This is a genomic window from Streptomyces endocoffeicus (genome assembly GCF_016741935.1).
GTDB lineage: Bacteria > Actinomycetota > Actinomycetes > Streptomycetales > Streptomycetaceae > Streptomyces > Streptomyces endocoffeicus.
This window is the reverse complement of sequence record NZ_JAERRG010000020.1, coordinates 1-215,613: the sequence shown is the minus strand read 5'-3', so window position 1 is coordinate 215,613 and position 215,613 is coordinate 1. Positions and strand designations below refer to the sequence as shown.

Below are 215,613 nucleotides of genomic sequence, written 5' to 3'. Positions count from 1 at the left end.
ACACGCTATCAGACTATTTCCGGCTCTCCGTACCCGTGCCTCTCGCAAGGCATGCGAAAGCGGATCCGAGATTTGGATCAAGTTACTGATGGCGCCGCCCTGAACCTGGATGTACACGCAGATGTCCGCGGTGCTTCATCCGGTGGGCAGGGATACGACAGTACAGCGCCCCGCGCGGCCGTGGCAAATCGATTCCTGGCCCGGGCACCCCCTCCTGCCTGCGCCACGTGTGCGGAATCCGTAGTTCCTATGACTTACTCTTCTGGGCAGTGCGCTGTCCGGGACAGGTGGTGACGGCGCGTGATGAATCTTCACCTCCCGGGAGGCTCCCATGACCAGCGTGACCTCACCGGTCGCCGGCCGCGTGATCGGACTCGAAGCGGTGCCCGATCCGGTGTTCTCCGGCGCCATGGTCGGTCCGGGCACGGCGATCGACCCAGTCCTCGAGCCCTTCGTGGCCGTGGCCCCGGTCGACGGCATCCTCGTCTCTCTGCACCCTCACGCGTTCGTCGTCGTGGACGGGGAGGGGCACGGTGTGCTCACCCACCTCGGCATCGACACCGTGCAGCTGAACGGTGAGGGCTTCGAGGTCCTCATCAACAAGGGGGACACCGTCAAGCGCGGTGACGCGATCGTGCGCTGGGACCCGGCCACCGCCGTGGCCGCGGGCAAGTCGCCGATCTGCCCGATCGTGGCGCTCGAGGCCACGGCCGATGCCCTGTCCGACGTCAAGGAAGACGTCGATGTGAAGACGGGCGACACACTCTTCAACTGGTGAGCCGGGCGTGCGCCCGGCGGCCGATGGGGACCGGGCCGGGCGGCGCACCGCGGGTACGACATCCACCATGGCGGGGTTCCGCCGTATCGACCGGGGACGGGTGACATGGAGACAACGCTGCGAGGCGTCGGCGTGAGCCACGGGGTGGCCATCGGCGAGGTGCGCCATATGGGGACGGCGGTCCTGGAGCCGCCGGCCAAGCAGATTCCGGCCGACGAGGCTCCGCGTGAGCAGGGTCGGGCGCGCCAGGCGGTGGAGGCCGTGGCGGCCGACCTGGTCGCGCGCGGCAATCTGGCCGGGGGCGAGGCTCAGGCCGTGCTCGAGGCGCAGGCCATGATGGCGCAGGACCCGGAGCTGATCGCCGATGTCGAGCGGCGGATCGCCGTGGGCAGCACCGCCGAGCGCGCGGTGTACGACGCCTTCGCCGCCTATCGGGCGCTGCTGGCGGGGGCCGGTGACTATCTGGCGGGCCGGGTGGCCGACCTCGACGATGTGCGGAATCGGATCGTGGCGCGGCTGCTGGGTGTGCCGATGCCGGGTGTGCCGGACAGCGATGAGCCGTATGTGCTGATCGCGCGAGATCTCGCCCCCGCCGACACCGCGCTGCTCGACCCGACGCTGGTGCTGGGGTTCGTGACCGAGGAGGGCGGGCCGACCAGCCACAGCGCGATCCTCGCCCGTGCCCTGGGGGTGCCGGCCGTGGTCGCACTGCCCGGTGCCGGGGATCTGGTCGAGGGAACCCTGATCGCCGTCGACGGCAGCACCGGTGAGATCTTCGTGTCCCCGAGCGAGGAGAAGCGGGCCGAGCTGACGCGGGCCGCCGAGGAGCGCCGGGCCGCGCTGGCCGCCTCCTCCGGTCCGGGCGCGACGTCGGACGGGCACAAGGTGCCGCTGCTGGCGAACGTCGGCGGACCGGCCGATGTGCCGGCCGCGGTCGAGGCGGGCGCCGAGGGTGTGGGGCTGTTCCGCACCGAGTTCCTCTTCCTCGACGACAGCAGTCAGGCGCCGTCGGAGGAGAAGCAGGTCGCGGCGTACCGGCAGGTGCTGGAGGCGTTCCCCGAGGGCCGGGTCGTGGTGCGGGTCCTGGACGCGGGCGCGGACAAGCCGCTGGCCTTCCTCACCCCGGCCGATGAGCCCAACCCGGCGCTGGGTGTACGCGGTCTGCGTACTCTGCTGGACCACCCCGAGGTGCTGCGGACGCAGCTCACGGCGCTGGCCAAGGCGTCGGAGGGGCTGCCGGTCTATCTCGAGGTGATGGCCCCGATGGTGGCCGACCGGCTGGATGCCAAGGCGTTCGCCGACGCGTGCCGCGAGGCGGGGCTGCGGGCCAAGTTCGGCGCGATGGTGGAGATTCCGTCCGCCGCGCTGCGGGCGCGCTCGATCCTCCAGGAGGTCGAGTTCCTCTCGCTGGGCACCAACGACCTGGCGCAGTACACCTTCGCGGCCGACCGTCAGGTCGGTGCGGTCTCGCGGCTGCAGGACCCGTGGCAGCCCGCGCTGCTCGACCTGGTGGCGGCGTCGGCGGAGGCCGCGCAGGCCGAGGGCAAGAGCTGTGGTGTCTGCGGTGAGGCCGCCTCCGATCCGCTGCTCGCGTGTGTGCTGGCCGGTCTGGGTGTCACCAGCCTTTCCATGGGTGCGGCCTCCATTCCGTATGTCCGCGCGACGCTGGCCAAGCACACACTGGCCCAGTGCGAGCGGGCCGCCTCCGCGGCGCGCGCGGCGGACACCGCGGAGGATGCCCGCCGGGCGGCGCAGGCGGTGCTGTCCGGCGAATGAGCCGGTGAGCTGTGAGATGTGAGATGTGAGATGTCGATGAAGGCGTCCCGCCGGGTGGCGGGACGCCTTCGGTCATTCCGGGCGGCTGAGCGGGATACCCGCCCGGTATTCGACGCCGTGCTCCGGCGGGATGGGTTCACCGGTCTCGGCGTCGGTGCAGTACGCGGTGAACACCTCCGCCTCGCTCAGCGGGCGCAGCCAGCCGTCCTGCAGCGCCCAGCCGCGGACCGTCTCCATGGAGTCCGCCACGATGGTGCGCAGCACCAGGCCGCCAGGGCTGCGCAGGGCGAACCCGCAGGCCAGGACGGTGCGGAAGACCAGCCCCGAGGGCTCGGCCAGCTTGGGCGGGCCCGCTTCCCTGGCGTCGGCGTGGAGCACGGCGACCAGTGAAGTGCCGTCCGCCGGGACGCTGCAGACCAGATGGTGGACGCCCGGCCCGACCGCCTCGACGACGGCGCGCAGCGCGGCCCCCGCGCGGTCGAAGGCGGCGCGGGCGGTGGTGTCTTCTCGGCACTCCCCTCGGTGGCCGGCGCGGGAGAGCAGCGCCGTGGCGTACTCCCAGGTGGCCTGCTCCTCGGCCACGCCGATGAGCCGTGGCACCAGGCGGGCGATCGGCTGGCCCTGATAGGTGACGGTGCCGCCCGCGACGGCCAGCTCCGCCGTATAGCGCGTGCGGCTCGTGGCGGTGTCCGGGTCGAGCCGGGTGTCCGCGCAGAACTCCTCGTAGGCGACGGGGTCGAAGAGGGCGACGGTGGTGTGGACGCCCTTGGCGGCGAGCGCCTTCAGCAGCCCCTCCATCTCCCGTAGATACGCTCCGTGGTCGTCGAAGGTGAACGACGCATAGTGCCGCATGGCGGCGAAGTCCCGCTCGTCGGCGAGCAGGGCCACGGTGCTGGGCACCTCTCTGCGGAGGGCGCGCCGGGTGGTCCGCCTCCTCGTACCCCGCCGCGTCGTCGGCTTCTGTGTCGTCGGCTTCTGTGTCGTCGGCTTCCTGTGCCCGCCCGGGCGGTTCCGGTGGCTCCTGCGTCCGGTGTGCGCCATGACTCCCCCTCAGCGCGGATGTTCAGTGCTCACTCACCGTAACCGGGGCCACTGACAACGCTCCGTCACCGCGGTCCCGTACCAGGTGGCGCTGGGCGCCGCACATCGCGGCGAGCCCGGAGCCGAGGCCGAGCCAGCCGAGGGGGCCCGCCGCGATCGCCGCCGTCACCGCGAGGGGTCCCGCGCTGCGCTGGACGGCCTGGGCCAGGCCGTGCACGCCGAGGTAGGCGCCCTGTGCGGTGGGCGGGGCGAGGACCACGGACAGCTCCCAGGAGATCGTGGCGTGCAGCATCTCCGCCACGGTGAAGGCGGTGGCGGCCAGCACCAGCGTGGCGGCCGCGAACCAGGGCGCGCCGGCGGTCGAGGCGGCCAGCGCGGCCCCGCCGACGAGAAAGGCACCGGCCAGTGGCCACAGCGAGGTGCGGGCGGTGTGCGGGGTGACGCCGAAGCGGGCGAACGGGACCTGGAAGAGCACCACGAGCAGATTGTTGAGGACGAGCAGCAGGGGGACGAGTTGGTGCGGTGTGCTGGTGGCCGTCACGGCCCACAGCGGCAGGCCGACCTTGAAGACCGAGTCGTCGAGGAAGAGGACGGCCTCGGTTGCGGTGTAGGCGAGATAGCGGCGGTCGCGCCAGGGGTTGGAGGCGGTGGTCTTCTGGGGTGCGGGTGCGGGTTCCGCGGGGGCGGACGCGGGTTCCTCGGCGGCGGATGCGCATTCCGCGGCGGCGAGTGCGGATCCCGTGGGAGCGGGTGCGCATTCCGTGGGAGCGGGTGCGGATCCCGCGGGGGCTGAGTCGCCGGATTCCACGGATGCGGATGTGGCCGCGATACGAGAGGCCGAGGGCGGTTCGGCACAGCCGAGGGTGAACAGCGCGGAGGCGACGAAGGAGAGCGCGTCGCCGGTCAGCAGCCAGCGGTAGACGGTGACCGTGCCGCCGGTGAGTGCCGCGGCCGCCGCGAGACCGCCAACCGCCCAGCCGACGTTCATCGCGGTGCGGCTGATGGCCTGGTAGCGGACGCGCTCGGGGCCCGCGACCCGGGTCGCGTACAGCTTGGTCAGGACAGCGGCCGCGCGGTCACCGAGGCTGCCCACCGAGGCGATGGCGAGCAGAAGCCGGAGGTCGGTGGTGGTGAGGAGGGCCAATGAGGCGGCGGCGCGCACCAGTTGGACGGTGATCAGGAGCGGGCGCAGCCGGACGCGGTCCGCGAGGAGGCCGCCGAGGGGCGGGCCCGCGATGCCGATCGCTCCGGATACGGCGAGCAGCACGCCGATTTCGGCGGTGCTGAGACCGGCGGCGAAGGTGAAGTAGAGCGTCGCGGTCGCGCCCCACAGACCGGAGCCGATCCGGTCGACGAAGGTGACGATCAGCATGCGTCGGCCGTCCCGGCCGCCGGGGATGCGGTCGCTGAGCGCGGTGCGGCGCGTTGGCTTGCCCACCCTGGCCCCCTTGACATTCGCTTTTGTATTGATACAGAGTTGCTTCTGTGGCGACACAATATGAGATCACCGGTGCGTCGGCCAAGGGGATTGCCGCGTCCGTCGAACAGGGCGTGGTGGAGGGGGCGTTGGCGCCCGGTACCGCGCTGCCTCCGGTACGCCGGCTGGCGGAGCGACTGAGCGTGAGCCCCGGCACCGTCGCGACCGCCTACAGGGAGCTGCGGCGGCGCGGGATCGTCGTGACCCAGGGGCGAGGTGGCACGGTGGTCGCTCCGACGCCCGCCGTCGCCTCGCGCCGCCCGCCGCCGGTCCCGGACGGGGTGCGCGATCTCGCGGGCGGCCACCCCGATCCGGCCTTCCTGCCCGCCCGGCTGCCGACCGCCCGGCTCTCCCCCGGAGTGCGGTCGCACCGCGCCCAGCCCCGGCTGGCCGGCCTGGAGGAGCTGACCCGCGCCTGGTTCGAGCGCGACGGCGTGCCCGCCGAGCACCTGACCTTCGCCCATGGCGCGCTGGACTGCGTGGCCCGGCTGCTGTCCGTCGAGCTCAGGCCGGGTGACGCGGTGGCGATGGAGGACCCCGGCTACCACCATCTACTGGACCTCGTTCCGGCGCTGGGGCTGCGGAGCGTGCCGGTGGCCGTGGACGACGAGGGGATCCGGCCGGACGCGCTGCGGGCCGCGCTGCGGGCGGGGGCGCGTGCGCTGATCTGCAGCCCGCGTGGGCAGAACCCTTACGGCGGCTGGTTTTCGGCGGAGCGCCGGGATGCGCTGCTGGGGGTTTTGGGTGAGGCGCCGGGTGAGGTGCTGGTGATCGAGGATGATCATGCGGCGGATGTCGCGGGGGTGCCGTTGTACAGCCTCACTGGGGGTGGTACGGGTGGCGTAGGGGGTGCGGGCGGCGCGGGCGGTGCAGGGGGCACGGGTGGCGCAGGGGGTGCGGGCGGCGCGGGCGGTGCAGGGGGCGCGGGTGGCGCTGCGGGCGGTCCGGCGCGGTGGGCGCACGTGCGTACCGTCTCCAAGCACCTGGGGACCGACCTGCGGTGGGGCGCGCTCGCCTGCGACCGTACGACGCTGGCGCGCCATGACGGCCGGATGCTGCTCACCTCGGGCTGGGTCAGCCATGTGCTGCAGGAGACGGTCGCCCGGCTGATGACCGACCCGGAGACCCAGGGCCTGGTGGCCGCGGCGCGGTCCGCCTACGCCCGGCGGCGTGAGGCCCTACTGGCCGCGCTGTCGGCCCGCGGCATCGCCGCGCACGGGGCGAGCGGGATGAACGTGTGGGTGCCGGTGCGGGACGAGGCGGCGGTGGTCAACGGGTTGCGGACGCGGGGGTGGTGGGTGGCGGCCGGTGCGAGGTTTCGGCTGGCTGCCGGGGCGGGGGTGCGGATTACGACGGCGGGGTTGGGGGAGGCGGATGCGGGGGTGTTGGCGGGGGATTTGGCGGGGGTGTTGGGGGAGGCGCAGGTGACGTATGGGGGGTAGGCGGGTCTTTCCCCCACCCCGCCCCTTCCCGAACCGGGGCGCGGCCCCGGCCCCCGCCGGGGCTCCGCCCCAGACCCCGTTTCGGGGGCTCCGCCCCCGCGCCCCCGCCGGGGGCTCCGCCCCTGGACCCCGCTCCTCAAACGCCGGAGGGGCTGGGGGTGGGGCTCCGCCCCGTACTCCTCAAGAACCAGAGGTTGGAGGTTGGCTCCCGCTCCTGGCACCCGATCCACAAGCCCCGGAGAGGCTGGAGGTGCGGCTCCACCGAGCTCCTTCAAACACCGGAGGGAGGCGGAGGGCGCAGCTCAGGCCCCATCCTCCGCAAACCCCGGAGAGGCTGGAGGTGCGGCTCCACCGAGCTCCTTCAAACACCGGAGGGAGGCGGAGGGCGCAGCTCAGGCCCCATGCTCCGCAAACCCCGGAGGGGCTGAAAGCTTAGGCCCCCGCCCCGCCCCTCTCCCGGGCCAAGCGCTCGTAGTACCGCAGCAGTTCCACATCGTCCACCGAGCCCGGGTTGACCGCCTTGTCCAGGGGCGTGCCCTGGAGGAGGCGCTTGACCGGGACTTCGATGCGTTTGCCGGTGAGGGTGTGGGGGACGCCGGGGACCTCGATGACTTCGTCGGGGACGTGGCGGGGGGAGAGCTGGGTGCGGATGGTGGTCTTGATGCGGGTGAGGAGTTCTTCGTTCAGGGTGGCGCCGGGGGCCAGGTGGACGAAGAGGGGCATCCAGTAGCCGCCGTCGGGTTGTTCGACGCCGATGACGAGGGATTCGCGGATCTCGGGGAGGCGTTCGACCGCCTCGTAGATGTCGGCGGAGCCCATTCGGACGCCCTGGCGGTTGAGGGTGGAGTCGGAGCGGCCGTGGATGATCACGGTGCCGCGGGTGGTCAGGGTGATCCAGTCGCCGTGGCGCCAGGCGCCGGGGAACATCTCGAAGTAGCTGTCGCGGTAGCGGATGCCGTCGGGGTCGTTCCAGAAGCGGACGGGCATCGACGGCATGGGGCTGGCCACGATCAGTTCGCCGACCTCGTCGACCACCGGTTCGCCCTGTGGGTCCCACGCCTGGAGGTCGGTGCCCAGGCCGGGGGCCTGGAGCTCGCCGATGTAGACGGGGAGGGTGGGCACGGCGCCCGCGAAGCAGCTGCACACGTCGGTGCCGCCGCTGACGGAGGCGATCCACATGTCCTCGGCCACCTCGTCGTGGATCCACCGGAAGCCGTCGGGCGGCAGCGGGGATCCGGTGGTGGCGACGCATTTCACGGCGGAGAGGTCGAAGTCACGGCCGGGGTGGACGTCGGCCTTGTGGCAGGCCATGACGTACGCGGCGGAGGTGCCGTAGAGCGTGGTGCCGGTGCGTTCGGCGACGCGCCACTGGGCGGCGGTGTCCGGGTAGCCGGGGCTGCCGTCGTAGAGGACGACGGTGGCGCCGACCAGCAGCCCGGACGCCAGGAAGTTCCACATCATCCAGCCGGTGGAGGTGTACCAGAAGAAGCGGTCGTCGGGGCCGAGGTCGCAGTGGAGGCCGAGCTGCTTGAGGTGTTCGAGCAGGATGCCGCCCTGGGACTGGACGATCGCCTTGGGCAGGCCGGTGGTGCCGGAGGAGTAGAGCACCCACAGGGGGTGGTCGAAGGGGAGCTGTTCGAAGACCGGTTCCACCGGTTCGCGGACGATGTCGTCCCACAGCAGCGTGGACTCGGGGGCGGGGGTGCCCAGCAGCGGGATGTGGACGACGGCGCGCAGGCTGGGCAGCTCGGCGCGCAGCTCGGTCACGGTGGCGGTGCGGTCGTGGGTCTTTCCGCCGTAGCGGTAGCCGTCGACGGTGAAGAGCACCACCGGTTCGACCTGCTGGAAGCGGTCCAGGACGCTGCGGGCGCCGAAATCGGGGGCGCAGGAGGTCCATACGGCGCCGACCGCGGCGGCGGCCAGGAGGGCCACGGTGGCCTGGGGGATGTTGGGGACGTAGCCGCTGACCCGGTCGCCCGGGCGGACGCCGAGGCGGCGCAGCTCGGCGGCGACCGCGCCGACCTGGCCGCGCAGCTCGGCCCAGCTGACCGGGCGGGGGTCGTGGACCTCGTCGACGTGGAGCAGCGCGGGGTCGTCGGCGCGGGCGGGGTCCTCGGCGGCGCGCAGGGCGTGCTCGGCGTAGTTGAGAGTGGCGCCGGGGAACCAGCGGGCGCCGGGCATGGTGGCGTCCGCGAGCACCCGCTCGTACGGGGTGGCGAAGCGCACCTCGAACCATTCGGCGACCGCCCGCCAGAAGGTCTCCAGCTCCGCCACCGACCAGCGGTGCAGCGCGGCGTAGCTCGCGGTCGGATCGTCCGGGACGGGCGCGGGGGCGCCGTGCCGCTCGGCCGCCCAGGCGTGGAAGGCGGTCAGCCGGGACCGGGTGATCCGGTCCGCGCCGGGCTGCCACAGGGGGTGCGGCCGGTGGTCGGAGTGGGCTGCGGTGGTCATGGGTGTCGGCTCCCGGGCTGTCCGCGTCGGATGTGTCCGTGAGTGGCACATCCGCCTCGTATGCGTCCGGTCAGGACGATGCCATGTGATCGACTCCCGCACCAGGGGCGCCACTCCACATCACAGGGCGGGATCATGTGCGGGGACCACAGGTGAACGGCAGTTGAACCATGTCTCTGCCGGGCGTCGGCAATGGCAGGCTGATCAGTATGGATGCGCGTGACCTGGTGCGGTCGGAGAAGCTGGTGCGGTCGGTGAGGGTGCTCTGCACCGCGCAGGGACTGCGGTCACTGCGCTCGGCGTGGCGGCGTCGGCGTTCCGACGCGGCCGGGCTGCCCCGCCGGGGCACCGAGCTGGCCCGGGTGCCGGGCGCGGTGCAGGGGGCCGAGCCGGAGCCGGGGGGCGGGGTGGTGCGGTTCGCGCGGTCCTCGCTGCGGGTGCGGGTGACCACGGGCGGCGCGGTGTTCTGCGGCTGGGACGGGGCCGAGCCGGAGCCGTCGTACGCGCTGGACGGGCCCTGCCCGGAGGCGGACGAGCGGGCGGCGCTGGAGCCGGACACCGATGGCGGCTGGCGGGTGGTGTCCGAACGGGTCACGGTGATGGTGGGGCGGACCGGCACGGTGGAGGTGCGTACCCCGGGCGGAGTGGTGCTGCGGCGGGATCTGCCGCCGCGGTGGTGGGAGCCGGCCGGGGCGCGGGGGTCGGCGGGGCCGGGAGCGGGGTCAGGGCTCGGGTCTGGGTCCGCGGAGTCGGGGCCGGGGACGGGATCCACCGCGCCGGGGCCGGGGACGGGATCCACCGGGCCACGGCTCGCGGAGCCGGGAGCGGGGTCCTCGGAGCCGGGGGCGGGGGCGGCGCCCGAACTCGCGGAGCCCGGACCCGCGGAGCCAGGGCTCGGGCCAGGGCTCGGGCCGGGGCTGGGCGGGGAGGGCGCACGCTGGCTCCAGCTGTCCGAAGTGGCCGCGGACGCGCGCTTCTTCGGGCTCGGCGGACGGGCCTCGGGGCCCCGGCTGCGGGACGGGGTGTACCGGCTGTGGAACACCGATCCGGGCGGCAGCTTCGAGCCGGGGGACGATCCGCTGTATCTGACCATGCCGGTGCAGCTCGTGGTGGCCGACGCGGGCACCCATCTGGTGTTCCACGACAACTCCTGGGACGGCACGGTCACCCTGCGGGAGGGCGAGGAGGGCGCGGGCTCCGGCCATGACCGGCCCGGCGGTTGCCGGACGCGGTTGGAGGGCGGCCCGCTGCGCTACTGGGTGATCGTGGGCACCACCCCGGCGCGGGTGCTGAACGGCTGGACGGCGCTGACCGGCGCCCCGGCGGTGCCGCCGCGGTGGGCGCTCGGCCATCACCACGCACGCTGGGGGTTCCACGACGCGGCGGAGGTCCGGCGGGTGGTGGCGGGCTACCGGGAGCGGGATCTGCCGCTGTCCGCGCTCCATCTGGACATCGACCACCTCGCCGGCCACCGGGTGTTCACGGTGGACGGCACGCGCTTCCCCGATCTGCCGGGGCTCGCCGCCGAGCTGCTCGAGGACGGGGTGCGGCTGGTGTCGATCGTCGACCCCGCGGTGAAGGCGGAGCCGGGCAACACGGTGTACGAGAGCGGGGCGGCGGACGACGTCTTCGTACGCGACGCCCGGGGGCGTGAGGTCCGCGGAGTGGTGTGGGCGGGCGAGTCGGCGTTCCCCGACTTCACCGATCCGCGGGTGCGCAAGTGGTGGGGCGGGCTGTACGCGGAGCGGCTGGCGCAGGGCTTCTCCGGAGTGTGGCACGACATGAACGAGCCGGTGTCGTTCGCCGCCTTCGGGGAGACCACGCTGCCGCGCTCGGCCCGCCACGCCCTGGAGGGCCGGGGCGGCGACCACCGCGAGGCGCACAACGTCTACGGGCTGGCGATGGCGCGGGCGGGCTACGAGGGGCTGTGCGAGCTGCGCCCCGACGAGCGGCCGTTCCTCTTCTCGCGCTCGGGGTGGGCGGGGCTGCAGCGGTACGGGGGCAGCTGGTCCGGCGATGTGGCCACGGGCTGGGCGGGGCTGCGGGCCTCGCTGTCGCTGGTGATCGGGCTTGGCCTGTCCGGGGTGCCATATTCGGGGCCCGACATCGGTGGCTTCACCGGCTCTCCCTCGCCGGAGCTGTATCTGCGCTGGTTCCAGCTGGGCGCCTATCTGCCGCTGTTCCGCACCCACTCGGCGATCTCGGCGGGGCGGCGGGAGCCGTGGGAGTTCGGCTCGCGGGTGCTGGAGCACGCGGCGGCGGCGCTGCGCGAACGGCAGCGGCTGCTGCCGTACTTCACCACGCTGGCGCAGCTGGCCGCGCGCACCGGCGCCCCGTATGTGCGGCCGGTGTGGTGGCGGACGCCCAAGGACCGGGCGCTGCGCGACTGCGAGGACGCCTTTCTGCTGGGGGACGCGCTGCTGGTGGCGCCGGTGCTGGAGGAGGGCGCCCGCCGCCGCCCGGTCCGGCTGCCGCGCGGCCGCTGGTACGACACGGTGACCGGCCGGGCGTACCACGGCCCCGGCCAGGTGGTGCTGGACGCTCCCCTGTCGGGCATCCCGGTGCTGGCAAGGGCCGGTTCGGTGGTACCGGTGGCGGCGCCGGGCGGCGGGGTGGAGCTGGAGGTGTGGACCCCGTCCCAGGGCCGCAAGGGCGCGGGCGCGGGCACGCTGGCCGTGGACAAGGGCGACGGCTGGGAGAAGCCGGAACTGCTGCGCTTCGCCACCCGGCTGCGGGACGGCGAGGTGACGATCGAGCTCGAGGGCGGCGGCGAGGTGGGCTACCCGATACGAGTACGGGGCGAGGCCCCACCCTCCGAGGACCGCCGCGGCCCCCGAACGAGCTGACTGCTGACCGCGGCGCGGTCTGCCCAGCGCGCCGCCCCGGGCGGCAACCGGGCAGGCCGCCGCACCAAGCGCTCCGCTGGAAGTGTCGCGATGCGTCGTCGGCCGACCGCGGCGCCGTCGTGGCTGGTCGCGCCCGCGCGGCGGAGCCGCACATCGGCACGGCCCCGCGCCCCTTCGGGGCGCTGCCCGAACCGTAGCGGACTTCCTCCGACCTGCTGAGTGAGCTCCCCCGGGCCCACCGGACTCACCGGACTGAGGCCGCGGCCCAGCGGAAGCGGACGAGGGCCGAACCGTGCCCCGGCGAAAGCCGGCGGCCCCGGACCACCGCGCGATGGTCGGAGCGGGAGCCCTGACGGCTCGTCCCACGAACGCGGACCCCCGCGGACGCGGGCTTGTTTTCGCCTCTCAGGGTGGGATAAGTGATGGGCATGCCAAGACTCGCCGTCGCGCTGCGTGCGCTCGTTCTGCCCGTTGCCGCTCTGCTGGCCGTCGCGCCGTACACCCCGGCGCGGGCGAAGGCGGAGCCCAAGGCTCCGAAGGAGTTCGTGGCTCTCCGGGACGTCGATCCGACGATTCGGCAGGAGATCCGCTACTTCACACCGCACAACTTCACCGGCGATCCGGTGGACGGCTATCGGCGGCCGATGTGCGTCCTGACCCGCCCGGCCGCCGAGGCGCTGCATCGGGCCCAGCGTCAACTGCTGCGGCGCGGCTACACCTTGAAGGTGTACGACTGCTATCGGCCGCAGCGCGCGGTGAACGACTTCGTGGAGTGGGCCAAGGACCTGGGCGATCAGCGGATGAAGGACGAGTTCTATCCGGAGGTCGACAAGACGCGGCTGTTCGAGGACGGCTATATCGCCGAGAAGTCGGGGCACAGCCGGGGCAGCACGGTGGATCTGACGATCGCGCGGCTGCCCGCGCTGCCCACGCGTCCGTATATGCCGGGCGAGAAGCTGGTGCCGTGTTACGCGGCCAAGAAGGACCGCTTCCCGGACAACTCCGTGGACATGGGCACCGGTTACGACTGCTTCGACACCCGCTCGCACACCCTCGATCCGCGGATCAAGGGGGTGCAGCGGGCCAACCGGCTGCTGCTCAAGGGGACGTTGGAGAAGCTCGGGTTCGTCAATCTGGCCGAGGAGTGGTGGCACTACACCTTCAAGCCGGAGCTGTTCCCGGACACCTACTTCGACTTTCCCGTCTCGCGCCGCTCGCTGACCGGCTGAGCGGGCCTCACAGCCGTCCCCCCGCCGTGTCCGAGGACAGCCGCTGGGCGATGTACACGGGCACCACGGACACCACGATGAGCAGCGCGGCGACGACGTTGACGACGGGGGCCTGGTGGGGGCGGGCCAGGTTCTCGTAGATCCAGATGGGCAGGGTGCGGGTGCCGGGCCCGGCGGTGAAGGTCGTGACGACGATCTCGTCGAAGGAGAGCGCGAAGGCCAGCAGCCCGCCCGCGAAGAGCGCCGAGCGCATGGCCGGAAAGGTGACGTACCGGAAGGTCTGCCAGGACCGCGCCCCGAGGTCGGCGGACGCCTCGGCCAGGGAGGGCGCGATACGGCGGAGCCGGGCGCCGATGTTGTTGAAGACGATGACGACGCAGAACGTGGCGTGCCCGACGACCACCGTGAACAGGCCGAAGCCGATGCCGATCGGGTCGAGGACGGTACGGAAGGCGGCGTTGAGGGCGATGCCGCTGACGATGCCGGGCAGCGCGATCGGCAGGACGAGCAGGAAGGACACGGTCCGCCGCCCGAAGAAGCGGTGGCGGTGGACGGCGTACGCGGCGAGCGTGCCAAGCACCAGGGCGATCGCGGTGGCGGCGAGTCCGGCCTTGAGCGAGGTGAGCAGGGCCTCGCGGGCGCCGTCGCTGTGCAGGGCGGCCCGCCACCAGCGGCCGGTGAGGCCGCTGGGCGGCCAGCCGAAGGAGCGGTCGGCGTTGAAGGAGTTGAGCAGCACCAGCAGCAGGGGGACGTAGACGATCGCGAGGCCGGCCGCGGTGACGCAGCCGAGGACCACTCGGGCGGTGCGCGAGAGACGCATGGGCCCACCTCCTGGGCGACTGGTGCGGCTGAGGCGGCTAGAGGGGCTGGAGGGGCTAGAGCGAGTCGAGGGCGCCCGCACGGCGTACGGCGGCCAGGTAGCAGACGATGAGGACCACGGGTACGGCGGAGAGCGCGGCGGCCATCGGCAGGTCCAGGGTGACCTGTGAGGCGATGACATTGCCCAGCAGCTGGGTCTTGCCGCCGACGATCTGCACGGTGAGGTAGTCGCCCAGGCTGAGCGAGAAGGTGAAGACGGATCCGGCGAGCACGGCGGGACGTACGGCGGGCAGGACGACCGAGCGCAGGGTCCGCCACGCGCCGGCGCCGAGGTCGGCCGAGGCTTCCAGCATCCGCTCGGGGAGCCGTTCGAGGGCCGCGTACACCGGCAGGATCATGTACGGCAGCCAGAGGTAGGCGAGCACGATGACGACGGCGGTGGTGCCGTAGCCGGGCCCGTGGAGCCCGAACGGGGCGAGGGCGGCGCCCACGACGCCGTCCTCGCCGAGCATGACCCGCCAGGCGTACGCCTTGACCAGATAGCCGGCCCACAGCGGGGTGAGCACGGCGACCAGCAGCGGACGCCGCCAGCGCCGCCCCGCGACCCGCGCCATGCAGAACGCCATGGGCAGGGCGACGAGCGCGTCGATGACGGTGACGGCGACCGCGATGGACAGGGTGCGCAGGGCGATGGTGCGGTAGACGGGGGTGGTCAGCAGCTCGTGGAAGTTGTCGGTGTTCCAGGTGTGGACGACGTCGGAGGTGAAGGAGTCGGTGGCCCAGAAGGCCGACAGCAGCAGGATGGCGAGCGAGCCCAGATAGGCCAGGGTCAGCCAGAGCAGGGGCGGGGCGAGGAGCGCGGTGAGGCGCAGCCGCGAGCCTGGGGTGGGCGCGGCGGGCATCTCAGCCCTTGACCTCCGTCCAGGCCCGGGTCCACTGGGCGTAGTCGGTGCAGGTGGCGTCCTTACGGCCGTCGAGGCACTCCTTGATGGGCGTGGTCCAGAAGTGGACACGCTGGAAGTACTTCTCGTCGTCCGCGTGGAAGATCGCGCAGTGGTTCGGGTCGGAGGTCTCGGCGCACGCCTTACGGTTGGACGGAGCCTCGCCGAAGTACTCCGCGACCTGGGCGTTGACCTTGGGCGAAACGATCCAGTCGAGCCACTTGTAGGCGCAGTTGGGGTGCTCGGCCTTGGCCGACACCATCCAGGTGTCGGACCAGCCGGTGGCGCCCTCCTTGGGGAGCACCGCCTTGACCGGGGCCTTCTCGGCCTCGGTGAGGTTGGCGATGACCTGCCAGGTGGTGCCGATGACGCTGTCGCCGCCCTTGAAGGCGGTGATCTCCTTCTGGTAGTCGCTCCAGTACTCCCCCACCGCCTTGTGCTGCTTCTTCAGCAGGGATACGGCCGCGTCGAGCTGCTTCTGGTCGAGCGCGTAGGGGTTCTTGATGCCGAGCGAGGGCTTGGCGCGCATCAGATAGAGCGCGGCGTCGGCGATGTAGATGGCCGAGTCGTAGGCGGTGACGTGCCCGGAGTACCGCGCGGAGTCGTCGAAGACGGCGCGCCAGGAGTCGGGCGCGGGCTTCACCTTGTCGGTGCGGTACATCAGGAGGTTGGCGCCCCGGCCGTGCGGAATGCCGTACATCCGGCCGTCCTTGGAGTTGAACGGCTGGTTTTTGAGGGCCGGGAAGATGTCCTTGTAGTTGGGGACCAGCTTGGTGTTGACGGGGGCCGCGTCGCCGGAGGCGATGAGGCGCAGGGTGGCGTCGCCGGAGGCGGAGACCGTGTCGTACTGCCCGGTCTTCATCAGCGAGACCATCTCGTCGGAGGTGCCGGCCGTCTTGGTGTTCACCTGGCAGCCGGTCTTCTTCTCGAACGGGTGAACCCAGTCCACCTTCGGGTCGTTGGAGCCGTCCTCGGCGTAGCCGGCCCAGGCGATGACGTTGACCTTGCCCTCGCCCTTGCCGAGTTTGTCGGGTGCGTGGCCGCCCTTGTCGTCGTCGCCGCCCGAGCCGCACCCGGCGGCGGTCAGCAGCAGCGCGCAGACGGCGGCCGCGGACCTCCACGCAGACGTCTTCCGTTTCCGCATCCGGTCCTCCTCGTCCCACTAGGCACTTGAGGCCCGGCCAGTATCGGGCCGGCGGTAGGCCCTGGCCAGGGTGCCTTCGGCAATGACAAGGTCAACTCGGCACCGGGAAGGCGTCCTTCTCGTCCCAGGACAGCCCGATCTCGCCGTCCCGGCGGGCGGATTGAGGGAGTCCGGTGAGGTTCTGGCGGAGCACGGTGAGCCGGTCGCCGTGCGGAAGCGCGATGGTGAAGCGGGTGTGCGCCCCGGCGTGCACGATGTCGGTGACGCGCCCCGTGACGGTCCGTCGGCCGTCGGAGGATGCCGCGGCTTCGGCGGGCGGCTCCGCGGGGTCCGTGAGCAGGATCCGCTCGGGCCGGATGGAGTACGTGCCGGGGCGGCCCACGACACGCACCGCGGCCTCGCCGCGCAGCAGGTTGGTGGTGCCGACGAAGCCGGCGACGAAGGCGGTGGCGGGGCGTTCGTACACCTCGACCGGCGGGCCGGTCTGCTCGATGCGGCCGTCGCGGACCACGGCGATGCGGTCGCTCATGGTCAGCGCCTCGTCCTGGTCGTGGGTGACCAGGAGGAAGGTGATCCCGGTGGTGCGCTGCAACTCCTTGAGCTCGGTCTGCATCTCCTGCCGCAGCGCCAGGTCGAGCGCGCCGAGCGGTTCGTCGAGCAGCAGCACGGCGGGCCGGTCGACGAGGGCGCGGGCGAGGGCGACGCGCTGGCGCTGGCCGCCGGAGAGCTCGGCGGGGCGTCGGGTGGCGAAGCCGTCCAGTCGTACGGTGGTCAGCGCCTCGCGGGCGCGGGCGAGCCGCTCGGCCTTGCGGACGCCGCGCACGGTCAGGGCGTAGGCCGCGTTCTGCTCGACGCTCATATGCGGGAAGAGCGCGTAGTCCTGGAAGACGGTGTGCGCGTCGCGGCGGTTGGGGGGCGTCGCGGTGACGTCCTCCCCGGCGAGTTCGATACGCCCCGCGGTGGGCTGTTCGAACCCCGCGATCAGCCGCAGCAGGGTGGTCTTCCCCGAGCCGGAGGGGCCGAGCAGCGAGAAGAACTCGCCCTCGCGGACGGTGAGATCGACGGCGTCCACCGCGCGCACCGTCCCGAAGTCCTTGGTGACGGCCTCGAGCCGGACGGCCGTGCGCGTCGTCGTGGCCCCGGTCCGCGTCCTGGTCTCCGTCTCCGCCACCGACCGCTCCCCTCGCCCTTCGGCTGATCAGGCCCGTGATCGCGGCCTGTGATCGCGGTCACTGTACCGGGGTTACGCGCGCCGCGGTCCCCGTGCCACACTTCTGACACATCGTCAGTTACGAGGTATCGGGAGGGGCCGTGTCCCCCACGCGAGAGCCCGTGGTCGACGGGTGGTTCACCGCCGAGGGCGGGGAGTTCCGGCTGCTGGGGACGTGCTGCCGGGACTGCGGGGCGGTGTACTTCCCCCGTGAGGACGCCTTCTGCCGTGCCCCGGGCTGTGCGGGCACCGAGCTGGCGGAGGTTCCGCTGTCCCGCCGCGGGCGGGTGTGGTCCTACACCGACGGCCGCTACCGGCCACCCGCCCCCTACCCATCCGACCCCGAGCGCACATGGCGGCCGTACACACTGATCGCCGTGGAGCTGGCCGCCGAGCGGATGGTGGTGCTGGGCCAGGGCGCCCCCGGGGTGACCCTCGCCGAACTGGCCGTCGGCATGGAGGTCGAGGTGGTGCCGGGGGTGCTGGCCGAGGAGGACGGGCGCACCCTCACCACCTGGCACTGGCGGCCCGTCCCCGAGGAGGGGCCGGTGCCCGACGAGCGGCCCGTTCCCGGGGAGCGGCCCGTTCCCGGGGAGGCGTCATGACCGGTGAGGTGGCGGTGCTCGGCGCCGGGATGCACCCCTGGGGGAAGTGGGGCCGCGGCTTCGTGGAGTACGGCACGAAGGCTGCGAGGGCCGCGCTCGCGGACGCCGGGCTCGAGTGGTCCGCGATCCAGTCCGTGGTCGGCGCCAACACCGTGCGCTGCGGCTATCCGGGGCAGGTCGCGGGCGCGACCTTCGCCAAGGCGCTGGGCTGGCAGGGCGCCCGTGTCACCAGCGTGTACGCGGCCTGCGCGTCCGGCGCGCGGGCCATCGACACCGCCCGCGCCCAGATCCTGTCCGGGATGGCGGACACCGTTCTGGTGGTGGGCTCCGACGCGGCACCCAAGGGGTTCTTCGCCCCCGCGGGCGGCGAGCGGCCGGACGATCCGGACTGGCTGCGCTTCCGGGTGCTGGGCGCCACCAACCCCGCCTACTTCGCGCTCTGGGCACGCCGCCGGATGACGCTCTACGGCGACACGGCCGAGGACTTCGCGCGGGTGAAGGTGAAGAACGCGGCCGCGGGCGCCACCAATCCGTACGCCCGCTACCGCTCCCCCGTCACCGCCGAGGAGGTCGCCGCGTCGCCGGTCGTCGCCGATCCGCTGCGGCTGCTGGACATCTGCGCGACCTCCGACGGGGCGGCGGCGCTGGTGCTCGGCAGCGTGGAGACGGCGCGGCGGCTCGGGATGGCGCGCCCGGTCCGCATCCGCGCCGTCTCGTCGGTCTCCCCCACCCATCCGCGCACCGCGCTGGACCTGCCGGACATCGCCACCGACTCCGCCCCGCCGGGCTCCCCCGCGCCCGATCCGTTCCGGCCCTCCATCGCGCGGGCGGCGTACGAGGAGGCGGGTCTCGGGCCGGAGGATCTGTCGCTGGCCGAGGTGTACGACCTGTCCACCGCCCTGGAGCTGGAGTGGTACGAGGACCTGGGGCTGTGCGCGCCCGGGGAGGGCGCGAAGCTGCTCCGCGAGGGGGCGACGGCTCCGGGCGGGCGGATTCCGGTCAATCCGAGCGGGGGGCTGGCGTCCTTCGGGGAGGCGGTTCCGGCACAGGCCATCGCCCAGGTGTGCGAGCTGACCTGGCAGCTGCGCGGGCAGGCGGGCGAGCGGCAGGTGCCCGGGGCTCGCGCCGGAATCACCGTCAACCAGGGGCTGTTCGGGCACGGCTCGTCGGTCGTCGCGGTCCGCTGAGCGGCGCCCGGGCGGCAACTCTCCGGTGGCTGCCGGGTGGCCGTTGAGTGACCGCCCGGTGCCCAAGTGGTGCCCGGGTGCGCGGCGATACCAGGGCAACGCCCTTACGGTTGTCACGAACACCGTTGCCGTCCATCACCTTGACGCCCCCTGACCACCGGTGAACACTGCTGCGGTGTCAGTCGGCGTCGCCGCGCGCAGGCTCTCTCCACGGTCACCCCCATGGGCGATTCCGATGCACCCGCACGCTCGAAAAGACCCAGCACGGAGGACCGGGGCCGTCCGCCCCGGGCGAGGTCCTAGGAGCCGCCATGAGCAATGGGGACATCTTCACCGGTGAGGTCATCGGCACCGCGATACTGATTCTCTTCGGGGCGGGCGTATGCGCCGCCGTCACTCTGAACTACTCCAAGGCCAAGTCGGCCGGATGGATCGTGATCGCCTTCGGCTGGGGCTTCGGCGTCATGGCCGGCGCGTACACCGCGGCCCCGCTGTCCGGCGCCCATCTCAATCCCGCGGTGACCGTGGGCGTCGCCGTGGACACCGGCGACTGGGACAAGGTGCCGCTCTACATCCTCGGGCAGCTGGTGGGCGCCGTGATCGGCGCGGTGCTGACCTGGGGGCTGTACTACGCGCAGTTCGCCGCCAACGCCGATGAGAAGACCGCCCTGCCCACGCTCGGGGTCTTCTCCACCGTCCCGGAGATCCGTAACCCGGTGGCCAACCTCGTGACCGAGATCATCGCGACCGCCGCGCTGGTGCTGCCGCTGCTCGCGTTCGGCCAGGTCGACGGAATCGGGATCGGACCGGTCACCGAGGGGGGCGGCACCGTGGTCCTCGGCTCGGGCATCTCCGTCCTGCTCGTCGCCTTCCTGGTGGTCGGCATCGGCCTCTCCCTGGGCGGGCCCACCGGCTACGCCATCAACCCGGCGCGCGACCTCGGGCCGCGCCTCGCCCACGCCCTGCTGCCCATCCCCAACAAGGGCACCTCGGACTGGGGTTACGCCTGGATACCGGTGGTGGGCCCGCTGATCGGGGCCGTGCTGGCGGGTCTCGTCTTCAACGCAGCCTTCTGACCGAAGGAGACGCCATGCCGCATCCGACGGACACCTACGTCGCCGCGATCGACCAGGGCACCACCTCCAGCCGCTGCATCATCTTCGACCGGAACGGCGCGATCGTCGCCGTCGACCAGCGCGAGCACCGCCAGATCTTCCCCAAGCCCGGCTGGGTGGAGCACGACGCCACCGAGATCTGGTCCAAGGTGCAGGCCGTGGTGGCCGGTGCGCTGGCCAAGGCGGGGCTGCGGGCCGACGAGCTGACCGCGCTGGGCATCACCAACCAGCGCGAGACGACGGTCCTGTGGGACCGCCGCACCGGCAAACCGGTGCACAACGCGATCGTCTGGCAGGACACCCGTACCTCCGGCCTGTGCGAGGAACTCGGCGGCGAGGTGGGGCAGGACCGCTTCCGGGACACCACCGGACTGCCACTGGCCAGCTACTTCTCCGGGCCCAAAGCCGCCTGGCTGCTGGACCACGTACCTGGGCTGCGCCGCCGCGCCGAGATGGGCGAGATCGCCTTCGGCACCATCGACTCCTGGCTGATCTGGAACCTCACCGGCGGCACCGACGGCGGAGTGCATGTCACCGATGTGACCAACGCCGGACGCACCCTGCTGATGGATCTGCGGACCCTCCAGTGGGACACCTCGATCCTCTCCACGATGCGCCTCCCCGAGGCGATGCTGCCGGAGATCCGCTCCTCCGCCGAGGTGTACGGCACGGCGGTCGGTCAGCTGGCCGGTGTGCCGGTGGCCTCCGCGCTCGGCGATCAGCAGGCCGCCGTCTTCGGCCAGACCTGCTACGGCGTCGGCGAGGCCAAGAACACCTATGGCACCGGCAGCTTCCTGCTGCTGAACACCGGTGACCGCCCGGTGCCGTCCAAGAGCGGGCTGCTGACCACGATGGGCTACCGGCTCGGCGGGGAGCGGCCCGTCTACTGCCTGGAGGGATCGATCGCGATCACCGGCGCGCTGGTGCAGTGGTTCCGCGACCAGCTGGGCATCATCCGCTCCGCCGACGAGATCGAACCGCTCGCCGCGAGCGTGGACGACAACGGCGGGGCGTACATCGTCCCGGCCTTCTCGGGGCTGTTCGCCCCGTACTGGCGCTCGGACGCCCGCGGTGTGATCACCGGCCTCACCCGCTATGTCACCAAGGCACATCTGGCCCGTGCCGTCCTGGAGGCGACCAGCTGGCAGACGCGCGAGGTGGTCGACGCGATGTACCAGGACTCCGGGGTGCGGATCAGCACGCTCAAGGTCGACGGCGGAATGACCGCCAACGACCTGCTGATGCAGCATCAGGCCGATGTGCTGGGCGTCCCGGTGATCCGTCCGGTGGTCGCCGAGACCACCTGCCTGGGCGCGGCGTACGCGGCCGGGCTCGCCACCGGCGCCTGGCAGGACCTGGACGAGCTGCGGGCCCACTGGAAGCGGGATGCCGAGTGGACCCCGCGGATGTCCGAGGAGGAGCGGACGCGCGAGTACGGCAACTGGCGCATGGCGGTGGAGCGCAGCTTCGGCTGGCACAAGGAGGGGCAAGGGGCCGAGGGCTCCTGAGCCGCGCCCGGCACCGGCGAACGGCGGCCCGTACCGCCGGCGCGAACGGCGGCCCGTACCCCGGACGGCGGGGTGCGGGCCGTGCCGTTCAGCCCCGCGCGGAAGCCAGCATCGCGTGCTCCACCACCGAGATCAGCACATGCTTGGCCGACTCGCGCTCCCGGGCGTCGCACAGGACGACCGGGGTGCCCGGGTCGAGGTCCAGGGCGTCCCGCACCGAGTCCTCCGGGTAGCGGTCGGCCCCCTCGAAGCAGTTGACCGCCACGGTGAAGGCGATGTCCCGCCGCTCGAAGTAGTCGATGGCGGCGAAGCAGTCCTCGAGACGGCGGGTGTCGGCCAGCACCACCGCGCCCAGCGCGCCGGTGGCCAGCTCGTCCCACAGGAACCAGAAGCGGTCCTGGCCCGGTGTGCCGAAGAGGTACAGCACCAGGTCCTCGCGGAGCGTGATGCGCCCGAAGTCCATGGCGACGGTGGTGGTCGTCTTGGACTCCACCCCCGCGATGTCGTCGACCGGCCGGCCCGCCTCGGTGAGGATCTCCTCGGTGCGCAGCGGTCTGATCTCGCTGACCGCGCCCACCAGTGTCGTCTTGCCCACCCCGAAGCCGCCGGCCACCAGTATCTTCAGCGTGACCGGTTCGACGATATGAGGGCGGCCCAGGTCAGAGTGCCCGTAGCCCATTGATCACCTCGCGCAGAATCCTCTCGTCCGGCAGTTCAGCCGGAGGTACGGGCCGGGACACTCGGACGAGTGCGGCGTGGAGCAGATCGCCGATGAGCACACGGATCACGCCGATCGGAAGGTCGAGCTCGGCCGCCAGTTCGGCGACGGACTGCGGGCTGTCCCGGCTCAGTTCGACGATGTCGATGTGCTCCGGGGACAGTGTCTGGTCGGCGACGGTCCGGTGGGTCGCGCTGTCGGCGACCACGACAGCGATCAGATCCAGCTTGTCCTCGGCGGCGCTGCGGGTGCGTCCCCGCGTCATCGCATAGGGCCTGACCACCGGTCCCGCCGCGTCGTCGAACCACCGGGCGGCGCGCTCCGGGTCTCCGCTCATTTCCCCCGGCCTCCGTCACCCGGTGGAGCGCGGGGCCGAGCCCAGATGCACGCCCACCCGCTTGACCAGCAGCGTCATCTCGTACGCTATCTGGCCCACATCGGAGTCGGCGTCCGCCAGGACGGCGAGACAGCTGCCGTCGCCGGCCGCGGTGACGAACAGGAAGGCGTCGTCGAGCTCGACGATGGTCTGCCGGACCCGGCCGACGTCGAAGTGGCGGCCGACGCCCTTGGCGAGGCTGTGGAAGCCGGAGGCCACGGCGGCCAGGTGTTCACCGTCCTCCCGGGACAGATCGCGTGAGCCACCGGTGAGGAGTCCGTCCCCGGAGAGCACCAGTGCCTTGCGGATGCTGCCCACTCTTCCGACCAGTTCGTCCAGCAGCCAGTTCAGCTCGCCCGACGCGTTGGGCGTTCCGTTGGGCGCTGCGGCGTTCGATGCGGTCATCGACCGTCCCCCTCATGTGTCGTTCCCTGGCTTGCGTCCGCGCCTCCGGATCCGGTGGCCGACTGCCGCCGACCGCGCTGCCAACCCCGTTGGAGCGAGGCCATGGTGGCCCTCGCCTGCTCGGCTTCGCGCTCGGGATCGGTCTCGGCAGTGGCTCCGTCGTCGGTCGGGGGTGCGGGATCGTTCTTCAGCTGCGGGGCCAGGCTGGCCTGCCGTACCCGCTTGGGGAGGCCGGAGGCCGCCCGCTGGGTGGGCACCGGGCTCTGCTCCGGGCCCCGGCGCTCCGGCCCCGTGCGCCGCGGGCCCTGGTCACGGCCCTGGCGCTGGGCCTGGTCCTGGCCCTGGCCCTGGCCTTGGTCCTGAGCCTGGGCCTGGCCCTGGCGTTCGGAGCGCTCGGCCCAGGACGGCTGCCCCGGGCCCTGCGGACGGCCGTGCCGTCCGCTGGACGTGCCCTCGACCGGCCGGCCGTGGTCGGCGACCAGAACCGGCGGGACACGGCGGGGCAGCGGCGCGGGGCCGCCGCCCGGTTCGGGGTCCGGGCCCGGACCGTCCGGAGCCTGCTGGTGCTGCTCCACGGTGGACGGAACGGGTCCGGTGCGCGCGGACTGGCGCGTCTTGAGGCCGCGGGCGCGGAAGATGCCGCCCACTTCGTCGTCCTCGTCGGGGTCGTCGTGGTGGGCCTCGTGCGTCAGCGACGCGGTCAGGGAGGCGAGCTGCGAGGCCTGCTCGGCCTCGTCGGCGGGCCCGAGCCGGACGTCGCCCACGCCGCGCCGCGCGGTATCGGCGTAACGGCCGCCGGCGTCGCGGCCGCCGGTGGCGCGATCGTCGGCGACGCGATCGTCGGCGACGCGATCGTCGGCGACGCGACCGCCGGTGTCCCCCCGGGCGCCGTCGTCGGTGAGCAGGTTGGAGGGGATGAGCACGATGGCCGTGGTACCGCCGTACGGGGAGGGCTGGAGCGAGACCCGCACCCCCTGCCGCTGGGCGAGCCGGCTGACCACGAACAGCCCGAGCCGGTCGGTGTCGGACAGCTCGAACTCGGGGGTCTCGGCGAGCCGGAGGTTGGCCTCCAGCAGCGCGTCGGGCGTCATGCCGAGACCGCGGTCGTGGATCTCCAGGGTGAAGCCCTTGGCGACCCGCTCGCCGTGCACCTGGACGGCGGTGTGCGGCGGCGAGAAGACGGTGGCGTTCTCCAGGAGTTCGGCGACGAGGTGGGTGAGGTCGCCGACGGCCGGGCCGACGACCGCGATCCGCGGCAGCCGGCGGATCTCGATCCGCTCGTAGTCCTCCACCTCGGCGACGGCGGCGCGCACGACGTCCATCAGCTGGATCGGCTTGCGCCACTGCCGGGAGGGCGCCGCGCCGGAGAGGATGACCAGACCCTCGGCGTGCCGCCGCATACGGGTGGTCATATGGTCCAGGCGGAACAGGTCGGACAGCTCGTCGGTGTCCTCGGTGCGCCGCTCCATGGTGTCCAGGAGGGTGAGCTGACGGTGCAGCAGCACCTGGCTGCGGCGGGCGAGGTTGACGAAGACCTCGGAGACGCCCTGGCGGAGTTCGGCCTGTTTGACGGCGGCCTCGACGGCGGCCCGCTGGAGGGTGTTGAGGGCCTGGCCGACCTGGCCCATCTCATCGGGGCCGTAGTCCAGCCGGGGCGCCTCGGTCTCCACGTCGATCTGCTCGCCCGCGCCGAGGCGGCGCATCACGCTCGGCAGCCGGACGCTGGCGACCTCCTGGGCGTCCCTGCGCAGCCGGGACAGATCGCGGACCAGGCTGCGGCCGATCCGGAACGAGACGAAGATGGAGACGATGAGGGCGACCAGGCCGAGGATGCCGGCGATGCCCGCCTTGAGCATCACGCTGCTGGCCACCGGGTCGATGCGCTTCTGGAGCCGGTCGGTGGCCTCCTCGCCCAGCCGGTCGTAGTCGTTGAGGACGGGCTGGGCCGCGGCCTCCCAGTGCTCCTGGTCCAGCGACTTGATGGCCGTGGCCGGGTCCATCGAGGAGAGGATCTTGCCCTCGGCCACGCGCAGCGCGGCGGGGGCGGCGTTGGTGCGCCGGTAGTCGGCGAAGACCTTCTGCTCGGAGTCGGGGAGGATCGGCAGGTTGATCTCGTAGAGCAGGGTGCGCTCGGCGATGAGGTCGGACATCGCCTGGAGGTCGGCCAGCGTCATCTTGCGCGCCGTCAGCGCCGAGACGTACAGCGCGTCCTCGCGGGAGAGCGCCTCCCGGGCGCGGATCATGGCGACCAGCGCGCGCCCCTGTTTGTCGAGGTCGGTGTCGGGCACCGCGTGGAGGGAGCTGCGGAAGGTGTAGCAGAGGTCGACGAGCTTGTTGTAATACTCATACGCCTGGGTCGAGGAGATGCCGTCGTCCTCGACCTTGCGGCGCAGACTGTCCAGTCCGTCCGCGGCCTTGAGGATGTTGTCGAGCTGTTCCTCGGAGTCGTCGTTCATCTTGCCGTGCATATCGCCGTCCGACTCGGCGGCCCGCAGCTCGTCGATCGCCTGGTCGGTCTTGCGCTGCAGGGAGTGGAGCACGGGCAGGGCGTCCGACTGCCGCGGATCGGCCAGCAGGATGAGTGTCTGCCGGCGCTCCTTCTGGACGGCGTGCACCGCGTCCTCGGCCGGCTGGCCCGCCTTGTCGATGATGTCGGAAGCGTCCACCAGTTGCATTGCCTCGCGACCGGTGATCACCGTGGCGAACGCCCAGATCGCCGTCAGTGACACGAGCGGCACCAGCAACAGCGCCACGATCTTCCTGCGGATGGACTTACCGCGAAAGCGCATGGCCTCCCTAACGTCAACCCCGAATTCCTGGGGCGGGGTTCCGAGTTCCGACATCGAGCGGGCGCGAGCCTACTACTGCCGGTTGGACAGTTCGAAGGCGTGTCCACTTGATGCAGGGAGTCCCTTACGGTCCGCGATCAGGAGTTGTCCGGTGATTCCCCGACTTACTCCCCACTGTTCGGCGCTCCCCTCCGGCCACCGCATGCGGCCATCCGGCCGCGCTTGGCTTGTTTTCCCCTCCCCAGGGGAACCCGTGGTCGGTGCCATTCGTGATCCAACGGGGCACACTGGGGGGCATACGACCCAAGTCCCGCTATCTGACTCGGCCACGCCGGGGCGGAGCATGGAAAGGGGTGGGAGCGTCATGGACGCGATGGACAAGGATCGCGACATCCCGGCGCACGGGGTCCGGCCGTTGTGGACCGAGGAGCCGGCGCGCAGGCGACGGCTGCCCGATCCCGTCCGTACGGCGGCGGTGCGGGCGGTCATCATCATCGCCGTGACTCTGGTGGAGGTGATGGTCGCCCTGCTGTGCACCCTGGCGGGCTCGTGGTCCGCCTTCCCCGTCGTGCTCGCCACGGTGGCGAGCACGGTGGTGGCGACCTGGGGGGTGCTGGACGTGTGGGTGACCCGGCAGGTCTGGCGCCAGCGCTACGGGGTGGTGTCCCGGCCCAGCAGCACGGCCCGCGAGATGCGCCGCCAGCGCCGCCGGGAACGGGCCAAGGAGGCGGACCCGACGGTCACCTCCCGGCCGGCTGCGGAGCGCGGGCCAGCTCGCGGCGCAGCCGCATGAAGGGCCGGGGCCGGTCCACGCCGAGGGCGGCGGTGGGAATCCCGTCCCGTTCGTAGACGGCGAGGAAGCCGCCGCCCCCGGCCGGGTCCCCCTCGAGGATCCGGACCGGGTCCCCGGATTCGCGCCGCCCGGCGTACTGGATGCGCGCGCCGTACTGGTCGGACCAGAAGTAGGGGAGCGCGTCGAAGCGTTCGACGGTGGACCCGGCGAGCAGATTGCGGGCGGCCACGTCGCCCTGGAGCATGCCGCTGGTCCAGTGCTCGGCCCGGACGGTGCGGGCGGTGCCCGGCTGGGCCAGCCGGGCCACGTCCCCGACGGCCACGACGTTGGGCAGCGCGGTGACACAGCCCGCGTCGCACCGCACCCCGTCGTCCAGGGCCAGACCGGAGCCTTCCAGCCACTCGGTGACGGGACGCACCCCGACGCCGACGACCACCACATCGGCGGGCAGCACCCGCCCGTCGGAGAGCTCCACACCGGTGACCCGGCCGGCTCCGCGCAGACCGGCCACACCGGTGCCGCACAGCAGGGTGGCCCCGCCCCGCGCGTGCAGCCCGGCGCACACCCGGGCCATCTCCTCGCCCAGTTGGGGCACCAGCGGCAGCGGCGCCGCCTCCACGACGGTGACATCGAGCCCGAGGGCGGCGCAGGAGGAGGCCACCTCGGCGCCGATGAAGCCCGCGCCGATCACCACCGCCCGCTCGGCGCCCGCGCGCAGCCCGGCGCGGAGCCGGAGCGCGTCGTCGAGGGTGCGCAGGGTGTGCACCCCGTCCAGCGGCGGGAGGGGCAGGGTTCTGGGGGTGGCGCCGGTGGCGATGACGACGCCGTCGGTGCGCAGGGCGCGGCCGCCGGTGAGGCGGATCTCCCCGGCCGCGGTGTCCAGCGCCTCGGCCCGGACGCCGAGCAGCCACTCGGCGTCCAGCTCGGCCTCCTCCCCGGGGTCGGTGAGGGCGAGCGGGCCCAGCCCCTCGCCCGGGTCGCCGTCCCCGGTCAGGAACTCCTTGGACAGCGGCGGGCGGTCGTAGGGGCGGTGGTGCTCCGCACCGACGACGACCAGCCGCCCGTCGTACCCCTGGGCGCGCAGACCCCGCGCCGCGTGCAGACCCGCGAGCGAGGCCCCGACCACGGTGACCGTCCTGACCGCCGTCATGCCACGGCTTCTTCCGGCGCCGCGTGCACGGGCTGCCCGGGAACGGTCTGCACCGCGGGGTGGACATACAGCATTCCGTCCACGACGGTGACAGCGTGGGTCCGTACGGGCTTACGGGCGGGCAGACAGGTCGGCTCGCCGGATCGCAGATCGAACAGCGCGGCGTGCAGCGGGCATTCCACATAGCAGCCTTCCAGCCACCCGTCGGAGAGGGAGGCGTCCTGGTGGCTGCAGGTGTCATCGATGGCGTAGAACGCACCGTCGGAGTGGAACACCGCGATCGGCGCGGTGGCATCGCCGGCCTCGATACGCACCGACTCACCCTCCGGCAGGTCCTCGATACGGCAGACGGCAATCATTGGCCCCCCTCACGTTGATCGGTATCATGCGTTGTGGATAGTGCACTGAAAAGCGCGATGCGCAACAGAATCCAGATCGGGAAGGCAGCCGTCAAGAGTTCCCCGCCCCGAGGGGCCCCACGCAGAGCCGCCGGATGGTGAGATCAGAACCATGACGAACACGACCGAGGATCGGGCCGAGGAGAAGCGGGGGGCCGCCGGGGCAGTGCAGTCGGTGGACAGGGCGGTCAGCGTCCTGGAGATCCTTGCCAGACTCGGCGAGGCCGGAGTGACCGAGATCGCCGACGAGCTGGGGGTCCACAAGTCGACCGCCTTCCGGCTGCTCGGCGTACTGGAGAACCGCGGACTCGTCGGACAGGAGCGGGACCGGGGGAAGTACTACCTGGGCGCCGGGGTGCTGAGACTCGCGGGCGCCGCCGCCATCCGCCTGGACATCTCGCAGGAGGGCGCCCCGGTGTGCCGGGCGCTGGCCGACGAGACCGGCGAGACGGCCAATATCGCCGTCCTGGACGGGGACGCGGCGGTCAACATCATGCAGGCGCGCGGCGCCGCCGCGGTGACCGCCTTCAACTGGCTGGGGCGGCGCACCGCACTGCACGCGACCGCGAGCGGCAAGGTGCTGCTCGCACATCTGTCGGGCGAGCGCCGGGAGCGGCTGGTGACGCGGAAGCTGCCGCGGTTCACCGAGCACACCATCACCACCTCCGCCGAGCTGCGGCAGCAGCTGGAGACGGCGGCCGAGCGCGGGTACGCCTACTCCTGCGAGGAGCTGGAGATCGGGCTGAACGCGGTGGCGGCGCCGGTGCGCGGCCACGACGGCGCGGTCATGGGGGCGATCGGCGTCTCGGGACCGGCGTACCGGATGGCCCAGAGCCGGCTGCCCGATCTTGCCGAGTACGCCGTGAAGACCGCCGAGGAGCTGTCCCGACGGATGGGATTCCCCGGCTGACCCACCCCACCACCCCACCCACCCGACGAGGGGGCCGGATGACTCCGGCCCCCTCGTCACGTCTGTGCCCAGGCGTTCCGTGAGGCGTGCGATCTACGCGAATTCCCCCGTCAGCGCCGGTTCACAGACGGTTTACGCGCACCCCTTGACCGCACGGGGCGACGACTTTCAGGATGTCTCCCATCGCGCAACACGCCGCGCTATACGCAACTGGAGGGTAACCGGCGGCCGTTGAACGGCCTCGGTCTCACCCTCCTTCGAGGCAGTCATGCCAGCTCCCGTGCACCGGTTTCTGCGATCGCAGGAGAACAGAGGAGTGAGCCATGCCGCAAGAAGCCCGCGCCGTCGTCGCGGTCAAAAAGGGCGCCCCGGTGGAGGTGGTGCCCGTTCTCGTGCCCGAGCCCGGCCCCGGTGAGGTGCTGGTGGGAGTGCAGGCGTGCGGGGTGTGCCACACCGACCTGCACTACCGGGACGGCGCGATCGGTGACGAATTCCCGTATCTGCTCGGGCATGAGGCGGCCGGAGTGGTCGAGGCCGTGGGCCCCGGCGTCACCGCGCTCGCCCCCGGTGACTATGTGGTCCTGGCCTGGCGGGCGCCGTGCGGCGGCTGCCGCTCCTGCCGCCGGGGCCGCCCGTGGTACTGCTTCGACAGCCGCAATGCCGTCCAGCCGATGACCCTGACCGACGGCACCCCGCTCAGCCCGGCGCTGGGCATCGGCGCGTTCGCCGAGAAGACGCTGGTCGCGGCCGGGCAGGCGGTGAAGATCGACCCCTCGGCGCACCCCGAGGCGGCGGGCCTGATCGGCTGCGGGGTGATGGCCGGGTACGGCGCGGCGGTGCATACCGGCGGGGTGTCCAACGGCGACACGGTCGCGGTCATCGGCTGCGGCGGCGTCGGCAACGCCGCGATCGCCGGGGCCTCGCTGTCCGGGGCCCGCCGGGTGATCGCCGTGGACATCGACGACGCCAAGCTGGACGCGGCGACCCGCTTCGGCGCCACCGACACCGTCAACTCCCGTGGTACGGACCCGGTCGAGGCGGTGCGCGAGCTGACCGGGGGCTTCGGCGCGAATGTGGTCATCGACGCGGTGGGCCGTCCCGAGACCTACACCCAGGGCTTCTATATGCGCGATCTGGCCGGGGTGCTGGTGCAGGTCGGGGTGCCGGACCCGGAGATGCGCATCGATCTGCCGCTGATCGACCTGTTCTCGCGGGGCGGCGCGCTCAAGTCGTCCTGGTACGGCGACTGCCTGCCCAGCCGGGACTTCCCGGTCCTGGTCGACCTCCACCTCAGCCGCAAGCTGGACCTGGAGGCGTTCGTCAGCGAGACGATCACGCTGGACGAGGTCGAGGCCGCGTTCGCGAAGATGCAGCGCGGCGAGGTGCTGCGGTCGGTGGTGGTCCTGTGAACCCCGTTGATGCCCGTGTCGTGATCGTCGGGGCCGGGATCGTCGGCTGCTCCCTCGCCGATGAGCTGACCGCCCGTGGCTGGCGGGACGTCACCGTCCTGGAGCAGGGCCCGCTGCTCGCCCCCGGCGGCTCGACCTCGCACGCCCCCGGTCTGGTCTTCCAGACCAGCCTCTCCAAGACCCTGACCGACCTCGCCCGGTACACCGTGGAGAAGTTCTCCTCCCTCGAGGTCGACGGGCTGCCCTGCTTCAATCCGGTGGGCGGTCTGGAGATCGCCACCAGCGAGGAGCGCTGGGCCGATCTGCACCGCAAGGCCGGTCTCGCCGCCTCCTGGGGCGTACGGGCCGAGCTGCTCGGCCCGGCCCGGTGCGCCGAGATGTGGCCGATGCTGGACCCGGAGCGGATCCTCGGCGGCCTCCACACCCCGGACGACGGGCTGGCCCGGGCGCTGCTCGCCTGCCGCGCCCAGATGGAGCGGGCCGCCGCGCACGGCGCCCGGTTCCTGGACCGGCACACCGTGACCGCCATCGAGCGGGAGGGCGGCCGGGTGACCGCCGTCGTCACCGACCGGGGCACCTTCCCGGCCGACATCGTGGTCTCCGCCGCCGGCTTCTGGGGCCCGCTGATCGGCGACATGGCGGGGGTCCCCGTCCCGCTGCAGCCGCTGGCCCACCAGTACGCCAAGACCGGGCCGCTGCCCGGGCTCGCGGGGGTGAACGACCCCCGTACGGAGGCGAGCAAGCCGATCCTGCGGTTCCAGGACCGCGATCTGTACTACCGCGAGCACACCGACCGCATCGGTATCGGCAGCTACGCCCACCGCCCGCTCCCCGTGGACCCGGCGCGGCTGCCCGCGTACGACGACGCCCCGGTGATGCCGTCCTCGCTGCCGTTCACCCCGGAGGACTTCGCCCCGAGCTGGGAGGACAGCGTCCAGCTGCTCCCCGCGCTCGGCGCGAGCCGGGTCGAGGAGGGCTTCAACGGCGTCTTCTCCTTCACCCCGGACGGCATGCCGGTGATCGGCGAGTCCCGCGAGGTGCGCGGCTTCTGGCTGGCCGAGGCGGTGTGGGTGACCCACTCCGCGGGCGTCGCCCGGGCCGTGGCCGAGTGGATGACGGACGGGCGGCCGGGGACGGACGTCCATGAATGCGATCTGTACCGCTTCGAGGACGCCCAGCGCTCCCCCGCCTACGTCACCGAGCGGGGCCGGCAGAACTTCGTCGAGGTCTATGACGTCATCCATCCGCTGCAGCCGATGGAGCAGCCCCGTCCGCTGCGGGTCAGCCCCTTCCACGTCCGGCAGCAAGAGCTGGGCGGGTACTTCCTGGAGGCGGCGGGCTGGGAGCGGCCGCACTGGTACGAGGCGAACGCCCCGCTCGCCGAGTCCGTCGAGCTGCCCCCGCGCGACGCCTGGTCGGCCCGCTACTGGTCGCCCATCGCCGCCGCCGAGGCCAAGGCCACCCGGGAGCGGGTCGCGCTGTACGACATGACGCCGCTCAAGCGGCTGGCGGTCACCGGGCCCGGGGCGCTGGACTTCCTGCAGCGCATGACCACGAATCAGCTGGTGAAGAAGCCCGGCGCGGTCACCTACACCCTGCTGCTGGACGAGGCCGGGGGCATCCGCAGCGACCTCACCGTCGCCCGGCTCTCCGAGCACCACTTCCAGGTGGGCGCCAACGGCGGGCTGGACCTGGACTGGCTGCTGCGCCACGCGCCCGATGACATCCATATCGCGGACATCACGCCGGGCACCTGCTGCGTCGGCGTCTGGGGCCCGCTGGCCCGGGAGCTGGTCCAGCCGCTGACCCGCGACGACTTCTCGCACGAGGCGTTCGGCTACTTCAAGGCCAGGCAGACCTATATCGGCCATGTCCCGGTGACCGCGATGCGGCTGAGTTACGTGGGCGAGCTCGGCTGGGAGCTGTACACCACCGCCGACATGGGCCTGCGGCTGTGGGACACCCTGTGGGAGGCCGGACAGCGCCACGGGGTGATCGCCGCCGGGCGCTCGGCCTTCAACAGCCTGCGGCTGGAGAAGGGCTATCGCGCCTGGGGCCATGACATGACCACCGAGCACGATCCCTACGAGGCCGGGGTCGGCTTCGCCGTCCGGATGAACAAGGGCGACTTCACCGGGCGCGCAGCGCTCGAGGGCCGCTCCGAGGAAACGGCGGCGCGCAGGCTGACCTGTCTCACCCTGGACGACCCGGCCGCGGTCGTCCTGGGCAAGGAGCCGGTGTACGCCGACGGCGTCCCGGCGGGCTATGTGACCAGCGCGTCCTACGGCTACACCATCGGCCGGACCGTCGCCTACGCCTGGCTGCCCGCCGCGGCCGCCGTGCCCGGCACCGCCGTCCACATCGAGTACTTCGGCGAGAAGGTGCCCGCGACCGTCGCCGCCGAGCCCCTCTTCGACCCGCGCATGGAGCGCATCCGCCGCTGACCCCGAGCGCCGCCGCTGACACCGAGCACCGCCGTTGACACCGGGCGCCGCGAGAGCGGGAAACGACCGCTTGGCGGCCCGCTTGGCACTCACCGGTGACACCGACCACCCCATCGAGCTCTTCGACCCCCGCCGGCCGACCGCCGCGACCGCCTGAGGAGAACCCATGACTGTGGCTCCCGAGTCCCCCGCCATCACGCCCCCCAGTCTGCTCGCCACTCTCCCCGGCCACTGGTACACCGCTCCCGGGGTCTTCCGCCGGGAGCAGGAGCACCTGTTCGAGGCCATGTGGTTCTGCGCGGTGCGCGGGGCCGATCTGGACCGGCCGGGTGCCTTCCGCACCGTGCGGGTCGGCCGGGAGAGCGTGCTGATCACCCGCAACCGGCGCGGTGAGGCGCGGGCGTTCCTCAACGTCTGCCGCCACCGCGGCGCCCGGCTGTGCACCGAGGAGTCCGGTACGGTGCGGCGCTCGCTGCAGTGCCCGTACCACGCCTGGACCTACGATCTGGACGGCCGGCTCACCGCCGCCCCCAACCTATCGAAGATGCCCGATGTCGACCGGGTCGAGCGCGGACTGATTCCGGTACGGCTTCGCGAATGGCTCGGCTATGTCTGGGTCTGCCTGGCCGAGGAGCCACCATCGTTCGAGGAGACGGTCATCGGGGCGGTGGCCGAGCGACTCGGCGACACGGACTCCGTGGAGCGCTACGGCGTGGCGGGGCTGGCGCTGGGCCGCCGGATCTCCTACGACGTCGAGGCCAACTGGAAGCTGATCGTCGAGAACTTCATGGAGTGCTACCACTGCGCCACGATCCACCCCGAACTCACCGAGGTGCTCCCGGAGTTCGCCGACGGCCTGGCGGCGCAGTACTTCGTCGGGCACGGCGCGGAGTTCGCCGAGGAGGCCCAGGGGTTCACGGTGGACGGCAGCGAGGGGTTCGACCGGTTCGCGGGGATCGCCGATGAGCAGGACCGCCGCTACTACGCGATCACGGTACGGCCGCAGGTCTTCCTCAATCTGGTCCCCGACCATGTGATCATGCACCGGATGTTCCCGCTCGCCCCCGATCGCACGCTGGTCGAATGCGATTGGCTCTACGCACCCGAAGTGGTGGCGTCCGATCGGGATCTGTCGAAGTCGGTGGAGCTGTTCCACCGGGTCAACACCCAGGACTTCGACGCCTGTGAGCGCACCCAGCCCGCCATGGACTCCCGCGCCTACCGCGACGGCGGGGTGCTCGTCCCCAGCGAACACCACATCGGCGCCTTCCACCGATGGGTGACCGACCATGTCCCGACCCCGGAAGCGGAGGAATGCCCGTGACGGACCTCTTCATCGGTGGCCAGTGGACCGGCGCGATCGACGAGCGCACCCGGGAGATCCGCTGCCCGGCCGACGGATCGCTGGTGGCGGTCGTCGACGAGGGCGGCGGCAAGGACGCGGCCGAGGCGGTGGCCGCCGCCCGGCAGGCATTCGACCAGGGGCCCTGGCCCCGTACCCCGGTCGGGGCGCGCGGCGATCTGCTGCTGCGCGTCGCCGCCCTGGTCGAGCGCGACAAGGCCGCGCTCGCCCGCGCCGAATCCCTGGACACCGGGAAGCGCCTGGCCGAGAGCGACGTCGACATCGACGGTGTGGCGGCGTGCTTCCGCTACTACGGACAGCTGGTGCGCACCGAGGCGGACCGGGTCGTGGACACCGGCAGCGAGCACGCCGTCAGCCGGGTGGTCTATGAACCGGTCGGGGTCTGCGCGCTGATCACGCCGTGGAACTATCCGCTGCTGCAGACCGCGTGGAAGGTCGCGCCCGCGCTCGCCGCGGGCAACACCTTCATACTGAAACCCAGTGAGCTCACCCCCAGCACCGCGATCGCCCTGATGCGGCTGCTGGCGGAGGCCGGACTGCCGGACGGAGTGGCCAATCTGGTGCTCGGCCCGGGCGCCGAGGCCGGGGCCCCGCTCACCGACAACCCCGATGTGGACATGGTGTCCTTCACCGGGGGCCTGCGGACCGGGCGCCGGATCATGGCCGCGGCCGCGGGCACGGTCAAGCGGACCTCACTGGAACTGGGCGGCAAGAACCCCAATGTGGTCTTCGCCGACGCGGACTTCGACACGGCCGTGGACTACGCGCTCACCGCGGTCTTCCTCCACTCCGGGCAGGTCTGCTCGGCCGGGGCCCGGCTGCTGGTGGAGGACCCGGTGCACGACGCCTTCGTCGAGGAGGTCGTGCGCCGGGCCCGCCGGATCCGGCTCGGCGGGCCGTTCGACGAGCGGGCCCAGACCGGCCCGCTGATCTCGGCCGCGCACCGGGCCAAGGTCGAGGCGTATGTGGCGGCCGGGCTCGCGGAGGGCGCCCGGCTGCGCTGCGGTGGCGCCCGCCCCGACGATCCGGTCCTGGCCGACGGCTACTACTTCCTGCCGACCGTCCTCGACCGCTGCCACAGCGGGATGTCGGTGCTGGCCGACGAGTCCTTCGGGCCGGTGCTCACGGTGGAACGTTTCGCCGGTGAGGACGAGGCGGTGCGGCTGGCCAACGACACCGTGTACGGGCTCGCCGGGGCCGTATGGTCCGGCGACGAGGAGCGGGCGCAGCGGGTGGCCTCGCGGCTGCGGCTGGGCACCGTCTGGATCAACGACTACCACCCGTGTCTGCCGCAGGCGGAGTGGGGCGGGTTCAAACAGTCCGGAACCGGGCGGGAGTTGGGGCCCAGCGGGCTCGCGGAGTACCGGGAGGCCAAGCACATCTGGCGCAATACGCGTCCGCGTCCGCAGGGTTGGTTCGCCTGACCGGGGGAGCCATCCGGCTCCGGGTCCGGGTCGGGACGGCGGGGCGTGGCGTGGCGTGGCGGCGGGGCGGAGCATGGTGGCGGGGCGCGCGCGCTGCGCCATTCGGGTGAGCCGCGGTCAAGGACATTGCCCGGCTCCCACCGGAATGGGTTACTGAAATCCGTCCGATTCCGGTGGGCTGCCCATCCTTTCCGGCGGAGTGGAAGACGCCTTGCCAGATCGGAGCCGTCATGCCCTGTCGCCCGTTGGGACTCATCCTCGTCACCGATCCCGGTGAGAACTGCATCGCCGTCGTGGATCCGGAATCCCACAGGCTCGTGCCGACGCTCAGCGCGCCGATCCCGCTCCCGGCGCGGAGCATGCCCGACCGGCTGGTGGTGCGCACCGCGCTCGACCGCCTCGACGCGCCGGCCGTCCTCCACCGCGGCACCCTGACGGGTCCCCTCCCCGGCGATCCGGACCGGCCGGTGCTCCCCGGGGCGCGGACGGGCCTCGACGCCGTTCGCCCCCTGGGCACGTACGAGCTCTTCAACCAGTTCGCCGGGATCTTCCCCGATCAGGGCCCGTACAGCGGCGGGACGCTGGTGACCGTCATCGGCAGCCACTTCTCGGGCACCACGGACGTGTTCTTCGGCACCCGCCGGGCGGCGAGCTTCTCCGTCCTCGACGACCAGACGATCGTCGCGGTGAGCCCCTCGGGGACGGGCTCGGTCCCGGTGTATGTCACCACCCCGGGCGGCACGGCCCCCATCGGCTCGTTCTTCTACCTCCCCTGGCCCACCCTGACCGGCATCACGCCCGTCGCCGGACCGCTCGGCGGGGGCGGCATCGTCGAACTCACCGGCGTCAATCTGAGCACCGCGCGGGTGGTGCACTTCGGCGACTCCGTCGCCCACCCCACCGCCGTCTCCGACCAGCACCTCCTCGTGACCGCTCCCCCGGCCTCGGGGCCCGGCACCGTTCCGGTGTACGTCATCACCGTGGGCGGGGTGAGCAACCGGCTGCGCTACACCTACGCCGCCGTGCCGGTCGTCACCGACGTCAGCCCGACCACGGGGTCCACGGCGGGCGGCGAGCCCGTCGTCCTGACCGGCACCGGGCTCAGCCATGTCACCGCCGTCACCTTCGGCGGTGTCCCCGCCACGTCCTTCGGGTCGATCTCCGACACCGTGCTGGTCGTGGTGACGCCCCCGAACGTGCCCGGCCCCGCCGACATCACCGTCACCACCGCCGGGGGCAGCGTGACGGTTCCGGACGGCTTCAACTACGTGGCGCCGTCCACCACGACCGTCACCTCCGCGCCCGACCCCTCCGTCGTCGGCCAGCCGGTGACCTTCACCGCCGTGGTGGCGGGCGTTCCGCCCACGGCGGGCACCCCCACCTCCACCGTCACCTTCGACTTCGGCGACGGAAGCCCGACCGTGGCCGTCTCCCTCACGGGTGGCACGGCCACGGTCGGCCACACCTACGCCGCACCGTCGATCGCCCCGTACGCCGTCACGGCCGAGTACGGCGGCGATCTGTACTTCACGGCCTCGACGGGCACGGACACCCAGACCGTCGGCCAGGCGTCGACCACCACCACGGTGAACTCCGCCCCCGATCCGTCCGTGCCCGGACAGCCCGTCACCTTCGTCGCCCAGGTGGCCCCCGCGCCGCCCGGAGCCGGTGCGCCGACCGGGACGGTGACGTTCGACTTCGGCGACGGCACCCCGGCCGTCACCCAGCCGCTGGCGAACGGTGCGGCGACCGTGACCCACGCCTACACGGATGTCTCCGGCAGCCCGTACCCGGTCACCGCCACCTACCACGGCGACACCAACTTCACGCCCGCCACGGGGACGGACACCCAGATCGTCGAGCAGGCGGCGACGGCCACCGCGGTGAGCACCGCACCGGGTCCGTCCGTCGTCGGCCAGCCGGTGACCGTCACCGCCACGGTCACGGCGGTCTCCCCGGGGGCGGGAGCACCGACGGGCACGGTCACCCTCGACTTCGGCGACGGCACCCCGACCCTCACCCAGCCCGTACCCGCGGGCCAGGCGACAGCCACCCACACCTACACCGACACCACCGGCAGCCCCTACACCGTCACCGCCACCTACAACGGCGACACCAACTTCACCGCCTCCACGGGGACGGACCTCCAGTCGGTGGGGCGGTCCTCGACCGCGACCGCCGTGTCCTCCGCACCCGATCCTTCGGCGGTGGGCGAGCCCGTGACCGTCACCGCCACGGTCACGGCGGTCTCCCCAGGGGCGGGCACCCCGACGGGCACGGTCACCCTCGACTTCGGCGACGGCACCCCGACCCTCACCCAGCCCGTATCCACGGGCCAGGCGACCGCCACCCACACCTACACCGACACCACCGGCAGCCCCTACGCCATCATCGCCACCTACAACGGCGACACGAACTTCCTGACGTCCCTCGGCACCGACTCGCAGACCGTCCAGCGGGCCGCCACCGCGACCGCCGTGACCACCGCGCCCGACCCCTCGGCGGTGGGCGACCCCGTGACCTTCACCGCCACGGTCACGGCCGTGCCGCCCGGCGCGGGCACCCCGACCGGGACGGTCACCTTCGACCCCGGGGACGGCACCCCGCTCCTCACCGCGCCCCTCTCCGGTGACACCGCGACCGCCACGTACACCTACACCGACACCGCGGGCAGCCCCTACACGGTCACCGCCACCTACAACGGCGATGTCGATTTCACCGCGTCCAGCGGCACCGACGTCCAGACCGTCGAACCGGCCACCACCGCCACCGCCCTGACCTCCGTGCCCGACCCGTCCAGCGTGGGGCAGTCCACGACGTTCATCGCGAAGGTCACCCCCGACACCCCGGGGGCCGGTTCGCCCACGGGCACGGTGACGTTCGAGTTCAGCGACAGCACGCCGCCCGTCACGGCGCCCGTGGCCGGCGGCACGGCCACGGTGGCCCACACCAACCCGGAGTCGGCGACCACGTACACGGTCACGGCCACCTACAGCGGCGACACCAACTTCCAGCCGTCCTCGGCGACGGACGGCCAGCAGGTCGTCCAGGGCGTGTCGACCACGGTGCTGACCGCCTCGCCGTCCCCCTCGGTGACCGGCGAGACGGTGACCTTCACCGCGACCGTCGCGGCCGCGCCCCCCGCCTCCGGCACCCCGGCCGGCACGGTCACCTTCGACTTCGGCGACGGCATCGCGCCCGTCGCCCTCCCCCTCACCGGCGGTACGGCGACCACGGATCACGCCTACACCACCGCGGTCGGCAGCCCGTACACGGTCACCGCCACCTACGACGGCGACGCCAACTTCGTGGCGTCCGTCGGCACCAAGCTCCACACCGTCGACCCGGCCGCGACCGCCACCACGATCACCGCCACACCCGACCCGTCCGTCACGGGCGAGCTGGTCACGGTCACCGTGGCCCCCACCGGGCCCGGCGCGGGCACCCCGACCGGACCGGTCACCATCGACTTCGGCGACGGCAGCCCGCCGGTCACCGCCCAGCTCGTGGCCGGTTCGGCCACGGTCACGCATGCCTACGCCAGCACGGCCGGCAGCCCCTACACCATCGCGGCCGAGTACGGCGGCGACGCCGACTTCGCCCCGTCCGAGAACACCCTCGTCCACGCCGTCGCACCGGCCGCGACCACCACCGTCGTGACCTCGTCACCGACTCCGTCGGCGGTGGGCCAGACCGTCACGCTGATCGCGCGGGTGGCGCCGGTGCCGCCGGGCGCGGGCGCGCCGACCGGCACCGTGACCTTCGACTTCGGCGACGGCACCACGACCGCCACCACGCCGGTCGCCAACGGCGTGGCCACGACGACACACGCCTACATCTCGACCGCCGGCAGCCCGTACACCATCACCGCCGCCTACAGCGGGGACGACAGCTTCGCCACCTCCACCGGCACAACCGTCCAGCAGGTGGAGATGAACGTCTCGGCCACCGCGACGACGGTGAGCACCACCCCGGACCCGTCCGTCATCGGCGAGGCGGTGACCGTCTCCGCGACCGTGACGGTCCTGCCGCCCGCCGCGGGCACCGCCACCGGCACCGTGACCTTCGACTTCGGCGACGGCAGCACGACCGTCACCGTCCCGCTCACCGGCGACACGGCGACGACCAGCCATGCCTACGCCTCGACGGCGGGCAGCCCGTACACGATCATCGCCACCTACAGCGGGGACGACGACTTCACCGGGTCGACCGGGCTGGACATCCAGACGGTCACCCCGGCCTCGTCGTCCACGACGCTGAGCTCCGCGCCGAATCCGTCCGTGACGGGCCGGCCGGTCACCTTCACCGCGACCGTGGCGTCGGGGCAGCCGGGCGCGGGGACCCCGCCCTCCACGGTGACCTTCGACTTCGGCGACGGCGGCCCGACGGTCCGGGCACCCCTGACCGGCGGAACCGCGATCGCCGTCCACGCCTACCCCCACACCGCGGGCAGCCCGTACACGGTCACCGCCACCTACGACGGGGACGTGAGCTTCACCGGATCCACGGACACCCTCACCCAGACCGTGAACCCGGCGGCCACCGCCACCACCGTCTTCTCCTCGCCGGACCCGTCCCAGGTCGGCCAGCCCGTGACCGTCACCGCCAACGTGGCGGTCGTCGCCCCGGGTTCGGGCACCACCAACGGCACCGTCACCTTCGACTTCGGCGACGGCACTCCGCCGGTCACCGCCCCCAGCGTGGCCGGAGTGGCGGCGGTCACCCACGCCTATCCGGGGACGTCCGGCAGCCCGTACACCATCAGCGCCACCTACGGCGACGACGGCGACTTCGCGCCCTCCACCGGCACCGACACCCACACCGTCCATCCGTCCTCGACCACCATCACGGTGACCGCCGATCCCGATCCGTCGGTGGTGGGCGAGGAGGTGACCGTCACGGCGACGGTCACCCCGGTGCCGCCCGGGGCCGGGGTGCCGTCCGGCGCGGTCACCTTCGACTTCGGCGACGGCACGCAGGCGGTCGACGTGCCCCTGACCGGAGGGGCCGCCATCCTTTCGCACGCATACCCGAGCAGGCTCGGCAGCCCGTACACGATCACCGCGACATACGGCGGCAGCGACGACTTCCGGTCCTCGGTGGACACCGAGGACCAAACCGTCCTGCAGTCCGCGACGACCACCACGGTGAGCTCCGCGCCGGAGCCGTCCGTCGTGGGCCGGCCGGTCTCGTTCACGGCGACCGTGGCGCCCGTGGCACCGGGCGGGGGCTCGCCGACCGGGACGGTGACGTTCGACTTCGGCGACGGCAGCACCCCGGCCGCGACCCCGGTCGTCGACGGCCTGGCGACGGCCGTGCACGCCTATACGACCGCGGCGGGCAGCCCGTACCCCGTCACCGCCACGTACGGCGGCAGCCCCGACTTCACGGGCTCCGGCGACCTCGTCACCCACTCCGTCGGCCGGGCCCTCACCACCACCGCGGTGGTCTCGGCGCCGGATCCGTCGGTGGCGGGCCAGCCGGTGACCATCACCGCCACCGTCTCGGCCGTCGCACCAGGAGCCGGAACCCCCACCGGCACCGTCACCTTCGACCCCGGCGACGGCAGCCCGGCCCTCACCGCGCCCATGACCGCGGGCGTGGCCACCGTCACCCACGCCTGGGCCGACACCTCGGGCAGCCCGTACACCATCACGGCGAACTACGGCGGCGACTCCGACTTCACCGCCTCCACCGGCACCGACACCCAGACCGTCGCCCCGGCTTCCACCGACACCGATGTGACCTCCTCGCCCGGTCCCTCGGTGACGGGTCAGCCGGTGACCATCACCGCCACCGTCTCGGCCGTCGCACCAGGAGCCGGAACCCCCACCGGCACCGTCACCTTCGACCCCGGCGACGGCAGCCCGGCCCTCACCGCGCCCATGACCGCGGGCGTGGCCACCGTCACCCACGCCTACACCGACGCCTCCGGCAGCCCGTACACCATCATCGCCACCTACGACGGCGACGCGGACTTCCGCACATCCCTCGGCACCGACATCCAGACCGTGGGCCGCGCCTCGACCACCGTCGCCGTCAGCGATCTGCCGGAGCCGTCGGTCACGGGCCAGCCGGTGACGTTCCTCGCGAGGGTGGCGCCGGTCGCCCCGGGCGCGGGCGCGCCCACGGGCACGGTGACCTACGACTTCGGCGACGGCACGCAGACGGTCGACGTCCCGGTGACGGACGGTGTGGCGACGGCCGCTCACACCTACGCGACCGCGGCGGGCAGCCCGTACACGGTCACCGCCACCTACGGCGGGGACGCCCACTTCATCGGCTCGGTGAAGACGGAAACGCATAGCGTCGAGCGGGCGTTGTCGACGACGGCGGTGGACTCGTCGCCGAATCCGTCGGTCACCGGCCAGCCGGTGACCGTCACCGCCACCATCGCGGCCGTCGCACCGGGAGCCGGAACCCCCACCGGAACCGTCACCTTCGACTTCGGCGACGGGACGGGGGCCGTCACTGCGCCGGTCACCGGCGGGGTGGCGACCACCACCCACGCCTATCCGATCGCCTTCGACAGTCCGTACACCATCACGGCGGACTACAGCGGCGACGCCGACTTCACCGCGTCCGCCGGCACCGCCACCCAGACCGTGCACCCGGCCGCGACCATCACCACGGTGACCTCGGCCCCCGACCCCTCGGTGGCCGGTCAGGCGGTGACCATCGGCGCCACCGTCGCACCGGCGGTACCGGGGGACGGCATCCCCACCGGCACCGTCACCTTCGACCCCGGCGACGGCGGCCCGGCCGTCACCGCGCCGCTCGTCAACGGGGCGGCGAGCGTCACCCACGCCTACCCGAGCACCTCCGGCAGCCCGTACACCATCACCGTCTCCTACAGCGGCGACGCCGACTTCACCGCCTCCATCGGAACCGACACCCAGACGGTCGGTCAGGCGGCCTCCGCCACTTCCCTGGTCACCTCTCCGGACCCGTCCGTGGCGGGCGAGCAGGTCACCTTCACCGCCAGGGTCGCCGCCGCGGCCCCGGGGGCGGGCAGCCCGACCGGCACGGTCACCTTCGACTTCGGGGACGGCACGCCGACCGCCACCGCACCGGTCAGCGGCGGGGTGGCCACCGTGGCCCACCCCTACGCGACCTCGGTCGGCAGCCCCTTCGCGGTCACCGCCGCCTACAGCGGCGACGCCGACTTCGCGCCCTCCACCGCCACCGGGACGCACACGGTGTCGGCGAGCGCCGCCACCACATCGACCACCGTGACCTCCTCCCCGGACCCCTCGGTGACCGGCCGGGCGGTGACCTTCACCGCGACCGTGGCACCGACCCCGCCCGGTGCCGGGGTCCCCACCGGCACGGTGACCTTCGACTTCGGCGACGGCAGGCCGACCGCCACGGCGTCGCTCTCCGCCGGGGTGGCGACCGTGGTCCACTCCTACACGACCGCGGTGGGCAGCCCGTACACGGTCACCGCCACCTACAGCGGGGACGTCAACTTCAGCTCCTCCGCGGGCACGGACACCCAGACGGTCGCCCCGGCGTCCACGACCACGACGGTGGCCTCCGCGCCCGATCCCTCCGTGGTCGGGCAGCCGGTGACCCTCACGGCGACGGTGGCCCCCATCGCCCCGGGGGCGGGGGTGCCGACCGGCACCGTCACCTTCGACTTCGGCGACGGCTCCCCGGTCGCGTCGGCGCCGCTGGCCAATGGGGTGGCCACGATCAGCCACGCCTATACGACCGCCGGCGGCTTCACGGTGACCGCCACCTACGACGGCGACCCCAGCTTCCTCTCGTCCAGCGGCACCGACACCCAGACCGTGCACCAGGCGGCCACCACGACGGCGGTGGTCTCCGCGCCGGATCCCACGGTCAGCGGCCAGCCCGTCACCCTCAGCGCGACGGTGGTGCCGATCGCCCCGGGGGTGGGGGTGCCGACCGGGACGGTCACCTTCGACTTCGGCGACGGCACGCCGACCGCCACCGCGCCGCTCGCCGACGGCCTCACATCCGTCACCCACTCCTACGCGGGGACCTCCGGCAGCCCGTACACCGTGACCGCCACCTACAACGGGGACACCGACTACACGGCGTCCAGCGGCACCGATGTGCACACGGTCAACAGGGCGGCCACCACGACGGCGGTGTCCTCCTCGCCCGACCCCGGCGTCACCGGGCAGAGCGTCACCCTCACCGCCACCGTCACCCCGGTCGGGCCCGGCTCCGGAACGCCCACCGGCACCGTCACCTTCTCCTTCGGCGACGGCACACCGGCCGCCACGGCGCCGGTCGCCGGGAGCGTGGCCACCATTACCCACGCGTACAGCACCGCCGCGGGCAGCCCCTTCACGGTCACCGCCACCTACAACGGCGACACCGGCTTCGCGCCCTCCACCGGCACCGACACCCAGACCGTCAACAAAGCGGCCACCACCACGACCGTCGCCTCCTCCCCCGACCCCACCGTCACCGGCCAGACCGTGGCCCTCACCGCCACCGTCACCCCGGTCGGGCCCGGCTCCGGAACGCCCACCGGCACCGTCACCTTCTCCTTCGGCGACGGCACACCGACCGCCACGGCGCCCGTCGCCGGGGGCGTGGCCACCGTCACCCACGCCTACGCGGGGACCTCGGGCAGCCCGTACACCGTCACCGCCACCTACAACGGGGACAACGGCTACACCTCGTCCACCGGCACCGACACCCAGACGGTCAACAAGGCGGCCACGACGACCACCGTCGCCTCCGCGCCTGACCCCAGCGTCACCGGCCAGACCGTCACGCTCACCGCCACCGTGGCATCGGTCCTCCCCGGCGCCGGAATCCCGACCGGGACGGTCACCTTCTCCTTCGGCGACGGCGCACCGACCGTCACCGCGCCGCTGTCCGGCGGCACGGCCACCACCGCCCACGCCTACACCACCAGGACCGGCAGCCCCTACCCGGTCACCGCCACCTACAACGGCGACACCAACTACACGGCCTCCACCGGCACCGACAGCCAGACCGTGGGCCGGGCGGCCACCACCACGACCGTGGTCTCCGCGCCGGACCCGTCCGCGACCGGGCAGTCGGTGACCCTCACCGCCACCGTGGCATCCCTCTCCCCCGGCGCCGGAACCCCCACCGGCACCGTGACCTTCAGCTTCGGCGACGGTACGGGCAACAGCACCGTGACCCTCTCCGGCGGCGTCGCGACCGTCAACCACACCTACACCACCAGGACGGGCAGCCCCTTCCCCATCACGGCCACCTACAACGGGGACACCAACTTCAGCGCGTCCAGCGGCACCGACACCCAGACCATCAACAACAAGGCCGCGACCACCACCACGGTGACCTCGACCCCCGACCCCTCGGTGGTGGGTCAGTCGGTGACCATCAGGGCGACGGTCTCGTCCGCGTCCGGCACCCCGGTCGGAGCGGTCACCTTCTCCTTCGGCGACGGCACCAACACCGCCGTGGGCATCCTCTCCGGCGGCATCGCGACCGTCACCCACACCTACACGACCACCACCGGGAGCCCGTTCACCATCACGGCCACCTACAACGGGACCGAGAACTTCGCCACGTCCAGCGGCACCGACACCCAGACCGTGAACAAGGCGGCCACCACCACGGCCGTGGTCTCCTCCCCGAATCCCTCTCTGGTGAGCGATCCGGTGACGGTCACCGCGACCGTGTCCCCCGTCGCCCCCGGTACGGGGACACCCACCGGGACCGTCACCCTGGCCATTACCAATCGCACCCCCCAGGTGGTGACGCTGGTGAACGGCACCGCCTCCGCGACGTTCAACCCGCTGCAGAAGGGGACGCATACCGTCACCGCCAACTACAACGGCGATGTCAACTTCGCGGCCTCCTCGGCGTCCATCACCCAGACGGTGAACACCGGTTCGGGCTAGCCCGCCGGGCTCATGTCCGGTCCGCCGCCCCGGCGGGCGCCTCCGCGTCCGCCTCGGGGCGGCGGTACATCCGGGTGGCGGTGATCTGGCCGTGCACCTGCTGCTCCTCCTCCGGCTCGCGGACCGGCAGACCCGGCCGCAGATGCTCCTCGACGCTGATGTACTTCAGGCCGGCCCGCAGATCCGCGTCATTGCGCAACCTGATCACCAGCGGGAACTCGGCCAGCGCCGTGGTGTCGAACAGCCCCGTCGTATAGAGCAGCTGCACCCCCAGCGCGTCCGCCACCGCCCGCTGGAGCTCCAGCAGATAGGTGGCGTTGGCGCGGCCGATCGGGTTGTCGAGGAAGAGCGTGCCCGCGTGGCGGTGCTTGTCCCGGCCCCGGTCGTTGCTGCGCAGGGCCGCCATCGTGCAGTACAGCGCGATGGCGGCGGTCAGCAGCTGGCCGCCGGAGAACACATCGCCCATCTGCCCCACCGGCACCCGCTCGGCCCGCAGCACCGCGTCCGGCTTGAGGATCTCCACGGCCACGCCGCGCGGCTGGAGCGCGGCATGGACCCCGCGCAGCAGCAGCGACATGCCGTCCCGGCGCAGATCGGAGTTCTTCCGGACGGCGGAGCGGGTGGCCTCGTCGATGACCTCACCGAGCCGCTCGGTGAGCGAGGCCTGGTCGGGGTCCTCGAAGCGGATCCGCAGGAACTCCTGGCCCGACCACTCGCCGAGCCCCTCCGGGAGCCGGGAGAGCCGCTGCGCCGAACGCAGCGTGGCGAGGCAGGACTCGACGAGGCCGCGCAGCCGGTCCACGATCGAGTCGCGGTTGCGCTCCAGCTGCTCCAGCTCGTCGGTGAGCACACGCAGCCGGGGCGCGAACGCCTCGGCCCAGGCGGCGGCGTGCTCGGGCAGCGCGGCCGCGGGGAGCTCCCGGATCTGCTGGCGGGCGGGGGTGCGCACCTGCTCGTAGCGGGTGGAGTTGGCGTGCCGTACGAGGACGTCGCTCGCCTCCCGCACCGAGGACTCGGCCGCCGACAGGTCGGCGGCGCAGCCGCGCAGTGAGCGGCGGGTCTCGGCGGCGGCCTGACGGGCCTCGGCGAGATCCCCGGCGTACGGCTCGGGCCGCTCGCCGTCGTCCTCCGCGCCGGGGCCGTCCCGCAGCAGATCCCGCAGCAGGGCGGCGGTCTCGTCGAAGCCGCCCGCGGCGTCCTCGGCGGCGCGGTGGGCGCGCACCGTGTCGGCGTGGGCGGTGCGGGCGGTGTCCAGGGCGTCCGTACGGGCGGCCAGTTCGCCGTTGGCGGTGCGCAGCAGCTCCTTCGCCTGCTCGGCGTCGGCCGGGACCGTCTCCTCCGGCAGCTCGGTGTGGGCGTCGCCGTCGGCGGGAGCGAGCCGCTCGGCCTCGCCGCGCAGCCGGCCCAGCTGCTCGCTCGCCGCCGACGCGCGGCTCTCCAGCATCTGCACCAGCGATTCGGCGCGGGCGGCGGCGGCCTGCCGGGAGGGGCCGTCGGCGCCGTCGGTGCCCTCCAGGAGCTGGGCGGCGCGGGTGCGGACCTTGTTGGTGAGCCGGTCGAGGGTGGCGAGGGCCGCGCTCTCGTCGCTTTCGGCGCGGGCCTGTTCGGCGCGGAGGTCGGCGCCGACGCCGACCTTCTCGTAGACCTGGGAGGCGGCGCGGTACGCCTCACGGAGCGCGGGCAGCGAGGCGGAGGCCGGCTCGGTGGCCTCGCCGAGGTCGTCGGGGGCGCCCGCGATCTCCGCGCGCTCGGCGCGCAGGGCGCGGGCGGTACGGCGCGCGTCGTCAGCCGCGCGCTGGGCGGCGCGCCGGTCCTCGTCGGCGGCGCGGGCCCGGTCCACACAGCCCGCGGCGCGCTCCTCGTACTCGACGGCCTCCTCGGCCAGTTCGCGCAGCCGGGTCTGCCAGGTGGCGCGCTCCCGCAGCCGGTACGCCAGACCGGCCAGCGCGTCCGCCACCCGGCGGGCCCGCTGCGCCGCCTCCTGGCGCTCGTCCCGGACGCGGGCGGCCTCGGTGGCGGCCTCGTCGGCCTCGGCCCGTGCCGTACGCGCCTCCACGAGGTCGCGCTGCGCGGTGTCGGCGGTCTCCCGTCCGGTCTCGGTCGCCGCCGCGAGCTCCGCGAGCCGCCCGGGCGGGCAGCCGGTGCGCCAGGAGGCGAGCCGCGCGGACAGCGCCCGGTCCCCGGCCAGCCGCGCGGCGAGCGCCCTGATCTCCTCGTCCCGCGCGGTGGCGCGGGCCCGCAGCCCGCGCCGCTCGTCGTCGGCGGCGCGCTCGTCGTGCATCGCCGGGTTCGGCGGCACGAGGAAGACCCCGCTGTCCTCGCCGCCCGGCGCGGGCGTCGGCGCGAGCAGCGCGGCCGACGTCCCGACGGCCACGGCGGACCGCGGCAGCAGCGACGCCTGGCCGAGCACCTCACGGGCGCGGGCGTGGGTGCCGGGGTCGGTGATGACGACACCGTCCACCAGCTCGGGACGGGCCGCGAGCACGGCGGCGTGGTCGACGGGGTCCACGGCCTGGGCGAGATAGCGCCAGCCGGGGAGCGCGGGGATGCCGTGCTCCCCGAGGAACTCGACGGCCGCCAGCACATCGGCACTCGGCGGCAACAGCCCGCCGTCACCGAGCGCCCCCAGAATCCGCGCGTCCTCGGCGGCGGCGGTCCGCAACTCGAACAACTGGCGCTCGGCGGAGCCCACACTCTCCTCGAGCAGCTCCCGCAACGCCTCGGCGTTCCGGTCCAACTCCTCGGCGGTGAGCGGCCCTTCCGCGAGGGGCCGCGGGGCGGGCGGGGTGCGGTGGCCGCGGTTGGGTTCGGGCTCGGGGTCGCCGCCGGGCTCGGGGCTCCAGCAGTCGGAGTCGTCGGGGTCGGGGTCGGGGTCGGCGTCGGCGGGGGTGACGGCATCGGCGGGGGTGACGTTGGCGGGCCGGGTGCCGGTGGCGGCGGTCTCCCCTACGGCCTGACCGTCGTCACCGTCCCCCACCCGAGCCGAAACCTCTTCGGACGGCCGGGACTCAGCCGCCACGACCCGGGCGCCACCGCGCGAGCCGCCCGGCGGGGCCGCGTGGGCGACGTCGGCGGAGTCCGTGGCGGCCTTACCGCCGTCGCCGTGGGGATCGGCCGCCACGTCCGGGGCGCCGCCACGGTGGCCCTCCGGGCGCGGAAGGCCATCGCCCGACGGGGCGTCCTCAGCCTCGTCGATCCGTACCGTCACCCGCCCCGCGGGCCGCGACTCCGCCGCGAGCGGACGACGCCCGGGGGTCTCCCCGGGGCCCGCCTCCGCGTCCTCGACGGACGCCGCTCCATGGCGAGTGGAGGGCGCCTCCTCCGCCTCGCCCACCGGTCCGGCATCCGTCCGTGCACCGCCGACCGGGACGGAGCCGCCCCCCGGCACCTCGTCCACCGGGCACGGCTCACCGAGCGCGCACGAGGCGGGAACGCCGTCACCGCGCGCCGCGGGATCGTCCGTGGGGCGCGCCGGGGCGGCGCCCATCCCGGCGTAGTCCTCTCCCGCGAAACGTTCGCGGATGTCGGTGGGGGGCTCCTCGGGGGCGTAGGCGTGGTCGTGGGGCGCGGGCCCGCAGTCCACGGGGATCGTGTGGGCGGAGGGGTCCGCGCGGAAGGCGGCGGGGAGTTGGGAGAGGCCGACGTCGTCCGTGTCCTCCTCGTCCACGTGGACCGTGATCCACCCGGCCCGGTCGGAGTCGGTCGGCAGGGCTCGGGCGCCTCGGCGGCCCACGCCGTCCGCGCCCGGAACGCGCACCGTCACCCCGCGCGCCGCGCGCGCGTCCGCCGGTGACGGGCGAGTGGTGGTGCCGCGGGGGGCGGGGACGGTGGCGGGGGGCTGTGGCAGGCCCAGCAGTTCGACCAAGCGCTGCTCCGCGCCCAGCGCCTCCGCGGCGCGCCGTTCCGCGTCGTACGCGGACTCCGCGGCCCGCGCCGCGTCCACCGCCCGCGCCGCGGCCAGTTCGGCGCGGGCCTCCTCGGCGGCGGCCGACTTCGCGTGGTCGGCGGTGCGCCGGGCGGTCTCGCGGGCCTCGTCGAAGGCGGCGACCGTGGTCTTCTCGGCATCGCTCGCGGCGAGGGCGGCGCGCGCCGGGTCGGCGTCGGGGGCGGAGTCGTCGAGCCATCCGGCGCGGACGGCCTCGGCGGTCTCCTGCTCGACCTCGGCGAGCCGCTGGCGCAGATGCTCGGTGTCGCTGCGGGCGCGCTGGGCCGCCGTGGCGGCGGAGGTGGCGTCGCGGTGGGCGGCCTCGCCCGCCTCCTGGAGGACGGCGGACCGCTCCTCCTCGCCGTTGGCGACCCGCTCGCCGTCCTCCGCGGCCGCGTGCAGGGCGCGGACGAGGTCGGCCGCGGCCTTGGCGCGGGCGGCGAGCGCGGGCGCCGCGTCCCGCTCCGCCTCGCGGATCGCGGCGGCCACGCGCGCGGAGCGGTCGGCGGCGGCGCGGTGGCGCAGCACCGTCTCGGCGGCCTGCCAGGCGGAGTGCAGGGTGCGGGCGTCGTTGAGCTCGCGGCGCTGCGCGGCGGCGCCCTTCTCGGCGGCGGCGAGCGCCAAGGAGGCGTGCCGGTAGGCGAGTTCGGCGGCGACGAGATCGCTGCGGCCGCGCGCCCCCTCGGCGTCGGTGACGGCCTCGGCGGCGGAGGCGACCCGCTCGGCGAGCTCGGCGGCCCGCGCCCGCTCCTCCGCGCCGCGCGCGGACAGCCGCCGGGCGAGCGTACGGGTGCGGCGCTCGGCGCCCGCGTGCACACCGCGCGCCTGCTCACGCCGCTCCGCGGCGTCCGCGATGCGCTGGAGCAGATCGAGCGAACCGGCGGTGAATTCGCGCTCGGCGGTCAGCTCGGCGCGGCGCCCCAGCTTGTGGGCGAAGCCATGGACGAGGTCGGCGAGCCCGTCGGTGTCGCGGGTGTCGGTGACGGCGCGCAGCAGGAGGTCGGTGAAGTCGGAGTCATTCTTGACCGCGAAGAGCCCGGCGGCCTCGCCCTCGTCGGCGTTCATCTCCCGCTGGTAGCGGAAGAGTTCGGGGTCGAGGCCGAGCTCGCCGAGGTGTTCGTTCCAGCGCTCGTGGATCTCCACCCAGACCACGTCCAGATGCGGGTATGCCTTGGCGGCCTCCGTAAGGGCGTCACGGAAGCCCTTCATGGTGCGGCGGCGGCCGCGGGCGGTGGAGGCGCCCTCGACGGCGGGCCGCACCGCCGCGGACTCGGCGACCGGCAGCGAGTCCAGGCTCATTCCGGGGCCGGGCCGGAAGGAGTACCACGCCTCGGCGAACTTCCGCGGGTCGTTGGAGACCTGACGGCCGCGCCATTCGCTGACCTTGCCGACGACGACGGTCTCACCGGTGACGGTGTGCTGCCACTCCAGCGCGACATGCCCGCAGTCGTCGGCGAGCAGGAACTTGCGCAGCACACCGGAGCTGGCCCCGCCCAGGGTGTTGCGATGGCCGGGCAGCATCACCGAGAAGATCAGCTTGAGCAGGACGGACTTGCCGCCGCCGTTCTCCAGGAAGAGCACCCCGGCGGGGGCGGGGCGGCGCGGCGGGCCGACCGGCTCCTCCTCGAAGAACTCCGCCTGGGTGGGCGCGGGGCTGGGCACCGGCTCGCCGACTCCGCGCAGGTCCAGCACGGTGTCGGCGTAACGCGCACCGGCCGGCCCGATGGAGTAGAGGCGGATCCGGGACAGCTCGTACATGGCGGCGGACTCTCGTTGTCGGAAGGTGTGGTGGTGTCGGGCGGGTGGGGGCCAGGCGTCGGGGTTCAGTCGGGGTTCAGGAGTGGAAGGGGAGACCGGCGTCGGCCACCAGGTCGAGGTCGTCGCCCTGGTCGGGGGGCAGCAGGGTGGCGCCGCCGTCGCTGACGGGGACGACACCGAGCTCCAGCAGCTCGGCCATGGCGGCGGAGGCCGCCATGTCGCGCACCTGGAGCTGGTAGCGGGCGGTCGTGCGGTAGGTGCCGCCGGATTCGTCCCCGGTGCGCTGGAGGAAGCCGGAGTCGACCAGGAAGGCGGCGGCCTTGCCGACGATGCCGGTGGTGGAACCGGCGAGCCTGCGGGCGTCCTTGGTGGCGCCGGTCGCGCTGCGCCGGGCGTAGACCCGCCAGGCGGACTCCAGCCCGGGCGCACCGGTGGTGGGGTCGGTGTTCTCCCCCTGCTCCTCGGCGCGCTCCTCCAGCCGCCGGCACGCCTGGCGGACGAAGGCGTCGACCCCGTTGACGGTGACGCGGCCGATATAGCCGTCGTCGGCGAGGTCCTCGGGGCGGGGGAAGGCCAGGGCGGCGACGGCGAGATGGGCGAGACCGTGCAGAAAGCGGTCGGCGGAGTCGGTGGCGGCGCGGCGGGCGTAGTCGCCCATGCGGACGGCGAAGACGGAGTCCTCGGCGGCGGTCACCGCCATTCCGGCGCGGGTCGACACCTCCAGCACGATGAGCCCGAGCCCGGCGGCGATGGCGTCGGTGAGGCGCGCGAACGCCGGTTCGTCGCGGTGCCGGCGCAGCAGCTCGGAGTATTCGACGTCCCGCGCGGGCAGCAGCTTGGGCTGGAGTCCGAAGGCCACCAGCCGCGCGGCGTCGGCCGCGTCGGCGGGCGCCAGCCCGGCCGCCGCCGGGGCGGGGGCCGGGTCCGGCGGTGTCATCTCGTCGATGTCGTACTCGGTCACGGCTGAACCTCCTCGCGCGGGGCGTACTCATGGGTCGCGGTCATCACGCCACCTCCGCGCGGTCGGCCGCCATACCGACCGCGTCCAGCAGGGCGGTGCCCACTATCAGGTCGGCGCCGCCGAATTCGGGGTCGTCGAGGTCGGTGCCGTCGTCCACGGCGAACAGCAGCCGCTGCTCGCCCTGGCGGTAGGCGGTGCCGACCGGGGGGCTGGCGGCGTGGACGGCGAGGAGGGCGATCAGATAGGGCAGATCGGGGTCGCGGCGGCGGGCGTCGGCGAGCAGCCCGGACAGCCGCCGCGGGGCGTCCGCGGGCAGTTCGAGCAGCTCCATGGCCACCGCCAGCTGCTCCTCACTGAAGCGGCTGTCGTCGGGGGTGGCGATGAGGTCCGGCTCGGGCATCTCCGCGCCGAGGTGCTCCCGCTCCACGGGCGGGGTGAGCAGCATCTCGACCAGGTCGCTCATCCGCACCGAGGTCGGGGTGCGCAGCCCCGTGCCGCGGCCGAAGAACGCGTCGGTGACCCGGCCCGCGCGCTCGAGGGGCAGCGGGAGGACGGGGGCCAGCAGCTGTCCGTACAGGTCGTATCCGGAGCGCGGGGCCGGGGGTGCGAAGGCCTGGCGGTCCTGCTCGGCGCGGAACAGCGGACCGGCCTCCAGCAGCCGGGACTGCAGCTGGGTGTGGCGCCGGATGCAGTCCTTGACGATGTCGACGAGCTCGGCGGCGCGCCGCTTGTGCTCGGCGCTCTCGGCCTCGTCGCGCGCCTTGCGGATATTGGTGAGGATCGCGTTCTCGTGGCGGTAGCGGTCGGCGACGTGGTCGAGCGCCTCGCTGATCAGCTCGGGGACGGTGCTCAGCCAGTCGACGGCGCGGACGTTCCGCCGGGTGGCGTCGAGGGTGCGGCGCAGCGTCTCCGAGTACTGCACGGTGCGGTAGCGGGCCTGCTCGGCGGCGAGTTGGGCGTCGGCGAGGCGGCCCCGGCTGATCAGGACCTCCAGCTTGACCTCGGCGGCGATCTGGGCGCTGGTGACATCCGTGTCGAGGGCGCCGACCAGGACGTTGACCGCCTCGTCGGTGGTGCGCAGATAGACGCTGCCGCCGGGCCCCGGCACCTCCTCGATCAGCTTGAAGTCGTAGTCCCTGCGGACATACACCCCATCGGGCCCGAAGGTGCCATAAACGGCGCGGAAGCCGCGGTCCACACTGCCGACGTTGATCAGGTTCTCCAGCACCCAGCGGGCGACCCGGTCGTGCTCGGCGGCGGGGCGGCCGGGGGCCTGGGCCGCCACCCGGGGCAGCAGCCTGGCCACTATCTGCTCGTGGTCGGCGCCGGTGTCGAAGTCCATGTGGAGCGTGACGAGGTCGATCGCGGCGAGGGCGACCTCTGCCATCGCGTACACCCCGTACTCCCCCGCGAGGTTGGCCTTGCGCGCGTCCAGGTCGTGCAGCGGCGCGGTGCAGGCGAGCGCGCGCAGCCGCCGGGCCAGGCCCTCGTCGGCGGCCGGGCCCGGGGCCGGCCGGGCGGCCCCTTCAGCGGTGTTGAGCTGGGGCGCGGCGGCCCCCGGGGGTGGAGATGTCACGTCGCACAGAGTAGGCGGTCGCACCGACAACGTACGAAACGGCACGGAGATCCCGCTATGACACACCAGGTCCCCCGCATGACGCACCAGGTCCCCCGCGCGTGCACACGCGTACACCGGCGCGTCCCCCGCACCTCACCGATCCGTCAGTCTACGGCTCACCGGCCGGTGGTCCGTCCAGGGCGAGCGCCGCGAAGGTGGCGAGCCAGTGGTCGCCGGTGAAGTCCCCGGAGACGGTGGCCGGGAGCCCGGCGGCCAGATGGTCACGGGCCGCCGTCCGCAGCACGTCCGCGCGCGGGTCGCCGTGCGGCAGGGCGGCGGCCAGGCGGCGGAGCGCGGCGGCCCGGCTGAGGATGAGGCCGAGGAGGTGACCGATATGCGGATCGGCGGGGTCGGAGACGATGGGCGGGGTGAGCACGGTGACGGGCGCGCCCCATTCGACGCCGGGGAGGAAGCGTTCCAGCCAGCGCGCGAACTCCTCCTCCGGCAGCACCCGGCAGACCGTCTCGGCCTCGGTGAGCGCGGGCGAGAGGAAGTCCTGCCCGGAGGGCTCCCAGTGGACGGGGGCGTCGCGGTCGTCGGCGAACCAGTCGAGGACGGCCTCGGTGACCGGTTCGACGATCCCCTCAAGGCCCGCGGCGGCCGCGCTGTCCAGGACCAGGCCGAGGGCGAAGGCGCTGTTGGTGTGGACGCCGTGCCGCACCGGATAGGTGGCGCGTTCCAGCCATCCGCCCAGCAGTGCGCGGACGGCGTCGGCGGCCGGTTCCAGGGCCTCGGCCCAGCGCTCGCCCGCGGGCCCCGGCAGGCTCCGGCACTCGGCGGTCAGCGCGAGCAGCCAGGCCCATCCGTAAGGGCGCTCGAAGGAGGGATGGGCGCGCAGATAGTCCGCCTCGGCGGCGAGGGCATCGGCCGTAAGGTGCCCGTCCAGTACGGCGGTGACCTCGTCGGCGCGGACGCGGTCGGGGCAGCGGCGCAGCAGCCGGACCAGCAGCCAGTGCATGTGGACCGCGGAGTGCCAGTCGTAGGAACCGTAGAAGGCGGGGTGGTACCGGCGCGGCTCGACCAGGTCCTCGGGCCCGCGCAGCAGATGCGCGGGGGCGTTGGGGTAGGCCCGGGTGACGTTGGCGGTGGCGAGGGCGGCGAACCGGGCCGCGTGCCGGCCGAGTTCGCTCCCCGTCCCGTCCGGCTCATTCATCTCGTCCGACTCATCCGGCTCATTCAGCTCATTCATCCCATCCAGCTCGTCCGGCTCATTCATCCCATCCGGCTTGGTCGCCGCGTTCGGCTCGTAAGCGCTCAATGCGTCGCCCCCTCGGCGACGCGCAGATCGGTCCGGGTGCTCACGGCCGCCCCGATGATCGCCCGCAGCGCGTCGGCGGCCATGGTGGCGGGCAGTGCTGGTTCGGTGCCGTCCACGACCTGTTCGGGCGCGTACGGGAGGTGGACGAAGCCGCCGCGCAGGGCGGGCCGCTCGGTGGCGATGAGATGGGCCAGACCGTAGAAGACGTGGTTGCACACAAACGTTCCGGCGGTCTGTGAGACGGCGGCCGGAATCCCGGCCTCGCGGACGGCCGCGACACACGCCTTGACGGGCAGGGAGGCGAAGTAGGCGGCGGGGCCGCCCTCGACCACCGGTTCATCGATGGGCCGACGTCCGGCGTTGTCGGGTATCCGGGCGTCGTCCACGTTGATCGCGACCCGCTCGACGGTGATACCGGGACGGCCGCCCGCCTGGCCCACGCACAGCACCAGGTCGGGGTCGGCCGCCGCCACGGCGGCGGCCAGCTCCTCGAGGGCGGTGCCGAAGACGCAGGCGAGTCGTACGGCCGTGGCCTCGGTGCCGGACGGCGGATCGGCGGCCACGAGGGACACGGCCTGCCACGACGGGTTGACGGCCGAGCCCGCGAAGGGTTCGAAGCCGGTGAGAAGCACGCGGGTCACAGCAGCGGCCCCCTTCAGAAGGCGAACAGCGAGATGATGGCGATGTTGCAGACCAACAGCGCCCCGGCGGTGGGGATCTGCGCCTTGATGGGCCCGTACTGGTCCTTGAGTTCCAGCAGGGCGGCGGGCACCAGATTGAAGTTGGCGGCCATGGGGGTCACGAGCGTGCCGCAGAAACCGGCCAGCATGCCGACGGCGAGGACGACGGGCGCGTCCCCGTGCATCTGCTGGATGAGCACGGGCCAGCCGATGGCGGCGGTCATCACCGGGAAGGCGGCGAAGGCGTTGCCCATGATGACGGTGAACAGGGCCATTCCCACGCAGTAGACGGCCACGGCGACGTACTTCTGGCCCTCCGGCAGCACCTGTTCGGTGATCTTGCCGACCTGGGTGCCGACCCCCGCCTCCTGGAAGACGGAGCCGAGCACGGCGAGCAGCTGGGGCAGCAGCAGCGCCCAGCCCATCGACTCCAGCAGGCTCCGGCCGGCGTGCAGGGGCACCGCGGGCCGCCGCTCCCGCACCACGACCATGCCGACCAGCAGTCCGGCGATCGCGCCGAAGCCGAGGCCGAGGATGGTCTCGCTGCCGGCCTCCAGGACCGGTTCGCCCCCGATGTGCCAGTGCTTGACGGCCGAGGCGCAGACGACGGCGACCAGCGGGATGGTGAGCGCCGGGACGAACAGCTTGCTGCCGAGCCGGGCGGCCGATGCGACGCGCTGCTCGGGCGTGGTGGTGCGCGGCACACCGCGCCCGGTGAGCGGGAAGCCGCCCAGGCAGACCATGGCGAGGACGGCGACGCCCAGCGGTTCGGCCGGGGCCTTCTTCTCCACCACCCAGCTGCTGTAGAAGAAGCAGCCGCCGAGCAGCCCCCAGAAGGCGGCCGAGCCGAGGCGCTTGGGGTTGGTGCGGTCGACGGCCATCTGGGCGGCCATGGCGAGGAAGACGGCGCCGACGAGCCAGTAGAACCACTCCGCCTTGATCACTTGGCTTCCTCCGCGGTGCGGCTGCCCTCGGCAGCGGATCGGCCGCCGGAGGCGGCGAGGTCGTGGTCCAGTGAGCGGTCCAGGCGCAGCAGCCGGAAGCCGTGGATGAGGAACGCGCAGACGGCGGTGGGGATGGCCCACAGCGCCAGCTGGAGCGGCTCCAGATGGGTGTGGTATGTGGTGTTGACGAACCCGGTGATCAGCAGGATCGAGCCGATGGCCAGGAAGCAGTCCTCGCCGAAGAACAGCCCGACCGTGTCGGCGCTGGCGGAGTACGAGCGGACGCGCTCGCGGACCCGCTCGGGCAGCGGGCCGTGGCGGCGCTCCGCGGCGCCCTCGGCCATCGGCGCGACCATGGGCCGGACGCTCTGGGCCGGGCCGCCGATGCTGGTGAGGCCGAGGGCGGCGGTGAGCTGGCGCAGCAACAGGTAGAGGGCGAGGAACCGGCCGGTGGTGAGCTTGCCGAGCCGGCCGATGAGGGTACGGGCCTGTTCCTGGAGGCCGTGACGCTCCAGGAGGCCGATCACGGGCAGGGTGATGACGAAGATCGTCACCGAGCGGCTGGAGGCGAAGCCGTTACCGAAGGCCGCCAGGATCTCCTGGGGCGAGAGCTCGGCCAGCAGTCCGGTGGCGATGCCGGCGACCCCCACCACCAGCAACGGGTTGCGTCGTGTGGCGAATCCGAGGATCACCACGAGGACGCCAAGGAGAACGATCATGCGTCCCGCCTTCCGCGCACAAGGACCTCACGGGGGGCGTGAGGAGAGTGCACCGGAGGCTAGGCGTTCGTTCAACGATCCGACAAGAGCCTGAAACGAACTTGTTCCGGCCCCGCCGGATCGTTTACCGCTGGGAAACCTCTATCGCCGGGACATCTTCCGCCCGTAGGCGTCGGCCAACTGCCCCTGGGAATCGTCCAGATAGGAGGCGAGCAGCCGCTCGGCCTCCATCGCGTCGCCGCCCTGGAGCACCTCCAGGATCTGGCGGTTGCGCACCAGATAGGGGGCGTAAAAGCGGCGGGGGTCGGCCATGACATGGAAGACCAGCCGGAGCTCGGCCAGCACCGCGCGCATCAGTTCGTCGGCCCGGGGGCTTTCGGCGAGGGAGACGATCGCCTGGTGGAAGCGGATATTGGCGGTGGACAGGTCCTCCCAGGCCCGGTCCCGCGCGGCGCGCTCGCCCGCCAGGACCGCCGCCTCGACCGCCCGCACCTCGTACGGCGGCTCGCCCAGGCCGCGGACCGCCGCGCATTCGACGAGCCGGCGCACGCGGTAGATGTCGTTGAGGTCGTCCACCGTGACGACGCGGACGAAGACGCCGCGGTTCAGCTCGTGCACCAGCAGCCGCTCGTGGGTCAACAGGCGGAACGCCTCCCGGAGGGTGTTGCGCGAGACGCCGAGCGCCCCGCCCACGCTGTCCTCGGACAGCCGGGTGCCGGGCGGGAAGAACCCCTCGGCGATGCGGTCGCGCAGGATGTCCGCGACGCGCTCCGCCGTGCTGGTGCGCCCCAGCAGCGCCCGGTCGGCCTCGAGCCCGGCGGCGAGACCGGGCACCGGGGCGTACCCGGCCGGCTCCACCGGCTCCGCGGCCTCCGTCGCCCCCGGCGCCGCCGACATCTCCCGCGACTCGCCCGGCGACTCGTCCGACGGCTCGTCCGACGGCTCGCCGGAACGGCGGTTTGCACCCTTTGCCCCGTTCGCCACATCAGCCCCTGTTCGGTGTCTCGTTCGTCCCGTATAGCGAGAAGTCAAGCCCAGAAACCGTCGCCGGACAACAAGCATCTTGTCGGATCGTTCAACGATCGCTTACCTTGTGGTGCCATCCGCATCCCCTCACGTATCCCCCACGCCCGACACGTATCCCCCACGCCCGAACGGACGGATATGACCGCATCCTTGGCGAACCTGTCCATCGATCTCAACGCCGACCTCGGCGAGGGGTTCGGCCGCTGGCGGCTCACCGACGACGAGGCCCTGCTGTCCATCGTCACCAGCGCCAATGTCGCCTGCGGCTTCCACGCCGGGGACCCCTCGACCATGCGCCGGGTGTGCGAGCTGGCCGCCGAGCGCGGGGTGCGCGTCGGGGCCCAGGTCTCCTACCGGGACCTGGCCGGTTTCGGCCGGCGCAGCATGGACGTCCCGCCCCGGGAGCTGGCCGACGAGATCGCCTATCAGATCGGCGCGTTGGAGATCTTCGCGCGTGCCGCCGGGACGCGGGTGCACTACGTCAAGCCCCACGGCGCGCTCTACAACCGCAGTGTGCACGACGAGGCGCAGGCCGCCGCCGTGATCGAGGGCGTCGGGCTGGCCGCCGGCGGTCCGCTGCCGGTGCTGGGGCTGCCCGGGTCCCGGCTGCACGAGGCGGCCCGCGCGGCCGGGCTGCCGGTGATCACCGAGGCGTTCGCCGACCGCGCCTACACGGCCGCCGGGACGCTCGTGCCGCGCGCCGAGCCCGGCGCCGTGGTCCACGACCCGGACACGGTGGTCAAGCGCGCCCTGGGCTTCGCCCGCGACCGCGCGGTGACCGCGATCGACGGACGGCGCATCGAGGTGGACGTGCGCTCGCTGTGCGTCCACGGTGACACCCCCGGCGCCGCCGACCTCGCCCGCCGGGTGCGGTCCGAGCTGGCCGCCGCGGGGGTACGCGTGGCGGCGTTCATATGACGGTGCGGACCCTGCCCGTCGGCGAGCACGGGCTGCTCATCGAGCTCGACAGCGGTGCGGCGGCCGAGGCGCTCCACGCCGAGCTGCTGCGCCGCGCCGCCGAGCGGCGGCTGCCCGCCGTGCGCGAGATCGTGCCCGCCGCCCGGACCGTGTTCCTCGACGGGCTCGCCGACCCCGGGCGGCTCGCCGCCGAGCTGCCCCGCTGGCGGATACCGCCCCTCGACCGGGGCGACAGCGAGATCGTCGAGGTGCCCGTGCGCTACGACGGGCCCGATCTGGACGAGGTCGCGCGGCGGTGGGGGGTGACGCCCGAGGAGGCCGTACGGATCCACTCCGGCGCCGAGTTCCGGGTGGCCTTCTGCGGCTTCGCGCCCGGTTTCGGCTATCTGACGGGGCTGCCCGAGCGGTTCCACGTACCGCGCCACGCGACGCCCAGGACGCGGGTGCCGATCGGCTCGGTGGCCCTCGCGGGCGGGTACACGGGCGTCTATCCACGCTCATCCCCCGGCGGCTGGCAGCTCATCGGCACCACGGACGCCGTGCTGTGGAACACCGCGCGGGAACCGGCGGCGCTGCTCACCCCCGGCACTCGCGTCCACTTCATCCCGGTATCGGATAACACGGCCCCGGAAGGGGCGGCGCCATGACCGACAGTGCCTTCGTCGTCGTACGGCCGGGAGCCCTGACCACCGTCCAGGATCTCGGCCGCGTCGGCCATGCCCATCTCGGGGTGGGCCGCTCGGGGGCGCTCGACCAGCCCGCCCACCGGCTCGCCAACCGCCTGGTGGGCAACGCCGAAGGGGCCGCGACCCTGGAGACCACGCTCACCGGCTGCGCGGTACGGCCGCTCCGCCCGGCGACGGTCGCGGTCACCGGCGCGCCCTGCCCGGTCACGGTGGGCGGCCGCCCCGTCGCATGGGGCTCGGCCGTCCGGGTGCCGTCGGGTGCGCTCCTGGAGGCCGGGGCCGCCGCCCACGGGGTGCGCAGCTATGTGGCGTTCGACGGCGGTGTGGAGGCCGAGCCGGTGCTGGGCAGCCGGGCCACGGACGTGCTGTCCGGGCTGGGCCCGGCGCCGCTCGCGGACGGCGCGGTGCTGCGGCTCGGGCGGCCGCGCGGGCCGGTGCCCGACGTGGACGGGGTGCCGCATCGGGGCGTCGCACCCGAACTGGTGCTCCCCGTGGTGCTCGGCCCGCGCGACGACTGGTTCACCCCCGCGGGGCTGCGCACCCTTACCACCGGGGACTTCCGCGTCTCGGCCGCGAGCAACCGGATCGGACTGCGGACCGAGGGCCCCTCACTGGAGCGGGCGCGGGACGGTGAGCTGGCCAGTGAGGGCATGGCGCTCGGCGCGCTCCAAGTCCCGCCGGACGGACGCCCGGTGCTCTTCCTCGCCGACCATCCCACGACCGGCGGCTACCCGGTCGTGGGCGTCGTGCCGGAGCGGTATCTGGCCGCCGCGGCGCAGGCCGTCCCCGGCACTCCGGTGCGGTTCACCCCGCTGGTCCGGGCCTCCTGGGGGCCGCCTGCGCGGCGGACCGTCCCGGACGGCGGCTAACGGGCGCGCCGTGCGCCGACGCGCTCCCTGCGCTGTGCCCTGCGGCGCAGCGCGCGGCGCTCCTCCTCACCGGTGCCGCCCCAGACCCCGTGGGTCATTCCGCTCTCCAGCGCGTGGTCCAGGCAATCCTGGATCACCGGACAGCGCCGGCAGACCTCCTTGGCCAGCGTCTCCTGCCGCCGGGCGGCCGGTCCCGCCACCCCCACGGGGAAGAACAGCTCCGGATCCTCATGCGTGCATTCGGCGTTATGCCACCAGGCCATGGCTGCCCCTTCCGTGAACGACGTTGCTGAAAGCACCCGCCGTCGGGCTCACGCACGGGGTGCGCGGGGCGGACGCCCGTGGGTCATGCGGGCGCGTCCGGGCGGGCTTTGACAAGGTTCGGGTTTCCGATCGTGGCGGCGGCAAACGGATCCGATCACGCCATACCTCATATCGGGCTGCCTGTTTGAGCCCCGGGGCGGCTCGGGGCCTCCCCAGGGGCGTCAGTCGCGCAGCCGCTCGGGCAGCAGGATGACGCTGCCACCCGGCCGGCCGATCCACCGCGGCCCGCCGTCGACCGCGACCCCCGTGACCGCGGCGGCCATCGCCAGCGCCCGCGCCGTCCAGCCGGACGGATGCCCGCCGTCCCCGAACCGATACCGCCATGCCTCCTCCGGATCGCCCTGCTCCGGATCGAGCATGACCTCCTCACAGGAGCACATCACCCCGTCACGGGCTATGGAGGGGGTTGGAACTGCTTGTCGAGGAGCGTGCACGAGGTCGGTTTAGCTCAATAGTGTGATGGTCGCTTCTCGGGCTTGCGGTGCCGTGCAGGGGCCGGGACAGCGTAAGCGGCGCGATCTGGGACGCCGGGTGCGGTGCCAGCGTGCGGGGCCCCTGCTCCAACAGAGAGATGGTTCAGGGCCTCCCCGTCGCCTCTGGCCGAACTCAATTGGCCAGATCGAGACGGCCACGGTGCCCGGACGAGCTGGCGTGGTGGCGTGGTGGCGTCCACCAGGCCAGCCCGCCGGGGCAGCGCCCGTCGGCCTCCCGGGGCCGCCAGGGGTCGGCCCCGGCCGCGATGAGCGCCGACGCCTTCGCCCGGTCCCAGTTGCGCACCGCGTGCCACAGCGGGGTGCGGCCCGCCGCGTCCGGCTGGTCCACCTCCCGTGCCACCGTGAGCAGTTCGGCCAGCACCTCGGCACTCCCCGAGCAGGCCGCGGAGTGCAGCGGCGCCATATGGCCGCCGAGGACGCGATCGGGGTCCGCCCCCGCGGCGAGCGCGGCGCGCACGGCCCGCAGATCCGTCCAGTCGTGGATGTCCTGCCAGTCGGTCATGCGTCCAATCTGGCATCCGCCACCGACAATCCGTCCCCGGCCTCCTCCGGCGGGCCGTGACCGCCGCCGCCCGGGGTGTGGACGACCAGGACGTCCCCCACCCCGACGTCCGCCGCGTCACGGCCGTCCAGGCGGTCCACCGAACCGTCGGCGCGCTCGATCAGGTTCGCGCCCAGCGCTCCCGGTTCACCGCCGGCCATGCCGTACGGGGCCACCCGGCGGTGGCCGGTGAGGAGGGCGACGGTCATCGGCTCCAGGAAGCGGATGCGGCGGGTGACGCCGTGGCCGCCGCGCCATCGGCCACGGCCGCCGCTGCCCCGGCGGATCGTGAAGCTCTCGACCCGCACCGGATAGCGCCACTCCAGCACCTCGGGGTCGGTCAGCCGGGAGTTGGTCATATGGGTCTGTACGGCGTCGGCGCCGTCGAAGCCGTCCCCCGCGCCGGAGCCGCTGGCGACCGTCTCGTAGTACTGGACGCGGTCATTGCCGAAGGTGACGTTGTTCATCGTGCCGGAGCCCTCTGCCTGGACGCCCATGGCCGCGTACAGGGCGCCCGTGACGGCCTGGGAGGTCTCGACGTTGCCGGCGACCGTGGCGGCCGGGAAGACGGGCGCCAGCATGGAGCCCTCGGGGATGCGGACCTCCAGGGGCTTCAGACAGCCGCTGTTGAGCGGGATGTCCTCGACCACCAGCGTCCGGAAGACATAGAGCACGGCCGCCATCACCACCGAACTGGGCGCGTTGTCGTTGCCCGGCCGCTGGGGCGAGGTGCCGGTGAAGTCCAGGACGGCGCCGCGCGCGTCGCGGTCCACCGTAAGGCTGACGCGGATGACCGCCCCGCCGTCGGTCTCGTAACGGTACGAGCCGTCGCGCAGCCCGGCGACGATACGGCGCACCGACTCCTCGGCGTTGTCCTGGACGTGGCCCATATAGGCGTGCACGACGTCGAGGCCGAACTGCCCGATCATCCGGCGCAGTTCCTGGACGCCCTTCTCGTTGGCGGCGATCTGGGCGAGCAGATCGGCGAGGTTGGCGTCCGGGGCGCGGGACGGGTACGGCCCGCCGGTCAGCAGTTCGCGGGTCTCCCGCTCGCGCAGCGCCCCGTCCCGTACCAGCAGCCAGTTGTCGAAGAGGACGCCCTCCTCCTGGATGGTGCGGCTGAAGGCGGGCATGGAGCCGGGAGTGATGCCGCCGATCTCGGCGTGGTGGCCGCGCGAGGCGACCAGGAAGAGCAGTTGGTCCCCCGGCTCGTCGAAGACCGGGCTGACCACGGTGACATCCGGCAGATGGGTGCCTCCGTGGTACGGGTCGTTGATCGCGTACACATCGCCGGGCCGCATCGTGCCCCCGTTGCGCCGCAGCACCTCCTTGATGGACTCGCCCATGGAGCCCAGGTGGACCGGGATGTGCGGGGCGTTGGCGATGAGGTTGCCCTCGGCGTCGAAGAGTGCGCAGGAGAAGTCGAGCCGCTCCTTGATGTTGACGGAGTGGGCGGTGTGCTCCAGGCGGACGCCCATCTGTTCGGCGATGGCCATGAAGAGGCTGTTGAAGACCTCCAGCATCACCGGGTCCACCTCGGTGCCGACCGCGGTGGTGCTCGGGCGCGGCCGGACCCGGGTGAGCAGCAGATGGCCGCGCTCGCCCATGGTGGCCCGCCAGCCCGCATCGACCACGGTGGTGGCGTCCTCCTCGGCGACGATCGCGGGCCCGGTGACCCGGTCCGAGGGGCGCATACGGTCGCGTTCGTAGAGCTCCGTCCGCTGCCAGTGCCCGTCCGAGAACATCCTTACGGTCGTCACGGGCGCCAGTTCGCCCTCCCTGGGCGGCCGTTCCACGGCATGGCCGCCGGTGGGTCCGGACGCGCCGACCGCCTCGACCGACACCGCCTCGACGACCAGCGGCTTGTCCATGGTGAAGGCGTAGCGGGTGCGGTGCGCCCGGACGAAGTCCTCGGTCATCGCGGGGGCGGAACCGAGCGAGACGGGGATGCTGGAGTCGGTGCCCGCATACCGCAGATGGATCCGGGCGACGGTGTCCAGGGTGTCCTCCGGGACCCCGTCCGCGAGGAGTTCGCCACGGGTCTGATCGGCCAGCCGCGCGCACAGCTCGCGCACCCGCGGCAGCGTCTCCTCGCCCAGCTCCGCCTCGACGGCCTGCTCGCGCATGGCGGTGGCGTCGGCCACCCCGATGCCGTACGCGGAGAGCACCCCCGCGAGCGGCGGCACGATCACCGTGCCGATGCCGAGCGCGTCGGCGACCGCGCAGGCGTGCTGGCCGCCCGCGCCGCCGAAGCTGGTGAGCGCGTAGCGGGTGACGTCACGGCCGCGCTGCACGGAGATCTTCTTGACCGCGTTGGCCATGTTGAGCACCGCGATGTCCAGGAAGCCCGCCGCGACCTCCTCCGGTCCGCGCCGGTCGCCGGTCGCCTCCGCGATCTCCTCGGCGAGCGCGGCGAAGCGCTCCCGGACCGTCGCCGCGTCCAGCGGCTGGTCGGCGTGCGGGCCGAAGACCACCGGGAAGTGGTCCGGCTGGATCCGGCCGAGCATCACATTGGCGTCGGTCACGGTCAGCGGGCCGCCGCGCCGGTAGCAGGCGGGGCCGGGGACGGCGCCGGCCGAGTCCGGCCCCACGCGGTAGCGCCGGCCGTCGAAGTGGAGCACCGAACCGCCGCCCGCCGCCACGGTGTGGATGTTCATCATCGGGGCGCGCATCCGCACCCCGGCGACCTCGGTGCCGAAGATCCGCTCGAACTCGCCCGCGTAGTGCGAGACATCGGTCGAGGTGCCGCCCATGTCGAAGCCGATGACGCGATCGTGTCCGCCCTCGCCGGAGGAGCGCGCCATGCCCACCACACCGCCCGCGGGCCCGGACAGCACCGCGTCCTTGCCCCGGAAGTGCGCGGCCTCCCGCAGCCCCCCGTTGGACTGCATGAACATCAGCCGGATACCGCGCAGTTCGGCGGCCACGTCCTCCACATAGCGGCGCAGGATGGGCGACAGATACGCGTCGACCACGGTGGTGTCGCCGCGGGACACCAGCTTCATCAGCGGGCTGACCTCGTGGGAGCAGCTCACCTGGGTGAAGCCGAGGTCGCGGGCCACCGCGGCGACCGCCTGTTCGTGCGCGGCGTACCGATAGCCGTGCAGCAGGACGACGGCGACGCCGCGGAAGCCGTCGCGGTGGGCGGCGCGCAGCGCCTCGGCGGCGGCGTCGAGGTCCAGGGGGCGGACGACCTCGCCATGGGCGTCCACCCGCTCGGGGATCTCCACCACCCGGTCGTACAGCGCCTCGGGGAGCAGGATCCGGCGGTCGAAGAGGCGGGGGCGGTTCTGGTACGCGATGCGCAGCGCGTCCCGGAACCCTTCGGTGACGACGAGGACGGTCGGCTCACCCTTGCGCTCCAGGAGGGCGTTGGTGGCGACCGTGGTGCCCATCTTGACGACGTCGATCCGGTCGGCCGGGACCGGATCGCCGGGGCCGAGCCCCAGCGTCTGCCGGATCCCGGCGACGGCGGCGTCCGTATAGCGCTCGGGGTGGTGGGACAGCAGCTTGCGGGTGACCAGGCGGCCGTCCGGACGCTTGCCGACGACGTCCGTGAAGGTTCCGCCCCGGTCGATCCAGAATTCCCAGCGACCAGTCACCCCGCCATTGTCGCAGCGGACGACGGTGTGTCGGCGATGAGCGGATCGGCGGGCGGGTGCGGGAGGTGGGCGGGGGCCGGACCGCGGGTCACCGCGGTGAGCGCGGCGATTGTCGCCCGCCGGTCCCGGTCCTCGAGCAGATGTGCGGTGCCCTTGAGGCGGTGGCGCCATTCCAGGGCCGCCAGCGCGACCAGGCCGGGCAGGAGGTCGGTGCAGCGGTCCGCGATCCAGCGGGTGCCGCGGGTCGCCATCCACCACGCGGAGGCGGTGCGCGAGGGCGTGGGGCCGTTGAGCTCCAGGGACGGCGGGGCGCCGGTCGCGATGGACCGGGCGCGCAGGGCGCTGTGGAACTCCCTGGCCAGCAGCCGGTGCCCGAGCTCGCTCGGATGCAGCCGGTCCACGCTCCACGCCCGCCGGTCGGCGACCCAGGTGTGGTCGCTCAGCTCCACATGGACCGCCTCGTGGCGCTGGGACAGCGCGTGCACCACGGTGTTCACCGCGCGCATCCGGCGCCCCAGCGGGCGGGCCAGCGCGGACGGCAGCCCCAGCATCCGCCCGGGGTCGGGCAGGCAGGCGGTGAGCACCACGGCGCCGTCGGCGCGCAGCGCGCCGATCGTACGGTCGAGTGCCTCGGCGACCCGGCGGATGTCGAACGAGTCGCGCAGCGTGTCGTTCCCGCCGACCACGACCGACACCAGATGCGGGCGGGCGCGGCGGGCGGCGGGCAGCTGTTCGTCGGCGACATCGGCGGCCAGCGCCCCGCTGCGGGAGAGATTGACGAACTCCACGGGCTCGTCGGGGTGCGGCCCGGCCGCCGCCGCCAGCAGCGCGGCCCAGCCGCGCCATCCGCCGCCGGGCGCCGGGTCGCCGAGCCCCTCGGTGAGCGAGTCGCCGAGGGCGGCGAACCGCAGCCTGCGCGGCTCCGTACCCTCGCCCAGCCCCTCGCCCGCGCACTCGCCCGTGGCCGCCCCGTCGCCCGGCGTCGTGCCCGGCGTCCGGCCCGCCCGGTGCGGGGCAGTGGCCGCCCGGTGCGGGGCAGCGACCGCGTCCTGCCCCGCACACCCCGTCGCCGTAGGGACGGCCTCCGTAAGGACGGCCTCCGCGAGAACGGCCTCCGTAAGGGGGGCCTCCGTGGGGTCGGCCTCCTGACGAGACGGTTCCGTACCAGCGCGGTCCCCCGTGTGAGCGCCGGCTGCGCTCACCGCACACCGCCGACGGCCCGGGGCGCGGAGACCCCCGGAGCGGCCGGGAGCGCGGCGGCCGGGAGCCGGCCGCCGTCGGCGCACCGGACGCCCTCGGTGGACGCGTCATGGGCGGCCAGGAAGGAGGCGACCGCCGCGGGCCAGCCGTAGCGCTCGGCCCGCGCCCGGGCCGCCGCCCGGCGCAGGGGCTCGGAGCGGCCGAGGACGCGCTCGACGGCGTCCGCGAAGGCCGTTCCGTTGTCGGCGGCGGTCTCGCCCGCCGCGCCGATGATGTCCGGCAGCGCGGAGAGCGCGCTGACGACGACGGGCGAACCGCAGGCCAGCGCCTCCAGCGCCGCGAGGCCGAAGGTCTCCGCCGGACCCGGCGCCAGCACCACATCGGCGCTCGCCTGGACGGCGGCGAGCCCCGCCCGCTCCGCCACATGGCCGAGGAAGACGGCCGGCAGCCCCTCGGCGCGGGCGCGGGCCTCCAGACGCGGCCGGAGCGGTCCGTCCCCGGCGACCACGAGCGCCGCGGAGACGCCGCGCCGCCGCAGCTCGGCGAGCGCGTCGAGCGCCCGGCCCGGCCGCTTCTCGGGCGACAGCCGCGAGCACATGGCCATGAGCACGGCCGCCTCGCCGCGGTGGTGGTCCCGCAGCGCCGCGTCGTGGTGGGAGGGGTGGAAGTGGCCGAGATCCACGCCCAGCGGGGCGCGTAGGACATTCCGCGCGCCGATCCGTACGAACTCGCGCGCCGCCCATTCGGTGGTGCAGACGATCCGCGAGTAGGCCCGCGCGGTACGGAGGTTGAGCCGGTCCGCGGCCCCCTCGGCGAACGCCTCCGGCACCCCCCAGGCGCGCAGCACGGCGTCCGCGCTCTCGTGGGAGACCATCACGGCCGGTACGCGGGCGCGCCGCGCCCACTCCCCCGTCCAGCGGAGGGAGGTGCGGTCCGACACCTCGAGCCGGTCCGGTGCGAGGGCGTCGAGCAGCCGGGTCAGCCGCCGCCGGTCGGCCAGGACGCGGTAGCCGCCGGTGCCGGGGATGGTCGGACCGGGCAGCGTGATCACCCGCCCCTGCCGGGTGTGCTCGTCCGAGACCCGCTCGCCCGGCACCACCAGCACGGCCTCGTGCCCGGCCGCCTGGTACCCGGCCCCGAGCTCGCGCAGCGCGGTGCGGAGGCCGCCGGAGGCGGGGGTGACGAAGTTGGCCAGCCGGACGATGCGCAGCCCCTTGCCGTCGCTCATGCTCTGCTCTCCGCCCACGGCGCTCATGCTGTGACCCCTTCGTTCGCTTCTCCGCCCGCGCCGCGCAGAGGCGCGGGCATCGCCGTCCACCGCGGCCCGGCGGCCGCGCGTGCGGCGCTCATGCCGCGACCGCCGTACGGGCCGACAGGACCTCGGTGTAGTGGTCGATGAGCTGGTCGCCGATCGCCGCCCAGGTACGGCCCTCGACCGCCTCCCGGCCCGCGTGGCCCAGCGCCGCGCGCAGCTTCGCGTCGGCCGCGAGCAGCGAGACGGCGTCGGTCACCTCGGTCGCGTCCCCGGGCGGCACCAGCAGTCCGGTGCGCCCGTGGTCGATGAGGTCGAGCGGGCCGCCCGCCGCGGGCGCGATCACCGGGACGCCGCTGGCCTGGGCCTCCTGCACGGTCTGGCAGAAGGTCTCCTGGGGCCCGGTGTGGGCGAAGACGTCCAGCGAGGCGAAGACGCGGGCCAGGTCGTTGCCGGTGCGGCGGCCGAGGAAACGGGCCCTCGGCATGGCCGCCCGCAGCGCGGGCTCGCTCGGCCCGTCCCCGACCACGACCACCTGGATGCCGGGGAGCTCGCTCAGCGGCGCGAGCAGCTCGACGTTCTTCTCCGGGGCGAGGCGGCCGATGTATCCGACGATCAGCTCACCGCCGGGGGCGAACGAGCGCCGCAGCTCCGGGTCGCGGCGCGAGGGGTGGAAGCGTTCGGTGTCGACCCCGCGCGGCCACAGTCGGATCCGCGGCACGCCGTGCTCGTCCAGGTCGCGAGCGGCGGCGGTGGAGGGGGCGAGGGTGCGGTCGGCGGCGGTGTGCACGGCGCGGATGCGCCGCCAGGCCGCGTTCTCGCCCGCGCCGAGGTAGGTGCGGGCGTAGGAGCCCAGGTCGGTCTGGTAGACGGCCACCGCGGGTATCCGCAGCCGGAGCGCGGCCGTCATCCCACGCGCGCCCAGGACGAAGGGGCTGGCGAGGTGGACGACATCGCTGCCGTGGGAGGTGATCGCGGCCGCGAGCTTCCGGCTGGGCAGCGCGACCCGCACCTGCGGATAGCCGGGCAGGGGCAGGGACGGGATACGGACGACGGGGTACGGATGCGACCGGTCCATCTCCCCTTGGCTCTCGGGTGGACCGCCGGCCGTGCCGGGCGGTGAGCCGCCGGGGGGACCCGCCGGTGCGATGACCAAGGGGTGATGACCACGGCGGTGGAGATGGTCCGCGGTCTGCAGCGTGCAGTGAGCGACGCCGTTGATGTCGGGTGGGAAGGATTCAGTCACGATGGCGACACGCATACCGGTGTTGTCGGCGTACGAAGGGTGGCCCCGGCATCGTGAACGTTTCGCGCCGTAGAACGTCCCATGAGCGTTGGCCCTCGCACCCCGAAGGGCCCGCTCGGGGCCCTGGAGGGATCACCGCAAACCCGTATGAACCCGCTGGAATCGGCGGCCGGTCACCCGGCGTGAATGTGTCGCTGCGAACGCCCTGCTCGGGGCGGAGCGGTGATACGGAGGGTGATGAGCCTCTCACCCATGCTCGCAAAGACGCGCCCGACGTCTCGAGGGTTGCCTGTGTCCGGCACAGTTGCCTGCGTCCGACAACATGGGAGGTGCCCGCGTCCGACACCTTGGGGGGCGCCTGCCCCCCGGGTCCTGGGGCGCCTGCCCCCGGGGCCGTACGTCGGAGGCGGCCGGGGAGGGGTCAGAAGCCCGGGGTCTCGGGTCCGATGCGGCTGCGGACCGCCGTCTGGACCTCGGCCTCCTCCGCCGGGTCGGCGGCCAGCCGGCGGAGCTGCTCGACGACGCGGGCGTCGGCGGTGGCGGCGTGGCGGGCGGCGACTTCGCGGGTGCTCTCCTCGCAGTCCCAGAGGCATTCGACCGCGAAGCCCGCCGCGAAGGACGGATCGGTGGCGGCCAGCGCGCGGGCGGCGCGGCCGCGGAGGTGGGAGGAGGCCGTCTCCCGGTAGATATGGCGCAGGACGGGCGCGGCGCAGGAGATCGTCAGGCGCCCGGCGCCGTCGACGAGCGTCCACAGGGTCTGGGCGTCCGGGCCCTCGGCCCGCACCGTGCGGCGGAGGGCGGCGAGCACGAGCGGGGCGTCATAGTGTCCACCGCGGCAGGACAGCATCGCGGCCGCCGCGTCCCCGAGCGCGTCGGGGCGGTGGGCCCAGACCCGGGCCCGGTCGAGGGCGGCGATACTGCGCATGCGTTCGAAGGCGGAGAGGGCCGCCTGGGAGACCAGCTGTGAGGCGTCCGGCTCGGTCACGGCGGCCTCGATCAGATCGAGCACCTCGGGGTCGCCGATCTCCGCGAGGTGCCGCAGCGCCGCGGCGCGGGCGGCGTCGGGGGCCGACGCGGCGGCGGCGAGGAGCTCGGGCCGGTCCTCGGGACCGGCGACGGCGGCCAGACAGCGGGCGGCCGCGTCGGGGCGGCGGGCGTCCGGCTTCAGATCGTGCTCCCGCTGGGCCCACAGCAGGATGTCGTGCACGCTCCAGCCGGGGCGCGGCCCCGAGGGCCGCAGCTGGCGCTGCCATCGGTCGAAGGCGCCGCGCTCGGCCGCCGCGCGGACCCGCGGCCCGTGGTCCGGATCGTCGGCCCACAGCCGCCAGGGCCGGGGTTCGTAGGCGCCGCGCACCACGGCGGCCAGTTCGGCGTCGCCGTCGGGGGTCCGGGGGAAGTGGGCGAGGATCGCGGGGGCGAGGCCGCGCAGCCCGGTGTCGTCGTCGCGCAGGGCCAGCTCGTCCAGGGCCCATTCCCAGTTGCTGCCGGCCGCGGCGTAGCGGCGCAGCAGCCGCAGGGCGTCGGACCTGCCGTAGGCGGCGAGGTGGCCGAGGACGGAGAGGGCGAGCCCGGTGCGCTCCTCGTCGTCGTTGACCAGGTCGTCGGGGTGGAACAGATGCTGTTCGATCTCGTCGAGCCCGGCGTCGAGGTCCAGACAGAGCCTGGCGTAATAGAGCGAGCGGTTCTCGACCTGCCAGTCACGGCGGGGGTCGCGCAGCACACAGTGGTGCAGTGCCGCGAGCGCCTCGGCCCGCGGCGCGGCGAGGGCGTGCAGGGTCCCGTCGCCGCGGCCTCGCTGCAGGAGGCCGAGCAGGGTGCCGCTGGGCGCTATGTCTGGATCGAACATGAGGTCAGCATCCGGTGCGATAGGTTCGCTGGCAACGGGATTTCCGTCGATCGGCATTCTTGCCGATGTCCTGCCGCCGTATGCCTGATGAACGGTGCGAGACTGAGGGACTCCCGAGCGCCGCAGCCTACCCGGAATCGCGCCCTCCGCCGATTCCCGCCCGACATGTCCCCGGAAGGCCATCGGCATATGCCGCAAGCACCACCGGATCGGGTATTGCCAAACCGCTTACGGGACGTCGCAGCCTGTGCAAGAGTCGTTACCGGTCCCTCCCTCAAGACCCGGCCGCGCCGCGCCCGTATCGGAGAACGTCATGCCGTCCCCCCGCTCCGCGGACCATCCCGCCGCATCGCCTCCCCAGCGTGACACGGTGGACGCCCTCATCTCGCAGACCCAGCGGCTCCGCGGCGGGCTCGACGCCGTCCGCCGCGACACCGTCGCGGACCTGGGCGGCACGGATGACGCACAGGTGCGCTGGCAGCGCGCGCTGTGCGAGCTCGCCGTCCACCAGCTGGACGATCTGGACCGGCATCTGGGCGAGCTGCGCGAGGGACTGTCCGCCGAGGCCCCCGAGACGGTCGAGTCCGCCGAGACGGCCGATCCCGTCGAGACCGGCGATCCCGCCGAGCCGGAGGCCGACGCGGCGGCCGGGGCCCCGGCCCGGAGCGAGGCCGCCGGTCACGCCCCCACCGGCCGCGGTTCGCTGCTGAGCCGGGTCGGCAGCGCCGAGTGGAACCTCCTCACCGACGAGGTGACCTGGTCCGACGAGCTCTGCCGGATCTTCGGCCGCGACCCCGGGGACGGCGGGCTCACCCTCGACGAGCTGCCCTCCTGGGTCTTCTCCGAGGACCAGCCGATCCTGACCGGGATGGTCACGGACTGCCTGGTGGACGGAAAGCCCATCGACGGCGAGTTCCGCGTCGTGCGCGAGGACGAGGTGGTACGCACCGTCCATATGGCGGGCGAGCCGGTGCTGGACACCGACGGCAGCACCGCCTCCATGTGGGCCGTGCTCCGGGATGTGAGCGAGCTGCGCCGCAGCGAGCGGGCGGTGCGCGAGAGCCGGGACACACTGCGCCATCAGCGGCGGATCGCCCGGACCGAGCGCCGGCTGGCGGTAGAGGTGCAGGAGGCCGTGCTGCCGCCGTGGCGCGGCTCCCTCCGGCTCCCGGCCCGTGACGGCTTCCCGGGCGCCGGTCCATCGGCCGACGACGCCGCCCTCGACCTCGCCGCCCACTACCTCCCCTCCGAGTCCAGCGCCCAGATCGGCGGCGACTGGTACGACGCGCTCGAACTCCCCGATGGCCACACCCTGCTGAGCGTCGGCGGCCTCACCGGCCACGGTGTGACCGCCACCTGCGGCATGGCCATGCTGCTGGGCGCCGTGCGCGGCATGGCGGTGGCCGGGATCGAGCCCGGCGCGCTGATGGGGCGGCTCAACCAGCTGCTCACCGTCTCCTCCCAGCCCGCGCTGGTCGGCGCCGTCTGCGCGCGGTACGACCCGCGCACCCGCACCCTGGCGTGGGCCCAGGCCGGACACCCCGCCCCGCTGCTGTTCCGCGACGGGACGGGGCGCCCGCTGCGCTCTCCCGACGGCGTACTGCTCGGCGCCACGGCCGGCGCCGCGTACACCCAGTGCGAGGAGCGGCTGGAGCCGGGCGATCTGCTGGTGCTGCACACCGGACGGCTCGCCCGGGACACCGAGGGCGCCACCGAGCGGCTGCTCGCGCTCACACCACGGCTGACCGCCGCCCATGGCGCACAGGAGTGCGTACGGACGGTGGCCGAGGCGTTCGGCGACGAGCCGCGCGAGAACGACGCCTGTGTGCTGATCGCCAGGGTCACCGACGCCCGCGCATGAAGCGGCGCCCCGCGTCGGCGTGACGCGGTGAGCGTCCCCTCGTACGGCGTTGACCCCGCGTAAGGCGTCGGCCCTTCGTACGGCGTTGACCCCGCGTGCTGCCCTTCGTACGGCTCCTCGTCGTGCCCTTCGTACGGCGTGGCCCGGTCGCTAGACGGCCGCGCTCTTGGCGATGGAGCCGGCCCCTTTCAGCCCCGGGCCGCCCTTCCCCGCGCCTCCCTTCGGCATCACCTGCTGGATCTCCTCGCGCAGCTCCCGGATCGCCGGTGATGTGCCGTACCGCCCGGTGAGCCGGTACATCTCGCGCAGCCGGTCCCAGGTGCGGTGCGAGGAGTTCTGCTCGATCGTCAGCAGCGCCATCCGGGCATAGCGGTCGGCCTGCTCGGGATCGTCGCCGAGGAAACAGGCCGAGGCGATGGAGATGTGGTCGAAGATCTGGGACCGCTGGCGCCCGCCCTCCCGCATCCGCAGCGCCTTCTTGGCATGGCTCTGGGCGATCCCCGCCGCCCCCGGCTCGTGCTCCGCCAGGGTGCGGTGGACCAGCCCCTGCATGCCGTGCAGATCGGCCTCGTTGAACAGCTGCATCCAGCTCGGCGCCGGTCCGTCGTCCCGGTCCGAGACGAAGAGCTCCTCCGCCTCGCCCAGGGCGCGCCGCACCGCCTGGCCCTGGCCCTTGGACGCCTGCGCCCATGCCTCGATGGTGCAGAACATGGACCGGGTGCGCGGCAGCGCCGCCTCGCCCGCACCGGATTTGGCCAGCCTCATCAGCTCCAGGGCGTCGTCCGGGCGGCCGAGGTGCACCATCTGCCGGGCGGCCCGGGAGAGCGCCTCGCCCGCCCGGGGCCGATCGCCGCCCTCTCGGGCCGCGTGGGCGGCGATGACGAAGTACTTCTGGGCGGTCGGCTCCAGGCCGACGTCATGGGACATCCAGCCGGCGAGGACGGCCAGATTGGCCGCCACCCCCCACAGTCTGCGCTGCAGGTGCTCGGGGTGGCGATAGGCGAGCATGCCGCCCACCTCGTTGAGCTGGCCCACCACGGCCTTGCGCTGGAGCCCGCCGCCGCGGGCCGCGTCCCAGGCGCGGAAGACCTCGACCGAGGTCTCCAGGGCGTCGATCTCCTGGGAGCCCACGGGGGCGGCCTCGTAGCGGTCGAAGCCCACGGGCTCGACGGAGAGGGGATTGTCGGTACGGGGCGCGTCGGTGGCGAGGGTGGGGTCGGAGAGCAGAAAGTCGCTCATGGCACCGGTGATGGCGGATCCCGCGGCGAGCGCGGCACCCGCACCCACCAAGCCGCGTCGGTTGAACATAAGGTCCATTCCCGTGAATTCGGTGAGGACCGCGGCCGTGGACTCGGGCGGCCAGAGCAGCCCGTCGCCGGACTGCCCCTTTCCCGCGCGCCCCCCTCGTCCGAACCCGAGATCCTCGATGGTCACGACTCGACCGAGGCGCTCGGTGAACAGGGCCGCCAGCACCTTGGGCACGGGATCGCGCGGCGTCTCGCCGGTGTCGATCCAACGCCGCACCCGCGAGGTGTCGGTCGCCAGCTGCGGATGGCCCATGGCCGCCGCCTTCCGGTTCACGAGCCTCGCGAGCTCCCCCTTGGACCAGCCGGCGAGGCCGAACAGGTCCGCAAGACGGGTGTTGGGTTCCCTCGTCACGTCAAGCCCCCAGGTTCCTCGGCTGACTTGACAGTAACGGTCCCGTCACGAGCCGTGCGACTATTCGCCAGGGTTCGCCAGGGTCCGCCAGATGGTGTGCCACCCGCACAGGGGTGTGATGTAGGAGTGCGTTACCCGGCCCGGCGGCGGCTCGAGTTCGACCGAACCGCATTCCCCAGGGTGCGGCCCCGCCCCGGGGCCGGGTGCGTACGCAATTCGTCGGCACACGAAGGGATCTGTCTCGCCCATGTACGCAGCATCGTCCTCCGTGTCCGCCCCGCCCCGGCCGTACCGGCGGCAGCTGCCCGGCAATGGGCCGTACCTCGATCCCGCCCCCGGCGGCCGGGCCCGGCGGACCGCCGCCCTCGGCCCCGTGCCGCCCCGCGGGAGACTCGACTTGTCCGGTCCACAGGGTGCGCAGCTGCGCACCGCGATCACCTCGGTCCACCGCATCTGTCCGGAGTTCAACCCGGTGCAGGTGCTGCGGCGCAGCGGACGGTCCGTGCTCCTGATCGGGGCGACCGGGCGCAGCACGGCGGTGGCCAAGTGCCTGCTGGACCACTCCCCCGCGTGGGCCGAGCGGTTCCGCCGGGAAATAGCGATGTACCGGGCGTTCGTCCGCCAGCGCCCGCCGGTGCGGGTGCCCCGGCTGATCGCCGCGGACCCGGACAACTGCGCGCTGGTCATCGAGCGGATGCCCGGGCGGATCGCGGCCGCGCAGCGCCACCCCACCGAGCCCCCGCCGCGTGCCGATCTGGGCGCGGTGCTGGGTGCGATCCGCCGGATCAACCAGTGGCGGCCGCCCGCCGATCTGTTCGACGCCCCCATCGACTACGCGGCCCGGCTGGCCCGCTATCACGAGCTCGGGCTGCTGACCGACCGGGACATGGGCGATCTGCAGAAGCTGCTGCGCGGCGTCTCGCACGCCTGCGGGCGGCAGACCCCGGTGCAGTTCTGCCATGGCGACGCCCTGTTGAACAACGTCCTGCTGTCCCCCGCGGGCCCGGTGCTCCTCGACTGGGACCACGCGGGCTGGTATCTGCCCGGCTATGACCTGGCCACGCTGTGGACGGTGCTGGGCGACGCCCCCGTCACCCGACGCCAGATCAGCCAGTTGGCGCAGGCCGCCGGTCCGGCCGCGCGGGACTCCTTCCTGGTGAATCTGATGCTGGTGCTGACGCGGGAGATCCGGCAGTACGAGACCGCGGTGCAGCGCACCATGCACGACCCCGCTCCCGTGGTGCCGGGCGCGGTGCCGGCCGGTGAGGAGCAGCGGCTGCTGCTGCGCCGGCTGCACGACGACTGCGCGCTGGCCCGGCGCGCGGTGCGGGCGGCGGTCGGCACCCGCTGAGCGGAGGCGGGGTGGCGGCCGCCTGGCGCGTCACCGGTCTGGACCGGTGACGCGCCGCAGGCGGGTGGACATGCGAACGTCCGTCCGGGTGACGGCGATTGACGCCACGCCTGGCAGCGCATATCTCTAAGTGGCTCGGCTCGGACCGGCCCGCTTGAGGAGGCTGCTATGCCAGAATCCGCACAGGACAGCGCCCACGACGCGCACAGAACCCCGTCCGGCCCCACCCGGAGAACCACACTGCGGACCGCGGGAGCCGCGGCGTCCGCCGCCCTTCTGCTCCCGCTGGTCTCCGCCACCCCCGCCGCCCATGCCGACCAGCGACGGGCCGACGGACCCGGCACCGAGGGCGCCCTGCGGCGCGCCTTCGCGACCGCTGCCGCCGAGTACGGCGTTCCGCTGAGCGTGCTCCTGGGCGTGTCGTATCTGCAGTCGCGCTGGGACGGCCACGGTGGCGCGCCCAGCGTCACCGGCGGCTACGGCCCCATGCACCTCACCGACGCCCACACCGCCCTGCTCACCGCCCCGCACCACAGCCAGGGCACCGAGGACGCGCGCGGCGATCTGGCCCGTCCGCTGAGGGTCCCCAAGACCACCGTTCCCCAGCCCCGGCAGCTGCCCGCCCGGCTGCGCACCCTCGGCCGCGCCGCGGACCTCACCGGGCTGTCCGCGGAGGCGCTGCGCGGCGACGAGAGCGCCAATGTGCGCGGTGGCGCGGCGCTGCTGGCCGCCACGCAGAAGCGGCTCGGGCTGCCGTCGAGCGAGGACCCCGCCGACTGGTACGCGGCGGTGGCGGCCTACTCCGGCGCCGATGACGCCGCCGCCGCGGCCTTCTTCGCCGACGAGGTGTACGGGGTGATCCGCGGCGGTGCCGCGCGGACGACCGCCGACGGCGAGCGGGTCTCCCTCGACGCGGCGCCCGATGTCACCCCGGACACCCGGCAGCTGCGGACGCTCGGGCTGCCGTCCCGGGCGCGGGACCCGCGGGTCGAGGCCCCCAAGGACGTGTCCTGCGAGTGGATCCCGGCGCCCTACGAGGAGTTCGGGGACAACGACTACGGCAACCACGACCTGGGCGACCGTCCCTCCTCGCAGTCCATCGACTACATCGTCATCCATGACACCGAGGGCTCCTGGGACACCACCATCAAGCTGGTCCAGGACCCCACGTATGTGTCCTGGCAGTACACCCTGCGCTCCTCCGACGGGCATATCGCCCAGCATGTGCCGCTCAAGGACGTCGCCTGGCACGCGGGCAACTGGTACGTCAACGCCAAGTCCATCGGCCTGGAGCACGAGGGGTTCCTGACCGCCCCGGACGCCTGGTACACGGAGGCGATGTACCGCTCCTCGGCGCGGCTGGTGCGCTATCTCGCCAAGCGGTTCGACATCCCGCTGGACCGCCAGCACATCCTGGGCCATGACAATGTGCCGGGCACCACCGCCTCCACCATCAAGGGCATGCACACCGACCCCGGCCCCTACTGGGACTGGGCGCACTACTTCACCCTGCTCGGCGCCCCCTTCCGGCGCACCGCGGGCTCCTCCGGCGGTCTGGTCACCATCCGCCCCGACTACGACACCAACCGTCCCGTGTACACCGACTGCGAGACGGCGGGCCAGGCATGCGCCCCGCACGGCTCGTCCGCGGTACGGCTGCACACCGCGCCGAGCGCGGACGCCCCGCTGGTCAAGGACATCGGGCTGCGCCCGGACGGCTCGGACTCGACGACCGGGGTCAATGACACCGGCGCCCGCGCCACCACCGGGCAGCAGTTCGCGGTCGCGGGGCACGAGGGCGGCTGGACGGCGATCTGGTACCTCGGCCGGCGGGCCTGGTTCCAGAATCCCGAGCGGCGGCCGACGGCGGTGAGCGCCAAGGGGCTGGTGGTGACGCCCAAGGCCGGGGCCGCGGAGGTTCCGGTGTACGGCCGCGCCTATCCGGAGCAGGAGGCGTATCCGGAGGGTGTGCCGGTGCAGGCGGTCTCGCCGCTGCCGTACAAGCTGCTCGCCGGGCAGTCCTATCCGCTGGGGCTCAGGGTGCGGGGCGAGTATCTGTGGGCGACCACCTTCGATCCGGCCGGTCACAAGGTGGTGCGCGGCCAGGACGTGTACTACCAGATCCAGTTCGGGCACCGGGTGGCGTTCGTCCGGGCCGCCGATGTGACGGTCCGGCGCTCGGGGAAGTGAGCCTGACGGGCCGTCAGTCCGCCGTATGACGGACGGCCGGGGGCCGTGAGCGACCGTACGGGCGTCTCACGGCCCCTGGGAAGCGCCCCTCAGCGCTGCTGGAACATCTCCGCGGGCAGCGGCTTGAGCAGCCGGTACAGATCGTCGGTGATCGGCCGGTCCCAGCTGGCGATGGTGACGAGCACACCGTCGCTGCGGTCGAACTGGGCGCAGGAGATCCGGCCCTCGGAGAGCTTGATCCGGCGGACGATGAGCAGATTGTCCTCGTGCATGACCGGGCTGTCCTCGGTGTCCACCACCTGAACCGGCTCCTCGTTCCCCAGCGCCGCCAGCAGCTGGGTCACCTCGAACGGAGGCTGGCCCTCGGCCACCTCCCGGGCCGGGGAGCCCTCCGGCAGATTGCCGATGATCATCGCCGGGCCGCGGCCGCCGAACAGGTCGTAGCGCAGGAAGACGCCCTGGCAGGTGCCGTCCGGAGCGGGCAGCAGCCCCGCCCCGAGGTCGCCGGGCCAGTCTCCCGGGTCCATGGCGAGGACGTCGAAGTCCGGCCCGGTGGGCGTGGCGGCGCTGCGGCGGCGGAGGAAGGACATGCGGACATGGTACGTGGCCGCACGCCGGTTGCCGTGCCGGGGAGCGGCCGGGCCGCACCCCTCATCCGGGGTCGGGCGCCGGGCGCTGCGGAAGGCCGACCGTGGGGGTGATCAGCCGCTTCGCCAGCCCGGCCCGGTCGGTGCCGACCTTACGGTAGACATCGGACAGCAGCCGGGCGACCTCGCGCTCCTCGAGCCCCGTGGCCTCACCGATCCGGTCGTCCGACCAGCCCTCGGCGGCCCGCTCGGCGACGGCCTGCTCCTGCGAGGTCAGCGGGCTGGTGTGATCGACACGCAGCTGCATGGGGCGCAGCCCGGCCGCGGACAGCTCGTCGCGGGCCCGGGCCGCGAGCGCGTCGGCACCGCAGCGCACCGCTCCCTCCAGACCGCGGTAGAGCCGGTCGCCGGCCTCCTGGGGCAGGCCGATGCGGCGCAGCGCGGCGCCGTGGTCGACCAGCGCGACCGCCAGGTCGTACGCGGCCGGTGACCGCATCAGATGGCTGACGGCCTCGGCCAGCAGCTTGATCCGGTCCGGCCCCTGGGTGACAGTGGCGGCGACGTGCAGCGCCTTGCCGATGGCGGAGTGGGTGCCGAACTGACGGGCGCGGCGCACCGCGTCGTCGGCGACCTCGGCGGCCTGCCGGGGATCGGTCAGCGCGAGGGCCTGGGCGAGGTGGAGCTGCCAGGGGCACCAGGCGGGGTTGCGCATACCGCGCCCGTCCATGCGGCGGCCGACCTCGGTGAGCTGGTTCCGCGCCTCGCGATGGAGACTGGCGGCCAGGAGCAGCTCGCCGCGGACCGCCGGGACATCGGGGCAGAGCGTGGCCTGCGGCAGGGTCTCGCCGCGGTGCCGGGCCGCGAACTCCTGCGCCTCCTGGACCCGGCCCCGGCAGATCAGCGTTCCGATGAGGGTGCCGACCGCGGTCCAGTGGGCGGGTGTCGAGGAGCCCACCAGATCGGCGATCCGCATCCCCTCACGGGCCAGCTCCTCCGCCTCGCCGAGGGCGCCGCGGCGCAGCCGGGCATAGCCGAGGAGGGTGAAGCCGAAGGCCAGGTGGGAGCCGCGCCAGCCCTTGCGCTCACATTCGGCGATGCCCTTGTTGAACAGCTCCTCGGCGCGCCCGGGCTGGTCGCAGTGGAGGAAGACCAGGGCGACCAGGATGGGCACCTCGAAGCCCCAGTCGTCATCGGTCCAGCTGAGGCCGTCGCCGAGGGCCTCTTCCGCGTAGTGCAAGGCGGTGGCGACCGGCTCTCCGCGCGTCATCGCGTCCCAGGCGCGCAGCCCCATCAGATAGCGCTCGGCCATGCCGCGGCCGGTGAGGTGGTCCGCGAGCCGGGCGAGCCGCCGGGAGCGGGCGGGCGACTCCTTCTCGTCGGCGCGGAACATGTTCCACATCAGCTGCTCGGTCTGCATCCGCAGCCGGGTGCGGGCGCTGGTGGCCCGCCCGACCTCGTCGGCGAAGACCTGGGCGGCCTCCTCCATCCGGCCGCTGTGGCCGTACGCCTGGGCGAGCCGGTAGCTGATCGCCTCGCGCAGCTCGGGGCCGAGCGCGGGCTCCTCGAGCGCGGCGCGCAGATGGTTGACGGTGACGTCGGGCTCGGTGAGCTGGGCGGCGCAGCCGAGCTCGTACAGCACGGCGGCGCGCTCCTCCAGGGCGGGTGGTTCGCGCAGGGCACGGGCCAGACAGCGGCGCCCGGCGTCGGGGGCTCCGGCGCGCAGATACTCCCGGGCGGCCGCCCGCAGATGGCGCACCACCCAGGGGTCGCCCTCGGGGTGCATCTCCAGCAGATGCCGGCCGGCGGCCGCGGAGCCCAGGCCCGCGCCGAGCACCACGGTGGCGGCCTGACCATGCATGGCCACCCGCAGGGCGCCGGGGATGGCCTGGTAGACGGCGGTGGCGATGAGCGGGTGGAGGTACTCCAGCGGCCGGGTGCCGTTCCCGGGGCGCGGCGGGGCCAGGATCCGCGCGTCGACGAGCCGGGTCACCATGTCGGCGGCCTCGGTCTCGCTGAGCCCGGCGACATTGGCGGTCAGCGCCGGGGTGGCCTCGATGCCGAGTACGGCGACGGCCCAGGCGAGGCGGACGGCGGCGGTGCCAAGGCGGGTCAGCCGGTCGTTGAGCCCGCTGTCCTTGGCCGACGAGACCAGCTCGCGCAGCGCGGGCAGGTTCTCCGACTGCGGTTTCAGCCGGCGGTCGCGGATCTTGGCGGTGAGCTCGGTGACCTCCCAGGGGTTGCCGCCGGTCATCGCCCAGCACTCACGGCAGAAGGCCTCGTCGGCGTGGTCCCCGAGGACCTCACGGACGATCCTGCCGACTCCGCCCGGGGTGAGCGGCGCCAGCACATGGGGCCGTGATCCCTGGCGCTCGGCCAGGGTCCTTATCGCGGCGACGTCGGCGGTGAGGTCCTCCGGGCGGTAGCCGACGGCGAGCAGCAGGGGCAGGTCGGCGGTGCGCGGGGCGAACCGGGTCAGCCAGTCCAGCGATTCGGGGTCGGCCCAGTGGACATCGTCGAGGATCATGACGACCGGGGCGTGCTCCACGGCGAAGCGGGTCACCAGCCAGTCGAGGCCGTCGCGGACGCCCTGCGGATCGGGTGCGCCGCCGTGCCCCGAGACCACCAGGCCGACCGCGGGCGCGACGATCTCGTACCAGCCGCCGAGGATCCTGCGGTGCTCGTCCTCGCCGGTCTCCGCGAGCACCGGCTGGAAGAGCTGGCGCACCACATGGAAGGCCGCGCCCTGTTCGTGCTCGCCGCCACGGGCCCGGAGCACGGTGCAGCCGCGGGCGGCGGCCCTACGGCGCGCCTCGCCGAGCAGCGCGGTCTTGCCGACGCCGCCGGGCCCCTCGAAGGCGATCACTCCGCCGCCGCGGGTCTCGGCCCCGTCGGCCGGATCCGTACCGCACAGTTCGGTCAGCGCGGCGTCCACCGCGCGCAGCTCCCGGTCCCGCTCCAGCAGTGTCCGACGCGTCCGGTCCTGTTGGCTCATGTCCTCCGCCACGTTGCTTCCCCTCCGGCAGGTGACGCCGAGCGTAGCGCGGATGGCACGCTGCGTAGCTCTCCCATGGGGGGATTTCCGCCGGGCATTGCCAGTGGCACACGCCAATTCACCACCTCCTCTATCGATGCCACGTTCCGCACGCGAGGATGACCGGATTCAACGGGTTGGCCAGATACCGCTTTCGCCTGTGGTATATGCGGGCTCGGGTTGCCCGAACGACGAAGGGGGCGGACACGATCATGCACACGCACGCTGCGCGACCACACGCCCGTCGGACGGCACTGCTGCGTCGAGCGGCCCTGTTCGGCTTTCCGGCCTCCGCGGACCTCAATCCCGGCACCGAGGCGGCCAGGGGCCACACCATCCAATGGCTCTCGTGGTTCGGCGTCTTCCAGGACCGCGCGTCCGTCGCGGAGTACGACGCGCTCCGCTTCGACGTGCTGGCGGGCCTGTTCTACCCCCGGGCGACCGGCGCCGATCTGAACCTGGGCAGTGACCTCGTGGGCTGGTACTTCGTCTTCGACGATCAGTTCGACGGGGAGCTGGGCAGCCGTCCGCAGGCGGTGGCGCGGCTGGTGGCGGACGTCATTCGGATCACCGACGAGGACCTCGCGCACGGCAGGGCGGGCGGCGACGACGGGCCGCTGCTGGAGAGCTTCCGCGACCTGTGGCGCCGCATCAACTCCGGGCGGCCTCAGGTGTGGCGGGACCGCTTCCGCCACCACTGGCTGGAATACCTGCACTCCTACCACCGCGAGGCCCTGGAGCGGACCGGCGCCCTGCCCGGGGCCGGCGGCGCGGACGCGCCGCGCACGGTGGAGGACGTGCTGGCGCTGCGGCGCCACTCCATAGGCGTACAGCCCTGTCTCGATCTGAACGAGCCGTTCGGCGGCTACACCCTGCAGCCCGAGCTGCACGGGGGCTTCCCGCTGGAACGGATGCGGGAGGCTACGGACGATGTGGTGGTCTTCACCAATGACATCGCCTCCCTGGACAAGGAGCTGGCCGTCGGCGACGTCCACAACAGCGTCATCGTCCAGTGGGAGCGCGCGGGTGGTGAACTGGAGGACGCGGTACGCCATATCGCCGACCTGGCCAATGCCCGGTACGGCTGGTTCGAGGAGACGGCGGCCGAGCTGCCCGCGCTGCTCGCCGAGGCGGGAGCCGACCCGGACACCCACCGGGCCGTGGCGCGCTATGTGGACGGCATGCGGCATGTGATGACGGGCAATCTGGGCTGGTCGCTGCGTACGGCCCGGTACGACGAGCAGGGCACCGAGGCGGTCAGCGGGGGGCGGCAGCGGCCCTGGGCCCAGCTGACCGGCGCTCAGCTGGCGTAAGCCGCTCGACCGCTCAGCCGGCGTGGTGCCCCTCGACCGCTCAGTTCGCGTAGAGCTGCTCGATCTGCGCGGCGCAGAGTCTGTAGACCGCGTCGCGCCGCAGTTTGAGGGAGGGCGTCAGCAGCCCGTCCGCCACGGTGAATTCCTTCGGGAGGATGCGGAAGGCCCTGATCGACTCCGGCCTGGACACCGAGAGGTTCGCCGTGGAGACCGCCTGCTGGATCTCCGCGTGCAGCGCCTTGTTCGCCGACGCGTGCTCCCGGCCGACCGGGAGCCGCGCGCCGACCACCTGGTGCCAGCGCCTCAGCATCTCGGCGTCCAGAGTGATCAGCGCCCCGACGAAGGGGCGGTTGTCGCCCACCAGGACGCACTGCGAGATCAGCGGATGCGCCCGCAGCCGCTCCTCCAGCAGGAGCGGGGAGACGCTCTTGCCACTGCTGGTGATGATGATGTCCTTCTTACGGCCGGTGATCGTCAGATAGCCCTCACCGTCGAGGAATCCGATGTCCCCGGTGTGCAGCCAGCCGTCGCGCAGCGCGGTCCCGGTGGCCTTGGGATCGTCCACATAGCCCGCGAAGACGGTGCCGCCGCGCACCCATACCTCGCCGTCCGGCGCGATGCGCACCGCCGTGCCCGGCATCGGGCGGCCCACGGTGCCGTGCCGGGGACGGCCGGGCGGCTGCGCGGTGACGGCGGCGGTGGTCTCGGTAAGGCCGTAGCCGTTGTAGACGGTGATCCCGGCACCGGCGAACATCAGCCCCAGCTCCCGGCTGAACGGTGAGCCGCCGGTGACCGCGTAGCGCACCCGGCCGCCCAGGACTGCTCTCAGCCGCCGGTAGACCATATGGTCGAAGACGGCGTGGGCGGCTCTGAGCCCGGGGCCCGGCCCCTTCCCCGCGCCCTGTGTCTGCTGCTCGACCGCCGCGGCGTAGCGCACCGCCGTGTCCATGGCCCGATCGAAGAGGGAGCCCTTGCCCGCGTCCTGGGCGGCGGTCCGGGCGGCTCCGAGGATCCGCTCGAAGATGTAGGGCACCGCGAAGACGCAGGTCGGATGGAAGGACTGGAGGGACGGCAGCAGCGAGGACGGGCTGAGTTCGGGTTCGTGGCCCATGAGGATGCCGCTCCGCACACAGAGCACTTGGACCATCAGTCCGTAGATGTGCGCCAGCGGGAGGAAGGCCAGGATGGCGGGCCGCTGCCCGGGCTCGGCGAAGAGCCCGCTCCAGCCCGCGAACAGGGTGTCGCACTCGGCGGCGAGATTGGCGTGGGTGATCATGCATCCCAGGGGCTGTCCGGTGGTGCCCGAGGTGTAGCAGATGACCGCCGTCGAGCGCGGTTCGACGAGCCAGCGCCGCTCGGTGACCAGTTCGTCGTGGACCCCGGCGCCGCGCCGCCACAGTTCCGTGACGCAGCCCTGGTCCAGCTGCCAGATGGAGCGCAGCGCGGGAAGGGTGTCGCAGACGGCGCCGACCGTCATGGCGTCGTCCTCGCCCTCCACCACCACGGCCACGGCCCGCGTCCGGGCCAGGATCCAGCCCACCTGCTCCGCCGAGGAGGTGGGGTAGACGGTCACCACCTGGGCGCCGACTGACCACAGGGCATAGCTGAACAGCGTCCACTCGTAGCGCGTCCGGGCCATCAGGGCCACCCGGTCCCCGAACCGCACTCCCTCGGCCAGCAGGCCCTTCGCCAGCGCCAGGACCTCGTCCCGGAAGGCCGCGGCGGTCACCGGAGTCCACTGGCCGCGGTCGGCGGCGTCGCGCCGGGCCAGCTGGATCCTGTCCGGTTCGCGGTCCGCCAGCTCGTACACCGAGTCCGCGAGCCCGCCCGCGCGCAGCGGTTCCACCATATGGGGGAGACTGAATTCGCGCACGACACCCCCTTTTCAGCCGACTTTCCGCCCCGCACAACGGGGAGGTGGGAGGGAAAACTACCTCCCGGGGCCGGGGCTGCATAGAGCGTGGACGATTCTGTTCCCGCCCATGGAGACCCCATGCCACCTGCCAGTGTTACCGTGAGTCACGCTCACGTTTCGGCATGAGATATGAAGGGGTCGTGAGGCCGCGATGATTTCTGATCCTGGCCGATAACACACTACGGGGCGGGCCATCCGGTCCGGCCGGATCCGCCCGCCCCGATCAGCCTCCCCGGTTCAGGTGAGGTCGAACTCGCCCTCACGCGCGCCCAGGACGAAGGCGCGCCACTCGGCCGGGGTGAAGATCAGCGCCGGGCCCTCGGGGCGGCGGCCGTGGCGCATCGCGATGAATCCCTCGACGAAGGCGATCTCCACATCGCCCACGCCCCGGCTGCTCGACTGCCATCGGGCGCCCGAGAGGTCGAGTTCGGGCTTCTCGCCGCTTCCTGTCAGTGGCTGTTCGGTGGTGGTATCGGCCACGTCAGCTCATCCTCCCGCATCGTCGTCCGCGCCCCACCCTAGCGATCGTGGCCGGTGCCGCACAGGCCACGAAAGGAGGAGTGAGCAGGAGACTCACCCGGCGGGTGACGTGTCCGCGACCACCCACATCGAGAAGAACTGCGAGCCTCCCCCATAGGCGTGGCCGAGCGCCTTACGGGCGCCGTCGACCTGGTGTTCGCCCGCCCGCCCACGCACCTGGAGCGCGGCCTCGGCGAACCGCAGCATGCCGGACGCCCCGATGGGGTTGGTGGACAGCACCCCGCCCGAGGGATTGACCGGAAGTTCGCCGTCGAGCTCGGTCACCCCCGACTCGGTGAGCTTCCAGCCCTCCCCCTCGTCCGCGAAGCCCAGGTTCTCCAGCCACATGGGTTCGTACCAGCTGAAGGGCACATACATCTCCACCGCGTCGATCTCCCGGCGCGGGTCGGTGATCCCGGCCTGGCGGTAGACATCGGCCGCGCAGTCCCGGCCGGCCCTCGGCGAGACGAAGTCCTTCCCCGCGAAGAGGGTCGGCTCGCTGCGCATGGCGCCGCCGTGCATCCAGGCGGGCGGATACGGGGCGCGGTCCGCCCCGGCGCGGTCGGTGAGCACCATGGCGCAGGCGCCGTCCGAGGAGGGGCAGGTCTCGGAGTAGCGGATGGGGTCCCACAGCATCGGGGACGACCGCACCTGGTCCAGCGTCAGATCGTGCTCGTGGAGATGCGCGTAGGGGTTGCGCAGGGCGTTGCGGCGGTCCTTGTAGGCCACGAGGGCGCCGATGCCGGAGGGCGCGCCGGTGCGCCGCATGTACGCCCGGACGTGCGGGGCGAAGAAGCCGCCCGCCCCGGCCAGCAGCGGCTGCTGGAAGGGGATGGGCAGGGACAGCCCCCACATGGCGTTGGACTCCGACTGCTTCTCGAAGGCGAGGGTGAGGACGGTTCGGTGGACACGGGCGGCGACCAGGCCCGCGGCCACCAGCGCGGTGGAGCCGCCGACCGAGCCCGCGGTGTGCACGCGCAGCATCGGCTTGCCGACCGCGCCGAGCGCGTCGGCGAGGTACAGCTCGGGCATCATCACGCCCTCGAAGAAGTCGGGGGCCTTGCCGATCACGACGGCGTCGATGTCCGACCAGGTCACCTGGGCATCCTCCAGGGCCCTTACGGCGGCCTCCCGGACCAGCCCGGCGATGGAGACGTCCCGGCGTGCGGCGGTGTGCTTGGTCTGGCCGATCCCGACGACGGCCACCGGCTCCTTCGTCACGAGGCATCCCCTTCCAGGACGGCCACCAGGTTCTGCTGGAGACAGGGGCCCGAGGTGGCGTGGGCGAGGGCCCGGTCGGCGGCGCCGCGGTGGATGGCGGCGGCGGCCTCGCCGAGGCGGATCAGCCCGGCGGCCATCATGGGGTTGGCGGCCAGCGCCCCGCCGGACGGATTGACGCGTACGTCCTCCCCAAGCCGCAGCGCACGGCGGAGGATCAGCTCCTGTGAGGTGAACGGCGCATGCAGCTCGGCGAGGTCGACGGGGGCCTCGAAGGCGCCCGCGCGCTCGGCGGCGAGCCGGCTGGACGGGGAGCGGGTGAGGTCCCGTACGCCGAGGCCGTGCGCCTCGATCCGGTGGTCCATGCCGCGGATCCAGGCGGGGCGGCGGCAGAGCCGGCGCGCGGTGTCCCCGGCGGCGAGCACGACGGCGGCCGCGCCGTCGCCGACCGGCGGGCAGTCGTGGCGCCGCAGCGGGCGCACCAGATACGGCTCGTCCAGAAGGGCCTCGGGCGGCGGCGAACCGGCCAGCTGGGCTTGGGGGTTGTCCTCGGCGGCGGTCCGGCTGCGCGCCGCGACCCCGGCCAGCGCCCGCTCGTCGGCGACGGTGCCCCCTGTGCGCCCTGTGTCTTCGGCGTCTTCCGCGTCGAGCAGCGCCTGGGCCTGGAGGGCGGCGAGGGCGACCGAGTCCGGCCACAGGGGCGCCACGTAGTACGGGTCGAGCTGGCGGGTGAGGACCTCCCGCAGATCGCCGGGCGAGGACTTGCCGTAGGAGTAGACGAGCGCGGTCTCGGCCTCGCCCGTCAGCAGCCGTGTCCATGCCTCGTACAGCGCCCAGGCGCCGTCCATCTCCACATGGGACTCCGAGATGGGCGGCCAGGCGCCGACGCCGTCGAGGGCCATGGTGAAGGAGAAGGCGCGGCCCGCCAGATAGTCGCAGGAGCCGGAGCAGGTGAAGTCGATCTCGCCCGCCCGGAGTCCGACGGCGTCGAGCACCTGGTGGAGGACCGGCATCAACATCTCGACCTCGGAGATCTCCGCGGTGTCGCGCCGGTGGTCGCTCTGGCCGAAGGCGACGATGGCCACCTCTCGCATCTACAACATCTCCTTGTAGGTGTCGTAGTCGGCGTCGGGTTCGCCGGTGGGGCGGTAGTGGTCGGGGTAGCGGCCGTCCTCGCTCCATACGGGCTCCACGCGCAGCCCCATGCGCACCTCGTCGTAGGGGATGTCGCCGATGCGCGCGTGGAGGGCCAGATCGGCGCCGTCCAGGGCGATATGGGCGTACACGTAGGGCACCTCGATGTCGAGGTTGCGGGCCTTGATGTTGACGATGCAGAAGGTGGTGACCGTGCCGCGCGGGCCGACCTCCACCTGCTCTTCGGTGGCGACGCCGCAGGTGGGGCAGGCGCCCCGGGGCGGGACGTACACCTTGCGGCAGGACGGACAGCGCTCCCCGTACGTGGCGCGGCCCGCGAGGGCCCTCAGATAGCGCGACTGGGCGCGGCCGGGCGCGTAGGTGTAGTCGAGCCGGGCGGGGGCCACGATGCCGCTGACGGGATCGGTGAACGTACCCGTGTGCGGCACGGCTTCGCCGCCCTCGGCGCCGTCGTACGGTTCGAAGCAGGCGATGTCGGTAATGGCGCCCTCGCGCTCCCCGGCCCAGCGGATCCGCACCCGCATCCCGGTGCGCACGGCGTCGGGGCCGGATGCGTCGAGGGCGTGGAGGAGGGCGGTGTCCGCGCCGTCCAGCCGCACCAGCACCCAGGCGAAGGGGGTGCGCAGGGGCTGGCCGCGGCGCGGCGAGGGGTTCCAGGCCCAGGTGGTGACGGTGCCGGTGGGGGCGACCTCGACGAGGTCGGCCAGCTCGTCGGCGGTGACCGGGTCGTATTCGACGGGCGGCACCAGTACCCGGCCGTCGGTGGTGCGCACCCCCAGCACGGTTCGTGTCCGCAGTCCGGTGAGGAAGGCGCTCTGGACCGGGCCGAGGGAGCGGGTGAACGGGAACTCGACGACCAGAGGCGCCTGGAGCACTTCGGGTGAGGGGGCCGGGGTCATGGGGGTGCGTCTCCTTCCGCGCGGCCGCGGGGTGGGTGCGGCGGGCCTGAGGTGTGGGGGTCACGCCCGGCGGTAGACCGGCGGCCGTTTCTCCGCGAAGGCTTTCGAGCCCTCCTTGGCGTCGGCGGTGTCGAAGATGGGCCAGCCGCGCTCGAGTTCGGACTTCAGGCCGTCGGTCTCGGTCATCTCGGCGGTCTCGTAGACCGACGCCTTGACCGCCTCGACGGCGAGCGGGCCGTTGGCGTTGATCAGCTCGGCGAGCTCCAGGGCCTTCTCCAGCGCCGTGCCGTCCGGGACGACATGGCCGATCAGCCCGATCCGCGCCGCCTCCTCGGCCGGGTAGGGGCGCCCGGTGAGCAGCATCTCCAGGGCGTGGGTACGGGGCAGTTGGCGGGCCAGCCGTACGGTGGAGCCGCCGATGGGGAACAGTCCGCGCCGGACCTCGAAGAGCCCGAAGGTGGCGCCGCGGCCCGCGACCCGGATGTCGGTGCCCTGGAGGATCTCGGTGCCGCCCGCGACACAGGGGCCCTCGACGGCGGCGATCACCGGCTTGCGCGGCCGATGGTGGCGGAGCATCGCCTTCCAGTGCAGATCGGGGTCGGCCGCGAGGCGGTCGCGGACGTGCTGTCCGTCCATCCGGCCGCCGCTCGCGAGCGCCTTGAGGTCCATTCCCGCGCAGAAGGCCCCGCCGGCGCCGGTGAGCACCACGGAGCGCACGGCGTCGTCCTCGTCGGCCTCGGTCCAGCCGTCGTACAGCCCGACCAGCATCGGCAGCGAGAGCGCGTTCCTGGCTTCGGGCCGGTTCAAGGTGAGTACCAGGGTCGCGCCGACGCGCTCGGCGATGAGGTGTTCGGTCCCGCTTGTCACGACGTCCTCCCGTCTCGAGACCTAGAACAGGTTGCAGCAGCCGGGGGCCGACTTCAAGAGAAATCTGATGCTCAGTCAGATTTCTTGTTCCGCAGGCCTTCCCACCTCATCCCGGCGCGGCTCTAATGAGCGCCGAGCCGCCGGATCGAGGGGTCAGGAGGAGCCATGGAGTACAACCTTGCCGACCTGTTCGAGTCGATCGTCGACACCGTGCCCGACAGAGAGGCGCTGGTGTACCTCGACCAGCCCGGCACCGGGGCCGAGCGACGGCTCAGCTACGCCCAGCTGGACGCGGCCGCCAACCGGCTCGGCCACCATCTGATGGACAGCGGTATCGCCCCGGGCGAGCATGTCGGACTGCATCTGTGCAACGGTGTGGAGTACCTCCAGACCGCGCTGGCCTGTGTGAAGATCCGGGCGGTGCCGGTGAACGTCAACTACCGCTACGTCGAGGACGAGCTGGTCTACCTCTACCGCGACGCGGAGCTGGCCGCGCTGGTCTACGACGCCGAGTTCGGCGAACGGGTGGCCGCCGCGCTGCCCCACGCCGGCACCCTGCGCCATCTGGTGCGGGTCGGCACCGGGGACGACCCCGGTCCGTCCGTGGCGTTCACCGACGCCGAGGCGTCCGGATCGCCCGAGCGCGGCTTCCCGGCCCGGTCCGCCGACGACCGCTTCATCATCTACACCGGCGGCACCACCGGGATGCCCAAGGGCGTGGTCTGGCGGCAGGAGGACCTCTTCTTCTCCGGCCTTGGCGGCGGCGCCCCGACCGGCCAGCCCGTCGAGCGCCCGGAGGAGCTGGCGGAGCGGGTCGCCGCGGGCGGCGAGGGGCTGGTCTTCTTCCCGACCCCGCCGCTGATGCACGGAACCTCCACCCTTACGGCCTTCATCGCGTTCAACTTCGGTCAGAAGGTGGTGCTGCACCGGAAGTTCGTGCCCGAGGAGGTGCTGAGGACCATCGAGAAGGAGAAGGTCACCGCGGCCTCGCTGGTCGGCGACGCGATGCTGCGGCCCCTGGTGGACGCCCTGACCGGCCCCCTCAAGGGCACCGATCTCTCCTCGCTGCTCAGCGTCAGCAGCTCGGGCGCGATCCTCTCGGAGACCGTACGCGCCCAGTTCGCCGAGCTCTCCCCGCACACCCTGCTGCTGAACAACTTCGGCTCCTCCGAGTCCGGGTTCAACGGCACGGCCACCGACGACTCCGGCCCCGAGAAGGGCTTCCGGCTGCGCGTCAACGCCCGGACGACGGTGGTGGACCCGGCGACCCTCGCCCCGGTCGCGCCCGGTGAGCCCGGCCGGATCGCCCAGCGCGGCCATGTGCCGCTCGGCTACTACAACGACCCGAAGAAGACCGCCGAGACGTTCTTCGAGGCGGACGGGGAGCGCTGGGTGCTGCTCGGCGACATGGCGACCGTCGACGAGAACGGTGTGATCACCGTCCTCGGGCGCGGTTCCCAGTGCATCAACACCGGGGGCGAGAAGGTCTATCCGGAGGAGGTCGAACAGGCCCTGAAGGCCCATCCGGATGTGTACGACGCGCTGGTGGCGGGCGTTCCGGACACCCGCTGGGGCCATCGCGTCGCGGCCGTCGTCCAGCCCCGTACGGAGGCGACCGGGCTCACCGCCGACGCGGTCCGCGACCACTGCCGGGAGCGGCTCGCGGGCTACAAGATCCCCCGTACGGTCGTCTTCACCGACCGCATCCAGCGCTCCCCCAGCGGCAAGGCGGACTACCGCTGGGCGCGGGCGGTGGCGGAAGGGGCGGACCGGGACACCGCGCACCCCGGGTGAACCGCTCCGCCCTGCGACCAGGGCCTGTCCGACGGATGGTGACGCCTGCGGCGGGCTGTTCCCCCACCCCGCCCCTTCCCGAAACTGAGGCTCCGCCCCAGACCCCGGCGCCCAGGGGGCCTTCCGGGGCGGGGAGCCAATCCAGCCCCTCCGGCACTTGAGAAGCAGGGCTCAAGGGCGGAGCCCCGGCGGGGGGCCGGCGGGGGGCCGGGCCCCCGGTTTCGGGGAGGGGCGGGTAGGGGAAAGATCCGCCGCACACCCCGACCCGCCGCCCTACAGCAGCCGCAGCCCAGCAGCCTTACCGCGCCGCCCGCTCGCACACCGACGGCAGCGAGCGGCCCAGCGCCACGGTGTGCAGCGGGTCCAGATGCCGCCCGTGGACCACGGCGGCGGCCCCGGCCGTGAGGTGTCCCACGCAGGAGGGGGACTCGCGCACGGCCGCCGAGTCCGCGATGGCGCGCACGAGTTCGCCGTTGATCCGGTTGATCTCCAGCCGGACCCGGCCGAGGTCGGGGCGTTCGGTGGGCGCCTGTGCGGGGTCGGCGTCCCAGCGGCTGTAGAGGCCGCGCTGGACGACCTTGCTGGCCTCGATCTGGTCGCGGAAGATCCGCGATGTGGCCACCGGGTCGGCGCCCAGCTCCTCGGCCTGCCGCGCCACCGCCTCCAGCACCTCCCGCTCCCGCGCCGGGTCGTCGATCGGGCTGTCCGTGCCCCACTTCGCGGCGGCGACCTCGTCCGCCACCAGCACCCGCTGCGCGGACAGGTCGACCAGCGGCCGCAGGGCGCCGTGCTGGACACGGGCCGGGCCGGCCGGTGCGGCGACGGCGGCGGTGGCCCCGGTGGCCAGCACGGCGGCGGCCAGCACGGCGATCAGCGCATGACGCGGGGACGGATGCGGTCGCATGGGCGGGGATCCTCTCTCGGCGGTACGGGCGGCCCGCGCCATCGTCCAGGCGGCCGAGGGCGGGTTCTGGAACGATAGGGCGCCGCACCGCGAGCACGCCACGGGGGCCGGTCCCGCGGGAAGCGGAACCGGCCCCCGTAGGCGAGATGGCCGGATCGGGCGGGCCGTGGCGGCCAGCCCCACCCTCAATGCGGGGTCTGACCCGCGTCGGCCGCACTCTCCCAGTACGGCTGGCGCAGCCGCCGCTTGTAGAGCTTGCCATTGGGGTCGCGTGGCATCTCGGCGATGAACTCCACCGACTTGGGACATTTGTAGCCCGCGAGCCGGGTGGTGCAGTGGGCGAGGATCTCCTCGGCCAGACCGGGGTCCGGCGCATGCCCCTCGGCGGGCTCCACGACCGCGATGACCTGCTCTCCCCAGTCCTCGTGGGGGATCCCGAAGGCGGCGGCGTCGGCCACCGCCGGATGGGTGAGCAGCGCGGCCTCGATCTCGGCGGGGTAGATGTTGACCCCGCCGGAGATGATCAGGTCGATCTTGCGGTCGCGGAGGTAGAGATAGCCGTCCTCGTCCAGGAGGCCGAGGTCGCCGACGGTGAAGAAGTCGCCGATGCGGTTCTTCTCGGTCTTGGACTTGTCCTTGTGGTAGGCGAAGCCCCCGGTGCTCATCTTCATGTAGACGGTGCCGAGTTCACCGGCCGGGAGCCGGCTGCCCTCGTCGTCGAAGATGGCGAGCTCGCTGATCGGCCAGGGTCGGCCGACGGTCCCCGGCTTCTTCAGCCAGTCCTCGGCGGTGGCGAAGGCGCCGCCGCCCTCGCTGGCCGCGTAGTACTCCTCGACACAGCCGCCCCACCAGTCGATCATCCCGCGCTTGACGTGGTCGGGGCAGGGCGCGGCGCCGTGGATGGCGTGGCGCATCGACGAGACGTCGTAGGACCGCTTGACCTCGTCGGGGAGGGCGAGCAGCCGGTGGAACTGGGTCGGCACCATATGGGTGTGGGTACAGCGGTAGGTGTCGATCAGGCGCAGCATCTCCTGGGGCGTCCACTTGTCCATGAGCACCAGGGGATGGCCGATGTGCAGCGAGGAGCTCGCGAACTGCAGAACGGCGGTGTGGTAGAGCGGTGAGCACACCAGATGGACGTGGTCGGGCTCCTCGGCGCGCGGGGTGATCCCGAAGAACCGCAGGAAGCCGCCGAGGTGGCTCTCCTCGGGGAGCTTTCCGGTCAGCGCACGGCGGATTCCGCGCGGCCGGCCCGTGGTGCCGGAGGTGTAGTTCATCACCCAGCCCAGCTCGCGCTCGGCGGGCGGCTCCTCCGGCTGCCCCTCGAGGAGCTCGGCGTACGGGCGGAAGCCGTCGATGGCGCCGACGGCGTAGCGGTGGGTCGCGGGCAGCCCCGCCTCGTCGGCGGCGGCGGCCGCCTGCCCGCCGTAGCGCTCATGGGCGATCAGCACCTTGGCACCGGAGTCGGAGACGATCCAGGCGATCTCGGGGCCGACCAGATGGTGGTTGACCGGCACCAGATAGAGCCCGGCCTGGGTGGCGGCGAGCGCGGCGACGAAGAACTCCACCCCGTTGGGCAGGACGACCGCCAGGGCGTCGCCGCGGCGCAGCCCGGCGGCGCGCAGCCCGGCGACGAGCCGGTTGCACGCGCTGTGCAGCCGCCCGGCGGTCCACTCCTCGCCGTCCGGGGCGATGAGCACGGTGCGGTCGGGCTCGAGCGCGGCCTGGGCCCAGAAGCCGTTGGGTGTAGGGGACATGGCGGTCCGGTCCTCCTTCTGACGGCGGGGTCAGCGGAATGTCGAACAGGGGTGCACGGGTGGGCGGTGGTGTGCGGGGCGGGCGCGGTCAGGCGCGTCCGGCGATGCGGTTGACGCGGTCGATGGCGCGCTCGAAGCCGCGGGTCAGCTCGTCGAAGACCGCCTGCACCGGGCGGACGGAGTCCATCCGGCCGACAATCTGGCCGACCGGCGTCCCGAGCAGCGGTTCCACCTCGTACTTCTGGATGCGTGAGACGGCCTCGGCCACCAGCAGCCCCTGGAGCGGCATGGGCAGTGGGCCCGGGCCGTCCGGGTCCTCCCAGGCGTCGGTCCACTCGGTGCGGAGCTGGCGGGCGGGTTTGCCGGTGAGGGCGCGGGAGCGCACGGTGTCCCCGGATCCGGCGGCGAGCAGCTTGCGGATGAGGGCCGCCGAATGGAGTTCGGCCTCCTCCGTGGTGAGCCAGAGGGAGCCGATCCAGACGCCCTGGGCGCCCAGCGCCAGCCCGGCGGCGATCTGCTCGCCGCTGCCGATGCCGCCCGCGGCGAGCACGGGCAGCGGGTCCACGGCGCGCACCACCTCGGGGGTGAGCACCATGGAGGCGATCTCGCCGGTGTGGCCGCCCGCCTCATAGCCCTGGGCGACGATGACGTCGAGCCCCGCCTCCTTGTGATGGAGGGCGTGGCGGGCGCTGCCCGCGAGGGCGGCCACGAGGATGCCGTGGTCATGGGCGCGGGCCACGACATCGGCCGGGGGTGAGCCCAGGGCGTTGGCCAGGAGTTTCACGGGGTAGTCGAAGGCCACGTCGAGCTGGCTGCGGGCCACCTGCTCGAGCCAGCCGGTGATCCGCCAGCCGGACGCCTCGCCCTCGGCCAGCTCGGGGACGCCGTGCTTGGCGAGGGTCTCCCGGACGAAGGCGCGGTGGCCCTCAGGGATCATCGCCTCGATATCGGCCTCGGTGACGCCCTCCACCTTCTTCGCGGGCATGACGACGTCCAGGCCGTACGGTCTGCCGTCGGTGTGCGCCTCCATCCAGTCGAGGTCGCGGGCCAGCTCCTCGCCCGCGCCGTAGCGGACCGCGCCGAGCACGCCGAAACCGCCGGCCCGGCTGATCGCCGCGGCCACGGCGGGGAACGGCGTGAAGCCGAAGACGGCGTGCTCGACACCCAGCCTTGTGCTCAGCTCCGTCTGCATGAGCGGCAGGATGCCGCAGGGCGCCGGACGAAGGAAGAGTTTTTCTGACGCTACGTCAGATTCGGAGCAAGAAAACCGCGCCCCGGGCCGTCCGGAGGGCTCTCCGGGGTCACTTCTCCAGCACCGCCATGGCCGCGTTGTGCCCGGGGATGCCGCTCACCCCGCCGCCGCGCACCGCGCCCGCGCCGCACAGCAGCACATTGGCGTGGCGCGTCTCCACGCCCCAGCGGCCGGTGCCCTCCTGGGCGTACGGGAAGGCCAGGTCCCGGTGGAAGATGTTGCCGCCGGGCAGCCGCAGGTCGGCGTCCAGGTCCAGCGGGGTCCTGGCCTCGACGCACGGCCGGCCGTCGGCGTCCTGGGCCAGACAGTCGGTGATCGGCTCGGCGAGATGGGCGTCCAGCTCCGCGAGGGTGGCGCGCAGCAGCGCGGTGCGCGCCGCGTCGTTGTCCTCGGTGAACAGCCGGGCGGGGGTGTGCAGTCCGAACAGGGTCAGGGTCTGATAGCCCTCGCGGGCGAGCTCCGGGCCGAGGATCGACGGGTCGGTCAGCGAGTGGCAGTAGATCTCCGACGGCGGCCGGTGCGGCAGCTCCCCCGCGGCCGCCTGGCGGTACGCCTCCTCCAGCGCGCCGTACCCCTCGGCGATGTGGAACGTCCCGGAGAACGCCTCGCGCGGGTCCACCTCGCGGTCGCGCAGCGCGGGCAGCCTGCGCAGCAGCATGTTCACCTTGAGCTGCGCCCCTTCGGCGGGCGGGGCGGGCGGCTCCTCGCCCAGCAGCCGGGCCAGTTCGCGCGGTGCCGCCCCGACGAGTACGTACCGGGCGGCCGCGGTGCCCTCCCCCGCCTCGCCCTCGTACCGCACCTCCGCCGAGGTGCCGTCGGTGGCGATCGACATGACCTCGCGCCCGGTCGCGATCCGCGCGCCCGCCGCGCGGGCGGCGTCGGCGAGGGCGTCGGTGAGCGCGCCCATGCCGCCGACGGGGACGTCCCAGTCGCCGGTGCCGCCGCCGATCACGTGGTAGAGGAAGCAGCGGTTCTGGCGCAGCGACGGGTCATGGGCCCGGGCGAAGGTGCCGATGAGCGCGTCGGTGAGGACCACGCCCCGGACGAGGTCGTCGTCGAACGCGGCCTCGATCGCCTCCCCCAGCGGCCGCTCGAACAGCGCCTGCCACGCCGCGTCGTCGCCGATCCGCGTCCGCAGCTCCTCCCGGGTGGGCAGCGGCTCGGTCAGCGTGGGGAAGACCCGCTCGGCGACGCGCCGGGTCATGCCGTAGAACCGCTCCCAGGACGCGTACTCCCGCTCCGACCCGGTGAGCCGCTCGAACGCGGCGCGCGTCCTGCCCGTGGCGGCGGTGTCCACCAGCAGCCCGGTGGGGCGCCCGCCCCGGACGTCGGGCGTGTACGAGGACACCGCGCGCTTGCGCACCGCGAAGCGCAGTCCGAGGTCGTCGACGATCCGCCGCGGCAACAGGCTGACCAGGTAGGAGTAGCGGGACAGCCGTGCGTCCACCCCGGGATAAGGCCGCGTGGACACAGCTGCGCCACCGGTGTGGCCGAGGCGCTCGAGCACCAGCACGCTCCGCCCGGCGCGGGCGAGGTACGCGGCGGCGACCAGACCGTTGTGACCACCGCCGACGATGACGACGTCGTACGCATCGCTGTGAGACATGCCCTCTGGTTAGCACGCGGTGATCGCCGGGGCCAGGCCGCCCGGGGGTCATCTCGGCCACCGGAGGTCACCTCTGCCGCGCCCGCCGCCCCGCCGTTTCGGCCGTTTCGGCCGTTTCGGCCGTTTCGGCCGTCTCCGCCGTCTCCGCCGTCTCTTCGCGGCGGCCCAGCCGCTCCAGGCAGTGCGCCTCGTCGCCGCGGCTGACCAGGGTGTCGGGATGGTCGGGCCCGAGGACGCGCACGCGGGCGCTGGTCACCCTGCGGTAGCCGGACAGCGCGTCCGACCATCGGCCGAGCCAGCCCAGGGCGACGGCCACCTCGCGACGGCTGACCAGGGTGTCGGGGTGGTCCGGGCCCAGGGCGCGCTCACGCAGGGCGCAGACCTCCCGCGCCTCGGCGAGCGCCTCCTCCCAGCGGCCCAGCCGCCCCAGGCCGACGCCGAGGCCGTGCCGGGCGCGCAGGGTCTCCGGATCGGCCGGGCCCTGGGCGCGGATGCGGTCCTCGACCAGGGCGCGGTAGACCGCGAGGGCCTCCTCGCCCCGGCCCAGCCGCCCCAGACCGGCGCCGATCTCGTAGCGGGCCGCGAGGGTGTCGGGGTGGTGGGGGCCGAGGGTGCGGGCGCGGGCGGCGGCCACCTCGCGGAAGATGCCCAGGGCCTCGCCCCGGCGGTCGAGGCGGCCGAGGGCGCACGCCACCTCGTACCGGGTGACCAGCGTGTCGGGGTGGTCGGGGCCCAGCACCCGGGCGCGGGCCGCGGCCACCCGCTCCGCCATCCGGTACGCCTCCGCCCGCCGCCCCAGACAGCCCAGGTTGAAGGCGAGGTTGTGGCGGCAGCGCAGGGTGTCCGGGTGGTCGGCTCCGATGGTCCGCTCGCGGGCGGCGAGCACGGCGGTGTAGACGTCCTGGGCCTCGGTGAAGCGGCCGAGGCGGCCCAGGGTGAACGCGGTCTCCTGACGGGCGGCGAGGGTGTCCGGATGATCGGGGCCCAGAACGCGCCGACGGCCCGCCGCGACCCGCTCGTACTCGCGCAGCGCGCCGCCGGGGCGGCCCAGGATCCCGAGGGCGAAGGCGATCTCGTAGCGGCTGGCGAGGGTGTCGGGGTGGTCGGCGCCCAGCGCGCGCTCGCGCTCGGCGGCCACCGCGCGGTGGGTCTCCACCGCCTCCGCCCAGCGGCCCGCCCGCCCCAGGTCCAGCCCGGCGCGGTGCCGCGCGGCGAACCGTTCCCGCACCCCGGCTCCCGGCGGGGTCGGCGCGGCCGAGTCGGCGGTGCCGCGGTCACCGGTCCAGGCGCCGGTGAGCGCGGCCGACGCGTCGGGCGGGGTCGCCGACAGCAGCCCCACACCGCCGGTGTGCGCCTTGGACCCGGTGGTCATACGGCGGGCCCAGGCCGGGAGGCGGGGAGCCGGCGGCCCGGCGGTCAGAAGGCGCGGAGCCAATGGTCCCGCGGCCGGGAGCGCGCCGCGCGGCCCGGGGAACGGCGACGGCCACCGGGACGCGCGCCCCGGGGCGATCCGCCCCGCGAACTCGGCGGCGTCGCGCGGACGGTCCTCCGGGGTCTTGGCCAGCAGCTCGAGGACGGCGCGCTCGAACGGCTCGGGGAGTTCGGGCCGGTGGCGGCGCGGCGGGGCGGGCGCGGTGTGGCGGTGGCCGACGAGGATCGCCCAGGCGTCGTCGAGGGCGAACGGCGGCGCCCCCGTGGCCAGTTCGTAGAGCACACAGCCCAGCGAGTACAGATCGCTGCGGTGGTCGACCGGGTCGCCCGCGATCTGCTCGGGCGACATGTAGTGCGGGGTGCCCATGGCGACGCCGGTGCCGGTGAGCCGGGAGGTGAAGCCGGCGTCGTCGCCGAGGCGGGCGATGCCGAAGTCGCAGAGCTTCACGGTGCCGTCGGTGAGCCGCATGATGTTGGCCGGCTTCAGATCGCGGTGCACCACGCCCTGGTCATGGGTGTAGGCGAGGGCCTCGGCCACCTGCTCGGCGATGTCCAGCACCTCGGGGACCGGCAGCGGCCGGCGCGCGTTGTCGGCCAGCAGCCGGCCGAGGTCACGGCCCTCCAGCAGCTCCATGACCAGGTACAGCACACCCTCGTGCTCGCCGAAGTCGTGCACCACGGTGACCCCACGGTGCTGCAGCGCGGCGGCCACCCGCGCCTCCCGGCGGAAGCGCTCGCGCACCACACCGGTGAACGAGGGGTCGTGCCGCGTCCCCAGCGGTTTGAGGCATTTGACGGCGACGCGGCGGCCGAGCGACTCGTCCCGCGCCCGCCACACCTCGCCCATTCCGCCGCGCCCGATCCGGTCCAGCAGCCGGTACCGGCCCTGGATCAGCTTGATGTCCGCCATGCTCCCCCTGCCTTGGCGGAAGTCAGCTCCCGCCGCCCCCGTGGAGACCGGCCGCCAACGGCCGTGCCCCCGTCGCATCCCCGCTGTCCAGTATGGCCGCGTTTCTGCGCAGTTTGTAGGGCGAGGGGCGGCTGCCCGGGCCGAGCCGTTCGACCGCCCGCATGATGTGCTTCGGCGGCAGCTGCCAGCGGGCCGTGGGCGGGATGCAGCGCAGCGCCCCGCCCATCGCCCGCAACCTGCGGGTGACCACCCGCGGCGGAGGCGCCGGGCGCCCGTACAGCGCGTGGGCGTACGGGGGCAGGGTCCCGTAGGCGAGCGAGGCGAAGCGCCCCCAGATCACCTCGCGCGCCGGGACGAGCAGGGCATGGACCGGGGGCCGCCGCAGAAAGGCGTCCACCTCGCGGGCCTCGGGGGTGGCGGCGAGTTCGGGGCGCACCTTCGCGAAGTACGCGGCGAGCTCCGCCGTATCGGCCGGTACGTCGGCGGGGTCGAGGCCGACCAGCCGGGCGGACACCACGTTCTCGGCGACATAGGCGTCCGCCTGGGTGTCGGTGAGCGGATAGCCGGAGCGCCGCATCACATGGAGGTAGGAGTCGATCTCGGCGCAGTGCACCCACAGCAGCAACCCGGGCTCGTCGACGCCGTGCCGGACCCCGGTGACCGGGTCGGTCAGCGAGAGCCTACGGTGAATGCCCCGGACCTTGGCGCCCGCCCGCTCGGCCGCCTCGGTGGTGCCGTAGGTGATGGTGGCGACGAACCGCGCGGTACGCAGCAGCCGCCCCCAGGCGTCCTTGCGGAAGTCGGAGTTCTGGGTGACGCCGCGCACCGCGAGCGGATGCAGCGCCTGGAGGTACAGGGCGCGCACGCCCGCGATCCACATCACCGGGTCGCCATGCATCTGCCAGGTGACGGATCGCGGAGTGTAGAGCCCCGGGTCGCCGTCCGGTCCGCCCCGCCGTATGGCCGCCGCCATGGCCACCACCTCCCGACGGCCAGCCTAGGCGTCAACCGGCCCCGGGGCGGGACCGCCCAGGGGCCACTTCCTGAGCCCGCCCAGGGCTTACTTCTTGAGCGGCTGGGTGAAGCGCAGCAGATTGCCGGCGGGGTCGCGGAAGGCGCAGTCGCGCACGCCGTAAGGCTGGTCCATGGGCTCCTGGAGCACCTCGCCGCCCGCGGCGCTGATGCGCTCGAAGGTGGCGTCGCAGTCGTCCGTCGCGAAGAGGACGCCGCGCAGCAGGCCCTTGGCCAGCAGCTCCGCCATGGTCTGTCTGTCGGCCGACGAGGCGTTCGGGTCGGCGAGGGGCGGTTCCAGGACGATGCTGACGTCCGGCTGCGAGGGCGACCCGACGGTCACCCAGCGCATCCCCTCGAACCCCACGTCATTGCGCACCTCGAGGCCGAGCACATCGCGGTAGAAGGGGATCGCCTTGTCGTGGTCGTCGACGGCGATGAAGCAGGTGGAAAGAGTGATGTCCATGCCGCTCACGCTACGGCCGGGCGGCGGGGCTCGCTTCTCCGTTTCTGACCGGCCTGGTGTGGATCTTGGCCATGCACGCCGGGATGGCGGCCCCGTCGTCATGGCTCCGGGCCCGGTAGCCGCTCGGGCTCTCGCCGACCAGCTGTGTGAAGCGCGAGCTGAACGACCCCAGCGAGGTACAGCCGACCGCGATGCAGACCTCGGTCACCGTAAGGTCGCCACGCCGCAGCAGCGCCTTGGCCCGCTCGATACGGCGGGTCATCAGATAGCTGTACGGGGTCTCGCCGAAGGCGGCGCGGAAGCTCCGCGAGAAATGGCCCGGCGACATCAGGGCGCCCCGCGCCAGCGCCGGGACGTCGAGCGGCTCGGCGTAGTCGCGGTCCATCCGGTCGCGGGCCCGCCGCAGCCGGACGAGGTCATCGAGATCCTGCCGTTTCACCGGCTCAGTTTCCCACAGCGCGGAAAGGAACCGGTCAGTAATGAAGAAGCCCCGGTCACGGGGGCGTGGCTAGTGTCAAGCCACGACCTGCGAATCGGACGTATTGTTCGAAGCCGGTTGTTCGAAGCCGGTCGGGTCGATTCGGGCGACACCGGCGGGGGCCGCGGAGGCGGCCCCCGCCCGAACAGATGGAGACACCATGAGCAGGGCCACGGACAAGGACACGGGGTCGCCTGAACCCCACGCCGCCGACAGCCACGATCTGATCCGGGTGCACGGCGCGCGTGAGAACAACCTCAAGGACGTCAGCATCGAGCTCCCGAAGCGCCGGCTGACGGTGTTCACCGGCGTCTCGGGCTCGGGCAAGAGCTCGCTGGTGTTCGACACCATCGCCGCCGAGTCGCAGCGGCTGATCAACGAGACCTACAGCGCCTTCCTCCAGGGCTTCATGCCGAACCTGGCGCGCCCCGAGGTCGACGTGCTCGACGGGCTGACCACCGCCATCACCGTCGACCAGCAGCGGATGGGCTCCGACCCCCGCTCCACCGTGGGCACCGCCACCGACGCCAACGCGATGCTGCGCATCCTCTTCAGCCGGCTCGGCACACCGCATATCGGCCCGCCCGCCGCGTACTCCTTCAACGTGGCCTCGGTCTCGGCGACCGGTGGCTTCACGGTCGACCGCGGGGCCGAGAAGACGAAGACCGAGAAGGTGAGCTTCAGCCGCACCGGCGGCATGTGCACCCGCTGCGAGGGCCGGGGCACGGTCTCCGACATCGACCTCACCCAGCTGTACGACGACTCCAAGTCGCTCTCCGAGGACCCGTTCACCATCCCCACCTACACCGGGGACGGCTGGGTGGTGCGGGTCATCTCCGAGTCGGGCTTCTTTGACAAGGGCAAGCCGATCCGCGAGTACACCAAGAAGGAGCGGCACGACTTCCTCTACCGCGAGCCGACCAAGGTGAAGATCAACGGGGTCAACCTCACCTACGAGGGGCTGATCCCGAAGCTCCAGAAGACCTTCCTGTCCAAGGACCGGGAGTCGATGCAGCCGCACATCCGGGCCTTCGTGGACCGGGCGGTCACCTTCGCCGAGTGTTCCGAGTGCGACGGCACCCGGCTCAGCGGGCCGGCCCGCTCCTCCAAGATCGGCAAGGTCAACATCGCCGACGCGTGCGCGATGGAGATCCGGGACCTGGCCGGCTGGGTCCGCGGGCTCGAGGAGCCGTCGGTGGCGCCGCTGCTCGCCAAGCTCCAGCACACCCTGGACTCGTTCGTGGAGATCGGCCTCGGCTATCTCTCACTCGACCGGGCCTCGGGCACGCTCTCCGGTGGCGAGGCGCAGCGCACCAAGATGATCCGCCACCTCGGCTCCTCGCTCACCGACGTGACGTACGTCTTCGACGAGCCCTCCATCGGTCTGCACCCGCACGACATCCAGCGGATGAACAACCTGCTGCTGCGGCTGCGGGACAAGGGCAACACGGTGCTCGTGGTGGAGCACAAGCCGGAGACGATCGCCATCGCCGACCATGTCGTGGACCTCGGCCCCGGCGCCGGCACAGCGGGCGGCACCGTGTGCTTCGAGGGCACCGTCGAGGGGCTGCGGGCGAGCGACAGCGTCACCGGCCGCCATCTCGACGACCGGGCCACGCTCAAGGAGACGGTCCGCAAGGCCACCGGGCAACTGGAGATCCGCGGCGCGTCCGCGAACAACCTGCGGGATGTCGACGTCGACATCCCGCTCGGGGTGCTCTGCGTCATCACCGGCGTCGCGGGCTCGGGCAAGAGCTCGCTCGTCCACGGCTCCATCCCGGCCCCGGAGGGTGTGGTCTCGGTGGACCAGACCCCGATCCGCGGCTCGCGCCGGAGCAACCCGGCGACGTACACCGGGCTGCTGGACCCGATCCGCAAGGCGTTCGCGAAGGCCAACGGCGTCAAGCCGGCGCTGTTCAGTGCCAACTCCGAGGGCGCCTGCCCCACTTGCAACGGCGCCGGTGTCATCTACACCGACCTGGCGATCATGCAGAGCGTGGCCACCACCTGCGAGGACTGCGAGGGCAAGCGGTTCAGCGCCCCGGTGCTGGAGTACCACCTGGGCGGCCGCGACATCAGCGAGGTGCTGGCGATGCCGGTGACCGAGGCCGAGGAGTTCTTCGGCAGCGGTGAGGCGCGCACCCCGGCGGCCCACAAGATCCTTCAGCGGATGACGGACGTCGGACTCGGCTACCTCACCCTCGGCCAGCCGCTCACCACGCTGTCCGGTGGCGAGCGGCAGCGGCTCAAGCTGGCCGTGCACATGGCCGGCAAGGGCGGGGTCTACGTCCTCGACGAGCCGACCACCGGACTGCACCTCGCCGATGTCGAGCAGCTGCTCGGGCTGCTCGACCGGCTCGTGGACTCCGGCAAGTCGGTCATCGTCATCGAGCACCACCAGGCCGTCATGGCGCACGCCGACTGGATCGTCGACCTCGGCCCCGGCGCCGGTCACGACGGTGGCCGCGTCGTCTTCGAGGGCACCCCGGCCGACCTCGTGGCCGCCCGGTCCACCCTCACCGGTGAGCACCTCGCGGCGTACGTCGGCGGCTGACCGGGATCCTCATGGGAAGCGCCATGGGAAGTGCCGCCGTGCGGCGGCTCAGCGGCGCACCCGTGGCATCCCCAGCCCGATCCAGGAGATGATCTCCCGCTGGACCTCGTTGTTGCCGCCGCCGAAGGTGAAGACGACGCTGCTGCGGTAGCCGCGCTCCAGCTCGCCGTGGAGGACCTCGCTCGCCGAGCCCTCCTTGAGCGGACCGGCGGCCCCGACGATCTCCATCAGCCAGGCGTAGGCGTCGCGGCGCGCCTCGGAGCCGTAGACCTTGACGGCGGAGGCGTCCTGCGGGGTGAGGGCCTCCCGCTCGAGGGCCTCGACCATCTGCCAGTTGAGCAGCTTCATGGCGTCCAGCCGGGCGTGGGTGCGGGCCAGCCGGCCGCGCACCCAGCCCAGGTCGATCACCCGGCGGCCGTCGGGGAGCTTGGTGTCGGCGGCCCACTGGCGGACGCCGCGCAGGGCGCGGATGGCCATGGTGCCGTGGGCGGCGAGGGTGACCCGCTCGTAGTTGAGCTGGGTGGTGATCATGCGCCAGCCCTCGTTCTCGGCGCCGACGCGGCGGGTGGCCGGGACGCGGATGTCCTCGTAGTAGCTGGCGGTGGTGTCGTGGGAGGCGAGGGTCCTGATGAGGGTGGAGGAGTAGCCGGGGTCGGCGGTCGGGACCAGCAGGATGCTGATGCCCTTGTGGGGTTTGGCGTCGGGGTCGGTGCGGACCGCGAGCCACACCCAGTCGGCGGTGTCGCCGTTGGTGGTCCAGGTCTTCTGGCCGTTGACGATGTAATCGTCGCCGTCGCGCACCGCGCGGGTCTTGAGGGAGGCGAGGTCGGTACCGGCGTCGGGCTCGCTGTAGCCGATCGCGAAGTCGATCTCGCCGGAGAGGACCTTGGGCAGGAAGTACGCCTTCTGCTCCTCGGTGCCGAACCGCATGATGGTGGGCCCGACCGTGTTGAGTGCCATCAGCGGCAGCGGCACCCCGGCCTGGGCCGCCTCGTCGAAGAAGATGAACTGCTCGACCGGGCCGAGCCCGCGCCCGCCGTACTCCTCGGGCCAGCCCACCCCCAGCCAGCTGTCGGTGCCGAGCCGGCGGATGGTCTCGCGGTAGAACCGCTTCTGCCCGGCGGAGTCGGCATAGCGGGCGTAGGCGTCATCGGGGACCAGTTCGGCGAAGTACGCGCGCAGCTCATCGCGCAACCGCCGCTGGTCAGGGGTGTATTCGAGGTCCACGGCCCCTCCTGGAGTCTCGCGTGCGCCATGTCGGCGGGCTGGGAGCGTCCTGGGATCGAGGGGCACGGTAGAACGTGTTCCAACAATACGGAAGGGCCGTGGACCGGGCCGCTCGGTCCGGTCCACGGCCTCAGGTCTCAGCCCTCCACCCGGGGCGGGGTGTCGTCGCCGCCCGGCCGTACGACCCGTACCGGCTGGCCCGGACGCCAGGTGCGCAGCACCATCCGGCCGTTCTCCAGGGCGGTGTGCACCACCTCGGTCACATCGGCGCGGAAGAGGTGGAAGGGCTCGGGCGGGTGGACCTCCTCGGCGAAGCGGGCGAGCGTCCCGGGGTCGGTCACCTCGACCGCCCGGCCGCTCACCCGGACGTCGCCCTCGGTCAGGTCCTCGCCGGGGCCGGGGTTGGCCTGCACCGAGAACCGGGGATCGCGGCGCAGGTCCAGCGCCTTGCGCGACTCCGGCATCATGCCGAGCCACAACTCACCGGAGAGGAAGTTCACTTCGAGCGGGGTCACCCGCGGGGAGCCGTCCTGGCGCAGGGTGGCCAGCACATGGTGGCGGTAGCGCCGGAAGCGGTCCTGGGCGTAGTCGGCGAAGGCGGGCTCGGCCGCCGCGAATCCGGCCCAGCTGGTGGTCGGGTACGTCATCGTCATGGTGCCCATGCTCGGACCGTTTCCGGACGTCTCCTGTCGGGATTTCCGGGCTTCCCACTCCCGCGCCTGGTCCGGGGGCAGATACGCGTTCCACTCGGTGCCCGGCAGCGGATAGGCGACCCAGGTGCGGGCGTAGGCCGGGGGCCGGGCCTGGCCGCGCCGCAGCAGCAGCGCGGTCGGCTCCCGGGCGGCGCGGCGCAGCAGCGAGGGCAGGGTGGCGGACCGGTTGTTCCCGCTGGTCTGGGCGGAGGAGCAGCCCGCGTGGTACGCGACGGGCAGGGCGCGGTCACCGGTCACCAGGCAGGGCGGCCGCAGCCCGAGCCGCTGGAGCTCCTTCGCGGCGGTGCGATAGCGGCCGGTGGTGGCGTCGGACTGCTTGGCGGTGTGGTTGAGGATGACGAACTGGCTCGCCAGATGGAGCGTGATGATCACCCCGAGGGCGACCGCCAGGTGCCGCGGTGAGCGCGCGGCCCGTACGGCGCGGAACACCAGTCCGGCGATCGGCAGCGCCAGCAGCGCGTACGAGGGCATCAGGAAGCGCGGTGCGGAGTAGCCGATGAGCAGCAGATAGGGCAGGGCGAGGGTGGCCGCGCAGGCGACGGGCAGCACGGTGAGCGGTACGGCGGGGCGCCGGACGGCCGGGCGGCCGAGCCCCACCCGCACCCGGCGCAGCTCCTGGCGGTCGCGCAGGGCGGTGTGTACGGCGAGGAGGGTCAGCACGGGCAGCGCCAGCCACCACACGGTCAGCTCCACGTGGCGCAGCGGCACCTCGCAGGGGCGGCACAGCTGGGGTCCGTTGAGGCTGCGCAGCGCGGCGCCGACGCTGAAGTGGAGGCCCATGCCGCCCTCGACGTCGCTGGAGGCACTCAGCCGCTCCCCGATGCCGCCGAAGCGGTCGTACGCCTCGCCGATCCACTGGGCGGCGCCGAGCAGCGTCCCGCCGAGCAGCGGAAACAGGGCGGGCCGCCAGGTGCGCGCCCCGATCGCGCCGATCAGCAGCGGCAGGGTGAGCCATCCCCCGTCGGGGGTGCGCACCAGGGTGACGCCCGCGAGGACGGCGGCCAGCCACCAGCGGGCGTTCGGTTCGTCCGGCACCCGGAGGAACCAGCCGACGGCGGCGACGGCGCCGATCGCCACCCAGAGGTTGGGCATCACCGCGGGTCCGCTGATCTGGGTGATCCACAGCCCGGAGAACAGCAGCGCGGCCAGGGCCACCTGGGGCGCGGGCAGCAGCCGGGTCCAGACCCGGAAGGCGCCGTAGAGCGCGCCCGCGGACAACAGCATCAGCAGGATCCGCAGCGCCGGAATGGAGTCGGTGGCGGACACCAGGGGCGCGACCAGGAAACTGATGCCGCGCGAGCGGGGTGCGCTGAAGTACGCGGGCGGGGTGCGCGGATCGACCTGGGAGACATACACGGACTCGTCCCAGCCCAGCGCGTGGCCGGTGTGCGGGATCACCATGGCGAGCTGGACCACGGCGTATCCGATGGCGACCAGGCCGAGCCAGGGGGCCGGACGACGGTACCGCTGCGGCGGGCGGGGCTGGGGGCGCGGGGGCAGGACGGCGGCCGCCGGTGCGGCAGTATTCTCCATGCGCGCACCATATGATGACTATGTACCTTTTTCGTCCTATTAGGCCGTTCGGCTCAGTGTTCAAGGGGTGCCAGGGACGCGGTGGATCCGTACGCTGTTGCAGCGGTGCACACCCCCATCCGGCGGAGGACGGACACACCTATGAAAATGCTCATCAACGTCCCCGAGACCGTGGTCGCCGACGCGCTGCGCGGACTGGCCGCCTGCCACCCCGAGCTGATCGTCGACGTCGACAACCGGGTGATCGTCCGGCGGGACGCGCCGGTCGAGGACAAGGTGGGACTGGTCTCCGGCGGCGGGTCGGGGCATGAACCGCTGCACGGCGGTTTCGTGGGCCCCGGCATGCTCGACGCCGCCTGCCCCGGCGAGGTGTTCACCTCCCCGGTGCCGGATCAGATGGTGCGCGCCGCGGCGGCGGTGGACAGCGGCAAGGGCGTGCTGTTCATCGTCAAGAACTACACGGGCGACGTGCTCAACTTCGACATGGCCGCCGAGCTCGCCGAGGACGAGGGCATCCAGATCGCCAAGGTCCTGGTCAACGACGACGCGGCGGTCACCGACAGCCTCTACACGGCGGGCCGGCGCGGCACCGGCGCCACCCTGTTCGTGGAGAAGATCGCGGGCGCGGCGGCCGACGAGGGCGCGCCGCTGGAGCGGGTGGAGTCGATCGCCCGGCGGGTGAACGAGCTCTCGCGGAGCTTCGGTGTCGCGCTCAGCGCCTGCTCCACCCCGGCCAAGGGCGGCCCCACCTTCGATCTGCCCGCCGGGGAGCTGGAGTTGGGCGTGGGCATCCACGGCGAGCCGGGGCGTGAGCGGCGGGCGATGATGACCTCCCGCGAGATCGCCGACTACGCGGTGGAGGTGGTGGTCGAGGACCTGCGCCCGGACAGCCCGGTGCTGCTGCTCGTCAACGGCATGGGGGCGACCCCGCAGCTGGAGCTGTACGGCTTCGCCGCCGAGGTGCACCGGGCGCTCGGCGAGCGCCGGGTGGCGGTGGCGCGTACGCTCGTCGGCAACTACGTCACATCACTCGACATGGCGGGCGCTTCGATCACGCTGTGCCAGGTCGACGAGGACCTCCTGCGGCTGTGGGACGCGCCCGTGCGGACCGCCGGGCTGCGCTGGGGCGCCTGAGGCCGGGCCGGCCCCCGATACGTACGCTGTCGCCGTTGGCTACACCCCGAGGAGGCGTCTGTGTCCAGCAGTGAACCCGCCGTCGACGACGTGCTCGACACCCCTTTCTTCCTCCGATGGCTCACCACCGCGGCCACGTCCGTGAGCCGTGAGGCGACCCGCCTCACCGACCTGGACTCCGCGATCGGCGACGCCGACCACGGCACCAACATGCAGCGCGGCTTCGCCGCCGTGGCCGAGGCGCTGGAAAAGGAGCCCCCCGGCTCCCCCGGGGCCACGCTCATCCTGGCCGGGCGCCAGCTGATCTCCAAGGTGGGCGGGGCCTCCGGACCGCTGTACGGGACGCTGCTGCGACGCGCCGGCAAGGCGCTCGGCGACGCCGAACAGATCACCCCGCAGCAACTGGCGGACGCGCTGCGGGCCGGGGTGGACGCGGTGGCGCAGCTCGGCGGCGCAGCGCCCGGCGACAAGACGATGCTGGACGCGCTGCTCCCCGCCGTCGAGGCGCTGAGCGGGGGCACGGGGTCGTTCGCGGCCGCGGGCGAGGCCGCCGAGAAGGGGGCGCTGGCCACCGTGCCGATGCTGGCCCGCAAGGGCCGGGCCAGCTATCTGGGTGAGCGCAGCGTCGGCCACCAGGACCCGGGCGCCACCTCGTCGGCACTGATCATCGGCGCGCTGGCGGAGGCGGCCCGATGACCGACGAGAGCGGGAAGGTCGGCATAGTCCTGGTGTCGCACAGCGCGGCGGTGGCCGACTCCGTCGCCGAGCTGGCGAAGGCGCTGTCCGGCGGCGGCACGGCGCCGGTCCGTGCCGCGGGCGGCACCGCGGACGGCGGCTTCGGCACCAGTCCGGAGCTGATAGCGGAGGCGGCCCAGGCGGTCGACCGGGGCGCCGGAGTGGCGGTCCTGGTGGACCTGGGCAGTGCGGTCCTGTCCGTCAAGGCGCTGCTGGCCGAGGGCGACGAACTGCCCGACGGCACCCGATTGGTGGACGCGCCACTCGTGGAGGGCGCGGTCGCGGCGGTCGTCACGGCCTCCACCGGGGCGGATGTGGAGGCGGTGCTCCAGGCGGCCTCGGAGGCGTACGACTACCGGAAGGTCTGATACCGCCGCGCGCTATCGAACGGGGCCCCGCCGGTGACGGCGGGGCCCCGTTCCGTCCGGGCCCCGTTCCGTCTGAGCCCCGTTCCGTCCGGGCCTCGTTCACTCCGGGCTCCGTTCACTTTTCAACGAACACTCCGGATGCATATTTGCGCCGCCGCTTATTCCGCTGATACTCGGCGCGTACGGGGCGAGTTGCCCGGTTTCGGACCGCTCCGGGCACGGCGACAGCACCCCGCCCCCTTCGGCCGTCAAGTGATAGGCGCGATACCAGAACGGGCTTCCGAATCCGTCGATCTTGCGTCTAGACTGCTCATGTCCGAGTGGGGGGACCGGCGGCACTCAGGGGGAATAAATGGACGTAATTGAGTGTGCCCGCGCACACCTGGCATCCATCGAACCGATGATGTCCACGCGGGTGTCGCACCGGCTGTGGCCCCTTTGCGGCCCGGCCCGGATTCCACGCGCGGAAATGACCCCTCCGCGCCGACCGCACGATTCCCCGAGCGTCTGATCTTCGCGCCCGTCACGGGCGTTCGATATATCGACCATGGACGGCGGTCGTGTCTCACGTCTGCCTTCCTGGTGCCGTACAGAGCACGGACGGCAATCCAACTTTTTCCATACAAAGCAAGGGTTTCCGCGTGCCTGTTTTCTTCTCCTTAATCAACGGATTTCGACATTTCGACGTGGAGGAGTCAGTCGCATGACCACACCCACGCTCAGCCCCGGCCGCTTGGATGCGGATACCGTCCGTGAGTCGGTGGACGTCGTACTCGAAGATTTCCTGACGGCCAAGGCCCACACCACCCCGCAACACCATCTGCCGTATCTCTCCGGGCTGCTGAAGGATTTCCTGTCCGGCGGAAAGCGCATACGACCGCTGTTGTGTGTCACCGGCTGGCAGGCCGTCGGCGGCGGCGAGGACACCGAGCCGGTGTTCCGGGTGGCCGCCTGCCTGGAGATGTTCCACGCCTTCGCGCTGATCCACGACGACGTCATGGACGACAGCGACACCCGTCGCGGCCGGCCGACCATCCATCGCATCCTGGCCGCGCTGTGCGCCACCGACCGCAGGCCGGAGCAGATCGAGCGGTTCGGGGTCAGCGGGGCGGTACTGCTCGGCGACCTCGCCCTCACCTGGTCGGACGAGCTCCTGCACTCAGCCGGTCTGACCCCCGTCCAGTTCGACACCGTGCTGCCGCTGCTGTCGGAGATGCGCACCGAGGTGATGCTGGGCCAGTACCTCGATCTGCAGGCCACCGGGGAGCTGACCGACGACGTCGAGGCCACCCTCACGGTCAACCGGTACAAGACCGCCAAGTACACCATCGAGCGTCCGCTGCACGTCGGAGCCGCCGTCGCGGGCGCCGGCCCGGAGGCCATGGAGGCGTTCACCGCCTACGCCCTGCCGCTCGGCGAGGCGTTCCAGCTCCGCGACGATCTGCTGGGCGTGTACGGCGATCCGGAGTCGACCGGCAAGTCCCAGCTGGACGATCTGCGGGCCGGGAAGAACACCACCCTGATCGCGCTCGCCCTGCGCGGCTCCGACAGCGTCCAGGCGGCGCGGCTGCGCAGCCTCATCGGCAATCCGCTGCTGGACGAGCGGGACGCCGCGACCATTCAGGAGATCTTCGCCGCCACCACCGCCCGGGATGCCGTCGAGCAGATGATCGACGACCGCCGGACGCAGGCCCTGCGGGCCCTCGACGACGCCCCATTCACCGCGGACGCGGTCAACGCGCTGAAGCAGATCGCCCGCATGGCCACTGTGAGGAACTCATGACGACAGGACTTTCCACGGCCGGGGCCCAGGACATCAGCCGGAACAGCGTCCGCCCGTACCTGGCGGAGTGCACCCGCCGCTTCCAGGAGATGTTCGACCGCCATGTCGTCACCCGGCCCACCAAGGTCGAATTGACCGACGCCGAACTGCGCGAGGTCATCGACGACTGCAACGCGGCGGTGGCGCCCCTCGGCAAATCGGTTTCCGATGAGCGCTGGATCTCCTATGTGGGGGTGGTGCTGTGGTCCCAGAGCCCCCGTCATATCAAGGACATGGAGGCGTTCAAGGCCGTCTGCGTCCTGAACTGCGTGACGTTCGTGTGGGACGACATGGATCCCGCACTCCACAACTTCGGTCTCTTCCTGCCCCAGCTGCGCAAGATCTGCGAGAAGTACTACGGCCCCGAGGACGCGGAGGTGGCGTACGAGGCGGCACGCGCCTTCGTCACCAGCGACCATATGTTCCGCGACTCGCCCATCAAGGCGGCGCTGTGCACCACGTCGCCGGAGCAGTATTTCCGTTTCCGGGTCACCGATATCGGTGTCGACTTCTGGATGAAGATGTCGTATCCGATCTACCGGCATCCGGAGTTCACCGAACACGCCAAGACGAGCCTGGCCGCGCGCATGACCACCCGCGGACTCACCATCGTCAACGACTTCTACTCCTATGACCGCGAGGTCTCCCTGGGGCAGATCACCAACTGTTTCCGGCTCTGCGATGTGAGCGATGAGACGGCGTTCAAGGAGTTCTTCCAGGCCCGGCTCGATGACATGATCGAGGACATCGAGTGCATCAAGGCGTTCGACCAGCTGACGCAGGACGTCTTCCTCGATCTGATCTACGGCAACTTCGTCTGGACCACCAGCAACAAGCGCTACAAGACGGCCGTCAACGACGTCAACTCCCGCATCCAGTGAGGGAACGGGGACCCGTGACTCCCGCGAAGAGCTCCGCACAGCCGGAGCGCTCCTGGACCACCGGCACGGCGCCCGGCTCGGTGCCGCTGCTGGGGCACACCCTGGCGCTCTGGCGCCGTCCGCTGCAGTTCCTGGCCTCCCTGCCCGCCCACGGCGATCTGGTGGAGGTCAGGCTGGGGCCCAGCCGCGCCTATCTGGCCTGCCATCCCGAGCTGGTCCGCCAGGTGCTGCTCAATCCCCGGGTGTTCGACAAGGGCGGGGTCTTCGACAAGGCGCGGCAGCTGCTCGGCAACAGCCTCTCGGTCTCCCGGGGCGAGGACCACCGCTACCAGCGGCGGATGATCCAGCCCGCGTTCCACACCCCGAAGATCGCCGACTACACCGCGGCGGTCGCCGATGACACCCGCGCCGCGATCGGCTCCTGGGAGCCGGGGCGCACCCTGGACATCAGCGACACCATGCACGCCCTGCTGATGCGGGTGGCCGCGCGGACGCTGTTCTCCACCGGGATCGACGAGGCGACGATCGACGAGGCGCGCCACTGTCTGCGCATCGTCTCGGACGGCATCTACAAGCGCACGATGGCGCCTCTGGGGATCATGGAGAAGCTCCCCACCCCGGGCAACCGGCGCTATGACCGGGCCAATGCCCGGCTGCGGCAGATCGTGGACGAGATGATCCGCGAGCGCCGGCGCTCCGGCGCCGACCACGGCGATCTGCTCTCCACGCTGCTGCGCGCCGAACACCCGGAGACCGGGAAGGGCCTTGACGACGGCGAGGTCCTCGACCAGGTGGTCACCTTCCTGGTGGCCGGGAGCGAGACCACCGCCTCGACCCTCGCCTTCGTCTTCCATCTCCTGGGCGCCCACCCGGAGGTGGAGAAGCGGGTGCACGCCGAGATCGACGAGGCCCTGGCGGGCCGCAACCCCACCTTCGAGGACCTGCCGTCCCTGGAGTACACCCGCGGGGTCATCACCGAGTCGCTGCGGCTGTACCCGCCGTCCTGGATGGCGATGCGGGTCACGGCGGCCGAGACCGAACTCGGCGGCCGGACCGTCCCGGCGGGCACGATGATCCTCTACAGCGCCCAGGCGCTGCACCACAACCCCGGACTGTTCCCCGACCCCGAGCGGTTCGACCCCGAGCGCTGGCTCGGCGACCGCGCCAAGGAGGTGGAGCGCGGGGCGCTGCTCCCGTTCGGCGCGGGCAGCCACAAGTGCATCGGGGACGTCCTGGCACTGACCGAGACCGCCCTCATCGTGGCGACGATCGCGAGCCGGTGGCGTCTCCGCCCGGTGCCCGGCACGACGCTGCGCCCCGAGCCGAAGGCGACGCTCGAACCCGGCCCGCTGCCCATGGTGTGCGAGCCGCGCTGACGACGTCCGGTCCGGGGTCCGCCCCGGACCGGACGCCCCGCACCTTCCGTACCCCACCTCGCGAGTGAAGGACATCTCCCGCATGAGGACCGCGCAGCAACCGGCGACGCGCCACTGGCGGCACGCCGTCGCCCCCGGCGGGCTTCCGCTGGCCGGCCATGCCCTGCTCATGGGCCGCAAACCGCTTCAGTTCCTGGCCTCCCTGCCCGCCCACGGCGATCTGGTCGAGCTCCGGCTGGGGCCCCGGCCCGTCTATCTGCCCTGTCATCCGGAGCTGATCCAGCAGGTGCTGGTGAACGCGCGGGTCTACGACACCGGCGGGCCGGTCAAGGAGAAGGCCAAGCCCATCCTGGGCAACGGCCTGATCACCTCCGACTGGGCGGACCACCGGCGGCAGCGCCGGCTGGTGCAGCCCGCGTTCCACACCGCCCGGATCGCCAAGTACGCCGAGGTGATGGAGCGGGAGTGCGAGGCCGAGTCCACGGCGTGGACCGCGCGCCGGCCCATCGACGTCAGCCACGAGATGCTCGCGCTCACCGCGCGGGTGACGGCCCGTGCGCTCTTCTCGACCGATATGGCGCCGCATGCCGTGGCCGAGATCCAGCACTGTCTGCCCATCGTCGTGGAGGGCGCCTACCGGCAGGCGATCGACCCCACCGGGCTGCTGGCCAAGCTCCCGCTCGCGGCGAACCGGCGCTTCGACGACGCGCTCACCCGGCTCAACCAGCTCATCGACCGCATGATCGACGACTACAAGGCGTCGGACGACGGCGACCGCGGCGATGTGCTGTCCGCGCTCTTCGCGGCACAGGACGACGAGACCGGCGGCACGATGTCGGACCAGGAGATCCACGACCAGGTCATGACCCTGCTGCTGGCCGGGATCGAGACCACCGCCTCCGCGCTGACCTGGGTCTGGTTCCTGCTCGGCCGCAACCCCCGGGCCGAGGCCGCGCTGCACGCCGAGGTCGACGAGGTGCTGGGCGGGCGCGCCCCGCGCTACGCCGACGTCCCCCGGCTCGCCTACACCCAGCGGGTGTTCAGCGAGGCGCTGCGGCTCTTCCCACCCGCGTGGCTGTTCACCCGGACCACCACCGAGACCACCGAGCTCGGCGGGCGGCGGCTGCCCCCGGCGTCGGACGTGCTGATCAGCCCGTATGTGCTGCACCGCGATCCGGCCCTCTTCCCCCGCCCGGAGTCCTTCGACCCGGACCGCTGGCTCCCCGAGCGGGCCAAGGAGGTGACGCGCGGCTCGTATCTGCCGTTCGGCGGGGGCAGCCGGAAGTGCATCGGCGATGTCTTCGGCATGACGGAGGCGACGCTCGCCCTGGCCGCGATCGCGGGCCGCTGGCGGATGCGCCCGATTCCGGGGACGAAGATCCGGCCGAGGCCGCAGATGAGCCTCACGGCCGGTCCGCTGCGGATGATTCCGGAGCCACGCTGAACGCCGTGCCGAACAGACCCCGCGAACCGCGGTGGGTGGCCACCGCGGTCCGTCGAGTGTTCCTCGCGGGTGGGGTTCGTGGGGCGTGCCGGGCCGCGGCGGCGCTCGCCGCGGCCGGGGGCTCAGGCGTCCGGAGCCGGGGTGAAACGTACCGGCAGTCGCCGCAGCCCGCGCAGCATCAGGCTGGGCCGCCAGGCGAGCTCGGCCGGATCGGCGTCCAGGGCCAGCTCGGGGCAGCGCTCCAGCAGGGCCCGGAAGGCGATGGCCCCTTCGAGCCTGGCCAGCGGGGCGCCCAGGCAGTGGTGGACGCCGTGCCCGAAGGCGAGATGGCCGCGCGGTGCGCGCCGGATGTCGAAGCGGTCCGGCTCGGCGAAGCGCCGGGGGTCGCGCGACCCGGCGGCCAGGACGACCCCCACCGGCTCCCCGGCCGGAATGGTCGTGCCCGCGATCTCCACCGGCTCCCTGGTGAAGCGGAACGCGGCGCTCTCCACCGGGCCGTCGTAGCGCAGCATCTCCTCGATCGCGCCGTCCAGCAGCGACCAGTCGGCGCGCAGCGCGGCCAGCTGCTCGGGGTGGCGGAGCAGGGCGAGGGTGCCGCTGGAGATCAGGTTGGCGGAGGTCTCGTAGCCCGCGACCAGCAGCACGAACGTCATGCCGAGCATCTCCTCGTCGGAGAGCGCGTCACCGCCCCCGTCCATGGTGCGGACCAGGGCGCTGAGCAGATCGTCGCCGGGGCCGCGGCGCTTGGCCTCGATGAGCTCCGCGAAGTAGCCCGTCAGGGCCTGGGCGGCGGCACCGGCGGCCTCCGGGCGGGTCAGGTCGGTGCTCTCGAGATACCAGTCGTGGAACGCCTTGCGATCCGTCTCCGGCACCCCCAGCAGCTCGCAGATGACGGCCAGCGGCAGCGGCAGCGCGTAGTCCTCGACGAGATCGGCCCGGCCCAGCGGGGCCATCGCGTCCAGCAGTTCGTCCGCGATCTGCCGGACGCGGGGCCGCAGGGCCTCGATCCGGGCCGGGGTGAAGGCGCGGGCCACCAGCCCCCGCAGCCGGGTGTGGTGCGGCGGGTCGGTCTGCACCATGTTCCGCCCGATGGCATTGCCGCCGTCGTCCTGCCACGCGGCCGAGTGACGGACGTCATTGCTCAGCCGGGGATCGGTCAGCGCGGCGCGGGCCTCCTCGTGGCCGACGACGAGCCAGAACTCACCGGAGGTGTCGGTGCGCACCCGGTGGACCGGGCCCCGCTCCCGCAGACGTGCGTAGACCGGATACGGGTTGACGACGAAATCCGCGCCGAGCGCGGACAGATCCTGGGGCATGTGATCCCCTCAGTCGGTCGGCGGCTTCCCCCGAAGCCAGAACCGGGGATAATTCCCCGCTCTGGCGATGATCTTAACACCTAACCGGAGAGATTCCCCCGGTTAGTGTTAGGGTTGCGGGCCATGGGCAGCCGTGTGGAGAAAGAGACACCGTTGCGCCGAGACGCACGGCGCAACCGCGAGATGCTGATAGCTGCCGCCCGGGAGATCTACACGGATCAGGGTGTGGACGCCCCGCTCGACGACATCGCCCGTCGGGCCGGAGTCGGCAGCGCCACCCTCTACCGGCGCTTCGCCGGCCGGGCGGAACTCATCGAGGCGGTATTCGGCGATTCCCTTCGGGACATTCTGCGGGCCGCCGAGGAGGCCCGCTCCGCGACCGACGCCTGGGCCGGGCTCACAGCTTACCTGGAGCGCATCTTCGGGCTGCTCGCCGCCGACCGGGGCACCAACGACCTGATGACCACCGGCATCCAGGGCGTCCCCTCGCTCGACGCGCTCCGTGAGGAGAACCACAAGACGCTCGACGACCTGCTGGGCCGCGCCCAGAAGCAGGGCAAGGTCCGGCCGGACGCCACCGCGGAGGACCTGCAGTTCATGCTGGCCGCGCTCGGCCGCGCGGTCCCCGGCTCGACCGTGGCCGCGCCGCAGGCGTGGCGCCGCTATCTGGCCCTGCTGCTCGACGGGCTGCGCCCCGAGGGGTCCCATCCGCTCCCGGCCCCGTCGCTCACCCCGGACCAGCTCAACGCCGCCATGCTCCAGCTCGGCAAGGTACGGCGACCGCGCACGGGCCGCGCCGACTAGAGGGTCGCCTCCGGGGCGGGGCGAGTCACCACAGTGGCCGGGTGAAGTATGTCGCCCGCCTACATATCCGAGCCGAACTGCGCATTTCTACGGTGTGGCAACACAAAACCGTCCCCGCACCCCGCTCGGAAGTGGTGACCCATGCCCACCCCGGATTCCCCGGCCTCCGCTCCCCCGACCCCACCCGGCTCACTGCGCCGTATCGTCGCCGCGAGCCTGATCGGCACCACCATCGAGTGGTACGACTTCTTCCTCTACGGCTCGGCCGCCGCGCTCGTCTTCAACAAGCTCTTCTTCCCTGACTCCGACCCGCTCGTCGGCACGCTGCTGTCGTTCCTGACCTACGCGGTCGGCTTCGCCGCCCGGCCGGTCGGTGCCCTGGTATTCGGCCACTACGGCGACCGGCTCGGCCGTAAGAAGCTGCTGATCCTGAGTCTGCTGATGATGGGCGGCGCGACCTGTGCCATCGGGCTGCTGCCCACCCACGCCACGGTCGGCTCGGCGGCGCCCGTACTGCTCACCGCGCTGCGTCTGCTCCAGGGGTTCGCGCTGGGCGGCGAATGGGGCGGGGCGGTGCTGCTGGTGTCGGAGCACGGGGACCCGCGGCGGCGCGGGTTCTGGGCGTCCTGGCCGCAGACCGGCGCCCCCGCGGGACAGCTGCTGGCCACCGGGGTGCTCTCCGCGCTGACGGCCACACTCTCCGACGACGCCTTCGAGTCATGGGGCTGGCGGGTGCCGTTCCTGCTCTCGGGGGTGCTGGTACTGGTCGGCTTGTGGATTCGTCTCTCTGTCGATGAATCGCCGGTCTTCAAGGCCGCGCTGGCCCGGGCCGAGGCCCGTAAGGCGGCCGCGGGCGGGGCGGAGGACGCCGCCGAGAAGATGCCGCTGGTGGCGGTCCTGCGCGACCACTGGCGGGATGTGCTGATCGCCATGGGCGCGCGGATGGCCGAGAACATCAGCTACTACGTCATCACCGCCTTCGTCCTCGTCTACGCGACCTCCGACGACGTGGGCCTCGGCAAACAGACCGCGCTCAACGCCGTACTGATCGCCTCGGCCGTGCACTTCGCGGTCATCCCGGCCTGGGGCGCACTGTCGGACCGGGTCGGGCGCCGCCCGGTGTACCTCCTGGGCGCGGTGGGCGTGGGCGCGTGGGCCTTCCCGTTCTTCCTCCTCATCGACACCAAGGGCTTCCCGGCCCTGGTGCTCGCCGTGACGGTCGGGCTGGTCTTCCACGGGGCGATGTACGCGCCCCAGGCGGCCTTCTTCTCCGAGATGTTCGCGACCCGGATGCGGTATTCGGGGGCGTCGATCGGTGCGCAGTTCTCATCCGTCGCGGCCGGTGCGCCCGCCCCGCTCATCGCCACCGCGCTGCTGGCCGACTACCACAGCGCCACGCCGATCGCCCTCTATGTGATCGCGGCCGCCCTGCTCACCCTGGTGGCCGTGGGCGTCGCCAAGGAGACCCGGGACCGCGATCTGGCCGCCGTCGAACCGACCTCGGCCCCCTCCCCCGGGTCGGCGACGGAGGCGGCGAAGCGCACGGCCCATTCGGCCTCGCCCCAGTAGCCACGGCCGGGGCTCAGCACCCCATGGCCGAGGCTCAGCAGCCCATGGCCGAGGCTGAGCAGCCCATGGCCGAGGTCAGGCGGTGCAGCCGCAGGGCGAGCTGGATCTCCAGGGAGCGGGCGGGCGACTGCCAGTCGGGGCCGAGCAGCCGCCCGACCCGCTCCAGCCGCTGCGCCACCGTGTTGACGTGCACGTGGAGGGCGTCCTTCGTACGGGCCGGGCTCATCCCGCCGGCGAAGTACGCGTCGAGCGTGCGGATCAGCTCGGTGCCTCGCCGCTCGTCGTAGTCGATGACGGCGCCCACGGTGCGGTGCACGAAGTCGTGGACGCCGGTGCCGTCCGGGGCGCCCTCGCGGGTCCCGGCCAGCAGCAGACCGAGGAAGCCGAAGTCCTCGGCGGCGGCGCCCTGTCCGGCCCGGCCCAGCGTCCGCAGGGCGGCCAGACAGCGCCGCGCCTCGACGTAGCCCGCGGCGACCTCCCCGGGCCGCGCGGCGGGCGCGGGAACGGGCGCGGAGGCGCCCACGGTGACCGCGGCGTGCGCGGCGGTGCCCAGCTGCCGGGCGGTGCGGCGGGCGAGGGCGTCGGCGGTGTCGCCGTCGGCGAGCGGCAGCAGCAGGACGGTGCCGCCGTCGCGGGCGGCGGCCAGACCGTGCCGGGTGGCCGCCAGGTGGGACGCGGCGGACCACAGCCGCCGACGGCCCGCGGCGTCCTCGGCGGGGGCGCCGCCGGACGTACTGGAGGTGCTGGATGTGCTGGACGTGCTGGACGTGCTGGACGTGCTTCCGGGCCCGCTTGCGTGCGTGGCGCCGTGTGCGGCGCCGGTGCTGGTGCTGGTGCTGGTGGCGTGTGTGTTGCCGGTGCCGGTGGTGGGTGTGCCCCCCATGCCTGGGGCCTCGATGCCCGCCGCGAGCACCACATGGGGCGTGTCCAGGTCCGCCTGGAGCCGCGCGGCCCGCTCGCGCAGCAGCCGGGGCTCGCGGTCGGGGGCGTCGAGGAGGTCGTCCAGGAGCTCGCCGCGCACCCGCTGTTCGGCCTCGCCCGCGGAGCGGCGGGCGAGCTGCAGCAGCGAGGTGACCATCGCCGCGCGCTCCAGGGTGCGCTGGTCCACGGGGTCGAGCCGGGGGTGGCCGCGCAGCACGAGCGCGCCGAGCAGTTCGCCGCCCGCCGAGACTGCGGCGACCCAGTCCTGCTCGCCGTCGCGCACCGCGTGGCCGTCGGCCCGGGACCGGTCGACGGCCGCGGCGGGCGCCTCGTCGGCCTCGAGGAACTCCACGGAGCCGCTGAGCACCTCGGCCACGGCGTCGGCCACGTCGTGCACCCCGCCACCGCGGAGCACCAGCTCGGTGAGCCGGTCGTGGACGTCTGAGGCGCGCTCGATGACCCGGCTGCGGTCCCGGATGATCTCGTTGGCGGCCTCCAGCTCGGCGAGCGCCGTACGGGTCTCGGCGAGCAGATGGGCGGTGTCGATGGCCACGGCCGCGTGGGCGGCGAACGAGCCGACCAGCGCGATCTGCTCGCGTTCGAACACCCGGGCCCGGCGGTCGGCCGCGAACAGCACCCCGATGACACCGCTGCCGAGCAGCAGCGGCACCCCGAGGATGGCGACGAGCCCCTCGTCCCTGACGCCCGCGTCGATGGTGTGAGTGTGCTGGAAACGAGGATCGTGGAAGTAGCTCTCGGTCACGTAAGGGCGGGCGGTCTGGGCCACCAGACCGCCCAGTCCCTCCCCCATACCGAGCCGCAGCTGCTGGAACCGCGCCGAGACCGAACCGTCGGTGACCCTCATATAGGTGTCACCGGCCGTCGGGTCGTTGAGCGTCAGATAGGCCACCTCGGTGCCCAGCAGGGAGCGGGCGCGCTGCACGATGGCCTGGAGCACCGCGTCCAGGTCGCGCAGCCCCGCCAGGTCGTGGGCGGTCTCGAAGAGCGCGGACAGCTCGGCCTCGCGGCGCCGTCGCCCCTCCAGCTCACCGCGCACCCGCAGGGCGAGCAGCTTGGCGGCCTCCAGGGCCGCCAGCCGGTCGGCCGGGGCCTTGTCGGCGCGGGCGCGCAGCACCGGGCGCTCGTACGCCTCGGCGGGCGCGCCGCGTGCGAGTAGTTCCAGGTAGGGGTTCTCCGGCCGGTCGTCGGGCATGGGCACAGGCATACTCCCGCCGGGCACGGCGGCGCCAGCCGTAAGGCGGCTCGGTGCCTTGTCGACGGGGCGGCCGGGCAATAGGCGATCCGGTGGCTGAGCCAATCGGCCACCGTCCGCCAGTGGCTCAGCCAATCGGCCACTGTCTGCCAGTGGCTCGGCCAATCCGCTTTCATGGTCCAGTGGCTGAGCCAATCGGCCATCGAGGGCCGACGACCGATCCGATGGGCCGCTCAGTGGGCGGTCCATCCGCCGTCCATGCTGAGCGAGGCACCGGTGATGAAGGACGTATGCGGGCCGCAGAGGTACGCGACGGCCTCGGCGACCTCCTCGGGTTCGACCAGCCGCTTGACCGCCGCGTCGGCCAGCATCACCTCGGAGACCACCCGCTCCGGGGAGATCCCGTGGGCCTCGGCCTGGTCGGCGATCTGCCGCTCGACGAGCGGGGTGCGCACATAGCCGGGGTTGACACAGTTGGAGGTCACCCCGTGCTCCGCGCCCTCCAGGGCGGCGACCTTGGAGAGCCCTTCCAGACCGTGTTTGGCGGCCACATAGGCCGACTTGTACGGGGAGGCGCGTAGCCCGTGCACCGAGGAGACGTTCACGATCCGGCCCCAGCCCTGGGCGTACATGTGCGGCAGTGCGCCGCGCACCAGCCGGAAGGGGGCCTCGAGCATCACGGTGAGCACCCGGGAGAAGACCTCGGGCGGAAAGTCCTCGATGGGCCGGACGAGTTGGAGCCCGGCGTTGTTGACCAGGATGTCGGTGCCCGCGGCGGCCCGCTCGGCGGCGTCGAGATCGGTGAGGTCCAGGCGGTGGGCCTCGACCGGGCCAGGCAGTCCGGAGGCCGCGGCGACGAGGTCGGTGAGGCCCTCGGCGTCCAGGTCGACGGCCCGCACCCGCGCCCCGGCGGTGGCCAGCCGCAGCGTGCAGGCCCGGCCGATGCCCCCGGCGGCGCCCGTGACGAGTGCGGTACGGCCGGAGAGATCGAGGCCGCCGGACGGCCGTGGGTCCGGGCCTGGTGTGGTGGACGCGCTCATGAGGGGCACATTAGGCAGCCGTCGGGCCCGGACCGATGTGGGGGCGGCACATACTTCACTCCGCGACGATGGGCTCGAACCATGTCGGGCCGTCCTCGATCGCCTGCTTGATCCGGGACAGGGAGAAGTCCTCCATCTCGGGCAGCGCGTCGAGCGGGAACCAGCCGACGTCCAGCGACTCGTCGTCGTTCACCCGCGCCTCGCCGCCGACCGCGCGGCAGCGGAAGCAGACGTCCACGAACTGGCACTTGTCGTCATTGGGGTAGGTCACCGGCGCCAGGGTCCGTACGAGCACGATGCGTTCGGGGACACAGCGCACCGCGGTCTCCTCCTCGACCTCGCGGACCACCGCCGTGGCCGGCTGCTCACCGGGTTCGGGGATGCCGCAGATGATGGTCCAGCGGCCGTTGTCGGCCCGGCGGCCCAGCAGCACCCGGTCCTGGTCGTCGAAGACCACGGCGCTCACGCCCGGCAGATAGAGCAGTTCATGACCGATGGAGGCCCTGAGGTCACGGATGAAGTCGGGGGTCGGCATGGGCCGAGGGTATCGGGCGGCAATGGGGGCGCGCGCGGCGGCCGTACGGCGCCCTCCACGGCGGGCGTTTCACCACCGACTCATCGTTTCTGCGCACCATATACACATTCCTTACGACAAGCGCTACGGTTTCGGGTGTCATGGCTCGCGCGACGGCCGTAAGGGCGTCGGCGCGGTGCCCGTCACGACGGGGGGTCGGCGGGATGACGTCATCAGTGGTGGAGCCTGTCGTGCAGGACCACGGCCGACCGGCCGACGGCTGCGCGAATGCGTCCGATATCACGGGGGTTCTGATCCTGGCCGGTTGCGCCGTATGGGCGCTGATCGCGGCCATGGGGCGGCCGGCCCGCCCCGAGGGAGTCCTGCTGGCGGTGTTGGCGGTGGCCGCCGGGTACGCCTGCGGCCGGATCGCCGGATCGCTGCTGCCGGTCGCCGGGGCGGCGGCCGCCGGGCTCGCGGGGTTCGGCCTGGCCTGTACCTCGCCGTACGGGCTCACCGGCCATGAGGGGCCGGGCGCGGCCCAGCTCACCCTGGCCACGGGCGCGGTCTGCTGCGCGGCCTGGGCCGCCCCGCGGGTCCTCCGCCCGGCGCTGTGGCTGCCGGCCGCGGCGATCACGCTCACGGCCGTGGTGAGCGGCTCGACGGTCGGCTGGGTGGCGAGCGGCGCCGTCCTGGTGTGCTCGCTCATCGCCGCCCGGCCGCGGCGGCTGCCGGCGCTCGCCGCGTGCGCGCTGATCGCGGCGGTCGCGGTCGGCGGCACCTGGGCGGTGGCCAAGGGCTCGGTCCCGGGCGGACTGCCGTCCGCCCTGCGCGCCCATCTGACCGAGCACCGGATCCGGCTGTGGCAGGACGCCGCCCGTATCGAGGGGACGGATCCGCTGCGCGGCGCGGGCCCGGACCGCTTCGGCGAGCTGAGCCCCGCGGTGGCCCAGCCGCTGGGCCCGGAGGCCAAGCCGCATTCGGCGCCGCTGCAGCAGGCGGCCGGTCAGGGGCTGCCGGGGGTGGCCCTGCTGGGCGCGGCCTTCGGCTGGATGCTCCATGCCCTGTGGCGCTCCCCGCGCCCGACTCCCGTGGTCCTTACGGCGGCCGCGACCCTCACGGCCCTGGCCGTCGAGTCCTGTCTGGGCAACGCCCTCAGCTTCTCCCAGATCACCGCGGGAGCGGGCCTCCTCGCCGGACTGGCGACCGCCCGCCGCCTGGACGACGGCCCGGGAGCGGTGCCATGAGCGGGCGCAGGAGGCCCCGGAAGGGAACGCATCCCCCGAAAGAGGGGAACGGGGATCGGCTAGACCTGGGAGGTGCGGGCCGCGATCAGCCGCAGCCGGTCGCGGATGGCCCGGACCGCCGCCTCCGCGTCGTCCACCGTGACCGTGAAGACGCGGCCGTCCCCGAGGCGGACCACCACGCCCTCGCCCCGGCGCACCACCACGGCGGTGCCCTTCTCGGGGCGCCAGCGGTAGCCCCAGCCGCCCCACTGGCAGGGGGTGACCTTACGGACCACATCGGCGTCGACCACGTCGCTGAGCGGGATGCGGCGCCGTGGGAGCCCCATATGGCCGCAGCGGATCTCCAGCACCTCGTCGTCGACCCGTACCGCCACATGGACGAAGGCGAGGGTGCCGAAGAGCATCAGCAGTCCGGCGGCGACGCAGCCGATGACGGCCATCAGGAGCGGGGCGATGCCCGAGCCCCAGGGCGAGTCGACGGCGAGGTCGACACCGAGCGCCAGGCACGCGGCGCCCGCCACGGCCAGCAGCCACTGCCCGCGATTGTGTGCGCGTCCGATCCAGACCGCGGGCGGCTGCCCGTGGGCGCTCGGCTCTCCGTGGTCGTGGTGCCTCATGCTTGGCAGCGTACTCACCTTCCGGCACCACGGCAGCGGGGCGGGTGAATCCGCTGGTGAGGAGCGTTTCGGTCAGCTCACCGCAGGAGGCACCGCTGTCAAGCGCGCGTCGGGGCGACGGGTGCCAGCAGCACGCCTTCGGCGTAGGTCAGGGCGACCTCCGGCAGCGTGGCCTCGTCCCCGCTGAGGATGACGGTCAGACCACCCGGGGCGACCGGGCCGTCCGGCGGGAAGGGGTCGGCGCCGATCCGGCGCAGGGCCTGGGCGGCGACGGCCCCGGCCGAGCCATGGAGGACGATCGGCGGCGCGTCAGGCCGCTGTACGGCGGTCCGGATGCGGTCGGCGACCAGTTCGTAATGGGTGCAGCCCAGGACGACGGTCGTGACATCGCGCGGGGTGCGGGCCGCCGCGGCGGCCACCGCGGCGTCGATCCCCTCGTCGTCGGCGTGCTGCACCGCGTCCGCGAGCCCCGGGCACGGCACCTCGGTCACCTCGACGCCGTCCGCGAAGTCACGGATCAGTCCGCGCTGGTACCGGCTGCCGGTGGTGGCCGGGGTGGCCCAGATCGCGATCGGCCCTCCCCCGGCCGCCGCGGGCTTGATGGCGGGCACGGTGCCGACGATCGGCAATCCGGGCTCAAGCTCGGCGCGCAGCGCGGGCAGGGAGTGGACGGAGGCGGTGTTGCAGGCGACGATCAGCGCGTCGGGGCGGTGTGCGGCGGCGGCCCGGGCGCAGCCCAGGGCCAGCTCGGTGACGTTCTCGGGGGTGCGCGGGCCCCACGGCATGGTGGCGGGGTCGGAGGAGAGGACGAGATCGGCGTCCGGTCGCAGTCGGCGCATCGCGGCGGCGGTGGGCAACAGTCCGATTCCGGAGTCCATAAGCGCGATCTTCACCCGGTCACTTTAATGGATCGGTCCGGTGCGCCCGGCGGCCGGGCGCACCTTCGGGCAGACTTCGGCGGGTGAGCGCGCTGATGTGGATCGCCGCCGGGTCGTTGGCCGCATGGCTGTGGCTGCTGCTCGGCCAGGGCTTCTTCTGGCGTACGGACGTACGGCTGCCCCGGACCGGCCCGGACGGCTCGGGGCCGCCGGAGCCGGACGGGTTCGGGCCACCGGAGCCGGACGGGTTCGGGCCACCGGAACCCGCGGTGTGGCCCTCGGTGGCCGTCGTGGTGCCCGCCCGCGACGAGTCCGCCGTGCTTCCCGCCAGCCTGCCCTCGCTGCTCGCCCAGGACTATCCGGGGCCGGCGGAGATCTTCCTGATCGACGACGGCAGCTCGGACGGCACCGGAAAGCTGGCCCGTGAACTGGCCGAAGAACACGGCGGGCTGCCGCTGACCGTCGATTCCCCCGGCGAGCCGGGCCCCGGCTGGACCGGCAAGCTGTGGGCGGTGCGGCACGGCATGGCGCTCGCCACGACCCGCCTCGCCGCGGACCGTAGGGACTTGGACGGTGCGGACCGTAAGGACGCGGACGGCCGGGACGCGGACCGTAAGGACGACGGCGGTGTGGACTACCTGCTGCTGACGGACGCGGATATCGCCCATGAGCCGGACTCCCTGCGGGAGTTGGTGCGCGCGGCCGAGGCGAACGGGCTGGATCTGGTCTCCCAGATGGCCCGGCTGCGGGTGGTGACCTACTGGGAGCGGCTGATCGTGCCCGCCTTTGTCTACTTCTTCGCGCAGCTGTACCCCTTTCGGTGGGTCAACCGGCCCCAGGGGCGCACCGCGGCGGCCGCGGGCGGCTGTGTGCTGCTGCGCCGGGAGGCGGCCGAGCGGGCCGGAGTCCCGGAGGCGATCCGGCAGGCGGTCATCGACGACGTGGCGCTGTCCCGCGCGGTGAAACGGTCCGGCGGACGGATCTGGCTGGGGCTGGCCGACCGGGTCGACAGCGTGCGGCCGTATCCGCGGCTGGGCGAGCTGTGGCGGATGGTCTCGCGCAGCGCGTACACCCAGCTGCGCCACAACCCGCTGGTGTTGCTGATGACGGTCGCGGGGCTGACGGTGGTGTATCTCGTGCCGCCCGCGGCCGTGGTCGCCGGGGTGCTGACGGGGCGTCCCGGGCCGTCGGCGCTGGGCGCCGCCGCCTGGGCGCTGATGGCGGGCAGCTACATCCCGATGCTGCGCTACTACCGGCAGACGCTGTGGCTGGCGCCGCTGCTGCCCCTGACGGCCCTTCTCTATCTGCTGATGACCGTGGACTCGGCGGTGCGGCACCACCTGGGGCAGGGCGCGGCCTGGAAGGGGCGCACCTACGCCCGCCCCAGCGCCGCGCCCTGACGGCCGCGCCCCGTACACCGTGGTTTCACTTGCGGCCGGGGGTCCAGTTCATGCCCCAGCCGTAGGCGTGGTCGAGGGTGCGCTGCGGGCTGGTGCCGCGCTGCGGCACCAGATAGCGGGCCTCGCGCTGCACGACGAGCTCGCCACCGGTGTTGGCGATGAGCGCGAGCGCGCAGACCGGGGACGGGACGGTGCACTCGTCGAGCGAGAAGTCGATCGGGGCGCCGAACTGCGGCTGCAGGGTGACCGTGGCGTGAAGGTTGGCGAAGCTGCGGGCGCCCTCGTAGATGGTCACGAAGATCAGGATCCGGCGGAACAGCTTCTGGTGGTCGAGGTTGATGGTGAGGTTCTCACCGGCCGCCCGGGCACCGGTCCGGTCGTCGCCGTCCAGGTGGATGAAGGGCGGCTGGTGCAGCGAGCCGAAGGAGTTGCCGAGCGCCTGGACCACGCCCTTGCTGCCGTCGGCGAGTTCGAACAGCGCCCCCAGGTCGAGATCGAGGTCGTTGTGCATGGCCATGGCCCGGCCCAGCTTGGAGGCCCACCCCGAGAACTGCTTGTGGACCTGCCAGTTGAGGTTGATCCGCATGGTGCCGGAGGTGCCGCCCTGCTTGGTGAGCGAGACGGAGGGCGCCTCCTTTGTCAGGGTGACCTTGCTGAGGCTCACCGGCGCCGCGGCGGGCGTGGGAGCCGGGGCGGCCGGTGCGGTGGGCGGGGGCGGCGGCAGGGGCGTGGAGACGGCCGTGGGCGTCGGAGGCGGGTACGCCCCGGCGGGCGGGCCGGACGGCGGCGCGGGGGCCGCGTACGGGTTCTGCGTCGCGTACGGGTTCTGCCCGGCGTTCGGCGGGGCGGCGGGGGCCGGAGCCGGGGCGGCGGGCTGAGCCGGCGCCTGCTGCGGCTCGTCGACCGAGATGCCGAAGTCCGTGGCGAGCCCCGCAAGACCGCTCTGGTACCCCTGGCCCACCGCGCGGAACTTCCAGGCGCCCTGCCTGCGGTACAGCTCGCCGAGGACGAAGGCGGTCTCGACCGTGGCGTCCTCGCTGTCGAAGCGGGCGATCTCCGCGCCGCCCGCCGCGTTCAGCACCCGGATGTTCAGACCGGGGATCTGGCCGAACGTTCCGCCATCGGCCGAGGCCGCGAGGACCACGGTGTCGACGGCGGGCTCGACCCGGGCGAGGTCCACCGTAAGGGTGTCGGTCACGGTGTCACCCGCGGTCCGCTTCCCCTCGTGGCGCACCGCGCCGGAGGAGTGCGCCGCCTGGTTGTAGAACACGAAGTCCCCGTCGGACCTGACCTTTCCGGACACCAGCAGCAGCGCCGAGGCGTCCACGTCCGGTGCCCCCGGTCCGGCGCGCCAGCCGAGCTCGATCCGCACCGCTTCAGCCGGTACTGGCGTGTTACCGCCCTTGCGCATCGCCATTTCCGTCCCCCTGCCTTTCTGTTCGCTCAGATCGGGCCGCTCGGCCGCACAGCGCGGACGACGGGTGGCTACCCGCTGAAAACGCGCTCTTTACACGATCTCAACGTACCCTGACGACCGATTTTCCCGGGTTCGCTCGGATTGGGGATCCGCGGCCACTCCGAACACTGAAAACAACCCTCCTACCGGACTCCCCAATCAGCACATGGTGGGCTTAACTTATGGTCTATGACCTCCCCCCGCAGCACTTACGGTGGCGGCTACTACTCCTCGCCGTCCTTCCCGGACACCCCCATCTACGACAGTCTTGTCGCCGAGCGGGGGACACCGCAGATCGCGCCCATCAGGGTGCCGTCGGCCTATGACACCGGAAGTCATCTTCCGGCGCTGCCCTCGGCGCTGCCCGCGCTGCCGGCCGCCCCCTCCCCGCAGCCCATGCACCAGGGGTACCAGCAGCACGCGCCGCAGCCCACCGGCCTGCAGCAGGCGCACTCGCCCTACATCCCGCCGCAGCCGACGGGACCGCGGGGCTACCCGGGCGCCCAGCAGATGCAGCGCCCCGCGCCGGCCTCGCCGATGGGGTACGAGGCGATGCGCCCGGCCATGACGCGCCCGGTCGCGCCCCGCCCGGCCGCGCCCGCGCCCGCGCCTTCTCCGTACGACGACCCTTACGGGCGTCAGCAGTACCCGGGCGGCCGGGCGCCGCAGCCGGGAGGCGGCTACTGACACACGTCGGGAGGTGATGCGACCGGGCGTGCCCGGTCGTGGGAAGGTCCGGGCCGGATGGGGTATCCCCGTCCGGCCCCTGATTCGTTGTGAGGGCTGTCCGCGCCCGATTTATGTGGGCCGTTCGGCCCCTCCCCGGCGGCGGGGCGCACCGCGATGCTGGACCGAGCAGTTCCGCGAGCCATCTCCACCACCGGGGGTGGGCAGCCGGGCTCTCACTCCACTGCGGTGATGAGCATGTCGACCGGTCCCGCCCCGTTCGGCGTGGGGCGCGGGGCCGGAAGGGGACCGGTCTCGCGCTCCACGCGAAACGCACGCGGCCACCGTGGCGGCCACCGTAAGGGCGTCATCCGGACGCCCGCACCGGGCGTCGCCCACGGGCTCACTGACCCGCTTCGCGCTCCTTGATCCGCTCGGCGATCACCGCGGCCTGGATCCGCCGGCCCACGCCCAGCTTGGACAGGATCGAGGAGATGCGGTTCTTGACGGTCTTCTCGGCCAGGAACAGCCGCTCGGCGATCTGCCGGTTGGTCAAGCCGTCGCCGATGAGCTGGAGGATCTCCCGCTCCCGCGGGGACAGCTTCTCCAGTTCCACGGGCCCGCTGGGCGCGGGGCCGCGCAGCCGGGCCATCACCCGGGAGGTGGCGCCGGGGTCGAGCATGGAGCGGCCGTCGGCCACGGTACGTACCGCCGACACCAGGTCGGACCCGTTGATCTGCTTGAGCACATAGCCCGCGGCCCCGGCCATGATGGCGTCGAACAGCGCCTCGTCGTCGTCGAAGGACGTCAGCATCAGACAGGCGAGGTCGGGGAGCCGGGCCCGCAACTCCCGGCAGACCTCGATCCCTTCGTGGTCCCCGCCCTCGCCCGAGGAGCCGAGCCGTACGTCGAGCACCGCGACGTGTGGCCGTACGGCGGGGGCGCGGGCGATGGCCTCGCGGGCGTTGGCCGCCTCGCCGACCACCTTCAGATCGGATTCGGCGTCGAGCAGATCACGCAGTCCGCGCCGCACCACCTCGTGGTCGTCGAGCAGAAAGACCCCGATGGGGCCGTCGGGGTCGGCTGTCTGGGGCACGGCCTCTCCTCCATGGCGCGCGGGTCGCCGGTCGCGATCCGGCTGCCCAGCTTTACGGTCTGGCGCGGGGAAGCGTAAGGGGCCATTCGGCCCTCGGGCCGCCCGCCACACCTCCGGCCCGGTCATGGCGAGATGCCGCCCGCGTAGGGCCCGTACAGATCCAGCAGCCGGGTGCGGGCGCTCTGCAGCCGGCGCCCGATCACCTGGGCGCAGGCCAGCGCGAGGGCATAGCCGAGCTCCGGGTCCTCGTCGCACAGCCGGCGCACCGCCTCGGCGTTGAACTCGTGCGCCCGCACCGGGCTGAGCGCCTCCGCGCCCAGGTGCCAGGTGTCCGGCGGGAAGAGCCAGGACCAGCCGATGAGCTCTCCGGGGCCGAGGGTCTCGATCACCGCGGCCCGCCGCCCCGGGACATGCAGATCGAGGGTGACCGCGCCGGTGCGGATGATCCAGAAACGGTCGGCCTTACGGCCTTCCTCGAAGATGCGGCCGCCCGAGGGGAAGGACACATCGTGGGCGAGCGCCATCAGCCGCTCACGGTGTTCGGTCTTCAGCGCGCTCAGCAGTCCCATCATGACCTCACTCTGCCGTCTCCTCTCCCCCCTCGCCCCTCGGCGGTCACTGTGCGTACGACCTGTGCGCACGAGAGGCAGTCGATCCAAAGCGATACACCGTCGATCGGCTATCGCTTCACCCTTACCCATTTCCGGTCACGTTTCCGATATGACACGTCATTCGCGGTCGTTGTGCCCGATGAGACCCCGCTCCCCGTACCCTCGGCTGCTTCACCGACCCTGTGTTGTCGCTCGTACTCGTCACCAAACGGGAGGCACTGGTGCTAGCCGACCCTCGTCGTCGGTCCGCCGATCGAGCCGGAGAACACCTGCTCCACCGTCATTTCACCGCCGACGAGCTGCCCCGGCTGCGGGTGCAGGTCGAGGAGTGCGCGGCCTGGGCCGGGCTCAGCGAGACCCGCCGCGGGGATTTCGTGCTGGCCGTGGACGAGATCGCCAACAACGCCATCGAGCACGCGGGCGGCACCGGATCCCTGCTGCTGCGGCGGATCGGCGACGAGCTGGAGTGCCGGATCAGCGACTCCGGGCCCGGCTTCTCCGAGGACGTCATCCCGCGGATCCTGCCAGGGCTGGACGGCGCGACCAGCGGCCGCGGACTGTGGCTGACCCAGCTGGTCACCGACCGGCTGGCGATCAGCGCGGGGGCGGTGGGCGCCGTGGTGACGCTGGCCATGCGGCTGCGCTGAGTGAGCCGCCGGATTCCCTCGGCGACCGCTTCGGCGGAACAATGGGAAGGGACATTCCCGAGTGCCGGCAGGAGAGGCGGTGGGCACGGTGGAGGTTCCCGTGGTGGTCGGGGTCGACGGTTCGGACGCCGCCTCGGACGCACTGGACTGGGCGGCCGAGATGGCCGGGCGCCGCGGGTTGCCGCTGCGCGTCGTCCACGCCTCGCTGTGGGAGCGGTACGAGGGCTACATCCCCGGAACGGCCGCCGACCGCCCCGCCGAGCGGCTCCACAGCGAGGCGGTGCTGGCCACGGCGGCCGAGCGGGCCGGGCGGCGGGTGCCGGCCCTGAAGGTGATGACCGACCTGGCGGCGGACGACGCGGTGACCGCCCTGCTGCGCGCCGGGAAGAGCGCCGAGGCGCTGGTGGTCGGCTCGCGTGGCCGCGGCGAGTTCGCCTCGCTGCTGCTCGGCTCGGTCGGACTGGGCATCGCGGCCCGCGCCCAGTGCCCGGTGGTCGTGGTGCGCGGCCGCCCGGAGAACGTGCGCGGCGGGATGAACCGGGTGGTGGTGGGGATCGCCGAGCGCGAGCGCCCCGGAGAGCAGGAGCCCGCGCCGCCCTCCGCCGCCGTCGCGTTCGCCCTCCGCGAGGCGCGGCTGCGCGGCGGTGAGCTGGAGGCCGTGCACGCCTGGCGCTGCGCGGGCCCGGAGGACCACACGAGGCCCGGGAATCACGCGAGGCCCGGGAACCACGGCGGGCGCGGGAACCACGGCGCGCACGAGGAGCAGGGGGCGCGTGAGACGCGGGAAACGCGTGAGACACACAGGACACGTGAGACGCAAAGCGCGCGTGAGGCGCACGAGTGGCGCGCCGCCGAGCTCCTGGACGAGACGCTGGGCGGCGCCACGGCGGCCGGGCTGCCGCCGGTGCCGGTGGCCCACCGCCCGGTCGAGGGCCCGGCGCGCAAGGCGCTGCTGGACGCCTCCGCGCACGCGGATCTGCTGGTGGTGGGGGCCCGGCGGCGGCAGGGGCACTTCGGCATGCAACTGGGCCTTGTCAACCACGCCGTACTGCATCACGCCAAGTGCCCGGTCGCCGTGGTGCCGGTTTCCTAGGCACCGGCCCCCCAGCGGCCTCCCGACCCTGGCCGAGTTCCTTCCATCCCCACCACCACCGGCCCCCGCCCCGGCTACCCTGCTGGTGAGAGGGTCATGGGGGGATGGAGGCCAGGTGTCGGGCAGTGTGGATCAGGGACGCCATCCGGCCCTCCCCCAACTCCGGCTCGACCAGCTCCTCGACGAGCTCCAGGCGCGGCTGGACGCGGCCCGGTCCACCCAGGACCGGATGCACAGCCTTCTGGAGGCCGTGCTCAGCGTGGGCCGCGAGCTGGACCTGGAGCAGGTGCTGCGCCGGATCGTGGAGTCCGCGGTGGTGCTGGCCGACGCGGAGTACGGCGCGCTGGGCGTGGTCGACCGGCATCGGCTCTCGCAGTTCCTGCCGGTGGGCATGTCCGGGGAACAGGCGCACCGCATCGGCCCGTTGCCCAGTGGCCATGGGCTGCTCGGCGAGCTGATCCGCCACCCCCAGCCGCTGCGGCTCACCGATCTGTCGGAGCATCCGGCCAGCTACGGCTTCCCCGAGCACCATCCGCCGATGCGCTCGTTCCTGGGCGTGCCGATCCGGGTCCGTGACGAGGTCTTCGGGAACCTCTACCTGACCGAGAAGCGCGGCGGCGCCCAGTTCGACGCCGATGACGAGGCGGTGCTGACCACCTTGTCGGTCGCCGCCGGGGTGGCCATCGACAACGCCCGGCTGTACCACGAGAGCCGGCGCCGCGAGCAGTGGCTGGAAGCGCTCGGCGTCATCACCCGTACGCTGCTGGCGGGCACCTCGGCGGGCGAGGTGCTGAGTCTGATCGCCCGGCTCGCCCTCCAGGTGGCACTCGCCGACTCGGCGGCGATCCTGCTGCCGGCCACCGGTGCGGACTCGCTGATGGTTGAGGTGGCCGAGGGGCATGACGCCGAGCTCATCGGCGGGCTCGTGGTGCCGTCCGACGGCTCGCTGGCCGGGCTCGCGGCCCGCACCGGGCGCCCCGCGGTCGCCTCGGACGTACGGGTGGACTCGCGGGCCCGGTCCTGGCCGCTGCCGGCTCCGGAGGGCGAGTTCGGCCCGGTGGTGGCCGTACCGCTGGTCGCGGGCGAGCGGGCCTCCGGTGCGCTGCGGCTGTGCCGGCTGGCCGGGCGGCAGCCGTTCGACGACCATGAGGTGGAGCTGCTCTCGGGGTTCGCGGCGCAGGCGGCCCTGGCCCTGGAACTGGCCCGGCACCGCGCCGAGTCCGAGCACATGGCGCTGCTCCAGGACCGGGACCGGATCGCCCGGGACCTTCACGATCTGGCCATTCAGCGGCTCTTCGCGACCGGGCTCACCCTGCAGAGCGCGGGCCGGCTGATCGAGCGCCCGGAGGCGGCGGAACGGGTGGGGCGGGCCGTCGACGACCTGGACGAGACCATCAAGATCATCCGCTCCACGATCTTCGCCCTGCGCACGGTCGGGGACGACGGCGGCGAACCCGCCACGCTGCGGCGCCGGCTGGTCAACGCCGTCCGCTCGGCCTCGGACACCCTGGGCTTCGCCCCGTCGCTGCTGATGGACGGCCCGGTGGACACCGATGTGCCGGACGAGACCGGCGACCATGTGCTGGCGGTGCTGGCCGAGGCGCTCAGCAACACCGTGCGGCACGCCCATGCCCAGCGGGTGGAGGTGCGACTGACCGTCGGCGCCGACATCACCCTGGAGGTCACGGACAACGGGGTGGGCACCGGGGGCGCCGCCCCCAGCGGAGGACTGATCAATATGCGGTCCCGGGCCGAACTCCTGGGCGGCACTTTGGACATCGAGGCGCCCGAGGCGGGCGGCACCCGGCTGATCTGGTGTGTCCCCCTGCACCGCCGACGGCCCGCCGGAACGGCGAAAGGGCTGGCCCCGTGATATTGCTCTCTCTCCACCGAATAACGCGCATATCCGGCCCGCCATGCGGTACTCACGAATGGGGAAGGGGGTATGTGATCCATGCGAATGATCTGGGGGTTGTGGCGCTGGCGGCGCAACCCGCTGCGCCGTAAGACGGATGTGATGGAGGCGTGCGCGGCGCTGATCGCCGCGGTGCTCATCCTGCTCGTCGCCCCCGCCGTCGGCTGGACGTCGGGGTCCCTGGCACACGGGGCACTGGTGAAGGCCGCGCAGAAGCAGCGCGCCGAGCGTCATCTGCTCTCGGCCACCGTGGTGAAGGTGCTGCCGCATCCACCCATCGACTCCGATCCCGAGACCGCTTCCGCGAGAGACGCCCATCGCCGCGTCCTCGCCCGCTGGACGGGGCCGGACGGCAGCAGACACGAGGGCACGCTGGGCGCTCACCCCGGCGCGGATCCCGGTGAACGGTTCCGGGTCTGGACCGATGACCACGGCCGCCCGATGGGCCGCCCGCTGGACACCGCGACGGCCGCCACCCACGCCGTGCTGGCCGGGATCGGCGCGGCCGGGGTGACGGTGGTCCTGGTGGACGGCGCCCGGCGGCTGGTCGTATGGCGGCTCATGCGCCGGCGCTACACACAGTGGGGCATCGCCTGGGAGCGGGCCGGTCAGGACTGGGGACGGGCGGACGCCGACAGCTGACCGGTGCGAGCGGGCAACGCCAGGCCGGGAGTTGTCATACGAACACACAACTCCTCCCGTGCTCCACAGCCACGTCAACTCATGGCGCCTCGCGCACGCTACGGTGGGGCCTTCCATATGCGCAGCGGCAGTCAGCAGCGGCGGTCAGGCGCGCACACCGGCAACGCACGAGGTGGGGGCACAGCAGCACCATGGCACAGGGCTCGGTCGTCCAGGTGACGCACAGCGGAACGTCGCGGTGGCGGCGCCGCACCGGAGAGTACGCCTCCCTCACGGCGGCCCTGGAGGCCGCCGGGGACGGTGACGTGCTCTCCATCTCGCCCGGCACCTACCGCGAGAATCTGGTGGTGGGCCGGGCCGTCACCCTGCGCGGGCCCGAGGGCTCGGCACGCGGTTCGGTGCGGATCGCGCCGGTGGACGGAGTCGCGCTGACGATACGGGCCTCCGCCGTGGTCCAGGATCTGCATGTCGAGGGCCAGGACTCGGCCGCCCCCGCGCTGCTGATCGAGGACGCCACCCCGGAGCTGACGGACGTACGGGTGGCCACGCGATCGGCGGTCGGCATCGAGGTGCGCGGCGGCGCCCGCCCGACCGTGCGGCGCTGCACCGTGGACAACCCCGCGGGCGTCGGGCTCAGCGTGCTGGACGGCGCGGGCGGGGTGTTCGAGGAGTGCGAGGTGGTGGCCGCCGGGCAGTCCGGGGTGGCGGTGCGCGGCGGCGCCCGCCCGCGCCTGGACCGCTGCCGGGTGCACCACGCGTCCGGGGCGGGCTTCTCGCTGACCGGCGAGGGCTCGTCGCTGGAGGCCGTGGGCTGTGAGGTGTACGAGATCCGGGGCGCCGGGGTGCAGGTCTCCGGGCGCGCGACCGGGCATCTGACCGACTGCCGGGTGCACCGTACGACGACCGACGGGGTCAACCTGGACACGGACGCGGTGCTCACGCTCGCCGACTGCGAGATCCATGACATCCCGGAGAACGCGATCGACCTGAGGTCGCGTTCGGTGCTGACCCTGACCCGCTCCACGGTGCGCCGGTTCGGGCGCAACGGCCTGTCGGTGTGGGACCCGGGCACCCGGGTGGACGCCAACCAGTGCGAGTTGCACGAGAGCACCGGCGACTATCCGGCGGTGTGGGTGAGCGACGGGGCGACCGCCGTGCTCGACTCGTGCCGGGTGCGCGAGGTGCCGGACGCGCTGTTCGTCCTGGACCGGGGGTCGCGGGTCGATGTGGTCGACAGCGATCTGTCCCAGGTGCGCTCCACCGCGGTCTCGGTCAGCGACGGGGCCATCGTCCAGCTGGACGACTGCCGCATCCGGGAGGCGGCCACCGGGGCGTGGTTCCGCGACCACGGCAGCGGCGGCACGCTCGCCAACTGCACCATAGACGGCGCGGCCACCGGAGTGATCGTCACCAAGGGCGCCGATCCGACGGTCGAGCGCACCACGGTCTCCGGGCCGACGGAGGCCGGTTTCTATGTCTCCGCCGAGGGCCGCGGCACGTTCACCGGCTGCCGGGTGACCGGCAGCGGGGGCTATGGCTTCCACATCATCGACGGCTGCCGCACCACTCTGACCCGGTGCCGTACCGAGCGGTGCGCGCGCGGGGGCTACGAGTTCTCCGAGGCGGGGCCGATCGTCGAGGACTGCACCAGCGACGAGAGCGCCACCACGGCGCTGGGCTCCCCCACCCAGCCCCAGGTCACCGCGCCCGCCGTGGAGACCGCCTCGACGGGCGGGCTGCTGGGCGGCGTCCCGGCACAGCGCGCCGCCCAGACCTCCGCGCCCGCCGCCGAGCCCCCGGTCGCCGTCCGCCCGTCCACGGCCGTGCTGGGCGAACTGGACGCGCTGGTCGGGCTGGAGAGCGTCAAGCGCGAGGTGCGGGCCCTCACCGACATGATCGAGGTGGGCCGGCGGCGTCGGGAGGCCGGGCTCAAGGCCGCCTCCGTCCGCCGCCATCTGGTCTTCACCGGCTCCCCCGGCACCGGTAAGACGACGGTCGCCCGGCTCTACGGGGAGATCCTGGCCTCCCTCGGGGTGCTGGAGCGCGGCCATCTGGTGGAGGTCTCCCGGGTGGACCTGGTCGGCGAGCACATCGGCTCCACGGCCATCCGCACCCAGGAGGCGTTCGACCGGGCGCGCGGCGGGGTGCTGTTCATCGACGAGGCGTACGCCCTCTCCCCGGAGGACTCCGGCCGGGACTTCGGCCGCGAAGCCATAGACACCCTGGTCAAGCTGATGGAGGACCACAGGGAGTCGGTCGTGGTCATCGTCGCGGGGTACACGGCGGAGATGGAGCGTTTCCTGTCGGTCAACCCCGGTGTGGCCTCCCGTTTCTCCCGCACCATCACCTTCGGCGACTACAGCCCGGAGGAGCTGCTGCGGATCGTGGAGCAGCAGGCCGAGGAGCATGAGTACCGGATCGGCGACGGGGCGTCGGAGGGGCTGCTGAAGTACTTCACGGCGCTCCCCAAGGGCCCGGCGTTCGGCAACGGCCGCACCGCGCGGCAGACCTTCGAGGCGATGGTGGAGCGGCACGCGGGCCGGGTCGCCCAGCTGAGCGACCCGACCACGGACGACCTCACGCTCCTCTACCCCGAGGATCTGCCGGAGCTCATCTGACCGGCTGCCTCCTCCGCCGCCGGTGGCGGCGTCTGCTCCGGGAGCCGGGCCAGCAGCCCGGCTCGCTCCCGGTCGAAGACGGGGTCGGCCTGGTAGTCGCCGTGCCCCAGGATCGGCGCGGGCAGCGGGTGTTCGGTCGTACGGCCGTAGGCCAGCGGGTCCTTGAGCGCGTCGCAGTCGACCTCGGGCCCGCTGCCGTCGGGCAGCTTGATGGGGCCGCCGATCGGGTCGGTGTAGCGCCACAGATTGCGCCAGCAGCGCACCTCGCCGTGGAGCGAGAGCAGCTGGGTGGGCCCGAAGTAGGCGGGGAACCAGCGCCCGTAGAGCCGCTCCAGCGGTGAGCCGTAGGTGAGCAGCGCGACCTGGCCGCGGGTGCGGTGGTCCACCTGCCAGACCGCGGCGGCGGCCAGCACACTGCCCTGGGAGTGGCCGGAGATGACCAGCCGGCCGCCGTGCCGGCGGGTCCAGGTCTCCATCCGCCAGGTGAGATCGGGCACCGCCCGCTCGGCGTAGCACGGCGGCGCGAAGGGGTGGGCGGCGCGCGGCCAGAAGGTGCCCACGTCCCACAGGATGCCGATGGTGCGGCGGGCGGAGGGGCTGCGGTAGGCGCGGCGGGCGAACGTGACCAGCATCAGGAAGGCCAGCCCCATCAGCCAGGAGCCCAGCGCCTGCGCCGTCTGGGCGGCGGCGTCCACGACCCCGGGCGCGCCGTCGGCGGCCCGCCCCGGCACCTCGTCGGTGACCCAGGCCGCGGTGACGGCCAGGGCGCCGAACAGCAGGGTCAGCAGCGCGACGGGGCCGACGATCCAGGGGGCGGAGTCGGTGAGGCCCGCGCGGGCGATGGTGCCCGCTATCCGCCGGGTGCGTACGGCGTCGGGCCGCTCCCCCGGATAGCCGTCCATGATGGTCGGCAGCAGCCGGTTGCGCACCCGCCACACCCTTACGGTGAAGATCACCAGCAGGACGACCAGGACCAGCAGCAGCGCGGGGATGGCCGTGGCCAGCCAGGTCAGCAGCACCGGCGGCGCTGTCCCCGGCCCCTCCCCCGGGGTGCCACCGCCGTCCAGCCAGTCGGCGAAGCGCTGGGCGACACCACCGGCGAGCACCGCGCCGAGGCCGCAGGCGAGCACGGCTACGGCGGGCCCGGCGAGCCCGTACAGCGGGGTGCGGCCGGGCGCGGCCCGGTGCAGGACCAGGGCGCACACCGCCATGGTCACGATCAGCGCGCCCTCCCCGATGGCGATGGCGCAGAACGCCTCGTTGCCCGGCAGCTGGTCGGTGGAGACCCAGCCGGGGCGGGACCAGCCGGCGTACAGGACGGAGAGCGCCAGTACCGCGAGGGCCGCGCCGGGCAGCGCGGTGATGGTGAGGCGATCCAGGTCCCCGTCGACCTTGGACTCGCTGCGGCCGCGGTAGCACACCACGGCCACCACCGTGACCGCGCCCGCGCAGAGCAACGTCAGCAGTGCCCAGCCCGCGGTGTCCTGAAGCCCGCTGCCGCCCGGTTCGCGGTCGTAGGTGGTGGTGGGCAGGGTCAGGCCCGCCGCGATGGTGAGGAAACCCGCGGCGGTGTGCGCCGCGCGCAGCCGGGCGACGATCCTGCGGCCGTACCAGAAGCCGGGCAGGCACAGCGCGGGGCGGTTGCCCGCCTCGGGAGCGGACTCGTCGACGGGACGCTCCAGCGGCGGGGAGGCCTCGTACGCGCTCCAGGTGCGGTTGGACAGGTACCACAGCAGCCCGGTGAGCGCGCCGGGCAGCACCGCGGCGAGCGCGAGCCTGCGGCCGGGCTGGCTCCACCAGCCGTGGTTCTCCGGGGACAGGAAGCCGAGCCAGGACTTGCCCCCGGCGCAGTCGGCCGAACCGGCGCACTGCCAGGCGACCAGGTCCAGGGCCACCTCGCAGGCCCCGGCGATCAGCAGCACGGTCAGGGTGAGCGCCACGAGCCGGACGAGCAGGCCGTAGGTGCGCACGGTCCGCTCACGCCGGTCGGCCGGGGGCCGCATCCAGTGGGCGAGGTTGGCGACCATGAACGGCAGTAAAAGCAGCCACAGGGCGCGGGAGCTGTTCCCCGAGGTGAGGTTGCACCAGACGTACGCCTCACGGATCGGGCCGTCGCGGTCCGGACCCTCGCGGTCCTCCGGCGGGCGCTGCTCGGCGTCGATGTCGTCCGCCCTGCGGTAGACCGCCGCGGTCTCGTCGCCGGTGACCAGGCTGGTGCGCGGATCGCCCAGCATCTCCTCGGGGGTGGTGCCCCCCACTCCGTGGACGAGAAGTTCCAGATCGGGTGGTGGCGCCCCGCCCTTGCGGGCCGTCATCGCCTGTTCCGACGCGTCGGCCGGTGTGTCCGTACGCATGGTCGATGGCACCGTGTCCCCCGATCCGGTGTGGTGCGGTCGTTCTGGCTCCAGGATTGTGCCCATCGGCCACCTTCCCCGACCCTGACACGGCGGGCGTGGCGAAATCGTAACCCTGGGTGCACCGGCGCCCGGCTGTCCTCGCCTCATGCGAAGATGAACGCTCGGGCGACGAGGGCCGACCGGAGGGAGACGTGGCAGGGTGAGCGACAACCAGAACCTGCTCGCGGAGCAGCGGCGTGCCCTGATTCTCGATGAGGTCAGGCGGCGCGGCGGAGTGCGGGTCAACGAGCTGACACGCAAGCTCAATGTCTCGGACATGACGGTTCGTCGCGATCTCGACGCGCTGGCCAGGCTGGGCGTGGTGGAGAAGGTGCACGGCGGGGCCGTGCCGGTGGCCGAGGCGAGCACGTACGAGCCCGGGTTCGAGGCCAAGTCGGGTCTCGAGCTGAGCGCCAAGGAGGACATCGCCAAGGCGGCGGCCGCGATGGCCACGCCGGGCACCGCGATCGCCCTGGCCGGGGGCACCACGGCCTTCGCGCTGGCCCAGCAGCTGCTGGAGGTGCCCGATCTGACCGTGGTCACGAACTCGGTCCGGGTCGCCGATGTGTTCTACAACGCCCAGCGGTCGGCGGCGCTCGGCGGGGTGGGCCCACGTCCCGGCGCGGCCATCGTCGTGCTCACCGGCGGGGTGCGGACGCCGTCGGACACGCTGGTGGGGCCGGTCGCGGACGCGGCGGTGCGCTCGCTCCACTTCGATGTGCTCTTCCTCGGGGTGCACGGGATATCGGTGGAGGCGGGTCTGTCGACGCCGAATCTCGCCGAGGCGGAGACCAACCGCCACTTCGTCAGGGCCGCGCGGCGGGTGGTGGTGGTCGCGGACCACACCAAGTGGGGCACGGTGGGGCTGAGTTCCTTCGCCTCGCTGGACCAGGTGGACGCGCTGGTCACGGACCCGGGGCTGCCGGAGGAGGCGCGGGCGGAGATCTCCGAGTATCTGCCGGAGCTGGTGGTGGCGGGCGAGCCGGTCCACACCGCAGACATCTGACACCCCGACAGTTATCGTGTGTCCATGACACACCGGTTGCGTTCCGTCGGGCTGGAGTACGCCGAGACCGCCCCGCTGCGGCTCGTCTTCGTCGCGAAGGTCTCGGCCGCTCCGGAGGCGGTGTTCGAGGCGTTCACCGATGTCGAGGGCTGGCCGCGGTGGTTCCGGCAGGTGAAGGACGCCCGCTCCACGGACGGCGGCAAGGGCAGGGAGATCCGCCTCGTGGGCGGCGGCCGCTTCCGCGAGACGGTCATGGCGGCCGATCCGCATGAGCGCTACGCCTACCGCGTCGACGAGACCAATGCGCCGGGGCTGCGGGCGCTGCTGGAGGAGTGGACGCTGCGACCCTCGGACGGCGGGACCGTGGTGCGCTATGTCTTCGCGGTGGACGGCACGGCGATGCTGCGCGGTGCCGTACGGGCGATGCGGCCGGGGCTGCGGCGCGCGTTCCAGCAGGCGGTGCGGAACCTGGACCGGATGGTGGCGGCGGCCTGACGACGGCCGTACGGGCGAGACGGCAGCCCGTATAGGCGTGACAGCGACCGTAAGGGCGTGACGGCGGCCCTGCGCGCGTGACGGCGGCCGTAAGAGCGGAGGTCAGTCCGTCCAGTTGCCGGTGGCGAGGAAGACGTCGAGCGTCTTCACATACGGCTCGATGTCCAGCCCCTGCTCCTCGAGCCACGCGTCCGAGTAGTACTTGTCCAGATACCGCTCCCCCGGATCGCACAGCAGCGTCACCACGCTCCCGGTCCGCCCCGCGGCGACCATCTCCGCGACGATCCGCAGCGCGCTCCACAGCCCGGTCCCGGTGGAGCCGCCCGCCTTACGGCCGATGGCCCGCTCCAGGGCGCGCGCGGCCGCGACGCTCGCCGCGTCCGGGACCTTCATCATCCGGTCGATCGCGCCCGGTACGAAGCTGGGCTCCATCCGGGGGCGGCCGATGCCCTCGATGCGCGAGCCGTGGTCGCTGGAGGCGTGGGCGTCGTGGTGGACCCAGCCGTCGAAGAAGCAGGAGTTCTCCGGGTCGGCGACGCAGACCCGGGTGTCGTACTGCATGTAGCGGACATAGCGGGCGATCGTCGCCGAGGTGCCGCCGGTGCCCGCCGTGGCCACGACCCATGCCGGTTCGGGATAGCGCTCCAGACGCAGCTGCTGATAGATCGACTCGGCGATGTTGTTGTTGCCGCGCCAGTCGGTGGCCCGCTCGGCGTAGGTGAACTGGTCCATGTAGTGACCCCCGGATTCCGCCGCGAGGGCGGCGGACTCCTCGTACATCGTCCGTGGGTCGTCCACGAAATGGCACTGGCCGCCATGGAATTCGATCAGGCGGCACTTCTCCCGGCTGGTCGTGCGGGGCATCACCGCGATGAAGGGCACCCCGATCAGCTTGGCGAAGTACGCCTCGGATACGGCGGTCGAGCCGCTGGACGCCTCGATCACGGGCTTGCCCGGCCGGATCCAGCCGTTGCACAACCCATAGAGGAACAGCGAGCGCGCCAGGCGGTGCTTGAGGCTCCCCGTGGGGTGGGTGGACTCGTCCTTGAGGTAGAGGTCGATCCCCCAGCGCTCGGGCAGCGGAAAGCTCAGCAGATGGGTGTCCGCGGACCGCTGGGCGTCGGCCTGCACCTTACGGACGGCTTCCTTCAGCCACTCGCGGCAGCCGTGGTCGCTGCGATCCACGTCGACCGTCTCGATACTCCCGCGCGCCGTGCCGTCCAACGCCCACTCCTCCTGCTTGTGCCTCATGCCCAGCCCAGGTGGCATACTCATGCCGTTTCGATCCTCATTGTCCCCCAGTGCGCCCTGGTGTCCGGGGCCGGTCACGGGCACACTGCGCAACAGGGAAAATGAGAGGCGGCGGCACAGTGCCAGTCGGAGCCATCGGGGAGGCGGTTGTGATGGCCGATACGGAGTTCAACGCCAGGGGAGTGCGGATCGAGCGATTCCTGCGCTCGGTCACCCGCGCCGGACAGGTCATGATCAAGGACGGCAGGCTGCAGTTGCTGACCAGTTACGGCAGCGAGATCGACAGCGCGCCCGTGCAGTCGGTGCGCGCGAGCAAGCCCTGGTTCGTGGACGGGGACCAGGCCATGGCCACCGTGAACGGCACCCGGTACCGCCTCACCCTCGGCTCGCAGGACACCAAGTCCACCTCGGCCAAGTCCGGCTCGGGCGCCGCCAGCCGCTTCCTCGACGCCGTCCGATCCGCCCGGGGGCATGCCTCGAAGACGTGAGGCGGCCGAGTTGCGCGTGCGCGCGGTGGGACCGACCCTGGACGAGTATCAGTATCACTGAGGGTCAACAAGCGGTGACGCTGAGAACCGTCCCACCGGTCGCGCCCAGCAGCCACCACTGCTGAACGTGTTCGTCGCCCGCATCTGAATCAGGCTAGCCCCACGTCTTCAGGGAGTCGCAGCCGTGATCAGTCGTCCTAGCAGGCATTGCACGGTGGAGCTGCAGGCCCTGCCGTCGCGGATCGGACAGGTCCGCAGAATCGTGTCGGCGCAGTTGCGCTACTGGCATCTGGATCCGCTCATCGACCCGGCGGCGCTCGGCGTCACCGAACTGCTCACCAATGTCCATCGGCACGCCGAGCCGGACAAGCAGTGCACGGTGGAGATCGCTCTCATGCTGGACCGGCTGACCGTTTCGGTCCGCGACCAGGATCCGCGACTGCCTCGCGTTCAGGCGTGCGATCCCTTCGCCACTCATGGCAGGGGGCTCGCGTTGGTCGCGGCCGTCAGCCAGAGCTGGGGGATGCACGCGCGGGACGACGGCGGCGGGAAGGTCGTCTGGTTCACGCTGGCCGTGCCGCGACCCACCGCCACCACCAAGCAACCCCTCGCCTCGCACGGAACGGGCCGCACCGCCCCGCACCTTCGCACGGACGCCTCCCGTCCGGCGCCGGCACCCACCGTGCCCCTCACCGGCCCCGCGCCCGCGGCCGAGCCCGCCACCGCCCCGGCACCGGCGCCTGTCACCCCGGCGCCCATCGCACCGGCACCCATCGCACCGGCACCGACGCCCGCACCCGTCGCCCCCGAACCGGTCGCCGCGGCACCGGCCCCCACTGCCGCCGCTCCGGCCCCGGCACCGGCCGCTGCCGCCGCTCCGACGCCCGCGGTGCGCGAGCGGGCCCCCGCGGCCGCCCGGTCGGCAGCCTCCCGCTGAGCATGCGAGCGTCCCGCCTCCAGCGAGGCGGGACAGCCCGGATACATCCGGCGGCCCGTACCGCCCCGGCCTCCGCCGTCAGAGGGCCCCGCCCTTCGTCGCGGGGCGGCCGAACTGCTCGTCCAGGACGGACAGTCGGCGCCAGTACTCGTCCTCGTCGATCTCACCGGCCGCGAAGCGACGGCCCAGCACCGCGATCGGCGATCGCTCGCCGAAGTCCACGGGGCCGGGGCCGGGGCCGTGCCGCCAGGGCGCGCGTCCACGCCATCCGGCGCGCCGCAGCACGAAGACCGCGCCGCCGACGACCAGCGCCCACATCAGCGGGACGAGCAGAATCCACGGTCCGGGGCCATCGCCGTCGGCGAAGCCGTGCGCCAGGGTGTTCATGGTGATCGCGCTCCTCGGGAGTGGGTTTCTCATGGCCCTCATCTCGTGGCCACTTACGAGGATCACTCCCTTACGGTGCCCTGGTCGTCGTACGGCCGACGACAGTTCCGGTACCTCCCGGGGAGTACGCGCACCGGCTCGGGCTCGTTCTGTACCTACTAGTGTGTACGCTCGAAGGAGCCGAGAACGAGCCGAGAACGAACAGGCGCGCGAACACACGCCCCGCCGACAGGAGTTACCGATGCTCGCCATGCAGTACCGGATCACCCTGCCCGCCGACTACGACATGAAGATCATCCGGCACCGGGTGGAGACGAAGGGAGCACTGCTCGACGACTTCTCAGGGCTGGGCCTCAAGGCGTACGGCATCCGGGAGCGCGGTGTGGACGGCTCACCGGTCCATCAGTACGCGCCGTTCTACCTGTGGACCGCACCCGAGGCCATGAACCGCTTTCTGTGGGGCCCCGGATTCCAGGGCATCGTCCGGGACTTCGGCAGGCCCCCGGTCGAGCACTGGCAGGGGCTCGGCTTCGAGCGGGGCCCCGCCGCGGGCACCGTGCCGCGCGCCGCCACCCGCCACGCCGAGCCGGTCCCGGCCGCCGCCGATCCCGCCTCCGCCGTCGAGGGCGCGCTGGCGCGGCTGGCCGAACGCGCCCGTAAGGACGGCGTCCACACGACGGCCCTCGGCATCGACCCGCGCGGCTGGGAGCTGATCCACTTCACGCTCTGGGCGGAGTCGGCACCGCCCTCGGAACCCGGCGACCGCTACCAGGTGCTCCATCTGTCGACCCCGGAGCTGGACGCGCTGCCCCGGGGGCGGCACTGGTGACCGCAGGGCGGCTCAGCCCACGCCCAGGGCCGCCAAGGGGTCGTCCAGCATCGGCTGCCACGCCAACTCCGCCGCCCCGACCAGGCTGTTGTGGTCCAGTGTGCACGGCAGGATCGGCACGCCCCCGCTCCGGCCCCACAGGCTGCGCTCCGCCACCACCGCGCGCAGCCGCTCCGGGTCGGCCTCCAGGAGCTCGCGGTGCAGCCCGCCGAGGATGATGCGGTCCGGGTTGAGGATGTTGACCAGACCGGCGAGCCCGAGGCCGAGGCGGTCGATGAGCTGCTCGGTGGCCGCCCTTACGGACGGCGCCGTGGCGTACTCCTCGCGCAGCAGATCGCGGGCCTGCTGCAGCAGGGACACCTCCGGACCCGGCTCGCGCCCGGCCGCCGTGAGGAAGGCGAGCGGATCGGCCTCGATGTCCAGACAGCCGCGGCTGCCGCAGTGACAGGGCGGGCCCTCGGGGTTGACGGTCAGATGGCCCACCTCGAGGGCGAGCCCCGCGCTACCCGTGTGCAGCCGTCCGTCGAGCACCAGCGCGCCGCCGACGCCCCGGTGCCCGGTGGCGACGCAGAGCAGATGCTGGGCACCGCCGCCCGCGCCATGGCGGTGTTCGGCGAGCGCGGCCAGGTTGACGTCATTACCCGCGAAGCCGGTGACCGGCTCGCCGTCGCCGCCACGGATCCCGGCCGCGGCCAGGCTGCGGTTGAACAGCTCGCGCACCGGAGCGCCCGCGGGCCAGGCGATATGCAGCGGGTTCAGGGCGGTACCCTCCGGTTCGGCGACCGCGGACGGGACGGCGAGCCCCGCGCCCACACAGCGGCGCCCGGTCTCCCGCAGCAGCCGGGCACCGGCCTCGACGACCGCGTCGATGACATGCGCCGGGTCGGCGGGCACGGTCATGCAGCCGGGGGCGGTGGCCACGGTCTGCCCGCCGAGCCCGACCAGCGCGGCGCGGAAGCCGTCGGCGTGCACCTGGGCGGCGAGCGCGACCGGCCCGTGAGGGGCGATCGACAGCCGGTGGGAGGGACGGCCCTGTGCCCCGGCGGCCCCGAGCGGCCGTGAGTCGACCTGGATCAGGCCGAGCGCCTCCAACTCGGCGGCGACGGCTCCCGCGGTCGCGCGGGTCACCCCGAGTTCGGAGGTGAGCACGGCGCGGGTGGGGGCGCGGCCGGTGTGGACGAGTGCCAGTGCCGGGCCAAGAGCGCTTCGGCCGCGCTCGAGCCTTGTCCGTGTCTGGGTCACGCCTCTATTCTCACTTTGTGCCGACTCCAAACAAAACACGGACGGCCACTCCGGGCGCGCGCCGCTCCGTCCCCACGGATCGCGACCTCACCCGACTCCGGGCCGCCATCACCGCGTTCTTCTTCCTCGACGGATTCGTGTTCGCCGGGTGGGTCGCCCGGATCCCCGCGATCAAGGACCAGACGAGCGCCTCGGAGGGCGCGCTGGGGCTGGCGCTGCTCGGCGTGTCGGCGGGCGGTACGGCCACGATGATGGCCACCGGACGCCTGTGCCGCCGTTTCGGCAGCCATCCGACGACGGTGGCCGCCGGTGTGCTGCTCGCGGGCTCGGTCGCGCTGCCGCCGCTGACCCACTCCGCGCTCGCCCTCGGGCTGGTGCTGCTGGTCTTCGGCACCGGGTTCGGCGCGCTCAACGTGGCCATGAACAGCGCGGCCGTCGACCTCATCGCCGCCCTGCGCCGCCCGGTCATGCCCGGCTTCCACGCCGCGTTCAGCCTGGGCGGGATGGCCGGGGCCGGGCTGGGCGGGCTGATCGCCGGCCATCTCTCCCCCACCCGCCATCTGTCGCTGCTCGCGGTCTTCGGGTTGCTGCTCACGGCTGTCGCGGGCCGGGCGCTGATCTCACTGCCGGTGCCCACGCCGCGGAGCGGCACGGGACCCGCGGCCGAGTCGGAGCAGTCCGCCGACCTCGAATCGTCCCCCGGCGTACGGCGGCCCGGCCGCGCCCGGTGGCTCGTCGCCGTGTTCGGCCTGATCGCGCTCTGCACGGCGTACGGCGAGGGCGCCATGGCCGACTGGGCCGCGCTCCATCTGCACCAGGACCTCGACGCGTCCGCCGGGCTCGCCGCCGCGGGCTACGCCGTCTTCGCCCTGACGATGGCCGTCGGGCGGCTGAGCGGCACCGCGCTGCTCGAGCGGCTCGGCCAGACCAGGACGTTGAGCGCGGGCGGTGCCACGGCCGCGGCCGGAATGCTGCTGGGCTCGCTCGCGCCCACGATCTGGCTCGCGCTGCTCGGCTTCGCGATCACCGGGCTGGGGCTGGCCAACCTCTTCCCCGTCGCCGTCGCGCGGGCGGGCGCGCTGACGGGGCCGGACGGGGTCGCCGCGGCCTCCACACTCGGCTACGGCGGCATGCTGCTGGGGCCGCCGACGATCGGCTTCCTCGCCGACTGGTACTCGCTGCCGGTCGCGCTCACCACGGTCGCGGCACTGGCGGCCGTGGCGGCCGTCGTCGCGTACGGCACGCGGAACGCCGCGCGCACGGCTGGAAGCTGACATTCCGCCGTCCCGGCCCGGCGTTGTCAGAGGCGGCTGGCATGATTCCGCCATGGAGACTGCCGAGTTGCTCGAAATCGTGGACCGCGAGGGCCGGTCGCTGGCCGACGCCGCGACCGAAGCCGGAGTGGACGCACCCGTGCCCACCTGCCCCGGCTGGCGCGTCCGTGATCTGCTGTCCCACATCGGCCAGGTGCACGGCTGGGCCACCCGGATCGTCGCCGAGGGCCTGACCGAGCGCGTCCGGCCGACGGTCGAGGCGGCACCGGTGGCCGACGCCGAGCTGGTGTCGTGGTACCGCGAGGTCCATGGCCGGCTGGTCGACGTCCTCACCCATGCCGACCCCGAGGTGAAGTGCTTCACCTTCCTGCCCTCGGATGCCCCGCTGGCGTTCTGGACCCGGCGCCAGGCCCATGAGACGGCCATCCACCGGATCGACGCGGAGTCGGCGCGCGGCGGGGACTTCTCCCCGTTCACCCCGGAGTTCGCGGCTGACGGGGTGGATGAGCTGCTGGCCGGTTTCCACAGCCTGGACCGGTCCCGGGTGCGCACGGACACCCCGCGCACGCTGCGGGTGAGGGCCACGGACCAGGGCGCGGTCTGGACGATACGGCTGTCCCAGGACGCTCCGCGCACCGAGCGCCACGGCGAGGGGGCGGCCGACTGCGAGCTCAGCGGCCCGGCCCGCGACCTCTATCTCGCGCTCTGGAACCGGCTGCCGATCACCGCGCTGACCACGGAGGGGGACGAGAAGCTGGCCGAGCTGTGGCGGGAGCACTCGGGGATCTGACCTCCCGGCCGCTCGGGCGCGACCACCACACCGCTCGGGTTGCGCCCACCGCTCGGGGCGCGACCACACGGCTCGGGTTGCGCCCACCGCTCGGGTGCGCGCACCACTTGGCCGCGCCCACCGCTCGGGTAGGCCGGCCGCTTGAGTTACCCGTGAGTAATAACCCGTGTTAGCTTCCTGTCATGTCACGTCGATCGATGTCGCCGCGCGGACTGCGCCGCGCGATGAACTGGTGGCCGCCCTATCTCTTCGCCGGAGTCCGGGTGGTCCACCTCGCGGAGGACTGGAGCAGCGCCCGCGTCAGGCTGCGGCTGCGCCGCTTCAACTCCAACTACGTGGGGACCCATTTCGGCGGCTCGCTGTTCTCGATGAGCGACCCGTTCTGGATGCTGCTGGTGATGCAACGGCTCGGCCGGGACTACATCGTCTGGGACAGGGCCGGCGAGATCGACTTCGTCTCGCCCGGCCGCGGCGACGTGTTCGCCGACTTCAAGCTCACCGAGGAGCGGCTCGAGGAGATCCGCGAGGCCACGGCGGACGGCGGCAAGGCGCTGCCGTGGTTCGAGAACGAGGTGGTCGCCGCGGACGGTACGGTCGTGGCACGCGTACGGAAGCAACTGTATGTGCGCCGGAAGCACCATGACGGGCAGCGCGGACCGGGGCCGGGGAGGACCGACCCGGCGGCGGCCACCGGACACCAGGCGAAGGGCTGATGCGAGATGACCGGACCCCGTACCCAGGACGAACGCGACGCGCTCACCATCGAGATAGTGTTCGCCCTGGTCACGGCCGGTCTGCTGGCGGCCGTGCTCTACGTGGCGGTCGCGAGCCCCGCCCTCTTCGGCGACCTGGGCCGGGCCCAGGAGCGGGCCTGGCACGGCGCCGCCTTCGCGGTGGCCACCGTCGGATTCGCCGTCCGCCTGGTGCGGGCACTGTGGCTGTTCTCCCGGCAGCGACGCTGATGCCCCAGGGCCGGAGCCAGAGCCAGGACCCGCGGCCCGCACGGTGGCAGTGCGCCGGGGCACGCTGGGGCCGCGGCGGGCCCGCGCTGGTCTGGCTCCATCCGGCCCAGGGGGAACGGCTCTCCCCGCTGACGCCGGACCGCCCGCTCTCGTTCACCACCGGACCCCGGCGTGCCTGCGTCGGCGTCCGCAGGGGCGCCCGGCACACCCCGTGCCCGGCCGGGGCCGAGGTCCCGGCCTCCGTCGTATCGGCGCAGTGCCCGGACTGCGCCCGGCTGGACCGCTCGTACTCCGTGGCCGCCGACACCCGTACGGACGATCCGCGCCCTTACGACGTCTATCTCGCCTGGTTCGGCGCGGAGTTGGTCAAGGTCGGGATCACCGCGGCCGAGCGGGAGGGGGCACGGCTGCTGGAGCAGGCCGCGCTCTCGTACTGTCTGCTGGGCCGTGGCCCGCTGATGGCCGCGCGCCGCGCCGAGGCGGTGCTGGGCGCCGCGCTCGGCGTCCCGGACCGCTTCCCGTACGCCGCCAAGCGCACCGCCCGCGAGGCCCCGCCGCCACCTGAGCGGCGGGCCGCCGACCTCGCCGCGCTCCACCAGCGGGCGTGCGGCCTGGGCGGTCTGCCGGAGTCGCTGGCCCTGGCCCCGTTCCGGCCGGTGCACCATGACGCGGCGTTCCATCTGGACCGGGTGCGCCCCGCACCGGGGCTGATCCGGCTCGTCCCCGAGGCCACCGTGGCCGGTCGTATCGACGCAGTGGCGGGCCCGGACATCCATCTGACCTCGACGGACGGCCGGGCCCTGCTGCTGGACACCCGGCAGCTGGCGGGCTGGCCACTGGCGGCGGACGCGACGGACGCCCCGACGACGGCGCCGGTGGCGCGGCGGGAGCGGGAGGCGGAGGCCCCGGAGGGGCTGTTCTGAGCGGAGGAACCGTTCCGAGCGAAGGGACCGTTCCGAGTGGAGGAGCTGTCCTTGAGGGAGGGCCGTGCTGGACGGAGGGCCGCGCTGGGGGCAGGGCCACGCTGGGCGCGAGGCCCGGAGGACAAAGCCCGGACCGCGGGGCCTCGCTCAGCCGAGCCAGCCCGGCCGGACCAGGCCCGACTCATAGGCGAGCACGACGAGTTGGGCGCGGTCCCGAGCGCCCAGTTTGACCATCGTCCGGCTCACATGGGTCTTGGCGGTGAGCGGACTGACCACGAGCCGCCGGGCGATCTCCTGGTTCGACAGCCCCATGCCGACCAGGGCCATCACCTCCCGCTCCCGTTCGGTCAGCTCCGCCAGCACCGCCGCGGGCGCGGGTTCCCTGGAGCGGGCCGCGAACTCGGCGATGAGACGGCGGGTCACCCCGGGCGACAGCAGCGCGTCGCCGCCGACCACCGCGCGCACGGCCCGCAGCAGCTCATCCGGTTCGGTGTCCTTGACCAGGAAGCCGGAGGCGCCGGAGCGGATCGCCTCGAAGACGTACTCATCGAGTTCGAAGGTGGTCAGCATGACCACCTTCACCTCGCCGAGTTCCGGGTCCCCGGTGATCCCGCGGGTGGCGGCGAGGCCGTCGAGCACCGGCATGCGGATGTCCATGAGGACGACATCGGGGCGCCGCTCCCGTACGAGCGCCAGCGCCTGCTCCCCGTCGGCCGCCTCGCCGACCACCTCGATATCCGGCTGCGCGGCCAGCAGGGCGCGGAATCCGGCGCGGACGAGGAGCTGGTCGTCGGCGAGCGCGACACGGATCACGGTCTCGGGCCCGTCCTCATCCCTCATGGGGTCTCCCTCCCGCCCTTGAACGGAATCCTGGCCCGGACGCGGAAGCCGCCGTCGGGGCGCGGGCCCGCCTCCACTGTGCCGCCGAGCGCGGCGGCCCGCTCGCGCATGCCGACCAGGCCGTTGCCGCCGCCCGTCGCCCCGTCCCCGGTCGCGGGGCCGTCGTCGTCCACCCGCAGCTCCAGCTCACCGGGGGCATAGTGCAGCAGCACCCGGGCGTTCCGGGAGCCGGAGTGGCGGACGATGTTGGTCAGGGCCTCCTGCACGATACGGAACGCCGCGAGATCGGCGCCGGGCGGCAGGGCCGTCCGTACGCCCTCCGCCTCCACCCGCACCGCGAGCCCCGCGTCCGCCGCCTGTCCGGTCAGCTCCTCCAGCCGGTCCAGGCCGGGCGCGGGTGAGCGCGGCGCGGCGCCGGGCGCGCCGGAGCCGGAGGTGCGCAGGGTGTCGAGGACCTGGCGGACCTCGCCCAGCGCCTCCTTGCTGGCCGCCTTGATGGTGGTCAGCGCGGTGCGGGCCTGCTCGGGGTCCTGGTCCAGGAGGGCGAGCCCGACGCCCGCCTGGACGTTGATGACCGAGATGCTGTGGGCGAGGACGTCATGCAGTTCGCGGGCGATCCGCAGCCGTTCCTCGTCGGCCCGGCGCCGCGCGGCCGCCTCCCGTTCGGCTCGTTCCCGGGCCCACTGCTCACGCCGTACGCGGACGAGTTCGGAGGCGGCCACGATGGCCGCCGCCCAGGCGGTGACCGCCAGCTCCTGCCCCCATCCGACGGGCCCGTCGTCGCCCGGCGGCAGCCAGCGGTAGAGCCAGTGGCCGATGAGCAGATGGCTCCCCCACAGCAGCCCGAGCGCGCTCCACGCGGCGATCCGCCGCCCGGCCGCGATGGCCGTCACACAGGCGACGACGACGCTGAGGAAGACGGGCCCGTACGGATATCCGGCGGCGAGGTAGACGGCGGTCACCACCGCCGTGCCGACCACGACCGTCCCGGGACGACGATGGCGCATGAGCAGCAGCGCGGGCCCGGCGAGCAGCAGCGCGGCGCTCCCCGGCCCGAGCCCCGCCCGGGTGGGCTGATCGTGAGCGGCGAACCCGGTGCCCACCATCTGGATGAAGGCGATGGCGACCGAGGAGCGCCAGGGCACGGCCGGACGCGATGGGCCGAAGGGCGCCCCGCGCCACCATCCGCCCGGCCGCTGCCCCGGGCCGTGCTCCCCCGTGAATCCGTGCATACGGGCAACGCTAAACCGGTGGGGGCGCCCCCGGCGTCCCCCCTGCGCGGTGCCCGCGCCTACTCCCGGCGGAGTAGGCGCCCATGCCCTGCCGGACAGATCGCGGGCCTGCCGGACAGATCGCGGCCCTGCCGGACAGATCGCGGCCCTGCCGGACAGATCGCGGGCCAGAGCCGAGGCCGGGCCCTGAGCAGGTCGGAGGAAGTCCGCTACGGTCCGGGCAGCACCCCGAAGGGGCGCGGGGCTGTGTCGATGTGCGGCTCCGCCGCGGGGCGCGACCAGCCACAACGGCGCCGCAGTCGACCGACGACACATCGCGATACTTCCAGCGGAGCGCTTACGCTCAGCCCCGGTCCATCGCCCCCAGGGCCCGGCGGGCGGCCGGGTGGGTGCGGACGAGGTCGCCCAGCGTGGTCGTACCGCGGGTGATCTTCGTGAAGGCGCGCCACGCCGGGCGGAAGCCGGTGATCGCCGCGTGGAACAGCCCGGGGCGGCGGGCGAAGACCGTGTGCAGGCGGCGGCCGACGCCCATCTCCACACCGAGCCCCGCCTTGATCGCGAAGGCGTAGTTCAGGGCCTGGCGGCGGGCGTCCACCGCGTCGTGTGCCTCGGCGACGCGCACCGCCCACTCCCCCGCGAGCCGGCCCGAGCGCAGCGCGTAGGAGATGCCCTCGCGGGTCCACGGCTCCAGCAGCCCGGCCGCGTCGCCGCACACCAGGACCCGGCCGCGGGACAGTGGCGAGTCGTCGGCGCGGCAGCGGGTCAGATGGCCGGAGGAGATGCTCGGTTCGAATCCGGCGAGGCCGAGCCGGGCGATGAAGTCCTCCAGGTAGCGCTTGGTGCCGGCGCCCTCGCCGCGCGCCGAGATGACGCCGACGGTAAGGGTGTCGCCCTTGGGGAAGACCCAGCCGTAACTCCCCGGCATCGGGCCCCAGTCGATGAGCACCCGGCCCGCCCAGTCCTCCGCGACGGTCTCCGGAACGGGGATCTCCGCCTCCAGGCCGAGGTCCACCTGGTCCAGCTTCACGCCGACATGCGCGCCTATGCGGCTCGCGCTGCCGTCCGCGCCGACCACGGCCCGCGCCAGCACGGTCTCACCGTCGGAGAGCACCACGGCGACCGTACGCCGGTCGGGCACCGCCGGGCCGTGCTGCTCGACGCGGGTGACCGCGACGCCCGTACGGACCTCGGCGCCCGCGTCCTTGGCGGCGTCGACCAGGGCCGCGTCGAACTCCGGCCGGTTGATCAGCCCGAAGAGCGCGTGCTTGGAGCGGCGGGTGCGGGACAGCTTGCCGTTCAGCGAGAACGTGACCGCGTGCACCCGCTCCCGCAGCGGCAGTTCGAAACCCGGCGGAAGGGCGTCGCGCGAGGGGCCGATGATGCCACCGCCGCAGGTCTTGTAGCGCGGCAGCTCGGCCTTCTCCAACAACAGCACCCGGCGCCCGGCGCAGGCGGCGGCATGGGCCGCGGAGGCACCCGCGGGGCCCGCGCCCACCACGACGACGTCCCATACCGTCTCATTGTCCGGGGCTGCGTTGTCGCTGCTCACGTGTGGATCCGCTCCCAATCGACCGACCTGATGCGCCTACCCGGCATCCTACGGCTCCCCGGCGGATGACCCCGCTGTGGGATGATCGGCCACGCGGCATCAAGCCGTACATACGTGCCCATCGCCGCGCATCCCGCCGCCGGCCCGTCGCACCCCAGGAGGGTCCCCCATGGAGAAGGCGCCTCTCGCCGCCACCGTCGCCGCCCTGCAGCCGCGCGCCAGGGCCGAGCTGGCCGAGCTGGTGGCCTTCAAGTCGGTGGCGGACCCGGCGCAGTTCCCGCCCGGCGAATGCGAGGCCGCCGCCCGGTGGGTCGCCGACGCGCTGCGCGCCGAGGGGTTCGAGGACGTGGCACTGCTGGACACGCCCGACGGCACCCAGTCCGTCTACGGCTTTCTCCCCGGTCCGGCCGATGCCCCGACCGTGCTGCTCTACGCGCACTACGACGTGCAGCCCCCGCTGGACGAGGACGCCTGGCACACCCCGCCCTTCGAGCTGACCGAACGCGACGGCCGCTGGTACGGGCGGGGCGCCGCGGACTGCAAGGGCGGTGTGATCATGCATCTCACCGCGCTGCGCGCGCTCAAGGCGAACGGCGGGGTCCCGGTCAACGTCAAGGTGATCGTGGAGGGTTCGGAGGAGCAGGGCACGGGCGGCCTGGAGCGCTACGCCGAGGCCCATCCGGAGCTGCTGACCGCCGACACGATCGTGATCGGCGACGCGGGCAACTTCCGGGTGGGGCTGCCGACGGTCACGGCCACGCTGCGCGGGATGACGATGCTGCGGGTCTCGGTGGAGACCCTGGAGGGCAATCTGCACTCCGGCCAGTTCGGCGGGGCGGCCCCGGACGCGCTCGCCTCGCTGATCCGCGTCCTGGACTCGCTGCGCGCCGACGACGGCTCGACCACGGTCAAGGGCCTCGACGCGGACGCGGTGTGGGACGGGCTGCAGTATCCGGACGAGGAGTTCCGCAAGGACGCCAGGGTGCTCGACGGGGTCGGGCTGATCGGGTCCGGCACGGTCGCGGACCGCCTCTGGGCGCGCCCGGCGGTCACCGTGCTCGGCATCGACTGCCCGCCGGTGGTCGGCGCCACTCCGTCCGTCCAGGCGAGCGCGCGGGCGCTGATCAGCCTGCGGGTGCCGCCGGGCGTGGACGTGGCCGAGGCCAACCGGCTGCTCGCCGACCACCTCCGGTCCTCGGCGCCGTGGGGCGCGCGGCTTTCGGTGGAGCAGATCGGCGAGGGCCGGCCGTTCCGCGCGGACACCACGAGCCCGGCGTACGCGGCGATGCGGGAGGCGATGCGCCTTGCGTACGACGGCCAGGAGATGGCGATCGCCGGGCAGGGCGGCTCGATCCCGCTGTGCAACACACTGGCCTCGCTCTACCCGGAGGCGGAGATCCTGCTGATCGGGCTGAGCGAGCCGGAGGCGCGGATACACGCGGTCAACGAGAGCGTCTCACCGGAGGAGTTGGAGAAGCTCTCGCTCACCGAGGCGCTGTTCCTGGGGACGTACGCGGCGGGCAAGGGCTGAGGCCCCTTCGCCTCGCACCCGGTCGGCGGGCGGCCCCACGGGCTGGGCCGGCGTGGTCAGCCCATGGGGACGCCCGCTTCGAGATACAGCGGGCGGCCCTGCTCACGGGCGCGCAGCGCCCAGCGCAGCCGGCTCAGCCGCACCGGTGGCAGCAGCGCGGCGGCCTCGCTCTCGGTGACGAAGCGCCAGCCGCGCAGTTCGGAGCGGGGCAGCAGCACCTCCTGGGCGGCCGCACCGGAGAGCTTGCCGCCGTCGAAGAGCAGCCGCAGGCCCCCGTAGCCGGGCGGCTGGGGGCGTTCCCAGTCGGCCACCAGCAGCCGCAGCGGTTCGTCCAGCCGTACCCCCAGTTCCTCGGTGACCTCGCGCACCCCGGCGCACATCGGGGGTTCGCCCGGTTCGACGACACCGCCGGGGAACTCCCAGCCGGGCTTGTAGGTGGGGTCGACGAGCAGCACCCGGTCCTCCTCGTCGAAGAGCAGGACCCCGGCGGCCAGCGTCTCCGCCCTCGGCTCCGGGGTCTGCACGATGTCGCAGGTCCCGGCGCCCTCGCGGACCGCGTCGGCGATGTGCTGGGCGGTCTGGCGCGGGCTGAGCCCGGTGGTGTCCACGACATGGGCATCGGTGGTCAGCCAGGTCAGGGCCGCCCGGTAGGGCGCGAGATGGGCCAGGCACCACTGGCGTACGGACTCGCTCGCGTCCGCGTCCCCGGGTATCTCGTCGCGTTCGGCTATGCGCTCGCGAAGGATCGTTTCATCGGTGTGCAGCAGAACATGCCGTACGGGGATGCGACGGGCCGCGAAACCGCCGAAGATCTCATCCCGGTACTCCTGTCTGAGGACCGTCATCGGGACCACGAGCGGGCCGCCGACCTCCGCGATCAGCGCCGCTCCGGTGTCCACCACCAGCCGGCGCCAGGAGGGCAGATCCTGGTAGTCGGACACCTGCTCAAGACGTTTCCGCGGGAGCATCATCCGCAGACCGTTACCGACCAGTTCCGGGTCGTAGAAGGTACTGCCGGGCATGAAGTCCACCAATTCGCGGGCCGCGGAGGTCTTACCCGCGCCGAAAGCACCGTTCAGCCAGACGATCACATTTCCCCCTATTCCATCGCCTCCTGACAGTTGCCCGCATCACCCTGTCACGGAAACGCGCGAAGACGACCGAGTGACGGATCGCGTCGCTCCGGACGGGTTGGGCGCGGGACGCGGGGCGGTGCGGGGGCGCATGGTCGGGGATCGTGTGGCCCTTGTGCCACAGGGGTCACCGTGGCCACGTGGGCCACAGTGACCCCTGACGTATCAGCCCTTGCTGGCGCCGAGGGTGAGTCCGGCGATGAAGTGGCGCTGCAACAGCAGGAAGACCAGCACCGTGGGAAGCGCCACGATCACCGACCCCGCCGCGAGCAGGTTGTAGTCGGTGAAGAACTGGCCGCGCAGATTGTTGAGCGCGGAGGTGATGGGCAGCTTGTCACCGTCGGAGATGAAGACGAGCGCCCACAGGAAGTCGTTGTACATCCAGGTGAATTGCAGGGTGGCGAGCGCCGCCAGCGCGGGCCGGCACAAGGGAAGCGTGATGTTCCAGTACTGCGTCCAGACCCCCGCCCCGTCCACCCGCGCCGCCTCCACGATCTCATCGGGAATGGTGCGCATGAAGTTGGCGAGGACGAAGACGCAGAATCCCACCTGGAAGGCGACCTGAACGGCGAGCACGGCCCAGTAGGAGTCGTACATCGTCATCGAGTCCGACATCCAATAGGGCAGATCGATCTTGGTGAAGAGCACATAGAGCGGGGTGACGATGACCTGCTGCGGCAGCAGATTGCCCGCCGTGAACACCATCAGCAGCACCAGCCCGCCGCGTATTCTCAGCCGGGTCACACAGAAGGCGACGAACGAGGCGAGAAACAGCGTCAACAGCACCCCGGGCACCGCGATGATGAGCGAGTTGACGAAGTACTTGCCCATCCCGGAGTCGTTGAACGCCTTGGCGTAGTAGTCGAACGACAGATGGCGCGGCAGCGAGAAATAGCCGTATTTCGCGGTCTCCTCGTACGGCCGCAGCGAGGCGTAGATGGCGAGCAGCAGCGGGGCGAGGAAGGCGAGCGACACGACCATCAGAAAGGCGTGCAGCCCGAGCCGGCCAGGGGTCACCCGGCGCTTGGCGGCGCCGGACTCCGGGGTCACGGTCCGTACGGGGGCGGGCGGAGTGGTGACGGTCATCCCTTCTTCCCCCCTCGCAACTCCTGGACCAGATAGGTCACGATGAATCCCAGGGACACGGTCAGCAGGACGACGGCGATCGCGGAGCCGAATCCGATCCGGCTGGCCTCGCCGATGATGTTGTCGGTGACCAGCACCGAGAGCAGTTCGAGCCCGTTACGGCCGTGGTTGATGGCGTAGACGATGTCGAAGGCGCGCAATGCCTCGATCACGGTGATGACGCCGACGATGATATTGACCGGCCGCAGGGTGGGCAGCACCACCCGGAAGAAGGTCTGGGTCTCGCTCGCGCCGTCGATCGCGGCCGCTTCCTTGAGCGAGGGATCGACGGATTTCAGCCCGGCCAGATAGAGGATCATCACATACCCGGTGTGCCGCCAGGCTGCCGCCAGCAGCACCACCCAGATATTGAGGTCCGGGTCTCCGAGCCAGTCCACCGGGTCGTTCTTGTTGGCGAGGATCGCGTTCAGCGCACCCTGGTCACGGGAGAAGACCAGCTGTGCGATGAAGCCGACGATGGCGAGCGAGAGCACCACCGGCATATAGAGGGTGGACTGGTAGAAGCGGCTGAACCGGACACCCTTGTCCAGCAGTACGGCCAGCAGCAGCCCGAAGGGGGTCGCGACCAAGCCGAGAAAGGCCACCCAGAGCAGATTGTTGCGGACCGCGGGCCAGAACGGCGGATAGTCCGTGAAGAGGGTCTTGTAGTTGTCGATGCCCACCCAGTGGATATCGCCGATGCCGTCCCAGCTGGTGAAGGACAGGCCGATGGAGGCGAGGGTCGGGCCCCAGATCAGGGCCAGGTCGAGCAGGATGGGTATGCCCAGCAGCACGCCGATGACGGCGAGGTCGCGGGAGGTGAATTTCCGCGGACCCCGCCGTTTGGCACGCCGCGCGGTCGTGAGCGGCACGGCGCGAATCTCCTAGTCGCTGGCGAAGATGGTCTTCTTCTGGGACTCGATGTCCTTGGTGAGGGTGTCGATGTCGTTCGGCTTGTTGATGAACTGCTGAATGGCCCGGATCATCACCTGGGACGCGAAGTCCGGCCGGGTGTCGCGGTCCATGAACTGCGATATCTGCTTGGCATTCGAGACGAGGTCCACGGCCTTCTTCTGCAGCGCGTTGTACGACGAGGTGGACGCCTTGTCGTTGACGGCGATGTTGTTCGGGTCCCGCTTCAGGTAGATCTCCTCGGCGGCGGGAGTGGCGAGGTACTTCATCAGCTCCTTGCCCTCCTTCTGCCGCTTGGACTTCTTCGCCAGCAGAAAGCCGTCGATGGGCGCTTCCACCGCGTCCTGCCCGTAGGCGGAGTCGATCTCGGGGAAGGGGAAGAAGTCCAGATCATCGCGGTCGGCGGCGGAGAACTGCTGCCCGGGGTGGGGCAGCCCGAAGACCGCCATACCGGACTTCTTCTGCGCCAGGCTCTGGGCGGCCTCCTGCCAGGTCCGCCCGTTGGCGCCCTTCTGGTGGTACGGCATCAGTCCGCGCCACAGGTCGAAGACGTTTTTGACCTTGGGATCGGTCCAGGACTCCTTGCCGCCCATGAGGGAGATATGGAAGTCGTAGCCGTTGGCCCGCATATTGAGATAGTCGAAGGTCCCCATGGCGGGCCAGCCGTCCTTGTCGCCGAAGGCGATGGCGTCGAGGCCGTCCTTGTCCATCCGCTTGGCGAGCGCCCGGAACTCGTCGAAGGTCTTCGGAACCTCGTAGCCGTGCTGGGCGAAGACGCTCTTCCGGTAGAAGACGGCCCAGGGGTAGTAGTAATACGGCACGAGGTACTGCTTGCCGTCCTTGCCGGTGGACTGCGCCTTGAGCGCGTCCGAGAAGCCGTCGAAGCCCTTCCAGAGGTCGCTGATCTCGGCGAGCTGCCCCTGTTCGGCGAAGAACTGCATGCGGTACCCGGCGAACCACATGAAGACGTCGTCGGGGGTGCCCTTCAGATAGCGGTTGATGCCCTCCTGGAAGGCCTCGTGGTTGACGGTGTTGACCTTGACCTTCTTGTCCGACTTCTTCTCATACGCGTCGAACACCTCGGCGAACGCCTTGCGGGGCACGGCGTCGGAGGCATTGGAGCCGATCTTCACTTCGTTGCCCGGACCACCGCAGGCGGTCAGCAGCGTAGGAAGGGCTACCGCGCCGGCTCCGGCCGCGGTGCCTCGTAGTAGCGCACGGCGGGAGATCCGATGTCCTGACGATGACGGTGCCATGTGCCCCTCCACAGAGGTTCAATCAAACACAACCGAACGCGAGTGAGGGGATCTCACCCGGCGGCCAGGCGGATCGTCAAGGGTTTTGACGAGATATCGAACAACTGTTATCGCATCTCTTCCAACAGACTCCAACAGGGTCTACCGTAAACGCTCGCATGTGACGCAGCCATGACACTGCGTTACCCCCGTTGAGAACGGAGGACCCGCATCGTGCGCCACCGCTGTTTTCGACCCGCGAGACGAAGAGTCATCGGAGCACTGAGCGCCGGTCTGCTGGCCACGGTCGGCCTGGCCCTCCCGGCCGTCGCCCAGCCCGCGCACCCCGCCGAGGTCACCACACCGGCCTCCGACCCGGGCGCCGCGCCCGGTGACGGGCTCGCCCTCACCCCACCGATGGGCTTCAACAACTGGAACTCCACCCACTGCCGCGCGGAGTTCAACGAGGCGATGGTCAAGGGCATCGCCGACATCTTCGTGGCCAAGGGACTGAAGGACGCCGGATACCAGTACGTCAACCTCGACGACTGCTGGGCGCTGCCGCAGCGCGACGCCAACGGCAAGCTGGTGCCCGACCCGGTCCGCTTCCCGAACGGCATCAAGGCCGTCGCCGACTATGTCCACGCCAAGGGACTGAAGATCGGCATCTACACCAGCGCGGGCACCAAGACCTGCAACAGCGCCGGCTTCCCCGGGGGGCTCGGCCATGAGAAGTCCGACGCCCAGCAGTTCGCCGACTGGGGCATCGACTACCTCAAGTACGACAACTGCAATAACCAGGGTGTCGACGCCAAGCAGCGCTACCGCACCATGCGCGACGCCCTGAAGGCCGCGACCGAGACCACCGGCCGCCCCATCGTCTACAGCATCTGCGAATGGGGCGAGAACAAGCCCTGGGAGTGGGCCGGGGAAGTCGGCCAGCTGTGGCGGACCACGGGCGACATCAGCGACAGCTGGGGCAGCATGCTGTCGATCGCCAAGCAGAACCTGCCGCTCGCGAAGTACGCCGGGCCCGGCCACTGGAACGACCCCGATATGCTGGAGGTCGGCAACGGCGGGATGACGGCCACCGAGTACCGCAGCCACTTCTCGCTCTGGTCGATCATGGCCGCACCGCTGCTGATCGGCACCGATCTGCGCAAGGCCAGCGCCGAGACCTACGAGATCCTCGGCAATCACGAGGTGATCGCCGTCGATCAGGACCCGCTGGGCAAGCAGGGCACCGTGGTCTCCTCCGAGGGCGGGCGCTGGGTCGTCGCCAAGGAGATGGCGGACGGCAGCCGCGCCGTCGCGCTGTTCAACGAGACCGACCGGCCGCAGCACATCGCCACCACGGCGACCGGGGTCGGGCTGCCCCGGGCGACCGCGTACCGGCTGCGCGACCTGTGGGCGCACAAGGACTACAACACCGCCGGAGCCATCTCGGCCACCGTCCCGGCCCATGGCACCGTGCTCTACCGGGCCTCGGCCGACACTCGCTGGGCCGCCTACCCGCCCGCCGCCGAACTCGGCCTCGACGGCACGGCGCTGGCCGAGGCCGGGGCCACGGCTCAGGTCGACACCACGCTCACCGACCTCGGCCGCACCCCGGCCCAGCAGGTCTCGGTCCGGCTCACCGGCCCCGACGGCTGGCGGATCAAGGCCACCTCCCCGACCCGGGCCGCCTCGCTGCCCACCGGCTCGAAGCTGGCCACACGCTGGCAGGTGACCGCGCCCACCGGGGCCGCGCCGGGTGCGTACGACCTGACGGTCAGCGCCGACTACCGCTCACCGGGAGGCGACAAGGCCACCGCCCGGCTGGTCTCGGCGGTCCATGTGGTGGTCGCACCGCCCTCCGGCAGCTCGTACGCCAGCGATCTGCCGTGGCTGAGCGCGCTCAACGGCTGGGGCCCGGTGGAGAAGAACACCAGCGTCGGCGAGAACGAGGCGGGTGACGGCCATCCGCTCACCCTCGGCGGCACCACGTACGACAAGGGCCTGGGCGTGCACGCGCCGAGTGAGGTCACGTACTACACCGGGGGCCGGTGCTCGCGCTTCACCGCACAGGTCGGCGTGGACGACGAGGAGGGCACCGCCGGGACGGTCGGCTTCGAGGTCTGGGCGGACGACACCAAGGTGGCATCGTCGAAGACGCTGACCAACGCCGATCCGGCCACCGCCCTCGACGCCGCCGTCGGCGGGGCGAAGACGGTCCGGCTGGTCGTCACCGACGGCGGGGACGGGGTCACCAGCGACCACGGGGACTGGGCCGACGCGGCCTTCACCTGCTGAGACCGGCTGAGACCACCACGTTGAGACGTCTCGGCCGCACTGAGATCCGCCGCTGAGATCCGCCATTGAGATCCACCGCTGAGATCCGCCCCTTCCCGCGGCCGTCCCGGGTTCAGCACTCGGGCAGCCCGGGAAGGGGCGCGTCATTGTCGCCGCCCTTGACGTAGACGACGCTCACATAGACATCCCGATGGCCGTTGTCATCGTCGGTCCTGGCCCACCACACGTTCGTCCACTTGCCATAGGTCTCCCGGCGGCCCAGGTTCTCCTGGCAGTAGAAGTAGTTCACGCCGTGCTTGAGGGTGCCGACCGGCTCACCGCCGTGGGTGTACGAGGTGGCGTCGCGCCACACCTCGCAGTCGTACCGCCCGCCGTCGCCGCCATGGCAGACGGGCGCGGCGCCCGAGGGCGGAGCCGATGAAGCCGCCGGGCCGCTCGGGTCGCCCTTCCCGCCGTCCCGAGTGGGTGAGGCCGTGTCATCCGGCTCGGCGCTGCCCTGCCCGGCCGTGGCGCTCGCCTTACCGCCGCCGGGTGCGGTGGTCTTCCCCGGCCCCGCCGGCTCGCTCGGCGCATCCTTCGTCCGCCCCGACCCCGTGGTGTGGTCATCGCCTCCGACCAGTGCGTACGTCAGCCCGCCGCCGATGAGCGCGACGGTGGCGGCCGCGGCCGCGATGAGCACTCCGCGGCGCCTGCGCCCCGCGCTTCGCGCACCGGCCCCGTCCGCCGCGCCCGGCTCCCCGCTCACCAGCGGCTCCACCACGGGCGGCGGGCCGAAGCCCGGAGGCGGGGCGGAGGGGGTTGACTCGCTCAGTGGAACGGACGGCGGCCCGGCCGCACCGCGCGGCGTCTCTCCCGCCGCCACCTCCGCCAGCATCCGGCGCGCCTCGGCGGCGGACGGCCGCCCCCGCGGATCCTTGTCCATCAGCGCGTGCAGCACGGGCGCCAGCGGCCCGGCCAGCCGGGGCTCGGGCAGCGGCTCATTGACGATCGCGGTGAGCGTGGACCATACGGAGGTGCGGCGGAACGGCGACGAGCCCTCCACCGCCGCGTACAGCGTCATCCCCAGCGCCCAGATGTCCGAGGCCGGGCTCGGGTCCTGGCCCTGGGCGCGCTCGGGTGCGAGATAGTCCAGGGAGCCGATCAGCTCGCCGCTGCGGGTCAGCTTGGTGGTCGCGCCGTCCTCGGGCGCCTCGAGGCTCGCGATGCCGAAGTCCGTAAGGACGACACGGCCCTCGCGGTCCAGCAGCACATTGCCGGGCTTCACATCCCGGTGCAGCACCCCGGCGCCATGGGCAGCGCCGAGCGCGTCCGCGACCTCGGCGCCGATCCCCGCGGCCTCCCGGGGGTCGAGGGTGCCGCGCTCGTCGAGCACATCGTCGAGCGAGGGCCCGTCGATCAGCTCCATGACGATGAGCGGCAGCCCGCCCTCCTCGGCCACGTCGTGGACCGTGATCACACCGGAGTGCCGGATCCGGGCCGCCGCCCGCGCCTCCCGCTGCATCCGGGTGCGCAGATCGGCCAACTCGGCGCTGGACGCGTCGGTGTGGGTGCGCAACACCTTGACCGCGACCTCCCGGCCGAGCACCGCGTCCACGGCCCTGCAGACCACGCCCATGCCGCCCCGGCCGAGGCGGCCCGTCACCCGGTACCGCCCGCCCAGTAGCCGACCGGACAGATCGCCGCCCATGTCCGCCGGTGCCACCGCTCCGCCTCCCCACGCGCGCTCCTCGGTCCGGCCCGGCAGCCATGGGGCTTCCGGGCTCAGGGCGAACAGCTTAGGGGCAGACGGTGACAGCGGGTCATGGTCAAACGGTGAAGGAGCGGGGCTCAGTCGCCGGTGGGAGGTGTACCGGCCGCCGGGCCGAACCCCTCAAGACGCGCCTCCTGCGCCGCCGCGGCGGCCGCGCCCACCACCCCCGCGTCGGTGCCCATCTGCGCCGGGACGACCTCCAGCCCCTGGACGAACGACAGGGTCGCGTAGTGGCGCAGGGCGCGCCGCAGGGGCGCGAAGAGCACGTCCCCGGCGCCCGCCACGCCGCCGCCGACGACCGCCACCTCAATTTCGACGAGTGCGGCGGTCGCGGCGATCCCGGCGGCCAGGGCCTGGGCGGCCCGTTCGAAGGAGGCCAGCGCGACGGGGTCTCCGGCCCGCGCCGAGGCGGCGACGGCCTCGGCGCTGGTGTCGCCGTCCGGCCCCGGGCGCCAGCCGCCGTCCAGGGCGCGGCGGGCGATGTTGGGGCCGCTGGCGATCCGCTCCACGCAGCCGCGTCCGCCACAGGGGCACGGGTCGCCGTTCAGCTCCACGCTGATGTGGCCGATGTGCCCGGCGTTGCCGGTGGGGCCCGGGTGCAGCCGGCCGCCCAGGACCAGCCCGCCGCCCACGCCGGTGGAGACCACCATGCACAGCGCGCTCTTACGGCCGCGCGCCGCGCCCTGCCAGTGTTCGGCGGCCGTCATCGCCGGCCCGTCGCCGACCAGCGACAGCGGCAGTGCGCCGGTGGTCTCCCGGACCCCGGCGACCAGCGGGAAGTCACGCCAGCCGGGGATGTTGACGGGGCTGACGGTGCCCACTGAGGCGTCCACCGGGCCCGCGCTGCCGATGCCGACGGCGGCGACGCGCGACCAGTGCGCGGTGGCCGCGAGCTCCTCGAGCACGGCGGTGACCTGCCGCATCACCGTGGCGCCGTCCTCCTGGGCGCGGGTGGCGCGACGGGTCCGTACGACCAGCTTTCCGCTCGCGTCCACCAGGGCGCCCGCGATCTTGGTCCCGCCGATGTCCAGTGCGGCGATGAGGTCACGTGGCATAGGTGTCGACTCTCCTGGTGGGCATGCTGGTGGGCATGGACGTGTTCGGTGTGCGGCAATAGTCTTCCCGGCGCTGACAACGTTGTCCAGGGGCTATGCTCGTCACTCCTTCCCCCACGACGACCAGCGACGGGACGAGCGCACTGTGACCGACACCGCCCCGGGCACCGCCAGCCGCACCCCCACACGCCGTTACGGCACCCGGCCCACTATGAAGGATGTGGCCGCACGGGCCGGGGTCGGCCTCAAGACCGTCTCCAGAGTGGTCAACGGCGAGCCGGGCGTCACCCCCGACACCGAGCGCCGCGTCCAGGAGGCCATCACCGCGCTCGGCTTCCGCCGCAACGACAGCGCCCGCATTCTGCGCAAGGGCCGTACGGCGAGCATCGGACTGGTGCTGGAGGATCTGGCCGACCCTTTCTACGGTCCGCTGAGCCGCGCGGTCGAGGAGGTCGCCCGGGCCCATGGCGCGCTGCTGATCAATGGGTCCAGCGCGGAGGACCCCGAGCGGGAGCAGGAGCTGGTGCTCGCGCTGTGCGCGCGCCGGGTCGACGGCCTCGTCATCATCCCGGCCGGCCATGACCACCGCTATCTGGCGCCCGAGATAGCGGCCGGGGTCGCCACCGTCTTCGTCGACCGGCCCGCGGGGCGCATCGACGCCGACGCCGTGCTCGCCGACAGCTTCGGCGGTTCCCACGACGCCGTCGCCCATCTGATCGCCCACGGCCACCGCCGGATCGGCTTCCTGGGCGACCTGCCGGGCATCCACACCGCCACCGAGCGGCTGCGCGGCTATCACGCGGCGATGAGCGAGGCCGGGTTGCCGGTCCATGACGCCTGGGTCTCGCTCGGCCCCACCGATCCGGAGCGGGTCCGGGCCGCGGCCACCACGATGCTGGACGCCGCCGAGCCGGTCACCGCGCTCTTCGCGGGCAACAACCGGGTCACCGTCACGGTCGTACGGGTCCTGGCCGAGCGCCCCGCGCCCGCCACGCCGGTGGCCCTCGTCGGCTTCGACGACTTCGAGCTCGCCGATCTGCTCTCCCCCGGGATCACCGTCATAGCCCAGGACTCGGCCCAGCTCGGCCGCACCGCCGCCGATCTGCTCTTCCGCCGCCTCGACGGCGCGGGCGGGGATCCCCGGCGGCTCGTCCTGCCGACCCGGCTGATCCCACGCGGCTCGGGCGAACTGCCCCCGCCCGCGACATCCTGAGCCCCCTCTCCCCCAACGGACCAGGCACGCCTTCCCCGAACGGCCCGTTTCCTCCGAACACCTGAACGGCCCCGTTCCGGTTGCCTCGGTCTCCCACTCCCCCGAGGGTGAAGGCGGAGGGCCCGGGGCCCGTCCGACGGAACGAGGGAGACGCGATGAGCGGGCGCCGAACGCGGACGATCTGCGCGGTGAGCCTCATGGCCGTGCTGGCGCCGGCCGCCGTCGGCTGTTCGGAGGGCGGGGGCACCCCGTCGTCCAAAGTGTCCCGGGCCTCCGCCGCCATCGCGTCCGCGAGGGCGTCGGCCCAGGCCGAGCTGGACAAGATCAAGGGCGGCTCCCAGGCCAAGCGCGAGGTGAAGGTCGGCCGGGTGAGCCGCGGCGGCGCGGGACGGGCCGTCGCAGCGCTGACCGTGACCAACGGGAGCAAGCACCCGGCCGGCTACGCCATCGAGGTCAACTTCCGCAACGCGAGCGGGGACTTGGTGGACGCCGTCGTCCTGCGCCTGTCCAAGGTGCCCCCGAACCAGCCCACCCCGGCCACCGCCCGCAGCCACCGCAAGCTCACCGGCCGCATCACGGCGAACGTGGGCGCGGCGGTGCGGTACTGACCGTACTGACCGGCACTGACCACCAGGCCCCCGGGCCCCGAGGACCGAGGCCCCGAGGCCCCCAGGGCGACCAGGGCGACCAGGCTCGAAAGGCACAGAGGCCATGTCACAGGTGCACCACCGGTTCGCGGACATCCAGGGCCGACGGCTGTTCTACCGCGAGGCCGGTCCCGCGGACGCGCCCGCGCTCGTCCTCCTGCACGGCTTCCCCACCAGCTCGTTCATGTTCCGCGACCTCATGCCGCGCCTGGCGGACGGGTACCGCCTCATCGCCCCCGACCACCTGGGCTTCGGCTTCTCCGACGCCCCCGGCGTCGACGAGTTCGACTACACCTTCGACGCCCTCACCGACCTCACCGCCGGTCTCCTCGACCACCTCGGCCTCGACCGCTACGCCCTCTACGTCCAGGACTACGGCGCGCCCATCGGCTGGCGCCTGGCCCTGCGCGCCCCCGAAGCGGTCACCGCGATCGTGACGCAGAACGGCAACGCCTACGACGAGGGCTTCGTCGAGGACTTCTGGCGGCCGGTGTGGGCCTATCAGGAGGATCAGAGCCCGAAGCACGAGGAGGCCATCCGCCAGGCCCTCTCCCTGGACCTGATCAAGTGGCAGTACGTCACCGGCGCTCCCGACGAGAGCCTGGTCAGCCCCGACACCTGGCACCACGACTTCCAGCAGGTGTCCCGCCCCGGCAATGACCTGATCCAGCTCAAGCTCTTCCGGGACTACGCCACCAACAGCCCCCTGTACCCCCGGGTGCACGAGTACTTCCGCGCCCACCAGCCGCCTCTGCTCGCCGTGTGGGGCCGTGACGACCCCATCTTCGGCCCCGACGGCGCCCGCGCCTTCGCCCGCGACAACCCGAAGGCCGAGACGCACCTCCAGGACGGCGGCCACTTCCTCCTCGAAACCGGCCTGGACGAGGTGGTCCCCATGATGCGGAAGTTCCTCGGCACCCATGTGGGCACACGCTGAACCACGCACCCACCCCCGCCCACGCCGGTCCGTTCCACGACCTCTCAGGCGGCGAGTCAGGCGGCGAGCACCTTGGCCTTGGCCCGCTCGTACTCCTCGGGCGTGAGGTCGCCGTGATTCTTGAGCTCCACGAGGTGCTCGAGCTCCTCCGCGTGGCCCGTGGTGGCGGTCGTCCGCACGTACTCCCGGAAGTCCGCCTCCGCCTTCTCGGCCCGCCTCATCTCACGCATGCCCATCTCGCGGCCACGTGCCACCAGATACACGAGGACGCCGAGGAAGGGCAGCACCAGGACGAAGACGGTCCAGCCCGCCTTGGCCCATCCGTTCAGCGAGTCGTCGCGGAAGAGATCGGCGAACACGCGGAACAACAGAAACAGCCACAGGATCCACAGAAAGACCCACATCGTGGTCAGAAAAACATTCAGCAGTGGATAGTCCATCGTCTGCCTCCCGTCGGACACGCCCGGCGGGGCCGCCAGGGCCCCACCAGGGCCCACATCTTCAGCTTACGGCGGTCCCCGGTCGGCGCAGCAGCGGATGCCATGAGGGCCAGCGGTGCGTACCAATGGGAAGGCGGGGCGTCACCACGCGGCGGAGGCCGGAAGGGCGGGTGGGCCATGGAGCTCCAGGTGCTTCCTCTGGCCGTCACCATGATGGCGGGGCCACAGATCGTGGCCGCCGTCGTCCTGGTGACCACGGCGCGGCCGGTGCGGGTGTGCCTGGCGTTTCTGCTGGGGGTGGCGATCGCCACGGCGGTGGGAGTCGCCCTGGCCCGGGGGATCTTCGGGCTGCTGGGGCAGGCGATCGCACCGGGCAACCCGTCCGATCGGGGTGTGGCGGCGGTCATCGTCCAGCTGGTGCTGGTGGGGCTGCTGGCGCTGGTCGCCGTGAAGAACGTGGTGAAGCGGCGGACGGTCGAGCCGCCGAAGTGGCTGGGCTCGCTGATGGAAGCCGGTCCCCGTAAGGCGCTCACGACCGGCTTTCTGATCATCCTGCTCATGCCGTCCGACATCGCGGTCATGCTGACCGTGGGGGCGAATCTGGAGCAGCATGACGCGCAATGGACGGCGGCGCTGCCGTTCATCGCCGCCACCGTGCTGATCGCGGCGCTGCCGCTGCTGGTCTACCTCCTTCTCGGCGATCGGGCACAGCACGCGATGCCCCGGCTCCGGGAGTGGCTCACCACCCATAGCTGGGTGGTCAATGTCGCCGCGTGCCTGATCTTCATCGTGCTCCTCCTGGCCCCCTGACGGTCTCCGGGCGGCCCCCGGCTGACGGCCTGTGGGACGGACCCCGATCCCGGACGGACCCCGATCCCGGATTCAACCGCCCCGGCCGGGTGCGCCCATGCGGCCCGTGGCGGCCAGGAGGGCGATCACGGCGAGGGCGGCCAGCAGGATCAGCACCAGGAAGAGCACCGTGAGCACGGTGGGGTGGTTCCACAGGGCGAACACCGCGACCGGCACCAGCAGGGCCGTCGTCGTCAGTCCCCGCCGGTGGTCGGCGGTCCAGGTGCCGGCCCGGCCGGTGCGCATCCCGTGGGCCGCGCTCCAGCGGGCCGCGCTGTCGGCGAGGACCTCGGCCCGGCCGCGAACCGTGCTCGGCAGCCGCCCCGGGCCTGCGAGATAGGCGCCGAACGCGACCACCAGGCCGAGCACCAGCACGGTGAGCACCGTGACCCGCAGGAAGCGCACCACCGTGTCGAAGAGGGCCGAGGCTGCCTCCCGGGACAGCACGCTCGTCGGCACATGGTCGAGGTAGTAGCGGCGGCCCACCACGAGGACCAGCGCCAGGGCGAGCGAGGCGAGCGCGGTGCCCAGGGCCGCGCGGGCGAGCGCCCGGCGGCGCCGGCGGGCGAGCAGCACTCCCGTACCGCCGAGGGTCACGGTCAGCGCGGGCAGCCAGTTCCCGGCCAGGTCGAGCAGGCGCGCCGACCGTCGGATGGTGTCGAGCCGGTCGGAGTGGAAGAGGACGAGCCGCTGGTGGATGTCGGGGATGCCGGTCACCGCGGGGAGCCCGGCGTCCACCAGCTGCTGTCTGACCCGCTCCACGGCGGCGCCGACGTTGAGGGTGACGGTGTGGCCCTCGACGCCGACCGGCCCGCCGCCCTTGCCGGTGAGGGCGCTCACGACGGCGGTGTGGGCGGCCCGGTTGGCGCCGGTCCACACGGCGGGGAACTGCTCGCTGCGGACGATGTGGGCGGCCACCTTCCGCACCGCCTGGTCCAGGGCCGAGTCCAGCTGCGGGGCCAGCCCCTCGATGGTGTCGGCGGCCCGCTCCGGGAGGCCGTGGGCGCGCAGCCAGGAGGCGATGTCGGCGGTGATCTCTTGGCTGTTGTGGCGGATGTCGACGGCCTGGCTGACCTGTTCCACGGCGGTGTCCTGGATCGCCGGGTCCTTCGCGAGCGGGGCGACGGTCGCCACATAGCGGTCGGTGTCCAGGACGATGTCGTGGACCCAGACCGTCAGCACGGACACCGGTACGAGGAGGCAACCGAGCAGGATCAGCAGGGCCGACACGGCGCTTCTGGCCATGACACCCATCTCCCGCCTTCAGCGGCGGGGTCGCATCCCGGGTGACACGTGCGGGTGAGCGGATGTGGCCAAGCGGATCAGCCCGGCGGGACGGGCCGGTCCGTGGGGTCCCGCGGATCCGGCGTTCCGGGGTCGGTCAGGAGGCAGCCGGGGCGGCGCGGCCCGCCAGCGCGTCGAGTTCGGCGCGGCCGAGCCCGGTCAGCCGCTCGACCTCGGCGCCGTCGAGCGCCCCGCAGTCCAGCCCGCGCACCAGATGGCCGCTGAGCGCCTTCGCGGTGGCCGGTTCGTCGGCGATGCCGGTGGATCCGGCCGTACGGTCCACATAGGCGGCGAGCCGTTCCGCCGCGGCCTCCAGGCCCTCGCGGTAGAACGCGTAGACGGCGGCGTAGCGGGTCGGGAGGTGGCCGGGGTGCATGTCCCAGCCCTGGTAGTACGCGCGCGCCAACGACCGCCGGACCAGGTGGTGGTGGAGCCGCCAGGCGTCGTGGACCCGCTCGGTGGGGCCGACCGGCAGCACGTTGGTGGAGCCGTCGGAGAGCCGTACGCCGGTGCCCGCGGCGGCGACCTGCATGACGGCCTTGGCGTGGTCGGCCACGGGGTGGTCCAGGGACTGATGGGCGGCGCCGACGCCGCAGGAGGCGCTGTAGTCGAAGGTGCCGTAGTGCAGTCCGGTGGCGCGCCCCTCGGCGGCGTCGATCATCCGGGCGACGGTGGCGCGGCCGTCGGGGCCGAGGATGGCCTGGGTGGTCTCGATCTGGATCTCGAAGCCGATACGGCCGGGGGCGAGCCCGTGCGCCTTCTCGAACTCCTCGCACAGCCGGGCCATCGCGGTGACCTGCTCGGCGTACGTCACCTTGGGGAGGGTGAGCACCAGGCCGTCCGGCAGCCCTCCGGCCGCCATCAGTCCGGTGAGGAAGATGTCGAGGGTACGGATGCCGCGGTCGCGTACGGCGGCCTCCAGGCATTTCATGCGGATGCCGACATAGGGCGGCGCGGTCCCGTCGGCGCGCGCGGCCGCGACGAGCGAGGCGGCGCGGGCGGCCGCGGCGTCCTCCTCGGCGTCGGGGCGGGGGCCGTAGCCGTCCTCGAAGTCGATCCGCAGATCCTCCACGGGCTCGCGCTCCAGCTTGGCCCGCACCCGGGTGTGGACGGGTTCGGCGAGTTCGCCGGGGAGGCCGAGGACGGCGGCGAAGGAGGCGGCGTCGGGGACGTGCCGGTCGAGGGCCACCAGCGCCTGGTCGCCCCAGTCGCGCACCGTACCGGCGGTGAAGAGGTCGGCGGGGACGTAGACGGTGTGGACGGGCTGGCGGGTGCCCGGGTCGCCGGGGTAGCGGCGGGCGAGCTCGGCGTCGACGGCGGCGAGGGAGTCGGCGATGGACGCCCGTACGGCACCGGTCAGACTGGTCCGCACCGTCTCCTGAGGCTCCATGTCCGTTCGCCGCCCTTCCCGCCATTTCCGCTGTACGGAAACGATGATCCGTAAGGTGAAGTTAGCCAGCCATGGAACGGCGGGTCAACACCCTCCCGGCAGCCGCGAGGCCCCGCACGCGCATCGCGTACGGGGCCTCGCGGAGGTCCGGCGGGGATCAGCCCTTGCGGGACTTGACCTCCTCGGTCAGCTGCGGGACGACCTCGAAGAGGTCGCCGACCACGCCGTAGTCGACCAGGTCGAAGATCGGGGCCTCGGCGTCCTTGTTGACGGCCACGATGGTCTTCGAGGTCTGCATACCGGCCCGGTGCTGGATCGCACCCGAGATACCCGCCGCGATGTAGAGCTGCGGCGAGACGGACTTGCCGGTCTGGCCCACCTGGTTGGTGTGCGGATACCAGCCCGCGTCCACCGCCGCACGCGAAGCACCGACGGCCGCACCGAGAGAGTCGGCCAGAGCCTCGACAACGGGAAAGTTCTCCGCACCGCCCACACCACGCCCACCGGAGACCACGATCGCCGCCTCCGTCAGCTCCGGACGACCCGTCGACTCACGCGGCGTACGCGCCACCACCTTCGTCCCCGTGGCCCGCTCCGAGAAGGACACCTCGAGCGCCTCGACCGCGCCCGCGGCCGGCGCGGCCTCCACCGCGGCCGAATTCGGCTTCACCGTGATCACCGGAGTGCCCTTGCTGACCCGGGACTTGGTGGTGAAGGCAGCGGCGAACACCGACTGCGTCGCCACCGGACCCTCCTCCCCCGCCTCCAGGTCCACGGCGTCGGTGATGATGCCCGACCCGATACGCACCGCCAGCCGGGCCGCGATCTCCTTGCCCTCCGCGGAGGACGGGAACAGTACGGCGGACGGCGACACGGCCTCGTACGCGGCCTGGACCGCGTCCACCTTCGGGACGACGAGGTAGTCGGCGAACTCCGGCGCATCGGCGGTCAGCACCCGCACCGCGCCGTGCTCGGCGAGAACGGACGCGGTGTTCCCGGCACCGGAGCCGAGGGAGACGGCGACGGGCTCGCCGATGCGGCGGGCCAGGGTCAGCAGCTCCAGGGTGGGCTTGCGGACGGCACCGTCCACGTGGTCGACGTAGACAAGGACTTCAGCCATGGGAATCGCTCTCCTGCGAAATGCGAAAGATCTGGGCGGTAAGGGCAGCGCGGCTCAGATGAACTTCTGACCCGCGAGGAACTCGGCGAGCTGCTTACCGCCCTCGCCCTCGTCCTTGACGATCGTGCCCGCAGTGCGGGCCGGACGCTCGGTGGCACCGTCCACAGCGGTCCAGGCACCCTCGAGACCGACCTCGTCCGACTCGATCTCCAGGTCCTCCAGGTCCCAGGACGTCACCGGCTTCTTCTTCGCCGCCATGATGCCCTTGAACGACGGATAACGCGCCTCACCGGACTGGTCGGTCACCGACACCACCGCCGGAAGCCGCGCCTGAAGCCGCTCGGTCGCGGTGTCCCCGTCACGGCGTCCCGTCACGGTGCCGTCCGCCACCGACACCTCCGACAGCAGCGACACCTGCGGCACCCCGAGGCGCTCGGCCAGCATCGCCGGCAGCACACCCATCGTGCCGTCGGTGGAGGCCATACCGCACACCACCAGGTCGTAGCCCGTCTTCTCGATCGCCTTGGCCAGCACCAGCGAGGTGCCCAGCGCGTCGGTGCCGTGCAGATCGTCGTCCTCGACGTGCACGGCCTTGTCCGCACCCATCGACAGCGCCTTGCGCAGCGCGTCCTTGGCGTCCTCCGGGCCGATGGTCAGCACGGTGATCTCGGCGTCATCGGCCTCGTCGGCGATCTGCAGGGCCTGCTCGACCGCGTACTCGTCCAGCTCCGAGAGCAGGCCGTCCACGTCGTCGCGATCGACGGTCAGGTCTTCGGCGAAGTGCCGGTCGCCGGTGGCGTCGGGCACGTACTTCACACAGACAACGATCCTCAAGCTCACGCCGGCTCTCCTACTGCATCGTCTCTACCGAGCTGCCTTGTTGCTGGCAGCATAGGCGCCTTCGGGGGCGGGACCCGGGCGGTACCGCGGGCGGTTCCTGCCGGGGCGGCCCATGCACCGCAGCAAAATATTACTCGTCAGTACACCGAGCTCATTCCCCGTACGCAACCCGCTTGAACTGTGACCTTGCCAACGGCGGTGATCCATGCGAGGCGTACATGCCAACCAGAGAGGCGCGGGTCGGCCGCGGAGCGCGTGGCGGTTCAGTCGCGGAGCGAGTTGAAGCGCCCCTGGTGGTACAGCAGCGGACGGCCGGCCCCGGCCGCCGTACCCGTGGTGACCTGGCCGATCAGCACCCGGTGGTCCCCGGCGGGTATCCGGGCCACCACCCGGCACACCAGCCACGCCAGCACCCCGTCGAGCACCGGCACGCCCTCCGGTCCCGAGCGCCAGCCGGTGGCCGGTCCGAAGCGGTCGGCACCGCTGCGCGCGAAGGTCGCGGCCAGCTCCCGCTGGTGCTCGCCCAGAATGTGGACACCGACATACTCGGCCTCGGACAGCACCGGCCAGCTCGAGGAGCCGGTGCCCACGCCGAAGGAGAGCAGCGGCGGCTCGGCGGCCACGGAGGCGAGGGAGGTGGCGGTGAAGCCCACCGGGCGAGCGCCCTGGGCGGTGATCACGGCGACGCCGGAGGCATGCCGGCGGAAGACGGAGCGGAAGAGGTCGGACGTCGTCAGCGGGGACGTTCCGAGGTCGTGCGTTGCCGTCATGGAGTTGTCCTTCTGCCGGAGGTACGGGCGGGGGCTGCGCTTGTCCTCGTTCGCTCACCCGCCCGGACACCGTGCGCCGGCGGTCCGCATCAGGTCCACGTGCACACGTCCGTAAAAAAGGGGTCCAGGGCGCATGCCGTTCACCCTGACCACGCCGGGTGCGGACCGTCAAGTGGGGCCGGGGCGCGGAGACTCACACGGCATCACCCAGAGCGGCGATGACATCGGCCCGGCGCGGCGGTCCGGAGGCCCGCCGTACGACCCGCCCGGCCGCGTCGAGCACCAGCACGGTGGGGGTACGGGCGATGTCCAGCGCCCGGACGAGCTCCAGCCGCGACTCGGCGTCGATCTCGATATGCGCCACCCCGTCCACCATCGCGGCCACCTCGGACAGCGTCCGCCGGGTGGCCCGGCAGGGCTGGCAGAAGGCGCTGGAGAACTGGACCAGCGTCGCCCGCTCCCCCAGCTCCGCGCCGAGCTCGGCGGCGCCCAGCCGCCGGCTTCCGTCGCCGTCTCGCACCTGTCTCCTCCCGGTCGGACCTCCCTCGTGCAGCGTCCTGGGCGGCCCGGGGATTCCCCGGCGGCCCACCGACGTGATGAGGATCTCTCGGCCGGGCCGTGCCGCGCGGTAGCACAAAGAGACGACATCGGGCACCATCTGCCAGAAGCCGGATACCTACGGCCGCGTAACTTCCGCCGGGAGAACCCTCCCCAGGCACCGACGAAGGGTCCTCAATGGCAGAGCTCGTCTACCCGCCGGTGGTCGGCATCGCCCGCACCATGTTCAAGGCGCTCGATCTGCGCTTCGACATCAAGGGCACCGAGAATGTCCCGCAGCGGGGTGGCGCGGTTCTGGTGAGCAACCACATCGGCTATCTCGACTTCGTCTTCTGCGGGCTGACCGCCCGTCCGGCCAAGCGGCTGGTGCGGTTCATGGCCAAGGAGTCGGTCTTCCGGCACAAGGTCTCCGGGCCGCTGATGCGCGCGATGAAGCACATTCCGGTGGACCGGGCGGCGGGCATGGACGCGTACAAGCACGCCCTGCGGGCGCTGCGCTCCGGCGAGATCATCGGCGTCTTCCCGGAGGCGACGATCTCGCGGTCCTTCACGCTCAAGAACTTCAAGTCGGGCGCGGCCCGGCTGGCGCAGGAGGCGGGGGTCCCGCTGCTGCCGATGGCGCTGTGGGGCACGCAGCGGCTGTGGACCAAGGGCCAGAAGCGGGCGCTGGGCCGCCATCACTTCCCGATCACGATGCGGATCGGCGAGCCGATGGAGGCCGACCCGACCGAGCCGTCGGACACTCTGACCGAGCGGCTGCGCGGCCGGGTGCAGGAGCTGCTGGAGGCGGCGCAGCGGGCGTATCCGGTGCGGCCCAAGGGCCCGGAGGACACCTGGTGGGTCCCGGCCCACCTGGGCGGCACCGCCCCCACCCCGGCCGAGGCGCTGGCCCTGGACCGGGGCCGCTAAGCGCTCCGCTGGAAGCGCCCTGACCTGTCGTCGATCGGCTGCGGTGCCGTCGTGGCCGGTCGCGCCCACGCGGCGGAGCCGCACATCGACACGGCCCCGCGCCCCTTCGGGGCGCCTGCGAACCGCAGCCGCCTTCCGCCGATCCGCTGAGGACGGATGAGCGCACGGGGCGGGCCGTGCGGCCCGCCCGAACACTCGGCGGACCGCCTACCGGCCCATCTCCTCCTTGAGGGCCGCGAGGAAGCCGTCCACGTCCTCCTCCCTGGTGTCGAAGGAGCACATCCAGCGCACATCGCCCGCGGCCTCGTCCCAGAAGTAGAAGCGGTAGCGCTTCTGGAGGCGTTCGCTCACCTCGTGCGGGAGCCGGGCGAAGACCGCGTTGGCCTGGACCGGGTGGAGGATCTTCACCCCGTCCACCGCGCGCACGCCGTCGGCCAGCCGCCGGGCCATGGTGTTGGCGTGGCGGGCGTTGCGCAGCCACAGGTCGCGGGCGAGCAGGGCCTCCAGCTGGACGGAGATGAACCGCATCTTGGACGCCAGCTGCATGGACAGCTTGCGCAGATGCTTCATGGCACCCGCCGCGTCCGGGTCGAGGACGACGACGGCCTCGCCGAAGAGCATCCCGTTCTTGGTGCCGCCGAACGACAGGATGTCGACGCCCGCCGCGTTGGTGAACGCGCGCATCGGCACGTCGAGGGACGCGGCCGCGTTGGCTATCCGGGCGCCGTCGAGGTGGACCTTCATCCCGCGCTCGTGCGCGTGATCGCAGATGGCGCGGATCTCGTCCACCGTGTAGACGGTGCCGAGCTCGGTGTTCTGGGCGATCGAGACCACCTGCGGCATCGCCCGGTGCTCATCGTCCCAGCCCCACGCCTGGCGGTCGATGAGCTCGGGGGTGAGCTTGCCGTCCTCGGTGGGGACGGTGAGCAGCTTGAGCCCGCCGACGCGCTCGGGCGCCCCGCACTCGTCCACGTTGATATGGGCGGACTCGGCGCAGATGACCGCGCCCCAGCGGTCGGTGAGGGCCTGCAGGGCGACGACGTTGGAGCCGGTGCCGTTGAAGACCGGGAACGCCTGGGCGTGCGGGCCGAAGTGGCCGCGCATGACGAACTGCAGATGCGCGGTGTAGTCGTCCTCGCCGTACGCGACCTGATGGCCTCCGTCGGCGAGGGCGAGCGCGGCGAGGATCTCCGGGTGGGTGCCGGCGTAATTGTCGCTGGCGAAGCCGCGCACCTCGGGGTCGTGGTGGCGGCGGGCGTCGGTCCTCACTGCTTGGGGGTCAGCCACTGGCGGGTTCCGTTCACTTCCTGGGCGGGCCGGTCCCAGAGTCCGGTGATGGCCTCGGCCAGCTCCTTGACGTCCGTGAAGCCCGCGAATTTCGCGTTGGGGCGCTCCGCCCGCATGGCGTCGTGCACCAGCGCCTTTACCACCAGGATGGCAGCGGCCGCCGGCGGACCGCCCTCGCCCCCCAGTTTGCGGAAGGAGTCGGCGAGCGCGAGCGTCCAGGCCTCGGCGGCGGCCTTGGCGGCGGCGTACGCGGCGTTGCCCGCGGTGGGCTTGGACGCGCCCGCCGCGCTGATCAGCACATAGCGGCCCTTGCCGCTGCGCAGCAGGGCGTCGTGGAAGGCGAGGGAGGTGTGCTGGGCGGTGCGGATCAGCAGATTGTGCAGGGTGTCCCAGTCGGCGAGCGGGGCGTCGGCGAAGGTCTTGCTGCCGCGCCAGCCGCCGACCAGGTGGATCAGCCCGTCGACCCGGCCGAACTCCTTCTCGGTGCGGTCGGCCCAGGCGCGGGCGGCGCCGAGGTCGAGCAGGTCGACCGTCTCGCCGGTGACGCTGGCGCCGCCGTGGGCGTAGCGCGCCGCGTCCACGACCTCGGCCAGCCGGACCGGGTCGGCGTCGGAGGCGACGACGGTGGCGCCCGCCTCGGCGAGGCGGAGCACCGCGGCCCGGCCAGCGGGGCCGGCCGCGCCGGCCACCGCCACCACCGCACCGTCCAGCGGCCGCTCGCCCGGCTCGTTCGGACTGGGGCTCGATGTCGGTGTGGTCATGCTCGCTGCCTCCTCGTCCTGCCCCGCCTGGGGGCTGTGCGCCGCCGCGGTGCTCATGCCGCCGCCGGTAGGTCGCTGTCGGCCGTGATGCCCTTGGTCGAGGCGACCACGTCTCGCAGCTTCTTCCCGAGCGCCTCGTAGAACATGCTCAGCGGAAACTCGTCGGGGAGCACGTCGTCGACGAGTTTGCGCGGCGGCTGGCTCAGGTCCAGGGCTTCGGGGCCCTTGGCCCAGACCGAGCCGGGGTGCGGGGCGAGATAGGTCGACACCAGCTCGTACGCCTTGAACCAGTGGACGAGCTTGGGGCGGTCGATGCCGTCGCGGTAGAGCTTCTCGATCTCGCCACACAGCTGGTTGGTGACCTGCGAGGCGCGGGACCAGTCGATGTGCAGGGTGTTGTCCGTCCAGCGTACGACGTCGTGCTGATGGAGGTAGGCGAAGAGCAACTGGCCGCCGAGCCCGTCGTAGTTGCGGACCCGCGCGCCGGTGACCGGGAACCGGAACATCCGGTCGAAGATCACGGCGTACTGGACGTCGCGGGCCTGGGCGACGCCCTCGGCGTCCAGCTTCACGGCCTCCTTGAAGGCGGTGAGGTCGCAGCGCAGCTCCTCCAGTCCGTACATCCAGAACGGCTGCCGCTGCTTGATCATGAAGGGGTCGAACGGCAGGTCGCCATGGCTGTGGGTGCGGTCGTGGACCATGTCCCACAGGGCGAACGCCTCCTGGCAGCGGCGCTGGTCGGCGAGCATGTCCCGGATGTCGTCGGGGAGTTCGATCCCCAGGGCCCGGACGGCGGCCTCGCTGACCCGGCGGAACCGGGCCGCCTCGCGGTCGCAGAAGATGCCGCCCCAGCTGAACCGCTCGGGGGCCTCCCGGACGGCGATGGTCTCGGGGAAGAGCACCGCGGAGTTGGTGTCGTAGCCGGAGGTGAAGTCCTCGAAGGCCAGTCCGCAGTAGAGCGCGTTGTCATAGCGGGTGCGCTCCAGCTCGGCCAGCCACTCCGGCCAGACCATGCGCAGCACCACGGCTTCCAGATTGCGGTCCGGGTTGCCGTTCTGCGTGTACATGGGGAAGACCACCAGGTGCTGGAGGCCGTCGGCGCGCGTGCGGGCGGGCTGGAAGGCGAGCAGCGAGTCGAGGAAGTCGGGGACGCCGAATCCCTCCTCGGTCCAGCGGCGCAGATCCGCGACGACCGCCCGGTGGTAGTCGGCGTCGTGCGGAAGCAGCGGGGCGAGCTCCTCGATGGCCCCGATCACCCGGTCGACGGTCGCCGCGGCGGTCTCCCGAGTGGGTGCGCCCTCGGCGTCGAAGTCGATGGAACCGTCCTTGGACTGCCACGGGCGAAACGTTTCGACAGCGTCCTTGAGGGTTGGCCAGGCCGGATGATCGACCACACGCTCTGCGGGCAGAACAACACCTTCAGCTATCGCGGACGAAAGAATTTTCGTCATGACCACTCCTTAACCGAAGAAACTCGCGTATGGCCACCGTATCTGCGGAAGCTCCCTCGCTCAAGCGGCGGTACGGGAAATCATCCTGCGCCACACCCGCACCACCGCAGTTTTTCCTGCCTCCATCGGCTCGGCTCATGCCACGGCCCCGCTTGAACGGTCCCGTCATGAGCGGCCGGTATGGTGTGCGCCGGTCCGGGCGGCCCGTCCGCCGCGTGCCGATGAATCAGCCATCCCACTGCCTCCCCCGACCCGACGAAGACGACCCGACGAAGGCCGTTCGAGGGCCGTCAGAAGAGCGAGACAGCGTTGACTTTTCTCACCATCGGACACCGCGGAGTGATGGGTGTCGAGCCGGAGAACACCCTGCGGTCCTTCGTTCGCGCCGAGCACGAGGGCATGGACGTCATCGAACTGGACCTGCACCTGAGCAAGGACGGCGCGCTCGTGGTGATGCACGACGCGGACGTCGACCGCACCACCGACGGCAAGGGCCCGATCAGCGACTTCACCCTCGCGGAGCTGCGCGGGCTGGACGCCGGGGAGGGTGAGCGGATCCCCGTCTTCGAGGAGGTCGTGGACACCGTGGCGGCGCCGCTCCAGGCCGAGATCAAGGACACGGCGGCCGCCCGGGCGCTGGCCGAGGTGCTGACCCGCCGCGATCTGCTGGACCGGGTGGACATCCTGTCCTTCCACGACGAGGCGCTCGCGGAGATCCGCACCCTGCTCCCGACCGCCCGCACCGCCCTCGTGGCCAGCCGCTACGGCCTCGATGTGATCGACCGGGCGCATGCGGTCGGCGCCGGGATGCTGGTGCTCAACATCCGCAGGCTGACGCTGGAGCTGGTGGAGAAGGCGCACGCCGACGACCTCAAGGTCATCGGCTGGACCGTGAACACCCCCGACCATCTGAAGCTGGTCCGCGGCCTCCACCTGGACGGCGCCACGACCGACTTCCCGGAGATCCGGCGGGCGGCGCGCTTCACGGCGTGACGCACCGGCGGACGGCATTCACCCGTACGGCGTAAGCGGTGTGACGAGGCCCGGGGCTCTCGGAGTCCCCTCTGAGGGCCCGGGGCCCTCGGAGGGCCTCAGTCGAGGGGCTTGATCAGCAGCTCGAACTCGAGGTCGGCGCGGCGCGGCAGGCCGAAGCGCTCGTCGCCGTACGGAAACGGGGTCATCCGGCCGGTACGGGCGTAGCCGCGCCGCTCGTACCAGGCGATCAGCTCCTCGCGGGCGGAGATCACCGTCATATGCATCTCCTTGGCGCCCCACTCCGCCCGCGCGAACCGCTCGGCCTCGGCGATGATCTCCTTGCCCAGGCCCCCGCCCTGGAGCGCGGGCCGGACCGCGAACATGCCGAAGTAGGCGTGGTCACCGCGGTGCTCGAGCTGGCAGCAGGCGATCAGCTCACCATTCCGCTCGACGATCATCATCCGGCCGTTCTCGGCCCCCACCACGTCCGCGACGGCCTCCGGGTCGGTGCGCTGCCCGTCCAGGATGTCCGCTTCCGTGGTCCATCCGGCGCGGCTGGCGTCCCCGCGGTAGGCCGACTCGATCAGGGCCACCAGCCCCTCCACATCGGCCTCGGCCGCCGTGCGGAAGGTAAGGGGGTCAGTGGCTCGTACGGTGGCGTCCGCGGTGTCCATGGCGTCGGCGGGTTCCCTTCGGTGACGGTCGGGCGGCCGGTGGCCGGTTGCCGGTGTGACGGTCGGTGGCGGCAAATAGACCTTAACCTGCCCCGAAGGGGTCAGGTTGCGTAGTGTCGCGGGCATGGTTCACGTACTGAGCAGCCGTGTCCTGCTGCGGCCGACGGACCCCGAGCGCTCCCGGGCGTTCTACGGCGAGGCCCTGGGGCTGGCGGTCTACCGGGAGTTCGGGACGGGCCCCGAGCGCGGCACCGTCTACTTCCTCGGCGGGGGCTTCCTGGAGGTCTCCGGCCGCTCGGACACCCCGCCCGCCCCGGGCCTCCAGCTGTGGCTCCAGGTGGCGGACGCGGCGGCGGCGCACAAGGAGCTCACCGCTCAGGGGGTCGAGGTGCTGCGGCCGCCGCAGAAGGAGCCGTGGGGGCTGGTGGAGATGTGGATCGCGGATCCGGACGGCGTGCGGATCGCGGTCGTGGAGGTCCCCGAGGACCATCCGCTGCGCTACCGCCCCTGATGTCCCCTCCTCGTGCCGCCCGCCCCGTCACGGCTCGCGGTGGCGGGGCGGGCGACACCGAGGGGACTCAGCCGGGCTGGGCGTTCTCCTTGTGCTCGCCCCAGCCGTGCCAGCGGTCGATCTCGATCCAGGCGCTGATCCGGCCGCGGTCCCGCCGCGGGTAGTCCTTGCCCAGGTACTGCTGGGCCAGCCGGTCGATTCCGGCCAGGTCCTTGTCGTCCTGGAGCTCGACGACCCGGCCGATGAGGGTGATGTGGTTGTACCAGTTCCCCTCGTCGATCACGGTGAGCGTGACCCTGGGGTCGTTGCGGATGTGGTCGAGCCGCTTGCGGCCCTCGTCCATGTTGACCAGGACCCGGCCGTCGTCCCAGAGGTACCAGGTGGCCGCAGACACCGGCTGACCGTCGGACCGGATCGTCGCGATCACGGCCGGATTGGGCTTCTCGAGCATGGCGACCGCGGCCTCGGGAAGCGGTGGGTTCGACACGGGCTCTCCTCCTCTTTGGACAGCTGTTCGCGTCCCGTGGTGCGGCTGGGGCCTGCGTGATCCACCGGGCGCACCTCTCACCGTGCCATACCGCTCCCCGCGCTCCCCACTGCTCCGCACGCCCCGCGCTCCCCCACTGCGCCCGTGTGCTCCCGTGTGTGGTGCCGCGGCAGGGGATGTCTCCTGGTATTACGTCCCCGTTCGGGAGGTGTGGCCGTGCACGGACCTCCACTCATCGGCTGGCTGCTGGTCGTGCTGTGCGCGGCCACGGGTGGCTACTGTCTGCTGCAGATGCGCGGTGAGCCGCCCGGGGCGGGGCGGCGGATCGCGGGCGCCGAGGCGCTGATGGGGTGGGGGATGGCCGTGATGGCGGTGCCGTCCACCGTGCTGGACCCCCGTCCCTGGGGTCCGCCCGCCTTCGCGGCGGTCTTCGCCGTGGCCGCCGTAAGGGCGATGCTGCCGGTCCCGCGCGGTATGGGGCTCCCGGGGCACCGTCTGCATCATGCCGTCGGAGCGCTGGCGATGGTCTATATGGCGCTCGCGATGATGGTGGGCACCACGGGCGGTCACCATCACAGCGGCGGGATGGCCCCGGGCCGGATGGCGGGCGGGGTGCCGCTGCTCACCGGGGTGCTGCTCGTGTACTTCGCGGTCTACGTCGTACGGTCCGGGCTGCGGCTCGTACCGATGACGGACGGGGCCGTGGACGGGGCGGGGGCGGGACCGCCCGGCGCCGGCTGGTCACGGCGGCCCGAGCTGCGGCATGCGTGCAGGCTGTCGATGGGGATAGGGATGTTCGCGATGCTTCTCACGCTGTGAACGGGCGGCGGGTCGGCCCGTAGCCGTACCGTGGTATGCCTCAGCCGCACCGTGGTATGCGTCACTTCCCCGCCGTGACCGTACCCGGCCCGAGCGTCGCGATCATAGGCTGACGGCCATGATGGTCCCGTTCGCGCTGATGGGCCTCGGCGCACTGGCGGCGGCAATGGCGCCGCGCCTGTTGTCCCGCTCCGACTGGATCGACCGCGAACCTGTGCTCGCCCTCTGGGTGTGGCAGTGCGTGGTCGTCGGGGTGCTGTTGTGCTGCGCGCTGACCATGGCGCTCACCGGGGCGGCCGCCTGGGATGCCGTGCGCGGCAATGTCTTCGCACCCGCGCCCAAGGGCGTGGTGGAGGCGTACGCGCTGTCCGGCTACGGGCCGTTGGCCGCGCCCGTCGCCCTCGTGCTCGCCTTCGGGGCCGTCTGGAGCGCGGTGATGCTCACCCGCGAGATCGGCCGCGCCCGCGCCTGGCGCAGGCAGCACCGCGCCGAACTCCTCGTCCGCTCCCCCGCCTTGCCCGGTGAGGAGCCCGGCGAGGAGCGTCTGGTGGTCCTGGAGAGCGACAAGCCGGACGCCTGGTGGCTGCCGGGCACCACGCCCCAGCTCGTCATCACCACGGCGGCGCTGCGCCGCCTCAAGGGCCGTCGGCTGGACGCCGTGATCGCCCATGAGCAGGGCCACGCCCGCGCCCGCCACCACTGGCTGCTGCACTGCTCGGGCGCGCTGGCCATCGGCTTTCCGCAGGTGACCATGTTCGCGGCGTTCCGTGACGAGGTGCACCGGCTGGTCGAGCTGGCCGCCGACGACTCCGCGTCACGGCGCTTCGGGCGGACGACCACCGCGCTCGCGCTGGTCGAACTCAACGAGGACCGCGGGGTGTTCGGCCCCTGCCCCAGCGCGCTCGCCCAGGTGCCGCAGCGGGTGGACCGGCTGCTGGCCCCGGCCTCCCGCCTCCCGGTGGCGCGCCGCTGGCGCCTTACGGCCACCGCGGCGCTTGTCCCGGCCGTCCCGCTGCTGGTCACGTTGGTCCCGGCGCTGCGGGTGCTGGGGTAGGCGTTCTCGGCGTTCTCGGCGTTCTCGGCACAACGGCGGCTCCCGGCTCGGCGCGACGGCGGCTCCCGGCAGGCACGACGGCGGCTCCCGGCCATGGGGAGACCGAGGGCCTCCTGGCTCCGGGGCCCGCCCGTCGGCGATCATCGACCCATGCAGCCGGCAACCCTCCACCGCCGAGCCGCCCGCGCCGCGGCCGTGCTCACCGCGCTCTTCCTGGTACTGCTCGCCCTGGTGGCCGCCCATTGGGGGCCACTGGGGACCGTCGACCGGGACATCGTCGTCACCCTGCACCACTCCGCCGTCCGCCACCACGGCTTCACTCGGACCAACAGGGTGCTCACGGACTGGTTCTGGGACCCCTGGACGATGCGCGCGCTGCTGGCCGTGGCCGTGGGGTGGCTGCTGTGGCGCCGGGAATGGCGGCTCGCCCTCTGGGTGGCCGTCACGGCGGCGCTGGGCACGGCGCTGCAGCAGGCGGTGAAGGCCGCGCTCGACCGGGAGCGTCCCCGGTGGCCGGATCCGGTGGACTCGGCGCACTACGCGGCCTTCCCGTCCGGCCACGCCCTGACCGCGACCGTCACCTTCGGGCTGCTGCTGTGGCTGCTGACACTGCACGGGGCACCGGCGAAGTGGCTGCGCCTCATGGCCGCCGTAGGGGTGGTATCCGTGCTGGGCGTCGGCTTCACCCGCCTCTATCTGGGCGTCCACTGGCCCAGCGACGTCCTGGCCGGCTGGCTGCTGGGCGCGGCGCTGGTGTACGGGGCGATCGCCTCGTACGGCTATGTCCAGAGCCGTACGAACCAGCGCGCGGCGTCCCCCGAGGGGAGGGTGCCCTCATGAGCCCCGGACCCATGCCCCGACCAGCGGGTACGGCAGCCGCACCCGGGTGCTAGCCGAGCCGCACCCCGGCCAGGATCCCGTGTGCGACCGGCAGGCGCAGCGAGAGGTAGCCGCTCGCGGGGTCGGCGAGGTACTCCCGCATCTCCCGGTGGATGTCGAAGCCGAACTCCATGTCCAGGTCGTCCACGAGCACCAGCGCGCCCCGGCGCAGCCGGGGTTCCACCACCTTGAGCACCTCCCGGTTGAGGTTCGGCCAGCCGTCCATCAGCAGCAGGTCCACCGACCCGGGCAGGTCCCGCAGCGTCTCCCGCGCGTCGCCGACGCGGACGGTGGCGATGTCGGAGAGCCCGGCGGCGGCGATGGCCTCCGTGGCCTTGGCCACCTTGTCCGCCTGCAGCTCCGTGCCGATCACCTGCCCGCCGCCGTTGTCCCGCACCGCGCTGGCCAGGTAGAGGGTGGACACGCCGAAGGAGGTTCCGTACTCGACGACGGTCCGCGCGCCGGTCGCACGGGTGAGCAGATAGAGCAGCTCACCGCCTTCCTTGGACACCGACATGGAGGCGTCCTTGAACGTCTCGGCCATCTGACTGGCGTCCAGCTCGGCCCAGGCCGACTTGGGGTCGGTCACACCGGTCTCGGCGAACGCGCGCTCGTCGCCTTCGCGCTCGGCCTCCAGCAGTCCGTCCAGGACGGTCGCCACGGGCTCGGTGTGCAGTGTGGACGGCATACGATCTCCTTCAGGGTCGGTGCGGTCACCGGATAGATTCTTCTTCCGGCGGCGATCCGACCGCCCCCTAAACATCCCCCTGGCTCCCCCTGAGCTGCCCGGGGCGATGGGAGAGTGCGGTCATGAGCAATCTCGATACGAGGCCCGCGCCGACCGTGTGCGGCGGCCGCCGGGACGTCAACGCCCAGCCGGTCCGCGAGCTGCTGGCCGCCAAGCAGGTCGCGCTGGGCGAGTCCACCATGGTGCGCCGGCTCCTGCCGAACCTCGGGCGGCGCATGGTCGGCGCGTGGTGCTTCATCGACCACTACGGCCCGGACGACATCGCCCAGGAGCCGGGCATGCAGGTCCCTCCGCATCCGCACATGGGGCTGCAGACGGTCAGCTGGCTGCACGACGGCGAGGTGCTGCACCGCGACAGCGTCGGCAGCCTCCAGACGGTGCGCCCCGGCGAGTTGGGGCTGATGACCTCGGGCCGGGCCATCTCACACTCCGAGGAGTCCCCGCGCGAGCACGCCCGGCTGCTGCACGGGGCACAGCTGTGGGTCGCGCTGCCCGATGGCGACCGCCATATCGCCCCGATGTGGGAGCACCACGCCGAGCTGCCCCGGGTGACCGGCGGCGGAGGGCTGCAAGCGACGGTCGTCCTCGGCGAACTGGACGGCGCGGCCTCGCCCGGCACCACGTTCACCCCGCTGATGGGCGCGGACATCGCCCTCGCGGCCGGCACCGACACCCGGCTGCCGGTGCGGCCCGACTTCGAGTACGCGGCCCTCACCATGTCCGGCGAGTCCGAGGTCGACGGGGTGCGTCTGGCCCCCGGCTCCCTCCTCTACCTCGGCTGCGGACGCGCCGAACTGCCGCTGCGGGCGGACGTGGACAGCGCGCTCATGCTGCTGGGCGGGGAGCCCTTCGAGGAGAAGATCGTGATGTGGTGGAACTTCATCGGGCGCTCCCATGACGAGATCTCCCAGGCCCGCGAGGACTGGACGTCGGGCTCCCGCTTCGGCGAGGTCCACGGCTACGCCGGCGGTCCCCTGCCCGCCCCGGAGCTCCCGCCCGTGCCCCTGAAGCCACGCGGCCGGGCGCGCTGACCCGCAACGAGACGGCGTCTCAGCGGGCCGCGGATACCTCGTCCACGTCCCCGGCCGACTCTTCCGACGCGTCGCTCAGCCCCAGCCGCAGGTGTTCAACGTGGTAGAGGGCCTGGTCCAGCAGTTCGGCGACATGGTTGTCGTACAGCGAGTACACCACCGAGCGGCCATCGCGGGTGCCCACGACCAGGCCGAGGTTGCGGAGCAGCCTCAGCTGGTGGGAGCACGCGGACTGCTCCATCCCGACCGCGGCGGCCAGTTCGGTGGCCGGCAAGGGCCCCTCCCGCAGCCGGGCCAGGATCAGCAGGCGGGATGGCGTCGCCAGCGCCTGCAGTGTCGCGGCGACCCTCGGGGCGCTGCCGGCGTCCAGGCGGGCGCGCGGTACGGCGTTGTCAGCGGCGGGTGCGACTCCATGGCCCATGCGTCCAGCCTACCGACCCGTTCAGGAACACATGAAGAGCTGTTCATTCAGTCCTGTAACGTGGAGGCCGAGCCCATTGCCGCCTCCCCTGAAGGACGCCGCCTGCCATGTCATCGACCCTCACCCGCCCGGTCGCGCCGCCCGGGGTGGTCCGTGATCCGGTGGCGCCCGGGCGCCGGACGCGGATCTTCGCCCTGCCCGAGGCCCGCTGGGCGGCGGCCGCCCTGGTGCTGTTCCTGATCGCGCTGCCGCTCCAGCTGTTCGGCGCACCGGCATGGGCGTGGGGGCCGCTCTACGCGCTCACCTACGTCACCGGGGGCTGGGAGCCGGGCTGGGCCGGATTGCGGGCCCTCAGGGACCGGACCCTGGACGTCGACCTGCTGATGGTGGTCGCCGCGCTCGGCGCGGCCGCGCTCGGGCAGGTGCTGGACGGGGCGCTGCTGATCGTCATCTTCGCCACCTCAGGGGCGCTGGAGGCCATCGCCACCGCGCGGACCGCGGACTCGGTGCGCGGTCTGCTCGACCTCGCCCCGGCCACCGCCACCCGGCTGTCCGGGGACGGCGCCGAGGAGACGGTGCCCACCGAACAGCTGACGGTGGGCGATGTGATCCTCGTACGTCCCGGGGAGCGGATCGGCGCGGACGGCCGGGTACGGGAGGGCACGAGCGAGGCGGACCAGGCCACCATCACCGGGGAACCGCTGCCGGTGGCCAAGGCGGCCGGTGACGAGGTGTTCGCCGGCACGCTCAACGGCACCGGCGCGCTGACCGTGCGGGTCGAGCGCGATCCGTCGGACTCGGTGATCGCACGGATCGTGCGGATGGTGGCGGAGGCCTCGGAGACGAAGGCCCCCACCCAGCTGTTCATCGAGAAGGTGGAACAGCGCTATTCACTGGGCATGGTGGCCGCCACCCTGGCGCTGTTCGCGGTGCCGCTGCTCCTCGGCGCGGCGCTGCGGCCGACCCTGCTGCGGGCGATGACCTTCATGATCGTCGCCTCTCCGTGCGCCGTGGTGCTGGCGACCATGCCACCCCTGCTGTCCGCCATCGCCAACGCCGGGCGCCACGGTGTGCTCATCAAGTCCGCCGTGGTCATGGAGCGGCTCGGCCAGGTCGACGCCGTGGCCCTCGACAAGACGGGCACCCTGACCGAGGGGACCCCTCAAGTCACCGATGTGTGCCCGCTCAGCCACTCGGGCCTGACCGAGGAGGCCCTGCTGACCCTGGCGGCGGCGGCCGAGCACCCCAGTGAGCACCCGCTGGCCCGGGCCGTCGCCGATGCCGCCCGGAAGCGTGGTCTGGAGCTTCCGGCGGCCTGGGACTTCGCCTCGGCCCCGGGTACCGGCGTGACCGCCACGGTCGGCGGGCGCACCGTCGCGGTCGGCAGCCCTGGCCGCCCGCGGGAGCCGCACCCCGACCACCCCGCCACCGCGCTGGCGACCCGGCTGGAAGCGGCCGGCCGTACCGCGGTCCTGGTGGAGGTCGACGGCTCGGCCGTCGGCGTGCTCGGCATCGCCGACCGCCTGCGCGAGGACGCCACCGCCACCGTCGCCGCGCTCACCACGCTGACGGGCACCGCCCCGGTGCTGCTCACCGGGGACAACCCGCGCGCCGCCCGCCTGCTGGGAACCGAGGTCGGAATCACCGATGTCCGCGCCGGACTGCTGCCGCAGGACAAGGTCACCGCGGTCAAGGAGCTGGCGGGCGCGGGCCGCAAGGTGCTGGTCGTCGGTGACGGCGTGAATGACGCGCCCGCCCTGGCCGCCGCCCATACGGCCGTCGCCATGGGACGAGCGGGCTCCGACCTCGCCCTGGAGACCGCCGACGCCGTCGTCGTCCGGGACGAGTTGGCCACCATCCCCACCGCCGTCTCCCTCTCCCGCCGCGCCCGCCGCCTGGTCGTGCAGAACCTGGTGATCGCCGGGGTGTTCATCACCGGCCTGGTCGTCTGGGACCTGGTCGGCACCCTGCCGCTTCCGCTCGGTGTCGCCGGGCACGAGGGCTCCACCGTCATCGTCGGCCTCAACGGCCTGCGCCTGCTGCGCGACACGGCCTGGCGGAGCGCCCGGGACCACGCGTAGGGCCGTCAGCGGGCGGCGAGGCGCGCGGTGTCGGCGGCGAGGAAGGCGATCGCGGCTACCGCGACGATGAAGCGGGGGCACGGCCATCGGGGTTCCCCTTCTGGACGTAGGCGGTGAGTCCGGTGCCCGGCAGGCGGTGGGGGGTCCAGGCGCGGGCGTAATGGGGAGGGCCGGAGCGGGTCCTGGCGAGGGCGGCGGTGGGTTCGCGGGCGGCGCGGTGCAGCAGGGTGTGGGCGGTGGTGTCGCGGTTGTTGCCGCCGACGTTGGCCGAGGCACAGCCGGCGTCGTAGCCGATGGGCGGGGCGTGTCTGCCGCTGACCAGGCAGGGCGGGGTGAGTCCGAGGCGGCGCAGGTCGTGGGCGGCGGTGCGGTAGCGGTCGGCGGTGGCGCGGGCGGTGGCCATGTCGCGGTCGAGGACCTCGTACTGCGCGGACAGGTGCAGGGCGAGCAGCGCGGCTGCCAGCCCGGCGGCCAGGGCGCGGGCGCGGGGCGGGCGGATGGCCCGCGCGGAGCGTGCGGCCAGGGCGGCGAGCGGAAGGGAGAGCAGGGCGTAGACGGGCAGCAGGAAGCGCGGTGCGGAGTAGTCGATGAGCAGCAGGTAGGGGATGCTCAGCGTGGCGGCGCAGGCGATGGGAAGCAGGATGACCGTGTCGCGCCGGGCGCGCCAGGCCAGGACGCAGGCGGTGAGGGCGAGGACGGGCAGGGCCAGCCACCACAGGGTGAGCTCGGGGTGGGTGAGCGGGACGTGGCAGGGGCGGCACAGCAGAGGGCCGTTGAGGCTGCGCCAGGCCATGCCGCCCGCCCAGTGCGCGCCCATGCCGCCCTCGGTGGTGCTGGAGCGGTGCAGCCGGGCGCCGACTCCGCCCCAGCGCGCGTACGCCTCCGCGATCCACTCGGCGCCACCCACGGCGAACCCGCCGACCAGGGCGAGCGCGGGCGCCGGGCGCCGCCAAGCCGGGACGATCGCGCACGCCGCGAGCAGCGGCAGGGCGAGCCAGACGCCGTCGGAGAAGCGGAAGCAGGTGGCGGCCGCGACCGTGGCGCCCAGGCCGAGCAGGGCCCGCCGCCCCGCGGAGGGGTGGACGGCACGCGGGAACCAGCCGACGGCCGCCACCGCGGACAGGGCCACCCACAGGTTGGGCATGGCCTGCGGTCCGTAGAGCAGGGTGGTCCACAGGCCGGCGAACAGCAGCGCGGCCAGGGCGGTCCGCCTGGGGCCGAGCAGCGGCTGCCAGACGCGGTAGGCCGCGTACAGGGCGGCGGCGGACAGCAGCGCCAGGACGACCCGGAGCACGGTGGTGGAGTCGGTGACGGCGAGGACGGGAGCGGCCAGGAGGCTGATGCCGCGCGAGCGCGGGGCGCTGAAGTACGCGGCCGGGCGGTGCGGGTCGACCTGGGAGAGGTACACCGTTTCGTCCCAGCCCAGCCCCAGATGCGGGACCACGAGGGCGAGTTGGGTTACGGCATAGGCGAGGGCCACCAGCGCCGGCCACGGGATCGGGCGTGGCGGGCGGATGACCGTACGCGAAGCGGTCATGCCGTGAGCGCTCCGGTACCCAGCAGGCCGAGGAGCAGCAGGCCGACGGCGACGCGGTAGATGACGAACGCGTTGAAGGAGTGCTTGGCGACGAACTTCAGCAGCCAGGCGATCGAGGCGTAGGCGACCACGAACGAGACAGCGGTGCCCACCACGAGGGGGCCGGTGCCGACCCCGGCGCCGACGGCGTCCTTCAGCTCGTACAGGCCCGCGCCGGTGAGCGCCGGGATGCCGAGGAAGAAGGACAGCCGGGTGGCGGCCACCCGGTCCAGGTCGAGGATGAGCGCGGTGGACATGGTGGCGCCGGAGCGTGAGAAGCCGGGGAAGAGCAGCGCGAGGATCTGCGAGCAGCCGACCAGCATGGCGTCCTTGAAGCTCGTGTCGTCCTCGCCGCGCTTGTGGCGGCCCATCTGGTCGGCCACCCACATCACACCGGACCCGACGATCAGGGATCCGGCGACCACCCACAGGGAGGCGAGCGCGCCCTCGATGAGGGGTTTCGCGGCCAGGCCCACGATCACGATCGGGAGGGTGGCGTAGATGACCCACCAGGCGAACTTGTAGTCGTGGTGGTGACGCTGTTCGCGGTGGGCGAGTCCGCGTCCCCAGGCGGAGACGATCCGCACGATGTCCTTGAAGAAGTACACCAGTACCGCGGCGATCGCGCCGACCTGGATGACGGCGGTGAAGCCGACCACGGAGGTGTCGTCGACCGGGATGCCCATCAGCCCTTCGGTGATCTTCAGGTGGCCGGTGGAGGAGACGGGGAGGAACTCCGTGATGCCTTCGACGATGCCGAGGATGGCCGCCTGGCCGATGCTGATGGCACTCATCTGGATCCGTTTCTGTGGTGGCTGGAGCGGGTCGCCGTGTCCGCTGGGGGAAACGGCGCGGTGCGGCCGCGGTCGGTGGGATGGGGGTCAGCGGCGCAGACGGCGCAGGGCCCGGCCCGCACGGTTGCGCCAGCGGGCCTTGTGGCGCTGCCAGGCACGGGAGGTACGCGTGGCGGCGAGGTCGTCGAACAGTTCCTCGTAGGCGTGGGCCACATGGGCCGGGTCGAAGCGGCGGGCCGCGTCGCGGGCGGCCTCGCCCATGCGGCGGCGGCCGGGCTCGTCGGCGATCAGGTCGCTCAGCGCGGCGGCCAGCGCCTGCCGGTCGCCCATGGGGACCAGGCGGCCGTCGACGCCGTCGTTGATGATCTCGGCGGGGCCGAGCGGGCAGTCGGTGGCGACCACCGGTATGCCACAGCGCATCGCCTCGGCCAGCGTCATGCCGAAGGACTCCGCGTCGGAGGCGGAGGCGACGATCGACGCCTTCGCGAACTCGGCCTCGATCGGGGACACCGCGCCCATCAGCGCCGCCCGGTCTCCCAGGCCCCGCTCCTCGATCAGCCGCCGGAGCCGTTCCTTGTCGGCGCCCGCGCCATAGACGCGCAGCGACCAGTCGGGGTGCTTGGCGGCGACATCGGTGAATGCCTCGATGAGCAGGTCGAACCGCTTGGCGCGCACCAGGCGTCCGGCCGCGGCGATGACGGGGGCGCCGCCGTCGGCGGGCGGCAGGCCGGGGTCGGGCACACCGTTGGGGACGGCCAGGATCCGCACGCCCGGCAGCCGCATCTTCGCCCGGTAGACGGCCGCGTCGGCGTCGGTCGTGGTGACCACGGCATCCAGGTCGCGGTAGTCCCGGGCGAGCTGGGCGCGCAACTTCTTGGTGTGCATGTCGTGGGTGAGGTGTTCCTGGGCGATGCGCAGTGCCCGGGGCGGGGCGAAGCGGGCCAGGTATACGTTGATGCCCGGCCGGGTGCCGATGATCACGTCCGCGTCGCAGCTCCGCAGGTACTCCCGCGCCCGCTGGTCGTTGAGGCGGCTGTACTGCTGGTACCGCTTCTCGGCGGTGGGGAAGACCCCGGCCGGCCGGTGCAGCAGCGGATCGTCCTCGTCCGCGCTGTTCTCCCGTATGTCGACCAGGGGCACCACCGTCACCCGTGGATCGACGACGAACCGCGGGTGGGTGCGATGGCGGTGCATCGACACGATCGTCACCTCGTGCCGGTCGGCGAGGGCCGCGGCGAGATTGAGCGTGGTGCGGATCGTGCCGCCGATCGCGTACACGTTGTGGATCAGGAAGGTGATCTTCACTTGGCGCTCCCCACGGTCGGCTCCGCGGCGGTACGGGTCCGGGCGCGGCGGCCGGTCGGCAATGGGGCGGCATCCAGCGGATCGAGGGCCAGAGGCACCGCGGGGTCCTTTCCGGCCGTGCGCCGACCAGGGCAGGGTTCGGCCCGGGTACGAGCGCATGGCACACTTGGGAGACAGTGACTTTTACACCGGTGTAGGAGTTCTACACGACTGTAGAAGATGAGGGAAGGGACGCCAAATCCATGGGCACCCGCACACCAGGACATGGCCCCAAGCGGCCCAACGGTGCACGCGAGGCCGAGATCCTCGAACTGCTGCAGCGGGCCGACGGCGCGCTGACCCCCCGGGAGGTCACCGAACGCCTCGGCAGCGAGCTGACCTACAACAGCGTGGTGACGATCCTCACCCGCATGCACACCAAGCAGCTGCTCACCCGCACCCCGCGCGGCCGGGCCTACGCCTACGCCCCCGTGACCGACGACCCCGGCTTCGCCGCCCGCCGCATGCGCTCGGTCCTGGAGGAGCGGTCCGACCGCCAGGACGTCCTCGCCCGCTTCGCCGACGGCCTGTCCACCACCGACGCGGACCTGCTGCGCCAACTGCTCGACCCCGACCAGTAGCCCGACCAGTAGTCCGACCAGTAGGAAGAGGCCGCCGAGATGCGCATCGCCGTCTACATCCCCCTGCTGCTCTCCCTGCTCGCTCCCCTCGGAGCACGCCCCCTGGCGGAGCGATGCGAACCGCGCCTGGCGACCTGGCTGCTCACCGCCTCGGCCCTCGTACTGGGCACGGCGACCACCATCTCGCTGGGGCTGCTGGCCATCACCGGGCTGATCCGCTTCCCCCAGCTGGCCGGCCTCGGCCACTGGTCGGCCCACACCGCGCAGCGCGACGACCCCGCCGAACTGTCCGTCGCCCTGATCGCCGGGCTACTGCTCGGCGCCGCCGTCCTCATGGCCGCCCGCATGCTCTGGCGGCGCGTCCGCACCCTGACCGCCGCCGCCCTGGAAGCGGCCTGTATGCCCGCCGAAGACGGCCTGGTCGTGATCGAGGACGAGGCTCCCAACGCCTTCGCGATCCCCGGTCTGCCCGGCCGCGTCGTCGTCTCCACCGGCATGCTGCACACCCTGGACGAGACCGAGCGCCACATCCTGCTCGCCCACGAACGCGCCCACCTGACGGCCCGCCATTACGCCTTCGTCGCCCTGGCCCAGTTCGGCGCCGCCGCCAACCCCCTGCTACGCCCCCTCGCCACGGCCGTGACGTACACCATCGAACGGTGGGCCGATGAGAGCGCGGCCGCCGCCACCGGCGACCGCCAACGGGTCGCCCGCACCGTCGGCAAGGCCGCCCTCGCCGCCCACCAGGCCCCCGGCCGCACCCCGGGTGCCGCCCTGGCCATCCTCGGCCGCCGCACCCCACTCGCCGCCGCCGGACCCGTGCCCCGCCGCGTCGCCGCCCTCCTCGCTCCCCCCTTCGGCCGCCACCCCGTCCTCGCCGCCGCGACAGCCATGGTCCTCGCCGCCACCGCCCTGTCCACCGCCGAGGCCGCCCACGACCTCCACCTCCTGCTGGAAGCCGTCGGCGCCTGATGGAACGCGGCGGTCAATAGACGTCGCGCAGATAGCGTTTTTCGGTGGCGAGCTGCTTGACGTACGCCGCCGCCTCGGCCTCGTCCAGGCCGCCGTGGACGGTGGCGATGTCCCGCAGTGCCCGGTCGACGTCCTTGGCCATGCGGGAAGCGTCGCCGCAGACGTAGAAGTGGGCGCCGTCCTGGAGCCAGGACCACAGCAGGGGGCCGTGCTCGCGCATGCGGTCCTGGACGTATTTCTTGGCGCGCTCGTCACGGGAGAACGCGGTGTCCAGGCGGGTGAGGACGCCCTCGGCGAGGAACGCGGTCAGCTCCTCCTCGTAGTAGAAGTCGGTCGCGCGGTGCTGTTCCCCGAAGAACAGCCAGTTCGGGGCGCGGTGGCCGCGGGCCCGGCGTTCCTCCAGGAAGCCGATGAAGGGCGCGATGCCGGTGCCGGGGCCGACCATCACCGTCGGCGTGTCGGGGTCGGCGGGCGGGCGGAAGTGCGGCGCGCGCTGGACCCGGACCGGCACCGGGGTGCCCGGCTCGGCGTCGGCGAGGAACGGGGAGCAGACGCCCTGGCGCGGACGGCCGCCCAGGTTCTCGTAACGGACGACGGAGACCGTCAGCGACACCAGGTGAGGGTCGGTCAGCGGGCTGGACGATATGGAGTACAGGCGGTGCCGCAGGCGCCCCAGCAGATCGGTCCACTCCTGCGCCCCGGCCCGGATGCCGAACTCGGCCAGCACGTCCACGGCCTGCCGTCCCCAGGACCACTTCGCCAGCTCTCCCTTGTTGTCCGGGCGCAGGAGCTTCCGCAGATCGCGGGGGTCGCGGGTGCGATCGGCGACGAAGCGCAGCAGGCCGGGAGTGATGCGGGTGATGTCGAGGTGGCGCGACAGGGCCTCGGCGAAGGGCATCTCTCCCACGTGTCCGACCTGAACGGTGGCGTTCGCGTCGAGGCCGGTGGCGGCCAGCCACTCCGTCACGAGTTCGGGCCAGTTGAGCGGTAGCACCGCCAGGGCGTCACCGGCTTCGTAGCCCAGTGCGGTCTCGCTGTCGCGGGTGTCGAAGGTGAAGCGGCGGACCTCCTTGCCCGCACCCGGCAGGCTCAAGCGCCGGTTGCCGGTCAGCCGGGCGGTGGCGGGAGCGGGACGGCTCGATCGGGGAGCCGTCCCGGCCGCGGGGGCCGGATCGGGGGCCGGATCGGGGGCCCGGGTGGGGGCCGGGGTGGGGGCCGGTTGCTCCGCGCTCCTCAGCGCGATGAGTACCTGGTCGAGCCAGGCCCCGGCCTCGGTCTCGTAGTCCGGTTCGCAGTCGGTGCGCGGGGCAAGCCGCATCGCGCCCAGTTCTTCCATCCGCCGGTCGAGGCGGCGGCCATGGCCGCAGAAGTCGCCGTAGGAGGAGTCGCCGAAGGCCAGGACGGAGTAGCGCCGGTCCGGCAGGCGCGGGGTGTCGGGCGCGGTGAGGGCGGCCCAGAAGCGGGCGCCGTTGTCCGGTGCGTCCCCGTCGCCGAAGGTGCTCGTGATCAGCAGCAGGTCGGCGTCGGACGGCAGCGCGGCGGGGTCGGCCTCGTCCATGGACACGCGGGAGGCGGCGTGGCCGTGCGCGGTGAGCCGCTCGACCGTGGCGGCCGCGAACTCCTCGGCGTTCCCGGTCTGGGACGCCCAGAGGATCACGACGTGGCGGCGCGCCGCGTCCGCGGGCGGGGCGGACGACCGCGGGGAGTCGCCGATGTCGTGCGCGGTGGGACGCGTCGCCTCGGCCCTGGAGTACATCCCGGCCAGCACACCGTTCACCCACAGGGCGTGCGACGGGCTGAACGGGGCGTCCGCGGGCAGCACCGGCACGCCGGGGGTGCCGGCCGGGATGCCGGCGAGGAAGCCGGTCAGGTACCGGCGTTCGTGTTCGGTGAGGACCGGCGGCGGGGCGGGTTCCAGCCCGAACAGGACGGGAGCGGAGGCTGTGGGAAGGACCGCGGGCGATGGGGGGACCGCCGTGCCCGCGGTGGACGACACGGCCATGGTGGCCGCCGTGGACGGCGTGGCCGTGGCCGCCGTGGACGCCGAGGCCGTGGCCGCCGTGGCCGTGGACTGTGCGTCCGCCGGCGCCGGAGCCCGCACCGTCACCGGGGTGGCCACCTTGGTCAGCGACACCGCGCACACCTTGAACTCGGGCTGGAACGACAGCGGATCGACGGCGTCGCTGGTCACCGCGTTCACACTGAGGTACTCCCCGAACAGGTCGTTCCAGTGGAACGGCGCGAAACAGCAGCCCGGCCGCACCCGTTCGGTGACGACCGCGGGCAGCACGGCCCGGCCGCGCCGCGAGGCGACCTCCACCGAATCCCCCTCGGCGACGCCCAGCTCGGCCGCGTCCCGCGGGTGCACCTCCACGAAGGGACCGGGGTTGAGCTTGTTCAGCCTGGACACCTTGGCCGTCTTCGTCAGGGTGTGCCACTGATGCTGCAGGCGGCCGGTGTTGAGTGTGTACGGGTAGTCGTCGTCGGGCAGCTCCGCGGCCGGTATGTGCGGGCGGGGGTAGAAGACCGCACGGCCGCTCGCGGTCGGGAAGCGCGGTGCGCCGTCCTCACCGACGTACCGGATCGGATTGCGGTCGGATCCCTCGGCGCTCGCGGCGGGCCACTGCACCGGGGTGGATCGCAGCCGCTCGTAGCTCACACCGCGCAGGTCCCAGCCGGTCGACGGGTTGTAGGCGCGCTTGATCTCCTCGAAGACCTCCTCCGCACTGTCGTACGCGAACCCGCTCTCAAAGCCCATGGCACGCGCCACGGCCGCGATGACGCGCCAGTCCGCCATCGCCTCGCCGGGCGGCTCGGCGGCCGGCCGGGCGAGGGTGAGGTTGCGCTCACTGTTGATCAGGACGCCCTCGGTCTCGGTCCACAGCGCGCCGGGCAGCACGACATCGGCGTACGCGTTCGTCTCCGTCTCGGCGAACACGTCCTGCGTGACCACGAATTCGGCGGCCTCCAGGCCCTCGATGACCGTCTTGCGGTTCGCGACGGAGGCGACCGGGTTGGTGCAGATGATCCAGCACGCCTTGATGTCCCCGTCGGCCATCTTCTGGAACATCTCGACGGTGCCCTTGCCGACGCCGTCCGCGCGGATCGTGTCCGGCGGCAGCTCCCACAGGTTCTCGACGAAGGCCCGGTCGGCGTCGGCGAGCACCGACCGCTGCCCGGGGAGTCCCGGCCCCATGTAGCCCATCTCCCGGCCGCCCATGGCGTTGGGCTGTCCGGTCAGGGAGAAGGGTCCGCTGCCCGGGCGGCAGATCGCGCCCGTGGCGAGATGGAGGTTGACGAGCGCGTTGGTGTTCCAGGTGCCGTGCGTGGACTGGTTGAGACCCATCGTCCAGCAGCTCATCCACTCGCCCGCCTCGCCGATCAGCCGGGCGGCCTCGCGGATGTCGTCTTCCGGGATGCCGGTGATCTCGGCGACGGTGGCGGGCGGGTAGTCGGCGAGGAACTCCGGGAGCGCCTCCCAGCCCTCGGTGTGCGCGGCGATGAACTCGGCGTCGGTGTGGCCATTCGCATGCAGCAGGTGCAGCAGCCCATTGAGCAGTGCCAGATCCGTACCCGGCTCGATCTGCAGGAACAGGTCGGCCTTGGCCGCGGTGGCGGTCCGGCGCGGATCGACGACGATCAGCTTGGCACCGGCCGACTTCACCCAGTCCATCATCCGCAGGAAGAGGATGGGATGGCAGTCGGCCATGTTGGATCCGATGACGAAGAAGACATCGGCCCGGTCGAAGTCCTGATACGAGCCCGGCGGCCCGTCCGCGCCCAGCGAGAGCTTGTAGCCGGTGCCGGCACTGGCCATGCACAGCCGGGAGTTCGACTCGATCTGGTTGGTCCGGAGGAACCCCTTGGCCAGCTTGTTCGCGAGGTACTGCGCCTCCAGGCCCAGCTGCCCGGACACGTAGAGGGCGACCGCGTCCGGCCCGTGCTCGTCCACGATCGCCCGCAGCCGGCGCGCCGTCTCGGCGATCGCCTCGTCCCTGGACGCCGGCACCGGTTCTTCCGCACGGTGCGGACGCCGGAGCGCCGTGGTCAGCCGCCCGGGGGCGGCGAGCATATCGGCCGTGGTGGCGCCCTTGGCGCACAGCCGGCCGAAGTTCGCGGGGTGCTCCTTGTCCCCGGAAGCCTTCAGGACCGTACGGCGCCCGTCCGGCCCCCTGCCGACATCGAGGACCATGCCGCATCCCACACCGCAGTACGAGCAGACCGTCCGCACCTTCGTCGTGTTCGTCGTGTCCTCACTCCGGGAGCCCGACGCGACCACGGGCGCCTCCTTGTCCTGTGCTCGGCCCAGTCCAACCTTTCGTGACCTTACGAACCGCTCATTGCGCAGGTCTCTCAGGCCGGTCACCAGGGGTTAACCTCCACCGCACAGGGCCTGGAGGGCGCCTGTGAGCAGGGATCATACGTCCGTAAGGTGGTCGTCATGCGTCCAGTTGTGCGCAGATGAGCATGTCAAGGCCGCCGTGATGGACATGCCACTGCGAGGCCCCGCGAAGGTCCCGCTTACCCTGATTCGGCCGTTCGTCCGTGGATGGCATGATCGGTAAGCGCTATGTGATCCAGGAGTACGCGATGGCCACCTCCACCGATGTGGAACCCCGCCAGGAGGAGGCCCGTAAGGGGGGTCGGCTGCGGAACTGGCTGCTGGAGGGCCTGTCCGATATGGCCAAGCAGCAGCCGGGGCCGCATGCCCAGCCCCCGGAGGGGCACAAGGGACAGCGGTGGTGGCGGGTGATGTGCCTCACCGGCGTGGACTACTTCTCCACACTCGGCTACCAGCCCGGCATCGCCGCCCTCGCCGCCGGGCTGCTGTCCCCCGTCGCCACCATCGTGCTGGTGGCCGTGACCCTGGCCGGGGCGCTGCCGGTGTACCGGCGGGTGGCCAAGGAGAGCCCGCATGGCGAGGGGTCGATCGCGATGCTGGAGCGGCTGCTGTCGTTCTGGAAGGGCAAGCTCTTCGTGCTGGCGCTGCTGGGGTTCGCGGCCACCGACTTCCTGATCACCATCACCCTCTCGGCCGCCGACGCCTCCACCCACCTGGTGGAGAATCCGCACTTCACCAGCGTTCTGCACGGTCATGAGGTGGTCATCACGCTGGGGCTGATCGCCCTGCTCGGCGCCGTCTTCCTCAAGGGCTTCATGGAGGCCATCGGGGTGGCGGTGGTGCTCGTGGGCGGCTACCTGGCGCTGAACGCGGTCGTCGTGATCGTCGGGCTGTGGCATGTGGCGACCGCGTCCCACGTGGTCACCGACTGGTCGCGGGCGCTGACCGCCGAGCACGGTAACCCGCTGGTCATGGTCGGTGTGGCGCTGGTGGTGTTCCCCAAACTCGCACTGGGCCTGTCCGGATTCGAGACCGGTGTGGCCGTCATGCCCCATGTGGACGGCGGCCCCGGCGACACCGAGGAGCGTCCCACCGGGCGGATCCGGGACACCAGGAAGCTGCTCACCACCGCCGCTGTGATCATGAGCGTCTTCCTGATCACCACGAGCTTCATCACCACCGTGCTCATCCCGCAGGACGAGTTCAAGGCGGGCGGCGAGGCCAATGGACGAGCCCTGGCGTATCTCGCCCACCACTATCTGGGGTCCGTCTTCGGCAGCGTCTACGATGCCGCGACCATCGGCATCCTGTGGTTCGCGGGCGCCTCGGCGATGGCCGGACTGCTCAACCTGATGCCGCGCTACCTGCCCCGCTACGGCATGGCCCCGCACTGGGCCCGCGCGGTGCGCCCCATGGTGCTGGTCTTCACCCTGATCGGCTTCCTGGTCACCTGGCTCTTCGACGCCGACGTGGACGCCCAGGGCGGTGCCTACGCCACCGGGGTGCTGGTCCTGATGACCTCCGCCGCCGTCGCGGTCACCATCGCCGCCCGCCGCGCCCGGCAGCGGGGCTGGACCATCGGCTTCGGCGTGATCTCCGTGGTCTTCGTCTACACCACGGCGGTGAACGTGGTGGAACGCCCCGACGGTGTGAAGATCGGCGCGTGCTTCATCGCGGGCATCATCCTGGTGTCGCTGCTCTCCCGGCTCGCCCGCGCCTTCGAACTGCGCGTGACGGACATGGAGCTGGACGCCACGGCGGAGCGGTTCGTCCGCGATGCCGCCACCCGCCGCATACGGTTCATCGCCAACGAGCCGGACAACCGCGACCCGGCCGAATACCGCGACAAGATCCACCAGATCCGGACCGACAATGACATCCCGACCGAAGAGGACCTCATCTTCGTCGAGGTCAGCGTGCGCGACCCGTCCAACTTCGAGACGGCGGTACGGGTGCGCGGCGAGGAGCTGCACGGCCGGTACCGGGTGCTCACCCTCGACGGCTCCAGCATCCCCAACTCGCTGGCCGCCCTGCTGCTCCACATACGGGACGCCACCGGGCAGCGGCCGCACATCTACTTCGAGTGGACCGAGGGCAGCCCCTTCGCGCAGTTCCTGCGGTTCTTCCTGTTCGGCCAGGGGGAGGTCGCACCCGTCACCAGGGAAGTGCTCCGCGAGGCCGAGCCCGACCGTGCCCGGCGCCCTCACGTCCACGTCGGCTGAGCGCCGGGGTCGGCCTCACACCGGAGGCTCTTGGGCCGGTGCCGCGGCGTCGGCGACGATGGCCCGCAGTGCCTCGATATGGCCGTTGAAGGCATCCCGGCCGGTGCTGGTGAGCCGGGCGCGCACCTTCCGGCGGCTGCCGCTGAGCCGGCGCTCCGTGGCGACGTACCCGGCTTCTTCGAGTGTCGTGAGCTGCTTGGAGAGCGCCGAGTCGGACAGTTGGAGCCGGTCCTTGAGGAAGGCGAACTCCGCCCAGTCTGCGGCCGCCAGAGTCGCCACCAGCGACAGCCGGGTGCTGGGATGGATCAGCTCGTCGAATAGCGCCTTGGTCACGCCCGCGCCCACCGACGCAGAACGCGCAGGATGTCCGGTCCGCCGAACCCGACGACGGCCGCGGTCAGCACCGCCGCCCAGATGCCGGCATGGCCGGCGCCGTCGGCGTCGAGCGCGAGCGCCACCAGGACGGTGACCCCGATGAGCCCGAACAGCATGCCGACCACGACCAGGGGGATGCGGCGACCGGCGACCGCCGCGCTCACCCGCAGCCGATCCGTGCGTCGGCGTCCGTCGAGCAGGCGTGCCGCGAGCACCCCGTGCCCCACGCCGAAGCCCACGGTCGCGACCCCGGCCGGCCAGGGCGGCAGCACGTTGCCGAGCACGCCCAGCAGGAGCCAGCCGGCCGCCATGGCCCACCAGTAACCGCGGGGCAGGCCGACTTCCTCGGCCACCTGGCGCCGGGCACGGTCGGCCGCGTCGAGGGCGGTGCGGGCCTGCTCGGGAGCGATGTTCTCCATGCCGAGACCTCACTTTCCTATCGGGAAAGTAAGCGTCCTACTTTCCCGATAGGAAAGTCAAGAGTCGGAGGAGCCAGAGAGGTGCCGGGCAGGTGGCCCTGGCGCCGAACGGGCCTCAACGCCGCGCGTGGCGGATCTTCAAGCGTCCGAACCCCACGGCCCCGGAGATCCGGATCTTCGGGCCGCCCAGGCCGCCGGGGCCACCCAGGCCGCCTGGGCCTCCGGGCAGCGACGGCCGGGGCTTGTAGCGCAGGTCCTTCCACCCGGTGTGCAGGCCCTCGACGTCGACGATCGCGTCGCGCGGCACCGTGATCCTGGCCCTGCCGGTGCCCAGTCGCAGCTCGATGTCGACGACCGGATGCTCGATGACCGCCCGGGACAGATCCAGGTGCACCCTGCCGAACGCCGACTCGACCTTGAGGGTCCGTGGCACCCGCCATGGGCCGCGCCGCCGGATCCGTCCGCTGTGGGCGGCGATCGTGGACGTGGTGTCCGGGGGCCCGGCCGGGAGCGAGGCCAGCGCCGACACGAGCTCGTCGTGGGTCGTGGCGGTGAGCACCGTATGGAGGCGCTGGTCCATCTCCTCGTGCGAGATGTGCCCTTCGGCGTACGCGTCCTGAAGGCGCCGCACGGCCGTGTCGCGGTCGTCTTCGCTGACGAGTGACGGCGGGTTTTCCGGCGGAGAGGTCACCGTCGCACTCTACTGCCGCGCCGGAGCCACGGTGAGGCCCGATCCGGCGAACCCGTGCGGTCACGGCGCTACGGGGTGTCCGGCGGATCTTTCCCCTCCCCGCCCCTTCCCGTTACCAGGGGCTTCGCCCCTGGAACCCCGGGGTCCGGGGCGGAGCCCCCCACGCGGCGGAGCCGCATATCGTCAGGTGCCGGGAAGGGGCGGGGAGGGGAGCAGCGCCGCAGCCGCCAAGATCCGCCGGACACTCCCTAGAGCCCTAGCCGTGGGCGGGAGGGGGGTCCTGCGGTTCGGAGGGGGCGAGGAGGTAGGAATGGAGCTGGCCGAGCAGCTCGGCGATGCCTTCCCTGTCGGCGCGGTAGCGGACCAGTTTGCCGCTGCGCGTCGACTGGAGCAGGCCACCGCGCCGGAGGACCGCGAGGTGCTCGGAGGTGGTCGACGGACCGAGCCCGGCGCGCTCGGCGACCTCCCCGACGGTCAGTTCCTCCCCGTCGGCGAAGTGCGCGAAGAGCTTCTGACGGGTTCCGCTGGTCAGCGCCTTGAGGAAGACCTGGAGGTCGTCGCCGGGCACGGCGGCCCCGGGGCGTATCGCCCGCCCCGTACCGGAGTCCGCCCGCCCGGACACCCGCTCGCCCGCCGCCCGCGGGAGCTCGTCCGGGGCCCGGTACGGGCGGGGGACGCGGAGGGGACGGTGGAGGTCGAACTCGGTCGGGGGGATGTCCAGGGCCGAGCACGCCTCGCGGACGACATCCCGTTCGCTCTCGTCGAAGTAGCCGTCGGCGCAGCCGATGACGATGCCGATCTGGATGACGGCCCGCGCCTCGGCGGGCCTTCTCTTCGCCTTGCCGATCTCCCGCATGGCGCTCGCCCTGCCGAGGGCGAAGTCCCTGATGAGCTCGTCGAGGTGGTCCTCGAAGCGGCGGTGCAGATCGTCCGGGGGGAAGTTCTGGAGCACGTCGTTGGTGGCGATGAGCTGGGCGACGCGCTGCCGCTCGGACGGGTCGATCGTGCCGTCCGCCGCCGTCACCAAGGCGCACATGGCCATGCTGGCGTCCCGGAACGCCCCGCTCTGCAACTCGTGCTTCTTCGCCGTGAGCTGCGCCTGCATCGTCTGGACCGAGTCCCTGAGGCGGTCCCACAGCGTCATCTGCATCTCCTTCTCAGTAATACCTCCATTGTGGGGAGAAAACAGAATCTACATGTTTGTAGAGCCTCCGCCGGCCATCCCCCCTCATTCCTCCTGACTGCCGCTGCCACCACCGCGGTCAGGGGGAATGAGGGGGATGTTTAGGGGACGGCCCGCTCGCTGCCGGAACAAGAATTTCAACAACAGCGGCGAGCTTCTTCGAGCTCGTTGGAGCTTTCTCTCCCGGGCCTTCTTTCCCTCAGGCCGCGCAACCGGAGCGCGGCTGTCCCGCGCACGGGGCGATCCCGCGCGGGTCGGTCGCTGCTCCCGCGCGCCCTGCTTCGAACCGAGAGGTGTGGCGGCATGCTACGGACTGACCTGATCCGGCCGGTGCCGGAACTGCTCCAGGCCAACGCGGATCGCTTCGGTGACAAGCCGGCCTGTTCCGACGGCCACCGTACGGTCAGCCATGCCGAACTCGAGCGCCGTACCCGTCGGCTGGCCGGTCATCTCGCCGGGCTGCGGCTGCACCCCGGCGACCGCGCGATGATCTGTCTGGGCAACCGCGTCGAGATGCTGGAGAGCTACTTCGGCGTCCTGCGCGCGAACGCCATCACGGTGCCGGTCAACCCGCGTTCGACCGATGCGGAGCTCTCGTATCTGCTGGCCGACAGCGGCGCCCGGCTGGTGCTCACCGACATCGCCCACGCCGACCAGTTCGACCGGCTGCGGGAACAGTTCCCGGAGCTGAGGGTGGTGGTCAGCGGGGACAGCCCGCTGCCGAAGGGTTTCGTCGCGTTCGAGCCGCTGCCGGACACGGAGCCTGAGCTGGCGGCCCGCGATGACCTGGGCCTGGACGAGATCGCGTGGATGCTCTACACCTCGGGCACCACCGGCCTGCCGAAGGGCGTGCTGTCCACACAGCGGAACTGCCTGTGGTCCCTGGCCGCCTGCTACGTACCCGTGACGGGGCTGACCGCCGAGGACCGCGTGCTGTGGCCGCTCCCCCTCTTCCACAGCCTTTCGCACATCGTATGTCTGCTGGCGGCGACCGCCGTCGGGGCCAGCACCCGGATCGTGGACGGGGTGTCGACGCCCGATGTGCTGGAGGCGCTGCGCGAGGACCGTTCGACCTTCGTCGCCGGAGTGCCGACGCTCTACCACCACCTGATCGAGGCGGCGCGGGAGCGTGACTTCGCCGCACCCCAGCTGCGGATCGCCCTCGTGGGCGGGGCGGTGGCCACGGCGGACCTGGTCAGGTCGTTCGAGTCCACCTTCGGGGTGCCGCTCGTCGACGCGTACGGCAGCACCGAGACGTGTGGCTCGATCGCGGTGAACTGGCCCACCGGCCAGCGGGTCGAGGGCTCGTGCGGGCTGCCGGTGCCGGGGCTGACGGTGCGACTGGTGGACCCCGACACGGGTGTGGACGTTCCGGCCGGGCAGGAGGGCGAGTTCTGGGTGTCCGGGCCGAACATCATGGCCGGATACCACAACCAGCCGGAGGCGACGGCCGCGGCGCTGCGCGACGGCTGGTACCGCACCGGGGACCTCGGCCGCCGCGACAAGGCCGGATTCTGCACGGTGACGGGCCGGATCAAGGAGCTCATCATCCGCGCCGGGGAGAACATCCACCCGGGCGAGGTCGAGGCCGTGCTGCGCACCGTGCCCGGGGTGGCGGACGTGGCCGTGGTGGGCAAGCCGCACGCGGTGCTCGGCGAGGTGCCGGTGGCCTTCGTGGTGCCGGGCCCGGACGGCTTCGATCCGTCGGCGCTGCTGGCCATGTGCCGCGAGCGGCTGTCGTACTTCAAGGTGCCGGAGGAGATCTACGAGATCGCGCGGGTGCCGCGCACCGCCTCGGGGAAGATCACCCGGCACGTGCTGCTGGAGCTGCCCGCACGGCTGCGGGCCGCCGGGGACGGACAGTACGACTCCCTGCTGCGGCTGGACTGGGTGCCGCAGGCGGCGCTGCCGGACGCCCCGGCGGGGAACGGCACTTGGGCGCTGACGGACGCCGACGCGCTCGGCCTCGCGGAGGGGCTGCGGGGCGTTGGGGTCGACGTACGGGTGGTGGACAGCGCTGTGGTGGCGGACGGCACTGAGGTGGCGGACGGCTGCCCGAGCCCGGATGTGGTCGTGGTGGCACCCTCGGTGCGGGGCATGTGGGACATGCGGGACGAGGGGCAGGACCCCACCGGGGAGCTGGCGGCCCGACTGGGCACGTGGCTGGCCGACGACCGGCTGACCGGGACGAGGTTCGTGGTGGCCACGACGGGCGCGGTCGCCACCGGCGCCGAGGAGGCCGCACCGGAGCCCCTGGCGGCGGCGCTGTGGGGTGTGGTGCGGTCGTTGCAGGCCGCGTACCCCGGCCGTCTGACGCTGGTGGACGTGTCCGGGGACTTGGATGTGTCCGCGGACGGGGACAGGGACGTGTCCACAGACGTCGACATGAACGTGTCCGCAGACGTCGGCAGGGGCAGGGAGGACGGCCGGGAGGCCGCACTGCGGCGTGCCGTCGAGGACGGGCACGACCAGGCGGCGATCCGTACCGGCGTACTGCTGGTGCCGCGCCTGACCCGGATCTCGGTCCCCCCGGAGCCGGGCCCCGCCCCGGCCCTCGACCCGGACGGACTGGTCGTGATCACCGGTGGCGACACCGCCCGCGGCACCGCGCTGGCCCGCCACCTGGTGACCGCGTACGGCGCCCGCCACCTGCTGCTGCTCAGCGCGAACGGCCTGCCGGAGGACGCGGCGGCCGCGCTGCGGACCGAGTTGGGGCAGGACGGGGCCGAGGTCTCGATGGCCGTGTGCGATCCGGCCGAACGACCGGCACTGGACGCGCTGCTGGACGCACAGGACCGGCCGGTGACCGCCGCGGTGCACATCGAGGAGCCGGGCCCGGAGCGGTCGCTCGACGCGTCGCTGCGTGGCATGACGCACCTGGAGGAGCGGACCCGGCGGGCCGACCCGGCCCTGTTCGTCGTCGTCACCTCCGCCGCGGGAGTGCTGGGCTCGCCGGGCCGCCCGGAGCGGGCGGCCGCCGCCCAGTTCGGCGAGGCCCTGGTGCGGCGGCGCCGGGCGCTGGGCCTGGGCGGGCTGGCCCTGGCATGGGGCCCGCTGCCGGGCGAGCACGGCACGGCGCCGGTGGCCGGTGCCGTCCCCCTGCCCGAGGCGTTGGCCCTCTTCGACGCGGCGCTGACGGCCGGCCAGGGCCCGCTGGTGCTGCTGAGGCCGAGCACCACGGGGCTGCCGGGCGGCGAGCCGGTGCCCGCCGTGCTGCGCCACCTGGTGGACGCGCCGTCCGCCGTACCGACGTCGGACGAGCCCGCCGCCGCGGAGTTCCGGCGGCGGCTGGAAGCCGAGAGCGAGTCCGGCCGACAGCGCACGGCGCTGGCGCTGGCGCGCGAACACGCCGCGGCGGCACTGGGGTTGGCCTCGGCCGACGCGATCGAGGCCGACCAGGCGTTCAGCGCGTTCGGCTTCACCTCCCTGACCGCCGTCGCGCTGAGGAACCGGCTGAACGCGGCCACCGGGGCACGGCTCGCCGCCACGGTGGTCTTCGACCACCCGACCCCCGCCGCGCTGGCGCGGCATCTGGTGCGGGAGATCACCGGGAGGCGGAGCGAGCGAGAGCAGGCGCCGGTGCGGGCGCGCGGGGTGTCCGACGAGCCGGTGGCGATCGTCGCGATGGGCTGCCACCTCCCGGGCGAGGTCAGGACGCCCGAGGACCTGTGGCGGCTGGTGGCCGACGGCCGGGACGCGATCGCCGGGTTCCCGGAGGACCGGGGCTGGGACCTGGCCGGGCTGTTCGACTCCGATCCGGACGCCGTGGGCACGTCCTACGTGCGCGAGGGCGGTTTCCTCAGCGACGCGGGCGGATTCGACGCCGCCTTCTTCGGCATCTCACCCCGTGAGGCGTTGGCCATGGACCCCCAGCAGCGGCTGCTGCTGGAGACGGCGTGGGAGACCTTCGAGAACGCCGGAATCGACCCGACGTCGCTGCACGGCACCGACGTCGGCGTGTTCAGCGGAGTGATGTACCACGACTACGGGTCCGACGCCGGGACCGCGGCGGAGGGCCTGGAAGGCCATCTCGGCGTGGGCAGCGCAGGGAGCGTCGTGTCCGGACGCGTGGCCTACGCACTGGGCCTGACCGGGCCCGCGGTGACCGTGGACACGGCGTGCTCGTCCTCGCTGGTGGCGCTGCACCTGGCGGTTCAGGCGGTGCGTACGGGCGAATGCTCGTTGGCGCTCGCCGGGGGTGTCGCGGTGATGAGCAGGCCGACGTCGTTCATCGAGTTCTCCCGCCAGCGTGGCCTCGCCCCCGACGGCCGTTGCAAGTCCTTCGCGGAGGGGGCCGATGGCACCAACTGGTCCGAGGGTGTGGGTCTGGTACTGCTGGAGCGGCTGTCCGACGCTCGTCGCAACGGGCACCAGGTGCTCGCCGTCGTACGTGGCACCGCCGTCAACCAGGACGGCGCGAGCAACGGCCTCACCGCACCCAACGGCCCGTCCCAGGAACGGGTGATCCGGCAGGCCCTGGCGAACGCCGGGCTGGCGGTGGCCGATGTGGACGCGGTGGAGGCACACGGCACCGGTACGAGTCTTGGCGACCCGATCGAGGCTCAGGCCCTGTTGGCCACCTACGGACAGGAACGGTCGGAGGATCAGCCGCTCTGGCTCGGTTCGTTGAAGTCGAACATCGGGCATGCGCAGGCGGCGGCGGGCGTGGCCGGTGTGATCAAGATGGTGCTGGCGATGCGGCACAACACGCTGCCGAAGACGCTGTATGCCGACGAGCCCACGAGCAAGGTGGACTGGGCTTCGGGTGCGGTGTCGCTGCTGAGCGAGGCGCGGGCGTGGCCCGAGACGGGGCGTCCGCGTCGTGCGGGGATCTCGTCGTTCGGCGTCAGTGGGACGAACGCGCATGTGGTCCTGGAGCAGGCGCCGGAAGTTGCCGTGGCTGAGGCGGAGTCGGATGGCGCGGGTGCGCCTGGGCTGGTGGCCACGGGCGGGGTGGTGCCGTGGGTGCTGTCAGGGAAGACCCCGGCGGCGCTGCGGGCTCAGGCAGAGCGACTGGTCAGCCATCTGGAGGCGGGGGACGCCCCGCGTGCGGTGGACGTGGGCTGGTCACTGGCCACCACCCGCGCCGCCCTGGAACACCGCGCGGTCATCCTCGCCACGAACACCGACGAGGGCATGGCAACCGCCCGCGCCCTGGCGGAGGGACGGCCCGACCCGCACCTGGTCACCGGGCAGACCGGGACCGACGGCAAGACCGTGTTCGTCTTCCCCGGCCAGGGAGCCCAGTGGGTGGGGATGGGAGCCCAACTCATCCAGACCTCCCCTGTCTTCGCCGAACGCCTCCACGAATGCGCCGAAGCCCTGGCCCCGTACACCGACTGGTCACTCATCGACGTCATCACCGGTGCACCCGGCGCGCCGAGCCTTGAGCGCGTCGATGTCGTCCAGCCCGCCACGTTCGCCGTCGTCGTCTCCCTCGCCGCCCTCTGGCAATCCGTAGGCATCCACCCCGACGCCGTCATCGGCCACTCCCAAGGCGAAATCGCCGCCGCCTGCGTCGCCGGACACCTCACCCTCCCCACCGCAGCCAAAATCGTCACCCTCCGCAGCCAGACCATCGCCCACCACCTCGCCGGACACGGCGGCATGATGTCCCTCGCCGCCCCCGCCGACACCATCGACCTCACCAACTGGCAGGGCAAACTCTGGGTCGCCGCCCACAACGGCCCCAACGCCACCGTCATCGCAGGCGACACCGACGCCCTCCACCAGCTGCACACCCACTACACCAACCAGGACATCAGGGCCCGCATCATCCCCGTCGACTACGCCTCCCACACCGGACACGTCGACACCATCAAAGACCAGCTACACCACGTACTCCACGACGTCACCACCCAACCGGGCGCCATCCCCTGGCTCTCCACGGTCGACGGCCAGTGGGTCGAACCCGACACCCTCGACAGCGACTACTGGTACCGCAACCTCCGCCAAACCGTGCAGTTCGAGCACACCATCCACACCCTCGCCAACGACGGCTACCGCACCTTCATCGAAGTAAGCCCCCACCCCGTCCTCACCACCGCCATCCAAGAAACCCTCGAAACCACCAACACACCCCACACCACCATCACCGGCACCCTCCGCCGCGACGACGACACCCCCACCCGATTCCTCACCCACCTCGCCCACCTCACCACCCACGGCCACACCCCCAACTGGACCACCCTCTACACCACCACCAACCCCCACCCCACACCCCTCCCCACCTACCCCTTCCAACACCACCACTACTGGCTCACCCGAAACACCAGCACGGGCGATGTGAGTGCCGTGGGTCTTCAGGACACCGGCCACCCATTGACCGGGGCCGTGGTGAGCGTGCCCGACACCGGCGGTGTGATGCTCACCGGGCAGTTGTCGCTGGCCACCCACCCCTGGCTGGCCGACCACGCCGTGTCCGGAACGGTGCTGTTGCCCGGCACCGCGATGGCCGAACTCGCCATCCGCGCCGGAGACGAGACCGACACCCCCACCCTGGAAGAGCTGGTCATCGGCCAGCCGATGACGCTGCCCGAAGACGGCGCGCTCCAGGTCCAGGTGCTGGTCGGCGGCTCGGAGGACGGGCGCCGAAGCGTGCGGATCTACTCCCGCGCGGCCGAGGCCCAGGAATGGCTTGAGCACGCCTCGGGCACACTCGCCACGCAGCCGGACGGCTCGGCCGAGGACGGGATGCGGGACGGCACGGAGGACGGCACCGCCGAGTGGCCGCCGCCCGGTGTCGAGCCGGTCGCTCTGGACGACTTCTACGACAACCTCGCCCAGGCTGGGTACGAGTACGGACCCGCGTTCCGCGGTCTGAAGGCGGTGTGGAAGCGCGACGGCGAGGTGTTCGCGGAGGCCGCGCTGCCGGAGGAGCAGTCAGAGGTGGCCGGCCGGTTCGGCATCCACCCGGCGCTGCTGGACGCCGCATTGCACGCGAGCAACTTCTGTGTGCCCCCGACCCCTGGCCAGACGCCACTTCCCTTCGTATGGAACGATGTGCGGCTGCTGGCGGCGGGAGCCACCGCCGTCCGCGTACGCGCCCGCGCCACCGGCACGGACTCGTTCACCATCAGCCTGTTCGACAGCACCGGCGCCCCCGTCGCCTCAGTGGACTCCCTGGTGCTCCGGGCTATCAGTCCCGAGCAGCTCGCCGCCGCCTCCAGCGGCGCCGACCGGTCCGCTGACGCGCTGTTCACGCTGGACTGGACCGAGCATCCCGCCACCGCCGACGCCGAGGTCTCCTGGACCACCCTCGACGACGCCCACGCCCACGCCAACGCCAACGGCGACGCCGACGTGGACACCGACATGGACGCGCTCATCGCGCACATCAACGCGGGCGAGGACCGGCCCCAGACCATCGTCGTCGACACCACGGCCTGGGCCACCGATGACACCGGCCTGCCCGCGCGCGCCCGGAACCTGGCCACCCGCGCGCTGGAGCTGGTGCGGTGGTGGGTCGACCGATCCGAACTCACCGACGTCCGGCTGGTGTTGCTCACCCACGGCGCGGTGTCCGTGCACAACACCGCCGAGGTCGCCGATCCGGCCGCCGCCGCGATCTGGGGCCTGGTCCGCTCCGCCCAGTCCGAACACCCCGGCCGGATCGCCCTGGTGGACGCCGACGACGTATCGCGGGAGGCGCTGCCCGCCGCGGTGGCGTCCGGTGAACCGCAGTTGGCGCTGCGCCGTGGGCTGCTGTGGGTGCCGCGTCTGGTGCGGTCGCCGCAGGGTCTCGCCGTACCCGAGCACGAACACTGGTACCTGGACGTCTCGGAGAAGGGCAGCCTGGAGAACCTGGTGCTGCGGCCGGACCCCGAGGCCACCGCGCCCCTGGCCACCGGTCAGGTCCGGATCGAGGTCCGCGCCGCCGGTCAGAACTTCCGGGACGTGCTCGTCGCGCTCGGCGGCGTGGCGGGCCAGGAGGGCCTGGGCGGCGAGGGTGCCGGTGTGGTGACCGAGGTCGGTCCGGGTGTCGAGGGCCTGACCGTGGGCGACCGGGTGATGGGCCTGTTCCCCCGCTCGTTCGGCCCGTTGGCCACCGCGGACGCGCGAACCGTCGCGCCGATCCCCGAGGGCTGGTCGTACGCCACGGCCGCCGGGGTGCCAGTGGCCTATCTGACGGCGCTGTACGGGCTGCGGGACCTGGGCGACGTCCAGCCGGGTGAGGCGGTGCTGGTGCATGCCGCCGCGGGCGGTGTGGGCATGGCCGCCGTCCAGCTGGCGCGGCATTTCGGCGCCACCGTGTACGCCACCGCCCATCCGTCGAAGCACCATGTGCTGACCGCGTTGGGGGTGCCGGAGGAGCGCCTGGCGTCCAGCCGCGACCTCGGTTTCGCCTCCGCGTTCCCCGCGCAGAACGTGGTGCTGAACTCCCTCACCGGCGAGTTTGTGGACGCCTCGCTGGGGCTGCTCGGCACCGGTGGCCGGTTCGTGGAGATGGGCAAGAACGACATCCGCGTTCCCGCCGCGGTGGCCGAAGCACATCCCGGTGTGGGCTACCAGGCGTACGACCTGGGAGGCGACGCGGGGCCGGACCGCATCCGGGAGTTGCTCGCGGAGCTGGTGGAGCTGTTCCGGCAGGGTGCGATCCAGCCGCTGCCCGTACGGCACTGGGACGTCACCCAAGCCCCGACGGCCTTCCGCTGGATGAGCCAGGGCCGTCACACCGGCAAGATCGTGCTCACCGTCCCCCGCGCCCTGGACCCCGACGGCACGGTCCTGGTCACCGGCGGCACCGGAACCCTCGGCGCCACCGTCGCCCGCCACCTCATCACCCACCACGGCGCACGCCATCTGCTCCTCGTCAGCCGCCAGGGCCCCGACGCCCCCGGCGCCACGGACCTCACCGGCGAACTCACCGCACTCGGCGCCACCGTCCACATCACCGCCTGCGACGCCGCCGACCGCGACCAACTCGCCGCCGCCCTCGCCGACATCGACGCCGACCGCCCCCTCACCGCCGTGGTCCACACCGCCGGAGCCCTGGACGACGGCATCCTCACCGCACTCACCCCCGACCGCCTCGACACCGTCTTCCGCCCCAAGGTCGACGCGATCACCCACCTCCACGACCTCACCCACGACAACCACGACCTGGCCGCATTCGTCATCTACTCCTCCGCCGCCGGAACGCTCGGCAACGCGGGCCAGGCCAACTACGCCGCCGCCAACGCCTTCCTCGACGCCTTCGCCCAGTGGCGGCACGCCCGCCACCAGCCTGCCACCTCGCTGGCGTGGGGGCTGTGGAGCGAGACCAGCACGCTCACGGCGACGATGGACGCCACCGACGTACGCCGCACCCGGCGCGCGGGGGTGCTGGGCATGGACAACGCCGAGGCGCTGCGGGTGTTCGACACCGGGCTGCGGTCCGGACTGCCCGCACTCATGGCCGCGAAAGTCGACCTCACCGCCCTCCGCGCGCCGGACGCCGAGGTGTCCCCGCTGCTGCGCGGGCTGGCACGGCCGGTGCGGCGCACCGCGCGGGCCGCGGCCGCGGTCCCGGCGGCCGGTGGCCTGTCGGGGCAGCTGGCCGGGCTGTCGCCCGCCGGGCAGCGGGAGTTCCTGCTCGGCCTGGTGCGGGCGGAGGCCGCGGTGGTCCTCGGCCACACCGGTCCGGAGGCGATCGAGCCGACGGTGGCGTTCAAGGAGATGGGCTTCGACTCACTGACCGCGGTCGAGCTGCGCAACCGGCTCAACTCGGCGACCGAGCTGCGGCTGCCCGCGACGTCGCTCTTCGACCACCCGACCCCGGTCCTCCTCACCGAGCTGCTCCACACCGAGCTGGGCGGCGGTCCGGCGCCCGCCGCGGCGGCCCCAGTGACCGTGCGCACCGGGGCCGCGGCGGACGAGCCGATCGCCGTGGTGGCGATGAGCTGCCGGCTGCCGGGCGGGGTGACCGACCCCGATGGGCTGTGGGACCTGCTGCTGGGCGAGCGCGACGGCATCATCGACTTCCCCCGCGACCGGGGCTGGGACCTGGAGGCGCTGTTCGACGCGGACCCGGACCACAGTGGCACCTCCTATGTGCTGCGCGGCGGGTTCCTCGAGGACGCGGCCGGTTTCGACGCGGACTTCTTCGGAATCTCGCCACGTGAGGCGCTGGCGATGGACCCGCAGCAACGGCTGTTCCTGGAAGCCTGCTGGGAGGCGTTCGAGCGGGCGGGCATGGACCCGACCGCGGTGGGAGGCCGGGACATCGGCGTGTTCGCCGGTGTCATCAACCAGGACTACGGCGTGCGCAGCGGGCCCGCCCCCGAGGACCTGGAGGGCTACCTGCTCACCGGCTCGGCGACGAGTGTCGCCTCCGGCCGGGTGGCGTATGTGCTGGGCCTGGAGGGCCCGGCGGTCACGGTGGACACGGCGTGCTCCTCCTCGCTGGTGGCCATGCACTGGGCCGTACAGGCGTTGCGGCAGGGCGAGTGCTCGATGGCGCTGACCGGGGGCGCCACGGTGATGGGGCGGGCCTCGGCGTTCGTGGAGTTCTCGCGCCAGCGCGGTCTGGCGCCGGACGGCCTGTGCAAGGCGTTCGGCGCGGGCGCGGACGGTACGACCTTCAGCGAGGGCGTCGGCGTACTGCTGCTGGAGCGGCTGTCCGACGCCCGCCGCAACGGCCACGAGGTGCTGGCGGTGATCCGCGGTACGGCGGTGAACCAGGACGGGGCGAGCAACGGCCTCACCGCGCCCAACGGCCCTTCCCAGCAGCGGGTGATACGGCAGGCGCTGGCGAACGCGGGGCTGTCGGGCGCCGACATCGACGCGGTCGAAGCCCACGGCACCGGCACCGCCCTCGGCGACCCCATCGAGGCCCAGGCGCTCCTGGCCACCTACGGACAGGAACGCCCGGGGGACGAGCCGGTGTGGCTCGGATCGCTGAAGTCCAACACCGGGCACACGTTGGCCGCGGCGGGTGTGTCCAGCGTGATCAAGATGGTGCTGGCGATGCGGTACGGGACGCTGCCGCGGTCCCTGCACGCCAACGAGCCGACGCCGGAGGTGGATTGGTCCCAGGGCGCGGTGTCCCTGCTGACCGAGTCCCGGCCCTGGCCGGAGACCGGACACCCCCGCCGCGCCGGGATCTCCTCCTTCGGTATCAGCGGCACCAACGCCCACCTCATCCTGGAGCAGGCGCCCGTACCGGAAACCGACGCCGCGCCGAAGCCGGACGACGGTACGGACACCCCCGGACTCGTCGCGACCGGCGGGGCCGTGCCCTGGACCCTGTCCGCCAGGACCCCGGCAGCCCTACGGGCTCAGGCCCAACGCCTCCTGGACCAACTGGAATCCGGGGTGGCCGCGCGGCCGGTGGACATCGGCTGGTCCCTGGCCACCACCCGCACCCTCCACGACCACCGCGCCGTCATCATGACCGACACCGAGGGCAGTGAGGCCACGGACGCTCTCACCGCCCTCGCCACCGAACAACCCCACCCCCGCCTCACCACCGGGCACGCCACCACCCAGGGCAAGACGGTGTTCGTCTTCCCCGGCCAGGGAGCGCAGTGGACTGGCATGGGAGCCCAACTCCTCGACACCTCACCCGTCTTCGCCGCCCGCCTCCACGAATGTGCTGAGGCCCTGGCCCCCTACACCGACTGGAACCTCATCGACGTCATCACCAG

At 72.7% G+C, this 215,613-nt stretch carries 162 protein-coding genes and 2 pseudogenes; 70 read left to right on the top strand and 94 right to left on the bottom strand.

Annotated elements, in window-relative coordinates; genetic code table 11:
- Positions 1-331: 331 nt before the first annotated feature.
- Together JK364_RS37520 and ptsP are read left to right on the top strand one after the other, a co-directional pair.
- Positions 332-778 carry a PTS sugar transporter subunit IIA gene (locus tag JK364_RS37520; protein WP_201855856.1) on the top strand — a complete coding sequence of 149 codons (447 nt, stop codon included), beginning with the start codon at positions 332-334 and terminating at the stop codon, positions 776-778.
- 105 nt (positions 779-883) lie between these two features.
- A complete protein-coding gene (gene ptsP, locus JK364_RS37515; RefSeq protein WP_201855855.1) occupies positions 884-2,554 on the top strand; it encodes a phosphoenolpyruvate--protein phosphotransferase in 1,671 nt (556 codons plus the stop codon).
- Between the two features lie 72 nt (positions 2,555-2,626).
- On the opposite strand, the gene JK364_RS37510 is transcribed toward ptsP, so the two are convergent.
- Positions 2,627-3,595 (bottom strand): DUF8829 domain-containing protein, encoded by a 969-nt coding sequence (locus JK364_RS37510; RefSeq protein ID WP_201855854.1) that lies wholly within the window; start codon positions 3,593-3,595, stop codon positions 2,627-2,629.
- A 22-nt stretch (positions 3,596-3,617) separates the two neighbouring features.
- Positions 3,618-5,033, bottom strand: coding sequence for an MFS transporter (locus JK364_RS37505; RefSeq protein ID WP_307841489.1), 1,416 nt, complete (start codon positions 5,031-5,033; stop codon positions 3,618-3,620).
- Between the two features lie 47 nt (positions 5,034-5,080).
- On the opposite strand from JK364_RS37505, the gene JK364_RS37500 reads away from it, so the two are divergent.
- Positions 5,081-6,514 (top strand): aminotransferase class I/II-fold pyridoxal phosphate-dependent enzyme, encoded by a 1,434-nt coding sequence (locus tag JK364_RS37500; RefSeq protein WP_201855853.1) that lies wholly within the window; start codon positions 5,081-5,083, stop codon positions 6,512-6,514.
- A gap of 432 nt (positions 6,515-6,946) precedes the next feature.
- Here JK364_RS37500 and JK364_RS37495 read toward each other — a convergent pair whose 3' ends face one another.
- Positions 6,947-8,965 carry an acetoacetate--CoA ligase gene (locus tag JK364_RS37495; protein WP_201855852.1) on the bottom strand — a complete coding sequence of 673 codons (2,019 nt, stop codon included), beginning with the start codon at positions 8,963-8,965 and terminating at the stop codon, positions 6,947-6,949.
- A 209-nt stretch (positions 8,966-9,174) separates the two neighbouring features.
- On the opposite strand from JK364_RS37495, the gene JK364_RS37480 reads away from it, so the two are divergent.
- Entirely contained in the window at positions 9,175-11,811 is a 2,637-nt protein-coding gene (locus tag JK364_RS37480) for a glycoside hydrolase family 31 protein (protein ID WP_230993072.1), read from the top strand.
- Between the two features lie 428 nt (positions 11,812-12,239).
- The gene (locus JK364_RS37475; protein ID WP_201855876.1) at positions 12,240-13,040 is read left to right on the top strand and encodes a M15 family metallopeptidase; all 801 of its coding nucleotides are present in this window, start codon (positions 12,240-12,242) and stop codon (positions 13,038-13,040) included.
- 7 nt (positions 13,041-13,047) lie between these two features.
- On the opposite strand, the gene JK364_RS37470 is transcribed toward JK364_RS37475, so the two are convergent.
- The 4 genes from JK364_RS37470 to JK364_RS37455 all read right to left on the bottom strand — a co-directional run bounded on the left by JK364_RS37470 (position 13,048) and on the right by JK364_RS37455 (position 17,115).
- Positions 13,048-13,860 carry an ABC transporter permease gene (locus tag JK364_RS37470; RefSeq protein WP_201855851.1) on the bottom strand — a complete coding sequence of 271 codons (813 nt, stop codon included), beginning with the start codon at positions 13,858-13,860 and terminating at the stop codon, positions 13,048-13,050.
- 55 nt (positions 13,861-13,915) lie between these two features.
- Positions 13,916-14,761 carry an ABC transporter permease gene (locus tag JK364_RS37465; protein WP_201855850.1) on the bottom strand — a complete coding sequence of 282 codons (846 nt, stop codon included), beginning with the start codon at positions 14,759-14,761 and terminating at the stop codon, positions 13,916-13,918.
- A gap of 1 nt (position 14,762) precedes the next feature.
- Positions 14,763-15,944, bottom strand: coding sequence for an ABC transporter substrate-binding protein (locus JK364_RS37460; RefSeq protein WP_201855849.1), 1,182 nt, complete (start codon positions 15,942-15,944; stop codon positions 14,763-14,765).
- Positions 15,945-16,035: 91 nt separating this feature from the next.
- Positions 16,036-17,115 carry an ABC transporter ATP-binding protein gene (locus JK364_RS37455; RefSeq protein ID WP_201855848.1) on the bottom strand — a complete coding sequence of 360 codons (1,080 nt, stop codon included), beginning with the start codon at positions 17,113-17,115 and terminating at the stop codon, positions 16,036-16,038.
- A gap of 140 nt (positions 17,116-17,255) precedes the next feature.
- Between JK364_RS37455 and JK364_RS37450 the strand changes: the two genes are divergently transcribed.
- The 4 genes from JK364_RS37450 (at position 17,256) to glpK (ending at position 21,569) form a co-directional block, all read left to right on the top strand.
- Entirely contained in the window at positions 17,256-17,759 is a 504-nt protein-coding gene (locus tag JK364_RS37450) for a Zn-ribbon domain-containing OB-fold protein (protein WP_307841488.1), read from the top strand.
- Entirely contained in the window at positions 17,756-18,946 is a 1,191-nt protein-coding gene (locus tag JK364_RS37445) for a lipid-transfer protein (RefSeq protein WP_201855847.1), read from the top strand. The genes JK364_RS37450 and JK364_RS37445 overlap by 4 nt, the downstream gene beginning before the upstream one ends.
- Before the next feature lie 311 nt (positions 18,947-19,257).
- Positions 19,258-20,022 carry an MIP/aquaporin family protein gene (locus tag JK364_RS37440; protein WP_201855846.1) on the top strand — a complete coding sequence of 255 codons (765 nt, stop codon included), beginning with the start codon at positions 19,258-19,260 and terminating at the stop codon, positions 20,020-20,022.
- Between the two features lie 14 nt (positions 20,023-20,036).
- On the top strand, positions 20,037-21,569 hold the full coding sequence (gene glpK / locus JK364_RS37435) for a glycerol kinase GlpK (RefSeq protein WP_201855845.1): 1,533 nt from the start codon (positions 20,037-20,039) through the stop codon (positions 21,567-21,569).
- Between the two features lie 88 nt (positions 21,570-21,657).
- Here the strand turns inward: glpK and JK364_RS37430 are convergent, their stop codons facing one another.
- The 4 genes from JK364_RS37430 to JK364_RS37415 are packed head-to-tail and all read right to left on the bottom strand — an operon-like array spanning position 21,658 to position 25,857.
- Complete coding sequence (locus tag JK364_RS37430) at positions 21,658-22,248, bottom strand: GTP-binding protein (protein ID WP_201855844.1); 591 nt, start codon at positions 22,246-22,248, stop codon at positions 21,658-21,660.
- Positions 22,229-22,624 carry a DUF742 domain-containing protein gene (locus JK364_RS37425; protein ID WP_201855843.1) on the bottom strand — a complete coding sequence of 132 codons (396 nt, stop codon included), beginning with the start codon at positions 22,622-22,624 and terminating at the stop codon, positions 22,229-22,231. The genes JK364_RS37430 and JK364_RS37425 overlap by 20 nt, the downstream gene beginning before the upstream one ends.
- Positions 22,625-22,639: 15 nt before the next feature.
- A complete protein-coding gene (locus JK364_RS37420) occupies positions 22,640-23,068 on the bottom strand; it encodes a roadblock/LC7 domain-containing protein (RefSeq protein ID WP_201855842.1) in 429 nt (142 codons plus the stop codon).
- A complete protein-coding gene (locus JK364_RS37415; protein ID WP_201855841.1) occupies positions 23,065-25,857 on the bottom strand; it encodes a nitrate- and nitrite sensing domain-containing protein in 2,793 nt (930 codons plus the stop codon). The genes JK364_RS37420 and JK364_RS37415 overlap by 4 nt, the downstream gene beginning before the upstream one ends.
- Positions 25,858-26,221: 364 nt before the next feature.
- Between JK364_RS37415 and JK364_RS37410 the strand changes: the two genes are divergently transcribed.
- A complete protein-coding gene (locus JK364_RS37410; RefSeq protein ID WP_201855840.1) occupies positions 26,222-26,650 on the top strand; it encodes a hypothetical protein in 429 nt (142 codons plus the stop codon).
- Here JK364_RS37410 and JK364_RS37405 read toward each other — a convergent pair.
- Positions 26,598-27,800, bottom strand: coding sequence for an NAD(P)/FAD-dependent oxidoreductase (locus JK364_RS37405; protein ID WP_201855839.1), 1,203 nt, complete (start codon positions 27,798-27,800; stop codon positions 26,598-26,600). The two genes, JK364_RS37410 and JK364_RS37405, sit on opposite strands and share 53 nt — an antisense overlap.
- Positions 27,797-28,159, bottom strand: a complete 363-nt coding sequence (locus tag JK364_RS37400; RefSeq protein ID WP_201855838.1) for a bifunctional 3-phenylpropionate/cinnamic acid dioxygenase ferredoxin subunit — start codon at positions 28,157-28,159, stop codon at positions 27,797-27,799. The genes JK364_RS37405 and JK364_RS37400 overlap by 4 nt, the downstream gene beginning before the upstream one ends.
- A gap of 151 nt (positions 28,160-28,310) precedes the next feature.
- Here JK364_RS37400 and JK364_RS37395 point away from each other — a divergent pair, with 151 nt between their 5' ends.
- The 6 genes from JK364_RS37395 to JK364_RS57165 all read left to right on the top strand — a co-directional run bounded on the left by JK364_RS37395 (position 28,311) and on the right by JK364_RS57165 (position 45,626).
- Entirely contained in the window at positions 28,311-29,108 is a 798-nt protein-coding gene (locus JK364_RS37395) for an IclR family transcriptional regulator (RefSeq protein ID WP_201855837.1), read from the top strand.
- Positions 29,109-29,431: 323 nt separating this feature from the next.
- Positions 29,432-30,517, top strand: coding sequence for an S-(hydroxymethyl)mycothiol dehydrogenase (locus JK364_RS37390; RefSeq protein ID WP_201855836.1), 1,086 nt, complete (start codon positions 29,432-29,434; stop codon positions 30,515-30,517).
- Positions 30,514-32,961, top strand: a complete 2,448-nt coding sequence (locus tag JK364_RS37385) for a GcvT family protein (protein WP_201855835.1) — start codon at positions 30,514-30,516, stop codon at positions 32,959-32,961. The genes JK364_RS37390 and JK364_RS37385 overlap by 4 nt, the downstream gene beginning before the upstream one ends.
- A 166-nt stretch (positions 32,962-33,127) precedes the next feature.
- Complete coding sequence (locus JK364_RS37380; protein WP_201855834.1) at positions 33,128-34,285, top strand: aromatic ring-hydroxylating oxygenase subunit alpha; 1,158 nt, start codon at positions 33,128-33,130, stop codon at positions 34,283-34,285.
- Positions 34,282-35,748, top strand: a complete 1,467-nt coding sequence (locus tag JK364_RS37375) for an aldehyde dehydrogenase family protein (protein WP_201855833.1) — start codon at positions 34,282-34,284, stop codon at positions 35,746-35,748. The genes JK364_RS37380 and JK364_RS37375 overlap by 4 nt, the downstream gene beginning before the upstream one ends.
- A 245-nt stretch (positions 35,749-35,993) precedes the next feature.
- On the top strand, positions 35,994-45,626 hold the full coding sequence (locus tag JK364_RS57165) for an Ig-like domain repeat protein (RefSeq protein ID WP_201855832.1): 9,633 nt from the start codon (positions 35,994-35,996) through the stop codon (positions 45,624-45,626).
- Positions 45,627-45,636: 10 nt separating this feature from the next.
- On the opposite strand, the gene JK364_RS37365 is transcribed toward JK364_RS57165, so the two are convergent.
- From JK364_RS37365 to JK364_RS37330, 8 genes are all read right to left on the bottom strand, one after another.
- Positions 45,637-51,309 carry a hypothetical protein gene (locus JK364_RS37365; RefSeq protein WP_201855831.1) on the bottom strand — a complete coding sequence of 1,891 codons (5,673 nt, stop codon included), beginning with the start codon at positions 51,307-51,309 and terminating at the stop codon, positions 45,637-45,639.
- Positions 51,310-51,385: 76 nt separating this feature from the next.
- Positions 51,386-52,246 (bottom strand): hypothetical protein, encoded by an 861-nt coding sequence (locus JK364_RS37360; RefSeq protein WP_201855875.1) that lies wholly within the window; start codon positions 52,244-52,246, stop codon positions 51,386-51,388.
- A gap of 67 nt (positions 52,247-52,313) precedes the next feature.
- Positions 52,314-53,846, bottom strand: coding sequence for a hypothetical protein (locus JK364_RS37355; RefSeq protein WP_201855830.1), 1,533 nt, complete (start codon positions 53,844-53,846; stop codon positions 52,314-52,316).
- Positions 53,847-53,997: 151 nt separating this feature from the next.
- Positions 53,998-55,041 (bottom strand): DUF2891 domain-containing protein, encoded by a 1,044-nt coding sequence (locus tag JK364_RS37350; RefSeq protein ID WP_201855874.1) that lies wholly within the window; start codon positions 55,039-55,041, stop codon positions 53,998-54,000.
- A 101-nt stretch (positions 55,042-55,142) separates the two neighbouring features.
- Positions 55,143-55,787 carry a pyroglutamyl-peptidase I gene (pcp, locus tag JK364_RS37345; RefSeq protein ID WP_201855829.1) on the bottom strand — a complete coding sequence of 215 codons (645 nt, stop codon included), beginning with the start codon at positions 55,785-55,787 and terminating at the stop codon, positions 55,143-55,145.
- Positions 55,788-55,801: 14 nt separating this feature from the next.
- The gene (locus JK364_RS37340; protein ID WP_201855828.1) at positions 55,802-56,770 is read right to left on the bottom strand and encodes a DUF979 domain-containing protein; all 969 of its coding nucleotides are present in this window, start codon (positions 56,768-56,770) and stop codon (positions 55,802-55,804) included.
- Positions 56,767-57,489 carry a DUF969 domain-containing protein gene (locus JK364_RS37335; RefSeq protein WP_201855827.1) on the bottom strand — a complete coding sequence of 241 codons (723 nt, stop codon included), beginning with the start codon at positions 57,487-57,489 and terminating at the stop codon, positions 56,767-56,769. The genes JK364_RS37340 and JK364_RS37335 overlap by 4 nt, the downstream gene beginning before the upstream one ends.
- Before the next feature lie 141 nt (positions 57,490-57,630).
- Complete coding sequence (locus JK364_RS37330; RefSeq protein WP_307841487.1) at positions 57,631-58,473, bottom strand: GntR family transcriptional regulator; 843 nt, start codon at positions 58,471-58,473, stop codon at positions 57,631-57,633.
- Between the two features lie 180 nt (positions 58,474-58,653).
- Here JK364_RS37330 and JK364_RS37325 point away from each other — a divergent pair, with 180 nt between their 5' ends.
- Genes JK364_RS37325 through JK364_RS37315 form a run of 3 tightly spaced genes read left to right on the top strand, consistent with a single transcriptional unit; the run spans position 58,654 to position 60,988 of the window.
- A complete protein-coding gene (locus JK364_RS37325) occupies positions 58,654-59,433 on the top strand; it encodes a LamB/YcsF family protein (RefSeq protein WP_201855826.1) in 780 nt (259 codons plus the stop codon).
- Positions 59,430-60,080, top strand: coding sequence for a 5-oxoprolinase subunit PxpB (gene pxpB, locus JK364_RS37320; protein ID WP_201855825.1), 651 nt, complete (start codon positions 59,430-59,432; stop codon positions 60,078-60,080). The genes JK364_RS37325 and pxpB overlap by 4 nt, the downstream gene beginning before the upstream one ends.
- Entirely contained in the window at positions 60,077-60,988 is a 912-nt protein-coding gene (locus JK364_RS37315) for a 5-oxoprolinase subunit C family protein (protein WP_201855824.1), read from the top strand. The genes pxpB and JK364_RS37315 overlap by 4 nt, the downstream gene beginning before the upstream one ends.
- Here JK364_RS37315 and JK364_RS37310 read toward each other — a convergent pair.
- The 8 genes from JK364_RS37310 to JK364_RS37275 all read right to left on the bottom strand — a co-directional run bounded on the left by JK364_RS37310 (position 60,985) and on the right by JK364_RS37275 (position 71,493).
- On the bottom strand, positions 60,985-61,251 hold the full coding sequence (locus tag JK364_RS37310) for a WhiB family transcriptional regulator (RefSeq protein ID WP_201855823.1): 267 nt from the start codon (positions 61,249-61,251) through the stop codon (positions 60,985-60,987). The two genes, JK364_RS37315 and JK364_RS37310, sit on opposite strands and share 4 nt — an antisense overlap.
- Positions 61,252-61,473: 222 nt before the next feature.
- The gene (locus tag JK364_RS37305) at positions 61,474-61,671 is read right to left on the bottom strand and encodes a hypothetical protein (RefSeq protein ID WP_201855822.1); all 198 of its coding nucleotides are present in this window, start codon (positions 61,669-61,671) and stop codon (positions 61,474-61,476) included.
- Positions 61,672-61,918: 247 nt separating this feature from the next.
- Entirely contained in the window at positions 61,919-62,308 is a 390-nt protein-coding gene (locus tag JK364_RS37300; protein WP_201855821.1) for an ankyrin repeat domain-containing protein, read from the bottom strand.
- A complete protein-coding gene (locus JK364_RS37295) occupies positions 62,305-65,949 on the bottom strand; it encodes a hydantoinase B/oxoprolinase family protein (RefSeq protein ID WP_201855820.1) in 3,645 nt (1,214 codons plus the stop codon). The genes JK364_RS37300 and JK364_RS37295 overlap by 4 nt, the downstream gene beginning before the upstream one ends.
- Positions 65,946-67,151: an SGNH/GDSL hydrolase family protein gene (locus JK364_RS37290; protein ID WP_307841486.1), complete on the bottom strand. Its 1,206-nt coding sequence runs from the start codon at positions 67,149-67,151 to the stop codon at positions 65,946-65,948. The genes JK364_RS37295 and JK364_RS37290 overlap by 4 nt, the downstream gene beginning before the upstream one ends.
- Entirely contained in the window at positions 67,148-68,404 is a 1,257-nt protein-coding gene (locus JK364_RS37285) for a glycosyltransferase (RefSeq protein WP_230993070.1), read from the bottom strand. The genes JK364_RS37290 and JK364_RS37285 overlap by 4 nt, the downstream gene beginning before the upstream one ends.
- Before the next feature lie 91 nt (positions 68,405-68,495).
- Positions 68,496-69,662 carry a glycosyltransferase family 4 protein gene (locus tag JK364_RS37280; RefSeq protein ID WP_201855819.1) on the bottom strand — a complete coding sequence of 389 codons (1,167 nt, stop codon included), beginning with the start codon at positions 69,660-69,662 and terminating at the stop codon, positions 68,496-68,498.
- Between the two features lie 406 nt (positions 69,663-70,068).
- A complete protein-coding gene (locus JK364_RS37275; RefSeq protein ID WP_201855818.1) occupies positions 70,069-71,493 on the bottom strand; it encodes a HEAT repeat domain-containing protein in 1,425 nt (474 codons plus the stop codon).
- A 313-nt stretch (positions 71,494-71,806) separates the two neighbouring features.
- Between JK364_RS37275 and JK364_RS37270 the strand changes: the two genes are divergently transcribed.
- The gene (locus tag JK364_RS37270) at positions 71,807-73,354 is read left to right on the top strand and encodes a PP2C family protein-serine/threonine phosphatase (protein WP_201855817.1); all 1,548 of its coding nucleotides are present in this window, start codon (positions 71,807-71,809) and stop codon (positions 73,352-73,354) included.
- A 150-nt stretch (positions 73,355-73,504) separates the two neighbouring features.
- Here JK364_RS37270 and JK364_RS37265 read toward each other — a convergent pair whose 3' ends face one another.
- The gene (locus JK364_RS37265) at positions 73,505-75,013 is read right to left on the bottom strand and encodes a DNA-binding protein NsdB (RefSeq protein ID WP_201855816.1); all 1,509 of its coding nucleotides are present in this window, start codon (positions 75,011-75,013) and stop codon (positions 73,505-73,507) included.
- A 247-nt stretch (positions 75,014-75,260) separates the two neighbouring features.
- Between JK364_RS37265 and JK364_RS37260 the strand changes: the two genes are divergently transcribed.
- Positions 75,261-76,364: an aminoglycoside phosphotransferase family protein gene (locus tag JK364_RS37260; protein WP_201855815.1), complete on the top strand. Its 1,104-nt coding sequence runs from the start codon at positions 75,261-75,263 to the stop codon at positions 76,362-76,364.
- Positions 76,365-76,532: 168 nt separating this feature from the next.
- Positions 76,533-78,554, top strand: a complete 2,022-nt coding sequence (locus JK364_RS37255; RefSeq protein ID WP_230993069.1) for an N-acetylmuramoyl-L-alanine amidase — start codon at positions 76,533-76,535, stop codon at positions 78,552-78,554.
- An 89-nt stretch (positions 78,555-78,643) separates the two neighbouring features.
- On the opposite strand, the gene JK364_RS37250 is transcribed toward JK364_RS37255, so the two are convergent.
- On the bottom strand, positions 78,644-79,144 hold the full coding sequence (locus JK364_RS37250; RefSeq protein ID WP_201855814.1) for a hypothetical protein: 501 nt from the start codon (positions 79,142-79,144) through the stop codon (positions 78,644-78,646).
- 61 nt (positions 79,145-79,205) lie between these two features.
- On the bottom strand, positions 79,206-82,133 hold the full coding sequence (locus JK364_RS37245; protein WP_201855813.1) for an ATP-binding protein: 2,928 nt from the start codon (positions 82,131-82,133) through the stop codon (positions 79,206-79,208).
- Positions 82,134-82,384: 251 nt separating this feature from the next.
- Here JK364_RS37245 and JK364_RS37240 point away from each other — a divergent pair, with 251 nt between their 5' ends.
- Positions 82,385-83,485, top strand: coding sequence for an isoafricanol synthase (locus JK364_RS37240; RefSeq protein WP_201855812.1), 1,101 nt, complete (start codon positions 82,385-82,387; stop codon positions 83,483-83,485).
- A 40-nt stretch (positions 83,486-83,525) separates the two neighbouring features.
- Here JK364_RS37240 and JK364_RS37235 read toward each other — a convergent pair whose 3' ends face one another.
- The 6 genes from JK364_RS37235 to JK364_RS37210 form a co-directional block, all read right to left on the bottom strand.
- Positions 83,526-85,358, bottom strand: coding sequence for an AMP-dependent synthetase/ligase (locus JK364_RS37235; protein WP_201855811.1), 1,833 nt, complete (start codon positions 85,356-85,358; stop codon positions 83,526-83,528).
- Positions 85,359-85,637: 279 nt separating this feature from the next.
- On the bottom strand, positions 85,638-85,880 hold the full coding sequence (locus tag JK364_RS37230; protein ID WP_201855810.1) for a DUF397 domain-containing protein: 243 nt from the start codon (positions 85,878-85,880) through the stop codon (positions 85,638-85,640).
- 93 nt (positions 85,881-85,973) lie between these two features.
- Complete coding sequence (locus JK364_RS37225) at positions 85,974-87,140, bottom strand: thiolase family protein (RefSeq protein WP_201855809.1); 1,167 nt, start codon at positions 87,138-87,140, stop codon at positions 85,974-85,976.
- Complete coding sequence (locus JK364_RS37220) at positions 87,137-88,231, bottom strand: thiolase family protein (protein WP_201855808.1); 1,095 nt, start codon at positions 88,229-88,231, stop codon at positions 87,137-87,139. The genes JK364_RS37225 and JK364_RS37220 overlap by 4 nt, the downstream gene beginning before the upstream one ends.
- Complete coding sequence (locus tag JK364_RS37215; RefSeq protein WP_201855807.1) at positions 88,232-89,191, bottom strand: Zn-ribbon domain-containing OB-fold protein; 960 nt, start codon at positions 89,189-89,191, stop codon at positions 88,232-88,234.
- A gap of 60 nt (positions 89,192-89,251) precedes the next feature.
- Positions 89,252-90,058: a crotonase/enoyl-CoA hydratase family protein gene (locus tag JK364_RS37210; protein ID WP_201855806.1), complete on the bottom strand. Its 807-nt coding sequence runs from the start codon at positions 90,056-90,058 to the stop codon at positions 89,252-89,254.
- A gap of 165 nt (positions 90,059-90,223) precedes the next feature.
- Between JK364_RS37210 and JK364_RS37205 the strand changes: the two genes are divergently transcribed.
- On the top strand, positions 90,224-91,852 hold the full coding sequence (locus JK364_RS37205; RefSeq protein WP_201855805.1) for an acyl-CoA synthetase: 1,629 nt from the start codon (positions 90,224-90,226) through the stop codon (positions 91,850-91,852).
- Between the two features lie 298 nt (positions 91,853-92,150).
- Here the strand turns inward: JK364_RS37205 and JK364_RS37200 are convergent, their stop codons facing one another.
- From JK364_RS37200 to JK364_RS37165, 8 genes are all read right to left on the bottom strand, one after another.
- Positions 92,151-92,756, bottom strand: coding sequence for a chorismate mutase (locus JK364_RS37200; RefSeq protein WP_201855804.1), 606 nt, complete (start codon positions 92,754-92,756; stop codon positions 92,151-92,153).
- A 185-nt stretch (positions 92,757-92,941) separates the two neighbouring features.
- Positions 92,942-94,513 carry an acyl-CoA synthetase gene (locus JK364_RS37195; RefSeq protein WP_201855803.1) on the bottom strand — a complete coding sequence of 524 codons (1,572 nt, stop codon included), beginning with the start codon at positions 94,511-94,513 and terminating at the stop codon, positions 92,942-92,944.
- An 88-nt stretch (positions 94,514-94,601) separates the two neighbouring features.
- Entirely contained in the window at positions 94,602-95,705 is a 1,104-nt protein-coding gene (locus tag JK364_RS37190) for an NAD(P)H-dependent flavin oxidoreductase (RefSeq protein WP_201855802.1), read from the bottom strand.
- 109 nt (positions 95,706-95,814) lie between these two features.
- On the bottom strand, positions 95,815-97,371 hold the full coding sequence (locus JK364_RS37185) for a phytoene desaturase family protein (RefSeq protein WP_201855801.1): 1,557 nt from the start codon (positions 97,369-97,371) through the stop codon (positions 95,815-95,817).
- Between the two features lie 67 nt (positions 97,372-97,438).
- Positions 97,439-99,712: a serine/threonine-protein kinase gene (locus tag JK364_RS37180; RefSeq protein WP_201855800.1), complete on the bottom strand. Its 2,274-nt coding sequence runs from the start codon at positions 99,710-99,712 to the stop codon at positions 97,439-97,441.
- A 22-nt stretch (positions 99,713-99,734) separates the two neighbouring features.
- Positions 99,735-100,685: an oxygenase MpaB family protein gene (locus JK364_RS37175; RefSeq protein WP_201855799.1), complete on the bottom strand. Its 951-nt coding sequence runs from the start codon at positions 100,683-100,685 to the stop codon at positions 99,735-99,737.
- An 87-nt stretch (positions 100,686-100,772) separates the two neighbouring features.
- Positions 100,773-101,189, bottom strand: a complete 417-nt coding sequence (locus JK364_RS37170) for a VOC family protein (protein ID WP_201855798.1) — start codon at positions 101,187-101,189, stop codon at positions 100,773-100,775.
- 10 nt (positions 101,190-101,199) lie between these two features.
- Positions 101,200-101,628 carry a helix-turn-helix transcriptional regulator gene (locus tag JK364_RS37165; protein ID WP_201855797.1) on the bottom strand — a complete coding sequence of 143 codons (429 nt, stop codon included), beginning with the start codon at positions 101,626-101,628 and terminating at the stop codon, positions 101,200-101,202.
- Between the two features lie 199 nt (positions 101,629-101,827).
- Between JK364_RS37165 and JK364_RS37160 the strand changes: the two genes are divergently transcribed.
- The gene (locus tag JK364_RS37160; protein ID WP_201855796.1) at positions 101,828-104,221 is read left to right on the top strand and encodes an ATP-binding cassette domain-containing protein; all 2,394 of its coding nucleotides are present in this window, start codon (positions 101,828-101,830) and stop codon (positions 104,219-104,221) included.
- A 48-nt stretch (positions 104,222-104,269) separates the two neighbouring features.
- On the opposite strand, the gene JK364_RS37155 is transcribed toward JK364_RS37160, so the two are convergent.
- The gene (locus JK364_RS37155) at positions 104,270-105,448 is read right to left on the bottom strand and encodes an acyl-CoA dehydrogenase family protein (protein ID WP_201855795.1); all 1,179 of its coding nucleotides are present in this window, start codon (positions 105,446-105,448) and stop codon (positions 104,270-104,272) included.
- Between the two features lie 137 nt (positions 105,449-105,585).
- The gene (locus JK364_RS37150; RefSeq protein WP_201855794.1) at positions 105,586-107,694 is read right to left on the bottom strand and encodes a pyridoxamine 5'-phosphate oxidase family protein; all 2,109 of its coding nucleotides are present in this window, start codon (positions 107,692-107,694) and stop codon (positions 105,586-105,588) included.
- Positions 107,695-107,835: 141 nt separating this feature from the next.
- Between JK364_RS37150 and dhaK the strand changes: the two genes are divergently transcribed.
- The 7 genes from dhaK (at position 107,836) to JK364_RS37115 (ending at position 115,454) form a co-directional block, all read left to right on the top strand.
- Entirely contained in the window at positions 107,836-108,828 is a 993-nt protein-coding gene (dhaK, locus tag JK364_RS37145; protein WP_201855793.1) for a dihydroxyacetone kinase subunit DhaK, read from the top strand.
- Positions 108,829-108,888: 60 nt separating this feature from the next.
- Positions 108,889-109,524, top strand: a complete 636-nt coding sequence (gene dhaL / locus JK364_RS37140) for a dihydroxyacetone kinase subunit DhaL (protein ID WP_307841485.1) — start codon at positions 108,889-108,891, stop codon at positions 109,522-109,524.
- Positions 109,521-109,931 carry a dihydroxyacetone kinase phosphoryl donor subunit DhaM gene (dhaM, locus tag JK364_RS37135; RefSeq protein WP_201855792.1) on the top strand — a complete coding sequence of 137 codons (411 nt, stop codon included), beginning with the start codon at positions 109,521-109,523 and terminating at the stop codon, positions 109,929-109,931. The genes dhaL and dhaM overlap by 4 nt, the downstream gene beginning before the upstream one ends.
- 703 nt (positions 109,932-110,634) lie before the next feature.
- On the top strand, positions 110,635-111,714 hold the full coding sequence (locus tag JK364_RS37130) for a polyprenyl synthetase family protein (RefSeq protein ID WP_201855791.1): 1,080 nt from the start codon (positions 110,635-110,637) through the stop codon (positions 111,712-111,714).
- Complete coding sequence (locus tag JK364_RS37125) at positions 111,711-112,634, top strand: terpene synthase family protein (protein WP_201855790.1); 924 nt, start codon at positions 111,711-111,713, stop codon at positions 112,632-112,634. Before JK364_RS37130 ends, JK364_RS37125 begins: the two co-directional genes overlap by 4 nt.
- Before the next feature lie 14 nt (positions 112,635-112,648).
- Entirely contained in the window at positions 112,649-114,010 is a 1,362-nt protein-coding gene (locus tag JK364_RS37120; protein WP_201855789.1) for a cytochrome P450, read from the top strand.
- 82 nt (positions 114,011-114,092) lie between these two features.
- Positions 114,093-115,454, top strand: coding sequence for a cytochrome P450 (locus JK364_RS37115; protein WP_201855788.1), 1,362 nt, complete (start codon positions 114,093-114,095; stop codon positions 115,452-115,454).
- A 122-nt stretch (positions 115,455-115,576) separates the two neighbouring features.
- Here the strand turns inward: JK364_RS37115 and JK364_RS37110 are convergent, their stop codons facing one another.
- Positions 115,577-116,770, bottom strand: coding sequence for a cytochrome P450 family protein (locus JK364_RS37110; RefSeq protein ID WP_201855787.1), 1,194 nt, complete (start codon positions 116,768-116,770; stop codon positions 115,577-115,579).
- 123 nt (positions 116,771-116,893) lie between these two features.
- Between JK364_RS37110 and JK364_RS37105 the strand changes: the two genes are divergently transcribed.
- Together JK364_RS37105 and JK364_RS37100 are read left to right on the top strand one after the other, a co-directional pair.
- Positions 116,894-117,574: a TetR/AcrR family transcriptional regulator gene (locus JK364_RS37105; protein WP_201855786.1), complete on the top strand. Its 681-nt coding sequence runs from the start codon at positions 116,894-116,896 to the stop codon at positions 117,572-117,574.
- Positions 117,575-117,715: 141 nt separating this feature from the next.
- Positions 117,716-119,143, top strand: coding sequence for an MFS transporter (locus JK364_RS37100; RefSeq protein ID WP_201855785.1), 1,428 nt, complete (start codon positions 117,716-117,718; stop codon positions 119,141-119,143).
- A gap of 34 nt (positions 119,144-119,177) precedes the next feature.
- Here the strand turns inward: JK364_RS37100 and JK364_RS37095 are convergent, their stop codons facing one another.
- The 3 genes from JK364_RS37095 to JK364_RS37085 all read right to left on the bottom strand — a co-directional run bounded on the left by JK364_RS37095 (position 119,178) and on the right by JK364_RS37085 (position 122,852).
- Positions 119,178-121,289 carry a helix-turn-helix domain-containing protein gene (locus JK364_RS37095; protein WP_201855784.1) on the bottom strand — a complete coding sequence of 704 codons (2,112 nt, stop codon included), beginning with the start codon at positions 121,287-121,289 and terminating at the stop codon, positions 119,178-119,180.
- Between the two features lie 221 nt (positions 121,290-121,510).
- Positions 121,511-122,317 (bottom strand): 3-hydroxybutyrate dehydrogenase, encoded by an 807-nt coding sequence (locus JK364_RS37090; protein ID WP_201855783.1) that lies wholly within the window; start codon positions 122,315-122,317, stop codon positions 121,511-121,513.
- 55 nt (positions 122,318-122,372) lie between these two features.
- Positions 122,373-122,852 (bottom strand): NUDIX hydrolase, encoded by a 480-nt coding sequence (locus JK364_RS37085; RefSeq protein WP_201855782.1) that lies wholly within the window; start codon positions 122,850-122,852, stop codon positions 122,373-122,375.
- 230 nt (positions 122,853-123,082) lie between these two features.
- Between JK364_RS37085 and JK364_RS37080 the strand changes: the two genes are divergently transcribed.
- Positions 123,083-124,078: an O-antigen ligase family protein gene (locus JK364_RS37080; RefSeq protein ID WP_201855781.1), complete on the top strand. Its 996-nt coding sequence runs from the start codon at positions 123,083-123,085 to the stop codon at positions 124,076-124,078.
- Between the two features lie 59 nt (positions 124,079-124,137).
- On the opposite strand, the gene JK364_RS37075 is transcribed toward JK364_RS37080, so the two are convergent.
- Both JK364_RS37075 and JK364_RS37070 read right to left on the bottom strand, forming a co-directional pair.
- Positions 124,138-124,695, bottom strand: coding sequence for a hypothetical protein (locus tag JK364_RS37075; RefSeq protein WP_201855780.1), 558 nt, complete (start codon positions 124,693-124,695; stop codon positions 124,138-124,140).
- A gap of 98 nt (positions 124,696-124,793) precedes the next feature.
- Positions 124,794-125,588, bottom strand: coding sequence for a glutamate racemase (locus tag JK364_RS37070; RefSeq protein WP_201855779.1), 795 nt, complete (start codon positions 125,586-125,588; stop codon positions 124,794-124,796).
- 80 nt (positions 125,589-125,668) lie between these two features.
- On the opposite strand from JK364_RS37070, the gene JK364_RS37065 reads away from it, so the two are divergent.
- Positions 125,669-126,973 (top strand): glycosyltransferase, encoded by a 1,305-nt coding sequence (locus JK364_RS37065; protein WP_201855868.1) that lies wholly within the window; start codon positions 125,669-125,671, stop codon positions 126,971-126,973.
- A gap of 25 nt (positions 126,974-126,998) precedes the next feature.
- Here the strand turns inward: JK364_RS37065 and JK364_RS37060 are convergent, their stop codons facing one another.
- A complete protein-coding gene (locus JK364_RS37060) occupies positions 126,999-128,384 on the bottom strand; it encodes a TerD family protein (RefSeq protein ID WP_201855867.1) in 1,386 nt (461 codons plus the stop codon).
- Positions 128,385-128,618: 234 nt separating this feature from the next.
- Between JK364_RS37060 and JK364_RS37055 the strand changes: the two genes are divergently transcribed.
- The gene (locus tag JK364_RS37055; protein ID WP_201855778.1) at positions 128,619-129,116 is read left to right on the top strand and encodes a DUF6643 family protein; all 498 of its coding nucleotides are present in this window, start codon (positions 128,619-128,621) and stop codon (positions 129,114-129,116) included.
- A 382-nt stretch (positions 129,117-129,498) separates the two neighbouring features.
- Here the strand turns inward: JK364_RS37055 and JK364_RS37050 are convergent, their stop codons facing one another.
- Both JK364_RS37050 and JK364_RS37045 read right to left on the bottom strand, forming a co-directional pair.
- Positions 129,499-130,191, bottom strand: a complete 693-nt coding sequence (locus tag JK364_RS37050) for a response regulator (protein ID WP_307841483.1) — start codon at positions 130,189-130,191, stop codon at positions 129,499-129,501.
- Between the two features lie 122 nt (positions 130,192-130,313).
- Positions 130,314-130,763, bottom strand: a complete 450-nt coding sequence (locus JK364_RS37045) for a Crp/Fnr family transcriptional regulator (RefSeq protein WP_020873493.1) — start codon at positions 130,761-130,763, stop codon at positions 130,314-130,316.
- A 260-nt stretch (positions 130,764-131,023) separates the two neighbouring features.
- Between JK364_RS37045 and JK364_RS37040 the strand changes: the two genes are divergently transcribed.
- From JK364_RS37040 to JK364_RS37020, 5 genes are all read left to right on the top strand, one after another.
- Positions 131,024-131,449 carry an ATP-binding protein gene (locus tag JK364_RS37040; protein WP_171072568.1) on the top strand — a complete coding sequence of 142 codons (426 nt, stop codon included), beginning with the start codon at positions 131,024-131,026 and terminating at the stop codon, positions 131,447-131,449.
- Between the two features lie 79 nt (positions 131,450-131,528).
- Entirely contained in the window at positions 131,529-132,542 is a 1,014-nt protein-coding gene (locus JK364_RS37035) for a universal stress protein (RefSeq protein ID WP_201855777.1), read from the top strand.
- 115 nt (positions 132,543-132,657) lie between these two features.
- On the top strand, positions 132,658-134,415 hold the full coding sequence (locus JK364_RS37030; protein ID WP_201855776.1) for a GAF domain-containing sensor histidine kinase: 1,758 nt from the start codon (positions 132,658-132,660) through the stop codon (positions 134,413-134,415).
- 81 nt (positions 134,416-134,496) lie between these two features.
- Positions 134,497-135,099 (top strand): Rv1733c family protein, encoded by a 603-nt coding sequence (locus tag JK364_RS37025; RefSeq protein WP_201855775.1) that lies wholly within the window; start codon positions 134,497-134,499, stop codon positions 135,097-135,099.
- A gap of 191 nt (positions 135,100-135,290) precedes the next feature.
- Complete coding sequence (locus tag JK364_RS37020; RefSeq protein WP_201855774.1) at positions 135,291-137,717, top strand: right-handed parallel beta-helix repeat-containing protein; 2,427 nt, start codon at positions 135,291-135,293, stop codon at positions 137,715-137,717.
- On the opposite strand, the gene JK364_RS37015 is transcribed toward JK364_RS37020, so the two are convergent.
- Positions 137,687-140,071 carry a hypothetical protein gene (locus JK364_RS37015; RefSeq protein ID WP_372462053.1) on the bottom strand — a complete coding sequence of 795 codons (2,385 nt, stop codon included), beginning with the start codon at positions 140,069-140,071 and terminating at the stop codon, positions 137,687-137,689. The two genes, JK364_RS37020 and JK364_RS37015, sit on opposite strands and share 31 nt — an antisense overlap.
- Before the next feature lie 202 nt (positions 140,072-140,273).
- Here JK364_RS37015 and JK364_RS37010 point away from each other — a divergent pair, with 202 nt between their 5' ends.
- Both JK364_RS37010 and JK364_RS37005 read left to right on the top strand, forming a co-directional pair.
- Positions 140,274-141,119, top strand: a complete 846-nt coding sequence (locus JK364_RS37010; protein WP_201855773.1) for a DeoR/GlpR family DNA-binding transcription regulator — start codon at positions 140,274-140,276, stop codon at positions 141,117-141,119.
- A 24-nt stretch (positions 141,120-141,143) separates the two neighbouring features.
- A complete protein-coding gene (locus JK364_RS37005; protein WP_201855772.1) occupies positions 141,144-141,614 on the top strand; it encodes an SRPBCC family protein in 471 nt (156 codons plus the stop codon).
- 102 nt (positions 141,615-141,716) lie between these two features.
- On the opposite strand, the gene cds1 is transcribed toward JK364_RS37005, so the two are convergent.
- Positions 141,717-142,865 carry an L-cysteine desulfhydrase Cds1 gene (cds1, locus tag JK364_RS37000; protein ID WP_201855864.1) on the bottom strand — a complete coding sequence of 383 codons (1,149 nt, stop codon included), beginning with the start codon at positions 142,863-142,865 and terminating at the stop codon, positions 141,717-141,719.
- Positions 142,866-143,017: 152 nt separating this feature from the next.
- Between cds1 and JK364_RS36995 the strand changes: the two genes are divergently transcribed.
- Together JK364_RS36995 and JK364_RS55825 are read left to right on the top strand one after the other, a co-directional pair.
- Positions 143,018-143,353: a hypothetical protein gene (locus tag JK364_RS36995; protein WP_201855771.1), complete on the top strand. Its 336-nt coding sequence runs from the start codon at positions 143,018-143,020 to the stop codon at positions 143,351-143,353.
- 184 nt (positions 143,354-143,537) lie between these two features.
- Positions 143,538-143,993 (top strand): annotated as a pseudogene (locus JK364_RS55825) (ATP-binding protein); the annotation flags it as partial.
- A gap of 375 nt (positions 143,994-144,368) precedes the next feature.
- Here JK364_RS55825 and JK364_RS36985 read toward each other — a convergent pair.
- On the bottom strand, positions 144,369-144,677 hold the full coding sequence (locus JK364_RS36985; RefSeq protein ID WP_201855769.1) for an SHOCT domain-containing protein: 309 nt from the start codon (positions 144,675-144,677) through the stop codon (positions 144,369-144,371).
- Between the two features lie 241 nt (positions 144,678-144,918).
- Here JK364_RS36985 and JK364_RS36980 point away from each other — a divergent pair, with 241 nt between their 5' ends.
- Positions 144,919-145,506 carry a DUF4865 family protein gene (locus JK364_RS36980; protein ID WP_201855768.1) on the top strand — a complete coding sequence of 196 codons (588 nt, stop codon included), beginning with the start codon at positions 144,919-144,921 and terminating at the stop codon, positions 145,504-145,506.
- 12 nt (positions 145,507-145,518) lie between these two features.
- On the opposite strand, the gene JK364_RS36975 is transcribed toward JK364_RS36980, so the two are convergent.
- A complete protein-coding gene (locus JK364_RS36975) occupies positions 145,519-146,748 on the bottom strand; it encodes an ROK family protein (RefSeq protein WP_201855767.1) in 1,230 nt (409 codons plus the stop codon).
- A gap of 17 nt (positions 146,749-146,765) precedes the next feature.
- Between JK364_RS36975 and JK364_RS36970 the strand changes: the two genes are divergently transcribed.
- The 5 genes from JK364_RS36970 (at position 146,766) to JK364_RS36950 (ending at position 150,697) form a co-directional block, all read left to right on the top strand.
- Positions 146,766-148,022 carry an MFS transporter gene (locus JK364_RS36970; protein ID WP_201855766.1) on the top strand — a complete coding sequence of 419 codons (1,257 nt, stop codon included), beginning with the start codon at positions 146,766-146,768 and terminating at the stop codon, positions 148,020-148,022.
- Positions 148,023-148,074: 52 nt separating this feature from the next.
- Positions 148,075-148,812, top strand: a complete 738-nt coding sequence (locus JK364_RS36965; RefSeq protein WP_201855765.1) for a maleylpyruvate isomerase family mycothiol-dependent enzyme — start codon at positions 148,075-148,077, stop codon at positions 148,810-148,812.
- A 182-nt stretch (positions 148,813-148,994) separates the two neighbouring features.
- The gene (locus JK364_RS36960; RefSeq protein ID WP_230993066.1) at positions 148,995-149,525 is read left to right on the top strand and encodes a DUF4442 domain-containing protein; all 531 of its coding nucleotides are present in this window, start codon (positions 148,995-148,997) and stop codon (positions 149,523-149,525) included.
- A 6-nt stretch (positions 149,526-149,531) separates the two neighbouring features.
- Positions 149,532-149,774, top strand: coding sequence for a DUF6332 family protein (locus JK364_RS36955; RefSeq protein ID WP_201855764.1), 243 nt, complete (start codon positions 149,532-149,534; stop codon positions 149,772-149,774).
- The gene (locus tag JK364_RS36950) at positions 149,774-150,697 is read left to right on the top strand and encodes a DUF2797 domain-containing protein (protein ID WP_201855862.1); all 924 of its coding nucleotides are present in this window, start codon (positions 149,774-149,776) and stop codon (positions 150,695-150,697) included. Before JK364_RS36955 ends, JK364_RS36950 begins: the two co-directional genes overlap by 1 nt.
- 147 nt (positions 150,698-150,844) lie before the next feature.
- On the opposite strand, the gene JK364_RS36945 is transcribed toward JK364_RS36950, so the two are convergent.
- The 3 genes from JK364_RS36945 to JK364_RS36935 all read right to left on the bottom strand — a co-directional run bounded on the left by JK364_RS36945 (position 150,845) and on the right by JK364_RS36935 (position 154,318).
- On the bottom strand, positions 150,845-151,510 hold the full coding sequence (locus tag JK364_RS36945; protein WP_201855861.1) for a response regulator transcription factor: 666 nt from the start codon (positions 151,508-151,510) through the stop codon (positions 150,845-150,847).
- A gap of 23 nt (positions 151,511-151,533) precedes the next feature.
- Positions 151,534-152,769 (bottom strand): sensor histidine kinase, encoded by a 1,236-nt coding sequence (locus JK364_RS36940; RefSeq protein ID WP_201855763.1) that lies wholly within the window; start codon positions 152,767-152,769, stop codon positions 151,534-151,536.
- 343 nt (positions 152,770-153,112) lie between these two features.
- Positions 153,113-154,318 carry a geranylgeranyl reductase family protein gene (locus tag JK364_RS36935; protein ID WP_201855762.1) on the bottom strand — a complete coding sequence of 402 codons (1,206 nt, stop codon included), beginning with the start codon at positions 154,316-154,318 and terminating at the stop codon, positions 153,113-153,115.
- A 169-nt stretch (positions 154,319-154,487) separates the two neighbouring features.
- Here JK364_RS36935 and JK364_RS36930 point away from each other — a divergent pair, with 169 nt between their 5' ends.
- Positions 154,488-155,849, top strand: a complete 1,362-nt coding sequence (locus JK364_RS36930; RefSeq protein ID WP_201855761.1) for a dipeptidase — start codon at positions 154,488-154,490, stop codon at positions 155,847-155,849.
- 56 nt (positions 155,850-155,905) lie between these two features.
- On the opposite strand, the gene JK364_RS36925 is transcribed toward JK364_RS36930, so the two are convergent.
- From JK364_RS36925 to JK364_RS36910, 4 genes are all read right to left on the bottom strand, one after another.
- Complete coding sequence (locus tag JK364_RS36925) at positions 155,906-156,940, bottom strand: NUDIX hydrolase (RefSeq protein WP_201855760.1); 1,035 nt, start codon at positions 156,938-156,940, stop codon at positions 155,906-155,908.
- A gap of 207 nt (positions 156,941-157,147) precedes the next feature.
- Positions 157,148-158,068 (bottom strand): carbohydrate ABC transporter permease, encoded by a 921-nt coding sequence (locus JK364_RS36920; protein ID WP_201855759.1) that lies wholly within the window; start codon positions 158,066-158,068, stop codon positions 157,148-157,150.
- Complete coding sequence (locus tag JK364_RS36915; protein WP_201855758.1) at positions 158,065-158,979, bottom strand: carbohydrate ABC transporter permease; 915 nt, start codon at positions 158,977-158,979, stop codon at positions 158,065-158,067. Before JK364_RS36915 ends, JK364_RS36920 begins: the two co-directional genes overlap by 4 nt.
- 12 nt (positions 158,980-158,991) lie before the next feature.
- Positions 158,992-160,275, bottom strand: coding sequence for an ABC transporter substrate-binding protein (locus tag JK364_RS36910; RefSeq protein WP_201855757.1), 1,284 nt, complete (start codon positions 160,273-160,275; stop codon positions 158,992-158,994).
- Between the two features lie 213 nt (positions 160,276-160,488).
- On the opposite strand from JK364_RS36910, the gene JK364_RS36905 reads away from it, so the two are divergent.
- A complete protein-coding gene (locus tag JK364_RS36905; RefSeq protein ID WP_201855756.1) occupies positions 160,489-162,546 on the top strand; it encodes an NPCBM/NEW2 domain-containing protein in 2,058 nt (685 codons plus the stop codon).
- A gap of 112 nt (positions 162,547-162,658) precedes the next feature.
- On the opposite strand, the gene JK364_RS36900 is transcribed toward JK364_RS36905, so the two are convergent.
- Positions 162,659-164,233 (bottom strand): serine/threonine-protein kinase, encoded by a 1,575-nt coding sequence (locus JK364_RS36900; RefSeq protein ID WP_201855860.1) that lies wholly within the window; start codon positions 164,231-164,233, stop codon positions 162,659-162,661.
- 140 nt (positions 164,234-164,373) lie between these two features.
- Positions 164,374-165,351, bottom strand: coding sequence for an ROK family protein (locus JK364_RS36895; protein ID WP_201855755.1), 978 nt, complete (start codon positions 165,349-165,351; stop codon positions 164,374-164,376).
- A 145-nt stretch (positions 165,352-165,496) separates the two neighbouring features.
- Here JK364_RS36895 and JK364_RS36890 point away from each other — a divergent pair, with 145 nt between their 5' ends.
- The 3 genes from JK364_RS36890 to JK364_RS36880 all read left to right on the top strand — a co-directional run bounded on the left by JK364_RS36890 (position 165,497) and on the right by JK364_RS36880 (position 168,148).
- On the top strand, positions 165,497-166,564 hold the full coding sequence (locus JK364_RS36890; RefSeq protein ID WP_201855754.1) for a LacI family DNA-binding transcriptional regulator: 1,068 nt from the start codon (positions 165,497-165,499) through the stop codon (positions 166,562-166,564).
- A 155-nt stretch (positions 166,565-166,719) separates the two neighbouring features.
- Positions 166,720-167,172, top strand: a complete 453-nt coding sequence (locus tag JK364_RS36885) for a hypothetical protein (RefSeq protein WP_201855753.1) — start codon at positions 166,720-166,722, stop codon at positions 167,170-167,172.
- A 103-nt stretch (positions 167,173-167,275) separates the two neighbouring features.
- A complete protein-coding gene (locus JK364_RS36880) occupies positions 167,276-168,148 on the top strand; it encodes an alpha/beta fold hydrolase (protein ID WP_201855752.1) in 873 nt (290 codons plus the stop codon).
- 56 nt (positions 168,149-168,204) lie between these two features.
- Here the strand turns inward: JK364_RS36880 and JK364_RS36875 are convergent, their stop codons facing one another.
- On the bottom strand, positions 168,205-168,588 hold the full coding sequence (locus JK364_RS36875; RefSeq protein WP_201855751.1) for an SHOCT domain-containing protein: 384 nt from the start codon (positions 168,586-168,588) through the stop codon (positions 168,205-168,207).
- A 177-nt stretch (positions 168,589-168,765) separates the two neighbouring features.
- Between JK364_RS36875 and JK364_RS36870 the strand changes: the two genes are divergently transcribed.
- Positions 168,766-169,398, top strand: a complete 633-nt coding sequence (locus tag JK364_RS36870; protein WP_201855750.1) for a GAP family protein — start codon at positions 168,766-168,768, stop codon at positions 169,396-169,398.
- 72 nt (positions 169,399-169,470) lie between these two features.
- Here the strand turns inward: JK364_RS36870 and JK364_RS36865 are convergent, their stop codons facing one another.
- The 7 genes from JK364_RS36865 to JK364_RS36840 form a co-directional block, all read right to left on the bottom strand.
- Positions 169,471-170,682, bottom strand: coding sequence for a hypothetical protein (locus JK364_RS36865; RefSeq protein WP_201855749.1), 1,212 nt, complete (start codon positions 170,680-170,682; stop codon positions 169,471-169,473).
- Positions 170,683-170,818: 136 nt separating this feature from the next.
- Positions 170,819-172,111 carry a DUF6986 family protein gene (locus JK364_RS36860; RefSeq protein ID WP_201855748.1) on the bottom strand — a complete coding sequence of 431 codons (1,293 nt, stop codon included), beginning with the start codon at positions 172,109-172,111 and terminating at the stop codon, positions 170,819-170,821.
- Positions 172,112-172,268: 157 nt separating this feature from the next.
- A complete protein-coding gene (locus tag JK364_RS36855) occupies positions 172,269-173,231 on the bottom strand; it encodes an electron transfer flavoprotein subunit alpha/FixB family protein (protein ID WP_201855747.1) in 963 nt (320 codons plus the stop codon).
- Positions 173,232-173,285: 54 nt separating this feature from the next.
- Positions 173,286-174,071 (bottom strand): electron transfer flavoprotein subunit beta/FixA family protein, encoded by a 786-nt coding sequence (locus tag JK364_RS36850; protein ID WP_201855746.1) that lies wholly within the window; start codon positions 174,069-174,071, stop codon positions 173,286-173,288.
- A 263-nt stretch (positions 174,072-174,334) separates the two neighbouring features.
- A complete protein-coding gene (locus JK364_RS36845; protein WP_201855745.1) occupies positions 174,335-174,841 on the bottom strand; it encodes a flavin reductase family protein in 507 nt (168 codons plus the stop codon).
- A 54-nt stretch (positions 174,842-174,895) separates the two neighbouring features.
- Complete coding sequence (locus JK364_RS58190) at positions 174,896-174,976, bottom strand: putative leader peptide (protein WP_372462054.1); 81 nt, start codon at positions 174,974-174,976, stop codon at positions 174,896-174,898.
- A gap of 58 nt (positions 174,977-175,034) precedes the next feature.
- Positions 175,035-175,394: a TlpA family protein disulfide reductase gene (locus JK364_RS36840; RefSeq protein WP_230993079.1), complete on the bottom strand. Its 360-nt coding sequence runs from the start codon at positions 175,392-175,394 to the stop codon at positions 175,035-175,037.
- A 182-nt stretch (positions 175,395-175,576) separates the two neighbouring features.
- Here JK364_RS36840 and JK364_RS36835 point away from each other — a divergent pair, with 182 nt between their 5' ends.
- Positions 175,577-176,308 carry a lysophospholipid acyltransferase family protein gene (locus JK364_RS36835; protein WP_201855744.1) on the top strand — a complete coding sequence of 244 codons (732 nt, stop codon included), beginning with the start codon at positions 175,577-175,579 and terminating at the stop codon, positions 176,306-176,308.
- Between the two features lie 207 nt (positions 176,309-176,515).
- On the opposite strand, the gene JK364_RS36830 is transcribed toward JK364_RS36835, so the two are convergent.
- The 3 genes from JK364_RS36830 to JK364_RS36820 are packed head-to-tail and all read right to left on the bottom strand — an operon-like array spanning position 176,516 to position 179,807.
- Complete coding sequence (locus JK364_RS36830) at positions 176,516-177,577, bottom strand: threonine aldolase family protein (protein ID WP_201855743.1); 1,062 nt, start codon at positions 177,575-177,577, stop codon at positions 176,516-176,518.
- Positions 177,574-178,356, bottom strand: a complete 783-nt coding sequence (locus tag JK364_RS36825) for an SDR family NAD(P)-dependent oxidoreductase (RefSeq protein WP_201855859.1) — start codon at positions 178,354-178,356, stop codon at positions 177,574-177,576. Before JK364_RS36825 ends, JK364_RS36830 begins: the two co-directional genes overlap by 4 nt.
- Before the next feature lie 53 nt (positions 178,357-178,409).
- Complete coding sequence (locus tag JK364_RS36820; protein WP_201855742.1) at positions 178,410-179,807, bottom strand: DUF6421 family protein; 1,398 nt, start codon at positions 179,805-179,807, stop codon at positions 178,410-178,412.
- 309 nt (positions 179,808-180,116) lie between these two features.
- Between JK364_RS36820 and JK364_RS36815 the strand changes: the two genes are divergently transcribed.
- A complete protein-coding gene (locus JK364_RS36815; protein WP_201855741.1) occupies positions 180,117-180,800 on the top strand; it encodes a glycerophosphodiester phosphodiesterase in 684 nt (227 codons plus the stop codon).
- Between the two features lie 98 nt (positions 180,801-180,898).
- Here JK364_RS36815 and JK364_RS36810 read toward each other — a convergent pair whose 3' ends face one another.
- Entirely contained in the window at positions 180,899-181,456 is a 558-nt protein-coding gene (locus tag JK364_RS36810) for a GNAT family N-acetyltransferase (protein ID WP_201855740.1), read from the bottom strand.
- A gap of 124 nt (positions 181,457-181,580) precedes the next feature.
- Here JK364_RS36810 and JK364_RS36805 point away from each other — a divergent pair, with 124 nt between their 5' ends.
- The gene (locus JK364_RS36805; protein WP_201855739.1) at positions 181,581-181,967 is read left to right on the top strand and encodes a VOC family protein; all 387 of its coding nucleotides are present in this window, start codon (positions 181,581-181,583) and stop codon (positions 181,965-181,967) included.
- A gap of 67 nt (positions 181,968-182,034) precedes the next feature.
- On the opposite strand, the gene JK364_RS36800 is transcribed toward JK364_RS36805, so the two are convergent.
- Positions 182,035-182,454, bottom strand: a complete 420-nt coding sequence (locus JK364_RS36800; protein WP_201855738.1) for a PPOX class F420-dependent oxidoreductase — start codon at positions 182,452-182,454, stop codon at positions 182,035-182,037.
- A 216-nt stretch (positions 182,455-182,670) separates the two neighbouring features.
- Between JK364_RS36800 and JK364_RS36795 the strand changes: the two genes are divergently transcribed.
- From JK364_RS36795 to JK364_RS36785, 3 genes are all read left to right on the top strand, one after another.
- A complete protein-coding gene (locus JK364_RS36795; RefSeq protein WP_201855737.1) occupies positions 182,671-183,273 on the top strand; it encodes a DUF5134 domain-containing protein in 603 nt (200 codons plus the stop codon).
- Between the two features lie 118 nt (positions 183,274-183,391).
- On the top strand, positions 183,392-184,327 hold the full coding sequence (locus JK364_RS36790; RefSeq protein ID WP_037963850.1) for a M56 family metallopeptidase: 936 nt from the start codon (positions 183,392-183,394) through the stop codon (positions 184,325-184,327).
- 150 nt (positions 184,328-184,477) lie between these two features.
- Complete coding sequence (locus JK364_RS36785; RefSeq protein ID WP_201855736.1) at positions 184,478-185,167, top strand: phosphatase PAP2 family protein; 690 nt, start codon at positions 184,478-184,480, stop codon at positions 185,165-185,167.
- 49 nt (positions 185,168-185,216) lie between these two features.
- On the opposite strand, the gene JK364_RS36780 is transcribed toward JK364_RS36785, so the two are convergent.
- Positions 185,217-185,894, bottom strand: coding sequence for an O-methyltransferase (locus JK364_RS36780; protein WP_201855735.1), 678 nt, complete (start codon positions 185,892-185,894; stop codon positions 185,217-185,219).
- Positions 185,895-186,016: 122 nt separating this feature from the next.
- On the opposite strand from JK364_RS36780, the gene JK364_RS36775 reads away from it, so the two are divergent.
- The gene (locus JK364_RS36775; protein ID WP_201855734.1) at positions 186,017-186,985 is read left to right on the top strand and encodes a pirin family protein; all 969 of its coding nucleotides are present in this window, start codon (positions 186,017-186,019) and stop codon (positions 186,983-186,985) included.
- 19 nt (positions 186,986-187,004) lie between these two features.
- Here the strand turns inward: JK364_RS36775 and JK364_RS36770 are convergent, their stop codons facing one another.
- A complete protein-coding gene (locus JK364_RS36770) occupies positions 187,005-187,406 on the bottom strand; it encodes an ArsR/SmtB family transcription factor (protein ID WP_201855733.1) in 402 nt (133 codons plus the stop codon).
- A gap of 107 nt (positions 187,407-187,513) precedes the next feature.
- On the opposite strand from JK364_RS36770, the gene JK364_RS36765 reads away from it, so the two are divergent.
- Positions 187,514-189,487 (top strand): heavy metal translocating P-type ATPase, encoded by a 1,974-nt coding sequence (locus JK364_RS36765; protein WP_201855732.1) that lies wholly within the window; start codon positions 187,514-187,516, stop codon positions 189,485-189,487.
- A gap of 55 nt (positions 189,488-189,542) precedes the next feature.
- Here JK364_RS36765 and JK364_RS36760 read toward each other — a convergent pair whose 3' ends face one another.
- From JK364_RS36760 to JK364_RS36750, 3 genes are all read right to left on the bottom strand, one after another.
- Positions 189,543-191,024: a hypothetical protein gene (locus JK364_RS36760; protein WP_201855731.1), complete on the bottom strand. Its 1,482-nt coding sequence runs from the start codon at positions 191,022-191,024 to the stop codon at positions 189,543-189,545.
- Positions 191,021-191,857 carry an undecaprenyl-diphosphate phosphatase gene (locus JK364_RS36755; protein ID WP_201855730.1) on the bottom strand — a complete coding sequence of 279 codons (837 nt, stop codon included), beginning with the start codon at positions 191,855-191,857 and terminating at the stop codon, positions 191,021-191,023. The genes JK364_RS36760 and JK364_RS36755 overlap by 4 nt, the downstream gene beginning before the upstream one ends.
- Positions 191,858-191,944: 87 nt before the next feature.
- Positions 191,945-193,162 carry a glycosyltransferase family 4 protein gene (locus JK364_RS36750; protein WP_201855729.1) on the bottom strand — a complete coding sequence of 406 codons (1,218 nt, stop codon included), beginning with the start codon at positions 193,160-193,162 and terminating at the stop codon, positions 191,945-191,947.
- A 242-nt stretch (positions 193,163-193,404) separates the two neighbouring features.
- On the opposite strand from JK364_RS36750, the gene JK364_RS36745 reads away from it, so the two are divergent.
- Together JK364_RS36745 and JK364_RS57160 are read left to right on the top strand one after the other, a co-directional pair.
- Positions 193,405-193,782 carry a BlaI/MecI/CopY family transcriptional regulator gene (locus tag JK364_RS36745; protein ID WP_037963840.1) on the top strand — a complete coding sequence of 126 codons (378 nt, stop codon included), beginning with the start codon at positions 193,405-193,407 and terminating at the stop codon, positions 193,780-193,782.
- A gap of 39 nt (positions 193,783-193,821) precedes the next feature.
- Positions 193,822-194,754, top strand: coding sequence for a M56 family metallopeptidase (locus tag JK364_RS57160; protein WP_201855728.1), 933 nt, complete (start codon positions 193,822-193,824; stop codon positions 194,752-194,754).
- A gap of 13 nt (positions 194,755-194,767) precedes the next feature.
- Here JK364_RS57160 and JK364_RS36735 read toward each other — a convergent pair whose 3' ends face one another.
- Positions 194,768-198,946 (bottom strand): bifunctional nitrate reductase/sulfite reductase flavoprotein subunit alpha, encoded by a 4,179-nt coding sequence (locus JK364_RS36735; protein WP_201855858.1) that lies wholly within the window; start codon positions 198,944-198,946, stop codon positions 194,768-194,770.
- A 398-nt stretch (positions 198,947-199,344) separates the two neighbouring features.
- Between JK364_RS36735 and JK364_RS36730 the strand changes: the two genes are divergently transcribed.
- Positions 199,345-201,318 carry an APC family permease gene (locus JK364_RS36730; protein WP_201855857.1) on the top strand — a complete coding sequence of 658 codons (1,974 nt, stop codon included), beginning with the start codon at positions 199,345-199,347 and terminating at the stop codon, positions 201,316-201,318.
- Positions 201,319-201,333: 15 nt separating this feature from the next.
- Here JK364_RS36730 and JK364_RS36725 read toward each other — a convergent pair whose 3' ends face one another.
- From JK364_RS36725 to JK364_RS55805, 5 genes and pseudogenes are all read right to left on the bottom strand, one after another.
- Positions 201,334-201,651 (bottom strand): transcriptional regulator, encoded by a 318-nt coding sequence (locus JK364_RS36725; RefSeq protein WP_201855727.1) that lies wholly within the window; start codon positions 201,649-201,651, stop codon positions 201,334-201,336.
- Entirely contained in the window at positions 201,648-202,112 is a 465-nt protein-coding gene (locus JK364_RS36720) for a hypothetical protein (protein WP_201855726.1), read from the bottom strand. Before JK364_RS36720 ends, JK364_RS36725 begins: the two co-directional genes overlap by 4 nt.
- Before the next feature lie 115 nt (positions 202,113-202,227).
- Positions 202,228-202,803: a DUF1707 SHOCT-like domain-containing protein gene (locus JK364_RS36715; protein WP_201855725.1), complete on the bottom strand. Its 576-nt coding sequence runs from the start codon at positions 202,801-202,803 to the stop codon at positions 202,228-202,230.
- Positions 202,804-203,059: 256 nt separating this feature from the next.
- On the bottom strand, positions 203,060-203,371 hold the full coding sequence (locus JK364_RS55810; RefSeq protein WP_307841490.1) for an ArsR/SmtB family transcription factor: 312 nt from the start codon (positions 203,369-203,371) through the stop codon (positions 203,060-203,062).
- Positions 203,372-203,494: 123 nt separating this feature from the next.
- A pseudogene (locus JK364_RS55805) lies at positions 203,495-203,947 on the bottom strand (tellurite resistance TerB family protein); the annotation flags it as partial.
- A 342-nt stretch (positions 203,948-204,289) separates the two neighbouring features.
- On the opposite strand from JK364_RS55805, the gene JK364_RS36705 reads away from it, so the two are divergent.
- Positions 204,290-215,613 (top strand): type I polyketide synthase (locus JK364_RS36705; protein WP_201855723.1); only part of this gene is annotated, 11,324 nt, incomplete at its 3' end.

Bases quoted from the DNA above. Each gene is read 5' to 3' on its own strand.
- JK364_RS37520 (WP_201855856.1), top strand. From the start codon at position 332: ATGACCAGCGTGACCTCACCGGTCGCCGGCCGCGTGATCGGACTCGAA.
- ptsP (WP_201855855.1), top strand. From the start codon at position 884: ATGGAGACAACGCTGCGAGGCGTCGGCGTGAGCCACGGGGTGGCCATC.
- JK364_RS37510 (WP_201855854.1), bottom strand. From the start codon at position 3,595: ATGGCGCACACCGGACGCAGGAGCCACCGGAACCGCCCGGGCGGGCAC.
- JK364_RS37495 (WP_201855852.1), bottom strand. From the start codon at position 8,965: ATGACCACCGCAGCCCACTCCGACCACCGGCCGCACCCCCTGTGGCAG.
- JK364_RS37480 (WP_230993072.1), top strand. From the start codon at position 9,175: ATGGATGCGCGTGACCTGGTGCGGTCGGAGAAGCTGGTGCGGTCGGTG.
- JK364_RS37475 (WP_201855876.1), top strand. From the start codon at position 12,240: ATGCCAAGACTCGCCGTCGCGCTGCGTGCGCTCGTTCTGCCCGTTGCC.
- JK364_RS37470 (WP_201855851.1), bottom strand. From the start codon at position 13,860: ATGCGTCTCTCGCGCACCGCCCGAGTGGTCCTCGGCTGCGTCACCGCG.
- JK364_RS37465 (WP_201855850.1), bottom strand. From the start codon at position 14,761: ATGCCCGCCGCGCCCACCCCAGGCTCGCGGCTGCGCCTCACCGCGCTC.
- JK364_RS37460 (WP_201855849.1), bottom strand. From the start codon at position 15,944: ATGCGGAAACGGAAGACGTCTGCGTGGAGGTCCGCGGCCGCCGTCTGC.
- JK364_RS37445 (WP_201855847.1), top strand. From the start codon at position 17,756: ATGACCGGTGAGGTGGCGGTGCTCGGCGCCGGGATGCACCCCTGGGGG.
- JK364_RS37440 (WP_201855846.1), top strand. From the start codon at position 19,258: ATGAGCAATGGGGACATCTTCACCGGTGAGGTCATCGGCACCGCGATA.
- glpK (WP_201855845.1), top strand. From the start codon at position 20,037: ATGCCGCATCCGACGGACACCTACGTCGCCGCGATCGACCAGGGCACC.
- JK364_RS37430 (WP_201855844.1), bottom strand. From the start codon at position 22,248: ATGGGCTACGGGCACTCTGACCTGGGCCGCCCTCATATCGTCGAACCG.
- JK364_RS37425 (WP_201855843.1), bottom strand. From the start codon at position 22,624: ATGAGCGGAGACCCGGAGCGCGCCGCCCGGTGGTTCGACGACGCGGCG.
- JK364_RS37420 (WP_201855842.1), bottom strand. From the start codon at position 23,068: ATGACCGCATCGAACGCCGCAGCGCCCAACGGAACGCCCAACGCGTCG.
- JK364_RS37415 (WP_201855841.1), bottom strand. From the start codon at position 25,857: ATGCGCTTTCGCGGTAAGTCCATCCGCAGGAAGATCGTGGCGCTGTTG.
- JK364_RS37410 (WP_201855840.1), top strand. From the start codon at position 26,222: ATGGACGCGATGGACAAGGATCGCGACATCCCGGCGCACGGGGTCCGG.
- JK364_RS37405 (WP_201855839.1), bottom strand. From the start codon at position 27,800: ATGACGGCGGTCAGGACGGTCACCGTGGTCGGGGCCTCGCTCGCGGGT.
- JK364_RS37400 (WP_201855838.1), bottom strand. From the start codon at position 28,159: ATGATTGCCGTCTGCCGTATCGAGGACCTGCCGGAGGGTGAGTCGGTG.
- JK364_RS37395 (WP_201855837.1), top strand. From the start codon at position 28,311: ATGACGAACACGACCGAGGATCGGGCCGAGGAGAAGCGGGGGGCCGCC.
- JK364_RS37390 (WP_201855836.1), top strand. From the start codon at position 29,432: ATGCCGCAAGAAGCCCGCGCCGTCGTCGCGGTCAAAAAGGGCGCCCCG.
- JK364_RS37380 (WP_201855834.1), top strand. From the start codon at position 33,128: ATGACTGTGGCTCCCGAGTCCCCCGCCATCACGCCCCCCAGTCTGCTC.
- JK364_RS37365 (WP_201855831.1), bottom strand. From the start codon at position 51,309: ATGTACGAGCTGTCCCGGATCCGCCTCTACTCCATCGGGCCGGCCGGT.
- JK364_RS37360 (WP_201855875.1), bottom strand. From the start codon at position 52,246: ATGACACCGCCGGACCCGGCCCCCGCCCCGGCGGCGGCCGGGCTGGCG.
- JK364_RS37350 (WP_201855874.1), bottom strand. From the start codon at position 55,041: ATGAATGAGCCGGACGGGACGGGGAGCGAACTCGGCCGGCACGCGGCC.
- JK364_RS37335 (WP_201855827.1), bottom strand. From the start codon at position 57,489: ATGATCGTTCTCCTTGGCGTCCTCGTGGTGATCCTCGGATTCGCCACA.
- JK364_RS37325 (WP_201855826.1), top strand. From the start codon at position 58,654: ATGACCGCATCCTTGGCGAACCTGTCCATCGATCTCAACGCCGACCTC.
- pxpB (WP_201855825.1), top strand. From the start codon at position 59,430: ATGACGGTGCGGACCCTGCCCGTCGGCGAGCACGGGCTGCTCATCGAG.
- JK364_RS37315 (WP_201855824.1), top strand. From the start codon at position 60,077: ATGACCGACAGTGCCTTCGTCGTCGTACGGCCGGGAGCCCTGACCACC.
- JK364_RS37310 (WP_201855823.1), bottom strand. From the start codon at position 61,251: ATGGCCTGGTGGCATAACGCCGAATGCACGCATGAGGATCCGGAGCTG.
- JK364_RS37305 (WP_201855822.1), bottom strand. From the start codon at position 61,671: ATGCTCGATCCGGAGCAGGGCGATCCGGAGGAGGCATGGCGGTATCGG.
- JK364_RS37300 (WP_201855821.1), bottom strand. From the start codon at position 62,308: ATGACCGACTGGCAGGACATCCACGACTGGACGGATCTGCGGGCCGTG.
- JK364_RS37285 (WP_230993070.1), bottom strand. From the start codon at position 68,404: ATGAGCGCCGTGGGCGGAGAGCAGAGCATGAGCGACGGCAAGGGGCTG.
- JK364_RS37280 (WP_201855819.1), bottom strand. From the start codon at position 69,662: ATGCGTGTCGCCATCGTGACTGAATCCTTCCCACCCGACATCAACGGC.
- JK364_RS37275 (WP_201855818.1), bottom strand. From the start codon at position 71,493: ATGTTCGATCCAGACATAGCGCCCAGCGGCACCCTGCTCGGCCTCCTG.
- JK364_RS37270 (WP_201855817.1), top strand. From the start codon at position 71,807: ATGCCGTCCCCCCGCTCCGCGGACCATCCCGCCGCATCGCCTCCCCAG.
- JK364_RS37260 (WP_201855815.1), top strand. From the start codon at position 75,261: ATGTACGCAGCATCGTCCTCCGTGTCCGCCCCGCCCCGGCCGTACCGG.
- JK364_RS37255 (WP_230993069.1), top strand. From the start codon at position 76,533: ATGCCAGAATCCGCACAGGACAGCGCCCACGACGCGCACAGAACCCCG.
- JK364_RS37250 (WP_201855814.1), bottom strand. From the start codon at position 79,144: ATGTCCTTCCTCCGCCGCCGCAGCGCCGCCACGCCCACCGGGCCGGAC.
- JK364_RS37245 (WP_201855813.1), bottom strand. From the start codon at position 82,133: ATGAGCCAACAGGACCGGACGCGTCGGACACTGCTGGAGCGGGACCGG.
- JK364_RS37240 (WP_201855812.1), top strand. From the start codon at position 82,385: ATGCACACGCACGCTGCGCGACCACACGCCCGTCGGACGGCACTGCTG.
- JK364_RS37220 (WP_201855808.1), bottom strand. From the start codon at position 88,231: ATGCGAGAGGTGGCCATCGTCGCCTTCGGCCAGAGCGACCACCGGCGC.
- JK364_RS37215 (WP_201855807.1), bottom strand. From the start codon at position 89,191: ATGACCCCGGCCCCCTCACCCGAAGTGCTCCAGGCGCCTCTGGTCGTC.
- JK364_RS37205 (WP_201855805.1), top strand. From the start codon at position 90,224: ATGGAGTACAACCTTGCCGACCTGTTCGAGTCGATCGTCGACACCGTG.
- JK364_RS37200 (WP_201855804.1), bottom strand. From the start codon at position 92,756: ATGCGACCGCATCCGTCCCCGCGTCATGCGCTGATCGCCGTGCTGGCC.
- JK364_RS37195 (WP_201855803.1), bottom strand. From the start codon at position 94,513: ATGTCCCCTACACCCAACGGCTTCTGGGCCCAGGCCGCGCTCGAGCCC.
- JK364_RS37190 (WP_201855802.1), bottom strand. From the start codon at position 95,705: ATGCAGACGGAGCTGAGCACAAGGCTGGGTGTCGAGCACGCCGTCTTC.
- JK364_RS37185 (WP_201855801.1), bottom strand. From the start codon at position 97,371: ATGTCTCACAGCGATGCGTACGACGTCGTCATCGTCGGCGGTGGTCAC.
- JK364_RS37180 (WP_201855800.1), bottom strand. From the start codon at position 99,712: ATGGCGGACATCAAGCTGATCCAGGGCCGGTACCGGCTGCTGGACCGG.
- JK364_RS37175 (WP_201855799.1), bottom strand. From the start codon at position 100,685: ATGGCGGCGGCCATACGGCGGGGCGGACCGGACGGCGACCCGGGGCTC.
- JK364_RS37170 (WP_201855798.1), bottom strand. From the start codon at position 101,189: ATGGACATCACTCTTTCCACCTGCTTCATCGCCGTCGACGACCACGAC.
- JK364_RS37160 (WP_201855796.1), top strand. From the start codon at position 101,828: ATGAGCAGGGCCACGGACAAGGACACGGGGTCGCCTGAACCCCACGCC.
- JK364_RS37150 (WP_201855794.1), bottom strand. From the start codon at position 107,694: ATGGAGAATACTGCCGCACCGGCGGCCGCCGTCCTGCCCCCGCGCCCC.
- dhaK (WP_201855793.1), top strand. From the start codon at position 107,836: ATGAAAATGCTCATCAACGTCCCCGAGACCGTGGTCGCCGACGCGCTG.
- dhaM (WP_201855792.1), top strand. From the start codon at position 109,521: ATGACCGACGAGAGCGGGAAGGTCGGCATAGTCCTGGTGTCGCACAGC.
- JK364_RS37130 (WP_201855791.1), top strand. From the start codon at position 110,635: ATGACCACACCCACGCTCAGCCCCGGCCGCTTGGATGCGGATACCGTC.
- JK364_RS37125 (WP_201855790.1), top strand. From the start codon at position 111,711: ATGACGACAGGACTTTCCACGGCCGGGGCCCAGGACATCAGCCGGAAC.
- JK364_RS37115 (WP_201855788.1), top strand. From the start codon at position 114,093: ATGAGGACCGCGCAGCAACCGGCGACGCGCCACTGGCGGCACGCCGTC.
- JK364_RS37110 (WP_201855787.1), bottom strand. From the start codon at position 116,770: ATGCCCCAGGATCTGTCCGCGCTCGGCGCGGATTTCGTCGTCAACCCG.
- JK364_RS37105 (WP_201855786.1), top strand. From the start codon at position 116,894: ATGGGCAGCCGTGTGGAGAAAGAGACACCGTTGCGCCGAGACGCACGG.
- JK364_RS37100 (WP_201855785.1), top strand. From the start codon at position 117,716: ATGCCCACCCCGGATTCCCCGGCCTCCGCTCCCCCGACCCCACCCGGC.
- JK364_RS37095 (WP_201855784.1), bottom strand. From the start codon at position 121,289: ATGCCTGTGCCCATGCCCGACGACCGGCCGGAGAACCCCTACCTGGAA.
- JK364_RS37090 (WP_201855783.1), bottom strand. From the start codon at position 122,317: ATGAGCGCGTCCACCACACCAGGCCCGGACCCACGGCCGTCCGGCGGC.
- JK364_RS37085 (WP_201855782.1), bottom strand. From the start codon at position 122,852: ATGCCGACCCCCGACTTCATCCGTGACCTCAGGGCCTCCATCGGTCAT.
- JK364_RS37075 (WP_201855780.1), bottom strand. From the start codon at position 124,695: ATGAGGCACCACGACCACGGAGAGCCGAGCGCCCACGGGCAGCCGCCC.
- JK364_RS37065 (WP_201855868.1), top strand. From the start codon at position 125,669: ATGTGGATCGCCGCCGGGTCGTTGGCCGCATGGCTGTGGCTGCTGCTC.
- JK364_RS37060 (WP_201855867.1), bottom strand. From the start codon at position 128,384: ATGCGCAAGGGCGGTAACACGCCAGTACCGGCTGAAGCGGTGCGGATC.
- JK364_RS37055 (WP_201855778.1), top strand. From the start codon at position 128,619: ATGACCTCCCCCCGCAGCACTTACGGTGGCGGCTACTACTCCTCGCCG.
- JK364_RS37045 (WP_020873493.1), bottom strand. From the start codon at position 130,763: ATGATGGGACTGCTGAGCGCGCTGAAGACCGAACACCGTGAGCGGCTG.
- JK364_RS37025 (WP_201855775.1), top strand. From the start codon at position 134,497: ATGCGAATGATCTGGGGGTTGTGGCGCTGGCGGCGCAACCCGCTGCGC.
- JK364_RS37020 (WP_201855774.1), top strand. From the start codon at position 135,291: ATGGCACAGGGCTCGGTCGTCCAGGTGACGCACAGCGGAACGTCGCGG.
- JK364_RS37015 (WP_372462053.1), bottom strand. From the start codon at position 140,071: ATGCGTACGGACACACCGGCCGACGCGTCGGAACAGGCGATGACGGCC.
- JK364_RS37005 (WP_201855772.1), top strand. From the start codon at position 141,144: ATGACACACCGGTTGCGTTCCGTCGGGCTGGAGTACGCCGAGACCGCC.
- cds1 (WP_201855864.1), bottom strand. From the start codon at position 142,865: ATGAGGCACAAGCAGGAGGAGTGGGCGTTGGACGGCACGGCGCGCGGG.
- JK364_RS36995 (WP_201855771.1), top strand. From the start codon at position 143,018: ATGGCCGATACGGAGTTCAACGCCAGGGGAGTGCGGATCGAGCGATTC.
- JK364_RS36985 (WP_201855769.1), bottom strand. From the start codon at position 144,677: ATGAACACCCTGGCGCACGGCTTCGCCGACGGCGATGGCCCCGGACCG.
- JK364_RS36980 (WP_201855768.1), top strand. From the start codon at position 144,919: ATGCTCGCCATGCAGTACCGGATCACCCTGCCCGCCGACTACGACATG.
- JK364_RS36965 (WP_201855765.1), top strand. From the start codon at position 148,075: ATGGAGACTGCCGAGTTGCTCGAAATCGTGGACCGCGAGGGCCGGTCG.
- JK364_RS36960 (WP_230993066.1), top strand. From the start codon at position 148,995: ATGTCACGTCGATCGATGTCGCCGCGCGGACTGCGCCGCGCGATGAAC.
- JK364_RS36955 (WP_201855764.1), top strand. From the start codon at position 149,532: ATGACCGGACCCCGTACCCAGGACGAACGCGACGCGCTCACCATCGAG.
- JK364_RS36950 (WP_201855862.1), top strand. From the start codon at position 149,774: ATGCCCCAGGGCCGGAGCCAGAGCCAGGACCCGCGGCCCGCACGGTGG.
- JK364_RS36940 (WP_201855763.1), bottom strand. From the start codon at position 152,769: ATGCACGGATTCACGGGGGAGCACGGCCCGGGGCAGCGGCCGGGCGGA.
- JK364_RS36930 (WP_201855761.1), top strand. From the start codon at position 154,488: ATGGAGAAGGCGCCTCTCGCCGCCACCGTCGCCGCCCTGCAGCCGCGC.
- JK364_RS36920 (WP_201855759.1), bottom strand. From the start codon at position 158,068: ATGACCGTCACCACTCCGCCCGCCCCCGTACGGACCGTGACCCCGGAG.
- JK364_RS36910 (WP_201855757.1), bottom strand. From the start codon at position 160,275: ATGGCACCGTCATCGTCAGGACATCGGATCTCCCGCCGTGCGCTACTA.
- JK364_RS36900 (WP_201855860.1), bottom strand. From the start codon at position 164,233: ATGGGCGGCGATCTGTCCGGTCGGCTACTGGGCGGGCGGTACCGGGTG.
- JK364_RS36895 (WP_201855755.1), bottom strand. From the start codon at position 165,351: ATGCCACGTGACCTCATCGCCGCACTGGACATCGGCGGGACCAAGATC.
- JK364_RS36885 (WP_201855753.1), top strand. From the start codon at position 166,720: ATGAGCGGGCGCCGAACGCGGACGATCTGCGCGGTGAGCCTCATGGCC.
- JK364_RS36880 (WP_201855752.1), top strand. From the start codon at position 167,276: ATGTCACAGGTGCACCACCGGTTCGCGGACATCCAGGGCCGACGGCTG.
- JK364_RS36875 (WP_201855751.1), bottom strand. From the start codon at position 168,588: ATGGACTATCCACTGCTGAATGTTTTTCTGACCACGATGTGGGTCTTT.
- JK364_RS36870 (WP_201855750.1), top strand. From the start codon at position 168,766: ATGGAGCTCCAGGTGCTTCCTCTGGCCGTCACCATGATGGCGGGGCCA.
- JK364_RS36865 (WP_201855749.1), bottom strand. From the start codon at position 170,682: ATGGCCAGAAGCGCCGTGTCGGCCCTGCTGATCCTGCTCGGTTGCCTC.
- JK364_RS36860 (WP_201855748.1), bottom strand. From the start codon at position 172,111: ATGGAGCCTCAGGAGACGGTGCGGACCAGTCTGACCGGTGCCGTACGG.
- JK364_RS36855 (WP_201855747.1), bottom strand. From the start codon at position 173,231: ATGGCTGAAGTCCTTGTCTACGTCGACCACGTGGACGGTGCCGTCCGC.
- JK364_RS36845 (WP_201855745.1), bottom strand. From the start codon at position 174,841: ATGACGGCAACGCACGACCTCGGAACGTCCCCGCTGACGACGTCCGAC.
- JK364_RS58190 (WP_372462054.1), bottom strand. From the start codon at position 174,976: ATGCGCCCTGGACCCCTTTTTTACGGACGTGTGCACGTGGACCTGATG.
- JK364_RS36835 (WP_201855744.1), top strand. From the start codon at position 175,577: ATGGCAGAGCTCGTCTACCCGCCGGTGGTCGGCATCGCCCGCACCATG.
- JK364_RS36825 (WP_201855859.1), bottom strand. From the start codon at position 178,356: ATGACCACACCGACATCGAGCCCCAGTCCGAACGAGCCGGGCGAGCGG.
- JK364_RS36820 (WP_201855742.1), bottom strand. From the start codon at position 179,807: ATGACGAAAATTCTTTCGTCCGCGATAGCTGAAGGTGTTGTTCTGCCC.
- JK364_RS36810 (WP_201855740.1), bottom strand. From the start codon at position 181,456: ATGGACACCGCGGACGCCACCGTACGAGCCACTGACCCCCTTACCTTC.
- JK364_RS36805 (WP_201855739.1), top strand. From the start codon at position 181,581: ATGGTTCACGTACTGAGCAGCCGTGTCCTGCTGCGGCCGACGGACCCC.
- JK364_RS36790 (WP_037963850.1), top strand. From the start codon at position 183,392: ATGATGGTCCCGTTCGCGCTGATGGGCCTCGGCGCACTGGCGGCGGCA.
- JK364_RS36785 (WP_201855736.1), top strand. From the start codon at position 184,478: ATGCAGCCGGCAACCCTCCACCGCCGAGCCGCCCGCGCCGCGGCCGTG.
- JK364_RS36780 (WP_201855735.1), bottom strand. From the start codon at position 185,894: ATGCCGTCCACACTGCACACCGAGCCCGTGGCGACCGTCCTGGACGGA.
- JK364_RS36775 (WP_201855734.1), top strand. From the start codon at position 186,017: ATGAGCAATCTCGATACGAGGCCCGCGCCGACCGTGTGCGGCGGCCGC.
- JK364_RS36770 (WP_201855733.1), bottom strand. From the start codon at position 187,406: ATGGGCCATGGAGTCGCACCCGCCGCTGACAACGCCGTACCGCGCGCC.
- JK364_RS36765 (WP_201855732.1), top strand. From the start codon at position 187,514: ATGTCATCGACCCTCACCCGCCCGGTCGCGCCGCCCGGGGTGGTCCGT.
- JK364_RS36760 (WP_201855731.1), bottom strand. From the start codon at position 191,024: ATGACCGCTTCGCGTACGGTCATCCGCCCGCCACGCCCGATCCCGTGG.
- JK364_RS36755 (WP_201855730.1), bottom strand. From the start codon at position 191,857: ATGAGTGCCATCAGCATCGGCCAGGCGGCCATCCTCGGCATCGTCGAA.
- JK364_RS36745 (WP_037963840.1), top strand. From the start codon at position 193,405: ATGGGCACCCGCACACCAGGACATGGCCCCAAGCGGCCCAACGGTGCA.
- JK364_RS57160 (WP_201855728.1), top strand. From the start codon at position 193,822: ATGCGCATCGCCGTCTACATCCCCCTGCTGCTCTCCCTGCTCGCTCCC.
- JK364_RS36735 (WP_201855858.1), bottom strand. From the start codon at position 198,946: ATGGTCCTCGATGTCGGCAGGGGGCCGGACGGGCGCCGTACGGTCCTG.
- JK364_RS36730 (WP_201855857.1), top strand. From the start codon at position 199,345: ATGGCCACCTCCACCGATGTGGAACCCCGCCAGGAGGAGGCCCGTAAG.
- JK364_RS36720 (WP_201855726.1), bottom strand. From the start codon at position 202,112: ATGGAGAACATCGCTCCCGAGCAGGCCCGCACCGCCCTCGACGCGGCC.